Source organism: Klebsiella sp. CN_Kp104 (assembly GCF_040064515.1).
In the GTDB taxonomy this organism is placed as follows: domain Bacteria; phylum Pseudomonadota; class Gammaproteobacteria; order Enterobacterales; family Enterobacteriaceae; genus Klebsiella; species Klebsiella aerogenes.
Genome location: NZ_JBEAII010000028.1, coordinates 1 through 230,686 on the forward strand (window position 1 = coordinate 1; position 230,686 = coordinate 230,686).

Here is a 230,686-nt window from a genome sequence, read left to right on the forward strand (position 1 = left end):
GCTCATGCCGTCGCGACTGTGGTCGCGACAGGCCGTCAGCAGGCAGAGAAAAGCGGCGGCCAGCGCCGCCAGCCCGCCGGACAAAATACGGATATGCTTTATCATTGATGTGTCCTTACAGAACTGATAATTGCCTATTGATGATCAACAAGGAGGATGTTTCATTCCTCAAAGTGGCTTTCAAACCAGGAAGCTAAATCACCGCTAAAATTCTGCTGATGCGCCTGCCAACCGAGCTGCCAAAGAGTGTTAAATTTGTCCTCCTGGGTGGTAAAAAAGGTGCTGAATTTTTCAGAAACCGTAAATTGCTGGGCATCGATAGCGACATCCAGTTTCATCATTTGCTCATCACTGAAATTAATCTTGATCGCCTCCGGGATCGCTGCCTGAACAGGCGAACACTCGCCTTCCAGCCAGCAGATCTTGTCGTCTCTATCGCGGTAGCTCCAGAGATAAACCGGTTCTAAAAACCATGCTTTTTGCTCTTCAGTGAGCACATGCTGCATCAGCAACGGGAACATACGGGTGTCGTAATAACGCACCAGGCCAGAACGGTCTTCCCATGCGCCGTCGGCCAGGTTGCGCAGGTGGGCGGCGAGCGTTGAAAAACTCAGCGGTGAGAGGAAGATCAGCAGACCCGGCTTGCAGGAAAATGCGGCGATCAGATCGGCGATCCATTGACGATGCTGCCAGCAAGCTGGCTCAAGCCGCATCAATAAAGGCGCCATCTCCAGCAGCGGCTCTTCCGGTTGCCCCTGATAGAGTGAGAACCACTGCACCGGAGGAGAAAGTCTATTTAAGCCATCCAATAACGGGTTGTCTAAAACGCCTTGATCGGCAATGAGATAGACGTCGCGCAGCGCGAGTTTGCGCGCAAATTGTTCCAGCTTGCTAATCCATTCCTGATTCATTAACGACATGTTCATTCCTTCTTGTCTTGAGGTTGCGGTGCCGGGACTGCTGCGGTGACGATGCCCAGTGAGAGAGGGTGACGCGGATCGCGGGCGATCCAGCCGCAAGACTGTTGAAAACGGCGGGCAAAAATCGCCGCCAGCGCGATGGTGATGAGCGGCTCCATCTGCCCCGTCTCACCCCAGTTTTCATCCTGCAGCAGTTGGTTGCTGTTCCAGCCGCTTTGCGCCAGTTCCGGGATTTGCGGTTGAGTGAATGCGATACAGGGATCGGGCGGACGTTCAGCCCCGCTTTGCTGCATTGCCCGCTGACAGACCTGCTGGATATTTTCCACCGCGGCGCCTTCATAAACCTCGCCGCGGGTCAGCCGCGCCTCCCCCTCCCGGGCCAGTAACCAGAGCGCGGCGGATTCCCCCGCCGGTCTCGCCGAATCCGCCGTCGCCGCCACCGACTGGCACCCCGCCACCAGAATGAAACATTCGTCATCGGCCTCATTAATTCGCGCGGTAATCTCCGATAAGCTGGCCTCGCCCTGCCAGGGTTCCGCCATATGCGGCAACTGAGCGGTGGGACAGCGCTTGCGCAGCTCGGCGCAAAATTCTCGCCACGCCGGTTCGCTGCCCTGCCAGTAACAGCCGCTCAGGCCGGGAAGTTGATGTTCGCCTCGCTGCGCCAGCCATTGTTGCGCCAGCATTCGGGCTAACTGCTGTTCACGCAGGTCGATATCCACGATGTCCGAGTGGATCAGTCGCAGCGCCCGCGCACCGGCCTCCAGTTTCTCTTTTGGCGCCTTGTGTTCTCGCTTCAGCAGCGTCTGCCAGCGCTCGGGTTCACACCCCACCGGCCCCAGCAGCACCGTTTCCACCAGCCCAACGCTATATTGATGCCGGGCCCACCACGTTTGATGATCGAAATCGATCAACCGCTGGTAGTACTGGGTGTAGTGAACCGACAGGCGGTAATAAAGCAGACGCAGCATCCAGATGATGAGGACCAAAAGCATGGCGCTAACGATTGCGACGGTTATTAACGCCCCGCCACGCGCTTCGGCAGGCATTAACGCCGCGCCTCCTCCGCTGATAAGCGTCATCCCCGCGCCGACGGACAACCACCGTCCGTCGTGGGGCGGCGTAGCGGTTTTGTAAGGCAGATAGTCGGTTAGCTGTCTCATAGCGCGACTTCGCAATCAGGGCGTGAACTCACCAGCGTACAGCCGCAGGCGCAATGATGCCCGTCAAGAGCCACCGGAGAACCATCCACTTCATACAGCGAGCTTCCTTCGGCTATGACCGTCAGGCCATGTTCATTGCAGCTCACCTGGTCGCCTTTGCAGGCGATGCCTTTACCAAAACAGAGATAATGGCCGCCGATCACCGTACCGCCATGCTCACGCAAGGTATCACCCTGCCGAATAATGGGTTTCAAGGTCTGTTCCTCCGGGTAAGTTATATCGATGAGCGATTGTCAGGCGGCACGTGGCACAAAAGCCTGAGCCAGTTCTTGCGCACGAATCAGGCAGTCTTTACATATCGATGTGGGAAGATCGGGAAGCGGAAACGTCTCGCCGGCCGGCCCCTGCATCTTATGCGTGCCTTTAAAACTGAGCAGACTCGGGCTGTGAAGATGGACTTCTCCCTGCGGCGTCAGGCGAATGTAGCCGCCGCCACAGCCCAGGGTGATGCCATTTTTGGCGGTAAGCTGCAGATGTCCCTGCGTGGACTGCACGGTAATATCCTTCAGTGAAGTGAGCGCCAGTGTGTCGCCGTGCGACTCTATCTCCAGCGGTCCTTTCACCGATACCATACGCATCCCTTCGCGGTGGGAAAGCAGCGAGATTGCGTTTTTGCTATTCACCGACAGCCGGTTGCCGCTGGCCAGCGCAATATCGCTGGCGCTTTGCAGGTACAACCCTTTACCACTCTGTAGCAGCGTCGTTTCCGCCGTCACGATGCCGATGCCTTTCGGCGCGCTCATCAGCAGGACGGGGCTCGCCAGGTTGACGGCTTTGCCGACGAACTGCTTTAACGTGCTGACATCCGGCGGGGTGTTGTAGTGGGTGCGGGCTATCTCCTGCCAGTCGTTGAGCTGAACAACGGCACTGCCGAGCAATTGACTGGCGGGATCCATTTCCACGGTCGCGCCCATCGCTTTCAGCTGTTCATCGGCGGTAATAAATATTCCCTTCCCGCCGCGGATCGCGCCATAGCTATCGGTGCGTAACTCAAATCCCTCACCGCGCGGCGTGTTCTGATGATCCACCAGATGACCGAGGTTGAGCTGGCTCTTGCCGCCATATTCGGTGCTGACCTTAACGTGCTCTTTACCCCGAGTATCATCGAGGCGAATCTTGTTGTTCGCCGGCGTGCGCAGCACGTTACGCTTGTAGTTGTAGAGCGTCACGTGGTCCTGGTGCGTGGAGTCGTGCAGCGCGCCAGCAATATAGGGCCTATCGGGATCCCCCTGCTCAAAAGCGATCGCCACTTCGGTGCCCGCTAACAACGGCAGATGCAGGCCAAAGGTTTCACCGGCGTAAGGGCGCGCCTGGCGCACCCACAGGCTTTCCTCACCCGGCTGCCAGCGATCGCGATCGAACAATAAGTTCACCCGATAACGTCCGTCGCGATCGATATGGCCATAGAGATCGTTGATTTTGGTGCTGGTGACGCGCGCCGGCAGCGTCCCGGCCATTCTGGGTTTGCTGATGACCGCCGGGCGAAAGCAGTAAGTCTCTACGCAGGGAATAGCCTGAAACGTCATGACGAAGCTGCGGTCGCGACGGGCGCGACAGTGAATCGCAGCGATCGCCACCCCCTGTCGCCAGACGTCCGTCACCTCTTCGCCGCCGCTCACTTTTAGCTGCTGGCCGGGAGCCAGCGCCGCGCAGTTGGTTTCCCCATTCAGCCGCGTCTGCTGGTTGAGATAACGCTCATGACGAATACGGGCATAAAAGGCCCCGCTCTCCGGGTCCGGAGTATGCTGGAAGCGATTACCCGGCGTCAGATAGTTGTCCGCCCAGTGATAGGCTTCACCGTAGGTGGTACTATCGCCACGGCTGACATTGACGTTGAGATTCATATCCTCTGGCGCGTTACGGTAGTTATAGTCACGAGTAAACACCGAACGCTCAACCACGTGGTGTCGGCTCTGTAAATCCCACACCGATTCGTTCCCGCCGTCATGCTGCCCGGAGGGAGCGACCGAAGGCAACGACAGTCCCGTCTCGTAATGTTGCTGGTCATCGTAGAACTCCGCCACATCAATATTCAGCCGGGTATCGGCGGTAAAGCGAAACCAGATCCCCACCTCACCTAACAGGCGGGAGATAAAGGTCAGATCGTCCTCACCGTACTGCATCACCTGTTCACGGCGCGGATATTCATGCACCAGTTGAAAGACAAAATCTTCCCCGCGCATCTGGTGACGGGTTCTGAGAATGTGCTCCACAATCTGCGGTGCCGACATATCCTGATAAATACGGTTCTGATGACTCTTCGACAGTAGCGCCAGACGCGGCTGTAACGTCAAGGCGTAGCGCGTTTCCTCTTTTGCGGTGGAAAGCCGTTCAAAAGCGGTGATCACTCCCTGAAGAACGCGCACCGGCTGCTGGATCTTAATGCCAAATCCCTGGTCAACCGGCGCCTGCAAGGTCAGCGAGGCGTTTTGCAGCAACATCTGCTGCGGGGTGATAGCTTTATCGCTGCTGGTAAATTCAATGGTATAGCGGAAAGGCTCACTTAAGTTTTCCTCACCTTCAAAGCACAGAACATCCAGCAACGAGTTACAACCATGCACCTGTAACAGATGATGGCTGTGGTTGAACAACAGAGGCTTTATGTCACTCATGATTTATTTTCCTGTATCAAACGCCATTCTCTTTATCTCCCTTCCGTCGCCTTCGACCACGCTACCGCCCGTCGCTGTTTCCTGTTGATAAGGAGCCCAAAAGCGCACAAGGTTGGGCAGATTGTGTTGACCCCGGTACCCGGCAACAAAAACGACGGACAGGAAAACCTGTCCGTACGAAGAGTCATGAGATGGTCGGTTTAGAAAGCGCCATCCGCCGAAGTTGAAGCGGAGTTCGTCGAAACCTGACAGGCGTCGGGCTGCGGCACCAGGCTAATTTCGACCCGGCGGTTCAGCGCCCGGCCTTGCTGCGCATCGTTGCTGGCGACCGGACGGCTTTCGCCATAACCCTGCACCGCAAAACAGCTTTCCGGCACGTCGCCGGTATCGCGCATCCAGTTACGCACCGATTCGGCACGCTTCAGGGAGAGTGTCTGGTTGGATTTATCATCGCCTACGCTGTCGGTATGTCCGGCGATGACGATTAGCCAACCGGGCCTGGCTTTGATCCCCACCAGCGAGTTCACCAGCAGCTTGGTGGACCCCGGTTTAAGCGTCCACTTGCCGGTGTCGAATAGCGACATGCTGTCAAGACGGACAATTTTCGGTACGATTTTTTCTACCGCTTTCGGCGGTGGAGGCGGAGGGACGTAGGAACGAATCGCTGCCAGTACCGGCTGACGCAGACGCTCGCCGCGATAGAGCCCAAGGCCCAGCGCCAGCGGCGCGCCATCACGCGCGAAGGCATCCAGTTGCGCCGCATCCTGACGCAAAATCTGTACGGCGCGGGCTTTTGCGGCATGGTCGTCCATCACCGTCCGTTCATAGCGCTGAACATCAAAGCCAACCCGCTGGAGGAGTTGCTGGTTGTTCCATGCGCTGCAGCACAGCGCAATCAGGGCCGCGAGGGTGAACAGACAGAATGCCCGCCGCAGAGCACGGCTTTTCGGCGTGGTGCCGCCGCCCTGCGGCAGTATCGGCAAAATGAAATCCGGCAGTTTCCGCGTTTCTGCAGCAATTTCCGGTAACCAGCCCGGTAGTGAGTTGAGGGAAGTATGCTCAGACAGCCAACGCTGCCATAGATTATCCGCCATGGCAGGCGCCCCGGCTGGCGTGAAATGATACAGTACGACCGCCGGAGCGATCGGGGGAACATCGTCGCTTGCCGCCGCCAGTACGTTTAACGCCATCTGCTGCGTAAAGCGGGCAAGCGCATTTATCCTAAGCTGTGCCGCCAGGCGATGAGCGCCATCAGCCTGCATCAACCAGCTTGCGCTGCTGCACGGCACGCCGTCAGGCAGCCACACCTGCAACGTCTCTCCGGCACGCGCTGTCTGCCATAACGGTTCCAGCGATGCGCCGGATAGAGAGCTGTTCAGCAGTAACGGTATCGCCCGACGGGTATCGCCCCGCACCTGGGCAAGCTGCCAGCGCAACTCGCGTAGCCGCGCCGCCAGCGCCGCGTCATCATCATGTTGTTGCGGCTGCATGCAGAACATCACCGCCAGTTGCGCGATGAGCGCCGGGCGCTCATCGCGCACATAACGCACCGTCTGCTGCAACGCGGCGGTGGCGACTCTCAGCCAGCAACCCTGAGCCGTACGGTAAACCGCTCCTTCTCCCGGCCAGTCCGCCGTGTCGCCGCAGACCAGCACAATCGGCAGTCGATACGGCGCCGACGGTAGCTCAACCAGCCAGTCGGCATCCGCAGGTCGCTCACGTTGTTGGCGCCCGACGTAGACCAGCCCGACCGCTACGCCCGCCGCCGTCAACCCAACAGCCAGCACCCGGCCGCCGGTGGATAACGGCAGAAACAGCAGGATCATCAACACCGCCAGCAGACCGCCCCACAGCCAGAGCAGGCGCTGATAGCGCGCGCTCATTGTCCGCCTCCCAGTCGCAACGCCGCCACCAGGGCATCCAGCCAGTAGTTCACCCCCAACCACAACGCGGCCACCAGCACCAGCGACACGCCAATACTGACCGGCCAACGACGCAACCAGTCTGCCAGACCGCGGCGGCCGGATAGATTCGCCAGAATCGGCTGCTGAGGATCGCCCGCAAACGGCGGTACACGCTCGCCAAGCGCGCTGACGAGCGCTGCGCGCGCCGGATCATTGAGGCCATACCGCCCCTTAAACCCCAGCGCCAGCACCCGATGGAAACAAGTCAGAACGAGGTTATCCGGCGCCGGCTCGCGCAGCACCTGGCGGATGCGCTCATAGAGCGCATCTCCGGCTTCCATGCCGCCAAAATATTTAACCTCAAGCGGCCGATCGTACCAGGCGATACAGGCGTCATCTTCCTCATTGCGCCCTTTCGCGGTTTCATCCAGCAGCGCACACCACGCATAGAGGATATGCTGACGGTTCGCCTCGCTGATATCAGCGGTCACCAGCTGCGCCATCACCTGTTCAATGTTGTCTACACAACGCTGCCAGAGATGTTTCCCCTCCCCATCGGCCAGTTTGGCGCCAAGGCGCAGTTCCGTCACCGTCAGCCAGCTATCCGCCAGCAGAGCATCAATATTGATATCCTGGGTCATGAGCGCAGCACCGCATAGAGTTCGAGTTCCGGGTCGCCCAGCAGGCCGGGCACGTAAAAGACGCAACTCCCTTCCGCCAGCATCGCCTGCGCCGCCGGATGAGTCATATCAAGGGTGAAATACTGATTCTCCAGGCGCAGCGGGATGGCGGCGGGAACATGACTCATGGCTTTCAGCGGAATGCCGGGCTGCGAACCGTTGACCACCCGGTCAACCTCATCGGGGCTACCGGCTTTACACTGTTGCGGTAACTGCTCCAGCAGTTGCGCCGCAGGTAGCGCGGAACGCACCGAGAGATAAAAATCGGCCTCTTCGCGCAACCTTGGATCGTGCAGACGGGCATGCCAGCGCTTACGCCGGTCATCGTGCGTCATTTCAATCGCCACAACCCGGGATGGCAGGCTAGCTTCGAGCAGTACGCCGAGTAATTTGAACAGCGGTGGAAAGACTTCTGTCAACGCCTGATGGCGATAGGGCGGAATATCCGCCGTGGTATGGTCAAGGGAGAAGGTCAACAGGCTGCCCGCCAGGCTGGCCAGCGCTTCATACAGCCGTTCCGGATGTACCTGCGGATGGCGCAGGAAATGGTTCAACACCGGCTCCGCGCTGTTAAGCGCGTTCAGCAGCCAAAACAGCGATACATCCGCTACCGCAAAATCCGCCATCCTGGCGTTGCTTTCCCGACGCATGGCCATCAGGCGTTGCAGGCGCACGCCCAGTTGATTCGTCAGCTGTTCCGTTTGTTCGTGCAGCCAGCGGCTGGCCAACACTTTCAGCAGCGGCGGGATAAAGTCCTCATCCAACGACCAGCAATCCTGACTGTCGCGACGTAATCTGGCGACGGCGACGGTTTGATAATCGCCGTTATTGTCATCCGCTGTGCGCAGCGTCAGTTGCGCAAGCATCACCGCAATTTGTCGACTGTCTTCGCCATATCTGTTGCGTACTTCTCGCCAGGCCAAACGCCAACGAACCGGCCGCTCTGCGCGTTGTTCCATCTGCAGGCAGTTGCCGCCGTTTTCATGCTCATGAGGCAGCGCCAGCACCACCGTTAATTCGCGGCTTTCCGCTTGCGGCAACACCATGACCTCAGGCAGCGCATCAGCGTTATCGCTGTCGATAAGCGTTCCATCAGGAAAGCGTACATAGAGGTGGCTGGCCTTCAGCTTCCCCTGTTTTAGCAATGCGGCGTCAAATTCGACGCGGATGATCCCCCAGGGATTCATCACCCCCAGACGGGCGATACATTCGCTTTGCCAGGCCGCCTGATTCACCTGCTGTTGAAAATGTTGTGGGGAGATCATCTGACCCCTGCCCCACAGTGGTCGTAATGTCTTCATCGCACCTCCTGTGCGTTACTCGTGCTTCTTCAATAAGGTGTTCATCAATCCGATATTTAATTTCACCACGCTAACTGATTGGCGAACGGTATTTCGAAAGAGAAAAGTTGAATTATTATTATTGATATTTATTTTTTCTTGAATGATTAGTGGATGGGTTTTAATATTACTGAAACGACTAACGTTCAGGGATTTAAGCAACAGCCCGACAACCCTCTGTTCAATTTCGATATACAGTGCCAGTTGTGAATGAATACGGGCACTGAGTCGCTCCCCCGGGAAGGCGTCGTTCATTACATTCCTTATATATCCGAACCGCTTCAGAATGAATCGCTGGTTATAGTTAACCACCCAGATTAATGAACCATATTTAGATTGACATCAAGAATATTCACCACGAGAATAAAAAATAAAGCAACTAACAATTGCAACATGACAATATATTGCGTTGCAATAGATGCTTTTAGCAGTAAATTAAACCAGAAACTTACTAACGGACAGGGCATGCGCCAATGATGCCTATTCCATTGATATAAATCATCACTTGTCGCCAGGCCGCAGCAATATTGGCCTGAAAGGCTTTTTGCCACAATTATATTTTCTGCGAATTATTTATAAAAACCCTACTTCGCCTGAAAGTGCACTATCCAGAGAAATCTCCCTTCTAAGGTGGAGAATAACTTTATTACCGGCAAGTAATATTCATTTAAATAATAGAACCCATTATTTACGCGCAATAATGGGTCAATCTCTTTTTTTCCCTTGACTCGGCTTATCCTGTTGCCCGCATCAGCAAACCGACAATAAACGCGCCGCCAAGCCCGGCAGTGATAATACCAATCGGTAATTCTTGATTCGCTATCAGGCTTCGGCTGAGTATATCGCCGCCAGTGAGCAATATCGCGCCAAGCAAACCGCACATCGGCACGGCCATTCGATGCCTGACGCCAACGGCCCGGCGCGCCAGATAAGGCACCATCAGGCCGACGAAACCAATAACCCCGGTTATAGAAACCAGCAAAGCGGTAGCCAACGCGCAGCAGAGGAAGGTTTCGCTTCTCAACCGCTCAACCTCGACGCCCAGCGAGCAGGCCGTCTGCTCCCCCGCCAACAGCGCATCCAGCGCCCGCCAGCGGCGCAGGGTAAATCCGCTCAACAACGCCAGGCTCAATAAGGGAATGAACAGGTTGTCCCATCGCGCCAGTCCCAGACCGCCCAATGACCAGAATAGCAACGAACCAGCCGCCCGCTGGTCGCCGGAAAAGACCAGATAGCTGGTCAGCGCGCTGAAAAGAAACGACACCGCCAGGCCACAGATGATTAACTGTTCCGCTCGCCTTAGCTGGTTGACGCGAAACAATATCATCACCGCCAGCGCGGATAATATCCCGCCGACGAAAGCCGAGCCCGGCAGCGTGAGTGGCCCCAGTACATCGCCGAAGCGGGTGATCACCAGCACCGCGCCAGCGGAAGCGCCTGAAGACAGGCCAAACAAAAACGGATCGGCCAGTTCGTTGCGTGTCGTGGTCTGTAAGAGCAAGCCGACGATCGCCAGCCCCGCGCCGGTCAACGCCGCCAGCAGGCTCCGTGGTAGGCGTAAGTCAATGACGATAGTTTTCACTATTTCGGCAACGGGAGCGGATGCCAGGCCCAACGCGGATAGCACCTGTCGCCACGAGAGTTCCACACTTCCCCACTGCAGACTCGCTATCATCATGCCGCATAAAACGACGGATGCCAGCGCCGTCCATAGAACAAAACGTTGCATTGACGGCCTCATTTCACGTCCGTGGCATATAAGAGGTGCGCCAGCTTCTCAACCGCCGCAATATTCGCCGGACCCGGAGTCAATTCAGCATACTGTAGCTTAAGATAACGCTGCTGCCGGACGGCGGGCGTCTGTTTCACCAGGGGATGAGATTCGAGTACACGCTGCAGCGCCGCGGTTCCCGTGCCGGTTTGGTAATCGAGCAGAATAATCACCTGTGGTTCGCTGGCCGCCACTGCCTCCCAGCTCGTCGTGGTCCAGTTCGCGTCCAGAGTATCCATCACGTTGCGTCCCCCTGCCGCCTCGATAATGGCCGTCGGCATCCCGTACTTGCCGCTAGTAAAGGGTTTATCCTCGCCGGAGTCATAGACAAAGACCCGCTGCGGCGGCGTATTCGCTGGCCTGACAGGCAGGTTCGCCAGCCGACGTTTCCACCCTTCCACCAACGCCTCGGCCTGTTGTTGCTTGCCAAAAATCTTACCCAACTTGAGTTCATCGTTGTAAAGCAAACTCATGTCGGCTTTCTTTGCCTGCCCGCCGGCCTGTACGCAACTTTCACTCAATACCAGCGTGTTAATTCCATATGGCGCCAGCGTCTGCGGCGTCACATCGCCGCCAATTTTCATGCCGTAGTTCCAGCCGGCGAAGAAAAAGTCCGGCCGGACCGCCAGCAGCGTTTCCAGCGACGGGTATTTAGGCGCCAGCTCGGGGATGGCCCCCATCTCTGCTTTGAACTGTGGTGTTAGTTTATACCAGCCGGTGATGCCGGTTAGCCCCACAATCCGATCCTGGAGATCGAGCGCAAAGGCCATTTCCGCCATATTAAGATCGTTAATTACCGCACGCTGTGGGGGTTGATTAAAGGTAATGGGTTTACCGCAGCTGTCCACGGTAACGGGAAATGGATTCGCTAACGCGAACGGGCTACTTAACAGCAGCCATAAAATAGTTAAAAGTCTGTTCATATTTACTCGAGGTCATTAAGCGCGATGAGGAACTTCAAAAATGCGCAGCGCTTTACCGCTCACGGGATGCGCCACGCGAAAACTGGTCATGCCAAAAACCGGATAGCTTACGCTGGGTTGCAACGCAGCCTCGGGTACGTCGCAAATCACCTGCTTGCCGTGGTGGATAATCAGCATTCGGTCGGCAAAGGCTTCAGCCGCGGCAAGATCGTGTAACACCGCGATCACCGCCACCTCTGTGCGCTTTACCAGGGTAAGCAACTCGCTTCTCGCCAGCGGATCGAGGTGATTGGTCGGCTCATCCAGCAATAGTAATTCGGGGGATTGCGCCAGGGCGCGAGCAAGCGCGGCGCGCTGACGCTGACCACCGGAGAGGTTACCCAGCGGGCGATGGCGTAAAGGCTGCAGACCCGTATCACTAATAACGCTATCCACGATGCGCTGTCCCTGCGCCGAGGACGCTGATTCGCGATACGGTAAACGGCCCAATTGAACATACTCTTCCACCGTCAGGCGCAAATCGGGGATATCGTTTTGCGACAGGAAGGCAATATTCCGCGCGCGCGCTTGTGGCGACAGTTGCCGTAGTGGACCCCCCTGCCAGTACAGCGTCCCTTTATCCGGTCGAGCGTCGCCAATGATCGTCCGCAGCAGGCTTGATTTACCACTACCGTTGGGACCAATGACCGCCAGCTTTTCGCCAGCGCGGAGCGCGAACTGGATATCATTAAGTATCGTCGTACCACTCCGGGCGAGAAGACTGACCCCGTCAACATGCAGGAGTTCAGGTATAGGTTGGTTCATAATTATTAAATTGAATGTTATAACATAACATTTGTTGTACCATGTTCCCCGACCGACTGCAATTCTGCAGACGTAGATTTTTTACAATCTCTTCGGGTAATATACCCACATTAAAATAATGACAATTTAAATATTCAGCAAATTCATAAAAGGAACGTATGGATTACACTGCAGCTATTATTGCTTGTTTAATGCTGGTTACCGCCATCTGGATGTTACTGCACGGGATACGGGGCTATCAGAAAGGCGTGATTATCGAAACGCGGAAATCATCACCGATAAAAGATTATTATTACCGCGGTGATTTTGGTTTTTACGTCAATATATTTTTTTATATTGTTGTTGGTACGGTGATGGTCGGTTTTTCCGCCTGGTTATTTTTCCGCAGTATCGCCTATTGGTAGCTGTTATAATTTTCCTGCGGATAAACTCAGCACCCTCGCACGCAGTTCTTCTACATTAATCGCCGCAATATATCGGGCAATGTCAGGATAAAACTGCTGATGGTAACCATATTCCGGGCGGCGCAGCTCTGACAACACTTCTGACTTTGTTGCGTGGCTAAACAGCAGTTGGTAAAGCGCGACAATCATCCCGGTACGATCGCTGCCGTGCCAGCAGTGCACCAGCGCCGGTTTTGCCGCACGATGTAAAAAGCTCAGCGCAATCACCACATCATCGTCGTTAATCGCGGCCGCGTTCATCGGCACCCGATACAGAATAAGCCCCGTGCCCTTCGCTTCGTCTGCATCGCTGTGCCACTGGCGCAAATTCAACACCGAGCGTATCCCAATGCGATCCAGGCTCTGCATCTGCAGGTGATTGGGTTGCGCCGAACGATACAACTCAGGGGTGACGCGATAAAAATTATCCGGCATATTTTCGCTTGCCGCAGCGGATAACCCTGCAGTAAGGCTAATTAATAACATTAACCATTTAACACAAGAATAAATACCTTTCTTAATTAGCAATTCCATGAATAATCCTTTTCATTCGCCGCGAAATATTAACGCAGCAAGTTGAATATCTAATAACGTTCATTAGCACAATCCGAATTGTTAGCTGATTCACTCTCCTTTGACGGCCATCAAATTCATTCGCCTGTGGCCCGTAATTTCGCTATCATCCGCCCTCACCCTTAAGCAGCGCATGCTCATGTCCACCGTCATTGATACCTTTATCGCCCCACCTTGTTCCGCGCAGATTAAGATCCTCTACGAGGACGCGCATTTGTTGTTGATCGACAAACCCAGCGGCCTGCTCAGCCTGTCGGGTAAGAACCCGCAGAACCTGGATTCAGTCCATCACCGCCTGGTGCGGGATTTTCCGGGGTGCACGCTGGTGCATCGACTCGATTTCGGGACCTCCGGGCTGATGGTGGTCGCACGTAACAAAACGATCAACGCCGCGCTGTGTCAGCAGTTCAGCCAGCGGGCGGTAAGCAAGGTCTATCACGCCCTGTTATGCGGACATCCAGAGGCAGATGAAGGGATTATAGACGCGCCGATTGCCAAGGATCCGGCGCTGTTTCCGCGCATGGCGATTAGCGCGCGTAATGGTAAACCGGCGCGCTCGCGCTATCAGGTGCTATCACGGGAATGGTTGCCAATAGCCGGTGGTTCGCTGGCGGTAACGCGCGTACGGCTGCTGCCGGAAACCGGACGCACCCATCAGCTACGCATCCACTGCCAGCATCTCGGCTATCCGATTCTCGGCTGCGATCTCTACGGAGGGCTGGCGGAGCATCAGGCCTCACGCCTGATGCTCCACGCCAGTGAACTGCATTTTCATCATCCGGTCAGCGGTAAAGCGATAGCGGCGCGCCAGCCCAGTCCTTTCTGATTCGTCAGGCGCAAATCACTTTTATCGCCAGCCCGCCGCGCGAGGTTTCGCGATATTTATCGTTCATATCTTTGCCGGTTTCATACATCGTCTCAATAACCTTGTCGAGACAGACCCGCGGCTCGCTGGTTCGACGGAGCGCCATCCGCGCGGCGTTTACCGCCTTCACCGCATTGATGGCATTGCGTTCGATGCAGGGAATTTGCACCTGTCCGGCCACCGGATCGCAGGTCAGACCGAGGTTATGTTCCATCGCAATTTCCGCGGCGTTGCATACCTGCGCCGGGCTGCCGCCAAGCAGTTCTGTCAACCCTGCCGCCGCCATAGAGCAGGCCACGCCAATTTCGCCCTGACAGCCAACTTCTGCGCCAGATATAGAGGCATTCATCTTATACAGTGAACCGATAGCCGCCGCAGCCAGCAGATAGCGGGCAATCGAGTTGGCATTGACCGGGCGGCGAAACTTGTCGTAATAGGCCAGAACCGCCGGAATAATCCCGCAAGCGCCATTGGTCGGCGCAGTGACGACCCGGCCGCCGGCGGCGTTCTCTTCGCTCACCGCCAGCGCGAACATATTGATCCAGTCGATAACGTTCATCGGGTCGCGGGAAAGGCTGTCGCTGGCCACCAGCTGTCGGCGCAGCGCAGCCGCTCTGCGCGGTACGTTGAGCGGCCCCGGCAGTACGCCCTCGGTATTCATTCCCCGCTCAATACCGTTATGCATCACCGCGTAAATAGCGGCGAAACCGGCCTCGATTTGTCCCTTATCGCGCAGCGCCAGCTCGTTTTGCATCATCAGACCGGAAATCGAAAGGCCATTGTGCTCGCAAAGCTGAAGCAGTTGATGGGCGGAGCGGAAATCAAAGGGGACCGACGTTGCAACATCGTGAGTCTGGCCAAAACATGCCTCCTCAACGATAAACCCGCCGCCAATTGAGTAATAGGTTTTGCTGAGTAGCGGCTGCTGATGATCCCAGGCACTGATGCGCATACCGTTCTCATGGCGTGCCAGCGCGCTATCATGAAATACGATGCTCTCCGGCAGCGGGAAATCGACCTGTCGGCTCCCCTTCGCCACCGGCAGACGGCCGCTCTCTGTCACCCGCTGAATAAAGGCCGGGATGGCGTCAATATCAACATCCTGCGGACTATTTCCGGCCAGCCCCATGATGATGGCGGCATCGGTCGCGTGTCCTTTGCCGGTGAGCGATAGCGAACCGTACAGATCGACGACAATGCGCGTAGTCTGCGTCAGGTTGCCGCGGGTCGCCAGCTCGGTGATAAAACTTTTTCCTGCATTCATCGGCCCCACCGTATGGGAGCTCGAAGGGCCAATACCAATTTTGAAAATATCGAAAGCGCTAATCATATTCACACCTCGGTTTACCGTGTAGTGAAGACCAGGTTTCATAGCCACGAAAAAAATGGGGCGACCATGATCGTCGCCCCGTTGCGTTACAGCGCCTGGGTGAAGGTTCGCGAAATGACATCCTGCTGCTGTTCATGGGTCAGCGCATTAAAGCGCACCGCATAGCCAGAGACGTGGATGGTCAGGTTCGGATAATTTTCCGGATGAGCTATGGCGTCCAGTAGCATCTCGCGGTTCATCACGTTGACGTTCAGATGCTGGCCGCCCTCGATTCGTTCTTCGTGGTGGAAGTAGCCATCAAGCAGACCGACGAGGTTGGTTTGCCGGACGCTCGCCTCTTTGCCTAACGCCGCCGGGACAATCGAGAAGGTATAAGAGATCCCGTCCTTCGCGTAGGCGAACGGCAACTTAGCCACGGAAGTCAACGAAGCGACCGCCCCTTTACGATCGCGGCCATGCATTGGATTTGCCCCCGGCGCAAACGGCGTACCGGCGCGGCGGCCATCCGGGGTATTACCGGTTTTCTGGCCGTACACCACGTTTGAGGTAATCGTCAGAATCGACTGCGTCGGCACCGCGTTACGGTAGGTCGGCAACACCTTAATTTTCTTCATAAAACGTTCAACCAGATCGCAGGCGATACTATCGACGCGCCGATCGTTATTGCCGTACTGCGGATAATCGCCTTCAATCTCAAAATCGATCGCCAGGCCGCTGTCGTCGCGGATGGGTTTCACCTTCGCGTGCTTAATAGCCGAAAGCGAATCCGCCGCCACCGACAGCCCGGCAATCCCGCAGGCCATAGTGCGGTATACATCGCGGTCGTGCAGCGCCATCAGTGAGGCTTCATAACTGTATTTATCATGCATGTAATGAATGATGTTCAGCGCGCTGATGTACTGCACCGCCAGCCAATCCATAAAATGATCGAGGCTGGCCATCACTTTGTCGTAATCCAGCACGTCGTCCATCAGCGGCGCCGTTTTCGGCCCAACCTGGATTTTGAGTTTCTCATCCACCCCGCCATTGATTGCGTACAGCAGCGTTTTGGCGAGGTTGGCGCGCGCGCCGAAGAACTGCATCTGTTTGCCGATAACCATCGGGCTGACGCAGCAGGCAATGGCGTAATCATCACTGTTGAAATCGGCGCGCATCAGGTCATCGTTTTCATACTGTAGCGAGGAAGTGACGATCGAGACCTGGGCGGCGTATTTCTTAAAGGCAATCGGCAGCGCTTCAGACCACAATACGGTAAGGTTAGGTTCCGGCGCCGGGCCCATGGTGTGCAGCGTATGCAGATAGCGGAAAGAGTTTTTAGTCACCAGCGTGCGGCCATCCAGCCCCATCCCGCCAATCACTTCGGTTGCCCAGATGGGATCGCCGGAGAACAGCGTGTCGAATTCCGGCGTACGCAGGAAACGCACCATGCGGATCTTCATAATGAAGTGGTCGATCAGCTCCTGGGCCTGTTGTTCATTGAGGATCCCGGCGTGGAAGTCGCGCTCGATATAGATATCGAGGAAAGAGGCGGTGCGCCCAAGCGACATCGCGCCGCCGTTTTGCGATTTCACCGCCGCCAGATAGGCAAAGTACAACCACTGTACCGCTTCCTGGGCGTTGCGCGCCGGGCGGGAGATATCGCAGCCATATTTCGCCGCCATTTCCTGCATTTGCAGCAGCGCGCGGCGGTGCTCCGCCAGCTCTTCACGCAGACGAATAGTGGCTTCCAGATCCTGCCCGCGCTCAAGCGTTGCCTGCAGATCGGCAAACTGCAGCTCACGTTCCCGCACCAGATAGCGGATGCCGTATAGCGCCACCCGGCGGTAATCGCCAATAATACGCCCGCGGCCATAGCCGTCCGGCAGACCGGTCAGCACGCCGGATTTACGGCAGCGCAGCATATCGGGCGAATAGGCGTCAAATACCCCCTGATTGTGGGTTTTACGCAGCTCGCTAAACAGATATTCAAACTGGCTATCCATTTCCCGGCCATAGGCATCAAACGAGCTTTTAATCATGTTAATGCCGCCAAACGGATGTAGCGCGCGCTTGAGCGGTTTTTCCGTTTGCAGACCGACAATCTTCTCCAGCGCCTGGTCGATATAGCCGGCATCGTGAGCGGTAATGGTGGTGGCGATATTGGTATCAAAATCAACCGGCGCGTGGGTGGCGTTCTCTACGCGAATGCCGGCCATCACTTTTTCCCACAGCGCGGTCGTCGCCGGCGTCGCCTGTGCGAGGAACGATTCATCCCCGGTATATGGCGTATAGTTGTGCTGAATAAAGTCACGGACATTAATTTCTTCTTTCCAGTCCGTACCGTTAAATCCGTGCCATGCTTCGGCGTACAGCATATCGCTGGTATCGATATTTACCTTCATGAAAAATAATCTCTCTACAGGACAACAACGTAATTAAGCAAATTCCAGGGATGCATTAATTTTGCCTAAATGAATGGCATCGATCGCAATCATCTTCTCTTCATTGGTGGGTATGACTGCAGATATCACTCGAGCCTCGCGGGAAGAAATAATACGTTCACCGACGGAGTTGGGTTGTTTATTTAACGCATCGTTCAGGCTGACGCCAAATACCGCTAAATGCTCAATCACCAGTTGGCGAATTAATACCGAATTTTCGCCGATGCCGCCGGTAAAAATAATCGCGTCAAGGCGGCGTAGCGAGGCGGCATGTCCGGCAATGTGGCGGGCGATACGATGCACAAAGGTTTTAATCGCCAACCGCGCGCGTTCATGCCCCTCATGCCAGGCTTTTTCCAGCACCCGCAGGTCGGATGACAATCCGGATATCCCCAGCAGGCCGGACTCCTTGTTCACCACGCGTTCCAGATCGCTGAGCGTCTGTTTAGTTTCGCTGGCAATCCACGCCATCGCGCCAAAATCGACATCCCCGCTGCGGGTACCCATCATCAGGCCTTCCAACGGCGTCATGCCCATCGAGGTGTCCACGCTGTGGCCGTTGCGTACCGCACAAATCGACGCGCCGTTGCCAAGATGAGCAATGACCAGCCCGCTATCCTGCTCGGGTAAATCAAGCAGCGCCAGCGCGCGCTGAGCCACATAACGGTGCGAGGTGCCGTGAAAACCATAGCGACGCACGCCCAAGCGCTGGTAATAGTCCCACGGCAGGCCGTAAAGAAATGCCTCTGGCGCCAGCGTCTGATGAAAGCTGGTATCAAACACCGCCACCTGCAATACGCCGGGGAATAACTGCTGCGCTGATTCAATACCGCTGAGATTGGCGTAATTATGTAGCGGCGCCAGCGGCGACACCTGGCGAATATTGTCGATAACGTCATCGGTAATGATCGCCGATTCGGTAAATATGCTGCCGCCGTGCGCGATACGGTGGCCAATTAACGCCACGCTATCAACTAAATCGCGTTTTTCTAATTCAAATGCGATCGCCTTCAATGCGCCCTCATAGCTGCGGTGAGCCAGCTTAGCCGGCTCTCCACCATTTATTGACAGGAACGCATTTTCAGAATTAATGCCATCTGTAATACCAGCCATTAATACTTCACAGCTGGCGGCATCAAGTACTGAAAATTTAATTGAAGACGAGCCGCAGTTAATGACCAGTACTACCGGATATTCATTCATGTCATCACTCCGCTCGTCCTGAGCTTAATTAAAACAGTTTGTAAACGATGTTCAGAATGGTCAGCAGACCGATTACCGTGACGAAGACGTTGTCCAGGCGGCCGCGATATTTCGCCAACGATGGCGCTTTACGAATGGCGTACATCGGCAGCAGGCACAGCAGTGAGGCAATAATCGGCGCGCCCATCGCTTCAATCAGGTCGAGAATGTTCGGGTTGGCGTAGGCGACAATCCACGTTGAGCCCATGATAAAAATCATGCTGATGGTGTTGAGCTTGCCGCTGGAAACACGGGTTTTATCGCCTTTGTAGCCAAACTTCAGCACCAGACCGTTCAGGCCTTCCAGCGTGCCGAGGTAGTGACCGAAGAAGGATTTGAAAATCGCCACCAGCGCGATGATTGACGCGCCATATTCAAGCACCGTGGCAAAGGTGGATTTGGTGCCGGACAGCGAGGCGAAGTGGTTCGCCAGGTATGAGAGCACCGGGATATTCTGCGCCTTGGCATCGGCCATATTCTGCGGCGACAGCGTAAACAGGCAGCTGAAGGCAAAGAACATTACCACGGCCACCATCAGCATGCTGGCGCGAGAGATAATCTGTGAACATTTGCGCTCGGTGAACTCGCGACCAAACTCTTTTTCATACTCTTCGCGCTTGGAAACCACGAATGAAGAGACAATAGGCGAGAAGTTAAACGAGAACACCATAATCGAAATACCCAACCAGACGGTAACCAGAATGCCATCGTGACCGGTTAGCGAAATCTCGCTTAAATTGACCTGATCGATAACCGCGGAGTTCCAGTAAGGGATCAGCGACAGCGAAATCAGCACCAGGCTGGCGATAAATGGCCATACCAGATAGCTCATCACTTTCACCATCAGGTCTTTACCGAACCAGATGACGAACGCCATTAGCAGCAGCAGGAACAGCGCGACAAAACCGCGGTTCAGCGCCGGCAACTGCAGCTGGTTTTCCCAGAAGGTCATAAAGGTATTAGTGATTGTCACGCCGTAAATCCACAGCAGCGGGCAAATCGCAAAGAAATAAAGGAAGGTAATCACCACCCCGCCGGTTTTACCAAAGTGCTCCTCTACCGTTTCGGTGATGTTGCCGGAAGGATTTGAGCCGGAAAGGCACAGCCGCGCCAGCGCCCGGTGGCAATAGAAGGCGATCGGGTAGGCCAGCACTAACATCAGTAAGATGGGGATCAGGCCGCCGAAGCCGGCGCGGATCGGGAAGAATAATACCCCGGCGCCAATGGCGGTGCCGAATAAGCCCAGGGTCCAGGTGGTGTCCGATTTGCGCCAGGACGACTCTTTTGTCTGGCTGGATACAATGCTATCTGTAGTACTCATATCCTATCCTCATCAAAAAGATTAAGCGTCAACTAAACCAGTAATTTGCGATACGCGAGACAGGTCGATATTACCGCCGGAAATAATGCTGACGGTTTTTCGGTTCTGAATATAGCTATCCAGCTTACCGCTTAATAATGCGGCACAGGCTAACGCCCCGGCCCCTTCGGTAATCACTTTATTGCGTTGAATAAGTGCGACCATACTGTTGCGAATTTCGTCTTCGCTGACCAGCACAATATCGTCGACTAATTCACGCACGATCTGATAGGTAATATTTCCCGGACGAGAAACGTCGCAACCGTCAGCAAGGGTGGCATTAGTGCGATGATTGGTAATTTCTCCGGCGTAATACGAGGCGGCCATGCCGTGAACGTTTTCCGACTGTACGCCAATAATACGAATGGTCGGGTTGATCGATTTAATTGCCACCGCGATGCCGGCAATTAAACCGCCGCCGCCAATCGGCACAATAACGTTATCGACATCATATAAATCCTCCATGATCTCGAGACCAATAGTCCCCTGGCCGGCTATCACTTTCGGGTCATCGTAGGGAGGAATAAATATCCGCCCTTCCATTTCGACAATTTCGCTGACTTTGGCGATGGTGTCGTTAAAGTTATCGCCATGTAGCACCACTTCCGCCGAATAGTCGCAGGTGGCGGCAACTTTCGATTTTGGCGCGCCTTTCGGCATCACCACTTTGCCGTCAATACCGAGCATAGCGCAGGAGAGCGAAACGCCCTGCGCATGGTTACCGGCGGAACACGCCACCACGCCTTTGCGCTTTTCCGCATCGGTCAGCGAGCTAAGTTTATTAAACGCGCCGCGAATTTTAAAAGAACCGGTGCGCTGCATATTTTCAAACTTAAGGAAGATTTCGCCTTTGCATCGTTCACTGAAATAATTTGAGCGCGGCATCCCCGTTTTATATATTTTACCTGCCAATCTTTTTTTCGCTTCGAGGATATCTTCAATAGCAACCGGAAGATCGTATGTAATATGCATGAGAACCTCTTAACCTGGAATTAAAAAATAGCATTAATGGGCAGCGATTGATAAACAGATCGCAGCTTAAGTTTCAATCAATATAAAAAGACAATTAGTCCACGGTAATTAATTGTCGTCGTCGGCAGCCGCTATGGGCTGAATATTCTTTCGCTAATTCAACTAACGCCGAGGCCGCGCTTTTAATGCGATAATTTTTCGACCACACTGCAGCATAATGCGCCACCGGTAACGCATCCTCGACAGGAATGGTAATAAATTGATTAGAGCCAAAAGGTGCGGTCATATCACAAGGAATAACCGTCAGGAAATCAGCATTGAGAACAAGATTATAAATAGTAACGACAGAGTCTGTTTTAACGATGTTTTCATTGTTGATGCCGCTGCGTTGAAGCGTGGCGAGGAGTTCACTGTAGTAACCCATATTAGTTTGCGGCAATACCCACTGTTCGTGCTGTAACGATGCCAGCGTGGCACTGCCGCTGCGCGTTCGCGATTTGCTGGCCACCAGCACGAACTCTGATTCAAATAGCGGTTCGACATGCAGATCGTGCAGCTTCATCTCATCGCTCAACGTGCCGATGGCGAAATCGAGACGGCCATCGCGAATCGCCGGCAGGAACGATGAAAGCTGCGCTTCGTACATCGAGACCTGTGCTTTGGGAAATAACTTTTTGAATTTATGGATCATATCCGACATAAAAGTGAAGCCGATCAGCGACGGAAAACCGAAAGAGACGTCAACGACGGTGCTGCAGGTCATGCTGTTCATTTCGTTAACCATATTTTTCATTTCGCGGGTAATCGACTCCGACCAGCTCAACAGCACCTGTCCGGCCTCCGTCAACGTAACACCGGTATTTTTACGGACAATAAGCTCAGTGCCGAAATAGTCTTCAATATCATTAATCGTTTTACTGACTGCAGGTTGAGTTAATCCTAACTCTTTCGCTGCCGAACCAATCGAACCACTTCTGATCACCTCCTGGAATACAACCAGGTGCTGAGTTTTAGGGAGCGGAATAGTATTCATATTGGTTATCCACGTTAATGACTTTGTTGACGGCGGAAAGTGTATCAAATGATGATCCGCTGGTTGTGTGAGACCACTCACAAAGCACTTTCACCTATAATCAACCTCATCCATGAAACAAAATAAAACAATTAAAATCAATTACATAAAAACAAAAACATGAAATTAAGCATGATTTTAGTCAAAGAAATATGAGGGGATAAAAAATATTTATGGGGATAAAAAAGGTTAATTTTTAAGCTAAACGCGAGCAGGGAAAGGGTAATTTTCAAGCAATAAAAGGAGATATTTCACATTAATTCCTGATTAAAACACAGGTGTAAACAATCAAATAAAATGAGAAAACTGTATTTATTTCGATTTATTACGGGATGAGGTCACAATTTTTCGCCTTATTTGTATGTAAAGATATATTTCATTAATTTAGACGAAAACAAAAATAAACAATAAATTATCATTTACAACATCATTTTAACCTCGTTTTTTGGCTATTTTGTAGCAGGTAATTCCTTGATTAAAATCAATATCGATTTTTCATCCACTCACAAACCTGCTAAATAGTGATTTGTGCTAATCATCACAAATCCAGAAACTAATCATCAATGTATCGCAGATAACACCAACCGGTTAACGCGCAAATCACCGCACAGATTGCCAACGCGACGCCGAGCGATTGCCCCCACCCCACGAATGCCAGCCCCAAGCCGATAACCAAATAATAGGTCAGGCCGAACATCGCTCCGGCGCTACCACGACAATCAGCGTAGTCGCTAAGCGCCGTTCCCAGCACTACGGGGATCGCCATGGCATAGGCTGTCGCCACTGCGATCATCGGCAGCAAAAAGAACCATGAATCCGCTAACAGGCATACGCCTGCGCTGGCGAGCAATAACAGCAGACCGGCACAGATAAAAATAGGCCGCTGCCCTGCTCCACGTCGCAGCAACAAACGATTGCCCTGCGCGCCAACCAACGCCCCTGCCGCCAGCGCCATGCCGCTATAGCCAAAGGTCCGCGCATCCAGTCCCAGGCGGGCAAAAAGGAAAGGTCCCTGGCTGTAATAGCTGAACAAACCGATATTCAATGCCGCCACCAGCGCCACCGCAAAACGGATTTTCGCATCCGCCAGCATGCGCAGCATTAACGGCCAGAGCGCCTGATCCCCCGTTCGCGGCGGCCGGGTTTCCGGCATGATCACCGCGCACAGCAGCAACAGCGCCGCCGCCAGCAACGCCAGTGCGCCGAAGACGCCGTTCATTCCGCGCCAGGCCGTCAGCACGCCGCCAAGATAAACGCCAATTGCCGGGCTGATAGCCAGCGCCATGCCGACAAAAGAAAAGATCGCCGCCAACCTCCGGCCATCAAACGCATCCCGCAGCACCGTTTGCCCAACCACCGACCCGATTGCCGCGCCGAAAGCCGCCACGATACGAGCCGCCAGCAGTACGCTAAAATCTGGCGCCGCCAGCGCCAGCATACAACCTGCGGTATACACCGCCAGACCGAGCAATAACGCCGGCCGCCGCCCGCGCCGGTCGCTGAACCAGCCCCAGAACAGCACGCCAACGGCAAAGCCGATAAAATAGACCGCCAGCGTCTGCGCCGCATCGGCGGCGCTAACGGAAAAATGTGCGCTGATATCAGTCAGCGCCGGGCTATAGATCGTCTCCGCGATTTGCGGAAACATGAGTAATGCGGTAACCAGCGCCATCGCCGAACGACTTAACATATCCACCTCCCTCGTCAAAGGCGCCATTGTAGGGAGCGGCAAAAACGGCGATTATAAATATAATGACATTTAACATCGAGAATCAGACATTATGGCATGGCTCAGCGCGGATGCATCCTTTGACCCTGATACGCTCAGTGCGCCGCTGATTGGCGTACAATCCACGCTTAACGGCGATCATGACGACGGTCTGCATCGTCATCAAATGGGGCAGATGTTATTTACCCGTCAGGGTTGTATCCGGCTGACGCTAAATGATGGCGCGCTATTGTGTATGTTACCGCCGACCCGCGCGGCGTGGATCCCCGCAGGCGTGACGCACCGCGCCCAAATGCAGCACATCGTTGATTACCGTTCGGTGTGGTTCGCCAATACGCATTATCCCGAGTTACCCGCCGCCCCGGCCATCCTCAACGTTACCCCGCTGCTGCGCGAGTTGCTCGAACGCATTAGCGCCAGCCCATGGGATACTGACTGGCAACAGGGCCCGGCCCGGCACCTGGCGGCGCTCTGCGTGGCGGAAATCGGCGCGGCAAAACATGAGCCGATGATGCTAACGCTACCGCAGGATAAACGTCTGCGCCATCTCAACGGCCATGGGCAACCGCCGCAGCTTCAGCAACTGGCGGCGCAATGCGGCGCCGGAGAAAAGACCATCAGCCGCCTGTTTCAACGTGAAACCGGCATGTCATATCAGCAGTGGCGCCAACAGTGGCGGCTGATGAAAGCCGTTGAGCTATTGGCCAGCGGTCAACGCATTACGGATGTCGCCCAGGCGCTGGAGTTTGCCAGCGATAGCGCCTTTATCTACTTTTTCCGCAGCCAGACCGGCAAGACCCCCGGACAATACATCGCCAGGTAAATAGTCTGTTTTCGGTCAAAATGTTAACTCCAACACGCGAAGCGGCCGATATTCGGCTAAGGTTTTCTGATGGCCGTTCGCAGTGGCGCGAAGTCAGCAAAACGCAAAAATGGAGAATTATCGATGACGAGATCGGTTCTACGTCGCCCGGAAACCCTGACCTACCTTATTCAACTGGCACTGGGAGGCGCAATATTAAGCCTGGCGACATTCGCCGCGCAGGCAGATGACAACACCTCCCCGGTACCGCAATCGCCTGATGAACTATTAGGCCCGCTGTTTAACGACGTGCAGAGCGCGAAACTATTCCCTGACCAAAAAACCTTCGCTGATGCGGTACCGAACAGCGATCCGCTGATGATCCTTGCCGACTATCGAATGCAAAAAAGCCAGGCCAGCTTCGATCTGCGCCATTTCGTCGAGATCAACTTCACCCTGCCGCGTGATAACGATCAGTACGTGCCGCCGAAAGGGCAAACTCTGCGTCAACACATCGATGGGCTATGGCCGGTATTAACCCGCAGCACCGTCGAGGTCGAGAAATGGGATTCGCTGCTGCCGCTGCCGAAACCTTATGTGGTACCCGGTGGACGCTTCCGCGAGGTTTATTACTGGGATAGTTATTTCACCATGCTGGGCCTCGCCGAAAGCGGGCACTGGGATAAAGTGGAAGACATGGTGGCCAACTTCGCCGCCGAAATAGACCGCTGGGGCCATATTCCAAACGGCAACCGCAGCTACTATCTGAGCCGTTCGCAGCCGCCGTTCTTCTCCTTTATGGTTGAGCTGCTGGCCAGCCACGATGGCGATCGGGCGCTGAAGACCTGGCTGCCACAGATGGAAAAAGAGTATCGCTATTGGATGGAAGGCGCCGATGCGCTAACGCCCGGCAAAGCCAATAAACGCGTGGTGCGTATGGAAGATGGCGCGCTGCTTAACCGCTACTGGGATGATAACGATACGCCGCGCCCGGAGTCCTGGCTGGACGATGTCACCACCGCCAAAAACAATCCTAACCGCCCGGCCACCGAAATCTATCGCGACCTACGTTCCGCCGCGGCTTCCGGATGGGACTTCAGCTCTCGCTGGATGGATAATCCGCAGCAACTGGGGACTATCCGCACCACCAGCATCCTTCCTGTCGATCTCAATGCGCTGATGTTCCACATGGAAAAAACCATCGCCCGCGCCAGTAAGGCCGCTGGCGACAGCGCCAAAGCCGGACAGTACGATGCGCTGGCGAACGCCCGTCAGAAAGCGCTGGAAAAATATCTGTGGAACGATAAAGAAGGCTGGTATGCCGATTACGATCTGAAGAGCCATAAAGTCCGTAATCAGCTGACCGCCGCGGCGCTGTTCCCGCTGTACGTCAAAGCGGCCTCCAGCGAACGCGCCGCGAAAGTCGCCGCCGCCGCCGAAAGCCGCCTGCTGAAGCCCGGCGGCCTCACCACGACCACGGTCAATAGCGGCCAGCAATGGGACGCGCCAAACGGCTGGGCGCCGCTGCAGTGGGTGGCGGTGGAAGGCCTGCAGAACTACGGTCAGAAAAAGGTGGCCATGGAGGTCACCTGGCGCTTCCTCAGCAACGTCCAGCACACCTATGACAGCAAGCAGAAGCTGGTAGAGAAATATGACGTGAGTTCAACGGGTACCGGCGGCGGCGGCGGTGAATACCCGCTGCAGGACGGCTTTGGCTGGACCAATGGCGTGACATTAAAGATGCTCGACCTGGTTTGCCCGCAGGAAAAACCGTGCGATGCCCTGCCGGCGACCCGGCCGACGCAGACAGAAAGCGCCACCGGCCAACAGCCAGCCGCGAACGATGCCGTGGCGTCTGCGGAGAAAAAAGCCCAGTAATCCCCCTGCGCGCGGCTATATCTTCGCCGCGCTTTTCCATCGACGTCACCTCACCATCCGCTCGACAGCCAGCAAAATGTCTTCTTGCTCTGAGGAGGACTATTTTGCTTGATCATGCAAAAGCAAACGATAATAATTCGCATTATTTTTAACGAAAAAGCATTTCGTTTATTTCCGCGGCGGCGCACAGGAGTGCCAGACCGCGCTATTCAGGATTATGGCATGATCTCCTCTGTTTACTTCAAACGCTCCGCGCTGGTGTGCGCCCTCGCGGCCGCCTTCCCTCTCGCCGCGCAGGCGGAAGATACTCTAATCGTTACCGCAAAGCCTGACGACTCCGCCAGCGCGCAGACACAAGGCTATAGCGCCAAAACGTCAACCGGCGCCACGAAAACCGATCAGCCGTTGATAACTACCGCTCAGTCGGTATCGGTGATCACCCGCCAGCAGATCGCCGATCAGGGCGCCAATACCGTAAGCCAGGCGCTCCAGTATACGCCGGGGGTTTATTCCAGTTTTGGCGGCGGCGCGACGCGCTTTGATACCATCTCGCTGCGCGGCTACCACGGCGGCGACGTCGATAACCTGTTCCTTGACGGCATGCGCCTGATGAGCGACGGCGGCAGCCATAACGTGCTGCAGATCGACCCATGGTTTATTGAGCGTGTCGACGTCATCCGCGGCCCCTCTTCCGCCCTTTATGGCCAGAGCGTACCGGGCGGGGTGGTCAATTTGACCTCCAAACGGCCGCAGTTCAGCCAGCAGGGTCACTTTCGCCTGACCGGCGGCACGCAAAATACCAAGGGCGCGGCCTTTGACTATACCGACGCCATCAATGACCAGTGGGCCTGGCGGCTCATCGGCATGACCCGCAGCAGCGATACGCAGTATGACCATACCCGCGAAGAGCGCTACGCGATTTCGCCTTCCTTGCTGTGGCAGCCGGATAGCGATACTTCACTGCTGTTGCGCGCCTACCTGCAAAAAGATCCCTCAGGCGGCTACCACGGCTCTCTGCCGCTGGATGGCACCCGTTACGCGCACAACGGCCGTAAACTTTCACCCAGCACCAATGAAGGCGATCCGGGCGATGGCTACCAGCGCCGCGAACAGATCTACAGTTACGAGTTCAACCACCAGTTTAACGATGTCTGGTCGGCCTACTCCGCGGGCAGCTATACCCATACAAATGTCTCGCTGGATCAGGTTTATCAGGTTGGCTGGGTAGGTGACAGCGACATGCTTTCCCGCGGCTACAGCGGTTCCCGCGGTTCGTTGGACGCCTGGTCAACCGATAACCGCCTGCGCGCCGATTTTACGACCGGTGAACTGGCGCATACGCTGATCCTCGGCGCTGAGTATCATCGCTTCCGCAACGATTTGTGGACCGGCGCCGGCAACGCGGCGCCGCTCAACCCGTTCACCGGCTATACGCCGCAAACCGGGCATACCATCACCTACAGCGATAATAATAATCGCCGTTATTACCAGACCGGGCTTTATCTGCAGGATGAGATGGTATGGAACCGCTGGCATCTTGATGTTTCCGGGCGCTACGACCGCATCGTTTCACAGCAGGTTAGCGACACCTCAGGCACGTCGAACCGCCGCTCCGACGATCACATCAGCGGCCGTGCCTCGCTGCTGTACGCGCTCGATAACGGCCTTTCGCCCTACTTAAGCTACAGCCAGGCGATTACCCCGGCGATGCTGCCGGGCGCCGATGGTACGTTATTAAAACCCACCACCGCCGAACAGGTAGAGGCTGGCTTGAAATTCCAGCCGCCGGGCAGCAGCGATTTGTATAGCATCGCGATATACGACTTGACGCAAAAGGATGTCGCCACCCGCGACCCGAACATCGCCACCGCCACCTATATTCCCGCCGGGAAAGTGCATTCGCAGGGCGTAGAGCTGGAAGCACATAACCAGATTACGCCGCAATTGAGCACTATTGCCTCTTATACCTGGAATCGCCTGCGCTTCCAGGACACGAAAGACGGCACCGATAGTAATACGCCGCAGCTGTCGCCAGATCAGATGGCCTCGTTCTGGGCGCGCTATCAATTGCCGGCGGGCATTACTGTTGGCGCGGGCGTGCGCTATATCGGTAAACAGTGGGCTGATGACGCCAATACCGAACGTTTACCGTCAGTCACCCTGATAGATGCGATGGCGCGCGCCGACCTCGGAGCGTGGTCGACAGCGATGAAAGGCGCCTATATTCAGGTTAACGCGAATAATATCGGCGATCGTGAATATCTTTCCGGCTGCTACGGCACCGGCAACTGTTACTGGGGGGCTGAACGTAGCGTCACGGCAACCGTGGGCTACGATTTCTGACAACGTTGCCTCCGGGCACCTCCCGGAGGCAACGCAAGGATAGGAATTACATCGCGTCCAGCGCTTTCTGCAGTTTCCAGATATAGCGCGGCGCCTGTGGGGCAGGATGCTTTTTCGCCACGTGTTCAAAGAACTCATCGGCATCGAGATCGTTAATCTCGTCAATAGCGTCCTGGCGATTCGACGAGAAAGTACGCAGCAGCGCGCCCGCGCCGTTGGCATAAGAGACCACCACCGCATAGCGCATCACCTGCGGGTCTTTAATCCCCGCCAGCGGGCCGTTTTCCAGGATACTCAGGTAAGCGGCCCCCATCGAGATATTGCGTTCCGGATTCTTCAGCTCGCTTACCGAAGGCTGACCACGCCACCCCATCCGTTGATAGACATCGCGCCCGGAGGTCGACGGCTTCAACTGCATCAGCCCGACCGCGCCGGATTTACTGACCACCGAGGGATTACCGCCGGACTCAATCGCGATGATCGCCGTTATCAGCTGCGGGTCAACCCCCCACGCGGCGCCGGCTTTTTCGCTGATCGGCATCCACTGCATCGACCGCTTCACCGGGACTTCCGGGTTCCACGGCGGATTGGTGTAATCGTGCTTCGAGCTACAACCGGCCAACAATACAAATAAAAAAACAAACCATCTCAATTTCACACATCTATCCTTATTGGCTGAAGTTTGCCGCACGGAGATGACAATACACGTTCCAGGCGGCATGATAACCCTTTCATTCTTTGCAAGGAATTGCCATGTCTCAGTTTTATCTGGTCGCCCCTTCCGGTTACTGTATCAATCAACAGGCTGCGGCCCTTGGCGTGGCCCGTCTGCAGGAGGCCGGTCATCAGGTACTGAACCAACAGGCGATCTCCCGTCGACAGCAGCGTTTCGCCGGCAGCGACAGCGAACGCCTGGCCGATATTAACCAACTTGCGGCCCTCGAGGGAAAAAACCGCATCGTGCTGGCGGTACGCGGCGGCTATGGCGCCACCCGGTTACTACCGCAAATCGACTGGCCGGCATTGTCCGCGCGCCAGCGGCAGGATCCGCTGCTTATCTGCGGCCACAGTGATTTCACCGCCATCCAGATGGGACTGCTGGCTAAAGCCAACGCTATCAGCTTCAGTGGGCCGATGTTAGCGGGCAATTTCGGCGCTGAAACCCTGAATGCGTTTACTGAACATCACTTCTGGCAGGCGCTGCGCGAACCGGAGTTTACCCTCGAATGGCAAAGCGATGGCCCAACCTGCCGCGCCGAAGGCACCCTGTGGGGCGGCAATCTGGCGATGGTCACGTCGCTCATCGGCACGCCGTGGCTACCGCAGATTGACGGCGGTATTCTGGTGCTTGAGGATATCAACGAACACCCGTTCCGCGTAGAGCGTATGCTGCTGCAGTTGCTCAACAGCGGGATCCTTGCCCGCCAACGGGCCATTGTGCTCGGCAGCTTTACCGGGGCGCAACCCAACGACTACGACGACGGTTACGATCTACCCACCGTCTACGCCTGGCTACGTCAGCAACTCGCCATCCCGCTGCTCACCGGACTCGAATTCGGTCATGAACAGCGCACCGTGACTTTGCCTCTCGGCGCACGGGCACGGCTGGTCAACAACGCCTCTGTCGCAACGTTAACGATAAGCGGCCATCCGGTGCTGGCGGAATAAAAATTCCTCTGCGCGAGTATCCTGAAAACGCGCGGATTGTTAAAATGGTGTAATTTTCACCCCTTCACGCTGACAAGGAGTACGTGAACATTGGACGCCGCTGCGGTCATTAGTCTGTTTATCCTGGGTTCTGTTTTAGTAACCTGCAGTATTTTATTGAGTTCTTTCTCCTCGCGCCTCGGCATCCCGATTCTGGTTATCTTCCTCGCCATCGGTATGCTGGCAGGCGTTGACGGTATCGGCGGCATCCCTTTCGATAACTATCCCTTCGCCTATATGGTGAGTAACCTCGCGCTGGCGGTGATCCTGCTGGACGGCGGTATGCGCACCCAGGCCAGTTCGTTTCGCGTGGCGCTCTGGCCAGCGCTATCGCTGGCGACGGTCGGCGTGCTGATAACCTCCGCCCTTACAGGGATGATGGCGGCATGGCTGTTCAAGCTCGATTTAATCGAAGGGCTGCTGATCGGCGCCATTGTCGGCTCCACCGACGCGGCAGCGGTCTTCTCGCTGCTCGGCGGTAAAGGGCTTAACGAGCGCGTCGGCTCGACCCTTGAAATTGAATCCGGTAGTAACGACCCGATGGCGGTATTCCTCACCATTACCCTGATTGAAATGATCCAGCAGCATGAAGCCGGTCTGAGCTGGGTGTTTGTGGTGCATATCATTCAACAGTTTGGTCTGGGCATCGCTATTGGTCTTGGCGGCGGCTATTTGCTGCTGCAGATGATTAACCGTATTGTCCTGCCCACCGGGCTCTACCCGCTGCTGGCGCTAAGCGGCGGGATTATGATTTTTGCCGTCACCACGTCTCTTAACGGTAGCGGTATCCTCGCGGTCTATCTCTGCGGTTTCCTGCTCGGTAATAAACCCATTCGCAACCGCCACGGCATTCTGCAAAACTTTGACGGCCTGGCGTGGCTGGCGCAAATCGCCATGTTCCTCGTCCTGGGTCTGCTGGTGACGCCGTCCGACCTGTGGCCGATCGCGATTCCGGCGCTACTGCTGTCAATGTGGATGATCTTCATCGCGCGTCCGCTGTCGGTATTCGCCGGCCTGCTGCCGTTCCGCGGTTTTAATCTGCGCGAGCGAGTGTTTATCAGCTGGGTCGGATTGCGCGGCGCGGTGCCGATTATCCTCGCTGTTTTCCCGATGATGGCCGGGCTTGAGAACGCACGGCTGTTCTTTAACGTCGCCTTTTTCGTAGTGTTGATTTCACTGCTACTTCAGGGCACCTCGCTCTCCTGGGCGGCGAAAAAAGCGAAAGTCGTGGTACCACCGGTCGGTTGGCCTATCTCACGCGTCGGGCTGGATATCCATCCGGAAAATCCGTGGGAACAGTTTGTCTACCAGTTGGGTGATGATAAATGGTGCGTTGGCGCAGCGTTGCGCGACCTCCACATGCCGCCGGAGACGCGCATCGCGGCACTCTTCCGCGACAACGTACTGCTGCATCCTACCGGCAGCACGCGGCTGATGGATGGCGATATTCTTTGTGTTATCGGCCGCGAGCGCGACCTGCCGGCGTTAGGTAAAATGTTTAGCCAGTCGCCGCCGGTTTCTCTCGATCAGCGATTCTTTGGCGACTTCATCCTCGATGCGGAAGCTAAATTCGCCGACGTGGCGCAGATCTACGGCCTCGACGGCGGCGAGGAGTTTCGCGAGCATCAGCAGTCGCTGGGCGATGTAATACAGCAACTGTTAGGCGCCGCGCCGGTCGTTGGCGATCAGGTGGAGTTTGCCGGTATGGTGTGGACGGTCGCGGAAAAAGAAGACGATCACGTACTGAAGGTGGGTGTGCGGGTTGCGGAAGATGAGGCGGAATGATCCGCCTCACACAAAGTTACACTGTCACTACCGGCACGCGTGGCGCCAGGGCGCACATTAATTCATAACCGACGGTGCCGCTGGCCGCAGCGACATCGTCAATCTTAATCTCCTGTCCCCATAACTCGACCGGCGCGCCAATACCCGCATGCGGGCAAGGCGTCAGATCTACCGCCAACATATCCATCGAAACACGCCCGACGGTGGTGGTACGTACCCCGTCGACCAGCACCGGCGTGCCGCTCGGGGCGACGCGCGGATAGCCGTCGGCATAACCGCAGGCGACAATGCCGATGCGCTGTTCACCTGCGGCCTGATACAACCCACCATAGCCCACCCGTTCGCCGCTTTTCAGCGTCTGTACGGCAATCACCTCACTACTAAGGGTCATCGCCGGTTTCAGGCCGCTATTGGCAATATCCCGCCACTGGCCCGACGGCGATGCGCCATACAGCACAATTCCCGGACGCACCCAATCAAAGTGCGCTTCCGGATGCCACAACGTGGCCGCTGAGTTCGACAACGAACGCGGGCAGTCCAGCCCCTCCGCCGCCTGTTCGATACGGCGCATGGGCTCCGCGATGCCCTCCGGGTTTTCCGCATCAGCGAAATGCGACATCAGCGTCATTTCACCGACGTTGGCGAGCGATCGCAGCTGTTGCCAGACGGTATGCACTCGCTCGGGCATAAAGCCCAGCCTATTCATACCGCTATTCACTTTAAGATAGATATCCAGCGGCGCATGCAGTTTAGCCTGCTGCAGGGCTTTAATTTGCCAGTTGCTGTGTACGCTGGTGGTCAGACGATACTTATCAAGCAGCGCCAGTTCATCGGCGTGAAAGAACCCTTCCAGCAGTAGAATCGGCCCTTTCCAGCCCTTTTCCCGCAGCAGGATTGCCTCTTCGAGATTGAGCAATGCGTATCCATCTGCGGCGTTCAGCGCCTGCCACATCCGCGCCAGGCCGTGGCCATAGGCATTCGCCTTCACCACCGCCCAAACTCGCGCCCCAGGGGCGGCGCGGCGAACAATCTGTAAATTCTGACGTAAAGCCGACAGATCAATGCTGGCTTTTACCGGACGAGACATGGAGGCTCCTTAGTTATGCACGCCGTGCAGATGCTGAGCGCGAGCCGGCGTAAAGCCCGGGCTGTAACGCGCCACGGCCAGATCATCATAAGGGATCGCCGGCGTACGCCCGGAGATCAGGTCGCTCAGAAGCTGCCCGGACCCGCAGGCCATGGTCCAGCCCAGCGTACCGTGCCCGGTGTTCAGCCACAGGTTTTTGTACGGCGTACGGCCAACCACCGGCGTACCATCCGGCGTCATCGGCCGCAGGCCGGTCCAGAAGGTGGCCTGCTCAACGTAGCCGCCGCGCGGGAACAGATCGCGAACCACCATCTCCAGCGTCTCGCGGCGCGGCTTCAGCAACTCTTTATTGAAGCCGACAATTTCCGCCATCCCGCCAACGCGAATACGCTTATCGAAGCGGGTAATGGCGATTTTGTAAGTCTCATCAAGGATAGTCGATACCGGCGCGCCGCTCTCTTCGGCAATCGGAATAGTCAACGAGTAGCCTTTCAGCGGATAGACCGGGATATCCACCAGCCCTTTGAGCATCGCGGTGGAGTAAGAACCAAACGCCATCACGTAGGCGTCGCCCTTAATAATTTCTTCGCCACATTTCACACCGGCGATTTGATCGCCTTCGTAAAGCAGCGCATCGACGGCGGTATTAAAGCGGAAAGTCACCCCTGCCGCCTCGGCCATCGCCGCCAGACGGGTGGTGAAGAGCTGGCAATCGCCGGTTTCATCGTTTGGCAGGCGCAGGCCGCCGGTCAGTTTATGGCTGACTTCCGCCAGCGCCGGTTCGACTTCGCGCAGGCGGTTGGCTTCCAGCAGTTGATACGGCACACCGGCCTCTTCCAGCACGGCGATATCGCGAGTGGCGTTTTCATACTGTTTTTCGGTGCGGAAAAGCTGCAGGGTGCCCCCCTGACGGCCTTCATACTGGATACCGGTGGTTTCACGCAGCGCTTTCAGGCAATCACGGCTATATTCCGCCAGGCGCACCATACGCCCTTTGTTTTCCATATAGTGGCGGGTATCGCAGTTACGCAACATCTGCCACATCCACTTGAGCTGGAACTGCGTGCCGTCAAGGCCAATCGCCAATGGCGCATGGCGCTGGAACATCCATTTAATCGCCTTCAGCGGCACGCCCGGCGCCGCCCACGGCGCCGCGTAGCCGGGAGAGATCTGCCCGGCGTTGGCGGCGCTGGTTTCTTCAGCGGGCCCTGGCTGACGGTCGATAACCGTCACCTCATGTCCCGCCTGGCTTAAATACCAGGCGCTCGCTACCCCAACCACCCCACTTCCCAGTATGACGACTCGCATAGCCACTCCGTAATAGTTAAAGAACAATCATCTAATTACAAATTGATAACCCAGATGAAAATATTATTCAACATACGCTTTATTTATGGTGACTTATCTCACACCAAACCGCACCAGCACTGACACCAGAGATTTACGATCTCCTGCTGCGCTTTATTTTTCCTCAGTATAAAATGCTGCACAAATGTTAAATTAAGGCCTTTAGGATTGTGAAATCGCGAAGAAAAGAAATTACCCGCAGACGCAGTTTGTTATGGCGTGTTCTATGCTTGATAAGAGGTTCTCCACAAAGAGAGAACCACCAACAACGAGGGCGCGCTAATGGCTACGATTGATTCCATGAACAGGGACACCACCCGGTTAAGCGATGGACCCGACTGGACTTTTGAACTGCTGGAAACCTATCTCGCCGAGGTCGATCGGGTGGCGAAGCTGTATCGTCTTGACACCTATCCGCATCAAATCGAGGTGATCACCTCCGAACAGATGATGGACGCCTACTCCAGCGTCGGGATGCCGATCAACTATCCCCACTGGTCGTTCGGCAAAAAATTTATCGAAACCGAGCAGGCATATAAACACGGTCAGCAAGGTCTGGCCTATGAGATAGTCATCAACTCCAACCCTTGTATCGCTTATTTGATGGAGGAGAACACCATTACCATGCAGGCGCTGGTGATGGCGCACGCCTGCTATGGGCACAACTCCTTCTTTAAAAACAACTATTTGTTCCGCAGCTGGACCGATGCCAGCTCAATCATCGACTACCTTATATTCGCGCGTAAATACATTACCGAATGTGAAGAGCGCTACGGCGTCGATGAAGTCGAAAAATTGCTCGACTCCTGCCATGCGCTAATGAACTACGGTGTCGACCGCTACAAACGCCCGCAGAAAATATCGCTGCAGGAGGAGAAGGCGCGACAGAAAAGCCGCGAAGAGTATCTGCAAAGCCAGGTGAACATGCTGTGGCGTACTCTGCCAAAACGGGAAGAGGAAAAAGCCATCGAGGCGAGCCGCCGTTATCCTTCCGAACCGCAAGAGAACCTGCTGTACTTCATGGAGAAGAACGCGCCGCTGCTTGAGTCCTGGCAGCGCGAGATCCTGCGTATCGTGCGTAAGGTCAGCCAGTATTTTTATCCGCAGAAACAGACTCAGGTGATGAACGAGGGTTGGGCGACATTCTGGCACTACACCATCCTCAATCATCTGTATGACGAAGGAAAAGTGACAGAGCGCTTTATGCTGGAGTTTCTGCACAGCCACACCAACGTAGTGTTCCAGCCGCCCTACAACAGCCCGTGGTACAGCGGGATCAACCCCTACGCGCTGGGTTTCGCCATGTTCCAGGATATTAAACGTATCTGCCAGTCGCCAACGGAAGAAGATCGCTACTGGTTCCCGGATATCGCCGGTTCCGATTGGCTGGAGACGCTGCATTTCGCCATGCGCGATTTTAAAGATGAGAGCTTTATCAGCCAGTTCCTGTCGCCGAAGGTGATGCGCGATTTCCGCTTGTTCACCGTACTCGACGACGACCACAATAATTACCTGGAGATTTCCGCCATTCATAATGAGGAAGGCTATCGGGAAATTCGTTCTAAGCTGTCGGCGCAGTATAACCTCAGCAACCTCGAACCGAATATTCAGGTCTGGAACGTTGACCTGCGCGGCGACCGTTCGCTGACGCTGCGCTATGTGCCGCACAACCGCGTGCCGCTGGATAAGAGCCGCCGCGAGGTACTCAAACACGTTCACCGCCTGTGGGGCTTTGACGTGATCCTTGAGCAGCAGAATGCCGACGGCAGCGTTGAGCTGTTGGATCGCACGCCGCCGCGGCAGAACGCGCTGTAAGGCTGAAAAAAATGCCCGGATTTTCCGGGCCTTTTTATAGAGTGAGCCGTACTTAGCGCATATTAATGGCTAAATCGCCGGGCAGCGTTTTTTGCATCCGATGCCAGATCTCGCCGCTGTTGTGGCCATAGGCGCGGACGATTTCGTACACTTTATCGTGCTGACTTTCTTCGCACACTTTCGCCAACTGGTGATAGAAACCCAGCGCCAGGCTACGCGCTTCCGGATTAGCAAAATAGTGACGGCCGATGCGGGTATACAGCCCCTTCATGCCGTTGAGGATCAGACCGTAGATCGGGTTGCCGGAGGCAAACGCCAGACCGCGGAAGATGTTGTAATCCAGCTCGGCGAAAGCGTCGGCATGATCTTCAACTTCACGGGCGGTAGACAGTACCTCCAGCGCTTTGTCCGGGTGCTGGCGGAAGGCGGTACGAATAAAAATCGTCGAGATATTGGTTCGCACCGACAGTAAGTTATCAATCAGTTGCGGCACGCTATCGTGGTCGAGGCGCGCCAGCGTCTCAAGAATATTCAGTCCGGAGGTTTCCCAGAAGTTGTTCACCTTCGTCGGTTTACCGTGCTGGATAGTCAGCCAGCCATCACGGGCCAGACGTTGCAACACTTCGCGCAGAGTTGTTCGGGTCACACCAATCAGTTCAGAAAGTTCACGTTCAGCAGGGAGAATAGATCCAGGCGGGAAACGGTTATTCCAGATACTTTCAATGATGTACTCTTCCGCGAAACCCGCAGGGCTTTGCGCCTTAATGACCATAGTAAGATTTCCATTACACAGCGTTGCAAATTGCACTCATCATACCAGAGCAGTCATACGCCAGATAGCATCTGAAAGTAATTAAAAGGGGATCGCCGTTTCATTTTCAGCTTTTGCTTAACGCCTTCCATTACCTGTCATGCGCCGCGAAGAAAGTTGCTTCCCTTTTTACTCAACTGGTAATCTTGCAATAGTTACGCATAAAATCATGTTGTTTGACGGAAGGACCTCTGTCGTGGAAATGTCTTATGGCCGCGCCCTGTGGCGCAATTTTCTTGGCCAGTCGCCAGACTGGTACAAGCTTCTGCTGATTATCTTCCTGGTGGTTAACCCGCTGGCGTTTTATCTGCAACCGTTTGTTGCCGGTTGGCTGTTAGTGGTGGAGTTTATCTTCACCCTGGCGATGGCGCTCAAATGCTACCCGCTGCTGCCAGGCGGACTGCTGGCGATAGAAGCGGTGCTGATCGGTATGACCAGCCCCGAACATATCCGCGAAGAGATAGCCAATAATCTCGAAGTCCTGCTGTTGCTGATGTTTATGGTGGCCGGGATCTATTTCATGAAGCAGCTATTGCTGTTTATTTTTACCCGTCTGTTGCTGGGGATCCGCAGCAAGATGCTGCTGTCGCTGGCCTTCTGCCTTGCGGCCGCTTTTCTCTCCGCCTTCCTCGACGCGCTCACCGTTGTGGCGGTGGTCATTAGCGTGGCAGTAGGCTTTTACGGCATTTATCATCGCGTCGCCTCCGCGCGGCCTGATGATAACGACATGCTTGATGACAGCCACATCGATCAGCATTACCGCGACGTGCTCGAACAGTTCCGCAGCTTTTTACGCAGCCTGATGATGCACGCCGGCGTCGGTACCGCCCTCGGCGGCGTGATGACCATGGTCGGCGAACCGCAGAACCTGATTATCGCCAAAGCCGCCGGCTGGCACTTCGGTGAGTTCTTCATTCGTATGTCGCCGGTAACCCTGCCGGTTATCGTCTGCGGCCTGATAACCTGCTTGCTGCTGGAAAAATTCCGTCTGTTCGGCTATGGTGAGCCGCTGCCGGTCCCAGTGCGCAAAGTATTGCAGGATTTCGACGACCGTAGCCGCCAGAGCCGCAGCCGCCAGGATCGGATGCGCCTTATCGCTCAAGGGATCATCGGCGTGTGGCTGATTGCCGCCCTCGCCCTGCATCTGGCGGAAGTTGGCCTGATTGGCCTCTCTGTCATCGTGCTGGCGACCACCTTTTCCGGCGTGACCGACGAGCACGCCATCGGTAAAGCCTTTACCGAAGCGCTGCCGTTTACCGCCCTGCTGACGGTGTTTTTCGCCATCGTAGCGGTGATTATCGATCAGCATCTGTTTGCCCCAGTGATTGAGTTCGTCCTGCAGGCTTCGCCTCACGCTCAGCTATCGCTGTTCTATCTGTTTAACGGCCTGCTGTCGTCCATCTCCGATAACGTCTTTGTCGGTACGGTCTATATCAACGAAGCAAAAGCGGCGCTGGAGCATGGCGTTATCAGCCTGCAGCAGTTTGAAATGCTGGCGGTCGCCATTAATACCGGTACTAACCTGCCTTCCGTCGCCACCCCCAATGGCCAGGCCGCGTTTCTGTTCCTGTTGACCTCGGCGCTGGCGCCGCTGATCCGCCTCTCTTATGGCAGAATGGTGTGGATGGCGCTGCCTTATACCATCGTGCTCACGCTGGTCGGCCTGCTGTGCGTCGAAACGCTGCTAATGCCGGCCACCCAGTGGATGCTCAGCCACGGCTGGTTGACCACGCCGACACTACCGTAATTGCGCAGCCGTTACCCGGGTCCGCCCGGGTAACGAATATTCATTTACGTAATATTTTCCGACTAGCGGATGGCGTCGCGGTAGTTTTCGTTTACACTGCCATGATTTAGCATGTTCCAGGGAAATGATTATGTTGCAATACTTAAACCAGTGCTCACGGGGACGCGGCGCCTGGCTCTTGATGGCGTTAACCGCTTTTATACTTGAATTAGTGGCGCTGTGGTTCCAGCACGTGATGCTGCTGCAGCCCTGCGTGTTGTGTATTTATGAACGCTGCGCTCTGTTTGGCATTATGGGCGCTGGTCTGGTGGGCGCTATCGCGCCGAAAACCCCGTTGCGCTACGTCGCGCTGCTGATCTGGCTGTACAGCGCCCTGCGCGGTTTGCAGTTAGCCTGGGAACACACCATGATTCAGCTGCACCCTTCTCCGTTCCAGACCTGCGATTTCGCCGCGCGTTTCCCGACGTGGCTGCCGCTGGATAAATGGCTGCCGCAGGTATTCGTCGCCACCGGCGATTGTTCCGTGCGCCAGTGGGAATTCCTGACGCTGGAGATGCCGCAGTGGCTGGTAGGCATCTTTGCCGCTTATCTGGTCATCGGTCTGCTGGTGCTGATCGCTCAGCCATTTAAGGCTAAAAAACGCGATCTGTTCGGCCGTTAAGTTATCCTGCCAGATAGTAAACGCTCCTTCGGGGGCGTTTTTTATGCCTGTAAGTTGACGACGCCCCTTTAAAGATGCATATTAAATACACCTTATATACATCCACTGAGGAGCTCACCATGTCTCACCTGCGTATCCCGGCTAACTGGAAAGTTAAACGCTCCACTCCGTTCTTCACTAAGGAAAATGTTCCGGCGGCGCTGCTCACCCATCACAATACTGCCGCTAACGTTTTCGGTCAGCTGTGCGTCATGGAAGGAACGGTAACTTACTACGGTTTTCATGACGAGCAGGCTACCGAGCCGGAGGTGAAGGTCGTCATTAACGCCGGGCAGTTCGCCACCAGCCCACCGCAGTATTGGCACCGTATCGAGCTCAGCGATGATGCCCAGTTCAATATTAACTTCTGGGTTGAGGATGAAAGCCACGGCGAAGACGGCCTGTTCCACGCAAAGAAAAGCTAATCCCCTGATGCGCAAGCGGTTGATCATCGACGTCCGGATGTTTAAAGTCGTTACCCGAAAGGCTCGTCTTGTTTGAGTCTGAAATGGGATAAGTCACCATGAGCATAGTCTGGTATATGACGCTAATCTGCATTGTCGTCGCGTATTTAATGATGAGTTTCCTGCCCATCTGATCGCCGCAAGCAGTCACCGCGCCGGGGTGACCTGGCAGCTCGTCAACGCCCTCTCAGCCCGGCCACCGCGCCGGGTCTATTTTTTTCTACATCTGCTTTACAAATATTCCTAAAGTTCCCCGCCCCCGCGCCGATGATGAAATGCCAAACACACCTGGTGATGATGACTTAAATGTGGGGTTTCCGATGAGTAGAAACGGCTGGCGTTCGCTTAGTGTTGTTATTTTTCCATGCGCTTTATTGTGGGCGGGGATTATCTGGCTGGCATTGAGAATGATGGGATATTAATGCGAACAAAGAACCGGGCCGCGCAGGCAGGGAATGCCCGGTTCTAATATTTTGATGAGTTTACTGAGCCCAATCCGGTTTATTTAAAATATGGTCCTGCCAGTCGACGACGGTGGACTCTTTTACCGCAATATGGCGCACGGAAATACGTTCGCCGTGCATCGCCACTTTTGAGCCGGTCAGCAGCGGGTGCCAGTGCGGCAGCGCTTTACCTTCCGCCAGCAGGCGATAGGCGCAGGTGTGCGGCAGCCATTCGAAGGTCGGCAGATTATCACGCGTGAGTTTGATGCAGTCCGGTTCGTACTCGAAGCGACGCTCGTAGTTACGGCACTGGCAGGTTTTGATGTTGAGCTGACGGCAGGCGACGTTGGTAAAGTAAATCTCGTCGGTATCTTCATCCATTAGCTTATGCAGGCAGCACTGTCCGCAGCCGTCGCACAGTGATTCCCACTCCGCGTCGGTCATTTCATCCAGTGTTTTTTGTTGCCAGAAAGGTTGTTCGCTCATTGGGATGTCCGTCATTACAATTCAGGATGCACCTTATAACCAGTCTGGCACGCCGATGCAAGTTTTGCCGCCCCAAAAGGCGGCAAGCGGACGTTACAGCACGCGGGTGGACAACGTCAAACCATTGAAGCCGACTTCCAGCTCATCGCCGCTGGCGAGCGGCCCGACCCCCTCCGGGGTCCCGGTCAGAATGATATCGCCCGCTTTCAGTGTAAAGAAGCGCGACATATAGGCAATGAGCGGTACGATCTTATGAATCATATCCGCAGTCGTCCCCTGCTGGCGAACTTCACCATTAATCTTCAGGCTTAGCGGCATATTTTGCGGATCGCCGTTGAACTCGGCGGCAGGAATAAAACCGGAGATTGGACAGGCGTTATCGAACCCCTTAGCTTTCTCCCACGGTTGCCCGGCCTTTTTCATCTTGCCCTGAATATCACGCAGGGTGAGATCCAGCGCCACGCCATAACCAGCAATCGCCTTACGCACGTGGTCTTCGCTGGCCTGGCGCAAGGTGCTGCCGATCAGCACCGCCAGTTCAACCTCATGATGCACCGAGCCCAATCCTTCAGGCAGTACCAACGGCTGGCGGATATCGCATAGCGCCGTTTCAGGTTTAATAAACAGCACCGGTTCTTCCGGCATCGCGCTGCCCATCTCCTTAATATGTTTTGCGTAATTACTGCCAACGCAAACCACTTTGCTCACCGGATAATCCAGTAACTCACCCTGCCAGTTATGATGTTGGTACATTATTTTCCCTCAATGGGTTAATCGGATTTATTCCCCTGTTCCGCGAGGTGTTTCTTAAGTAGATTCTCAGGAGGGGGAGGAAGTTGGAGGTAATAGCCCTGATCGACGAGCGCTTGTTTTACTTTTTCGAGGTCAGCGTTAGCCAGCGTCTTGCGCCCGTCGAGCGGCAGCAGCATGGTCATCTGCGGGGTGCCGAAGCTTGCCATCAGTTCCGGCGGGACGCGCGAGAAATCGTCCTTTTTTTCGACATATAAATAGGTTTGTTCACGTTTAGTACTTCGATAGATCACACAAAACATAGTTTTACTCGGAATTAGACCCGTGGTCACTTGCCTCAATATATGAGTGACTATAACATGCCTTTTAGTCTTCGGAATATCACCGCACTTCGGCGGATGATAAACAGCAAATTGAGTAAGGCCAGGATGTCAAATACGCCAATCGAACTTAAGGGCAGTAGCTTCACCTTATCTGTCGTTCATTTGCACGATGCAAATCCCGAGGTTATTCGTCAGGCGTTAGAAGACAAAATCGCCCAGGCTCCCGCTTTTTTACGTCATGCACCGGTCGTGGTCAACATCAGCAGTATTGAAGAGAGCGTCGACTGGCGCCCGATGCATGAAGCTATCGTCGCCACCGGTTTACGCATCATGGGGGTGAGCGGTTGTAAAATTTCCCGCCTGAAAACGGAAATCGACCGCGCCGGGATCCCGCTACTGACGGAAGGAAAAGAGAAAATCGTTCGTCAGGCGCCGCCGCCGGAACCCGTTGAACCGCCACCAGTTGCTACGCCGATCACAAAAACGCGTTTGATTGATCTGCCGGTACGTTCCGGTCAGCGCATTTATGCGCCACACTGTGATCTAATTGTTACAAACCATGTGAGTGCCGGAGCGGAACTTATCGCTGATGGTAACATCCATGTGTATGGCATGATGCGGGGACGTGCGCTGGCTGGCGCAAGCGGCGACAGAGATGCCCAAATATTTTGTACTAACCTCTCGGCGGAACTGGTGTCCATCGCAGGGGAATATTGGCTGAGCGATAACATCCCAGCTGAATTTTATGGCAAAGCGGCGCGCCTGCGTTTAGGCGACGGCGCTTTGACAATTCAACCGTTCAATTAATCCCTTTTTAACAAGGAATTTCTATGGCACGCATTATTGTTGTGACTTCGGGTAAAGGGGGCGTTGGTAAGACCACCTCCAGCGCGGCCATCGCTACTGGTTTGGCCCAGAAGGGAAAGAAAACTGTCGTTATCGACTTCGATATCGGCCTGCGTAACCTCGACCTGATTATGGGATGCGAGCGTCGGGTGGTTTATGACTTCGTCAACGTTATCCAGGGCGATGCCACTCTCAATCAGGCGCTAATCAAAGATAAGCGTACTGAAAATCTCTATATCCTTCCGGCTTCTCAGACCCGTGATAAAGACGCGCTGACCCGCGAAGGCGTAGATAAAGTTCTGGAAGAACTGAAAAAGATGGACTTCGATTTTATTGTCTGCGACTCCCCGGCAGGCATCGAAACCGGCGCGCTAATGGCGCTGTACTTCGCTGACGAAGCCATCATCACCACTAACCCGGAAGTCTCCTCCGTACGCGACTCCGACCGTATCCTTGGCATTCTGGCCTCCAAATCCCGTCGCGCGGAAAATGGCGACGAGCCGATTAAAGAGCACCTGCTGCTGACGCGCTACAATCCAGGCCGCGTGAACAAAGGCGACATGCTGAGCATGGAAGACGTGCTGGAAATTCTGCGCATCAACCTGGTGGGCGTGATTCCGGAAGATCAGTCTGTTCTGCGCGCATCGAACCAGGGCGAGCCGGTGATTCTGGATACCGTTTCAGATGCGGGTAAAGCCTATGCGGATACAGTGGATCGTCTGCTCGGAGAAGAACGTCCTTTCCGCTTCATCGAAGAAGAGAAGAAAGGTTTCCTCAAACGCCTGTTCGGAGGATAAATTATGGCATTACTCGACTTTTTTCTCTCGCGAAAAAAGAACACGGCTAACATTGCGAAAGAACGCCTGCAAATCATCGTCGCGGAGCGCCGCCGCGGCGACGCGGAACCGCATTACCTGCCGCAGCTGCGCAAAGATATCCTGGAGGTCATCTGTAAATACGTGCAGATAGACCCTGAGATGGTCAGCGTTCAGCTGGAACAGCGTGATGGTGATATTTCGATTCTCGAGCTGAACGTGACCCTGCCAGAAGCTGAAGAGTCGAAACCCTGACCTTGTTGTCGCATTAACGGCATCTCGCCGTAGTATTAAAAAAACCGGTCACGCAACGTGCGGCCGGTTTTTTTATGGCCTGAAGGGCGCTCAGGATTAGCGCGGGTAGTTGTTAAGCAGCGCGTTCAGACGCTCGGCCATCAATTCACCGCGCCAGCCGGAAACCAGCTCCGGCTCGCCGTTTTTGGTTTTCTGCTGCCAGTGCCAGTTCAGCAGTTGGTTGATCTGGCGGCGAGACGCCAGTAGTTCGGCGCTCACGCCCTTCTCGGCGCTCACTTCCTGTACCAGCGCTTTAATATCTTTAAAGGCTTTGCGGTATCCCGGCATATCGATCAGGTTTTGCAATGGCTCAGGCAGCGCAGATTCCGGCAAGGCCTGCGCTTTCTCAACCAGGCTAATCAACGTTTTGCCGTGGAAGCGAATTTCGCTACCGGATAAACCCAGACTATCAAGCTCACCGAGGCTGGTCGGCATATAGCGCGCCACGCTCCACAGATGCTCTTCGCGTACCACAAAGTTCACCGCCAGGTTACGCTCGCGCGCTTTGCGCAGACGCCACTCCGCCAGCAACTGCAGGCAGCCCAGCTGACGTGTACGCAGTTGCCAGGCATTGCCGATTTCCCGCCACGCCTCCGCCGGGTCAAGGACTTCCTGACGGCGCTGCTGCATCAGGTGGCACTCGTTCAACGCTGCCGGCAGCCAGCCCGCATGGTCGGTTTCCGCCATTAATTTGCTGGCGATCGGCAACAGATACCAGACATCGGCGGCCGCGTATTCGCACTGACGCTCGGTCAACGGTCGGGCCAGCCAATCGGTACGCGATTCGCTTTTGTCCAGCGCGACGCCGGAATACTCTTCAACCATTGAAGCAAAGCCCCACGACATCGGGCGCCCGCAGAAAGCGGCCAGAATCTGGGTGTCGATCAGCGGCTGCGGCATCAGGTTGAATGCGTTGAGGAAGACTTCTAAATCTTCGCTGCCCGCATGCAGATATTTGGTGACATTTTGGTTAAGCAGCAGCTCGCGCATCGGCGCCCAGTCGTTGATGGTCAACGGATCGATCAGAGAAACCTGTTTGCCGTCGAACAGCTGCAGCAAACCAAGCTGCGGATAGTAGGTGCGGGTGCGAACAAACTCGGTATCCAGCGCAACCGCGGGCGCCGAACTTGCCGCTTCACAGATAGCGCGCAGGCCATCGTCGGTGGTGATCATCTGATAGTTCAAATCATACTCTCTTAACTTGCGCCCATAAAAAACGCCGGCTTAGCCGGCGCAGGGCGACTCACTCGTTGCTTAGCCTTTATTGTCTACTTTAGCACGGGCTTCGTCACGCAGTTCTCGTCGTAAAATTTTGCCGACGTTGGATTTCGGCAGTTCATCACGAAACTCCACCAGCTTCGGCACTTTGTAGCCGGTCAAATGGCGACGACAGAAAGTAATCAGCGCTTCTTCGGTTAACGCGGCATCTTTCTTCACCACAAAGATCTTCACCGCTTCACCGCTGCTGCCGGAGGGTACGCCGACGGCTGCCACTTCCTGTACGCCGGAGTGCTGCATCACAACATCTTCGATTTCATTCGGATAGACGTTAAAACCGGAAACCAGAATCATATCTTTTTTACGATCGACGATCCGCAGGAAGCCTTCATCATCCATCACCGCGATATCGCCGGTATGCAGCCAGCCATCTTTAATGATTTCATCGGTGGCATCCGGACGCTGCCAGTAGCCCAGCATCACCTGCGGCCCTTTGATGCAAAGCTCGCCCGGCTCACCCGGCGCGACTTCATTATCATCATCATCGACCAGCTTGGCTTCGGTCGATGGCACCGGCAGGCCGATGCTGCCGCTGTGGTAGTCGATATCATGCGGGTTGACGCTCACCAGCGGCGAGCACTCCGTCAGGCCGTAGCCCTCCAGCAGATACTGACCCGTCAGTTTCACCCAGCGCTCCGCTACCACCTGCTGCACCGGCATGCCGCCGCCGGCGGAAAGATGCAGCGAAGAGAAATCAAGCTGCTGGAATTCTTTATTGTTCAATAGCGCGTTAAACAAGGTATTCACCCCGGTCATCGCGGTGAAGGGATATTTTGCCAGCTCTTTTACCAGACCCGGAATATCGCGCGGATTGGTAATCAGCAGGTTCTGCCCGCCAAGTTCGATAAACAGCAGGCAGTTCATGGTCAAAGCGAAGATGTGATAGAGCGGCAGCGCGGTCACCACCAGCTCTTTACCACGGTGCAGTAGCGGACCGTAGGTCGCATTCACCTGTTCGAGGTTAGCCAGCATATTGCGGTGGGTCAGCATCGCCCCTTTCGCCACGCCGGTGGTACCGCCGGTGTACTGCAGGAAAGCCAGATCGTCCGCGACGATTTCCGGCTTCACGTACTGCATACGGTAGCCATGCTGCAGGGCGCTACGAAATGAGATGGCGTCCGGTAGATGATATTTCGGCACCAGCCGCTTAATGTACTTCACCACAAAGTTGACTAACGTCCCTTTGGCGGTGGAGAGCTGGTCGCCCATCCGCGTCAGGATGACGTGTTTTACCTGGGTTTTATCAACGACTTTCTCCAGGGTATGTGCGAAGTTGGAAACGATCACAATCGCCGCCGCGCCGCTGTCATTGAGCTGGTGCTCCAGTTCGCGCGGGGTATACAGCGGGTTAACGTTGACGGCAATCATTCCGGCACGCAGGATCCCAAACAGCGCCACCGGGTATTGCAGCAGGTTAGGCATCATCAGCGCGACGCGATCGCCCTTCTGTAGCCCTAAACCTTGCTGGAGATAAGCGGCGAAAGCGCGGCTGCGCTCTTCCAGCTTGCGGTAGGTCATCACCTCGCCCATGTTGATAAATGCCGGCTGATCGGCATAACGGGTGGTGGCGTGTTCAAACAATTCAACCAGGGATTGATAGCGGTCAGGATTTATCTCCGCCGGAACATCGGCGGGATAACGGTTTAGCCAAACCTTTTTCACTGCTTCACCTCTGAAATAGTTATTCGTCGTCATCACAGCCCCTGATCAACAAACATTTTGTTAACATTATATTAACTCAGCGTACCAGTTTATTAATTAGGCGTTTTTCAGGTTGCGAAGCGCGTCACTATTTATTTTTCTTATGAGACTAAAAAACACGAAACAGCGGGCTAGCCGCTGTTTCTATTCCATTATAAAAACAACAAAATCATTCCGTTACGACATTTCTGACCTCGGCAGGGCCCGGGTTATACCAACCCCAACCGCCGTATCCGTAGCCCCAGGGGCGAGGGCCGAGCATCCACGGATCGATGGGCTGTGGCGGCATCACCACCTGCTGCACTACGTTCCAGCGCTTATAGCCGGTGGCGTTCATCAACATGAATTTATACGGCGTTGCGCCAACTTTACCGTCGACAACGCCGCTAATCGGCCCAACCACGGTGACCAACTGGCCACGGAAATCGACCGGGTCGAGGAAACCGCTCACGTCGGCGAGGATACGGCCGCGAGATGGTTCGCCCAGTTCCGGTCGCGCGCCGCTATCCAGCGGTACGGTGGCAATCTCTAAGCGGGTTTTCCCCTGCTGATTCTGCACGTTGACGACCTTACCGCCAAAACGCGCTTCCTGGCCGATATACAGCTGCGGCGCGTTCATCACCCGCACTAAATCCTGCTGCGGCGTAGGGCTGGTGCCTTTAATAGCATCCGGTACCGATACGCAGCCGCTTAGCGCAACGACAACCGCCGCGGCTAACAGCCAACGAACGCCCTGTTTTTGACCCGCCATAATGCGACTCCTTCTCTCAGTCTTCTCTCTACTGAGATTCACTCGCGGCCAGGAAGTTTCTTCCATGCCACTTCGTTTCGCAAATAAACAGGTTCCGCATGCTCAACGGCCACGGTTTTTCCCGCCGCCAGCAGCTGAATGGCCAGCGGCAGCATATCTTCTGCCGCCGGCAGTTCGATCTCGCCGCTGCTTAAAATCAGCCCGCTCTCTTTCGCCAAATCCGGCCACGCCTGCCAGCCGGTGCCGACGGTAGCCCATTCGCCGGAAAGCCGCGCCAGGCGGTCGGCAACCGCAGCCGGTTTGAGGACCGCTTCTGTTTCTTCACCGTGCCAGACGCCATCTTCGTCGCGCTGATACTCGGCCCAGTAGACCTCGCCCATACGCGCGTCAATGGCCGCCAGCACCCGAGTAGCGCCGGTTTTGCGCCACGCGCCCTGGGCCATCGTCGCCAGCGTAGAGACGCCGATCATTGGCAACTCAGCGCCCAGCGCCAGTCCTTGCGCAATACCGATACCAATACGTACGCCGGTAAAGCTGCCCGGTCCGCGGCCAAAGGCCAGCGCGTCAAGTTCATTCAGCGTAGTGCCGCTTTCAGTGAGGACCTCCTGCACCAGAGGCAGGATACGTTTGGTGTGTTCGCGAGGACAAATTTCAAAATGGGCGCTCTGGGCGCCATCATTCCACAGCGCCGCGGAGCACGCCTCCGTGGCGGTATCGATAGCCAAAATTCGCATGGGTGGTCACGCTCTCGTTACATATTCCAGGCTTTAGGGCGGTAAATTCATCGACTGACGGACTCACCGCCGCCGCACCGCCCGAAATCCATTGGGGATAGCTGATTTACAAAATGGCGCGCAGCTTACCACATTTTGCGACGGATTACCTTGCCGGCGGTACAGCGAGAAAGCGCACTGCCCGGCGGATATCGCGGGTACGCGGCGCGGGTGGCAGGCTGGCCAGGAACACGGCGCCGTAAGGGCGCATCACCAGCCGGTTATCACAGATAACCAGAACGCCGCGATCGTCAATATCACGGATCAGGCGCCCGACGCCCTGTTTGAGGGTAATGACGGCATCCGGCAACTGCACTTCATCGAACGGGTCGCCGCCGCGCAGTCGACAGTCTTCCATTCGCGCTTTGAGCAGCGGATCGTCCGGTGAGGTAAAGGGCAGCTTATCGATAATCACCAGCGACAGCGCGTCGCCGCGCACGTCGACCCCTTCCCAGAAGCTACTGGTCGCCACTAATAGGGCATTGCCGGCACTAACAAACTGCTGCAGCAGTTGACCTTTACTGGTCTCCCCTTGCAGCAGTACCGGCAGCGTCATGGTAGCGCGGAACTGCTCCGCCAGGTCGCGCATCATGGCGTGCGAGGTACACAGCATAAAACAACGACCGTCATTGGCCTCGATCAACGGTTTCAGCATGGCCGCCAGATGGCGCGCCGCGCCGGGCTGGTTCGGCAGCGGTAAATTGCGCGGTACGCAGAGCAGCGCCTGATGTTGATAATCAAACGGGCTTGGCAGCAACAGCGTCTGTGCGTCATCGATGCCGAGGCGGGCGGTAAAGTGGTGGAGATCGTCATTAACCGACAGCGTCGCCGAGGTAAAGATCCAGCTTCCTGACTTTTGCGCCATCACCTCTTTAAACTTCTCCGCGACGGTCAACGGCGTCAGGGCGAGGGTAAAATGCCGCGAGGTGCATTCATACCAGTAGCTATATCCCGGCTGATTAATCTCTTTAAGCCGCTTCAGGCGGCCACGGTAGAGCGTCGCGCGCTCAAAGGCGGCGTCGAGCAGCGCCGAGCGGCCAAGCGAGAGTTTGGCGACGTCATAACACAGTTCAAGCGCGTCATCGAGCAGCAGCAGCGCGCGCTGAATGTGGCTATCCGCCAGCAGTTCGCGCAGATTGCCGCGATAGCCCGGATCGCCCAACTGCAGACGGAAATCCTGCGCGCTTTGCGCCAGACGATCGGCGCATTTTTGCAGCTGTTGGGTATCTTTTAGTTCAGTACGATAGGCAATGGTGATGTCTTTGGCCAAATCCAGTAGCTGGCGGCTGGAGAGCGACTGGCCAAAATACTGGCTGGCGATATCCGGCAGCTGATGGGCTTCATCGAAGATCATCACTTCCGCTTCGGGGATCAGTTCGGCAAAGCCGCTCTCTTTCACCACCATATCGGCAAGGAACAGGTGATGGTTGACCACCACCACATCAGCATCCATCGCCTTCTTACGCGCTTTCACCACAAAGCAATCTTTATATAACGGGCAGTCGCTGCCGAGACAGTTATCGTTAGTGCTGGTCACCAGCGGCCAGGCCTGAGAATCTTCGGCGACGCTGGCGCAGGTGCTGATATCGCCATCCTGCGTCTGATTAGACCAGGAGCGCAGAAGAATTACGTCACTTAACGTTTGTACCGGCAGATCGCCGCCCGCCAGCGCCTGCTGTTCAAGGCGTTCAAGGCACAGGTAGTTTGAGCGCCCCTTTAATAGCGCCAGTTTACCGGTGAATTTAAGTGCCTTGGCGACGGTCGGCAGGTCGCGGCTGTAGAGCTGATCCTGCAGCGCTTTCGAACCCGTGGAGATGATCACCTTTTTCTTCGCGCGCAGCGCGGGCGCCAGATAGGCGTAGGTTTTACCGGTGCCAGTCCCTGCTTCCACCACCAGCGGCCGGGAGGCGTCAATGGCTTCACTCACCGCTATCGCCATCTGGCGCTGCGGTTCGCGCGGCTTAAAGCCCGGTATCGCCATGGCCAGCTGGCCGTCTGCTGCAAAATCGTCGATCACGTTGCCCCCTGGTTATTTGGACAGTGATTATGTCAGGGAGGACGGCGTTTCGCCAGCCCGGGTAGTGACGCGGGCGGAACATTGTGGCAGTCTTGCCGCAGCCAAATGGATAGAACAAAGAGGAAAGATAAATGACAATTACGCGTATTGATGCCGAAACCCGCTGGTCTGATGTGGTGATTCACAACCAGACCATCTACTACACCGGGGTGCCGGAAAACCTCGACGCCGACGCGTTTGAGCAGACTGCCAACACCCTGGCGCAAATTGACGCGGTGCTGGAAAAACAGGGCAGCAATAAGTCACGTATTCTTGATGCCACCATTTTCCTCGCCAATAAAGATGATTTTGCGGCGATGAATAAAGCCTGGGACGCCTGGGTAGTCGCCGGTCACGCGCCGGTGCGCTGCACCGTACAGGCGACCCTGATGAAGCCGCAATATAAAGTTGAGATTAAAATCATCGCCGCGGCGTAATTACTCGTCTTCGTCGTCATCTTCGAAGCGCGCTACGATCCGGTCGCCGGTGTGCGTGGCGCGCAGTTCATCGGCCACCAGGGCGATTGCCTGGCCGCTGCTCATTCCCTGCGCCATCAATTCCTGAATACGTTCGACCGCTTTTTGCTGTTGCTCATGGCTCAGCGAAGGTAAACCTGCAAACATCACTCACTCCTGCTACATTGTGGGGCGTAATTATTTCACGCCGTCCGCCATTTCGCCAGTGGGCGGCAGATTAGGATCGAGGTTAATGTTGTCCCCCGCTATTATCACCCTGCCCTGGCGCCCGGATGCCGCCGAACGCTATTTCGCGCCGTTAAGCGCCACGCCGTGGGCGATGCTGCTGCACTCCGGCTTCGCCGACCATCCGTATAGCCGTTTCGATATTATCGTCGCCGAACCGCGCGCGACGTTGGTTACCCGCGGCGAGCGAACCTGGGTCAACGACGGTGAAGGCAAATTTGTCTCACAGGACGATCCGCTGCAGCTGCTGCAACAGCAGTTGGATCGCTGTCAGTTAACCCCGCAGGCCGATGATAACCTGCCGTTTCTCGGCGGCGCGCTGGGGCTATTCGGCTACGATCTTGGCCGCCGCTTTGAACGTCTTCCGACGCAAGCGCAGGCTGATATTGCCCTGCCGGAGATGGCGGTAGGCATTTATGACTGGGCGCTGATCGTCGATCATCAACGCCAGCAGGTGTCGCTGCTGAGCTATGACGATCCGCAACGGCGCCTGCAGTGGCTGGAATCGCAAACATGCCAGCCGGCTGAACCTTTCTCCCTGACCTCCTGCTGGCAGTCGAATATGAGCCGCCAGCAGTACGGCGAAAAATTCCGCCAGGTACAGGCGTACCTGCGCAGCGGCGACTGTTATCAGGTCAACCTGGCGCAGCGTTTTCAGGCCCGCTACCGCGGCGATGAATGGCAGGCATTTCGTAAGCTTAATGCCGCCAACCGCGCGCCGTTCAGCGCCTTCATTCGCCTGCCGGAAGGGGCGATTTTAAGCCTGTCTCCGGAGCGTTTTATTCAACTGCATCAGGGTGACATCCAGACGCGCCCCATTAAAGGCACGCTGCCGCGACTCGATTCCCCGCAGGAAGACGCACGCCAGGCGGCAACGCTTGCCCACTCGCCGAAAGACCGCGCCGAAAATTTAATGATTGTCGATCTGATGCGCAATGATATCGGCCGCGTCGCCGTGCCGGGCAGCGTTCGCGTACCGGAACTGTTTGTGGTCGAACCGTTCCCGGCGGTGCATCACCTGGTGAGCACTATCACCGCACGATTGCCTGCTACGCTTGATGCCAGCGATCTGCTACGCGCGGCCTTCCCTGGCGGCTCCATTACCGGAGCGCCGAAAGTTCGCGCCATGGAGATTATCGATGAACTGGAACCGCAGCGACGCAACGCATGGTGCGGCAGCATTGGTTATCTCAGCCTGTGCGGCAATATGGATACCAGCATTACTATTCGTACGATCACCGCCTGGCAGGGCCAACTGTACTGCTCAGCGGGCGGCGGTATCGTGGCGGACAGCGAAGAAGCCGCGGAATATCAGGAAACTTTTGATAAAGTTAACCGTATCCTGCATCAACTGGAGAGCTAGAACATGGCGGCTAACGCCCTCGATCTGGACGACTTTCTATCCCGTTTTCAACTGCTGCGCCCACAGCCCTCGCCGCAGTCGCTGAACCAGCGCCAGGCGGCGGTACTGGTGCCGATTGTCCGTCGGCCGCAGCCGGGACTGTTGCTGACCCAGCGTTCGCCGCTGCTGCGCAAGCACGCGGGCCAGGTCGCCTTCCCCGGTGGCGCAGTAGATAACACCGACGCTACATTGATTGCCGCCGCGCTGCGCGAGGCGCAGGAAGAAGTGGCGATCCCGCCGGAAGCCGTTGAAGTGATCGGCGTGCTGCCGCCTGTCGACAGCGTCACCGGCTTTCAGGTGACGCCGGTTGTTGGCATAATCCCCCCGGACCTGCACTATCATGCCAGTCAGGACGAGGTGTCTGCGGTGTTTGAAATGCCGCTGGAAGAGGCGTTGCGCCTGGGTCGTTACCACCCGCTGGACATCCATCGGCGCGGTAATTCACATCGCGTCTGGCTATCGTGGTACCAACATTATTTTGTCTGGGGAATGACCGCCGGCATTATTCGCGAGCTGGCGCTGCAAATCGGCACTCGCCCTTAGCTATAATAAGTAATGAGAAGGCGCTCTCACTATTAGTAAAACCAAGGTTATCCATTAGTTTAATTCATGTGAATAGTTAAGCTGACAACCCGGTTCCCTCTTACACTATGCGCAGTTATTACATCGTTACCGCAACCGCGGTAACCCTGTCAGGAGTGTTATCGTGATTAGTATATTCGACATGTTCAAGGTGGGGATTGGTCCCTCATCTTCCCATACTGTAGGGCCGATGAAGGCCGGTAAACAGTTCGTCGATGACCTGGTCGAAAAGGGATTGCTTAATGAAGTGACGCGCGTCGCCGTTGACGTCTATGGGTCGCTTTCATTAACCGGCAAAGGCCACCACACGGACATCGCCATTATCATGGGACTGGCGGGCAATCTGCCTGCGACGGTCGATATTGACGCGATCCCGGCATTTATCCGCGACGTAGAAACCCGCGGCCGTCTGCTGCTGGCAAACGGGCAACACGAAGTCGACTTCCCGGCGGATGACGGCATGCGTTTTCGTAGCGACAACCTGCCGCTGCACGAAAACGGCATGACTATCCATGCGTGGGCCGGCGAGAAAGAAATCTACAGCAAGACTTACTATTCAATCGGCGGCGGTTTTATCGTCGACGAAGAGCATTTCGGCAAAGAAGACGCGAGCGAACTGCAGGTTCCGTATCCGTTTAAATCGGCACAGGAAATGCTGGGCTACTGCAAAGAAACCGGTCTGTCGCTCTCCGGCATGGTGATGCAAAACGAACTGGCGCTGCACAGCAAGCAAGAGATCGAGGCCTATTTTGAAAACGTCTGGCAAACCATGCGCGCCTGTATCGATCGCGGCATGAACACCGAAGGTGTGCTGCCGGGGCCGCTACGCGTGCCGCGTCGCGCTTCGGCGCTGCGTCGTCTGCTGGTCGCCAGCGATAAGCTGTCTAACGACCCGATGAATGTTGTCGACTGGGTGAACATGTTCGCGCTGGCGGTCAACGAAGAGAACGCCGCCGGCGGCCGCGTTGTTACCGCTCCGACCAACGGCGCCTGTGGTATCGTTCCGGCAGTGCTCGCCTACTACGATCACTTTATCGAGTCCGTCAGCCCGGATATCTATATTCGCTACTTTATGGCGTCCGGCGCGATTGGCGCGCTGTACAAGATGAACGCGTCCATTTCCGGCGCGGAAGTCGGCTGTCAGGGCGAAGTCGGCGTCGCCTGTTCAATGGCAGCGGCGGGCCTGGCTGAACTGCTTGGCGCCAGCCCGGAGCAGGTTTGCGTGGCGGCGGAAATCGGCATGGAACATAACCTCGGCCTGACCTGCGACCCGGTCGCCGGCCAGGTTCAGGTGCCGTGCATCGAGCGAAACGCTATCGCCTCCGTGAAGGCGATTAATGCCGCGCGTATGGCAATGCGCCGCACCAGCGAACCGCGCGTCTCTCTCGATAAAGTTATCGAGACCATGTACGAAACGGGTAAAGACATGAACGCCAAATATCGCGAAACCTCTCGCGGCGGCCTGGCGATCAAAGTCCAGTGTGACTAAAACACGTCTGTGAAATGCGCCCTTTCCGGGCGCATTTTTCTTTTTCTCCCACCAACTTATCTTACCCACTACACTTGCTTTAAGCCGGCTGTTACTCTTATTCCTCTATTTAGCCGACAGGGCGCCTCGCATGCAAAATGCACAGAAGGTCATTTCGACATACCGCCGCAAGCGCATTCTGGTGTGCCTGGCCGTTGCATTTCTGACGCTTGCCGTCACCCTGACAATCCGATTTATTTCACAGCGTAGCCAAAATCAACAGCGCATCCAGACGGTGACCCGCAATATGGTGATCGCGATGGACAATATCCTGCAGCCGCTGGCGGCAAAACACGCTACCCTGCTGAGTATGGTGGGCAAACCCTGTCAGGATGTGCATCTTGAGCTGCGTAAAACCGCGGCCACACTGCAGACCGTACGCTCAATCATCCTTGTTCAATCCGGGATGGCCTACTGCTCCAGCATTTTTGGCCCGCGCCATGTGGCCATTCATCAGCTGCAGCCAACGTTGCCGGCAGTCAACCCGCTGTTGGCCTTTTCAACCGATAACTCGCTGCTCAAAGGCACACCGGTACTGATTCAGTGGTATCCCTCCTCCGTAAGCGGCGCCGACGGCGCGTTGTTAATTATCAATATTGAGCTGCTTGGCGAATTGATTCTCAAAGAAAAATCATCGTTGATAAGCGACATCAGCCTCACGGTAGGCAACAAGAGTTTTCTCAGCGATGTTGGCGTCGTTGCAAGCGATCGGTTGCCGGGTCTGCCGATAATTTACCGGCAAAGCTCCAGCCAGTTTCCCTTTACCATCAACATCAGCGGCCCGGGAGCCTCCGCGGTAGCCTTAGAAGAGCTGCCCGCCGAATTACCGCTGGCGCTGATGTTCAGCCTGTTGATGACCGGTATCGCCTGGTTGACAACCGCAGGACGAATGACTTTCTCGCGCGAAATAACCCTGGGTATCGCCGCCCACGAGTTCGAGGTATGGTGCCAGCCGCTGCAGGATTTACGTACTCAGGAGTGTTGTGGCGTGGAAATTTTGCTGCGCTGGAACAATCCGCGCCGCGGAAATATCTCGCCGGATGTTTTTATCCCGATTGCTGAAGGCTACAACCTGATAGTCCCCCTGACCCGCTACGTCATCGCTGAAACCGCCCGCCGGCTGCATTATTTCCCGCAGGATGCCAATTTTCATATTGGTATTAACGTGGCGGCGCGTCATTTCAGCAACGGCGAGCTGCTGCGCGATCTGCACACCTATTGGTTCAGCGCTAATCCGGTACAGCAGCTGGTGGTCGAGCTGACCGAACGTGATGTCCTGCGTGAAGGCGATCATCACATGGCGGAGCACCTGCATTTTAAAGGCGTCCAGCTGGCCATTGATGACTTTGGCACCGGTAATAGTTCGCTATCCTGGCTGGAAAAACTTCGCCCGGATGTACTGAAAATTGATAAATCTTATACCGGTGCTATTGGCATTGATGGGGTCAACGCGACGGTGACCGATATGATTATCGCCCTGGCGCACCGGCTCAAAATCGTCACCATTGCCGAAGGCGTCGAAACTCAGGAACAGAAGATTTACATGCGTAGCCACGGCGTGGATTTACTACAGGGATATTATTATGCCCGCCCGTTGCCGGTGGAGGATTTTCCGCGCTGGCTGGCGGAAGAGAAGCACCGTCTGGCGGCGACTGGGGGTAAAAAACAACCCGCCGGGCAAGTTTAGCCCGGCGGGTTCGGCATTACTCTTCTTCGTCGTTATCGTGGACAGTTTTAATGACCCGTACCAGATCGACGCGATAATCATTGGCTTCAACGATGGTGAACTGCAGCGGCGGCAGTTCGACAACATCGCCTATCCGCGGGATATGACCGTTCGCGGAGATAACCAGCCCGGCAACGGTCGCGATATCATCGTCTTCGTTGACCAGGTCGTCCAGCCCCAGCGCCTGCTGCAGCGCATGAAGGTCGGTTGACCCTTTGATTAGCCACCCATCGCCATCCAGCACAATTTCCGGCGTTTCGTCGGCGTCCGGGAACTCACCAGCGATGGCTTCCAGGACGTCCAGCGGCGTCACCAGACCCTGCACCACGCCAAATTCGTTGGTGACGATGACAAAACTGCCGCGCGCCCGGCGCAGCACGCCCAGCAGATTGATCGGATCCAGCGTTTCCGGCACCACAATCGCCGGGGAAGCGGATGCCATCGCGGCAACGTTCTCGCCCGCCTCCAGCGCCACCAGCATCTCTTTGGCGCGTACAATACCGATGATTTCATCAAGTTCGCCGCGGCAAACCGGGAACATGCTGTGCGGGGAAGAAAGCAGCTGGCGACGAATTTCGTCTTCGCTCTGCTCAGCATCCACCCAGCTAATTTCGCCTCGCGGAGTCATGATACTGCGCAATGAGCGCTGCGCCAGGGTCAGCACGCCGTTAATCATATAGCGTTCTTCTTCAGCAAACGCCCCTTCCGGCACCGGCACTGCCGCCGGGCTATCGCTATCGTGCGCCACGGTCGCCTGTTTGCGACCGCCCATCAAGCGCAGAATCGCATCAGCGGTACGCGCGCGCAGCGGCAACGTCGACTGGTGGCGGATAAAGTTACGCCGCGCCACCTGGTTAAAGAATTCAATGGTAATCGAGAAGCCAATCGCCGCGTACAGGTAACCCTTCGGAATATGGAAGCCAAAGCCTTCTGCCACCAGACTCAGACCAATCATCAGCAGGAAGCTCAGACACAGCACGACAACCGTCGGATGTTGGTTCACGAAGCGGGTTAACGGCTTCGAGGCCAGCAGCATCAGGATCATCGCAATAACGACCGCAGCCATCATCACCGGTAAATGGTTTACCATGCCGACGGCGGTAATCACCGCATCAAGCGAGAAGACGGCATCCAGCACCACAATTTGTAGCACGACGACCCAGAAGCTGGCATAGCCTTTGCCGTGACCGGCATCATGCTGGCGGTTTTCCAGTCGTTCATGAAGCTCTGTCGTCGCCTTGAATAGCAGGAAGATACCGCCGACCAGCATGATCAGATCGCGCCCGGAGAACGAAAAATCGCCTATGCTTATCAAAGGCTTGGTCAACGTGACCATCCACGAGATAACCGAGAGCAGCCCCAGGCGCATAATCAGCGCCAGCGACAGGCCGATGATACGTGCCTTATCACGCTGTTTTGGCGGCAGTTTATCGGCAAGGATGGCAATAAAGACCAGGTTATCGATACCCAGAACAATTTCGAGGACTACCAGCGTCAGCAGGCCAGCCCAGATGGTGGGATCCATTAAGAATTCCATGAGCGGCTCCCGTTAACGACAGCGGTAGTCATCGCGATGTCATGCACCGGCGAAACAATGGTTGCTGGTAAAAAAGCGTGTGTGGTTGAGGCGGCAGACGAGTGCCTGAGGGTGAAAAGACGTCGATGACGGTCCATACGGCGGGCTATGCCCTATACTCCTGAGTAATTAAACGGAAGCTAAACATAGCAAAATATAGCGCAGAATTGGCAAAAATTTACCTGTCTTTGCAATAGCTAAGGCTATTTTTTGCGCTGCGAAATTATTGATTACTGAAGCGTAATTTACGGAGCTCCATCACATTAATTATTTTTTCACTATCTAAAATAATTCCCGGTAGTAATTAATTTAGATCTTACACCCTTACTGAATCGATTTTTCCACAAGAGTGATTCAGGATGTATCAGACCAGATGATGCATTCACCATAATAACGGAGGTAGCAAGTGACGATTGCTATTGTAATAGGCACACATGGTTGGGCTGCAGAACAACTGCTGAAAACCGCAGAAATGCTGTTGGGCGAGCAGGAAAACGTTGGCTGGATCGATTTCGTTCCTGGCGAAAATGCCGAAACGCTGATCGAAAAGTACAATGCACAGCTGGCAAAACTGGATACCACAAAAGGCGTGCTGTTCCTCGTTGATACGTGGGGCGGTAGTCCATTTAACGCGGCAAGCCGCATTGTTGTTGATAAAGAAAACTATGAAGTGATCGCTGGCGTCAACGTCCCGATGCTGGTTGAAACCTTCATGGCCCGCGATGACGATCCGTCGTTTGATGAGCTGGTGGCGCTGGCGGTGGAAACCGGTAGCGAAGGCGTGAAAGCGCTGAAAGCCAAACCGGTTGAAAAAGCGGCGCCGGTTCAGGCTGCCGCGCCGAAAGCGGCAACGCCCGCTAAACCGATGGGTCCAAATGATTACATGGTGATTGGCCTGGCGCGTATCGATGACCGTCTTATCCACGGCCAGGTTGCGACCCGCTGGACCAAAGAGACTAACGTCACCCGCATTATCGTGGTCAGCGATGAAGTTGCCGCCGACACGGTGCGCAAAACGCTGCTGACCCAGGTGGCTCCTCCGGGCGTGACCGCTCACGTTGTTGATGTCGCGAAGATGATTCGCGTCTATAACAACCCGAAATACGCCGGCGAGCGCGTCATGCTGCTGTTCACTAACCCAACGGACGTTGAACGTATTGTTGAAGGCGGCGTGAAAATTACCAGCGTCAACATCGGCGGTATGGCTTTCCGCCAGGGTAAAACGCAGGTCAATAACGCGATTTCGGTCGATGCGACAGATATCGAAGCATTCAAGAAGTTGAATGCCCGCGGTATTGAACTGGAAGCGCGTAAAGTTTCCACCGACCAGAAACTGAAAATGATGGATTTGATCGCCAAGGTGGGTAATTAACCCGGCGCTCGCGAGCCAACCTTCACTTTAAGACTTAATCAACAGGAGAAGTACAATGGAGATTACCCTTCTTCAGATTGTGCTGGTGTTCATCGTCGCGTGTATTGCGGGTATGGAGTCGGTACTTGATGAATTTCAGTTCCACCGTCCTCTGGTCGCCTGTACGTTAATCGGCGCCGTTCTCGGTGACATGAAAACCGGTATCATCATCGGCGGTACGCTGGAAATGATCGCTCTGGGCTGGATGAACATCGGTGCGGCGGTTGCGCCTGATGCCGCGCTGGCATCCATTATTTCTACCGTACTGGTTATCGCCGGTCACCAAAGCATTGGCGCCGGTATCGCTCTGGCTATCCCGCTGGCGGCGGCAGGCCAGGTTCTGACCATTATCGTTCGTACCATCACCGTTGCCTTCCAGCACGCGGCAGATAAAGCCGCTGAAAACGGTAACCTGACGGCCATCTCCTGGCTGCACGTTTCCTCGCTGTTCCTGCAGGCAATGCGTATCGCCATCCCGGCGGTTATCGTAGCCATCTCTGTCGGTACCAGCGAAGTTCAGGGTCTGCTGAATGCCATTCCGGAAGTCGTGACTGGCGGTCTGAATATCGCGGGCGGCATGATCGTCGTCGTCGGTTACGCGATGGTCATCAACATGATGCGCGCGGGCTACCTGATGCCGTTCTTCTATCTCGGTTTCGTCACCGCGGCCTTCACCAATTTCAACCTGGTTGCGCTGGGTGTGATTGGTGCCGTCATGGCCATTCTCTACATTCAGCTGAGCCCGAAATATAACCGCGTAGCGGGTGCCCCGGCTCAGGCGGCTGGTAACAACGATCTCGATAACGAACTGGACTAACAGGTGAGCGAAATGGTTGATATGACTAAAAATACCACCGAGAAAAAACTCACTCAGAGTGATATTCGTGGCGTGTTCATTCGTTCTAACCTGTTCCAGGGTTCATGGAACTTCGAACGTATGCAGGCGCTGGGCTTCTGCTTCTCTATGGTTCCGGCAATCCGTCGCCTGTACCCGGAGAACAACGATGCGCGTAAGCAGGCTATTAAGCGTCACCTTGAGTTCTTCAACACCCATCCGTACGTCGCGGCGCCGGTACTCGGCGTAACGCTGGCGATGGAAGAGCAGCGTGCTAACGGCGCGGAAATCGACGATGGCGCAATCAACGGTATCAAAGTCGGTTTGATGGGGCCGCTGGCAGGCGTCGGCGACCCGATCTTCTGGGGTACCGTGCGTCCGGTATTCGCCGCGCTCGGCGCCGGTATCGCGATGAGCGGTAGCCTGCTTGGTCCGCTACTGTTCTTCATCCTGTTCAATGCCGTGCGTCTGCTGACCCGCTACTACGGCGTAGCATACGGCTATCGTAAAGGCGTGGACATCGTTAAGGATATGGGCGGCGGCTTCCTGCAGAAACTGACCGAGGGGGCGTCAATCCTCGGCCTGTTTGTCATGGGGGCCCTGGTTAACAAATGGACGCACGTTAATATCCCGCTGGTGGTTTCCACGATCACCGGTCAGGATGGTCAGACTCGCGTGACCACCGTGCAGACCATCCTTGACCAGCTGATGCCGGGACTGGTGCCGCTGCTGCTGACCTTCGCCTGTATGTGGCTGCTGCGTAAGAAAGTCAACCCGCTGTGGATCATCGTTGGCTTCTTCGTCATCGGTATCGCCGGCTACGCGGTCGGCCTGCTGGGTCAATAATCATCACGTTGTAGGCCGGGGACAGCTTTGTCCCCGGCTTTTTTTTAGCGTTAAAACGTGTACCTGTATGCAGGTCCACGCTGGCTGGAGGATCAATGGCAATCACGGAGCTGGTGCTCATTCTGTTTATCGTCGCCCTGGTGGCTTTCGCTATCTACGACCAATTTATCATGCCGCGCCGCAATGGCCCCACCCTGCTGTCAATCCCCCTGCTGCGTCGTGGACGCGTCGACGGGATGATTTTCGTCGGCCTGACGGCGATTCTCATTTACAACAATATTGCCAGCCATGGCGAAATAATCACCACATGGTTATTATCTGCGCTGGCATTAATGGGGTTATATCTGTTCTGGATCCGTACGCCGCGAATTCTGTTTAAAAAGAGCGGTTTTTTCTTTGCCAACGTGTGGATTGAATATCCGCGGATTAAAGCGATGAATTTGTCGGAAGATGGCGTACTGGTGATGCAATTAGAGCAGCGGCGCCTGCTTATTCGCGTACGAAATATCGACGATCTGGAAAAAATATACAAACTACTCGTTACCAGTCAATAAGTTACAGATATAACCTGCGCTATATTCCCGCCTTTCATTACTGTGGGAATATATAGCCATGGCTATATTTACCCGCCTCACCTCGTTATATTATTTAACCAATCCTTCACTTAAGATTTTAAATGAAAATCGTTATCATTTATTGTGGCTAATATTATTTTTCTGTGATTGTTTTACCTTCTCAAAATATGTTAAGGTTGCGCCCGTCGTTGGGGAGTAGCCGATTTTCCGCAGGTGGAAAATGTACGTGTCAACATACTCGTTGCAAAACGTGGCACGTACGGGTTGAGCGGTCGTTCAATCAGGCGAGACCATAGATACATCACTGCTGTACGTTATGCTCAGGCTCCGCGTATGTTTACTGGGGGCAGCGATGTGTCATATGGATATTCCCCGGTCAGGACACGCTCATGAATATTTCTGCCACTATCCTTCTTGCCTTTGGTATGTCGATGGACGCGTTTGCCGCTTCTATCGGTAAAGGCGCCACCCTGCATAAACCTAAATTTTCTGAAGCGCTGCGCACCGGTCTTATATTCGGCGCGATCGAAACCCTGACGCCGCTGGTCGGCTGGGGGCTGGGCATGTTGGCCAGCCAGTTTGTACTGGAATGGAACCACTGGATCGCTTTCGTGCTGCTGGTGTTTCTCGGTGGGCGTATGGTGATTGAAGGTTTTCGCGGCGGCGATGACGATGAATGTGAAGCGCCGCGTCGCCACGGCTTCTGGTTGCTGGTGACTACCGCATTCGCTACCAGTCTTGACGCGATGGCCGTTGGCGTGGGGCTTGCTTTCCTGCAGGTCAATATTATCGCCACCGCGCTGGCTATCGGCTGCGCCACCTTTACCATGTCAACGCTAGGAATTATGGTTGGCCGCTTTATCGGCCCGCTGCTCGGCAAACGGGCCGAAATTCTCGGCGGTATCGTGCTAATCGGTATCGGCGCGCAGATTCTGTGGGGCCATTTCGCGCCGTAGCCCTTACGCCTCGCGCTGCCAGCAGTGAATCATGAAATCGGTCTGGCAGCCAAAGGTCTCCTGCTGGCGCAGTAATTCTCGTACCTCCGGTTTCGCTCGCCAGGCAAACGGCGTCATCTGCAGTAACGCTTCCGCCTGCGTGCCGCTCAACTGCATCGGATAGGCTAACTGCTGCTCATGACGCAGCGTAAAGCCCGGCATCGCTTCCCGGTTCAGTTCATGCAAACGAACTTCATCGTAGATCAGCCCTTTCAGCTCCATCAGATGGCGCGGTCCCGGCGTGGCGGTAATCACCCAACCGCCTGCTTTTACTACACGCGCTAATTCGTCCGCGTTACAGGGCGCATAAATACGCACCACCGCGTCCAGAGACCGATCGGCAAAAGGCAACCGTTGGCTGGAAGCAACGCAGAATTCGACCTGCGGGTAACGTTTAGCGGCGGCGCGGATCGCCGATTTTGAGACATCGAGGCCGAAACTGCGTGCGGCAATGGCGGCGAAAGCATGCGTGTAGTATCCCTCTCCGCAGCCGATATCCAGCAGCTCGCCCGGCGCGAAAGCCCGCAGATAGCTGCAAATCGCCTCACGCAACGGCTGATAATATCCGCCATCGAGGAAGGCGCGGCGCGCCTGCATCATCTCAGCGCTATCGCCCGGGTCGCGCGAACGTTTGAACTGCACCGGCAGTAAATTGACATACCCTTCCTTTGCCAGATCGAACTGGTGCCGCTGCGGGCAAATATAGCTATTTTCGCTGCGGCTAAGCGGCGCGTGGCATAGTGGACAGGTATAAGACATGATAACTCCGGTGGCGCTGAAAGGGCGAAAGTGTAGCGCTATTCGCCCTCGCAGACCACTGTTACAGCGCGGGAACCGAATCCTCGCGGTTATGCATGACGATAAGATTCTCAGAGCCCTGCGGCATACCGTCGGGCATTACGTTTTCCAGACGCAACACATCGCCCATGATCTGGCTGAACACCGGCGCGGATACCGCCCCGCCATAGTATTTACCGTTGCTGGGGTCGTTTATCACCACCACCAGCGCAAACTTCGGCTGACTGGCCGGCGCCACGCCGGCGGTGTAGGCGACGTATTTATCGATGTATTTCCCGTCGGGGCCAATTTTCTTCGCCGTGCCGGTTTTCACCGCGATACGATAATCGCGTACCGCCGCTTTCGTCCCGCCCCCACCCGGCAGCGCCACGCTCTCCATCATATGTTCCACTTCATGCACGATCTCCTGTGGCATAACTCGCGTACCGATAACCGGCGGATCGATACGGGTTATCGACAGTGGGCGTTCAATGCCGTAGCCGCCGATCGTCGCATAGACATGCGCCAGCTGCAGCGGGGTTACCATCAGTCCATAGCCAAAGGCGAAGGTGGCGCGATCCAGCTCACCCCAATAACGGCGATGCGGCATTAACCCGGAGCTTTCGCCGGTCAAGCCAAGCCCGGTCGGGTCGCCAAAGCCAAAGGCCTTATAAGTGTCGATCAAGTGTTGCACCGGCATTGCCAGTGAGAGGTGCGAAACCCCGGTATCGCTCGATTTTTGCAAAATACCGGTGAGCGTCAACTCAGGATAATAACCCACATCGCGAATGCGATGACCATCAAGGGTAAAGGGATGGGTATCAACCACGCTATCCGGCTGCACAATCCCCTGCTGCAGCGCGGTCATAATCACCAGCGGTTTGACCGTTGAACCCGGCTCAAAGGTATCGCTGATAGCGCGATTTCGAAAATCATCGAGCTGGGCGCTGTCGCGGTTATTAGGGTTGAAGTCCGGGTAACTGGCCATCGACAGGATTTCGCCGGTATCAATCTTGATTAATACCGCCGCGCCGGATTCCGCCTTATTCCACCGTACGGCATTATCCAACGCATCTTCCGTCACCGTCTGCAGGCGCTCGTCAATACTGAGCTGCAGGTTATGCGCCGGCACAGCGGCCTGCTCGGTAATATTCTCAATCACGTGGCCATGGCGGTCCTTACGCACCAGCCGACGCCCCGGCGTTCCCATGAGCTGTTTGTTAAAGCTTTTTTCAACCCCCTCGATCCCCTGATTATCCACGTTGGTAAAACCCAGCAGGTTCGCCGCGACGTGCCCGGCGGGATAGAAGCGGCGTGATTCATCGCGCAGATAAACGCCCGGCAGGTGTAATTTATCGATCCACTCCGCCTGTTCCGGATTAACCTGACGCGCGAGATAGAGGAATCGGGCATGCGGATGTGACTGCACCCGATGAGAGAGGTCAATAAGATCAATATGCAACGCTTCCGCCATTGCCTGCCAGCGCGGGCCATAGCCGACGCCGCCCTTCTCCAGCATGGTCTGTGGATCTATCCAGATTGCGCTTACGGGCACGCTCACCGCCAGCGGGCGTCCTTCACGATCGCTGATAGTTCCGCGCATTACGGCAATGGGTTCTTCGCGCAGCGAACGCATATCCTCTTGTTTAACCAGATTATCCGGAGAGACGATTTGCAGCCAACCTACCCTCGCCAGCAGAAATCCAAGACATCCCAAAATCGCCACACACAGCAACCCAAAACGGATAGGGAGAAAATTTGTGGCGGACTTACTTTTATTCTTTTGCACCGTAGCTCCAGCATTATTTTGCAACCACCTGATTTAACAGAAAATTGGCAAAACAGACTGCTAAACAGTGCTAATAAGGGTGATGTTTTGCAACAAAGCGCGTCGGAGGGGAAATATTGGAAATACTTTGCAACAGATGCTAAAAAGCCCCGCTATAGCGAGGCTTTCTTACAAGATGAGTGGTCTTGAATCAGATAGCAGTTACGTTAACTGCAGCCGGACCTTTCTGGCCGTCCTGAATTTCGAACTCAACGTTCTGGCCTTCAGCCAGAGTTTTGAAGCCGTTACCCTGGATTGCAGAGAAGTGTACGAACACGTCTTTGCTGCCATCAGCCGGAGTAATGAAGCCAAAACCTTTAGACTCGTTGAACCACTTAACTTGACCTTTAATCTTTGCCATTTGCAAAATTCCTTAAACTGTTTTCTTCACCCGCAGGTGCTTACATAGATAAAACTGACACATAACTGCATGAGGCACTAATATAAGGTTCGGCAGAGAAGCGGTATTCAACGACAACGTGTTTACTCAGGACTTCTTTACTGAAAATGCCACACATAAACAGAACTGTACCTCGTTTAACCCGAAACGTGTTATCACACACAACGTAAATAATGGCAAGCCATTTTTAAACGTGTCACGATCGTTCGCACAAATTATCAGGAAATCATTTGATCGCCTGCACATTTATGCGTCTTTGCCGCGCCTGGCTTATCTTTGCATCGTTACCAAACACACAATAACGTATGCCTGATAAATGCAACTTTTTTACCATAGCTCAACAACTTCTGTTCGTCCAGGTACGTACGTATACGAACTGCCATATTTGAGGGGGTGTTGCGGCATCATCTGCATAATGATGCGCAAATAACTTTAAAGAACAAGAGGAAATCGCCTTAACTCGCCGCGTAGTAGTGTTAATTAAACCCCTAACTCGTTACAGCCCAAATATCCGCTAAAATAGCCCTTAATAATGAAATATTAATGACAAAGTATTGCCGTCAGGCAATAGAAACGTTTCGTTATTACTTTTTTTGATTAGCTCAAAAGATTATTCAATATGTGAAACAGAGCGTGGATGTTTAATTCATTAAACGGTAACGACCGGCCGCGAAATGGGGAATTACATAAGAATAAGTTATAGCAAAATTTTGTAGCACTCACAGGCGCGCACGCGATGTGCACACCTGTTCTTCAAACTTAACGTTCGGCAACGAGACGAATGAAATCGTCGTCGTTTTTCTCCTTCTCATCCGCTGAAGGTTCAGCAACCTCTTCTTTGTGCGGCGCATTGGCTTCACAGAGACGGCGCAGCAGCGCATTTTGCCGCTTTTGTTGATCCAGCAGCGACTGCAGCAGTTCGATTTGCTCATTGCTACGTGAACTGGCGCGATTCACAAAGAACCATAACAGCAGCCCCACCAACAGCAGTACAACGGAAAGCGCCAGAGACGCCAGACTTACAATCCCAGGATTCAGTAACTCACTCATTTCACCACCTCAAAGAGAAGGCGTTCATTCTACCACCCGCGCGGCAGAAGAAAATCCGTCGGCACAAAAATGTCTTACCAGGGGATGAACTTGTTAATAGCGCAAATACCGCTGAAAAATTGCACATCCTGATCGCACATTACGTTAAGCATCTGAGTCCACAGCAGCAAACAACCCGCTATGACAACGATCAGCAAAACCCAGCGTAATTTTTTCACTCCACACTCCGTACCATAATCAGATGTTGCCAGGATAACACGACCTTCTTAAACCGCGGCTAACTGTAATACGAAAGGCAAGTTTAGGAATCATAGACTTGTATCAAATAGTGTTCGTGCCAGAATACACGGCAGGATCATACAAATAACGAGGCAAAAATGCGATTGATCATTCGCTCTATTGTCATACTGGCGATTGTCTGGATTGGCGTATTATTAAGCGGTTATGGCGTGTTAATTGGCAGCAATCAGAATGCTGGCGGGCTGGGACTGCAATGCAAATACCTGACAGCGCAGGGTATCACCACCGCACAATATGTTCATTCTGATAGCGGTATTATCGGTATTACCAACTGCCCTATTCTGCGCAAAAGCGTGAAGGTTATCGACCAGGGTTAAAATGACAGGAGCTACAGGGTAAGGTATTACGCTGTAGCTCATCATTCACTATCAGAACGGGTAACGGTTATAACCCATCTGCTCGGAAATCTTACGCGCCGCAGCGTGCAACATCGCCACATATTCGTGCAAACGTTCTTCAGAGAAACGCAGCGTCGGGAAGGAGATACTCAGGCCGGCAATCACCACGCCGAAGCGATCGAAGACCGGCACCGCAATACAGCGTAATCCTTCTTCCTGCTCCTCATTGTCTTCGCCATAGCCCTGCTCGCGCACCTGGTCCAGCACTTTCAATAGCGCGCTGGTATCAGTAATGGTTCGCTCGGTGCTACGTTTGTACTCGACACCGTCCATGATTTGCTCGACTTCCGCCCGGTCGCGCCACGCCAGCAGCACTTTGCCAATGGCGGTGCTGTACAGCGGATTACGTCGGCCGATACGCGAATACATCCGCAGGTTGTACATGGAATCAATTTTGTGGATGTAAACGATGCTGTCTTCATCCAGCGCGCCGAGGTGAATCGTCTCTTTGGTCAGGCGAGAAATTTCACGCATCTGGATATCCGCGCTGCGGATCAGGTCAACGTTCTGCAACGCCCGCGCGCCAAGCTCGAACAACTTCAACGTTAAAGAATATTTCTCAGACTCGCCTTCCTGTGCGACATAGCCCAGTGACTTCATAGTCTGTAAAAAACGATACACCGTGCTTTTAGACATCATCACACGCTGTGACAATTCGGTGATACCAATCTCACGCTCTTCGCCCAAAGCCTGCAGGATGCCAAAAACTTTTAATACTGAAGAGACAGAATCTGGCTGTTTATCCATATCAGCAGCTGCCATTGTTCACCTCATCGTAACTGTTTTATAAAATTCAGAACTGTTTTTTATTATAAATTCACATTATGACCGTCGCAATCGTTGTTCTGCGAGTTGGTTACAAATCTGCGACTTATGGTTGAATAATCAATGCTAAAATCATTAATCAGAAAATAGTTTCCTCTAAGACTTAAACTTCACATGGAAAAAAAACTTTTGGATGGCCTGCCGGTTCCGCAGCGTTACGGCGCCATTCTGACGATTGTATTAGGCCTGACGATGGCCGTCCTCGACGGCGCTATCGCCAACGTCGCCCTGCCGACTATCGCCACCGACCTGAATGCCTCGCCGGCATCTTCAATCTGGATAGTCAACGCCTATCAAATCGCTATCGTCATCGCCCTGCTGCCACTCTCGTTTCTTGGCGATATGGTTGGCTATCGACGAATCTATAAAATTGGTCTGGTAGTGTTTACCATCACCTCGCTGATTTGCGCTCTCTCCCGAAGTCTCGAGATGTTAACGCTGGCGCGTGTGGCCCAGGGCCTGGGCGGCGCGGCGCTGATGAGCGTCAACACGGCGCTGATTCGCCTTATCTATCCTAAGAGGCAGCTAGGTCGCGGAATGGGCATCAACTCTTTCGTCGTTGCCGTCTCCTCCGCCGCGGGGCCTACCATTGCCGCCGCTATCCTCTCGCTTGCTTCCTGGCAATGGCTGTTTTTAATCAACGTACCGCTGGGGATTATTTCCATCTTCCTCGCCATCCGCTTTTTACCGCCCAACAGCAGCGCCAGCAAGATTACCCGTTTCGATCTGCCGAGCGCGATGATGAACGCCCTCACCTTCGGGCTGCTCATCACGGCGCTCGGCGGCTTTGCCCAGGGGCAATCCGGTTACCTGGTATTGGCCGAGGTCATTGCTATGCTGATTATCGGCTTCTTCTTTGTTCGCCGGCAGCTGCGCATGCCGGTCCCACTGCTGCCGGTTGATTTACTGCGCATTCCAATCTTTTCGCTCTCTATCTGCACCTCGATCTGCTCTTTTTGCGCGCAGATGCTGGCGATGGTTTCCCTGCCCTTTTTCCTGCAAACCGTTATCGGACGCAGCGAAGTAGAGACCGGGTTACTGTTAACGCCGTGGCCGTTGGCGACCATGGTGATGGCCCCTCTGGCGGGTTATTTGATCGAAAAGGTTCATGCCGGGCTGTTGGGGGCAATGGGACTGCTGATCATGGCCTGCGGCCTGTTTGGCCTTGCGCTATTACCCTCTTCACCTTCCGATCTCGATATTATCTGGCGGATGGCGTTGTGCGGCGCAGGTTTCGGACTGTTTCAGTCGCCAAACAACCATACCATTGTCTCCTCTGCGCCAGGCCATCGCAGCGGCGGCGCCAGCGGTATGCTGGGTACCGCACGCTTACTGGGGCAAAGTAGCGGCGCCGCGCTGGTCGCCCTGCTGTTTAACCTGGCAGGCAATAGCGGCACCCACACCGCGCTTCTGCTGGCCGGTTCCCTGGCGGTCATTGCCGCCGCCATCAGCGGTCTACGTGTAACTCAACCGCGCGCCGCCTGATAACGAGCGGCCAAAAAAAATCCGCAGCCGGAAAGCTGCGGATTTTTATTTTCAGCGTCTGCACGGCAGATTATTTCAGGTATTCTCCGCTACGCAGCGCTTCAATACGTTTGTCCAACGGCGGGTGGGTCATGAACAGTTCGCTCATCGATTTCGCTTTACCGTTGATACAGAACGCCATCATGCTGCTGGCTTCCTGCGGTTCATAGCTGGTTTTCAAACGCTGCAATGCAGCAATCATTTTCTCACGACCGACCAGTTTGGCGGAACCTGCATCGGCATGGAATTCACGATAGCGCGAGAACCACATGGTGATGATGCTGGCGAGAATACCGAATACCAGTTCCAGTACGGTAGCGACCGCAAAGTAGATAAGCGGGTTACCGTTGCTGCTTTCACCTTCATCTTCACGGTTACCGCCGAGGAAACCGGCCGCAATCTGCGCGATAACGCGGGAAATAAAGATAACAAAGGTGTTCACTACACCCTGAATCAGCGTCATGGTGACCATGTCGCCATTAGCAATATGGCTGATTTCGTGAGCGATAACGGCTTCCGCTTCGTCACGGCTCATATTCTGCAGCAGACCGGTACTCACGGCGACCAGAGAAGCGTCGCGGCGCGCGCCGGTGGCGAAGGCGTTGATGTCAGGGGCGTGATAAATCGCCACCTGCGGCATGGCGATGCCTGCCTGCTGCGCCTGCTGTGCGACGGTGTTCATCAACCAACGCTCAGTTTCGTTACGCGGCTGTTCGATAACTTCCCCACCAACCGACTTCAGCGCCATCCATTTCGACATCAACAGCGAAACGATCGAGCCGCCAAAACCAAACAGCAGCGCCATGATCAGCAGGCCGGTCATGCTGCTCGACTGGATCCCCGTCAGGCTAAGCACCAGGCCAAACACCACCATGACTGCCAGGTTAGTCAGCAGGAAAAGCGCGATTCGCATCATAATATTCTTTTTACCTCGATTTAACAAAACGCACTATGCGATACCCCATATCGTATGGGTCAGATGCTAATTTTCAACGATCAGACCCCGCTAAGTCACGAGAAAGACACAACTTTACATTTTGTAGCATATCGCTGACACCCCAGGCGAGTGTTGACAATTTTGTTGAATAAAGTCGACAGCCGGATGAGGACAGAAAAAGAAACGGGCACAATCACTTGTGCCCGTTGAGGAGTTATTTGCTAACCGGTGGTTCTACCGGAGGCTGCGCTTTTTCCTGTTGCGCCAGGTCAATCGCGATATGCACGGTTTCATCAAGATACGGATCCGGTTCCTGATAATCCTTCGGCAGATCGTCTATCTTTTTGAGAAGCGGCTTGCCTTCGCGCTTAAGGCGATCGTTTACCCGCGCCAGACGAATCGCATCATCTTCTTCATTCTCTTTCTCACGCTGCGCGTAGTTCAGAGAAACGATATTGCGCTTATCTTTCATGGCGTTAAAGCGCGCAATATCCTTCATGATGTACTGGAATTCCGGATCTTTTGCGATACGGTCTTCATGGCGCTTAAGCAGTTCAGGTTCGAACGGTTTCATATCCCCGGACTTCACGTAGGTCGCCGGATCGATGCTATCCCACGGCAGCGCGTTATCTTCATACTGCTCGCCGGTATCGCGATCTTCTTTACCGGTTGGCATCATGATGTCCGGAGTAACCCCTTTACGCTGAGTGCTGCCGCCGTTAATGCGGTAGAACTTCTGGATGGTGTACTGCACGGAACCTAATGCCGGCCATTCCGGGCGCAGCATCTGATCGTAGATACGGTTCAGCGAACGATACTGCTGAACGGTGCCTTTACCGAAGGTCTGCTCGCCGACGATTAGCGCACGGCCATAGTCCTGCATCGCGGCAGCAAAAATTTCCGATGCTGAAGCGCTGAAGCGATCGACTAAGACCACCAGCGGGCCTTTATAGTAAACCACACCGTCGGTATCGCTATCTTCGCGGACCTTACCGTTGTTATCACGCACCTGTACTACCGGGCCGGATGGGATAAACAGACCAGAAAGCGAAACCGCCTCCGTCAGCGCCCCACCGCCGTTACTGCGCAAATCGATGACGATACTGCTGACGTTCTGTTTTTCCAGCTTCTGCAGTTGTACTTTGACATCATCAGTCAGGCCAACGTAGAAACCCGGGATATCCAGCACGCCGACTTTTTCTTTACCGACGGTTTTGACCGACATCTTAACCGCACGATCTTCAAGACGAATACGTTCGCGGGTCAGAGTAACAATACGGGTTTTCGCCCCTTTGCCCGCTGGCAGAACCTCCAGGCGAACTTTACTGCCCTTCGGTCCTTTGATCAGCGCGACAACATCGTCCAGCCGCCAGCCGATAACATCAACCATGCTCTTACCCGGCTGACCAACGCCGACGATACGGTCGCCAACGCTAATCGCTTTGCTCTTCGCCGCCGGGCCGCCGGCAACCAGTGAATTGATCACCGTGTAGTCGTCGTCCATCTGCAGCACCGCGCCAATACCTTCCAGAGACAAGCTCATTTCAGTATTAAACTGTTCGGTGTTACGCGGGGAGAGATAGTTGGTATGCGGGTCGATTTCGCGGGCGAAAGCGGTCATCGCCAGCGAGAAGACGTCTTCGCTGTTGGTTTGGGCCAGGCGACGAATCGCAAACTTATAACGCCGGGTCAGGGTTTCACGAATTTCTTTATCGTCTTTACCCGCCAGCTTCAGGCTCAGTTCATCGAACTTCACCTTGGCGTCCCACAACGCGTTAAGCTCGGCTTCATCCTTCGGCCACGGCGCCTTGCTGCGATCGAGGTTGAAGTTGTCGTTGCCGGTAAAATTCATCGGACGATCCAGTACCTTCAGGGCGTACTGGTAACGCTCAAAGCGACGCTTCTGCGCGAGGTTGTACAGGTCGTAGAAAACGTCCAGTTTGCCGCTGCGCAGTTCATCGCCGATTTTATTTTTTTGCGCCGCAAACTGAGAAACATCGCTGGCCAACAGCACGTTATGGCTGTAATCCAGCAGATTCAGATAGCGGTCGAAAATCTTTGCCGAAAAGGCGTTGTCGAGATCAAACTGCCGATAATGGGAGCGGGTAAAGCGCGAGGTAACGCGCTCGCTCACCGTCGCGTGCTGCGGCTCTTCTTTCAGCACGGGAATTTGATCGACTCGGGTGATATCGTCCACGGCGAAGGCATGGCCTGCTATTGCTAGCAGGCCCGCAAGCGCGGTGAGCTTAAAAAGTTTGTTCATGCCTGGCCCGGCCTCCGTTTCAGAACACCAGGTGTTCTGCGCGTACAATCATTGACATACCAGAAGTCAGCTGTACACGAACGCCATCTTTGGTGATTTCCACAACGGTGGCGTCCATTGCGTTGTTGCCTGCTTTCACCTTCAGAGCCTGACCGACGCTCAATACAGAGACGTCAGACACCGGGGTAAGACGTTGCTCTTCACGCGGTGCTTTGGCAGCTGCAGGACGCGGCTTACGCTGTTCACTACCTTCTTTACGGCGAGCCTGCGGCTGAGGACGCGGTTTACGCTCGCGGCGTGCACCTTCTTCCTGTTGGCCTGCCGCGGCAGCGGCTTCGCGCTTTTTAGCCTGCTGGCTGGCGCGCTGCGCCTGAACGCGAGCTTTGGCTTCTTCGAGCTGCTGACGGGCGTGAGCAACGTGTTGCTCTTCCAGTTCACCGCACGGGTTGCCGTCGAGATCGACGCGAATCGCTCCCGCTTTCACGCCGTACAGATAACGCCAGCTCGAAGTATAAAGACGTAAGGCAGCGCGCAGTTGGGTTTTGCTGAGATTCATCTCGCCGCCAACTCGCTCTACAAGATCCTGAAAAATACCGATTTTCAGGGGGCGCGCTTCGCCTTCAGCGCTGAAACACTGAGGAAAACGTTCGGCCAGAAACGCGATTACTTCTTTACTGCTATTCAACTTAGGTTGATTTTCCATGAAATTTCCTGATTACAACGGACGTAGCCAACAAGCCGCAGGCATGAACAGGCGTCATTATAATGACGTCATCGCTAAATGCTACGTTATCCGTTGATTATCCTGCGACGTGGGCAAAGATTTTTTGATAATCGGTCGCCGCAATCAGCGTTTCGAGGCGCGAGACCAGCTCTGCAAGCCCCTGTTCGTCTTCTGCGGTGAAGCGGGAATACGCCGTGCTATCGATATCCAGTACGCCGATAATCTGATTATTCACCTGCAACGGAAAGACGATTTCCGAATTGCTGGCGGCGTCACAGGCGATATGGCCATCAAACGCATGGACATCTTCCACGCGCTGGACGCGGTTCTGCGCCACGGCGGAACCGCACACGCCGCGGCCGACCGGAATACGTACACAGGCCAGCTTACCCTGGAACGGCCCCAGCACCAGCGTATCGCCTTCCAGGAGATAAAAACCGGCCCAGTTGACCTCTTCCAGGCGTTCAAACAGTAACGCGCTGGTATTTGAGATCATTGCCAAAAAACTGGTTTCGCCTGCCATAAGCGCCTGAAAATCGCGGTTCAGATCCGCGTAGAATTCTGTTTTGTTCATTTTTTAATCACTTAGTTGTCTTACTATCTCATCTGCAGATGCCTACTAAAATAAGCATTAAATGCCTTCGGGCTCAAGATGAATTCATTCCTGGGTTAATATAGTGGGATACATTCATTCCCGAACGTAATAAATGCTGATAAAAACACCCTCAATCACGCCGACGAAGAAGATTACCGTTCATTCGGTCAGTTCGCCAACGCCGCATGCGCACTATCAGCGCTGTACGCAGTGCGACATGCTGTTCCGCATACCGGTTGTGAAACGAAATCAATGCGCCTGGTGTCCGCGGTGCAACGCGAAGGTACGCGACGGCCGCGATTGGTCCCTTTCCCGGCTCGCCAGTATGGCGTTTACAATGATGTTGCTGATGCCGTTCGCCTGGAGCGAGCCGCTACTGCGTTTGCATCTGCTCGGCGTGCGTATTGACGCCAACGTCCTGCAGGGGATCTGGCAGATGACCAACCAGGGCGATCCCATTACCGCCGCGATGGTGCTCTTCTGCGCGGTGGTTGCGCCCGTCCTGCTGGTGGTCTCCATCGCCTACCTTTGGCTTGGCAACGTGCTGGGGATGAACCTACGTCCGGTGCTGCTGATGCTCGGCAAACTGAAAGAGTGGGTGATGCTGGATATTTATCTGGTCGGTATCGGCGTCGCCTCCATTAAGGTCCAGGACTATGCTTTCCTGCAGCCCGGCATCGGCCTGATCGCCTTTATCGCGCTGACCCTACTCAGCATCCTGACGCTCATCCACATGAACGTTGAAGAGTTGTGGGAGCGTTTTTATCCCGAACGACCGGCCATGCGCTACGACACCAATCTTCAGGTTTGCACCGGCTGTCACTATACCGGTTATCGCGACTCCCGCGGCCGCTGCCGCCGGTGCCATACCTCGCTGCATCATCGCCGGCCGCAAAGCCTGCAGCGCAGTTGGGCGGCTTTGATTGCGTCGCTGGTTTTCCTGCTGCCGGCCAACCTGCTGCCGATTTCGATAATCTACGTCAATGGCGCGCGCCAGGAAGATACGATTCTTTCGGGGATCATTTCACTTGCCAACAGCAACATCGCAATCGCCGGCGTAGTGTTCATCGCCAGTATTTTGGTACCATTCACCAAAGTTATAGTGTTATTTACCCTGCTGGTCAGCATACAATTCAAGTGCGAACAGGGGCTACGTACGCGTATCCTGCTGCTGCGGCTGATTACCTGGATCGGCCGCTGGTCGATGTTGGATCTGTTTGTTATCTCATTAACCATGTCGTTGATAAACCGCGATCAGCTCCTGGCCTTTACCATGGGGCCGGCGGCGGTCTATTTCGGCGGCGCGGTGATTTTAACTATCCTTGCAGTTGAATGGCTGGACAGCCGCTTACTTTGGGACGCTCATGAGTCAGGAAACGCCCGCTTCGCCGACTGAAGCCAAAATAAAAACCAAACGCCGTATCTCGCCATTCTGGCTGTTGCCGGTCATCGCGCTGATGATTGCCGGATGGCTCATCTGGACCAGCTTTGAAGGTCGGGGAACGACGATTACCATCGATTTCCAGTCCGCAAACGGGATTGTTCCGGGACGTACCCCTATCCGCTATCAAGGGGTAGAGGTTGGTACGGTACAGGATATCTCTTTGAGTAAGGACCTCAGCAAGATTGAAGTTTCCGCCAGCGTGAAGAGCGATATGAAAGACGCGCTGCGCAAAGATACCCAGTTCTGGCTGGTGACGCCAAAAGCCTCTCTGGCCGGCGTTTCCGGGCTGGATGCGCTGGTCGGCGGTAACTATATCGGTATGATGCCGGGCAAAGGCGAACCGGAAGATCATTTCGTCGCCCTGGATACTCAGCCGAAATACCGCATCAACAACGGCGAACTGATGATTCATCTGCAGGCGCCGGATCTTGGTTCGCTGAACAGCGGATCGCTGGTCTATTTCCGTAAAATCCCGGTTGGCCGGGTGTATGACTACACGCTCAACGCCAACAATCAGGGGGTGACGATTGATGTATTAATCGAACGTCGCTTCACCAATCTGGTTAAAAAAGGCAGTCGATTCTGGAACGTCTCCGGGATTAAAGCCGACGTCAGCCTGAGCGGCGCCAAAGTCCAGTTGGAAAACCTCTCCGCGTTAGTTAACGGCGCCATCGCCTTTGACTCGCCTGACGACTCCAAAGCGGCGGCGCAAAACGACGAGTACAATCTGTACGAAGATCTGGCGCACAGCCAGCGCGGGGTGCTGGTGACGTTGGAGCTACCCGACGGCGATGGGTTGAAAGCAGGTTCTACGCCGCTGATGTACCAGGGGCTGGAAGTGGGTCAGTTAACCAAACTCAATCTCAATCCCGGCGGTAAAGTTACCGGTGAGATGACCGTCGACCCGAGCGTGGTCACCCTGCTTCGGGATAAAACGCTGATTCAAATGAAGAAGCCGAAAATCTCACTGGATAACCCAAGCGTTAGCGCCCTACTCACCGGCAATACTTTTGAACTGGTCCCTGGTGACGGCGAGCCGCGCAATCACTTTATGGTGATGCCAGCCGATAAAGCGCTACTGGAAGAGCCGAACGTCGCCACCGTTACTTTATCGGCGCCGGAAAGCTATGGCGTTTCCGCCGGCCAGCCGCTGATGCTGCACGGCGTTAAAGTCGGCCAGGTACTGGAACGCAAGCTAACCGCAGAGGGTGTCACTTTCCAGGTCGCCATTGCGCCGGAGTATCGCAATCTGGTACGCGGCGATAGCAAATTTGTCGTCAACAGCCGCCTTGATGTGAAAGTTGGGCTGGATGGCGTGCAGGTGCTTGGCGCCAGCGCCAGCGAATGGGTCGATGGCGGGATCCGCATCATCCCCGGCGAAAAAGGGGAAATGCAGAGTCGCTATCCGCTGTATGCCAACCTGGAAAAAGCGCAGGAAAATAGCCTCAGTGAAATCCCGACCACCACGCTGAGCCTTTCCGCGGAAACGCTGCCCGATGTGCAGGCAGGCTCCGTGGTGTTGTATCGCAAATTCGCCGTCGGTGAGATCATCTCGGTGAAACCTCGTAGTAATGCTTTCGACATCGATCTGCATATCAAACCGGAATATCGCCACCTGCTGACCAATAACAGCGTCTTCTGGGCCGAAGGCGGCGCGAAGGTAAAACTCGACGGTAATGGTCTAACCGTGCAGGCGTCGCCGCTGGCGCGCGCGCTGAAAGGCGCGATCAGCTTTGATAACCTCAACGGCAGCAGCGCCAACGCGCGCTTGAACAATAAGCGTGTCCTGTACGCCTCCGAAACCGCCGCCCGCGCGGTGGGCGGCCAGATCACGCTGCACGCTTTCGATGCCGGTAAAATGGCGGCGGGCATGCCGATTCGCTACCTCGGTATCGACATCGGCCAGATCCAGTCGCTGGAGTTGATTACGGCAAAAAATGAAGTTCAGGCGAAAGCGGTGCTTTATCCGGAATATGTCGGCACCTTTGCCCGTGCCGGTACCCGCTTCTCGGTGATTACGCCGCAGATCTCTGCCGCCGGCGTTGAACATCTGGACACGATCTTCCAGTCATATATCAACGTTGAACCTGGACGTGGTTCGCCGCGCCGCGACTTCGAGATTCAGGACACCACCATCACCGATTCGCGCTACATCGACGGCCTGAGTATTATCGTCGAAGTGCCGGAAGCCGGTTCGCTTGATATTGGTACGCCGGTGCTGTTCCGCGGCCTGGAAGTGGGTACCGTGACCGGGCTGACGCTGGGCTCGATGTCCGACCGCGTAATGGTTAAGCTGCGTATCAGTAAGCGCTACCAGTACTTAGTGCGCAATAACTCGGTGTTCTGGCTGGCTTCCGGCTATAGCCTCGACTTCGGCCTGATTGGCGGAGTGGTGAAGACGGGTACCTTTAACCAGTTTATCCGCGGCGGTATCGCCTTTGCCACCCCGCCGGGAACGCCACTGGCGCCAAAAGCGCAGGATGGCAAACACTTCCTGCTGCTGGAAAGCGAGCCGAAAGAGTGGCGCGATTGGGGAACGGCACTGCCTAATTAATTCCCAATGCCTCATAAACGCCCCGGTGTCCCGCGCCGGGGCGTTTATGATAAACTGCGCACCCTTTTTTCTTGTGGTGCGCTGCTCGTGGCTCAAAACGCTGTCTATCTTCCGGAACCCTTCCTCGCTCAAATGCGTGCGGCTATGCCAACGCATCTCTCTTTCGATGACTTTATCGCCGCCTGCCAGCGTCCGCTGCGCCGCAGCATTCGCGTCAATACGTTGAAGATAACGGTCGCGGATTTTCTGCAACTGGTCGCCCCTTACGGCTGGCAGTTAACGCCGGTTCCGTGGTGTGCCGAGGGTTTCTGGATCGAGCGTGATGATGACGATGTACTACCGCTGGGCAGCACCGCCGAGCATCTGAGCGGACTATTTTATATTCAGGAAGCGAGCTCGATGCTGCCGGTGGCGGCGCTGTTCGCCGATGGTGAAATGCCCGAGCGAGTGATGGACGTCGCCGCTGCGCCGGGTTCCAAGACCACACAGATAGCCGCCCGGATGGGCAACCACGGAGCGATCCTGGCCAACGAATTTTCTGCCAGCCGGGTGAAAGTGCTGCACGCCAATATCAGCCGCTGCGGCATTAATAACGTTGCCCTCACCCACTTCGACGGGCGCGTCTTCGGCGCCGCGCTGCCCGAATGCTTTGATGCCATTTTGCTCGACGCCCCCTGCTCGGGCGAAGGAGTAGTGCGTAAAGATCCCGACGCGCTGAAAAACTGGTCGCCGGAAAGTAATCAGGAGATTGCCGCCACCCAACGTGAGCTCATTGACAGCGCCTTTCATGCTCTGCGTCCTGGCGGCACCCTCGTCTACTCCACCTGTACGCTGAACCGTGAAGAAAACGAGGAAGTGGTTAACTGGCTGCTGCAAACCTACCCGCAGGCGGTTGAAGTCCTGACGCTGGATTCACTCTTCCCGCAGGCTCGCGAAGCGCTCACCGACGAAGGTTTCCTGCACGTATTCCCGCAGATTTTTGATTGTGAGGGTTTTTTCGTTGCCCGCCTGCGTAAAACCGCCTCTATCGATCCGCTGCCTGCGCCTGGCTATAAAGTAGGCAAGTTCCCCTTCGCACCGATGAAGGGCCGGGAAGCCGCCGCTGTCGCCGCCGCCGCTAATGCTGTTGGCCTGCAATGGCCAGAGCATCTTCGTTTATGGCAACGCGATAAAGAAATCTGGCTGTTCCCGCAAGAACTGGAAGCGTTAATCGGCAGGGTTCGTTTTTCTCGCATTGGGATTCGTCTCGCTGAAACACATAACAAAGGCTACCGCTGGCAACATGAAGCGGTGATCTCACTGGCCACGCCAGAGGCTCCTTTTGAGCTCACCTTAACGGAAGCGGAGGAGTGGTACCGTGGACGCGATGTCTATCCCGAAGCGCCGCCGCAGCAGGACGATGTCATCGTCACTTTCCAGGGAATGCCATTAGGGCTCGCTAAACGCGTAGGGTCACGTCTGAAAAATAGTTATCCCCGCGAACTGGTGCGCGACGGCAAACTCTTCGCCGGAAAGTCGTGATCGCGCGCTAAAAAGCGCACTTTTTGACTGGCGATTTACTCCCCGTTGTCTACGCTGAAAAATGACGGCCTAACTGGTCGTACCACAACTCAGCAGACAAACGGGGTGAATGATGAGTAAAACTAACGTACGAATCGGCGCGTTTGAAATCGACGACGCCGAGCTGCACGGCGAATCACAGGGTGAGCGAACGTTAAGCATTCCTTGTAAATCCGATCCTGACTTATGCATGCAACTGGACGCCTGGGATGCCGAGACCAGCGTTCCCGCCATTCTCAATGGCGAACATTCTGTACTCTACCGTAAACATTACGATCGCCAATCCGATGCCTGGGTCATGCGCCTTGCCTGACTCAAATGAACCCGTCGCCTGAGACGGGTTATTTATATCCCTCCCCCGCTGCGCTAACTTCCCCTACACTTACCTTATGTTTATTCGCTTATGAGGGCTGGATGTTCGCCTTAGTATTATTCATTTGCTATCTGGACGGCGGGTGCGAAGACATCGTGGTTGATGTTTACAATAGCGAGCGACAATGCCTCGTCGCGATGGACGATCAGCGAATTCGCCAGGGCGGCTGTTTCCCGGTAGAAGATTTTATCGACGGCTTCTGGCGTCCAGCGACGGAATATAGCGACTTTTAAACAGCCGACTGCAGTTGCACCAGCGTTAACTCGCCGCCAAATACCGCGCCGGTATCAATGTAGTGTTGGTTATCGCTATCGTAACGATGTTTAAGCGGCGTATGGCCAAACCAAAAGTGATCGGCCCCGGCGATCTCACCGTGCCGCCCCGCCAGATGATCGGTCAAACGCTGGCGGCTCCAGAGTACCTGATGCTCCGCCACGGGCAACTGCCAACGGTAGACGCTGGCTGGATAGTCGGCATGGGCAATCACGTGGGTGGTATCATCCTGGCAGCGCAGTTCAATGATTAGCGGCAATTCCAGACAGCGGATAAACAACAAATCAGCCAACCGTTTCTGTTCTTGTGAGGCAGTTTGATACCAGTCGCCACCGTTCATCGTCCACAGCGCCATCTCACCGCTCGCCCGCGCATCAAGCGCCATCTGCTCATGGTTACCACGCACCGCTCTGAACCACCGGTAACCGAGCAGACCCAGGCATTCCACGCTTTGCGGCCCACGGTCAATCAAATCGCCAACAGAAATAAGAAGATCCTGCCAGGGGTCAAATTTTAGCTGGCGCAGGTGAGACATTAATAAAGCAAAACAACCATGTAGATCGCCCACCAGCCAAATATTACGCCAGGTGCTACCTGCCAATCGCTGATACATATTTCACCCCCTGAGCTAATTATACAAAATATTACTGAAGGCGAGGTCGTAAATTCATACGTCAATCAACGTTAAACAAGGCGTAAATATAGTCTGGCGAGCCATTAAGCTTGTCCCGCGACATCCGTAGAATAAAGATAAAATAATGACGAGGTATGACATCGTGACGGACAATAGCCTGCATTCATCATGCACACTTCAGCAACGCTCAAATTTGATTGCCGATCTGGTAATGGGGCGTATCACGCCCGCGCCTATCTGGCAAAAGCGCAACTATCGGCTTAAATTTTTGCTGCGTACGGCGCTGTTCTATCAGCCGACCCGCGAGATGCTGGACACCCTTTCTGCGCGTGGTGATTTCCGCCAACTGCTGGCGGCGCAGGCTACGCTGCCAGGTAAAGTACATCGCCAGTATTTAGTGCGCGACCTTAACGCCCGTCAGCGTTCCCAGGCTATCATTAGCCACTATCAGTACGTCGACTCGCTGGGCGAGAACCGATTGGCAACGGCCATGATATCGCCGTCAGAACGACCGTTACTGACCCTGTCCGCGAAAGATGATGCGGCCTTCACGCTCTTTGCCTCGTCAGCCGGCAAAGCCGAACGAGAAGGTGAGACGACTCTTTGGCTTCGCGATAGCCAGCAGCAACTGTTAGCCAGCGCTACGTTTAGTGTGATTCACCATCAAGGAGAGTGGCAACTGGTCATCGGCGGCCTGCAGGGACCGCGCCGCAATGTCTCTCATGACGCAATTAAACACGCGACCCGCGCCTGCTACGGCCTGTTCCCCAAACGTCTGCTGCTGGAATTCATCTGGCTGTTGGCCGGCCAAAGCAATATCCAGGCTATTTACGCCGTCAGCGATAATGGCCACGTATTCCGCGCTCTGCGCTATCGTTTGAGCAAAGGTCGGCACTTCCATGCCAGCTACGATGAGTTCTGGCAATCAATTGAAGGTGTGCGTAACGATAGTTACCGCTGGCGCTTGCCGCTGAAGCTGGAAAGGAAATCGCTGGAAAGTATCGCCAGCAAAAAACGCGCCGAATATCGCCGCCGTTTCCAGTTAATGGATGATATGGCCGTACAGGTGGCTAATCTGCTACGCGTAAAATAAATATTCATCTCTTATTACGAAAAAATTTCGCCGTTTTAAATAACGGCGTTTTCATTTGCAGATACTTTGGTTAATATCGTGGCCTGTTGATAATCGGTTTAAGTTGGCCATTGACACCATGAGTAAAACTGAAATTTTCCTGCTACTGATTATCCTGCTTATTTTAGGCAGTGCCCTGTGGTTTATTTTCAGTGACGAGATATGGGTATTGGTCAGCTATCTGGAAACTTCACTCTATCCAACGTTAATCACCCCAGAATAACTCCATCGCTCAACACGTAAACCGCATTAATGGTATAGCATTCCATCATTGCCTTATTTTATTTATCATACAAATATGTATACTAGCGGCTTCCGATGTAGACCCACCTTTCACCTGCACTATGGGTCTGGTTGCGTGCAGGTGTCTTCTTTCTGTTGTTTTTTTACTCTCCCCCCCTACTAACTTCTTCCCTGGCATTTCGCCAAAAATATGCGCTAACACGACAATTGCAAAAATTATACTAAGCCCTCCTTTCCGCTATTCATAAAATTCAGAACAAACCACAGAAAAACAATCATAAACAAGAAGTTAAAACCATACAAAAACAAGAAACCAGCTCAAAACACCAATAATAACAATAAAACAGACAAATATAAAAAAATAAGCATTTTTCCAGACAGCGATTATATGTTGATTAATGGGATTAATCTCATCTTCACAAAAACAGGGTTTTACTTAGCGGCTTTCAATCCAGAGGTTCATCATGAACGTCCACACTTTTTCGCGCACTTTGCCTGGTATCTTTATCACAACAGCGCTTCTCGTTCAGGCGCCATGGGTCGCTGCAGCTGGGCTAACCACCGGTACATTAACGGGTCAGGTCGGGGTGCAGTTGACTATCGGCTCGGGCTGTACCGTCACCAATGGTTCCAGCGCAAGCGGGGTAAACAGCTGGGGTACCATTGATTTCGGCACCTATAGCGATTTGGTTAACGCCATAGATAGCAATCTGATCGGCAGCGGCGGCGCCAGCGCGGTCTCAATCATCTGTAGCAATAACCTTCCCGCAACGCTGACATTGAATAACGGTCAGCATGTAGGGACAACCGGACTGCGCCAAATGCAAAGCGCCGACGGCGATCAAATTGCCTACCGGCTTTACTCAAATAGCACCCGTCAGGCTGAATTTACCAGTGCCGGTATCGGTATCACGGGGACGGGTAGCGCTCAGGAAATCCCGATTTATGCCCGGGTGTTGCCGGCAGATCAAGGCGGCGTAACCGCCCCTGCTGAGGGTTTCTACCAGGACGTGGTCACTGCAACATTAACCTGGTAATGCTGTGGAGAAACGGATGTCATGTTGCGCGCAATTTGGCTACTCATATTCTTTTTTTCGACCACAGCCGTCTGGGCTGACAGTGCGCAGAAAACCTTCAAAGTGACCGCGCAGATCACGACCGGCTGCCTGCTTGGCAACGGAACAGGGACCCCTGGCGCTGATTTTGGCACCTTAAATTTTGGCTCCATGTCATCGCTTTATAGCAATGTTGATGTCGCCAGCTCCGCTGGCGCGGGCTCTATCGTTGTCGCGTGTACGCCGGGGATGGCGATCTCGCTGGCGCTTGACTATGGCGTCAACGGCGGCTCTGCGGCACAACGCTATATGTCCAACGCCACCGGCAGTACGCTGGCTTACCAGCTTTTTCAGGATGCTAACCGCTCTACCGTTTGGGGGACTGGCGCTCAAGCCTACAGCGTCGCCTCATTCCCCAACACGACACAAACTTATACGGTTTATGGCCGCCTTTTTGCCACGAATGGCTTCCCGGCGCAAGGTTCATACACTGATACCGTTACGGTCACGCTGACCTATTAAAATAAGACAGGTTGAATATGATTCATCGTTGTATTGTTGTTTTGCTGGGTTCATCAATAAGTCTTAACGCCTGGGCCGCCAGCTCGGTGCTGGTGTGGCCTATTTTTCAAACCATCAGCGCCAGCGATAAAGGCTCTGAACTGTGGCTGGAAAACCGCGGCGCGACGGCGGTAAATTTACAACTACGCATTTTCGGTTGGGATCAAAAAGAATCTAAAGATCTTTATGCCGATCAAAACGATGTGGTCTCCAGCCCCCCGTTCGCCAATGTTCAGCCAGGACAACGTCAACTTATTCGCCTGATGCGTGTGTCTCCGGTCGCCAGCGGCCAGGAAAAATCATATCGAATCGTGATTGATGAAATTCCCGCGGCGCAGCCGACAAAACAGACTGACAAGAGTTCCGCCGGCCTGAATATGCGCATGCGCTATGTACTGCCTTTGTTTATCTACGGGCAAGGCGCGCAACCGCTGAAGCTGGAAAGCAGCGTCGAACCAATACGAACCGCGCTAAGCTGGTCGCTTAGCGGTCAGAATCTGTGTATTAACAATGCCGGGAATCAACACGCCAGGTTGAGTAATGTCTACTGGTCAACATCAGCAGGAAAGCCGCAGGTCGAACAAACTAAGGGTTTACTGGGGTATGTGCTGGCTAAACGTCGCGTCTGTTTCCCGACATCAGGCCGCGCGGCGAACGCATCCGGGATGCGCCTGTTTGCGAAATTGACTGATAATAGTCAGGCGGTGGAAATTCCGGCAGCGCGTTAACCATGAGGCTTCTCATCGGAACCGGTGGTCTGCTGGCTATTGCTTCGGCAACGGCCTGGGCGGCTACCTATGATTCGTTACCCGCACCTGAGGCCACGCCAGGCACACAGCAGGAGTACGTGCTGTATCTCGGCATTTCCGTCAACGGCAACACGCCTGTGGGTACCGTGCCGGTGAAAGTGATTAATGATCGTTATTGGATCTCCGCTGCGGTACTCAAGCAGATGTGGATCCCTGTTCCCGACGGCAAAACGCTGGTTGACGTAGGAGAGATAGCGGAGGTCAAGGTCGTTTACGACCAGCCCGGGCAAATGCTGAAATTAACCGTTCCGGATAATTGGCTGCCGGAGCAGCATATTGGTAATAGTCGCGAGCAGGAGTATCTGCAGGCGATCAGTACCCCTGGGCTGTTGTTTAACTACGATTCCTATAGCCTGGCTTCTTCTGGCGGCGAGCGAACCACCAGCACCTCGACGGAATTTCGCCTTTTCGGCCCAGCCGGGGTGTTTTCAAACAATGCGGTGATCAGACAGAACTGGTCATCTCGTCACGACGATAGCCAACAAGGCTATATTCGCTACGATTCGCTGTGGAAATATAGCGACCCGGAAAGTCTGCTCAGCTACCAGGCGGGGGATGTGGTAAGTAATGCTTTAACATGGAGTAGTTCAGTACGTGTTGGTGGTATTCGTCTCAGCCGTAACTTTGCGGTACGCCCTGACCTGATCACCTACCCTTTGCTCAATCTTTCCGGTAGCGCGGCGGTCCCCTCCAGTGTCGATCTCTTTATCAACGGCTACAAAGCCAGCTCAACGCAAATTAACGGCGGCCCTTATACTCTCACCAACGTACCCTACATCAGCGGCGCCGGCGAAGCGACTATCGTCACAACCGATGCGCTTGGCCGCCAGGTCTCCACTAGCGTGCCTTTTTATGTCTCCAACACTCTGCTACGCCAGGGACTCAGCGATTTCGATTTTACCCTCGGCGCGTTGCGTAATAATTACGGCACTAAAAACGCCGACTACGGTGCCGGCGCCGTCAGCGCGATCTATCGCTATGGCTTGACCAATTGGCTGACGGTGTCAACGCATACTGAAGACCGGCAAGGATTAACCAACGGCGGTATCGGCAGCGACATCACTATTGGCACGATTGGCACCTTGAGCCTGTCTGCCAGTGCGAGCCAGGGTGATAAGCAGGGCAACCAGTATTCCGCGGGCTATTCGTACTACGGCAATATCTGGGGGATTAACTATCAGCATATTCAACGCAGCGAGAATTTCGCCAATCTCTCCAGCTATCGCTCAACGACAACCCTCAGCCGTCAGTCAGACCAGGCGACATTAAGTCTCAGCCCATGGGGAAAAGTGCTTGGCGCATTTAGCCTCGGATATTTCGATATCCAGGCCCAGGACAACAGCCGCACCCGGCTGATGAACTTTTCCTGGAGCCGCAGCCTGTGGCGGAACAGCAGCTTTAACCTGAGCATCAACCGCGATTTGCAGGCAGACACCTACTCCAGCATGATGCAGATAACCATTCCCTTCGACAGTTTCGGTTCACTGCAGTTAAGCAGCCAGCGCGCCAGCTCCGGCGAGTGGGGGCAAAACGTCGCCTACAATCGTTCCGCCCCTGCGGAAGGCGGTTTCGGCTGGAATTTAGCCCACTCCATCAGTGGAGATCGCTACAGCCAGGCGGATCTGACCTGGGTGAATGATGTTTCAACCTTGAGCGGCGGTTATTACGGTTCGCAGCATGATAATCAGGGCTGGTTTGAAGCAGCAGGCTCGGTGGTAATGATGGATAGCAGCCTGTTCTTCGCGCGACGAATCAGCGATTCATTTATCGTCGTCTCGACCGCCGGCTATCCCGACGTCGCGGTCAATTATGAAAATCGAAAAGTCGGCACTACCGACGATAGCGGGCACCTGCTGATCCCGTGGGCCGCCGCCTGGTATCCGGGCAAAGTGACCCTCGACACTCTGCCGCTGCCAACCGACGTTGAGGCTAAAGTCGTCGAGAAACGCATTGCGGTGCGGGAAGCCAGCGGTGCGCTGGTTGATTTCCCGGTTACACGCGTGCGTTCGGCCTCGATAACTTTGGTTGATAAAACGGGTCATCCTTTGCCGCTGGGAACGGCCGTTGAGGAACTTACCAGCCAGCAGTCTGGCGTGGTCGGTTATGACGGTCTGGTGTGGTTTACCCATCTAAACCAGCAAAACCAATTAGTTATTCACACGGCTAACGGCGAATGCCGGGCTTTATTCACGCTGCCGGAATCTACGCCGGTGCCACAACGTATCGGCCCACTAAGCTGTGGCTAAGAATGAACGGAGATGACTTTGAAAGCGATTCTTTGGTTATGTTCATTACTCGTTATTTCAGGCTACAGCGGCTTGATACACGCAGATTGCAAGATTAAGCCTAGCTCGCCTAATTTTGGCTCAGTGAGATCGTTTGATGTGGCGGCAACTCCGCAAGGGGTAAGCGCCGGTGCAGGCTTTAGCTGTACCAACATACTATCGCTTTTTTCAACCAGCACCATTACCGCAACGCTCAAAGATTCGGTAAATAAAAGTGGCAAAATCCCTCGACTTTATAACAGCGCTAACAACGCCTGGATCCCCTATCGAGTTTGTAAAGATGCCGGCTGTAACCCGTCGTATCAAATTGATGGTGCAATCCCCTGGACCATTAACGCGTTGGTTGATCTATTAGGCTTATTTAATACCAGTGACGGAACCATTCCGCTTTATTTCCAGACAATAGCAGGAAGTAATATCCCTGCGGGAACCTATAACGACACCTTGACCATTGAATGGAAATATCACTATTGCCTGATAGGCGCGCTGGGGATCTGCGTACCGGACGATGGCACGTTAACTTCACAAGTTCTTATAACTATGAACGTGACTAACTATTGCTATATTGATGACGCGCCCGATGTCGCCTTCTCCACAGCGGCTCTGGTAGCCGCTTTTAGCGAGGTCAGCGGGCAGTTAACTATCCGCTGCACGCAGAATGCGGCATACAGCATTAACCTTTCCAGCATCAACGCCCTTAACGGCAGTTGGCGGCAAATGAGCCAAACGATTAATTCGACAAATTATTACCTGCAATATCAGCTTTATAAAACCGACGGTAGCGCCTGGACGCCAACAGCAGATGTCAGCCTGGTGGGAAATGGCAACGCACAGCAAACAAACTTCAAAGCTCGGGTGAACGCCTCACAGAGCAATCAACCTGCTGGCGTGTACAGTGATACGGTATTGGTTACGGTTACATATTAATGGTGATAATTATTTTTTAACCATAATACTTATAATTCACAAAAATTGAGTAGAGTTATAATATGTTATGCGATTAGCCGCTATAATATATAAAGCAAAACAATCTATTCCACCCCAAAATGTATTGTTTGATAAGGATCATGAGATGTTCCCCCACAACGAAATCTCAGTATTCCACATTAACACCTCTACGCCGATTTAAGCTTAGTCATTCTAAACTACTTGACCTACAAATTGAAAGTAAGCATGCTACTGACTTTGCTCCTGGTGGTAGCCGAAAAGTTACTTAACCTCTTAATGATCTATATAATTATAGATATTTACGCCCTCTCAACCCCCAATCATTTATGGATAGAATGAATAGTAGAGCTTTGTAAAAAATGGAGAATAGTTATGACATCAAAAATTAAATTAATAGTGTTTACCTCTATTGCTTTGTTGACTGGTTGTAAGGAAGCTGAGATCGAGGGGGTATGGTACGGTTCAGATAAAAATTTCAATAGTGGCATTATCATGTCGTTATTCGACGAGGTAAAAGAAGAGCTTGCCGGGGAACAAATTATTATATCAAATTTAAAAACCGAGGGGGGGTCTAACACTTTTTTGGTAACCTTAGGCGAAAAAAAACATTCTAAAGAATGGGTTGAGGAAATTCTTAAAAAGATTGAGCAGCGACGAAAAGATAATAAGACCACTATAACCTTATCGTTTACTGATGTAGGCGATGGGAAAGATGAGAACGAAAAAATGTTGCTCTCAGTTCTAAAAGAATTAAAAATGGAACAAACAGGAAGTATTACTTCAGAGATTAAATGGGAAGATGCTAAGGTAATTGTCTACACACAACAATTAAGTATTATGGGGCACACAGATCCTTATAGCAACTTTAACCCTAAGGTATATTGCGAATTAAAGGTTCCTTTAACAAATGAACTGTCTGGGTTAACTATAGATGCGCCACTACCAGATATCACACCCGCGGATATTCCAGAAGGAATACGTCACTCGATGACAGACAAGCAAACAATAGATTATATTAAAGAAAAAAACGAATTAAGACGTTATGTAAATATTGGCATGCAAGTTAATGGTAATAATTATCCGAACAAAGCAACATTTAGTGACGCTTTTATGAATGAGCTATCCCAGGATAACGGAATTTATAATTCTAATAGATTATCTTACTCTCTGGATTACGGAAATATACATATCGCTTATGGCAGTATCCCTGATACCAACTTCGATCCTGTTTACGGGGCTATGTTAGGCGATGTAAGCGGAAAACTTCATCGAAAATGTGACGATATGATAAAAAAAATCACGCCAGCACTTGATAAGAAACGAGCGGATGCCCTGAAATTTGCAAATGTTGGTAAGATGGAGATCAACCCTGAGTGGAAACCAGAGAGTTAATTTCATATTTAAATACAAAAGGATAAAATGGCTCCCCTCTTAGAAATGGATGAATTATCTCCTGATAAGAGAGACCAACCTTCGTAGATGATGATCTGATTTTTATGTAAATTAAATGTTAAGCAGGTTTTGGTTGTGATATAAGGGAAAAAGCTCAGCGTTCAGCCGTATGAGCATTAGCAATGGATGTGTATAACTCGCTGAAGAATAGATAAAAAGAGACCGAACACGATTCCTGTATTCGGTCCAGGGAAATGGCTCTTGGGAGAGAGCCGTGCGCTAAAAGTTGGCATTAATGCAGGCTAAGTCGCCTTGCCTTATAAGAATAGTTGACTGTGACAGGTTTTCCAGTCCGCGACAAAAGCGGTTGAAAAATTGCTGACAAAATCCGTTGCGCCAACAAAAAACCGCCGCGTTTTCTTACCAGACGCCGGCGGTTTTTTTATCTTTAAAACAACGTGATATAGGTAATTATTAGCAAAGCTTTTGCGCACGTTCGATAAATGGCGCCAAGCTCATTTTTTGTCCCGGATGCTGCGGGTCGTCGGCCTGGATGACAGAAATCGGCTGAGCGCTGGTCTTGCCGGCCTTCACTTCCTGCTCGGCGACATCATTCAGCGGATACTGCACCAGGGTGCTCGGGTTGATGGCGTACAGCGCATTACCCGGGCGGCATGTTAACATGACTTCTTCACGGGTGAACGCCCAGTTGTCCTTACCCACTTCAAAACGGCTCACGGTAATCACCTGCGGCGCCGCCAGCGCGGCGCCTGAGCTTGCCAGTAATAACATTGTCAGAACGATTTTTTTCATCATTTAGCCAGTTAATTCAATTAGGTTGCCAGGTCGCGAACAGGCTGACGGCAAGTATCGCCAGCGCGGCAAGCGCCATTTCCAGCTGTGTAGTGCGTAAAATAGTTCGTTCCGCCCACGAGCCGTTACCTGACATTCGCGGTACCAGAACATACCTGTTCACCAGCGCAATTGCTACCATCCCGGCGACCAGCGCACATTTGAACAACAACACCGTTCCCCACGGTGAGTCGCCAATCAGCTGTCCCTGTATCAACAGCGTATTGCCAATCCCGCTGGCAATCGCGCCAGCCACGGCCAGATGCCCATAGCGTGAAAAACGCATCATGGCGGTTATCGCTACCTGACGCCAGCGCCCGCGCGCCAGTCGCAGGCAGTAGACAAATGGCAACAGCCCGCCGGCCCACGCCGAGACGCAAAACAGATGTAACGCGTGATTGGTGCGCTGTAATGCGCCAACCCAACCATCATGCATCGCCGCATGCCCCACGCCAGCCATCAACAACAACTGCGCGCAAAATAGCAGTAACAATAGACGCGCCGGGCGACGGGGTTTGATCCACACGACCGCCAGCGCAATCCACGCCAGCACCACCTGCCACAGCCAAACGCCGCCAAACTGCGTCCCGATAACAGCGCGCCAGATTGTGGGTTGCCAGACATCATTCCAGCCATCGCCCATCAACCCGCCCTGCGCCATCAGCATCAAGGTAGCTGAAATAGCGCTAATCATTAGCAGGTAGCGCAGCAGTGGATAAAAGCGCTGCATCAACAGGCGACGCAGCGAGACTGGCGCCCACCATGCGCCGTACAGCGCGCAACCGAAGGCCGTCATCAATGAGATGAAGTGGACAAACCGCAGGCCGACATACACTCCCGACAGCATGGATTACTTCACGCTGAAGTGGTATTGCCCTTTGGTCTTATGGCCGTCAACGGAGACCACATGCCACTCTACGGTGTACTCGCCCGCCGCCAGCGGTTCATTCAGCGGCAGCGTTAATTGCGCTTTATTACCGTCGCTGCGGGCCAGTTTGCCGGTAGCGACAGGTTTATTCTGCGGGCCGCTGAGGGTCACGCCGCTGAAGGAGAGCTCGACGCCTTCACTAAACGTTAACGTGAGCGCCTGCGGCGAAACGGAGACCGTCGAATCGGCCGCCGGGATTTGTTGTTGCAGATGAGCATGAGCAAAAGCGCTGGCGGTGGTTAACATAGCGCTGAGAAATACGGCGGCACTTAGCGCGCGTCCGGCGATGGTTCGCATAAACATCATTCCTTTTTGTTATGTATGTTGGACAGAGAATAACCCTGTATAATAGCAGAGTCGAGCTAAGCATCCGGGACTTGCCTTTCAGCGTCACGCTTAGTAACTTTTGCGTCGTAATGAAGGAGGTACTGATGGCAAATAATCTGGCAAAAATTTCGCAAGATGAAATGGACAAGGTCAACGTTGACCTCGCAGCGGCCGGCGTCGCCTTTAAAGAACGCTACAATATGCCCGTCGTTGCCGATCTCGTCGAGCGAGAGCAACCGGCTCACCTGCGCGACTGGTTTCGTGAACGATTGATCGCGCACCGTCTGGCATCCGTGTCACTTTCCCGCCTGCCGTATGAACCGAAAGCGAAATGATTGCTCATTCCTTGAGGCTCCCCCCATTGGCAACCGCCGCACATTCTATTACGCTGGGGTTTTTGGCGAGGAGTAAGCCATGCTGCGCGTAATCGATACCGAAACCTGCGGTTTGCAGGGCGGCATTGTTGAAATTGCCTCCGTCGATATCATCGACGGCCGGATAACCAATCCCATGAGTCATCTGGTGCGCCCTGACCGCCCAATCAGCCCGCAGGCAATGGCAATCCATCGCATCACTGAAGAGATGGTGGCCGATAAGCCCTGGATTGAAGAAATCGTGCCGCACTACCAGGGCAGCCCATGGTATGTCGCCCATAACGCCAGCTTTGATCGCCGGGTATTACCGGAAATGAACGGCGAGTGGATTTGTACTATGAAGCTGGCGCGCCGCCTGTGGCCGGGGATTAAGTACAGCAATATGGGGTTGTATAAGTCGCGCAAGCTGAGCGTAGCCACCCCGCCGGGTTTGCATCACCACCGCGCGCTGTACGACTGCTATATCACCGCCGCCCTACTGTTGGATATCATGCAGGTTTCCGGCTGGTCGCCGGATGAAATGGCCGACATAACCGGCCGCCCGGCGCTGCTGACTACCTTTACCTTCGGCAAATATCGCGGCAAAGCGGTGTCGGAAGTAGCGGAAAACGATCCAGGCTATTTACGTTGGCTGTTCAATAACCTGGACCGGATGAGCCCGGAACTGCGTCTGACCCTCAAACACTATCTCGGCGAATAACGCTACACTTCCACCTTGCCGGGCAAAGTCCCTTGCGCGAGGGCGATTAAAAAGGCGTACTCCAATGCCACGCCCTCGTAGCTTTTAAACCGTCCCGACTTACCGCCATGTCCGGAATCCATATCGGTACATAACAGCAGCAGATTGTCGTCGGTTTTCAGCTCGCGTAGCTTCGCCACCCACTTCGCGGGCTCCCAATATTGCACCTGCGAATCATGCAGCCCGGTGGTCACTAACATATGCGGATAAGCCTGGGCTGAGACGCCATCATAGGGGCTATAGCTCTTCATATAGTGATAATAGGTTTCGTCCTGCGGATTCCCCCACTCCTCAAACTCACCGGTCGTGAGCGGAATAGATTCGTCGAGCATGGTGGTCAGTACGTCAACAAACGGCACCTGCGCCACCACGCCGTGGAACAAATCCGGTCGTTGGTTAATCGCCACGCCCATCAACATGCCGCCGGCGCTGCCGCCCATGCCATAACATAATTTAGGGTCGCCATATCCCTGCGCCAGCAGCGCATCGCAGACGTCCAGATAATCGTTAAAGGTATTCTTCTTGTTGAGGAATTTGCCGTCTTCATACCACTGCTGTCCAAGTTCGCCGCCGCCGCGAATATGGGCTATTGCAAAGACAAAACCTCGATCCAGCAGGCTCAAACGGCTGGCGCTAAAATCAGCGTCCATGCTGGCGCCGTAAGAGCCATAGCCGTACACCAGTAACGGGTTGGCCCCTTTGCGAAAGTGTTCGCGGTGATAAACCAGCGATACCGGCACCTCCACGCCGTCACGCGCTTTCACCCACAGGTGTTCGCTGCGATAACAGGCGGCGTCAAAGCCCTGCACTTCCTGTTGCTTGATAACCCGCCGCTCGCCGGTATCCATATCCAGCTCAAATAGCGTATCCGGGGTGGTCATCGATGAATAACCGTAGCGCAGCCTTGACGTTTCCGGTTCGGGATTATAGGCAAGCCAGGTGACGTAAGCGGGATCGTCAAAGGCAATGCCAACCACTTCCCGCGTTTTACGGTTGATCTGCCGCAGGCTGGTCAAGCCCCGCTGACGCTCCTCGACCACCAGCCAGTCGGTGAATAGAGTAAAACCTTCGAGCATCACATCAGGACGCGCCGGGATCAGCGTCTGCCACTGGTCTTCGTCGCGGAGCACGGTGCGGTAAAGCCCGAAGTTTTTGCCATCGCGATTAGAACGCAGATAAAACGCGTGCTGATAATGATCGAGGCTATATTCATGATCCTTGCGTCGTGGCAAAAAACACACCGGCTCCGCATCGGGAAGCTCCGGGTTAAGTAATAACACTTCGCTGGTAGTGGCGCTGGCAAGGTAAATCACCACAAACTGCTGGGAGGTGGTCTTATGCACGCTGACGTAAAACGTGTCGTCTTTCTCTTCGTAGACCAGTACATCGTTATCTGCGGTGGTACCAACGGCATGTCGCCAGACCTGATACGGCAGCAGCGTCGTCGGGTGTTTGCGCACGTACCACAAGAAGCGCGAGTCATTGCTCCAGGCGAATCCTGGCGTGACGTTTTCCAGGATCTCCGCCGACCATTCGCCGCTGCTCAGATCCTTAAAACGTAAGCCATACTGACGTCGTGAAAGGTAATCTTCCGCCACCGCCATCAGTTGGTTGTTCGGCGCGACGCCTAATCCGCCGAGGGTGTAAAATTCGCTTTTCGCCGCCCGTTGGTTGGCATCAAGCAAAATCTCCCATTCATCCCACTCTTCTTTGAGCACTGACTGACGTTGGTAGATCGCATATTCACAGCCCGGTTCATAAACCTGGCGATAGCGGTAGCCATTTTTGCTATAGGGAGCGGAGACCTCCCGCTGCGGAATGCGATCGATGATTTCCTTCAGCACCCGCTCCTGCAGGCTGCTTTGCGAGTCCATCACCTTTTTACCGTAGTCATTTTCCTGATGGAGATAGTCCAGCACTTCCGGGCGCGCGCGTTCGTCATCGCGCAGCCAGTAGTAATTATCGATGCGAGTGTCGCCATGTAGCGTCATGGCGTGGGGGATCCGTTTAGCTTTCGGTAGCATGCGTTATTCTTCTGCGTCTTATTATGGAATCACAAAATCACTCAGGGCATCGTGCGCCCTGAACGATGTCGTGTCTATAAGGGTGGCAAAAGTGGCCAGCGATGCAAGCGGAACGCTCTCTTTTAAGAATCAAGCGCCTGCTTTTGCGCCTGAACATCGCGTTCTATCTCTTCTCGGACATCTTCAGGCAGTTTAAGCGCGTCACCGAGCGCATCCAGGTAGCTGCGCTCCATAAAATGGTCGATATCAATTACCGCGCAGCTGAGGTAGTAAATTTCCAGCGCTTCTTGCCCATCGCGCACGCTTTGCGCCAGCCGTTGCGGGTCGAGCGGCTGGGTTAAAACCCTGTCGATCAACACCCGGCCCTGCACGTCGATGTTCGCCGCTCGCAACTGCTCTTCTATATGCTGACGTTCACGCTCGTCAATATGACCGTCGCTTTTGGCGGCGAAGACTAACGCGGTAATCAGCCGCTCGCTGCGCGCATCGAGCACAACCGGTTCCTGGGTAGACGCTGTTGATGTCTGTGTCGCGATATCTGCCTGCTGGCCGCGCATTTTTTGCTGATACTTATTCCACAGCACGCTGCCGGCCACCGCGCCACCGCCAACCAGCAGCGCGCCGGTGCCATATTTCGCCAGCAGCTTACGCGATGATTTGCTGGCGACCAACAAGCCAGCAAGGCCGCCCAAGGCGCCGGGCAGCAGGTTTTTAGCGGATGAAGATTTTTCAGCGGAGACGGGATTGCCCTGCTGGCCCAGCAGGGACTGGAGTTGATTAAGCCAGTTAGCCATAACATTCCTCATAGCGCGAGATGCAATGCCATCAGCCTAAACGACGAGACGTCAGGAAATGTTATGACTGGCTAAAGATGCGAAAATTTCCGCTTCGCCGGTTATCAGGCGGCCTTTGCTTTGCGCGGCTTTTTCGCGGCGCCTTCTTCGGCGGCACCAGGCTGAGCTTCATCCTCTGTAGGCGCAGACTCCGGCATTTCTGCCGCCGCCTCAGCATGCTCTTCTGCTTCCGGCAATTTCCCTGACTTCAGAATGTGGTGTAAGGCGTCTTTGCGCTCGGCCAGCCACATCGACATATTGTCACGCTGAGCTTCATCCAATTCCAGCGGGCACGTGACCAGCCAGTCATTGAGCACCTCTGCCAAATCGAGCATTTTGTCGTAAGCATCGGCCTCTTTTTTGCTGGCAAAAGACATTTTTTCCTCACCTTCACGGATCACGACGTATTTGATTTCAACCGCCATTGTGCAGCCTCTTTATACTGTATTTATATACAGCATATCAAATTTCGCCGCTGTTCTCAACTTACGCGTGTAAAGACAGACGCAAACGTTTTCGTTTATAATGCGCGCCATGTTCTGTTTACGCTGAGAGTAGGTTATGACTTTATTAGGCACCGCGCTGCGCCCCGCGGCCACGAAGGTAATGTTGTTAGGTTCCGGCGAGCTCGGAAAAGAAGTCGCCATTGAGTGCCAGCGGTTGGGTATTGAAACCATCGCCGTCGACCGCTATCCCGATGCGCCGGCGATGCAGGTGGCCCATCGTTCGCACGTCATCAATATGCTGCACGGCGACGCGCTGCGTGAACTGATCGCCTTAGAAAAGCCGGATTATATCGTGCCGGAGATCGAAGCCATTGCTACCGACACGCTTGTTGAGCTGGAGCTGGCCGGGCAAAAAGTAGTGCCGACGGCGAGAGCCGCAAAACTCACCATGAATCGCGAAGGCATTCGCCGCCTCGCGGCCGAAGAGCTGCAAATTCCCACCTCTGCCTATCGTTTTGCCGACAGTGAAGAGGGGTTCCGCGCTGCCGTCGACGAAATTGGTTTGCCTTGTATCATTAAGCCGGTGATGAGCTCCTCCGGTAAAGGCCAGAGCTTTATCCGCTCGGCTGACCAGCTCAGCGCCGCCTGGCAATACGCCCAACAAGGCGGGCGAGCAGGCGCCGGACGCGTCATCGTCGAAGGGATGGTAAATTTTGATTTTGAAATTACGCTGCTCACCGTCAGCGCCGTCGACGGCGTCCACTTTTGCGCCCCGGTAGGCCATCGTCAGGAAGATGGCGACTACCGTGAATCCTGGCAGCCGCAGCAGATGAGCGATCTCGCGCTGCAACGCGCGCAGGAGATCGCCCGCAAAGTGGTGCTGGCGCTGGGGGGATATGGACTGTTCGGCGTTGAATTGTTCGTTTGCGGCGATGAAGTGATCTTCAGCGAAGTCTCCCCTCGCCCGCACGATACCGGTATGGTCACTCTGATCTCGCAGGATCTTTCGGAATTCGCCCTGCACGTTCGCGCCTTCCTCGGCCTGCCGATCGGCGCCATCCGCCAGTATGGACCGGCGGCATCGGCGGTGATTTTACCGCAGCTAACCAGTGAGAACGTGACCTTTAGCAATCTACAGGCCGCCGTCGGCGCGAGTCTGCAGTTGCGTCTGTTCGGTAAACCGGAGATCGCCGGCGCGCGTCGCCTGGGGGTTACCCTGGCGGTTGCTGACAACGTCGATGAAGCCATCAGCCGCGCCAAAACCGCTGCCGCCGCGGTCGTCGTGAAGGGATAAAAAAAAGCCCGGTCGCTCACGCGGACCGGGCTTCTGTCATTACAGGCGCAGAAATTATTTCGCGCCTTCTACCGCTTCGCGGGCCAGTTTGGTGATGCGATCGTAGTCGCCGTTTTCCAGCGCGTCGGCCGGAACCAGCCAGGAGCCGCCGATGCACAGCACGCTGTTCAGCGCCAGATAGTCGCGGTAATTCGCCGGAGAGATGCCGCCGGTCGGGCAAAAACGAATGTGGCCGAATGGACCGGCAATCGCCTGCAACGCTTTCACGCCGCCGTTCGCTTCCGCCGGGAAGAATTTGAACTCTTTCAGGCCATACTGCATGCCCAGCATCAGCTCGGATACGGTGCTAATACCCGGGATCAGCGGGATGGTGCCTTCGCCGGTCGCCGCTTTCAGCAGGGATTCGGTCAGGCCCGGGCTGATAGCGAACTGCGCGCCTGCTTCAGTAACGGCTTTCAGCTGCTCAACGTTGGTCACGGTCCCGGCGCCGACAATCGCCTCCGGCACTTCTTTGGCGATAGCGCGGATAGCTTCCAGCGCGCATTCGGTGCGCAGCGTAACTTCCAGAACGCGTACACCACCGGCAACCAGCGCTTTCGCCATTGGCACCGCGTGTTCCAGCTTTTTCACCACGATAACCGGTACGACCGGGCCGTTAGTGAGGATTGCTTCTGCAGTTGTTTTCCAGTTTTTCATCAGAGTTTTCTCTCGCCAGATCTACAAATCGAATCGTCTTAAAAAGTAATGCAGGTTGCGCCCTGCTCGGCTCCGGAGAGCTTCTCACGCAGCGCGCCGAACATCTCGCGGCCGGTTCCGACCCGCGAGCTGCTCAGGTCAGGAATATGCGGCTGGCGTGCGGCCAGTTCAGCTTCATCTACCAGCAGGGTCAACTCGCCGGTCTGCCCGTTAACGCGAATCATGTCGCCATCGCGCACTTTCGCCAGCAGCCCGCCATCGTAGGCTTCAGGAGTAACATGGATGGCTGACGGTACCTTGCCTGATGCGCCGGAAAGTCGGCCATCGGTGACCAGCGCAATTTTGAAACGGCGGTCCAATAATACACCAAGTGGCGGCATAAGTTTATGTAATTCTGGCATGCCGTTCGCTTTCGGCCCCTGATGGCGTACAACGACTACACAATCTTTATCCAGCAGTCCCGCTTCAAACGCCGGCAGTACGTCGTGCTGGCTCTCAAAGACGACCGCTGGCGCTTCGATAATCTGGTTCTCAACCGGCACCGCGGAGGTCTTCATGACCGCACGACCGAGGTTACCGCTCAGCACTTTGGTACCGCCATGGCGGGAGAATGGTTTCTCGAAGGTAGCGATGACCTGATCGTCAAGCGGCGCGGTCGCCCCTTCACGCCAGTCCAGCTCACCGTTATTCAGCCAGGGTTCCATGGTGTAACGCGACAAGCCGAAGCCGGCGACGGTATTGACATCTTCATGCAGCAATCCGCCTTTCAGCAGCTCGCGCACCAGTACCGGCACGCCGCCTGCCGCCTGGAAGTGGTTAATGTCCGCCGGACCGTTTGGATACAGACGCGCCAGCAGCGGCACCACATCAGAAAGATCGGAGAAATCATCCCAGTTAATGATAATGCCCGCCGCGCGCGCCATCGCCACCAGGTGCATCGTATGGTTGGTGGAGCCGCCGGTCGCCAGCAGCGCAACGATACCGTTGACCACCACTTTTTCGTCAATCATTTTACCCAGCGGCATCCACTCATTGCCGTTGCCGGTCATGCGCGTCACCTGACGAGCTGCGGCGCTGGTCAGCGCTTCGCGCAACGGGGCATCCGGATGAACAAACGAGGAACCTGGCAGCTGCATGCCCATAAACTCAACCACCATCTGGTTGGTGTTGGCGGTACCGTAGAAGGTGCAGGTGCCCGGGGCATGATAAGAGGCGGCTTCGGATTCAAGCAGCGCCATACGGTCAACTTTACCTTCGGCGTACAGCTGACGAATGCGCACTTTTTCTTTGTTCGGCAGGCCGCTGGCCATCGGACCAGACGGAATAAACACCGACGGCAGATGGCCGAAGGAGAGCGCCGCCATGGTCAGTCCGGGAACAATTTTATCGCATACGCCAAGATACAACGCGCCGTCGAACATATTGTGCGACAGGCCGATGGCGGCAGACATGGCAATCACTTCGCGGCTCAGCAGCGACAGCTCCATGCCATCCTGGCCCTGCGTCACGCCGTCACACATTGCCGGCACGCCACCAGCCACTTGCCCTACCGCATTGGCGGAGTGCAAGGCTTTACGGATGATATCCGGATAATGTTCATAAGGCTGGTGAGCGGACAACATATCGTTATAGGAGGTGATAATAGCGATGTTGTTGCGCAACATGCTCTTCAGCGACGCTTTATCATCTGCCTGACAGGCGGCAAAACCGTGCGCCAGGTTACCGCAGGCCAACTGCGAACGATGGACGGTATCGCTTTTGGCTTGATTAATTCGTGCGAGGTAGGCTGAGCGGGTTTCGCGTGACCGTTCGATAATGCGATTTGTTACCCGTAACATTGTCGAATTCATAGAGGCTCCTCAAAATTTATCTGTCCGGCCACCGCGCGATGACGACGAATAATGGTGTAAATGGCACCACCACTGGGGCTCAGGGGCAAAATGTCTACAGGCAGTGTAATAAAAAAAGCCCCGGGGGTGAATCCTCCCGGGGCTTAAAAGATTAAAAATTATGCGCCAGACTGCGCCAGATCATGTTACCGGTAAAATAACTCTCCCGGATTAACGCTAGTCTTACTCGAATTCGTTCCAGGAACGGCCATCGCGGGTGATCATCGCCACCGACGCCACCGGTCCCCAGGTACCAGCCTGGTAAGGCTTCGGCGCATCGCCGTCGGCCGCCCATGCTCCGGTAATGGAGTCAACCCACTTCCACGCTTCTTCCACTTCATCGCGACGCACGAACAGCGCCTGAATACCGCGCATGGTTTCCAGCAGCAGGCGTTCATAGGCATCCGCTAAGTGCGTCTGATTGAAGGTTTCGGAGTAGCTCAGATCCAGCTTGGTGATCTGCAGATTATGCTTGTGATCGAGGCCTGGAACTTTGTTAAGCACCTGAATATCAACACCTTCATCCGGCTGCAGACGAATGGTCAATTTATTCTGCGGCAGCTCCTGCCAGGTCTCTTTAAACAGGTTCAGTTCCGGAGTTTTGAAATACACCACCACTTCGGAGCATTTCGTCGGCAGGCGTTTACCGGTACGCAGGTAGAACGGCACCCCAGCCCAACGCCAGTTATCGATATCCACGCGAATGGCTACGAAGGTCTCCGTGTTGCTGGATTTGTTAGCGCCCTCTTCTTCCAGATAGCCCGGTACTTTTTTACCTTGCGCAAACCCGGCGGTGTACTGACCGCGGACGGTTTTCTCACGCACGTTCGAGCGATCGATACGGCGCAGCGATTTCAGCACTTTCACTTTTTCATCGCGGATGCTGTCGGCAGTCAGATCCGACGGCGGCGACATGGCGATCATGCACAGGATCTGCAGCAAATGGTTCTGGATCATGTCGCGCATCTGCCCGGCTTGATCGAAATAACCCCAGCGGCCTTCAATACCCACTTCTTCCGCTACGGTGATTTCAACGTGGTCAATGGTGCGGCAGTCCCAGTTATTAACAAACAAGGAGTTAGCAAAGCGCAGCGCCAGCAGGTTCAGTACCGTCTCTTTACCCAAATAATGGTCGATACGGTAAACCTGGCACTCTTCGAAATACTCGCCCACCTGGTCATTAATTTCCCGGGAGGTTTCCAGCGAGGTACCGAGCGGTTTTTCCATCACTACCCGCGCGGGCTTGGCATTCAGCTTCGCTTCGCCCAGGCCTTTGCAGATAGCGCCGAACGTGCTTGGCGGCATCGCGAAGTAGTTAATGGTGACGCGGTTTTCCTGATCCAGCATATCGCCCAGACGCGTAAAACCGCTGGTATCGTTGACATCAAGATTACAGAAGTCCAGACGACCGCTCAGGGTATCCCATAAACCTTCGTCGATTTTCTCTTTCATGAAGGTTTCTAACGCTTCACGCACAACTTTGGTGTAAGCGTCTTTATCCCAATCAGCGCGACCGACGCCGATGATGCGGGTTTCAGGGTTAATCTGGCCAGCTTTTTCAAGCTGATACAGGGAAGGCAACAGTTTACGGCGCGCGAGGTCACCTTTCGCGCCGAAAATGACCAGATCGCATGCCTGGGCCGTTTGCGTTACCGCCATGTCATTCTCCTCAGTTGATAGTCTGGTGCTTATGCCAGGCTAAATTTGTAATTTTCTTACGCTGCACTGTACTGTGTTTACGAATTTCCTGAAACCCTTGGCGGTGCTTTCCCGACGTTACCGCACATAGAGGAAAAGCGTTCGCCGACAAATTGGGCATCAGGCTAAGAATGTTCGTTGTTTCGTCTGGTTTTCAGTTAGTAAAATACGACTCTGATCATGTAATGAAAAAAAACGACATTTTTTCTCGTCATTCCTCACCGCTTCTGATTGCGGAGGGGTATATTCTTGCTAAAACGCCTGATGATTTCACCCATTAATGAAATCGTTTCCATTGATGAGCGCCTGTAAACAATGAACATGCTGGAAAAAATCCAGTCCCGACTGGAAAACCTTAGCAAATCTGAACGCAAAGTGGCGGAAGTCATTCTTGCCACACCGGCGCAGGCCATTCACTCAAGCATAGCGGCCCTCGCGCTGGAAGCCGGCGTCAGCGAGCCGACCGTAAACCGATTTTGTCGCAGCCTGGAAACCCGGGGGTTCCCCGATTTTAAACTGCACCTGGCGCAAAGTCTGGCACACGGTACCCTCTATGTTAACCGTAATGTCGATGAAGACGACAGCGTCGAATCCTATACGGCGAAAATTTTCGAATCGGCGATGGCCAGCCTCGATCAGGTACATCATGCGCTGGATATGTCCGCGGTCAACCGGGCAGTCGATCTGCTTACCCAGGCGAAGAAAATTTCCTTCTTCGGCCTGGGGTCTTCAGCAGCCGTCGCGCATGACGCGATGAATAAATTTTTCCGTTTTAACGTCCCGGTCATCTACTCCGACGATATTGTCCTGCAGCGCATGAGCTGTATGAATTGTAACGATGATGACGTGGTGGTCATCATTTCACATACCGGACGCACCAAAAGCCTGGTTGAACTGGCGCAGTTAGCGCGTGAAAACGATGCCATGGTCATTGCCATCACTTCAGCCGGGACCCCGCTGGCGCGGGAGTCGACGCTGGCTATTACCCTGGATGTTCCGGAAGACACCGATATTTATATGCCGATGGTGTCGCGCCTGGCCCAGCTCACGGTGATTGATGTGCTGGCGACCGGCTTTACCCTGCGCCGTGGAGCAAAATTCAGAGATAACTTGAAGAGGGTCAAGGAAGCGCTGAAGGAATCGCGCTTTGATAAAGAACTACTCATTAGTAGTGATAAACAATAATAGTCATTATAAGTCAGAGACCAATTATGTCCCGGCAGCGTAGCAGTTCCGCCCGTTAGCGGATTTGGCGCTACCGAATCCATGTTCACGCAACACCAAAGTTGTTTCAGTCAACGGAGTATTACATGTCCAGAAGGCTTCGCAGAACCAAAATCGTAACGACCTTAGGCCCGGCAACTGACCGCGATAACAACCTCGAAAAAGTTATCGCCGCGGGCGCTAACGTCGTACGCATGAACTTCTCTCACGGTACCCCGGAAGATCACCAGCTCCGCGCAGACAAAGTCCGTGAAATTGCAGCAAAACTGGGCCGTCACGTTGCGATTCTCGGCGACCTGCAGGGGCCGAAAATCCGCGTCTCTACCTTCAAAGAAGGCAAAATTTTCCTCAACATTGGTGACAAATTCCTGCTCGACGCCAACCTGGGCAAAGGCGAAGGCGATAAAGAAAAAGTCGGCATCGACTATAAAGGCCTGCCGGCGGACGTCGTTCCAGGCGATATCCTGCTGCTCGACGATGGACGCGTGCAGCTGAAGGTCCTGGAAGTACAGGGGATGAAAGTTTTCACCGAAGTTACCGTTGGTGGCCCGCTATCTAACAATAAAGGTATCAACAAACTCGGCGGCGGGCTGTCTGCAGAAGCGTTAACCGATAAAGACAAAGCCGATATCGTTACCGCCGCAAAAATTGGCGTTGATTACCTGGCGGTCTCCTTCCCGCGCTGCGGCGAAGACCTGAACTACGCTCGCCGTCTGGCCCGTGACGCTGGCTGCGATGCGAAAATCGTCGCTAAAGTCGAGCGTGCGGAAGCGGTCTGCGACCAGGATGCCATGGACGACGTTATTCTCGCCTCCGATGTGGTGATGGTAGCTCGCGGCGATCTCGGTGTGGAAATCGGCGATCCGGAACTGGTGGGTATCCAGAAGGCGCTGATCCGCCGCGCTCGCCAGCTTAACCGCTCGGTCATCACCGCCACGCAGATGATGGAATCAATGATTACCAATCCGATGCCGACCCGCGCGGAAGTCATGGACGTGGCGAACGCCGTACTGGACGGTACCGATGCCGTGATGCTCTCCGCGGAAACCGCTGCCGGCCAGTATCCGTCTGAAACCGTCGCCGCGATGGCGCGGGTGTGCCTGGGCGCGGAGAAGATCCCAAGTCTCAACGTTTCCAAACACCGTCTTGACGTCCAGTTCGACAATGTCGAAGAAGCGATTGCCATGTCGGCGATGTATGCGGCCAACCACCTGAAAGGTATTACCGCGATTATCACCATGACCGAGTCCGGCCGCACCGCGTTGATGACTTCACGTATCAGCTCCGGCCTGCCAATTTTCGCCCTCTCCCGTCACGAGCGTACTCTGAACCTGACGGCGCTCTATCGTGGCGTGACGCCGGTGCATTTCGACAGCCATAACGACGGCGTTGCCGCCGCGCACGACGCGGTTAACCTGCTGCGTGATAAAGGCTATCTGGTCTCCGGCGACCTGGTGGTCGTCACCCAGGGCGACGTGATGAGCACCATCGGCAGCACCAACACCACCCGTATCCTGACCGTTGAGTAATCGCCTTCAGTGATGAAAAAGCCTCCTTACGGAGGCTTTTTTATGCTTGTTATCCTGGTAAATGCAGGCATCACAACATGCCGGCGATGGTAGCATACGGAAATGTTTTGTAGGCCCGCGCAAGCGCAGCGCCGCCGGGCAATATCCGCAGATAAGGAGCCGCTTTTGCGCCGGATGGCGGCTGCGCCTTATCCGGCCTACGGTCAGGTAAATGCAGGCGCCGTAGCCCTGCTCAGCGCAGCATACAGCTTACTTCTTCGGAAACAGTTCGTTGCGCTTGTAAGGCTCGGTTTCGCCCGGCTTACGCGTCTTCAGCAGTTTCAGGATCCAGGTATACTGCTCAGGATGCGGCCTGACGAAAATCTCAACCTCTTCGTTCATACGGCGCGCAATCGTCGTATCATCAGCTTCCAGCAGATCGTCCATCGGCGGGCGCACCAACACCGTCAGGCGATGCGTTTTACCGTCATACACCGGGAACAGCGGTACTACACGCGCGCGGCAGACTTTCATCAAACGACCAATCGCTGGAAGAGTCGCTTTATAAGTCGCGAAGAAATCGACAAATTCGCTATGCTCGGCGCCGTGATCCTGGTCGGGCAGATAATAGCCCCAGTATCCCTGGCGAACCGATTGAATGAACGGCTTGATACCATCGTTACGCGCGTGCATCCGCCCGCCGAAACGACGGCGCACGGTGTTCCAGACATAGTCAAATACCGGATTCCCCTGGTTATGGAACATCGCCGCCATTTTTTGCCCACCCGAAGCCATCAGCATTGCCGGAATATCCACGCCCCAGGCGTGCGGCACTAAAAAGATGACCTTTTCATTATTACGCTGCAGCTCGTCGATGATCTCTTTCCCTTGCCAGTCAACGCGGGACATCACGCGCTGCGGATCGCGCATGCCCAGTTCGGCCATCATCACCATTGCCTGCGGAGCCGACATATACATCGCATCTATGATAGCTTCACGCTCTTGCTCGCTTTTTTCCGGGAAGCAGTACAACAGGTTAATCTGCGCCCGACGTCGCGAGCTCTTTGCCAGACGTCCAACGAAACGCCCCAATTTGCCGAGAATAGGATCGCGGAAAGAGGGAGGGGTCAGCGCAATACCGGCGAAGGCGAAAACGCCCAACCACGCGCCCCAATAGCGCGGCAGTAAAAAAGATTTCTCAAATTTAGGGATAAACTCAATGTTATTTTTTTTCGTTTCCATGCCCGGTCCGCAGAAGGTCTGCTCAATCAATAAAGATAATGGCTTAGTTTAGCGATACGTCACTCATCGCACAAAAGAAAAAGCCGGCGCATTACGGGCGCCGGCTTTCTGTAATGATTATTCAGGCTAATCAAAGCGCAGTTGCGGGATAACCTCTTTGGCCTGCGCCAGATAATCGGTACGATCGGAACCGGTTAAGCCTTCGGTACGCGGCAGTTTCGCCGTCAGCGGGTTAACCGCCTGCTGGTTAATCCAGACTTCATAGTGCAGGTGCGGGCCAGTAGAACGCCCGGTATTGCCCGACAGCGCGATACGATCGCCGCGTTTCACTTTCTGCCCCGGTTTCACCAGCAGCTTGCGCAGGTGCATATAGCGGGTGGTATAGGTTCGGCCATGACGCACGGCAACATAGTAGCCTGCCGCGCCGCTGCGTTTCGCCACCACCACTTCACCATCGCCGACGGAAAGCACCGGCGTGCCCTGCGGCATAGCGAAGTCAACGCCGCGATGCGGCGCGACGCGCCCGGTCACCGGATTCAGGCGGCGCGGGTTGAAGTTAGACGACACGCGGAACTGACGCGAAGTCGGGAAGCGCAGGAAGCCCTTCGCCAGGCCCGTACCGTTGCGATCGTAGAATTTGCCATCTTCGGCGCGGATCGCGTAATAGTCTTTACCATCGGAACGTAAACGCACGCCTAACAGCTGGCTCTGCTCGCGCTTGCCATCAAGCATTTCACGCGACATCAGGACCGAGAATTCATCGCCTTTTTTCAGCTTACGGAAGTCCATCTGCCACTGCATCGCTTTGATGACCGCGCTGATTTCCGAGCTGGTAAGGCCAGCATCACGGGCGCTGGAGACGAAGCTGGCGCCAACGGTGCCTTTCAGGACGTTGTTGACCCAATCCCCTTTCTGCAGCTCGCTGCTCATTTTAAAACCATTGGCGACGCGGTTATAAGTACGCGTCTCACGGCGTGACATCTCCCACGTCAGGCTTTGTAGATCGCCATCAGCGGTTAGCGTCCAGGAGAGCTGTTGACCAATTTTAAGATTACGCAGCTCTTTATCAGCAGAGGAGAGTTGAGCGATATCGCCCATATCAATACCGTACTGATTGAGAATACTGCTCAGCGTATCGCCGGTAGAAACCACATATTCATGGCCGCCGGAGTCGCTATCGGATTTGTCATCGAGCTCATCCTGCGGGATAGCTTCTTCTTCCTGCGGCGCCTGATCGATGGGTTCGGAAGCTTCCGGCAGCAGAGAGCGGATTTCGCTTTTTTCCAGCTCAATCGTTCTGACTATCGGGGCTGATTCCGGGTGGTAGATGTAGGGCCGCCAGACGGCGACCGCTAACGTTAGAACGCTCAACGACCCCAGCATAACGCGATGGGGTCGCGGCAGATTGTTGAATGCCTGAGTGACAGCGCGGGCTATCTGTTGCACGTATTCACTTCCTCGTTAATCTCCTTTCAGGCAGCTTGAATACTGATGCCCCAACTGGCTCAGGAACTGCGGGTAACTGTCTTTACCCAACTTAATTCCGATTCCAAGTGGATCCAGGGTTCCCATGCGCACGGAGGTCCCCCTGGCAACAGCTTCGATGACCGCTGGCCTGAATTGTGGCTCAGCAAAAACGCAAGTCGCTTTTTGCTCAACCAACTGTGTTCTTATTTCGTGTAAACGCTGCGCACCAGGCTGGATTTCAGGGTTGACGGTAAAATGCCCCAATGAGGTCAAACCGTAATGTTTTTCGTAGTAGCCATAGGCATCATGAAAAACGAAATACCCCTTACCTTTCACCGGCGCCAGCTCGTTACTGACCTGATTGTCGGTTGCGGCTAATTTTGCCTCAAATTCCTTCAGGTTGGCGTCAAGTTTGGCTCGACTCTGCGGCATAAGTTCCAATAATTTATCGTGGATTGCAACCGCTGAGAGCCGCGCTATCTCTGGGGAGAGCCACAGATGCATATTGTAAATGCCGTGATGGTGATCGCCGTCACTTTTTTCGCCATTAGCATGTTCGTGACCATGTTCGTCATCGTCATCATCCGTCCCTTTGATGAGCAACGGTTTCACCCCATCCAACTGGGCGATGGTGACCTTTTTCTGCTCCGCAATGCTTTGCGTTGACTTGTCCATAAAGGCTTCCATTTCTGGACCAATCCATACCACTAAGTCTGCGTTCTGTAAGCGTTTTACATCAGACGGGCGTAGTGAATAATCATGCTCGGAAGCCCCGTCAGGCAATAACACCTGAGTCTCCGTCACGCCATCGGCGATAGCGGAAGCGATAAAGCCAAGGGGTTTCATGGAAGCGACGACGGCGGCATTAGCTACCGGGGCATGAGCGAACAAAAAAGCGGCGCTAAGTCCAGCGCAAAGAAGCGTATTTTTATGTAACATAATGCGACTAATCATCGTAATGAGCGAAAGTGATGTGATATTATAACATTCAATCGCTAGTGCAACCCCTAATTTGACATGACGAATCTTGTAACGCTGGAAAAAGTCGCGGTCGTCTACGGCCAGCGGCGCGTGTTGTCTGACATTTCGCTAACGCTAAAACCAGGCAAAATTTTAACACTTCTTGGCCCGAACGGCGCCGGGAAATCGACGCTGGTGCGCGTGGTGCTCGGCCTGGTGACGCCGACCGAAGGTGCTATCCAGCGCGAGAAAAATCTGCGTATCGGCTACGTACCACAAAAACTGCATCTTGATGCTACTATGCCGCTGACGGTCAGCCGCTTTATGCGCCTGCGTCCAGGTACGCGCAAGCAGGATATTATGCCGGCGCTGCAACGCGTGCAGGCCGGGCATCTTATCGATGCGCCAATGCAAAAACTCTCCGGCGGCGAAACCCAGCGCGTGTTGCTGGCGCGGGCCCTGCTGAATCAGCCACAACTGCTGGTGCTGGATGAACCTACCCAGGGCGTCGACGTCAATGGGCAGGTAGCGCTGTATGATTTAATTAATCAACTGCGTCAGGAGCTGAACTGCGCGGTCTTAATGGTTTCCCACGATCTCCACCTGGTGATGGCCAAAACCGATGAAGTGCTGTGCCTGAACCAGCATATTTGCTGCTCCGGAACTCCGGAAGTGGTCTCGATGCACCCGGAATTTATCTCCATGTTCGGCCCGCGCGGCGCGGAACAGCTGGGGATTTATCGTCACCAACATAATCACCGCCACGACCTGCAGGGGCGGATTGTACTGCGTCGGGGAAATGGCCGCTAATGATTGAATTACTGTTACCCGGCTGGTTAGCCGGCATGATGCTCGCCTGCGCGGCGGGCCCCCTGGGTTCGTTCGTTGTCTGGCGAAGAATGTCCTACTTTGGCGATACGCTGGCGCATGCTTCCTTGCTTGGGGTGGCGTTTGGTCTGCTGCTCAACGTGAATCCGTTTTATGCGGTTATCGTGGTCACGCTGCTGCTGGCGGGCGGCCTGGTGTGGCTGGAAAAACGCCCTCACCTGGCGGTCGATACCCTGCTGGGTATTATGGCCCACAGCGCGCTGTCGCTCGGTCTGGTGGTGGTGAGCCTGATGTCGAACGTGCGCGTCGACCTGATGGCCTATCTGTTTGGCGATCTGTTAGCCGTTACCCCACAGGATTTAATCTCCATTGCATTAGGCGTGGTGGTGGTGGTCGCGATATTGCTCTGGCAATGGCGTAACCTGCTGGCGATGACCATCAGCCCTGATTTAGCGTTTGTTGACGGCGTGAAGTTACAGCGGGTTAAGCTGCTGCTGATGCTGGTGACGGCATTGACTATCGGCGTGGCAATGAAATTCGTCGGCGCGCTGATCATCACTTCGCTGTTGATAATCCCGGCCGCTACCGCCCGCCGCTTTGCCCGCACGCCGGAACAGATGGCCGCGGTAGCCGTTGGCGTGGGTATGCTGGCGGTAACCGGGGGATTAACTTTCTCGGCGTTCTACGATACCCCAGCAGGACCTTCGGTTGTGCTGTGCGCTGCGGCGCTGTTTGTTCTGAGTATGATGAAGAAAACGGCGAGTTGATTGAGAGACTACCCGGTAGCGGAAAGCTACCGGGTTTCATCAGGGCATTTCCGGCGGGGTAATACCGAAGTGATTCCAGGCGCGCACCGTCGCCATTCGGCCACGCGGCGTGCGCTGCAGGAACCCCTGCTGAATTAAGTACGGCTCCAGCACGTCTTCAATGGTTTCCCGCTCCTCGCCAATAGCCGCCGCGAGGTTATCGAGGCCGACCGGACCACCAAAGAATTTATCGATCACCGCCAATAGCAGCTTGCGATCCATATAATCAAACCCTTCGGCATCCACGTTGAGCATATCCAGCGCCTGAGCGGCGATTTCCGCCGAGATAGAGCCATCGTGGCGCACTTCGGCAAAATCGCGCACCCGGCGCAGCAGGCGGTTGGCGATACGCGGCGTACCGCGTGCGCGGCGGGCGACTTCCAGCGCCCCTTCCTCGCTCATCTCCAGCCCCATATGACGGGCGCTGCGACCAACGATATGCTGCAGGTCAGGCACCTGATAAAACTCGAGGCGCTGTACGATACCGAAGCGGTCGCGCAGCGGCGAAGTCAATGAGCCGGCGCGGGTGGTGGCGCCAATCAGGGTAAACGGCGGCAGATCGATTTTAATCGAGCGCGCGGCCGGGCCTTCGCCAATCATGATATCCAGTTGGTAATCTTCCATCGCCGGATACAGCACCTCTTCCACTACCGGTGAAAGGCGGTGGATCTCATCAATAAACAGGACATCATGCGGCTCAAGGTTGGTCAGCATTGCCGCCAGGTCGCCAGCCTTTTCCAGCACCGGGCCGGAGGTGGTACGCAGATTCACGCCCATTTCGTTGGCGACGATATTGGCAAGCGTGGTTTTCCCCAACCCTGGCGGGCCAAAAATTAACAAGTGATCGAGCGCATCGCCGCGCAGTTTCGCCGCCTGGATAAAGATCTCCATCTGCGAACGCACCTGCGGCTGGCCGACGTACTCTGCGAGCAATTTGGGGCGGATAGCGCGGTCAGCGGCCTCTTCGAAACCAATGCTGTCGCCTGATACCAGCCGATCTGCTTCAATCATCCCTTACCTCACAACGCCGCGCGCAGCGCTTCGCGGATTAGCGTTTCACTGTTAGCATCCGGACGGGCGATTTTGCTCACCATCCGGCTGGCCTCTTGTGGTTTATAGCCCAGCGCCACCAGCGCGGCAACCGCTTCTTGCTCCGCGTCGTCGGCAGTTGGGCCGGCAGGCGTGGTCAGCACCAGATCGGCGGCCGGAGTAAACAGGTCGCCATGCAGGCCTTTGAAGCGATCTTTCATCTCGACGATTAAACGCTCGGCAGTTTTCTTGCCGATACCCGGCAGTTTCACCAGCGAGGCGACTTCTTCACGCTCAACGGCGTTCACAAACTGCTGCGCCGACATGCCGGAAAGGATAGCCAGCGCCAGCTTCGGCCCGACGCCGTTGGTTTTGATAAGCTCTTTAAACAGGGTGCGTTCCTGCTTGTTGTTAAAGCCGTACAGCAGCTGCGCGTCTTCGCGTACCACAAAATGGGTGAAGACGATGGCTTCCTGCCCGGCTTCCGGTAGCTCGTAGAAGCAGGTCATCGGCATATGGACTTCATAACCTACGCCCCCGGTTTCCAGTAATACCAGCGGGGGTTGCTTTTCGAGAATGATGCCTCTGAGTCTGCCTATCACGTAGCGCTCCTGAATAAAGGGCCGAAAGTTTAATGCGTTATCATAAAAAAAGGCTGGATGAATATCCAGCCTGATTTGTGATTATCGTAACCGCCCTCGCGCCAGATTGAGCCGGGTCTCGCTAATCTGAGCCAGGTTCTGACTGAGGTGGCAATGGGTGATGGCGATGGCCAGCGCATCCGCCGCATCCGCCTGCGGATTTGCCGGAAGTTTCAGCAAGGTACGCACCATATGCTGTACCTGGCTCTTTTCCGCGCTACCAATGCCGACGACGGTTTGCTTAACCTGGCGGGCGGCGTACTCAAAGACCGGCAGGTCCTGGTTCGTCGCCGCGACAATCGCCACTCCGCGCGCCTGCCCAAGCTTCAACGCCGAATCGGCATTTTTCGCCATAAAGACCTGCTCGATAGCGAAATAGTCGGGCTGGAACTGGGTAATAATTTCGGTGACGCCGGCGTAAATCAGCTTAAGCCGCGACGGCAGATCGTCTACTTTGGTGCGGATACATCCGCTGCCAAGGTAGCTCAACTGCCGTCCGACCTGGCGAATCACGCCATAACCGGTCACGCGTGACCCCGGGTCAATGCCGAGAATAATGGCCATCACGCGCCTCCAGTAATAACTCACCCGCAATACCGGCTACCGGCATCACAGCGTTGCGGCAACCTCATCAGAGATTTCGCCGTTATGATACACTTCCTGCACGTCGTCGCAGTCTTCCAGCATATCAATAAGGCGCAGCAGCTTCGGCGCGGTTTCCGCATCCATATCCGCTTTAGTCGACGGGATCATTGAGACTTCAGCAGCATCGGCTTTCAGGCCTGCGGCTTCCAGCGCATCACGTACCGCGCCCATCTCTTCCCAGGCGGTGTAAACGTCAATGGCGCCGTCATCATAGGTGACAACGTCTTCAGCACCCGCTTCCAGCGCAGCTTCCATGATGGTGTCTTCATCGCCTTTCTCGAAGGAGATCACGCCTTTTTTGCTGAACAGATAGGCCACAGAACCGTCGGTTCCGAGGTTACCACCGGTTTTGGTAAAGGCGTGGCGCACTTCGGCTACGGTACGGTTACGGTTGTCGCTCAGACATTCAACCATTACCGCGGTGCCGCCCGGGCCGTAACCTTCATAAATGATGGTTTCCATGTTCGCGTCTTCATCACCGCCGACGCCGCGCGCGATAGCGCGGTTCAGGGTGTCGCGAGTCATGTTGTTGGACAGCGCTTTATCTACCGCCGCGCGCAGACGCGGGTTGGATGCCGGATCGCCGCCGCCCAGACGCGCAGCGGTGACCAGCTCGCGAATGATTTTAGTAAAGATCTTACCGCGCTTGGCATCTTGCGCCGCTTTGCGGTGTTTGGTGTTGGCCCATTTACTATGACCTGCCATAAAAAACTCTCCAAAAAAGCCGTCTTTCCGCGGCAAACGCCGCGGGAAGTTACCCGGCGTTAATTACAAATTCTTCAATCGCCTGCCGGTTGCTCCACGATTTAGTTAGCGCGGCGGCATCCGACGCGCTAACCCAGCGGTAATCCAGATGTTCAGTGAAAACAATCTGGCGCTCATGGGGCAGCGCAAGACGGAACCAGAATTCCGTATTGCGCTCGACGCCCGGCGCATAGCGATGACGTAAGTGAGAAAATATCTCGAACTCCACCGTACGCTGACAGTCAATTAAGGCCAGTTGCTCGCGAGCAACGTCAATGGCGACCTCTTCCTTTACTTCGCGCGCGGCGGCCTGCAACGCGGTTTCCCCCTCTTCCAGGCTGCCGGTAACCGACTGCCAGAAAGCGGGATCGTCGCGTCGCTGCAACATCAGCACCCGCTTCGTATCTTCGGCGTAAATCACCACCAGAACGGAGACGGGCAGCTTGAATGACATCTTAGTTGTTCTCCGGAGACTCTTTTGCCTCTTTCGCCACAACCTGAATCCCCAGTTCGCCTAACGCGGCAGGATTCGCGAAGCTCGGCGCTTCGGTCATCAGGCACGCGGCAGCCGTGGTTTTCGGGAAGGCGATAACGTCACGGATGTTATCGGTACCGGTCAGCAGCATGGTCAGGCGATCGAGGCCAAACGCCAGGCCGGCGTGCGGCGGGGTACCGTATTTCAGCGCATCCAGCAGGAAGCCGAATTTTTCACGCTGTTCTTGTTCGTTAATGCCCAGAATAGCAAACACGGTTTGCTGCATTTCACCGCTGTGGATACGCACCGAACCACCACCGACTTCGTAGCCATTGATGACCATGTCGTAGGCGTTAGCCACAGCGTCTTCCGGCGCGGCTTTCAGCTCAGCGGCGGTCATATCTTTCGGCGAGGTGAACGGGTGGTGCATCGCGGTCAGGCCGCCTTCGCCGTCGTCTTCGAACATCGGGAAGTCGATAACCCACAGCGGCGCCCATTTGGTCTCGTCGGTGAGATTCAGGTCTTTGCCCAGCTTCAGACGCAGCGCGCCGAGGGCATCAGCAACCACTTTCTTGTTGTCAGCGCCGAAGAAGATCATGTCGCCGTCCTGCGCGCCGGTGCGCTCAAGGATAGCTTCCACGATTTCGGCGTTGAGGAATTTCGCCACCGGGCTATTGATACCTTCAAGGCCCTTCGCACGCTCGGTTACTTTAATATAGGCCAACCCTTTCGCACCGTAGATCTGCACGAATTTGCCGTATTCATCAATCTGTTTACGGGTCAGCGCCGCACCGCCCGGTACGCGTAAGGCAGCAACGCGGCCTTTGGCGTCGTTAGCCGGGCCAGAGAAGACGGCGAATTCTACTGCTTTCACCAGATCGGCTACGTCTACCAGCTCCATCGGGTTACGCAGGTCCGGTTTATCGGAACCGTAACGACGCTCCGCTTCGGCAAAGGTCATCACCGGGAATTGACCGAGGTCTACGCCCTTCACGTCCTGCCACAGCTTACGTACCAGCTCTTCCATCACTTCACGCACCTGCGGTGCGGTCATGAACGAGGTTTCAACATCAATCTGGGTAAATTCAGGCTGACGGTCGGCACGCAGGTCTTCGTCGCGGAAGCATTTGACTATCTGATAGTAACGATCGAAACCGGACATCATCAGTAGCTGTTTGAACAGCTGTGGAGACTGCGGCAGTGCGTAGAATTTACCTTTATGGACGCGCGACGGCACCAGATAGTCACGCGCGCCTTCCGGCGTAGCTTTGGTCAGCATCGGGGTTTCGATATCGAGGAACCCGTGATCGTCCATGAAGCGGCGCACGAAGCTGGTGATTTTTGCGCGGGTTTTCAGGCGCTGAGCCATTTCCGGACGACGCAGGTCCAGATAGCGGTATTTCAGGCGCGCTTCTTCGGTGTTGACGTGGTTGGAGTCCAGCGGCAGCGCTTCCGCGCGGTTGATGATGGTCAGGTCAGACGCCAGCACTTCGATTTCGCCGGTGGCCATCTCGCGGTTGACGTTGCGCTCTTCACGCGCACGCACGGTACCGGTGATTTGAATGCAGAACTCATTACGCAGTTCGGAAGCCAGTTTTAATGCATCCGCACGATCCGGATCGAAAAACACCTGCACGATGCCTTCACGGTCGCGCATATCAATGAAGATAAGGCTTCCGAGATCACGACGACGGTTGACCCAACCACACAGGGTCACTTGCTGCCCCACGTGGGACTGACGTAGCTGTCCGCAATATTCTGTACGCATGAGATATCCCTTAACTTAGCCGCAGGCGGATGTTGCCTGCCTTGCAGGCGACGAGGTCGCAGCTTTGCTGAATGTCACTACTGAATGAAAAAAGGCGGCTATTATACTGGAAATTCTGTCTGACGATAAGCCCGACGCAGTTTGTACGCTGCTTTGCTGCGCGCTTATTGCTTGTGCTCACATAAATTAACAAAATTTGTTACCCTTGAGCTGAATTAGCAACGGTATTGTAGCGGCCTGACAACAGAACAAGATACGGGGATACCATGTTAGAACTCAATGCGAAAAACACTGCGCTGGTCGTTATTGACCTGCAAGAAGGCATTTTACCCTTTGCCGGCGGTCCGCATCGCGCCGACGAGGTGGTGACGCGCGCGGCAAAGCTGGCTGAAAAATGTCGTCAACAGGGTTCGCCCGTCATCATGGTTCGAGTGGGCTGGTCCGCCGATTTCGCCGAAGCGTTAAAACAGCCGGTAGATGCCCAGGCTGGCGCCGTAAAATTACCTGAAAACTGGTGGGTCTATCCGCCGGCGCTCGGCAAACAGGATAGCGATATCGAAGTCACGAAACGCCAGTGGGGCGCGTTCTACGGTACCGATCTTGAACTGCAGCTTCGCCGCCGTGGTATCGACACCATTATTCTTTGCGGTATCTCCACCAATATCGGCGTGGAATCCACCGCCCGCAATGCCTGGGAACTGGGTTTCAGTCTGGTCATCGCCGAGGATGCATGCAGCGCCGCCTCCGCCGAACAGCATCAGGGCAGTATGACCCATATCTTCCCGCGCATCGCCCGCGTGCGCAGCACTGAGGACATTCTCACCGCCTTATGATTTATATCGGGCTCCCGCAATGGTCGCACCCTAAATGGGTGCGCCTTGGCATCACCGGCCTTGAAGAGTATGCCCGCCATTTTAACTGCGTGGAGGGTAATACCACCCTGTATGCCTTACCAAAGGCCGAGATTGTCGATCGCTGGTATCAACAAACTCACGATGATTTTCGCTTCTGTTTTAAATTCCCGGCCACGATTTCGCATCAGGCGGCACTGCGCGACTGCGACGATTTAAGCCACGAATTTTTTACTCGTCTGGCGCCGCTGGAATCGCGCATCGGCCAGTACTGGCTGCAGTTGCCCGCCACCTTCGGCCCGCGCGACCTCCCTGCCCTGTGGCAGTTTCTCGATACGCTACCGAAAAACTTCACCTACGGCGTTGAAGTTCGCCATCCTGAGTTTTTCGCCAAAGGCGATGCTGAACAACAGCTTAATCGTGGCTTGCACCGGCGCAACGCCAACCGCGTGATCCTCGATAGCCGCCCGGTACATAGCGCCGTCGCGCGCAACCCGGCGATGATTGACGCGCAAAAAAAGAAACCCAAAGTTCCGGTTCACGCGGTCATGACCGCGGAGCAGCCGATGGTGCGTTTTATCGGCAGCGACGATATGGCGCAGAATCGCGAATTATTTCGCGTCTGGTTACAGACGCTGCCAAAGTGGCATCAGTCAGCCACGCCATGGCTGTTTCTACATACCCCGGATATCGCCCAGGCGCCTGAACTGGTGGATACGCTATGGGAAGATTTACGCGCGGTGCTGCCGGGCGTCGGCGCCGCGCCGTCAATTCCGCAGCAATCCTCGCTTTTCTGATATCCTGCTATGATAGTCGGAGCCACCTGACATAATTAAAGGGAGTTTTGGGTATGGTCAGCGCGCTGTATGCGGTTTTGGGTGCGTTATTGTTAATCAAGTTTTCCTTCGACGTGGTACGTCTGCGCATGCAGTATCGCGTCGGCTATGGCGACGGTGGTTTTAGCGAACTACAGGTCGCTATTCGCGTTCATGGCAATGCGGTGGAATACGTCCCCATTGGGCTCATTCTGCTGTTGTTCATGGAAATGAACGGCGCACTAACCTGGATGGTGCACGTTTGCGGTATTTTGCTGATTGCCGGACGCCTGATGCACTCGTACGGTTTCCATCATCGCCTGTTCCGCTGGCGGCGTTCCGGAATGAGCGCCACCTGGTGCTCGCTGTTGCTGATGGTGCTGGCTAACCTGTGGTATATGCCCTGGGAGTTGGTTTTCTCCCTGCGTTAGCGCACAATACGCCGTTTTCGTTTTTTCGGGTTTAACGTTATGTCTCACCGCGACACGCTTTTTTCCGCGCCGATCGCCAGTCTCGGCGACTGGACCTTTGATGAACGGGTAGCCGAAGTCTTCCCGGATATGATCCAGCGCTCTGTTCCTGGTTACTCAAATATTATTTCGATGATCGGCATGTTGGCTGAGCGTTTTGTTCAGCCAAACACTCAGGTTTACGATCTCGGCTGCTCGCTCGGCGCCGCGACGCTTTCCGTGCGTCGCAATATCGCGCATCCGGGATGCAAAATTATCGCCATTGATAACTCCCCGGCGATGGTAGAACGTTGCCGTCGTCATATTGATGCCTATAACGCGCCAACGCCGGTTGAGGTTATTGAGGGCGATATTCGCCATATCGCCATTGAAAATGCCTCGATGGTCGTGCTGAACTTCACTATTCAGTTCCTCGAACCGAGCGAACGTCAGGCGATCCTTGATAAAGTCTATCAAGGGCTCAATCCGGGCGGCGCGCTGGTGCTTTCCGAAAAATTCAGCTTTGAAGATGCCAACGTCGGCGAACTGCTGTTCAACATGCACCATGACTTCAAGCGCGCCAATGGCTATAGCGAACTGGAAATCAGCCAGAAACGCAGCATGCTGGAAAACGTCATGCTGACGGATTCAGTGGAAACCCACAAAGCGCGACTGCGCCAGGCGGGGTTTGAACATGCCGAACTGTGGTTCCAGTGCTTTAACTTTGGTTCATTGGTGGCGGTTAAATCCGAGGAACGGGCATGATCGACTTCAGTAATTTTTATCAGTTGATCGCCAAAGGACCGCTCTCCCACTGGCTGGAAACCCTGCCCGCTCAGGTCGCGGCCTGGCAACGCGAAGCGCTGCACGGCAAGTTTCGCGAATGGGAACGCGCCGTTGAGTTTCTGCCCGAGCTGGCGCCCTGGCGTCTCGATCTATTGCATAGCGTCACGGCGGAAAGCGAAACGCCACTCAGCGAAGGCCACCAGCTGCGAATTGAGAATCTGCTGCGAAACCTGATGCCGTGGCGTAAAGGCCCTTATTCGCTGTATGGCATTAATATCGATACCGAATGGCGTTCCGATCTGAAATGGGAACGCGTGCTGCCGCATCTTTCCGATCTCACCGGTCGTACTATCCTCGATGCCGGCTGCGGCAGTGGTTATCACATGTGGCGGATGATTGGCGCCGGCGCGCATCTGGCGGTCGGTATCGACCCAACGCAGCTGTTCTTATGCCAGTTTGAAGCGGTACGCAAACTCATCGGCAACGATCAGCGCGCGCACCTGTTGCCGCTCGGCATCGAACAACTGCCGGCGCTGGAAGCCTTTGATACCGTCTTTTCGATGGGCGTGCTCTATCACCGCCGTTCCCCGCTGGATCATCTGTGGCAGCTCAAAGATCAGTTAGCCCCCGGCGGCGAGCTGGTACTGGAGACGCTGGTCATTGAAGGTGATGAGAACACCGTGCTGGTGCCCGGCGACCGCTACGCGCAAATGCGTAACGTTTATTTCATTCCTTCCGCCGCCGCGCTAAAACAGTGGCTGGAGAAGTGCGGATTCATCGATGTGCGCATTGTTGATACCTGCGTCACCACCAGCGAAGAGCAGCGCCGCACCGAATGGATGACAACGGAATCACTCGCCGACTTCCTCGATCCACATGACAGCAGCAAAACGCTGGAAGGTTATCCCGCGCCGCTGCGCGCGGTGATCGTCGCCACTAAACCAGAGACGCAGCAGTCACTGGCGAAAAAAGCGGCCGCGGCCAGAGCGTAATTGACCTCGAGCGACTACTGACGCTCGCGGGATAAAAAAAGGCCCCTGTTGAAATTGCAGGGGCCTGGTACGGGCAATCATCATATTGGGCGACATGATGTGCAGCAAAAAACGGTTAGCTTCGCGGGCTAATCCCGCGCGGCAGAAATAATTTGTTTCATTTCCGCCACCGCCTCGCCGTTAACGGCATAGCGGCAATATTCATCGGCATCTGCGTCGGTGGACATCGATAACCCCGGATTACGAAAGCGCATCGGCGATGGCAACCACTGCCCCGCTGAGCTATGCACCTCTTTGAGGCCTGCCTGCAGAAACTTTTGCAGATTGGCAGCCCGCACTCCCGCTCCGGCCATAATGATTGGAGTATCGCCCAGCGCAATTAGTTCCATAATTTTTGCAAGACCTTGCTCCGCCGTTGGCCGTTGTCCAGAAGTGAGGATACGCGCAACCCCCAGTTCAGCAAGTGAATGCCAGGCCTGACGCGGGTCGGCGCACATATCAAAGGCCCGGTGGAAGGTCACCGCCAGCGGCCCCGCCGCCGCCATAATTTTTTGCATGCGGGGGATATCCACCTGGCCGTCAGCATCGAGTACGCCGATCACCAGGCCAGCAAAACCCAGATCTCTGACCGTCGCTACATCATCCAGCATGGCGGCAAACTCGCCGTCGGTGTAACAAAAATCGCCGCCGCGCGGACGGATAATCGGATGAACCGGAATCGAGATATTGTTTCGCACCGAACGCAGCACGCCCAACGACGGCGTTAACCCGCCCTCCTGCGGCGCGGCGCAAAGTTCAATGCGATCGGCGCCGCAACGCTGCGCCTCCAGCGCGCATTCCATGCTATAGCAGCAAACTTCCAGTAACATCCATTCCTTCTCCATTTTCATCACGGGCAACACAGCATGTCACGATTTTTCCCCGCAGACGCCGCGCGGCTTCACACTGTTAAGTATCGGATCGCTCGCTGGCGACGATTTGCTCGATCGACCAGGGGTGGAATTTAATGGTCACTTTGCCGTCCGTGACCGCCAGCGTCGGGTTCGGCAAACGTTCACGCTCCCCTTTCGGCGAACTGGTTTTCACGAAAATCCCCGGCTGGCTGAGTCCATCATCGGAAAGCAAGGCCAGCGCGCGAGCATTGAGGGTTTCCGGGTCACCCGGCAGAACGATTTCGATATGTTCCCAGCCTTCGTGCGGGTAACGTTTTTCACCCGGCCAGGGCAACTCTACAACCGTAAAGCTCCAGTGGGCGACACAGATAGGTTCGGCAAGCTTAAATAAGCAAATGGGGCGGCCATTAATGATATTTTCCGATAGTAACGTGCCGCAACGCTCCAGCCCCTGCCGCCAGCGCTCCGCCGTCGTATTTTGATGACAACGCAGCGAAATATGGTCGGCGTCCAGCGGCGCAAGCTCCAATCCCAACCGTTCGGCCAGCGCTTGCAGCGCATCGCTAAAACGCGGTAAATCCGCCGAAATATCATTCAGTTCATCAATTTGCTGCCAGTTCGCCATCTTGCGCCTCGGTGATCGCTAAAAAGGCTAATTTATCCTGTTTCGCCGCCCCGACCAACCGCCAATCCGCGCGCCGAAACAACGAATGGTTATTGATTAAGCGTGCTGCCCGGCAACTTACGTGTGGTGCTGACGACGGGGCGCAAATGCAGTATACTCCCGCCTTAATTTGTCCATGTTCCGGCGCCGCCCCACAGGGGTTCTCGCGCCTTAAAAGTAAGGTATTCCGGTGAATATTCAGGCTCTTCTCTCAGAAAAAGTCAGCCAGGCCCTGATCGCGGCAGGCGCGCCTGCCGATTGCGAACCTCAGGTCCGCCAGTCAGCAAAAGTTCAGTTCGGCGACTATCAGGCCAATGGCGTGATGGCGGTGGCCAAAAAACTGGGCATGGCGCCGCGACAACTTGCAGAGCAGGTACTGTCTCATCTCGATCTGAACGGCATTGCCAATAAAGTCGAAATCGCCGGACCGGGCTTTATCAATATTTTCCTCGATCCAGCCTTCCTGGCGGACAACGTCAATCTCGCGCTGCAGTCCGAGCGCCTGGGCGTTGCGAAACCACAGCCGCAGACCATCGTTGTTGACTACTCCGCGCCGAACGTGGCGAAAGAGATGCACGTCGGCCATCTACGTTCAACCATCATCGGCGATGCCTCGGTACGTACTCTGGAATTCCTCGGCCATCGCGTTATCCGCGCCAACCACGTCGGTGACTGGGGTACCCAGTTCGGGATGCTGATCGCTTATCTGGAAAAGCAGCAGCAGGAAAACGCCGGCGAAATGGCGCTGGCCGACCTCGAAGGTTTCTACCGCGAAGCGAAAAAGCACTATGACGAAGACGAAGCGTTCGCCGAGCGCGCGCGTAGCTACGTGGTTAAGCTGCAGGGCGGCGACGAGTACTTCCTGCAGATGTGGCGCAAACTGGTCGACATCACCATGTCGCAAAACCAGATCACTTACGATCGCCTGAATGTCACTCTGACCCGCGATGATGTGATGGGTGAAAGCCTGTACAACCCGATGCTACCGGGCATCGTTGCCGATCTGAAAGCAAAAGGCATGGCCGTCGAGAGCGAAGGTGCGACCGTGGTCTTCCTTGATGAATACAAAAACAAAGAAGGCGAACCGATGGGCGTCATCATCCAGAAAAAGGATGGCGGCTACCTCTACACGACTACCGATATCGCCTGCGCAAAATACCGTTATGAAACGCTGCATGCCGACCGCGTGCTCTACTACATCGACTCTCGTCAGCATCAGCATCTGATGCAGGCGTGGACTATTGTCCGTAAAGCCGGCTATGTACCGGAATCCGTACCGCTGGAACATCACATGTTCGGCATGATGCTCGGTAAAGATGGTAAACCGTTTAAAACACGCGCCGGCGGTACCGTCAAACTGGCCGATCTGCTGGACGAAGCGCTGGAGCGCGCACGCCGCCTGGTGGCCGAGAAGAACCCGGATATGCCGGCCGATGAGCTGGAAAAACTGGCCAATGCGGTGGGTATCGGCGCGGTGAAATATGCCGATCTGTCGAAAAACCGCACTACCGATTACATTTTCGACTGGGACAACATGTTGGCGTTCGAAGGTAATACCGCGCCTTACATGCAGTATGCCTATACCCGTGTGCTGTCGGTGTTCCGTAAAGCCGGTATCGACGAAAGCGCGCTGGCTGCCGCGCCGGTAGTTATTAGTGAAGATCGCGAAGCGCAGTTGGCTGCCCGCCTGCTGCAGTTCGAAGAAACGCTGGCCGTCGTCGCCCGTGAAGGTACTCCGCACGTAATGTGCGCCTACCTGTACGATCTGGCCGGTCTGTTCTCTGGTTTCTACGAACACTGCCCGATCCTCAGCGCCGAAAGCGAAGAGGCCCGTAATAGCCGCCTGAAACTGGCGCTGCTGACGGCGAAGACGCTGAAGTTAGGCCTCGATACTCTGGGCATTGAGACCGTAGAGCGGATGTAAAAAACAAACCCGGTGAAAGCCGGGTTTGTTTTATTAGTCGCCCCGGTACGCGCAACGCGGCCGGGGAATCTATGCCGCTATCAGAAATATTTGCGCAGATACTCCGTCAGACAAAGAATCGCCATCGCCTGGCCGTACGGCATAGAGGTGAGCGGAATTTGCCGGTAAAAATCGAGATCGGAGCCCATCCCGGTACCAAACGAGGTTTGCAGCAGTTCCCCCTCTGGTGAAATATTTCGCACAATCCCGCGTATCGCCTTTTCGGCAACCTCAGTGTACTCCGCCCCAACATAACGCTTACGTATCGCTTTCAGGATGCCGTAAGCGAAGCCCGCCGTCGCCGACGCTTCAAGATAGGAATGCGGATCGTCGAGCAGAGTATGCCAAAGCCCGCTCTCATCCTGACAGTTAGCTAACGCGGCAATTTGCGCATTCAGTACCTGTAGCAGATAGCGGCGTACCGCACTCTCCTCAGGCAAATCCACCAGCTCAAGGAAGTCCGGGATCACGATAGTGAGCCAGCTGTTACCCCGTGCCCAGCGCGCACGCGCAAAGTTGTGTCGGCCGTCATAACTCCAGCCGTGGAACCACAGGCCTGTCTCTTTGTCCATCAGGTTCTGTACATGCAGCAAGAACTGATAGGTTGCTTCTTCAATGTATTGCGGACGATTTAGTAATTTACCGATTTTGGCTAGCGGCAGCACCGTCATCATTAGCGTGTCATCCCACATCTGCTGATGGTTCTCTTCCGCCAGGGTAATGTGCTGCATGCCTCCCTGCTCGGTGCGCGGCATCTCATGCATCGCCCACTCGGCCCAGCTATCGAGCCATGGTAGATACTCCTGACGCCCGGTCTCTTCATAGCGGTAAGCCAGCGTCAGAAACGGCGCCATGGTATTGACGTTTTTGGTGGTTGCACCTTCGGCGAAACGATCGGCGAACCAGCCGTCAATGATATCGCGCATCGCGGTATCGCCGGTTTGTTGATAATACTGGTAGATGCCGTACAGCCCAACGCCGTGGGTCCACTCCCAACCGGCCCAACCTTTGGTATCGATGACTCGCCCATCGTCCAGCCGAAGTAAAAACTGCCCGTTGTCATCCTTAATATTCACCAGGTTTTGCGTCACATTACGGATCAATGCCTGCAGCTCGCTGCGAGCGATAAAGCGCTCAGGCTGACGCAGTAATGGGCTATGTTTGACCGGCCAAACTTTCATGTTCTTAACCTCTGGTATATGTCGAATTCAAAGTGCCGCCCTGATTCAGCGCCGGGGCGGCAGGTTTATTGCGATTCAGGTAGCCAATGTTGTTATTACCCCACAGGCAGTCGTAAGGCATTCCCGCCAGCATCTCAACTACCGCGCGGTTTTCCGCCGTCGCCTGCTCGGGCTGTGCGTAACCGATATCACGCATCACCAGCGTCTCGGCGCGGAGCACGCTGTGCGTATGTAAATTGAGTTTAAAGCGCAGGGAGACCAGGAAGCCGCAGGCCAGCACCACTAAAGTACCGACGCTAAGGATCAACAGAATGGTGTGGCTAACGCCTTCCGGCTGAATTTTTTGCCCGGAAACAAAGCCCGATAATTGCATGATGATACCAACCAGCATCACCGCCCCCGCCTGCGACGCTTTGCGGGTCAGCGTCATAATACCGGCGAAAATGCCCTCCCGACGCTGGCCGGTAATGACTTCGTCGACATCGGCAATATAGGTGTAAGTATTCCACGGCACGTAGTTAATGCCGCCGCGTCCCAGACCCGCGATAGCGGAAATGAGCAGTAATAATGAATAGACGTCGCTTAGCCCCGCGTAATAGAGCACCGCATAAGAGAGAGAGCTCAAACCGAACAGCACCACTACCATGCGATATGAAGGCGCCGGGCCAAAGCGAATGCATAGCGGGATCATGGCGATAACCGCGATGAACTGGAAGATAGCCATCGTGCCGAGTAAGTTAGAGGCGACAGAAGCGTCCTGCATCAACACAAAGACCACGTAATAGGTAAACACGGCGTTGAACACGTCCTGCGCGATATAACCGCCCAGATACATACCAAGATGCTGACGGAAGATTTTAATTCGCAGCGTAGAGCTGAGCTCAATAAACAGGCGATTAAGACTCTGCGCGAGAGTTAAGTTGCGCTTTTCTTCTTCCGCGCGTAACGCTGCTTCAGACCACGCTTCCCGCGGACGTTCCCAGGTGAAAAACCAGACGAAGGTCAGCATTAGCGCGCACAGGACCGAAAAGACCAGGCTCGCGTAAAAAAATGAGCTGGCGTTATCTTTACCCAGTTGGGTGAGCAGGATCCCCGGTAAAAACGAGGCTAATATCGCCGACATTTGCGCCATGGAAATACGCGCGCCGGAAAATTTGGTCTTCTGTTTGAAATCATCGGTCATCTCCGGTACCAGCGTCTCGTAGGGCACCAGAATCATGGTATAGACAATATCAAACAGCAGATAAGTTGCGAGGTAGTACCAGAACCCCATATCGCCTACCCACATCATTGAATAGCTAAAAACGCAGGGAATACCGAGCAAAATAAAAAATTTGCGTCTGCCGAACCGCTTACCCAGCCAGGTAGAGCCAAAGTTATCGGTTAAGAAGCCCATCAGCGGGCTGACGACCGCGTCGAGCACGCGCGCGGTGGCGAAAATGAGCGTCGCCTCAATGGGCGATAGCCCGCAGAAGGTGGTGTAAAAATAGAGTAGCCATGCTGCGGTCAGCGCGGTGGTTCCCGCGCCGAGAAAATCGCCGGAACCATAGGCGAGATAATTAGCCAAACCGATTTTTCGTGTTTTCATCGCCGTAAATCCTGTCTCTTTTTATTAGATAACTTCGGCCTTACCACGGGCTATACCGAAGTTTTGCGGATACATGGCTACAGTAAGATCATGAAAACCGGCTTACCTTTGCGTTTTTGCCAGTACCAATCATTCAGTGGCAAAAAAACAAAGGGGCGGGCAACATGCGTCACCGATTTATAAAACAGCGTTTCTTTTAAAGCAAAAGAGAGAATCATTTTTGCGAGTCGGCTGCCAGAATCTGATACCACACGATCAGAGAAAGGCGTTTTTAACCGCGCGAATAACCCTTGTGGAAAAATGGAATTAGGAGTAAAGAAGGAAGAAAGGTCCCGTTGCGTATCTCAAGGAGGCTAGATGCCCTACTCTCATCTGTTAGTCGCCGTCGCCCCAACGCCGGAAAGCCGCATGTTGGTTAATAAAGCGGTGTCTATCGCACGTCCGTCCAATGCGCAGGTCAGCCTGATCACGCTGGCGACAGATCCGGAAATGTATAATCAGTTCGCCGCGCCGATGATGGAAAATTTGCGAGAGATAATGCAGGAGGAGACCCGTAGTTTTCTTAATGAACTCGCCGCCCTGGCGGACTACCCTATCAGCAAAATGACCATCGCCAGCGGCGAACTTTGCCACCACGTGAAGGATTTTTGCCTACAGCATCACGTCGACCTGGTCATCTGCGGCAACCATAACCAGAGCCTGTTTTCCCGCGCTACCTGTTCAGCGAAGAATATCGTCGGCAGCAGCGGAGTCGATGTGCTGTTGGTTTCCCTGGAATAAGCTGATGCCGAAGCATCAGCCGTTTTGACTACGCGGAGGGAGTAACTACGGTTGGCTGCTGGCAGCTATCTTCAGGCGACTTTACCCGCTTTAGATCGGCAACGAACTGCGCCTGCCAGTTATCAATATCATTACTCTCGATCGCCTTGAGCATTTTGCCATGGCGAATAATTCGCTCGGCAAGCGGCATCGTTAGCGCGCGATCCAGCGCCGCCGCCACTTCATCGCGATCGTAGGGGTTGACGATGAGCGCGGAAGTCAGTTCATTCGCCGCGCCAGCGAACTGCGATAACACCAGCACCCCAGGGTTTTCAGGGTCCTGTGCGGCGACAAACTCCTTGGCCACAAGGTTCATGCCGTCGCGCAGCGGTGTGACCAGGCCCACGTCGGAATAACGAAATACCTTCATGAGCAGTTTGCGATCGAAGTGCTGATTCAGATAATACAGCGGCGTCCATCCCAATTGACCATAGTGGCCGTTGATGCGTCCCGCGGCGGTTTCCAGTTGGTGGCGGATATCCTGATAAGCCTGTACATCCCCCCGCGAAGTGGGCGCTATCTGGGTATAGCGAATTTTCCCACGATGCTGGGGGTAGTTTTCCAGCAGCGCTTCGTAAGCCTGAAAACGCTCCGGCAGCCCCTTGGAGTAATCCAAACGCTCAACGGAAAAAATATTCTTCACCCCTTTCAGTTCAGCTTTCAACTGAGCCAGCTTCGGCGGCAGCGGCCCGCTGGCGCTGCGCGCGACTTCCTGAGGTTCGATGCTAATCGGGTAGACGGCGGTACGGAACGTCTTGCCCCAGGCGCGATATTGTTGGTGGCCCACTTCACTTAATGTGGTTTGCTGGGCAACGCAGTCAACAAACGCCTGCCGGTCGTTTTCGGTTTGAAAGCCCAAAAGGTCATAATCACACAGCTGCTCAAGTAGTTCGGCATGCGGGGGCAACGCATTGAATATTTCAGGCGTTGGAAACGGAATATGTAAGAAGAAACCAATGCGGTTCTTCACACCGTTTTTGCGTAATTCGCTGGCAAATGGCAACAGATGATAATCATGAACCCATACCATATCGTCATCGGCTAGCAGCGGCAGCAGCTTTTGCGCCACGGCGGCGTTAACCCGCAGATACCCCTCCCACGCCGGACGCTGAAAATTGACTAAGTCGAGACGATAGTGAAATGCGGGCCATAGCACCGCATTGGAAAACTGATTGTAGTAGAGCTCGTGATCTTCTTCGCTAAGGTTGAATGAGGCCCACGAAATATCCCCTTTACTCACCTTCTTCAACGGCTGGCTATCATCACCGATTTCCCCACTCCAACCAAACCACGTGCCGCCGCTCGCTTTCAGCGCACCTAAAATACCCACCGCCAGGCCGCCTGCACTGGCCTTTTTATCATTTGGCGTTGCAATACGGTTAGATACTACGACTAAACGACTCATGGTCATCCCTCCCGTTAGTGAATACATCCAGGCTTTGCATATTGCCGACAACATGGCGTAACCACTGATGTACGGCGGCAACATTCGCCAGCCGCCAGCGCGCCTGTGTGTCGCCTTGTCCAACTTTAATCGATACTCCGCCTAATTGATTAACCATAGTAAAACCCGCCTCATCAGTCAGGTCATCGCCGATAAATACCGGCTTTCGTCCCGCAAAAGGCGCTTCCCGCATAAACGCGGCGATTGCTTCACCTTTGTTAATGCCACGTGGTTTGATCTCAACGACACACTTCCCTTGCTGAATGGCCAGAATCGGATAACGCTGCACGATATCCTGCGCCAGCGCCAGGATGGCGCTCTGGTGTTGTGGGGCCTGACGGTAATGCAGCGCAAAAGCGATGCCTTTATCCTCCAGTTCACTGCCAGGCAGCGCCTGTAGCGCCGAAGTTAATGCTTCGCCGACCTCACGGCTCAATGCCGGCGGCAGTGATACATCGTGCCTTTTTCCATTGATATCGCGGCGTTCAGCCCCGTGGACGCCGGCAAGCGGCAGTCTCCAGTGACGGGTTAGTTCATCAAGCTCTGTTAGTGAGCGCCCTGAAATCAATGCCACAGCATCATGTTGTCGCTGTGCCAGTAATCGCAACATCTGAAGGACGTCTTCGGGGATAACAACCTGATCGGGATGAGGTTTGATATCGGCAAGCGTGCCGTCAAGATCCAGAAAAAATGCGTGGTTTCCGGTTAGCTCAGGCGGTACAGATATCTGGTCAGCCACCCTGTGTTCCTCCTTATCATGGCCAGCATTACGCTGGTTGTTAACTAATTGTTAGCCATGTAAGTATAGACAGTGTGACCAGCCTCGCCATTTTTGATAGTCACCGCCAGCGCAGCGGGCGCCGGCGGCACATTATGATGTAGACTTAAAAGTTGCGCGCAATTAAACCGCACGTTTCGCTTTTTGCTTGTATCGGTCGAAGATAACCGCTGCCAGCAATATCACCCCGCGGACTACATATTGTGAGAATGGCGAAATATTCAGCAGGTTCATCGCATTCTCCACGGTACCCAGGATTAGGATCCCGGCCACCACATAAGAGATCTTACCGATCCCGCCTTTTAGCGATACGCCGCCCAGGACACATGCCGAGATCACAATCAGTTCATAACCAATTGAGGTCATAGGCTGGCCACTGGTCATGCGCGAAGCCAGGATAATCCCCGCCGCCGCCGATACCAGACCTGAAAGAACAAAGATGATGATCTTGGTACGAACAACCGGCACCCCTGCAAGTCGCGCCGCCTCCTCATTGCCCCCTATGGCCAGCGTGTTGCGGCCAAAGGTGGTTTTATTCAGCAGCAGTCCAAAGACGATCAGGCAGGCAACCGTCAGCCAGATTGGCGCCGGCAGCCCCAACCAGTTGGCATAACCCAGAGTAAAGAAACGTTCATCCTCAATGCCAACCGCTTTACCATCGGAAATAATATAGGCCAGCCCACGGACGATTTGCATGGTAGCCAGAGTTGTGATCAGCGCGTTGATCTTCAAACGCGCAATAACAAAACCATTTACCAACCCGCTGACAGCACCCAGCAAAAGCCCGGCGGCAATGCCAATCCATAAGCTTTCGGTCAGGTTAATCACTACCGCCGTCGTCACACCGGCGCAGGCAATGACCGAAGCGACTGACAAATCAAAATCCCCGGAGGCCAGGCAGAACAACATGCCGCAGGCCACCATTCCCGACATGGAAATCGCCAGCCCCAGCCCTTTCATATTGACGAAAGAGGCAAAGTTGGGAACGAAGATCACGCAGCCGATGAACAACACTGCGAAGACCACCAGCATACCAAACTGATCCCAGATTCGACCGAAGCTGAAGGAGGATCGTGCGGCGCTCGGCGTAGTTACAGATGACATCATTCACTCCTTACTCAGGCTACGGCCTGGCTGACTTTAGGCATCGCAAGGCTCAGCGCCTGCTGTTCATTCGCATCTTCATGCAGCAATTCACCGGCCACTTCACCTTCGCGCATCACCACGATGCGGTCGGCGACGCCGAGCACCTCTGGCAGGTCGCTGGAGGCAAAAACAACCGCCACGCCAGAAGCTGCCAGCGCATAGATAACGTTGTAGATTTCATGCTTTGCGCCGACATCAATGCCGCGGGTCGGTTCATCAAGCAGAATCACCTTCATCTCTTCCGACAACCAGCGGCCCAGAATGGCTTTTTGCTGATTACCACCGGAGAGATTCATAATTAACTGCTCAGCTCCAGGGGTTTTGATATTGAGCGATTTGATATGTTGTTCGGCATTACTCGCTTCCCAGGCATTGTTAATCAGGCAGCCGGCATGAATATGCTTACGCCGCGCGCTGATATTGATGTTGTCACGCACCGAATGTACCGGAATGATGCCCTCGGCTTTACGATCCTCCGGACACAGCATCATGCCCGCCTGAATCGCCTGCGCCGGTTTGCGAATATTTATCGCCTGGCCATCAATATAGACCTGACCGCTGGTAATTCTGCTGCCGCCAAACAGCCCCTTCATTAGTTCGCTGCGCCCGGCGCCGACCAGACCAAACAGGCCGACAATTTCACCGCTGCGTACCGATAAACTGATTGGCATTCTGACACCTGGCGCTTTAACCTGATCCAGTCGCAGCCGCTCGCTGCCATATTCACGCGCTTTCCAGCCATAGATATCGCCAAGATTACGCCCCACCATCGCCTGCACGAGAGCATCGTGATCCACCAGCCGCATGTCGTCAAAGGTCCGCACATAGCGGCCATCTTTAAACACGGTAATAGCATCGCTGAGGGCGAAAATTTCCTCCATACGGTGCGAGACGTAAATAATCACTCGCCCTTCTTCACGCAGCTCGCGAATCACGCGAAAAAGGTTGTCGATTTCGCGCGCAGAGAGTGAGCTGGTTGGTTCATCAAACGCAATAATCTTCGCGTTACGCGCCAGCGCCTTGGCGATCTCCACCATCTGCCACTGGCCGATCGACAAATACTTCAGCGGCGTTTCCGGGTCGATATCCAGCCCCAGATGTTCCAGCTGCAGCCGCGCTTCATAATTCAATAAAGACCGATTCACAATGCCGCCTTTATGCGGCAACTGACCAAGATAGATATTCTCGGCAACGGTCATTTCCGGGATCAGATGAAGTTCCTGATAAATAATCGCTACGCCAGCATTTAGCGCAGCGGTAGTATTCGTAAATGCCATTTGCTGACCATCAATTTGCAGATGCCCGGCAGTTGGAATGTAGTTACCGCTGAGAATTTTTAAGAGGGTGGACTTCCCGGCGCCGTTTTCACCCATCAACGCGTGGATCTGCCCGCGATAGCAGTCAAAGCTGATGTCAGACAGTGCTTTAACGCCCGGGAACGTCATGGTGATACCGCGAAATGAGAGATAAGGGATAGATTGTTGCATAACGACTCCGCTCTTCTACGCATAACCTCCCGCCAGAGCGGGAGGCAGAATGAACCCGGCCTTACAGCCCTTTCTTCGCCAACTCTTGTTTAAAGTTGTCGCGGGTAATCAGCACCACGTCAGTCACGGCGGTAAATTTCGGCGGCTCGGTGCCTTTGGTCACCCAGTTGTAGAGCATCTCACTGGTTTTATAGCCATGGATATCCGGGCTTGGCAGCAGAGAGCCATAGAACCCCGTCGGCTGGGCTTTCGAAAGCTCGTTCACCGCATCAACACCGTTAATACCGATGCCGATAACATCCGGCGCTTTAAAGCCCTGGCCTTCAGTTGCCCGTACGCCGCCCAGCACGGTGTTATCGTTCATACCCACGATTAACCAATGCTTAACCTGTGGATGCTGCACCAACATGGAGTTACCGGCATCGAACGCTCCAGGAATGTCGTTAGATTTGGTCGGTACACGATAGATCTGTTTTTCCGGGAACCCCGCTGCTTTCAATGCGTCAATCGAGCCGGTGGTACGGCGGCGGGCAGTATCCAGTTCATCGGCGGTAATCGCCATCACGCCGGTATCTTTCACGTCCCAGCCGCGTTTTTGCATCTCTTTATACAATTCCTGCCCCTGACGAGCGCCGATTTCGCTGGCGGCCATCATGACCAGCGGCACGCTCTCCATCGGCTTACCTTTGGCATTGACAAACTGATCGTCGACGGTGATAACTTTCATGTCATAGCCGCGAGCCTTGGCAACAATCGCCGACCCCAGTTTTGGGTCCGGCGTGCAGATGACAAATCCCTTCGCGCCGCTGGCGGCGAGACTGTCGATCGCATTAAGCGTCTTTTCACCATCTGGCACCGCGATTTTAATCACCTCAAAGCCCAAATCCTTACCGGCTTTATCAGCAAATTTCCACTCGGTCTGGAACCAGGGCTCCTCCGGTTGCTTCACCAGGAAACCGAGCTTGAGGTTTTCAGCCATAGCTGATTGTGACATAACCGCCGCGAGGCCAATGGCCGCCAGCGCTTTAGTAAATTTGTGCATGGTAAACTCCAGCTTTAATTCGCTTTTCTGTAGGGGAAAATCGGACTTAAATTTTTTATCAGTCTTAAAACAAGGCATTAGAAAAATCGCAATCAACATTGCCGTTGTTAAAATAGTTTTAACTGGAAATTATTTATCCATACGAGAGCGTCATCACACCGCAGAATTACAGTAGTTGCGTACATAAATTCAGCAAAAAATGACATAAAAAAAACGCTAATTGTCAGACAATTAGCGTTATGCGTGGCACAATAATCCATATCACCAGCAGACTTATCCTTGTAGGTTCGCTAACGCCATCCCGGGCTACTCTGTCCTGCGATTTGCCGCCAGCTTATATGTTATTCTTCCACTTCTAACAAAAGATGATCTATCACAAGTTCATTATCCTCTCGCTATTTTCGAATAATGAATAAGCTATGATCGATATATGAATTTACCGTTAAATCAACTTCATTAATACAAATTTACTAGCCCTACGAACCCTTAAATATAACCATTTAAATTCAATGCGTTAAGATTTAAAACCACAAAATAGACAATTAAAAAAAGTAGTAAAACTGATGTTGTAACAAATCGTAAATAACGCATATTGAGAGTTTTCTTATTCGGCACATAAGGGTATTCTTGATGTATCGGCAGATATAAATAAATAGTCACGTGCAAATGGATTGCACCGTGTTTATTTCCTGCCTATTGCGTTGCGCTTGCAAAACTCGCCTGTGCGAGGCGATGGTAGCGCGTCATACTTCCCTTGCGGATAAATAAGGATATTGTTATGGCAGTTCCAGGAATGGTTCAGAAATTAAATACCCAGATTAATCTTGAGTTTCACGCATCAAATGTTTATCTACATTTAGGTGAATGGTGCGCGCAGCAGCGTCTCAACGGCACAGCAACCTTCTTGCGCACCCGTGCGCAATCCAGCGTGACGTTAATGATGCAGGTTTTTGACTATATGAAAAAGGCCGGCGCCTGGCCAATTGTCAAAGCCGACGAAAGCTATCCCCCGCAATGCACAACGCTTGAAGAAGTGTTTGCCAAAACTCTCGAAGAGTATCAGCAACGTAGCAGCATGCTGTCCGGCCTGGCGCAGGAAGCAAAAGCGCAGCGCGATGACACGACGTGGCGTTTTTTGACTCTGCTGGAAAAAGAGCAGCAGCAAGATGGGCTGTTACTGCAAACCGTCCTTGAAGAAATACGTACTGCTGATAAAGCCGGGCTCGGTATGGAGCAGACAGACCGTCGACTACTCAATCTCATCTCGCCACAAAAGCACTAATTGAATCTGGCCGTTCCAGACTGGAACGGCCAGGCAATCAACTTCTCAGAGATAAAACTAGTGCGCTTCACCCTGCGGGGTAAATTTCAGTTCAATCAGTGCAATTGCTTTTTGTACTGCGCGCAGCGTCACCGGATCCGCCGAAGCAGGGTTACTCGCAAAATCAATCGCTTTTAACTGCGTCGCCATTTTTTCGCGCACTTCGACCGGGGCGATAACGTCAATCACATCAAGGATCTGTTTGATGACCAGCTGGCATGCGACGACATCGGAAACCAACTCATCTTGTTCAGTGAAAGGTTGAGACATTTTTTACTCCTATTTTCAGGAGCGTAATAGTAACCTAAATCGCACCAGATAAAAAAACATGTGCGGGAGCGGCGAAAAGAAAACGTACCGCAAAGATACTTATTCATTTTGCTATGGCAACGACACAATGGGTACAACAACAATTACGCCAAAAACAGGCGCTTTTTCCGCCCCGGCATTATTGGTGGCTGGCGCTTTCTTTATGGAATTTCTCGATGGCACGGTCATCGCTACCGCCCTGCCTGATATGGCAAAGGATTTTGGCGTAGCGGCGGTCGCGCTCAATATTGGCATCAGCGCCTACCTGATCACCCTCGCGGTACTGATCCCCGCCAGCGGCTGGATCGCCGACCGCTTCGGCGCGCGGAAAGTGTTTACGCTGGCCCTCGCCATTTTTACCCTCGCCTCCGTTTTCTGCGGTTTATCGCGCAACATCGAAAGCTTTGTGACAATGCGCATTCTACAGGGCGTCGGCGGCGCGCTGATGGTCCCCGTCGGGCGCCTGGCGGTATTGCGCACCACTCCCAAAGATCAGCTCATCAAGGCAATAGCCACGCTGACCTGGCCGGCGTTGGTCGCACCGATAATCGGCCCGCCGCTCGGGGGCTTTATTACCAGTTACGCCAGCTGGCACTGGATCTTTTTTATTAACGTGCCGCTCGGGCTACTGGCGATGGCGCTCTCGCTACGCATCATTCCCAATATCCGTGAAGAAGAACGCCGCCCCTTCGATCTACCCGGTTTTCTGGCGACGTCACTGGCCATGATTAGCCTGGTGGCAGCGATGGAACGACTCGGCGACCAGCAGCCGCAAAGCTGGCAAACGCCGGCGCTCCTGGCGACGGGTATCGGCTGTATGTTTTTCGCTCTACGCCATTTCCGCCGCGCCGCCTGGCCAATGGTACGGTTGGACGCTTTGCAGGTTCCTACATTCCGGGTAACCATGTACGGCGGTTCACTGTTTCGCGCGTCGATAAGCGCCGTCCCGTTCCTGCTTCCATTGCTATTCCAGGTGGGGTTCGGTATGGATGCTTTTCATTCTGGACTGCTGGTGCTGGCCGTTTTTGTCGGCAATCTCACAATCAAGCCCGCAACCACGCCGCTCATCCGCTGGTTGGGGTTTCGCCGCTTATTGCTGATTAACGGTGCGCTGAATGTCGCCTCGCTACTTGCCTGCGCGCTGTTAACGCCGCAAACGCCGGTATGGCTGATAATGTTGATCCTCTATCTTGGCGGGGTGTTCCGTTCCATCCAATTTACCGGCGTCAGTACGCTCGCTTTTGCCGACGTTCCTTCCGCGCAGATGAGTTATGCCAATACGCTGTTCAGCACCGCTTCACAGCTGGCGGTTGGGCTCGGAATCACTCTCGGCGCCATCGGCATCCGCATCGGTGAACAGTTGAGCGAGTGGTTGAATCTGACGACTCTACCGGGAATTAGCTTCCGCTTGGCGTTTGTCTTTATTGCGCTGATTTGTTTGGTAGGAATGATTGATACGCTACATCTTACGCGAGATGCCGGCAGCACGGTATCCAGTAAAGCACGACCATAACAAACAGGCCCGCGTATTGATGCAGGCCTGTTTGAAAAGCCCTATTAGTCTATAATCTGGCGGACAAAAGCTTCGATTTCTTTATCCTGGCAGTTTTCGAAGAAGCATTGCTGGAACCGCGGCCCGGAAACGGCGGTTTTTACCAGTTCCGGATCGATAGCTCGTAAGGTATCAAGATAATTTTCTTTCACCACCGCCGCTTTCACTTTATTCAGGATCCCGGCATTGCGGACCTGCGGCTCTTTACGTTCCGGCGGATACCCCTCGCCATTACGGCCGGTGAACGCCTTCTCAAAAATAAAGCGCACGTTCAATTCCGCCCCCCAGCCAAAGCCTTTAGCAAAAGGCAGCGACAACGCGTTACCGTTGTTGATTTGGGCAAACAGGAAGGCGTCCGCAGGGTCAATACAATAACCACAGACCACTCCCGGATGGATATTCAACGACATCAGCGCCCCCTGGCCAGTGCCGCAACCGGTCACCACGAAATCGACCGCTTTAGAATTCAGCAGGATGCTGGCCATGATGCCCAGATGGATATAGGTAAGATGATGATCGTGCTCATCGCTCATTCCTACGTTGTAAACCGGGAAGCCTTTTTCATCGGCAACGGCGTTTAACTCGTTGAGGATGATGGCATTTTTGCTAGCCTGGCTGTTTTCCATCATCAGTGCGATTTTCATGCTTCACTCTCCTGAATGCTCTGCGGGCACGGCCCGATAGTTCGTTAGCGTTAACAGGACTCTACTACTTCATAAATGCGTTTTCAAACTTTATGAAAAGCTGTTTTACAAAAATCTTAGCGCGTCACATTTTGAGCCTCCCTCAGCCCAGTTTTCCCCTTTCAGGTTCAGAACATTAAATATTCGTTGTTTCACTTCGCGCGATAACTTACGAAATAAATATCAAATTAAAACCATTCTCATTTATTATTATATTGCCAATGCGTTTTATTCCCATTTGCATTTTTAATAATTAATTTTTTTAATTTACTTTTTGCAAATAAATTACTAACAAATTATAGTGACGGCACACTATGATTTAATCTTTATTTCCGGAGTGGACGCCATGCTGAAAGCAGAAATGATCGAAAAACTTAATGAGCAAATGAATCTTGAGCTTTATTCTTCTTTGCTTTATCAGCAGATGAGCGCATGGTGCAGCTACCATAGCTTTGAAGGTGCAGCCGCCTTTCTCCGCCGCCACGCGCAGGAAGAAATGACGCACATGCAGCGCCTGTTCGACTATTTGACCGATACCGGCAGCCTGCCGCGTATTAACGCTATTAGCTCGCCGTTTGCCGAATATGCTTCACTTGATGAACTGTTCCGCCAGACCTATGAACATGAACAGTTAATTACGCAAAAAATTAATGAACTGGCGCATGCCGCGATGACTAATCAGGATTACCCGACCTTTAATTTCCTGCAATGGTACGTAGCAGAACAGCATGAAGAAGAGAAATTATTCAAATCTGTTATTGATAAACTGACCCTTGCCGGTAAAAGCGGTGAAGGCCTGTACTTTATCGATAAAGAACTGGCAACCCTCGACACGCAAAACTAATTCCCACAGCGGCGGCCGCCCTGGCCGCCGCGCGCTCAATGACGGCAAATTTTACTCTCGCTGGTATTGAAACCCTCTTCCACCGCAATGAATTTACCTTTCTGCTGCAAAAACGTCACCAGCTGCGCCGCGTCCAGATCCTGCGCCGAACAGGTGTGAAAGCGAGCATCTTCGCCAAATTGCCTCTTAATGGCCGCTTCGAGACTGGCAACGCTGTACGACTCGCCCGATGCGATCATCATCTGTAATACTTCATGACCGTGAATAGATGACATAACTCCTCCTGAAAAAGCAGGCAGCATATATCAGCATGCGCCTGGCGGCTTTGCGCCAACGCAGTCTTTTCTGCCCTCCAGAGACGTAAAGATATAATTACACCAATTGTAACCATCATTTGACGAAATCACTCATTTCACATACTCTGCGCGACATAATTATTCGTTCATTCCTTCATAGATAGAGAAAAGCGTGAAGAACCGCACTCTGGGTAGTATTTTAATCGTTGCCGGCACCACCATTGGCGCCGGTATGTTGGCGATGCCGCTCGCTTCGGCGGGAGTCGGTTTTGGCGTCACCCTGGTATTACTGATCTCGCTGTGGGCGCTGATGTGCTATACCGCCCTGCTGCTGCTGGAAGTCTATCAGCATGTCCCTGCGGATATGGGGTTAGGCTCACTGGCGGCGCGCTATCTCGGCCGCTACGGCCAATGGGTCACCGGTTTCTGTATGCTTTTTCTGATGTATGCGCTTACGGCGGCCTATATCAGCGGCGCTGGGGAGCTGCTGGCCTCCAGTCTGAATCAGTGGCTGAACTGGAACCTACCGCCTTCTGCCGGCGTATTGCTCTTTACCGGCATTGGCGGCGCAGTGGTGTGCATAGGGACTTCCCTGGTCGATCTGTTTAACCGCTTTTTATTCAGCGCCAAAATTATCTTCCTCGCGGTGATGCTGGTGCTGCTGCTGCCGCATATTCACCAGATAAATCTCCTGACTCTGCCGTTACAGCAAGGCCTGGCGCTGTCCGCTATTCCGGTGATTTTCACCTCGTTTGGTTTTCACGGTAGTATTCCCAGCATCGTTAGCTATCTGAATGGCGATATTCGTAAGCTGCGCCGCGTCTTTATCATCGGTAGCTTTATTCCGCTGGTCGCCTATATTTTCTGGCAACTCGCCACGCTTGGCAGCATCGACTCTCCGGCCTTTACCGCCGTGCTGGCGCAGAATTCCGGCCTGAACGGCCTGCTGGCAGCAATCCGCGACGTTGTCGCCTCGCCGCATGTAGAGGTGGCGGTACATCTGTTCGCCGACTTCGCTCTGGCGACGTCTTTCCTCGGCGTCGCATTGGGTTTGTTTGATTACCTGGCAGATTTGTTCCAGCGTAAAAATACCCCTGCCGGACGTATACAGAGCGGCGTCATCACTTTCCTGCCGCCGCTGGCTTTCGCCCTGTTCTATCCGCGAGGTTTCGTGATGGCGCTGGGCTACGCCGGCGTGGCGCTCGCCGTACTGGCGCTGATGTTGCCATCATTATTAGTAATGAAAAGCCGAAAACTGCACCCACAGGCAACCTGGCGTGTTCCGGGCGGCTCGATTGCGCTCTGGCTGGTATTAGGCTGTGGAGTGGCGATAGTGGCCATTCAATTCTGCATTGTGGCAGGATTATTACCCGCTGTGGGGTAAACAAAAGGGGCCTGGTTGGCCCCTTTTGTTATTTAGCTAAACAACACTGCTTATACTTTTTACCGCTACCGCAGGGGCAAGGATCATTACGCCCCACCTTGCTCTCATTTCTTACCGGTTGCTGCACGGCCGTCGGCTGAGCATTCTCCATCCAGTAATTATATAAAGCCAGCGCGGCGGGCTTTATGCTATCAACGCTTTCGACAAATTCATCCGCGGTCAGCGTATCGAGCGCTTCGAAGCGTTCTTCCGTTCCGTGTAACGCAATGGCATCAAGCTGTGGCTGCAGTTCCGCAGGTAACGTCGACCAGTCGCAGAGGGCAACGCCACGCATATAGCCGAAGCACCACTCTTCAACAATGGTGAGTTCCTGGCCTTCAAACTCGCGGGTGCCAAACAGCGGATCAAACTGCTCCGGATAGTCAGCCAGGCGTTCGGCGATGTCGCTCATATGCTGCAGCGTCAGGTTAACGAAACGGTCGCGCTCGCGATCGTTAGCCCAGCGCGGTACATTATCCGCCCCGCCCCAGATAGCAAGCAGCCACTGTGCTGGTTCGATTTCGCTCGGCCCGGATAAGATAGCCGTTAATAGACCATCAAGTTCGGAAACATCAAGGATGGCGCCCTCGGTGGCATATTTCGACAGGATCTCATCCAGCCACTCAAGTTCACTTTCGTTCAGGGGTCCGGTTTTCATTACAGGCTCATGATGGTAGAAAAATGGCGCTTACAGTAGCGAAAATGGGAGGAGAAAACCACCCGCTCTCGCTCACACAGGTGAATTTATTAACGCCGGGCCTGCCCGGCGGCGGATCGGTTACATATCTTTAATGATATTAGCGCGCATCACTTCGTATTCACTTGCGCTAATAACGCCGTCATCAAGCATTTTCTTAGCCTGTGCCAGGCGCTCTCTGACATCATCTGCAGCAGAACTCTTGCCCATCGTATTACCGCCGCTGTTGTCATCGTTCTGTTCATCACCAAAGCGGTTGCTGCCAACGGTACCACGGGTAAAAATCATCCAAATCGACATTACCAACGCGGCCAGGCCGCCCAGCGCGATCACCCATACCCATACTGCGGCTCTACCCTCTTCGACGGTAGCGGCAATACCAATCAGACCGATCAGCATAATGCCGTAGGGCGCCAGCAACCACCAGCCGGATTTGTTGAGATCGTGCAAACGACGCACCGCAACCGCGATCCCCGGAATGATAATAATTAACCCGAAGATACCGCCAACGACGGGGATCAATCCCAGGATCGCGGACAATATAAAGTTAGCAATGGTAAAAACCACATATTCCTGGCGCGCGGATCGGCCGCGGAAAGTGGCATATTTTCGAAAACAGTTCCCGTAGCTTTCAAGCAACGTGGCCATAAGATCCCTCATATATAGTTATCATTGCCATAAAGGCATCACATACCCAAAGAATATCAATACAGCGTTAACATTAACGCCAGTGATATATTACCTTAAATGGCTTGCGGATTTCCTGATAAACATAGGTAAGGGAAAGGCGGTAAACTTCAGCGTAGATCCAGCTTATCCATGACCGATTTGACATCGTTAATGGCCTCCGCGGAGAGCGGGGCCAACGGTCGCGGTAAACACTCTACTTCGGCTAGTTCAAGAATAGAGGCGGCAGCGGCAATCACTTTGAGACTACCGTGCTGTCTGAACAATGCCCATAATGGCTCCAGCCGTTCGCTTAGTGCCGATGCCTGCTGCCGCTCGCCACTTAACGCTGCTGCGGTAATATTTTGGGCAATTTGCGGGAACAGACCGGCGCAAACGGAATACCACAGATTACAGCCGCCGTTTAACCCTGCTGCGGCAAAAGCGTCGCCGCTGACGCCAATACTCACTCGCTGCGGCAATCGCTGACGAAGCGTCGCCACTCTGACGCCAGCCTGGTCGGCCGGCAAACCGGGGATCTTGATTGATGCGATATTGGATAACGAAGCAATACGCTCAACAAGCGCATCAGAAAAGGCTCTGTGGGTGGTGCGCGGGTTATCATAGATACAAATAGGTACCGACACATGGCGGTTAACCGTCTGGAACAGTGTAAACACCTCATCATCCGTCAGAGGCTGATAGTTCAGCACTGGTAGCAGCACAGCATTCGCCCCCGCCTGCTGAGCATCCTCAGCAAGACGTAGAATCATATCCGTCGCCATCGCGCCTATCCCAACCATCATCGGGACCCCTTGCGCATGCTGTTTTGCCGCCAGGACCACCATTTTGCGCTGCTCGCGGCTCAAATAGGCGTAGCTGCCGGTTGAGCCCAGAATGCCCAGCGAATCAACTCGCGCCGAGACCAGACGTTCGATGATTTTTATTAGCGCGCGACTATCTACTTCATTGTTGCGCATCGGCGTCAGCGGAAAAGCACACAATCCGGTAAACATATTTCCCCTACTCCTGTTGCCTGGTTCGAAAATCCCGTTAAGCGTAGCAAGCACCGCAGGTTTTGTCATAGGACAAATAACGTTTATAGCACTCAGAGTCTATCTCTGCAGGTGGAGTATATTAGGAATGATGTCAGGAAATGACGCTTCGGAAATGAAAAAACCACCCGGAGGTGGTTTCACGACACTGCTTATTGCTTTGATTATTCTACTTTATCCCAATGGTACCCGGAGTGGGACTTGAACCCACACAGCGCGAACGCCGAGGGATTTTAAATCCCTTGTGTCTACCGATTCCACCATCCGGGCTCGGGATATAAAGTGGAGGCGCGTTCCGGAGTCGAACCGGACTAGACGGATTTGCAATCCGCTACATAACCGCTTTGCTAACGCGCCTTTAATACCTGAACACCCGCTACTGCCGATGCTTTTAATTTGGAGCGGGAAACGAGACTCGAACTCGCGACCCCGACCTTGGCAAGGTCGTGCTCTACCAACTGAGCTATTCCCGCATCATCAAGTAGATTAGCTAATCACTTGATTTTGTTATCGTCTGGAAGACTGTGCCGCCGTTCGATGCGTTGCATTCTACTTATCTCACGCGGTGAGTCAACGGTATTTTTCGCAACTTCGTGTCGTTTGCTGAAATTTGCGTCGAAACGATCACTGTTCAAGCAAATCGCCGCGCGCAGCGTTCAAATACTGTAACATTGACCACAGCGTCAACACCGCAGCAACCATGAACAGAACGATACCAGCCCACTCCACCCACACATTAGGCCGCCACAGCATCCAGACCAGCGCCGCCATCTGGGCCGTCGTTTTCACTTTACCAATCCATGATACGGCTACGCTGCTGCGTTTACCCAGCTCAGCCATCCACTCACGCAGAGCAGAAATAATAATTTCACGCGCGATCATTGTCGCTGCCGGCAAAGTCACCCACCAGGTATGATAGTGTTCTGCGACCAGCACCATGGCAATAGCCACCATCACCTTATCGGCAACCGGATCAAGGAAGGCGCCAAAGCGAGTGCTCTGGTTCCAGCGACGCGCCAGATAGCCATCAAACCAATCGGTAACAGCGGCAACAAAGAAAATCAATGCGCAGACGAAAGGCCCCCAGCTAAAAGGCAGATAGAACGCCAGCACGAAAAACGGTATCAGAATAACGCGAAACAGAGTGAGCAACGTCGGAATATTAAATTGCATGGTAACGGGTAACTGTATGTTGTAAGTGTAAATTAGCTCTATGGTGCTACAGAGCCCCTAATGTTTCAACGAGTAGTAGATCTTTTCTGCCAGTCCGTGAGATATACCCGGTACTTGCGCAATTTCCTCTACGCTGGCTTTCTGCAACCCCTGCAGACCCCCCATATATTTCAACAACATTTGTCGGCGTTTCGGGCCAACACCTTCAATCGTCTCAAGCGTACTGGTACTTTTCACCTTCGCCCGTTTTTTACGATGCCCAGAGATAGCGTGATCGTGGGATTCGTCGCGAATGTGCTGGATAACATGCAGAGCAGGAGAATCCGGCGGCAGACTAAAGCCCTCACCTTCTGGCTCAAAGAATAACGTCTCCAACCCGGCTTTACGATCGCTCCCCTTCGCCACCCCCAGCAGTAGCGGATGATTTTTATCCCATGGCACATCCAGTTCGGCAAACACGGCTTTGGCCTGACCAAGCTGGCCCTTACCGCCGTCTATCAGGATAACGTCCGGGATTTTATTCTCTTCAATTGCTTTACCGTACCGGCGTCGTAATACCTGATTCATGGCCGCGTAATCATCACCAGGGGTAATACCGGTAATATTGTAGCGACGGTATTCCGCCCGTAGCGGACCATTGCTATCGAACACCACGCAGGATGCGACGGTTTGCTCCCCCATGGTATGGCTGATATCAAAGCACTCCATCCGCGTCACCGCCGGCAGCTTAAGTAGTGTCGCCAGAGCCTGCAGACGTTGGCTGACCGTTGATTGTTGCGACAGTTTGGTAGTAAGCGCAACGGCGGCGTTGGTGCGCGCCAGCTTCAGATAACGAGCGCGGTCTCCGCGGGGTTTAGTCTGCACATTCACCCGACGACCGGCCAGCTCGGACAACGAATCCGCAAGCAGGGTTTTATCGCTCAAGTTGAAATCGAGTAAAATTTCCCCCGGTAAGGTTCGCATCTGGCTGCCCTGTAGATAGAACTGCCCCACAAAGGTTTCTACTACCTCACCCAACTCAGTGCCACCCGGAACTTTCGGGAAATAACTGCGGCTACCGAGAACCTTACCCTGGCGAATAAACAGCACATGCACGCAGGCCATTCCGGCATCAAAAGCCACGCCGATAACATCCAGATCGTCACCATTATTGGAAACGAACTGTTTCTCCGTCACCCGACGTACCGCCTGGATCTGATCGCGGATGCGGGCGGCTTCTTCAAATTCAAGCGCCTGGCTGGCCTTTTCCATCCGGGCAATCAGTTGCGTCAATACCTGATCGTCTTTCCCGGCGAGAAACAGCCGCACGTATTCTACCTGCTGCTGGTACTCTTCTTCACTTACCAGTCCGGCGACGCACGGTCCTAAACAACGGCCAATTTGATATTGCAGACAGGGACGAGAGCGATTGCGGTAGACGCTGTTTTCACATTGGCGAATGGGGAAAATTTTTTGCAGCAGCGCGAGCGTTTCGCGAACGGCATAGCCGTTAGGGAATGGACCAAAATATTCGCCTTTGGCGTGTTTAGCGCCACGGTGCATCGCCAGTCGTGGATGGGTATCGCCGCTGAGGAAAATAAAGGGATAGGATTTATCGTCACGCAGCAGCACGTTATAACGCGGTTGATACAGCTTGATATAGTTATGCTCAAGCAGCAGCGCTTCCGTTTCGGTATGGGTAACGGTCACGTCAATTTGCGCGATCAACGCCACCAGAGCCTCGGTTTTACGCGAAGCCAGGTTGCTGCGAAAATAGCTGCTAAGGCGCTTTTTCAGATCTTTTGCTTTGCCAACATAAATGACGGTACCACCAGCATCATACATACGATAGACGCCCGGTTGGCTGGTCACCGTCTTGAGGAAAGCTTTTGCGTCAAAAACATCACTCACTGACTTGCTAACGACTCCGCATTGCACAGGCCATGGCGAATTGCCAGGTGAGTTAGCTCCACATCGCCATGAATGTTTAATTTGCTGAACATTCGATAACGATAGCTATTCACCGTCTTGGGACTCAGATTTAACTGTTCTGAGATCTCATTGACCTTTTGGCCCTTGGTGATCATCAGCATAATCTGCAACTCGCGTTCAGACAAACTGGCAAACGGTGATTCCGTTTTTTCCGGTTCAATCTGACTGAGCGCCATCTGTTGGGCGATATCGGAAGCGATATAACGTTGACCCGAAGCAACACAACGAATCGCATTTACCACTTCCTGCGGGGCAGCGCCTTTACTTAAGTAACCGGCGGCGCCAGCCTGCATGACCTTCGCAGGCAGCGGATTTTCAGTATGCACGGTCAACATGATCACTTTGGTATCGACAATGGAGCGCGCGATTTTTCGCGTCGCTTCAAGCCCCCCAATACCAGGCATGTTCATATCCATCAGGACGACGTCCACAGGATTTGCACGGCACCACTTAACGGCATCCTCGCCGCAGCAGGCCTCACCGACAACTTTAATCCCTTTTATATCTTCCAGAATGCGTCGTATCCCTGCGCGCACTAGTTCGTGGTCATCAACAAGAAGTACGTTGATCAAAGGAATAATCTCCAGAATTAGGGATAACGCTACTGATAGTTTATCTCCCATATATTACCGGGTTTTATCGTAACTTTAAAAGCCCAAAAAGTGTCCTGAAGAAGATTTCCCTCCCATTTATGGCAATTTGTCTCCACACCAGGTGGAAACCTATACAGAACATATAGTTGGATTATGTTTCTTTTTTAACATTCACCCTACAGAAGGCGCAAAAAAAGCAACAGAACAGGTTGCGGATTAATAGGATTCGAAAGATGTAACAATAATTAACTTCCGCCAAAAGCGGTGGAAAATATTAACGATGAGCACTTAGATGAACAGATATTATTCAGTAAATTTAACCGCTCAGCGCGCAACATCAGCAACACATATCACGCGCTCCTTTTTTTTCTACCGCTTGTGGTATACTGCGCCGCCTTAACATTTAGTATTGCGCAACAGCGCTGATAGCAAACGAGGATATCGATGAGCACACCAGATTTTTCCACTGCAGAAAATAATCAACAGCTGGCGCAGGAAGTCTCCTGCCTGAAAGCCCTGCTGACGCTAATGCTTCAGGCTATGGGTCAGGCAGATGCTGGCCGCGTGATTATTAAAATGGAAAAGCAAATCGCGCAGATGGAAGATGAGGCTCAGGCTGCCGTATTCTCCAGCACCGTTAAGCAAATTAAACAAGCTTACCGTCAGTAAGAAATGACCGGCTGAAAGCGATTGCTGACAGCCGGTTTCACGTCTGACACGCAGAACGAGCGATTCGCTCAAATTAATCCTGTTGCGACGGCATAACAGGCAATTTGCGTTTTGTTGGGGGCGTTAAATTTCCGCTGCATATTCTTCTGATGAAAATTGACCGTATTTTCTGAAATAGACAATATCATCGCTACCTCTGCCGAGGTCTTTCCTTCTGCGGTCCATTTTAGGATCTCCAGCTCGCGCCGGCTAAACTTCATCTCCGGCGGCATAACCATTTCATCCTCCAGCCGCAGCAACGCCAGCAGACTAAGCTCGGTCAGCGTTCTTAGACGTAACTCTAATTCGTCCTCGTGATACGGACCCGGCTGCGCATTTTTAGCAGAAACCGATAAGAAGCCCAACGCATGATTTGGCAAGGTCAGACACTGCGTCACGCCTTTATTTAAACCATGATCGCGCGCGCCATTCCACAATTCTGGGGTCTCGCAAAAAAGCTGGTCATTCCATGGTAGATGTCCACGAAGAAAATTTTCTCTGCGTAATACCGGATCAATAGCAAAATAATTCTCCGCCTGATAATGTGACATCCAGGCCTGAGGATAAGTTGATTGCAGCGTCAGTTTCGGGCGTGTAAAAGGCACCGGATGGCGCACACAGAGTGCGTAGTAGTCGTATTCCAGTTCTTCTGTTTGCTGTTGGAGAAGGTTATAAACCGAATCCCCATCATGAGTTGACTGGAATTGTTGCAGCATTTCCCGCCGCCAGCTGAAAAAATCAATGTCCCTCATAACCTACCAAATAACCCCTGATTGATAATCATTATTATAAATACATAAAACTAACACATAAATCTTATTTATATGTATAAAATAACGTAGCCATCGCATTATTCGATTTTCGCTGGCGATTATTTATCGAACTCAGGAGGAAAATATGCTCTCGCCGTCCTCGTCTATGCAGCTCTTTTCCCGGATGTGGCAAGACTTTAGCGCAAGCTCTGTCCCGCCAATCGATTTCCGCCACCCAGGGGCTTTATCTTCTTGCTTTGCAGTCAGTGATTTTGCTGCCGCCTCAATGGGGATCGCCGCCGCTTACCTTGCCCGCTTATGCTCAACAGCCGCCATGCCGATAGTGGATCGCCGGCTGGCGTCATATTGGTTTTCAGCCAGCGCCAGGCCGCATAATCGTCCAGCACAGCAGCTTTGGGATCCATTAGCGGGAGATTATCAAACGGAAGATGGATGGATCCGACTGCATACGAATGCCCCCCATCACAGACTCGCCGTGGCGCAGATTCTGGGACAACATGCGACTCGACAAACGCTGGCTCAACAAGTTCGTCAATGGCACTCGCATGCGCTGGAACAAGCGGTGGTGGAAAATGGCGGTTGCGCGGCGGCGATGCGCAGCGCGGAAGAGTGGCGAGCACATCCGCAGGGCATCGCCGTCAGCCGGCAACCGCTGCTGATAGAAGCCGATTCACCGCCGGGGCCGTCGGTTGCCTGGCCCCTCTCCCCCTCCCGCCCTTTGCTCGGTATCAGGGTACTGGATTTAACCCGGGTTATTGCTGGCCCCGTCGCGACTCGTTTTCTCGCAGGGTTAGGCGCTGATGTATTACGTATTGATCCTGTCGACTGGCAAGAACCAACACTCGAAGAAGAGATTACGCTGGGTAAGCGCTGCGCCCGATTGAATATAAAAACACAAACCGATAAGCAACGTTTAATCACGTTAATCTCGCAAGCCGACGTCATTGTTCACGGGTACCGCGCTGACGCGTTGGATGCGCTAGGTCTTGATTGTCATACCAGAGCCGCGTTATCGCCGGGAATTGTTGATGTTTCACTAAATGCCTGGGGATGGGAGGGGCCATGGAGAAACCGACGCGGTTTCGACAGTCTGGTGCAAATGGCCTGTGGTATCGCTCATGCCGGTCAACGCTGGCGCGACGCGGATAAACCAATCCCGCTTCCGGTACAGGCGTTAGACCACGCGACGGGCTATCTGATGGCTGCCGCAGTACTAAAAGGGATAGCGCAACGCATAGAGAGCGGCAAAGGTTATCATGCGCGGCTGTCATTGGCTCGCGTCGCAGCCAGCCTGATGGAGTGGCCTGGCGCACGACATGAGATGCCTTTCGCGCCGCTGCAACGTCGTGATTTTCAATCTGCGATGGAATGGTCGACATTTGGTCTGGCTGAACGGCTAACATTTCCCATCCGCCTGGCGGGTACGCCGATTATCTGGTCACGACCGCCCTGCCGGTTAGGGTCAGCCGCGCCAGAATGGTAACATTTACTGCATTAAAAATTTCTCAAGGAACTGACGAGTACGCGGCTGCTGCGGGTTAGCAAATAGCTCTCTGGCCTTACCTTGTTCGACGATACGCCCCTGATCCATGAAAATGGCGCGGTCGGCGACATCGCGAGCGAAACTCATCTCATGGGTGACAATAACCATGGTGCGCTTTTCCTGCGCCAGTTGACGGATGGTGTTGAGTACCTCGCCCACTAACTCTGGATCCAATGCAGAAGTTGGCTCATCAAAAAGAATAACATCCGGGCGCATTGCTAACGCGCGGGCAATCGCCACACGCTGCTGCTGCCCGCCGGATAAACGACGCGGATAGCTATTCTCTTTTCCCGACAACCCTACCTTTGCCAGCAGTTCACGCGCCAGAGAAATAGCCTCGTTCTTATCTTCGCCTTTGACGATAACCGGCCCTTCAATAATATTTTCCAGCACCGTTCGGTGCGGAAACAGATTGAAGTTCTGGAACACAAAGCCAACGTGCTGTCTCAGACGGCGGATCAACCCTTTTTGCTGGCCAATGCTACGCGAAGTATCGATAGTCACATCGCCCACGCGAATGGTACCGCTTTCGGGGCTTTCAAGCAGGTTAATGCTGCGCAACAGCGTGGTTTTACCAGAGCCGCTTGGGCCGATAATCGCCACGACCTCCCCTTCCTGAACCTCGAGATCGATACCGTGCAGCACGGTCTGCCCGTGGAATTTTTTCACCAGTTTTTTGACTTCAATCGCACTCATTTTGGATCACGCTCCTGGCGATTCAGCTGATTTTCAAAATAATTCTGCAACGTCGATAGCACAGTCGCCATCACCCAATAGATCAGCGAGGCGGCAAGATACATCGTAAATACTTCCAGCGTACGTGAGGTAATTAACTGTGCCTGGCGGAACAGTTCCGGTACCTGAATCGTCGCCGCCAGCGAAGTATCTTTGACGAGGCTGATAAAGCTGTTAGAGAGCGGCGGCAGCGCCACGCGGGCAGCCTGCGGTAAAATAGCCCGACGCAAAGTCTGCCACGGCGTCATGCCGATACTGGCGGCAGCTTCCCACTGCCCTTTATCTATAGAGGCAATCGCCGCGCGCAGCGTTTCCGCCGCATAGGCCGCAGTATTCAATGACAGGCCAATCATCGCCGCCGGAATCGGATCCAGCTCAATACCGAACTGCGGCAAACCGTAATAGATCATGAACAGTTGGGCAATCAGCGGGGTTCCGCGGAAAATAGAGATATACATCCGCGCCAGCCATCTGATCGGCCAGATTGGCGACATGCGCATCAGTGCGAGGATAAAGCCCAGCAGCAGGCCGAAGAACATACCGCCGATGCTCAGCTGTAACGTAAAAACCGCGCCCTTTAACAGGTAAGGCGCGGAGTCAATGACCAGTTGGATACTTTCTTGCATTCGATTTTTTCTGCATTAGACGTGCGGATGATAAGCAAACAGCGCGGGCGCGCCACCGGTATGGATAAACAGAATCGGCCCCTCATCCTTAAAGCGATTCTGATTAATGCCGTCAATCAGCCCGGCCATAGCCTTTCCGGTATAAACCGGATCCAGCAGGATACCTTCCAGTTGCGCCAGCAGTTTCACCGCTTCCATGCCTTCTTCATTGGGCGTACCGTATCCGGGAGCAAAATAATCACCCCATAAGGTAATCTCCGCTTTGGCCTGCAGCTCAAGACTGTTGGCAACGGCCTGCTGCAGCGTCACCACCTTAGGCAACTGGTCGGCAACGCTACGTGACACGGTCACCCCGATTAACTCTGCGTTCGGCATCAGCTGTTCCAGGCCTACCGCCAGCCCGGCATGAGTACCCGCGCTACCGGAGGCGACTACTACCGAAGAGATCTCCACCGCGCCTTCACATTGCTGGGCGATTTCCAGTGCGCTTTCGACATAACCTAACGCGCCAAGGGCATTAGATCCGCCGACCGGAATGACATAAGGACGGTATCCCTGAGCTTCAATACGTGTCGCCAGCTCTTCAAGCTGCGCGTTGGGATCGGTTAATGCATCACACATCTCAACCTGAGTATTGAACAGATCCAGCAGCAGGCGGTTACCGTTAGTCAGATAATTTTCAGCACGCGTGCCTATCGGATTTTCCAACAACGCGACGCAGTGCAGCCCCAGTTTCGCAGCCACGGCTGCCGTCTGGCGCACATGGTTCGATTGAATCGCCCCTGCGGTGATCAGCGTATCAGCCCCCTCACGCAGCGCATCGGCGGCGAGGAACTCCAGCTTACGCAGTTTATTTCCTCCCATCGCCATGGGGGTGACATCATCGCGTTTTATAAAAATATCCCGTCCGAGATGATCGGACAGGCGTGGTAGATATTCCAGCGGCGTCGGCGCGCCAATAAATTCCAGGCGCGGAAAACGCGTTAAATTTTGTAGTGACATGGCACCTCCAGACTCAGTTATCCTTATTATGCACGCAGTTGCTGGCGAAATAAAAAAAGGCGCCGTTATCAGCGCCTTTTTTCATCTTCAGACGTTACTTAGTGACGTCAGCACCAAACCATTTTTCTGAAAGCGCCTTCAGGCTGCCATCTTTCTGCATATCTGCAATAGCGGTGTCCACCGCTTTCAGCAGATCTTCATTTCCTTTACGTAACGCCACCCCGGACTCCTGTCGGGAGAATGCTTCACCGGTTACAGCCAGAGTGTTGTTCGTTTTCTTGACCAAATCCAACGCTGCCAGACGGTCAACCAAAATGGCGTCAATACGGCCTACGCGCAGGTCCTGATATTTTGTCGGGTCATCGTCATAGGTGCGGATATCAACGCCCTGTACGTTCTGGCGCAACCACTCTTCATAATTGGTACCCAGACCAACGCCGACTTTTTTACCTTTCAGGTCCGCCGCGGTTTTAATCACGCCTTCGTTACCCTTTTTCACCAGCGCCTGAACACCAGAAATAGTATAAGGGGTGGAGAAGTCGTATTTTTTCTTGCGCTGGTCGGAAATAGTGACCTGGTTAATCACCACATCAATACGTTTAGAATCGAGAGAAGCCAGCATGCCGTCCCATTTGGTGGGTTTGAGATCGGCTTTCACCCCGATGTGTTTCGCCAGTTCATTGGCAAACTCAACTTCAAAACCGGTCAATTTGCCATCATCGCCTTGATAACTAAACGGCGGGTATGTACCTTCCAGGCCAACGCGTAGCGTGCCGCGCTCTTTGACCTGATTAAGCAGATTTTCAGCGGCGAAGGTTTTCACGCTTACACCAGCCATCAATGCTACGGCCATTGCGCCCATCAGCGCCTGACGACCCAGAAGTGCTAATTTCATAGATACCCCGAATATAATGAGATTTTCGTGTAGTGTAAGGCGTTTAGCAGCAGCCTACCAACATCTATCCGCTACATCTTATGCCAATTTATTATATATGCGGCTATTTAGGGTATAGCGAAAAAGCAACGAAATTATTCATATTTGCCAGTTATCTCCCATACTGCAAAGGTCAGCTTGATGACGCCAGGAGCATGGAAGATGAAAAATCCCACGTTGTTGCAATGTTTTCACTGGTATTACCCGGAAGGTGGCGAGTTATGGCGGGAAGTAGAAGCCCTTGCGCCAAATCTCAATGAAATTGGCATTAATATGATTTGGTTGCCGCCCGCCTATAAGGGCGCTTCCGGCGGTTATTCAGTTGGCTACGATAGTTACGATCTTTTCGACCTCGGTGAATTCGATCAGAAAGGATCGGTTGCCACCAAATACGGCGATAAAGCTCAGCTGTTAGCGGCGATTAATGCGCTAAAAGAGCATCAAATTGCCGTACTTCTTGATGTCGTCGTAAACCACAAGATGGGCGCCGATGAGAAAGAACGCATCCGCGTACAACGCGTTGATGAACAGGACCGCACGCAAATCGCGGAAGAAATCATCGAATGTGAAGCCTGGACCCGCTATACCTTTCCGGCCCGCGCTGGCAAATATTCACAATTTATCTGGGACTATAAATGTTTTAGCGGTATCGACCATATCGAAAATCCCGATGAAGATGGCGTATTCAAAGTGGTTAATGACTACACCGGCGATGGCTGGAACGATCAGGTCGACGATGAAATGGGCAACTTCGATTATCTCATGGGCGAAAATATCGATTTCCGTAACCATGCCGTGACCGAAGAGATAAAATATTGGGCCCGCTGGGTCATTGAACAGACCGGCTGCGATGGTTTCCGCCTTGATGCCGTCAAACATATTCCGGCATGGTTTTATAAAGAGTGGATTGAGCATGTGCAGGGGTCCACCGATAAACCGCTATTCATTGTTGCCGAATACTGGTCACACGAGGTGGATAAGCTACAGCAGTACATCGACCTTGTTGACGGTAATACCATGCTGTTTGATGCGCCGCTGCAGATGAAATTCCATGAAGCCTCGCGTCAGGGCCGCGATTACGACATGAGTCAAATCTTCACCGGGACGCTGGTGGAAGCCGACCCATTCCATGCGGTCACGTTGGTCACAAATCATGACACCCAACCGCTTCAGGCGCTGGAAGCGCCGGTCGAGGCCTGGTTTAAGCCGTTAGCCTATGCGCTGATTTTACTGCGTGAAAACGGTGTTCCCTCGGTATTTTACGCCGACCTGTTCGGCGCAAGTTATGAAGATACCGGCGGAGATGGCCAGACATACTCCATCGAGATGCCGGTTATCGAGCAGCTTCACGAACTCATCGATGCGCGTCAGCGTTTCGCCCACGGCGTACAAACGCTGTGGTTCGATCATCCTAACTGTATCGCCTTCAGCCGCAGCGGCACCGATGAACATCCTGGCTGCGTAGTGGTGCTCTCCAACGGAGACGATGGCGAGAAAACGTTACCGCTTGGCGAGAATTATGCCAATAAACGCTGGAAGGATTTTCTCAATAATCGACAAGAGGTTATTGAGACTGATGACGAGGGCAATGCCGTATTCACCTGTAATGCAGGCAGCGTAAGCGTGTGGGTGATTGAAGAGGTGCTTTGAGGTCAGCGGGCTGGCTTTATAGCCGGCCCGCCAACATCGATTACTGCGCGGTCGTACTCGCCGTCTGGTTCTTTTTCCAGGCCTGCTCGCATTCCGGCGTTAAGCGTTCAACACGGGTTAACGTCATTCGATCGTATTCCAGCGTGTTTCCAGTACGTTCAATAGGATAAATATCGAGGCTGCTGGTCACATTATAAACCTGATTGTCGCGGTTCATTAATTTTCCCGGCTCAGCAATTACCCGCTGCCACTGACGGCAATCGAGAGTATCTCCGTCTTTGGTAACGATAAACGTCGCTATCGCCTCAGGACTTACCATTGCGCTCTGCGGTCCCTTCGATTGCCAGAACCCTTCCAGCCCTGCAGGCGCCGGCGCTTTGACCACCGCCTCATAGGTATCAACCTGAACGCATCCGGCCAGGGTAAGCAGCGCGCCAGCCATAACAATCTTTTTCATCATCCATCCCACAAACCGATAAAAAAGTATTGTGGCATTAAAGCGTTAAGGCCGCCACCCCTGCGCGATGCTCCCGTTGCTTAGCTTCGCCGTCAATCTCAGCATTTATTCTTACCGATTATTATTAGTTGTATGAAACCTGAATGACAAATGCATTTTTTGAATAGAATACAGCCAACGCCAATTTAATAGGCTGCCCCTCCATAAGGATAATCCGAAAATAAATTACAATTCTGGCGACGACATGCCGCGACACCGGGCATTATTACTGTCAGAGTCTGTTTATTCTTTTTCTATGGCTTTACTTTGAGAATATTCCTGGCAAATTATGAGTATTATTAGCGAATAGTTTAGCCTGGCTAATGCTTTCCGCATAAAGTCAGGTGTTACAAAAATGGACTTCATCACACGGCCTGGGCCAGATGAATTATCGTTACGTGTTGATTGAGGATGGGTCATGTCAACGATTATCATGGATTTGTGCAGCTATACCCGGCTAGGTTTAACCGGATATCTGGCAAGCCGGGGAATAAAGAAGCGCGATATCATTGAGGTGCGTAGCGCACAGAGTTTGAAAGAGCGCTGCGAATCGCTGCGTCCGGCGGTTGTGTTTCTCAACGAGGACTGTTTTATACATCACGAAGAGAGCAATCAACTTATCCGCGACATCATTACCACCTACCCCGATACTCTATTTGTTATTTTTATGTCGCTGGCCAACATCCATTTTGATCACTATTTACTTGTACGCAAGAATTTACTTATCAGCTCAAAATCCCTTACACCGAAAGACCTTGATAACATACTGGGTAATTATCTGCAGACCGATAGCGCCAATAATCTAAACCAATTACGCACCCGCATTCCCACTCTATCGCTCAGTCAGGCCGAATCGAATATGCTGCAAATGTGGATGGCCGGCCACGCTACTTCACATATTTCCAGGCAGATGAATATCAAAGCAAAAACCGTTTCGTCACATAAAGGTAATATTAAGAAAAAAATCCAGACGCACAATAAACAGGTGATTTACCACATTGTTCGGTTGGCTGAAAACATTACTTCCGGCATTTACGTCAATATGCGCTGATGGCAAACTGGCGGCGATTACCGCCAGTTTCTGAATGGGGGCCTACTCTGCTTTCTCAACAAAGATGCCGTCCGGGTGCCCCACTTCATTGAAAAACCAGATCCCCAGCGGGTAATCTTCCAGCGCCACAAGATACATGGTTCCTTCACTAAACGACTCAATTGCCAGTACTACCCCCGATCGACGTGGGCCACCGTCGGTCTTTACCGTGACACGATCGTTTACCTGCATAACTCGCCTCCTCTCGTTTTGAGCCAGTGTAGAACAAAAGCTGACTTCACGCAGCGTTCAGCCAGCGCAACTGGCGTTTTTATAGACCGTCTATACTTAAAGAGGCCCTTTCAGAGCCGAGCGAGGTAGTGATGATGAAATCCGCTAAAGACCACGGTGTGATGAATACCGACGGGATTGACGTTAATGTCGATGCCCTGCTGGCGGCGATCAATGAGATTAGCGAAAGCGAAGTACATCGTAGTGAAGATGATCCGCATCATGTCAGTATCAATGGCCGTGATGAACACACATGGCGCGAGCTGGCCGAAGCCTTTGAGCTTGATATTCATGACTTTAGCGTTACTGAAGCCAATCGCTAAGCTCAGGTGAAAAAAATCCCGACTCGCAGGAGTCGGGATCAAACTTGCTAATGCAAGAAGCACTTGAAAATTCGTTACACCGGGAAATCCGATGCATGGAAGACATTATCCTCAATTATTTTGCATGACAAGAAGTATTCATGATGAGAATTATTGAGAAATGCGGCTTATATGTACAACCTATTTAATAACCCAGGCGCGACAAGGCTTGCCTGTTATCGTTCTTTTACGAACGGTATGCTTGCACCATGCATTTTTTAAGAATTTTCCCATACCGAAGAGCAACAACGCGGCAATAAAGGTGAGCATCCTCACATTACCAGGCCCTACCCAGCCGAACAAACCCGATTACGTCCATTCTGCTTAGCCAGATACAGGCGATGATCGGCAATCGACTGCAGCTCCTCAAAGTTAAACTCATCTGATGTCTCGCTACTACTTATCCCCAGCGAGGCGCTGATCCGCAAACTAACGCTATTGTGCAACAATATCTCCCGGCTATGGATACGCAGACGAATACGCTCAGCAATCGCACGCGCTTGCGGCAGTTGGGTATTGGGTAGAACGATACAGAACTCTTCACCACCAACGCGTCCGGCAATATCCTGCTCGCGAATCTGTCCCATAATAGTACTGCCAACCAACGTCAAAACACGGTCCCCTGCCTGGTGACCATGTTTATCATTGATGCCTTTAAAATAATCCAGATCCAGCTGTATGACGGATATCGGTTGATTATTCCGCCGGCAGCTTCGGGCCGCCGCGATCGCCCGTTCAAACAGAGCGCCGCGATTTAGCAGCCGCGTTAATGCGTCATGCCAGGCCTGCCACTCAAGGGACGCCTGCAACACGCTCATGTTGATGACCATACGGCGAATAACCCCCCACGACACAATCAACATGAGGGTAAACATTAACCACATCAGGGTCAGGGCGATGGAAATGGTCCCGAAATCACCACGCACCCCCTCTTTCAAAGTATGAATATGCAACAGTACGCCGTCAAAGTTGCGGATCTTTTCCCAACTGATATAGCGAGTTAACTGACGTATGCCGCCATGGTTATCATTGGTCAACGCATAACGAAGTTGTTCTTGTTCCTTTGGCGAGAGCGGCGTCAGGACATCATCCGGCGCCGAAGAGGCGAGCAAATTGAGCTGCTTGTCATACAGTTGATACTCGCCCATTTGCCCTCCTTTTACCGCACTGACCAGAAAATTCTGCAGGTCGCGGATGGAAAAATCCATCGCCAGCACCCCCAGCCAGTAGTGCTCATAATCAAGAGGAATCGAGGCCGTAACCACCTGCGGTTGCGTATACCCGTCTTCTTGTTGAGTCGTTTGCCAGAGGATCCCTCGCCCTGGATTATCACGCTGGGTTTGCCGCATAAACCATGCTGACCCCGTATCTCGCGAGAACTGCGCCAGCACCTGGCTGGAACTGCGCGGGGCATCGGTAGTGGTATAAAACCCGCTGCGAGAAACGTAGGACATGCGCTCGCTGAAAATTCTGTTGTTATTGGTCAAACGCAGAAGATAGCCCAGCTCAAGGGTAGCCATCAGTTCATTGCTGGCCTGAGGATTATTACGCGATAACAGATCATCAGCGTCGACAAAAGAATCTGAAACCCCGTATACCGTAAGAGTACGCCGGTTGTTTAGCTCGACTGACCAGATGGGATCATGACGTTTACTGATGTACTCCTGTTCGGCCCGGCGCAGAATCGCGAAATCCAGCGGATTCTCCAGTGCTGATTGCATGCTGTTGCGGAAAAAGAGCAGACGATTGAGATTAAATTGCAACAGCCCATCCATTTCATGGGCCACGTTCTCAAGATTATTACGTTGGTTGGCGACGTAGGCTTCTTCCAGTACGCGGATTTCTCGCCAGATGAGCAACGTTGAAAAGAACAGCACCACGATGAAACAGATATTGACCACTCGCCCCGGATTGAAGAGGCGATGAAACTTTTTTGGCCAGAGCGGCTTATCCATTATTTACTCGCAGTACGGTCAAAGAAACCAACAACATCAACGCTCCTTGTCCGAACGTAATCAATATTAAAAGCGCCCGCACCAGCGGGCGCTGCACATCTAATTATGCTGCGAATGTTGCCCTTCGCCGCGGACCAACTCATCTTCACGGAAGGCTTCACGCTGTACGACCTGTCCGTCATACCACCGGCACTCGACCATATCGTCGGCAATGCCGGTGACGACCATCCGCGGTCCGCCGTTTTTTCGTCTGACTTCATCACTGACCAACAAGACCATTTTTGCCTCCGGTATCAGGAAGAAACTGTTTCACCTTAGACGACCCCGGCCCATTTTGCGTAGCCGGCGCAGGGATTTATTTCGCTTTGCCGCGTAACGCGGTGATAGCTTTAACGACGCCAAAGACGATAGCGCCAATGATAAATCCTAGCACCAGATTAGCGGCCACAGGCAATGTGGATGCCAGCATTCCGCTTAGCCCATGGGCAAAATTCTCGATGAAATGATGCAGCGGCGCTACGCCGTGAACCACGATACCGCCGCCAACCAGAAACATCGCCAGGGTACCGACGAAAGTCAGAATTTTCATCAATCGCGGCGCGATGGCCAGGAGCGCTTTTCCAACCCACTGCGCCAGTGCGCTTTTCTTCTCCGCCAGCCAATATCCCATGTCATCGAGCTTCACAATGACGCCCACCAGGCCGTAAACCCCAACGGTCACGAGAATGGCGATGCCGGATAAAATCAGGATCTGATTAAGCAATGGCGCATCAGCCACAATACCCAGGGTAATCGCGACGATTTCGGCTGACAGGATAAAATCGGTACGGATCGCCCCTTTTACTTTATCGCGTTCAAAGGCCTGCGGATCCTGAGCTGCAAGCGTTTCCAGCCGCTGCTGGCGCAATTTCGGATCTTCCTTATTCTTGCGCGCATGCAGGTTATGCAGCACTTTTTCAAAGCCTTCAAAGCAGAGAAATGCGCCGCCCAGCATCAATAGCGGTGTAATGGCCCAGGGAATAAAGGCGCTGATGAGTAACGCCAGCGGCACCAGAATCACTTTATTCAGGAACGAGCCTTTTGCCACTCCCCATACTACCGGGAGCTCGCGGTTGGCTCTTACGCCTGTGACCTGCTGCGCATTGAGAGAAAGATCATCGCCCAGTACGCCAGCCGTTTTCTTGGCCGCCAGTTTTCCCATGACGGAGATATCGTCCAGCAGCGTGGCAATATCGTCCAATAAGGTTAAAAGACTACTTCCCGCCAAAATGTGCTTCCTTCAATTTCTGTTTATGAAACATAGAGTATGAGGCAAAAGTGCCCTCTCGCCCAGAGATGTCATTAGTCAACAAAAATATAACAAAAAAAGCACATTGAAAGCGCTCGCCAGCACGTTAGTTTTCACGTTAACTATATGTTCCCTTTCTATCTCTTTTCGTCGCGAGGAAGTATGTCTACCCGTCAGCTGTTACCCCTTATCGGCGCGCTGTTTGCGCTGTATATCATTTGGGGTTCAACCTATTTTGCTATCGCTATTGGCGTTGCCAGCTGGCCGCCGTTGATGATGGCCGGGATCCGCTTTCTCTCTGCCGGCGGCGTGTTGCTCATCTATTTGCTGGCCACCGGCCATAAACTCCCGGCCCGCCGGCCGCTACTTAATGCGGCACTGATAGGCATTCTGTTGCTTGCCGTCGGTAATGGCTTCGTCACTCTTGCAGAACATCAGCATGTACCATCAGGCATCGCAGCGGTGATGGTCGCCACCGTACCGCTGTTTACGCTCTGCTTCAGCCGTTTTTTTGGCATTGCTACGCGCAAGCTGGAATGGTTCGGTATTGCGATCGGTCTGGCGGGAATAGTGATGCTCAATAGCGGCGGCAACCTCAGCGGCAATCCCTGGGGCGCATTGCTGATTCTAATCGGTTCCCTGAGCTGGGCGTTTGGCTCGGTTTACGGTTCCCGTATTGAATTACCAACCGGGATGATGGCGGGCGCGATTGAAATGCTGGCGGCAGGGATGGTGCTTTCCGCGGCATCCTGGTTCTCAGGCGAAAAACTCGCCCAAATGCCCTCCTGGTCTGGAATATTTGCCGTTGCGTATCTGGCCATTTTTGGCTCGCTTATCGCCATCAACGCCTATATGTATCTGATACGTAACGTAACGCCGGCGGTGGCCACCAGCTATGCCTATGTCAATCCGGTTGTCGCCGTGCTGCTGGGGACCGGATTTGGCGGCGAAAGTCTCTCATTTATCGAATGGCTGGCGCTGGCGGTGATTATTTTCGCGGTCGTGTTGGTGACGCTGGGTAAATATCTCTTCCCTGCCCGCTCCACCGTTACGCCTTGTCAATCGGATCGATAAAACCAATGCCCTGAGTGTCGATCTGCGCGCAATTTCCACCGCCGCAGATCCACTCCTCCAGACGATCGCATAAAGCATCATCGCTTAATTTCTGCCGCCCGCGGAGCGCGCACTCCCAGACAATAAGCACCCGCCAACCTTGTGCTAACAACATCGCCAGGTCGCGGCGATCGCGTTGTACGTTAGCGCCAATCTTTTTCAGCCAGAAATCGGTACGGGTCGCCGGTACTTTAAACAGATAACAGTGATGATGATGCCAAAAGCAGCCATGGGTGAAAATAACGCAGCGGTAGTCAGACAGCAGAAAATCAGGCCGCCCCGGTAGCGATGCCTCCTGAACGCGAAAAGTGAATCCGGCCTGCGTTAGCAGCGCCGCTAGCCGCTTCTCAATTGCCGTATCGCGGGTCGCGATAGCGCGCATATTTTTACTACGTGTGGCCTTATCATGAACGTCCGCCATCGCTATCTCCTGCAACGCGCCGCTTTACCGCCTCGGAAATTCGCGGCGCCAGCAGCTTCGCTACCGCGGCAAACACCGGAACAATCACCGAGTTGCCGAACTGGCGATAGGCCTGGGTATCGGAAACCGGAATACGAAAACGGTATTCTCCCGGGGCTTCGAACCCCATCAACCGTGCGCATTCACGCGGCGTTAAACGCCGCGGGCGGCGCTGTTGATTTTGTGGATCGTCAAAGTGCTTTTCGCCCAATGGCTTATCCCAACCTCGATCGACCAGGATCTCAGCGCCATCTTTGTAGTAGCGCGCCGAAAGCGTTCGCGCAACGCTGCCTGGATTGGTCGGGTCGACCAGACCGTAGCCAAAACCGTTGCCACGCGCCTGGTGTTTACGCGCGTAACGGTAGAGGTACTTCCATAAAACCGGCGTCAGGATGAATTTAGCATCGACGGTGGGATCCAATAACTCGCCAAAGGTCGGCCGCTGCGGCGGGTACAGGCTGGCGATATCGCGCAGCGTAAATCCTTCATGCAATTGTAAATCGCGACGGAAACCCACCAGCACGATACGCTCACGGTGTTGGGGTAAGAAATGACGCCCATCGATCACTTTTGGATCATCGACGCCCGCGTGATCGGCATCCGCCACCTCATAACCTAGCTCATCCAGCGTCTGCATGATAATACGGAAGGTTCTTCCTTGATCGTGGCTCTTCAGATTCTTGACGTTTTCCAGCACAAAGATCGGCGGACGGCGGGCGGCAATAATTCTGACGACATCAAAAAACAGCGTTCCCTGAGTTTCACAGGCAAAACCATGAGCGCGCCCCATGGCATTTTTCTTGGAGACTCCGGCGAGGGAAAAAGGCTGGCAGGGGAAGCCCGCGAGCAGTACATCATGTTGCGGGATCGCCTCACGGATAGACTTTGCCGCCTCTTCATCACTGATATCGGCGCGCTGGCTGAGAGTGATTTCGCGGATATCGGCGTTAAAGCTGTGCTCCTGCGGATCGCAATACCAGTTAGCTTTATAGGTACGTACGGCGTGTTTATTCCACTCGCTGGTAAATACGCACTGCCCACCAATAGCTTCAAAGCCGTGACGAATGCCGCCGATGCCGGCGAAGAGATCGATAAAACGAAAGGCATAGTCTGGATGATGGCGCGGCGGAGCCGGTAACAGGCTCGCCAGATGAGCGCACTCCGCGTTAGTCAATCTACTTGCCGCACGGCTCACCGTCGCCACCCGTTTGAGTATCGCCGGGCTCCAGTGCTGGTCGCCAACCGCGACCAGCTGTGCGACCAGGGTTTTGACATCATATATCGTCATCAGCTGGCGCAATAACGCCTGCGCGTGTTCCCCTGACGGTAAAGACAGGAGGTTTTCTTGGGATAAATTTTGCGGCATAACCTCAACCAGCACGGACAATTTTTGCAGAGAGTACCACAAATAGTCGCAACGGATTTAAACCGCAGGCGCAAAGCGGCGCAAAACCGCTTCATCCAACGACAACGGGTCGCCACGCAGTTCGGCGCTCAGCTTCGCCATAAATTGCACCAGAAATTGAGCGTTATGCGACGCCAAAGCTCTTCCCTGCTCCGTTTGCATGGTCTCAGGCAGACGGAGCAATTTGCTCTGGAAATGGTCGAGAGCATATTTCTTGTCATCAAGATCGCGCTGGTCAGCAAAGGGGTCGTTAGCATCAAACAAAATCGTGTTTAGCGCGCCGGAAACAGCAAAGACACGCGCCAGGCCAATTGCGCCTAAAGCTTCCAGACGATCTGCATCCTGGACAATTTTTGCCTCTACGCTTTGTGGCAGTATAGCCGCACTAAAGCTATGCGCTTCAATGGCATGCATAACAGCAGGATAACGGTCGGCTGGAAAGTCGGGGAAAGCGCTTTGCAGGATAGACCGCGTTTTCTGCGCCGCCATCCGTGAAGAGTGATGACGTTGAGGATGGTTTTTAGCCAGGCTGACAATATCGTGAAAGTAGCAGGCCGTCAGGATAACCAACTCGTCAGCGCCACTCTCGCCGACCAGTTGCTGCGCGGTACTCCAGACGCGGCGAAAGTGCGAAATGTCATGCGCCGCATCTTCCTGTGCATGATGCGTATTTAACCAGTTTTCAAATCGTTGTTGCCATTCAGCTAATAACATGAGCGTTTCCTGATGCCTGGGACTAGCCACGAGCATAGCAACTTTAATCGCGCTGTTCATGTACCTGAATAGGGGGACGCGTGTACCAGGCTATCGCCCCAAGGATTAACCCCACTGCCCCCAGCACCAAAAAACCCAGCAGCGCGCCAATCCATTTGCCCGCCGTTGATCCCCATTCACCATCAATGCTGGCGCCGGGAACGCTTTGAATCCGCCCCACTATCCACCAGTACCGTACCATCGCCCACACAAAGTAAGCGCAAAAAGCGTAAAAAGCCCATAACGCCAGCTTTCCAACGGGCCCCCGTTTCGCTTTCGTGTCCATTAAATCCTTCTCCATACATCAACCACAACGCATCATCTTCGACCACACAATTGTGATGCTCGTCACATTATACAATTATCATGCTTATCTGGAAGCATGAGTGTAGTACTGAGCGCTTTTGGTCATCCGTGAACGCAGGAGCGGTACTCCCCTATATATTACGGCTGTGTTCATGCTTTTAAATAAGACGATTTGCTGAAATTCAGCGATGTTCGTTATCAAACAAAATTATTTCAAATAATAATTTATTACTTTATAACTGATGATGTTGCTATGTCATTTACAATGCGCATATCATTATTGCAGGAAATTAAAAACAGTTTAATATCAACAATAAAAATAAAACACCAATAAACCTCAGAAATACTAATTACCCAAAGAATAGAAAATACATATATTGAATATAAAATAAATATTTTGAAATATTTTAATATACTTTTATTACATTTTTTATTTAATTAAAAATGAACTTAAGCGGCTAGTATCGATTTGTCATTCCACAGGGAATTAGACAATTCATATTAATTATGATTAAAGGGAATACATAATGAAAAGAAAAGTATTGGCTATTATGCTGCCAGCGTTATTAGCAGCAGGCGCGGCGCACTCTGCGGAAATTTATAATAAAAACGGCAACAAACTGGACCTCTACGGAAAAGTTGACGGTCTGCACTATTTCTCTGACGATGCTTCTGAAGATGGCGACCAAACCTACGCGCGTTTAGGCGTGAAAGGCGAAACGCAGATCAACGATCAGCTGACCGGCTACGGCCAGTGGGAATACAACATTCAGGCTAACACCACTGAAGGTGAAGGCGCTAACTCCTGGACCCGTCTGGGCTTCGCGGGTCTGAAATTTGCTGACTACGGTTCTCTGGACTACGGCCGTAACTACGGCGTTATCTATGATGTTGAAGCCTGGACCGATGTGCTGCCGGAATTCGGCGGCGATACCTACACCCAAACTGACGTCTTCATGCTCGGCCGTACCAACGGCGTGGCGACCTACCGCAACAGCGATTTCTTCGGCCTGGTAGATGGTCTGAACTTTGCCCTGCAGTATCAGGGTAATAACGAAAACGCGGGTTCTGGCGAAGGCACCAATAACGGTGGCGATCGTAAACTGGCGCGTGAAAATGGCGACGGTTTCGGTATCTCTACTTCCTACGATTTTGGCATGGGCATCAGCTTCGGCGCAGCATATGCTTCTTCCGATCGTACCAATAATCAGGTGGCCGCATCCGCAGACAGCGCATACGCCGGCGGCGATAAAGCCGATGCCTGGACCGTGGGCGCAAAATACGATGCTAACAACATCTACCTGGCAGCGATGTACGCGGAAACCCGCAACATGACCTCCTTCGGTAAATCCACCAGCTATCTCGGCGGCGGTATTGCCAATAAGACGCAGAACTTCGAAGTCGTTGCCCAGTATCAGTTCGATGATTACGGTTTACCGCTGCGCCCATCCGTTGCATATCTGCAGTCTAAAGGTAAAGACCTGTACAACAGCGGCGACAAAGACCTGGTTAAATACGTTGATGTGGGTATGACTTACTACTTCAACAAAAACATGTCCACCTATGTTGATTACAAAATCAACCTGCTGGACGAAGATGACTACTTCTACCGCGCAAACGGCATCGCCACCGATGACGTTGTCGCGCTGGGTCTGGTCTACCAGTTCTAAGATCCCCTCATGACCAAAGCCTGCCACGCGCAGGCTTTTTTTATTTTAACGGTCAGGCAATACTGTCTCGCGCGGCGTCGGCATCAATTCACTGAATTCATTTAAATTTCGCCAGGGAAGTGGCTCAATAGCACTTCAGCAGTGGAAGGGATACTCGTGAGTGCACGAGAGCGGAAACGCTGAAATTTAGTCCTGGTCTGAGTCAGAAAATGAGAAGATTCTTTGGCGCCCTTGTCTGCTTCAGCGCTATGCTTTTTTGTAAAGGGATTGTCTCAGCGGGATATGCATCACTGAAAAGGATAAGCGTAAGTGATTGAATAGTGGCGGAGAGAGGGGGATTTGAACCCCCGGTAGAGTTGCCCCTACTCCGGTTTTCGAGACCGGTCCGTTCAGCCGCTCCGGCATCTCTCCGCTGTTGAGGTTGCTATAATGCCAGGTTCTTTGGCATTTTAATAGCTCCAGTCCCTTAAATTGAGTTCAAGTGACGACTTTGCGAGCGATATGATGTTTAAATGGCCGTGGAAAGCAGAAGAACAGACAGGCAATGGCGAAATCCCGTGGGAACAAGCGGTTGCCATTCCGGTTTTAGCAAACCTCACTCATCAGGAACAGCAACAGCTGTGCCAAATGGCAGCACGTTTTTTACAGCAAAAACGTCTGGTGCCGTTACAGGGATTTGAGTTAACCCCATTACATAGCGCGCGTATCGCCCTACTCTTTTGTCTGCCGGTGCTGGAGCTTGGCCTTGAGTGGTTAGATGGCTTCCATGAAGTCCTGATCTACCCAGCGCCCTTCGTCGTCGATGACGAATGGGAAGATGACATCGGCCTGGTGCATAATCAACGCGTTGTACAATCCGGGCAAAGCTGGCAGCAGGGTCCCATAATCCTTAACTGGTTAGATATTCAGGACTCTTTCGATGCCTCAGGTTTTAACCTGGTGGTGCACGAGGTCGCGCACAAACTGGATTCACGTAACGGCGATCGCGCCAGCGGCGTCCCTTTTATTCCCTTGCGTGAAGTCGCTGGTTGGGAACACGACCTACATGCAGCGATGAACAACATTCAGGATGAAATCGATCTGGTCGGCGAAAGCGCCGCCAGCATTGATGCCTATGCGGCAACCGATCCGGCTGAGTGCTTTGCGGTGCTCTCAGAATATTTCTTTAGCGCACCGGAGCTATTCGCTCCTCGCTTCCCGGCGCTATGGCAGCGGTTCTGCCAGTTCTATCGTCAGGATCCGCTACAGCGTTTACGGGAAAACGATCTACTGGATGAAGACGACGCGCGCGTTGTTCATTAAAAGCCCGCTTTGAACTAAATATCACCAATTGAATCAGCTGGTTAAATTTAGTGTTGACACTAAAATGCGAGGCCATTACTATGCGCCTCGTTCACACGATTCCTCTGTAGTTCAGTCGGTAGAACGGCGGACTGTTAATCCGTATGTCACTGGTTCGAGTCCAGTCAGAGGAGCCAAATTTAAAAAGCCTGCTTTCGAGCAGGCTTTTTGCTTTTTAACATCCACGCCAGTTAAAAACTGCTTTCCACCGCTGAACGACTAATATTCACCGGCATCCCGGAGCGCCTCTGTAACGCTGAATCCGCGCGCCCGACATTCACGCCCGCGCCCTGTACAAACTCACGGATTGCCGGGGTATACGGCAGCGGTACTTTACGGTCTGACTGAAATTCAGCGCGATTACGCGATAACGGTTCATGCACTTCCAGCCAGCGGCTACCGTCCGGTTCAGTCGTGTATTTTACCGGCTGATCGATAATCTGTACTCGCGTGCCAACGGGCACATTATCGAACAGGTATTTGATGTCATCGTTGCGCAGGCGAATACAGCCCTGGCTCACCCGCAGGCCAATGCCAAAATTGGCATTCGTTCCATGAATGGCATACAACCTGCCAATATAGATAGCATACAGCCCCATCGGATTATCTGGCCCGGCGGGCACCATCGCCGGCAGGGTTTTACCTTCTTTGGCATACTCGCGACGGGTATTCGCCGTCGGCACCCAGGTAGGCCCTTCCTGCTTACGTTCCACCGCCGTCACCCAATTACGCGGCGTCTCGCGCCCCGCCTGACCGATACCGATCGGTAACACCTCGACGGTAGTGCCCTCAGGCGGATAATAATAAAGCCGCATCTCGGCGACGTTTATCACGATACCGCTACGTACGGTAGCAGGCAGGATCAATTGCTGTGGGATAATCAACGAGCTTCCCGATTTGGGCAGATAGACATCGACGCCGGGGTTAGCCTCCAGCATATTGCTTAGCCCCTGCCCGTACTGCGCGGCAAAGGTTTCCAGCGGCTGGGTATTACGCTCGGGCACGTTAATTTTCATCGGGCTGCCAACCAGACGACTCCCTTCCGGCGGCAACGGATAACTTACCGCCAATGCGCTGTGGCTGGCCAACATCATCACCAGAGAGCAAAGCAATTTCATACGCCGCACCATCATTTTCCCTTCCTCAGTCGCGACTCACGTGAATGAATTATAGCTGCTTTGTCGCCTCCCGCTTGCCCGCTGGCCGCACTCAGATTTGATAATCGATCGCCACTTCCTCCGGCTCCATCGCCTGGCGCTTAATCTCATCCAGCGATAGTCCAGCATTGCACAGTTCAATGAAACGCCAGACGTAGTTACGTTGTAACTGACCGCGTTTTAGCCCCAACCAAACGGTATTGGCATCAAAGAGATGGCGTGTTTCCAGCCGGGTAAAGGTATCCGCTTCGCGAGCATCGCCGGATTGTTCCGCCACCAACCCCACGCCCAAGCCCAGCTCCACGTAGGTTTTGATCACATCGGAATCCTGAGCGCTGAGGACGATATCCGGCATCAACCCTTTACGGGTGAAAGCTTCATCAATACGCGAGCGCCCGGTGATCCCCTGACGGTAGGTAATTAACGGCCAGCGCGCAATAGCCTCGAGCGTGAGCGGCGTAACCTCAATCAGTGGATGATCTTTTGGCACTAACAGACTGTGGTGCCAGCGAAACCAAGGGAATGCCACCAGCGTCGGGTCGTTACTTAAGCGCTCGCTGGCGATACCAATATCCGCCCCGCCGTTGTGCAACAACGCCTCGATTTCCTGCGGCGTCCCTTGCACCAGTTCCAAACGCACCTCGGGGAAAAGTTCGCGAAAAGCTTTAATTACCGGCGGTAGGCTATAACGCGCCTGAGTATGCGTGGTGGCAATAGTTAATACGCCTGAAGCGTCATTGGTAAAAAGATCGGCCAGCCGGCGAACATTGCTGGCCTCGTTGAGGATCCTTTCGGCAATGGAAAGCAGCGCTTTACCGGGTTCGGTCATCCCCAGAAGACGCTTACCGCGGCGGATAAAGATTTCTATCCCCAGCTCTTCTTCCAGCTCACGAATATGGCGGCTGACGCCAGATTGCGAGGTGTACAGCATATTAGCGACTTCCGTCAGGTTGTAATCCCGACGGGCCGCCTCGCGAATAATTTTTAGTTGCTGGAAATTCACCTTTTCCCCCAGGTCTTCAGACATAACATGATGTCTATTGTTAAAGTCTGTTTACCCGGCAAACAAATAATAAAAACCAGCAACTTATTCCTTAAAAGAATATAACCTAACTGACCAGCTGTAATTCACGATTCTCCAACGAAGGACGGCTGACCAGCGACAGCAGGATATCTTTGACCGCCTGAGCCTGAGGAGATAAACCGCCGCGCGCCGAGGTATTCAGTGAGAGCGACAGGCTCATCGACGGCGTGCTGATGCGCGCCATCCAGCCATTTGCCGTAGCACACAGCGAGCGCGCCGCCGATTCCGGCAGTACGGTAACGCCCATTCCACTGGCGATAGCGGCAGTTAATGTAGTGATGGATTCGATCTCGCCGATCACTTTTGCCGACAGGCGGCGTAATGTAAAGGCTTCCGTCACCCTGGCACAGACAGCGCTATAGTCACGCGGTAAAAACAGACTCATCTCCGCCACCGCCGAGAGATCAACGCTTTGTCCCGGACAGTTTTGCGTGCCGACCAAATACAAATCCTCTTTTAGCAACGGCTGGCTGACCACTCCAGCTACCGGTGAACGTTCGTACAACACCGCCATATCCAGTTGGCCGCCAAGCAGCTTGTCATTTAAAACGCTGCCGCTACATTCCTGCAGATAGACGTTGACCTCGGGAAGCTCATTACGCACGGTCTGCAGCAACGGCATGGTGATCGCCGAAGCCGCCGTTCCCGGTGCTAGGCCAATCGCCACCTGCCCGCTCAGCGTCTGGCCCACGTTATGTACCGCCAGATGCGCCTGTTCACACTGACGCAAAATGGTTCGCGCGTGGGTATAGAGAATTTTCCCCGCTTCGGTTGGCGTAACGCCTCGTTTGGTGCGGATCAGCAGTTTCTGCTCCAGTTCACCTTCCAGGGTCGCTACCTGCTGACTCAGCGCCGGTTGTGCGATATGCAAGACTTCAGCGGCCTGGGTCAGACTGCCGATATCGACGATTTTCACAAAATACTTCAGTCGTCTTAAGTTCATTTTGCCTCCTGTAAGGGAATGCCACTACTGGCCATTAAGTTACAGGGATTTTGCAAGATGCTTGCCAGGTTTTACGTAGCCGCTCACCGCCCTGCTGGCGCGGTAAAATAAGGGTTAGTGATAATACTGCTGGCTTCCATGAGCGCATGATATGCCCCATTAGGGGTATAAATGCACCATTTTGGTGCATTTCCGCCGGGGTTTACTCTAAAAGGGTTTTGATTGTTGAAATTGTCAGCAGTCGAACGCTTTATGGCGATTCAGCCTTTGACAACACCCTAAGTCATCGATAATATGCGCCCCGTTCACACGATTCCTCTGTAGTTCAGTCGGTAGAACGGCGGACTGTTAATCCGTATGTCACTGGTTCGAGTCCAGTCAGAGGAGCCAAATTTAGAAAAGCCTGCTTTCGAGCAGGCTTTTTGCTTTTATTTGCTTTATACACCTTCTGCTTTGATTATCACTTACGTTAAGGTAGCGTCATCGTTCGTTTCACCAGATGATCCTGCATGTTTATCGTTACCGACACCTTCCGCGATTTACCTTTTATTCAGCATGCCGAGTGCGGCTATCTTCGCGCTGACCCGACGTTAAAATTTTGTCGGGTACGTTTCGCCAGGACACAATTACAGGACGCACTTTTCAACCAATACGCCGTCCCGTTCCCTTCTGCTCTTGCGGGCGCCGTCGTAAAACGTAAAGCCGAATATCTGGCCGGGCGCTACTGTGCGCACTATTTACTGCGACAAGCCGGCTGCTTAGAGCCGGTGTTAAGCGCCGCCGATCGCGCGCCAGTTTGGCCGGCAGGCTGGCGAGGAAGCGTCTCGCATAGCGAAGATATCGCCATCGCGGTGGTTGCCGCAGAGGCCGACGGCCGGTATCCCGGGGTCGATATCGAGCATCTGCAACCGGGGGTCATGCTGGAAAGCGCCGATATGTTTGTCTCGAGAACGGAACAGACGCTGCTTTCCTGTTGTGGGCTGGATATGGAGTGGGCACTGCTGCTGGCTTTCTCAGCCAAAGAGAGCCTGTTCAAAGCGCTATATCCGCGCGTACAGCAGATGTTTGATTTTGATGCCGCCGCCATAGTCGCAGTCGACCCGGCAAAACAGCGTTTCACGTTACGCCTCAATAAAACGCTCAGCGTCGCCTTTGCCGCAGGTAGCCCGTTCAGCGGCGAATATCACTTCAGTGAAGGCACCGTTCTTACCTGCCTGTGCTAGCTGTTCATTTCGCCCCTTCGGGATTATGATGGCGCTAACTATTTGACCTGCATACAGTGATAGATAAATGGATGTCATCGGCATCATTATGTCAGCGGGGAAATCCTCCGTCGACGTAGCGCTTTATACCTTATTACCCATTATGGTCGTCATGCTGATCATAATGAAATATCTCGAAGTCCGCGGAATTCTCGACATCATCGTGCGCTGGCTGGCGCCGCTGCTAAAACCCTTTGGGTTGACCGGCATGAGCGCCTTCGCGCTGATTCAGATAAATTTTGTGAGTTTTGCCGCCCCGCTCGCCACGCTGGCGATTATGGATAAACGTGGTGTTTCCGACCGACAAATGGCCGCCACCCTGGCGATGGTGTTCGCCATGGGCCAGGGCAACGTTTTCTACCCCTTAACGCCGTTCGGCCTACACTGGCTGGCCGCAATCACCATTTCTATTGTCGGTGGACTCTGCGCCGCAGCGCTCTGCTGGTACGCCACCGGGCGTAAGTTATCCATTGTCGAGAGCAGCCGGGCAGAAGTGCTCCCGGAAAGCGAACAAAATAATCACGGGCTGATTGCGGTGATCAATAGCGCCGGCGCCGACGCTATCCGCCTGGCGCTTGGCGCCGTGCCGATGCTGATTTTATCTTTGACCATCGTCGGCCTGATGCAGGCGGCTGGCGTCATCGAAATGCTGCAGCGCGTGCTGATGCCGCTGCTGCAATGGCTACATATCCCGGAAAACTTCGTTCTGCCCGCGCTGGTGAAATGTGTGGCGGGCGGTACCGCCTATTTTGGGGTTATCTCCGAGCTGGCGCAGCAGGGAAAAGTGACGCTCAGCCAGATTAACGCCTCCGCGGGGCTGCTCATCCAGACCTTCGACCTACCCGGCATCGGCATTTTCCTTGGCGTCAGCTCAAGATTTGTGCGTCTTTTCCGCTTCGTCGCCCCTGCCGCCCTCATCGGTATTGCGCTGCGGACGGTATTGTACATCCTGGTGTTCTGAGCCCAACGGTAGACGCTGATTAATCCGCTGCAGCAGGTAGGGGAAAAACGGGTTAGAGGTGGCGCGCATTAACGTATCAAGACCGACGCTCAGCGTTGCGGTCTCGCCGCGTAGCGAAATGGTGCCAAGACTAATACCGCTAAGGTTTTTCTCCATCGGCTCGCGGCCATACAGCGAATCGGTGATGGGGAACGGCACCGCGATATGCGAAAGCGAGTACATATCCTGCGGCCAGGACAAATGCAGCGCCTGGGTTCTCTCGGCGGTTTGCCCCGCCAGCGTCAGGCGCGCGACGGTATCGAGGGTGTGCTGAGTCGCATTCGTCACGATCGTCGTGGAGTACGGACGCGGCGCCGGAGGTAACAAGGTATTCACCGCCGAATAAGTCGCCGGGCGAAACAGCGCCCGCAGGTTTGCCGCCTGATTAATATCGAAAATCACCAGTTCGCTGCCGTTGTCCGGCAAATAGCGGTATAACGAATCAACCACTGCCCGAGTACTGACCGTAGAATCAATCACCGACTGAAAGGTTAACACCGGCGCGATAGAAGTTAGCCGCTGGCTCTGCGCCGCCTGGATAATCTGTTTTTGTAAGGCCTGGGTCAGCAGCCACGACTGGCGCGCTGCCTTTACCGGAAATGAATTGTACTTATAGGGGTTAAACTCCGGAATGACGTTTAGCCACGCCGCGCGCGCAAAGGCGGGAAACACCGAAGGCAGGCCAGCCAGCCCGGCGAAACGGGCGAAAGCGGTGACGCCAATCATCGGCGAAAGTAGAATAATCTGCTGCGGCCTGACCAGCGATTTATCGGTCAGTTCATCAAGCGCATACTTCAACGCCAGCGCGCCGCCGTTAGAATATCCCACCAGATGCAGCGGCACATCCCCACCGGCAAGTCGCGTCGCTTCTCGTACCGCCAGGCGAGTTGTCGCCAGCCACTGTTGCCAATCAACGTGGGTTAATGCGCCAGGCGCGGTACCGTGCCCGGGTAAGCGCGGAGCCACCGCGACAAAACCTTGCCGTTGATACTCCTCCGCCAGATAGCGCACGCTGTAGGGAGAGTCGGTTAATCCATGCAGCAACACCGCCGCCCCACGCGGTTTGCCGGATGGCAGTAGGATAAAGGAGCGATTCCAGTCTGGCGTAAAGCGTTGTGGATAGACCAGGCTGTCGCGATAAAAGCGATTTAGCGGCGTTTTGTCAGCGGCTGATAGTTGGTCACTGACCTCACGCCGCAAATCAGCAAATATTTCATCTTCCCGCTTGAGATAGCTGGCAAAGCTGGCGCGGTCGATTTCACCGGCGGTCATCTCATCCCCAGACCAGGTATGCCAGCGCTGCAACGCGGGGCCGCGCTCCGATTCATAGATTCGTCCGATGAAAAACACCACCACAACAATAGCGGCGGCGACCAGCGCTTTTTTCGCCAGCGAGACTATCCTTAATCCAGATTGATTCAGAAGCTTGTTAAATCGCATCAAAGCCATAGGTGTTATTTGCCTGTCCCGCTGCATCGCCGAGTTAAGATTTAACAACGTCAGCTAAACGTAAATTAAACCAATGGGTAGTTTCAGTTGTCTTTAAAACGATAACACGGCAATTATCATTCTGAGTGTAACAAGCCTGGGTGAAAACATGGAGTGGTGGGTAAAGAAAGTACGGAAAAATTCCTCTACAGCAACGACTTGCGTGGTTCTACAAAGCGGTAAGATCGTGGTGATTGCTGAAATCGAAAGCCGATGCAGACTGCAGGAAGGCGATAAGTTAACGCCTGGCCCTAATGCGCTTTATTACATCAACAATAACGGCGCGGCGACATTAAGAGTGATAAGCGCAAGTAATTTTAGCGCCGAACGTTGGGCACAGACAGCCTGATCCTGGGTGGCTAAGCTTTTATTATCAACGAGTTTGAATATTTATCCGGGACAGTAATTTTCCTTCGCCATTTTCACGCTGTAGCATACTATCGTCAGTATCAGCAGACCTGAAACAAGGAGCGAATGATGAACCAGAAGGCCGTCAGTCTGACCCCGGAGCAGGCGCTTTCCCAGTTGGAAGCGCAGTATGAAAGAGCGGTTAACGCGTTGCGTAAGGCCATTGGCGATTACATTCACCACAATATTCTTCCTGATGAAATAGCCCGTGCTGAAGGCTTATTCGTCTATCCTCAATTGTCTGTCTCGTGGGATGGCGCCGAGCACAAAGCCTTAAAAACCCGAGCCTGGGGGCGATTCACCCATGCAGGCTGCTACACCACCACCATTACCAATCCAAAACTCTTTCGCGCTTATCTGCTGGAACAATTAACTCTGCTGTACCAGGATTACGGCGCTCATATTAGCGTCGGCAATTCGCAGCACGAAATTCCCTTCCCTTACGTGATTGATGGCTCTGCGCTGACGCTGGATCGCTCGATGAGCGCCGGATTAACGCGTTATTTTCCGACCACCGAACTGTCGCAGATTGGCGATGAAACCGCCGATGGTCTGTTCCACGCCACCGAGTATTATCCGCTGTCGCATTTTGACGCCCGCCGCGTCGATTTTTCACTGGCACGCCTGAAGCACTACACCGGCACGCCGGTTGAGCACTTCCAGCCATATGTCTTGTTTACCAACTACACGCGTTACGTCGATGAATTCGTCAGTTGGGGCTGTAGCCAGATCCTCGATCCGGATAGCCCGTACATTGCCCTCTCCTGTGCGGGCGGAATTTGGATCACCGCCGACACGGAGGCACCGGAAGAGGCGATTTCCGATCTGGCATGGAAAAAACACCAGATGCCGGCCTGGCACCTGATCACTAACGACGGTCAGGGCATTACATTGATCAACATCGGCGTCGGCCCGGCCAATGCCAAAAATATTTGCGATCATCTCGCGGTGCTGCGCCCTGACGTCTGGCTGATGATTGGTCACTGTGGCGGTCTGCGTGAGAGCCAGTCGATAGGCGACTATGTACTGGCGCATGCCTATTTACGTGACGACCACGTACTGGATGCGGTGCTGCCGCCGGATATTCCCATCCCGAGTATCGCCGAAGTGCAGCGCGCGCTGTATGACGCCACTAAACAGGTTAGCGGCATGCCGGGGGAAGAGGTCAAACAACGTCTGCGTACCGGTACGGTGGTGACCACCGATGATCGCAACTGGGAATTGCGTTATTCCGCCTCGGCGCTGCGCTTTAACCTCAGCCGGGCGGTAGCCATCGATATGGAAAGCGCCACCATCGCCGCGCAGGGCTACCGTTTCCGCGTACCTTACGGCACGCTGCTGTGCGTCTCCGATAAGCCGCTGCATGGCGAGATTAAGCTACCGGGACAAGCGAACCGCTTCTACGAAGGGGCGATTTCCGAGCATCTGCAGATAGGGATCCGCGCCATCGATCTGCTGCGCGCCGAGGGCGACCACATGCACTCCCGCAAGCTGCGTACCTTCAACGAACCGCCGTTCCGTTAATCCGCCCACCTGCTTTGTATGGCATCATGCAAAGCGGGTATACCGCAAATCTAGCGAGAATAAGCCAGCGTTCGGGATAAATAATATCGATACAATGAGAAGCCCCCCAGGGCTGCGGCAATTACCGAATTCACCAGCCAGACAGCTGCAAAGTTAAAGTAATCGAGTATGACGCTGTTGATGGCGTTGGCCGCAAATAACCCGCCAGCCGCCACCAGTGAAATAGCGCCAAAAATCGTTCCGGAGTTAAGGTGTCCGCCAACATGAGTGGCAATATAATCCACCTGTATAGACAGAATCACCTCCCCGGTAGAAAAGGCGATAACGCCCAGCACTATCAATAACCCATAGAGCAACGGATTAGCGCCTGGGAAAATTGACAGTATCGCCAGCGAGATAAAAAATAGCACCATCGCGCCCCATGCAATACCGGCACGTAATTCATTAAAAATACGGCTAAATACCGTCTGTGCGAAAATAACGAACAAGGTATTAACGAAGAAAACCACGCTAACAAAATACTCGCTATACTGGTGGGTGATAAATATTGGCAACAGGTACTCAATATGAGAGTAAAAATACATAAAGAAAAATTGCAGGGCAAAAACGGGGAATAACGCTGGATTAAACAGGCTAGCCGAGAGCTCGACTATCAGCGACCGGCGCCCCGCCTCAGTCGGCCGTAATTGATACGCCTGCTTTGCGCCAGACAGCATCAGCCCTACGACGATATGAATCAGCGTAATCGCAACGCAGGCGCCTTTAAAATCCAGATTAATCAAGTATACGCCAATAAGTGGCCCTATCGCCGCCCCCAGATTAAATGCGGCATTACGCCAGGCGATAACCTGCTTTAACTTTACATCATCTTCTTTATAACGTGTAAACAATAACTTACGAATGGCTGGGTTAAACAACGCCCCGCCAATACCATTCATCACCGCAGAAACGAGCAGGATCTCATGATTCGCATTCAGAGCCAGAAGCGCAAACGACAGCGCGCGCACCCCCACCCCGGCAAGGGCAGCATAAACGGCAGGAAAAATATCAGCCATGCTGCCGCCAAATAAAGCGAAAACGCGCTGTGAAATGACTTTAATTGAGACCAACACACCGGCAAATGCCACGCCATAACCTAAATTATCTGACACATAAATGGCATAGTAAGGATTGATAATAAAGCTGCCGAGGCTGAATATGAACAACGACAGCAAATAGTTCAGACTACGTTTATCGTGCCAGATAAAAGAGGATTTCATTTGTGCTCCACGCGCTTAGCTAATTTCAGCAGCAGACTCAATAGCCGTCGCCAGCGTCTCTAATGAATTGAGTAACTGCTCATGGCTACTATCGCGCAAAATGATATGGCCAATAAAATCGGCATTCGTCTTAATTTCGCCATTAAGGATGTCACCGATTTTGGCTGAAAAGCTGGCTTCATGAAGCGTAATACCCGCCTGCAATGCCAATTGCTCAACATCTGGTAATGCCTGCAAGGTTCCTGATACGCGGGCCCGAAGCATGCGGATACCAGAGTAATAGTTCTGTTTGAGCGCCTCAGGCGTATATTTACCCTCCGCAGCCCAACGTAGCCACAGCAGCCATGGATTGAAATTTTCAAAGCTCAACATCGCCAGATCCCAAATATGCATACCGGCAGGGCGCATATTGGTTTCAACAGCGGCCGTCGCGCCGGGAAGTAAAAATATTTCGTTATGCCAGGCGCCATTTGACGGCGACACCAGTTCACGCATATGTTCGCCTGCAGAACGCAGCAGTATTTCATCCGCCGGGGTCAAACGGGCAGGCACCACCTGTTGATACTCCGCACGGTAGTGGCCTTCAGTAGTATGCTTTTCCGTGATCCACTGCTTACCCGCCACACTATCCCAACTAAATTCTTTCGCATTTTCGATAAGAGATTCCACCAGGATCCCTGCTTCGCGATAAGGTGCCAGTGAAGCCCAGATAGACTCGCATTGCTCAATACACTCAATCACCTGGCACCCGCGGCTATTGCCCTCCTTCGCTGGCTTGATAAACGCCTTACCGCCTAACGAATCGACCAGATCTTTAAGTTCATTCAATGATGTTACCGGCTGACTGGTTACCGTCCGATAACCGGCGGGATGGAATGAAGCCCTGGCATCCAGTTGACGGAATATTTGCTTATCCAGCCCTGCTTTTGCTTGTTCTGGCAGCGCGCCGGGTAGTCTGTTCTTTTGCGCCAGCAGCGCCCCCAAAGGAACACCTCGATCGGAAAATGGTAAAATACCGATGGGAGAGAGTGATTCGGTTGCCAGATATTGATGAACGACATCCACTGAGGCCGGGAGTTGTGTAACTTCAAGCGTTGTTTCAATCACCAGATCAGCAAATTGCTCATCGCTTGCTGTTTTTTTCTCAGTAATTAATACAACTTTGGCGTCAAAATATTTTTGTGCCTCAACGCGAATTTTAGCAACATCATAAATTCTGACGTTATTATATCCAACGACAATAAAGCATGGCGTATTCATGATAAGGCTTCCACTGTGCAGGTATTAAAAATTGACTCAATGACTCTTGCGATTTTCGTTTGCTCGCCAAAGACCACACCACTCAATGGTGAGGTTGTCGGTGAGTAAGAAATTGTGCCGCGCGAGGAGACATCCTGATTGGATTGATAATGCAGTAGATTTTCCTGCCACTCCTCAGCCGAAAAGTTGAGCGTATAAGCAGAGTTAAGCTGGTGAGCTGGATAGACGAACCAGCCATAGTAGACAGCATTAATAAGATCGATACACACTGGCGGATTACCAAACAACTGGTAACGTAAATCAGCGTGATAAAGATTAAGGCCTGTACGTAACTGGAATGTTTCAGCCACTGCGGCCCCGCCAACCCGTGCGGCAACTTCCAGAAACCAGAAATTACCTTCCGCATCTCGAATAGCCTCAAAATGGAAACTGCCGTTCTGGTGTCCTAATACACTTAGGGCGTTAACGACTAAATCGATATGCGCGGCTTCAGTAGCGGTTTGTACCGATCCCAGCGGCACGCCATCGGCAAAGCTCAAACAGTCACGAATATAGTGACTACTCACGAAAGCCAGCGGTATTCCTTTATGCATCCAACCATCAAAATGGTAAATAACGCCATCAATAAATTCTTCAACCAGCATCGTTTCATCATCCTTAAGAGCTAACGATGCCTGTTTGATAGTCGCGAAATCCCCCACCACAATCCCATTGCTGGAAGCCTCAGTTCGTGGTTTAAGCACGAATTTACCCGCACGAGGCGCTAGTTGAATAAATTCCAGCGGATGCCAGAACTCAGGCTGAGGAATCCCCTGCTGTTTACAGCGACTGCGCATAATCCATTTATTGCGCAAAGGAAGAATCTCAGCCAGTTTATCGCCGCTAATCGAAAAATGCTCCCGCAGGGTCGCCGCGGCAAGCAGATCGTATTCGGAGCGAGAAATAATACGATCGGCATACTCAAACACCGGCGCATAAAAATTAATTAACTCAGCTGGCTCGAAATGCTGACTCTCCAGCATGATCACCTTCGCCTCGGAGGGGAAATCATCAGAGTTCCCCTGCAGGCAAATATAATAAACCTCATGCAGCTGGTGGTCGATAATCTGATCGTAGCGGATCTTGTCAAATGGAATACGATGCAGGATGACTATTTTCATTACTGGTACTCCGTAATCAGATAATCGTTGGTTTGCTTAAAAAATATAGGGTGTTCAGATATCGCCATATCGGTAATATCCCACAACGCCATACCTAAAAATATTTCGCGTTCCACCGAAGGTAATTTATCCAGGGCTTTATAAAGCACTTTTTCTTGCACTGCGGGTAATTCGAGAGTACTGCGTTGAATACGCAGCAGCGTTTTCCCTGACTGGCCGAAGAACACGCGGAAAAATGTCGTTCGAGCCGGCGCAGCACTACGCACAGGGCTCCTCCCCAGGATTAACATCAGCCAGGTTTCCAGTAAGCACGCTCCGGAATGAATTTTAGTGCTATCAACAATATAGGCCCCACCAATCCGGGGATTAATCTCTACGACTTCCCATTGCAGTTGTGGATCGAATTTCATCTCGACATGATAAACGCCGGTATCGGCACCGAGCGCTTTCATTATTTCATCCAGACGTACTTTTCCCGCTTCCACCTGCGCCGTCGTTAACGATCGCGGCGGGCAGATACAGGCTCCCTCCAGTACAGAATAGGTTTCCTGGGTCACGTCAAGTTTCTCATGAACAGCCAGAACATCCATTACGCCGTTATCAATAGCGATCTCAAAGCTGCACTCTACGCCGGAAATAAAGCCTTCAAGAATAAAGCCATCATCGCGAGAAAAAATGCCTTCATAATTTTTGTCTTCCGCTGCACGCATCCACAGGTGTTCGAGTTGAGCATACTCCGTCAATGATTTTGCAGGAAACGTTCCCATTGACGCTAAACCAATACGTGGTTTAATAAAATACTGTTCAGGGTGACTTATGGATTCAAATAATGCTTCATTTAAAACCTGGCTTGTGACGGCCGTTAGCCCTGCGGCCTGTAATACCTGGCGCATAACTAGCTTATCGCGCAGCCTGGCTACCACCTCTTCGCTAATATCCCTGGCACCAAAAATGTGGTTGGCATAAGACATCAAGTGGCGATAACCATCCCATACGCTAAGACATGCGGCAAAATCGACATTCTTACCCGTCGTTTGCAAAAAAAGATCGATATCTGCTTTTTCTAAATATAATGAAGAAGTAATGCTAAATTGTTTTTCATCAATTTCCCACTGCGGTGCTGTCGCCTTACTTGAAGTAGATGAGAGGACGTAGCAAGCATAGCCATTATCCTCAACTATCTTTTTTATAGGCGCCACCATCGATAATAATTGATGTGATAAAATAAGAATTGCTTTGTTCATCACTGCCCCACCAACTCTGTCGTTTAATAATCAGGTTGCAGTAATCCCTGCAACCTTAATTGCATTGTGACTATTTTTATTAGTTTTTATGCGTTGATTGTTTTATTATGTAATTCAACAAAGAATAACTTCAACAACTCCTGAATTTCAGAGAAATAGCGTTTAAGATCCTGAATATCGTCATCAGACTCCACCAGCAGACTCAAAATATTCCACATATCCTGGGTATGATCCTCAACAAGGTCAGTATTCAAATGTGCGGCCTGGCCGATAATCTTATCTTTACCCAAGGATTCACCGAGTGCCTTAATCTGTTTGGGCGTCAGTTTTTGAGTAGTGTATTCGACAAGGTAGCTATAGCAAACCACGCCCAGTGGTTTTTCGTGCTCGGCGACAAAGTACAGGAATCCACTGAGAAGACGTGTATAGAAGCTAGGTTCAGTGCTATAGATAGTCTCTTTACTAATACCCTGGCTTTCAGCATCCTGAATGAACAAGGTGTCATGAAGCATCTCTTCATCCTGATAAGCGGCGTAGAGCTGTGCGGCTTCAGCATTAAACTGGGTGATTTTATGTAACGCATTAGCCTGGGCGCTACGCATCAGGCGAATACGCCATGCATGTTCAATCAACGTCTGCTGATAGTACGCTTTGTTAATTTCTTTGCCTTCAAGATGTTTTGCCGAAGGAACCGTATTTTCCCACTCGATGATCTTGGTATCAAGAAAGTCGTCGATTTCACGTTTTACCTGCGCGCTTTTTTCTGCATTCAGAAAAGGTTCATTACGTACAATAGACGTGTCTTTAATACGATTTTTCATACATTACTCCAGATAATTTTCAATTAAAGTGACATCACCGCTAATTTTGCACTGGCACGCCAGCCGCACCGTTTGATCTTCTATACCAAGCAATTTGAATAAACGTTTCTCTTTTAAAGTCTTGCCCGTGATATTCTCCATCCCTGATAATACCTTGACTCGACACAACCCACAGTTTCCAGTTTTACAACCAAACCTCATGTTCTCCCTGCATTCTAAAAGGCTCACCACATCCCTGAAAGTGAATTCAGTTTCACTTTTCACAAACATCACTGACGGCATCTATATTTTCCTTATAGAATTTATTTGATGAGTACTTATATTTCCACAGCCAAAGTAATAACGCGACAATAGAAATTAAAGAAAGCACTTCTGTGTTAATCGCCACCGGAAAATAACGCATAACCAGAACCGTTAATCCTGCGCCAAGACTGACGGACAACTCTTTTATTAACAGAGAATTTTCTTGCGCTGCACAATAATCAATATAACTCAATGCACATTCAGCAATTGATAGTATTGTTAGCCATACCGCTGCTCCCCAAAAAGTATAAACATGGAAAATGCCAGGTACTGCCAAAACGATCAAGCCAAGAAGTATAATCACTATCGACATCAGCATTGCTTTATCGCCACTGCGATTAATAAGCGCCATTAATGGTATCTGTATTAATGCAACAATTGCGCTGTTAAAGATGATCATCATGCCATACCAGGCTGGTAGAGTCTGTCGATGAACCAGTATTTCCTGCGGCAGGATAGAGAATACCGCAAATAATTTAACCCCAGTAACAATCCCTGCTAATACCCATTTCAATTTTCCTGATTTGGCAAAGTTCTTCGTCAGTAGCGTCTGCGCCGTCAGGTCACTTGATAAACTAAAATGGCGTGCGGTTGGTAAACAAACGAGCAATAAAGCAGCAATTACAATATAAAATAATAATGGACTCCAGTGCGGATAGAGTAATAATAACCCGGCACACAGACTGCCGAGATTAAGCATAATTTTATTATTAGCCGCTCCTGCCGGGGTTCTGGCCGCATCATTCTTCACGATATAACCCAGCACGGCTACACCATAGCTAAAGAGGACCACCGCCAGCCAATTGACGCCCGTTGCAACATTTAGTGCTAATAATACTATTCCCAGCAGCGACACCGACAGAGTAACTATTAATGCACGTTGACCAAACAGACCTAGCGTCAATGGGGTCAATATCAACAGAAACCGATAACCAAAAGCCAGTAAGGCATTACTGGTCGTGTCTAACCAAACATTGGCCTGCCCGAGCAGGGAAAACAGGGCAATTGCAGAGACCATCCGTAGTAACAATAGCTGGGCGGAAGACGCTCCCAACCTTTTGATAAATAATAAATAAAAGTTATTTTTTGCCGCTGTCATACACTCATCTTCAGAACCACAATTGATGGGCTAAAGATATATCGCGTTAGTGTAGTACTGTTCATAGAATGTTTAGCGAAATATTCGCTTTCCTTACAGGTAAAATCTCCGGTACAGTTCGAAGAGTCAAGGCAAGTATCAGAGGTAGCCCCATTTTTAGCTTATCCCAACTACAACTGGTGAATGGCACTGCCAAAGTCACCCAGATTGTTGATTTTATCAGCGCGGCAATCATCGGCGGCCAATTATTACCGGGCAGTCGTTTACCTTCCCTGAGGGAATTCTGCGACCAGGTTGAAACCAGTAAATTTACCGTTGTGGAAGCTCTGGAACGTTTGCGTGCCAGAGGACTGATCACCTCTATTCAGGGAAGAGGATATTTTGTCAGCCATGCACGGCAAACGACTGAGATTGACGCCGACAAGCCTCTTTCGTTAGTCAGCCCCGATCTGCATTCAAGACTGAAACACGCTTTTGCAAAAAGTAGCGATATTCTTCGTCCTGGATGCGGTTTTTTGCCTGAAGAGTGGTTGGATACTGAGTTTTTCCGTAAAGCGCTACGCCAAATTATCCGCAAACCGCAGCTAAAATTCTCTGAGTACGGTAATCCACGAGGATACCTGCCATTGAGAAAAACACTGCAGATGAAAATGAATGAGGCGGGAATTAGCGTACCGGTTGAGCAGATTATTATGGCGAATAGCACCATGAATGCCATCGACATGCTGTTCCGTATTCTGATCAAACCTGGCGATACCGTGCTGATTGACGACCCTTGCTATTTCAATTTTCGCGCCAGTCTGAGTCAGCATCAGGCCAATGTTGTCTTTATCCCTCGCGGTCATACAGGGGTTGATATTGATGAGCTTGAAACCTTATTAAAAGAGTCCCGGCCCAGGGCTTATCTCACCTCCGGACTAATGCACAACCCCACCGGGCAAAGTTATAGTCTGGAAGAGATGTTTGCTTTAATCACCGTATTAAACCGCTACGATTGTCATCTCATTGAAGATGACCTGTATCATGACCTGATGGAACCGGCCACCAAGCCAATGTCGGCGCTTGCCGGGCTCACTAATGCCAGTTATATATCCGGCTTCTCAAAATTGCTGAGCGCCAATATGCGGGTTGCCTATATTGCAACGAACCCATTGCTGGCTGAAAAATTAGTACAGCTAAAACAGCAGACTGGCGGCGTCACCTGTGAATTTACCGAGCAGACATTACATCAATTCTTCCGTGACGGTAGCTATAATCGCCATCAGCGCCGGCTTATTGGTAATTTGAGTGACGTCTCCTCGCGGGTAAAAAGCTGGCTTCAGGAAGCAGGTTGTCGTTTCCCGGTCGTCCATTCTTACGGGTTGTTTTTATGGGCTGAATTGCCTGAACATATCGATAGTGAAACGCTGGCTGAAAGAGCATTAGCGCAGGGTCTGGCTCTGGCGCCAGGTACGCTGTTTTGTCAAAAAGCAGAAGGGCTACGCTATATGCGCTTTAATATCGCCCATAGCCACAATGATAAAGTTGCCGCGCTGGTTACCCGGTTACTAAAACCCTAATCCCTTGCTGAGACAAACCTGACTATGTGGTTTGTCTCAATACCTTAGGCTGACCCCATCTGACCAGTAAAACAAAAAAGCCTGATGATACATTAGCATCATCAGGCTTTTTGATAACTTCACGAAGCGTGACTTCATGAAGTACTGAATTTGGCTCCTCTGACTGGACTCGAACCAGTGACATACGGATTAACAGTCCGCCGTTCTACCGACTGAACTACAGAGGAATCGTGTGAACGGGGCGAATATTAGCGACCACGCTCAGCCATGTCAAAGATGTTTTTTATAATGGTGTTCGTTTGCCGATTTATTCTTCACTTCGTCTAAAAAGTAACACTTATCCAGTATATTCATGACTTTTCTTCCAGCCGAGCCTTTAATCGCGGGTACTTCCACAACCAACGCCCGGTGATCATCCGGCGATAGAACAACAGGCCACGCACCGCCCAGTCGAGCACCATACCCAGCCAGATGCCGATGACGCCCATGCCCAGCATGATCCCCAGCGTATAGCCAGCTACCACCCGGCAGCCCCACATACCCAGCATCGACACCCACATGGTGTAACGCACGTCGCGCGCGCCTTTAAAGGCGCAGGGCAAGGTCCAGGAGAGCGACCAAATTGGCATAAACAGGGCATTGAGCCACAATAACTCTTTAACCACCACTTTTACGTCTTCTTCGCTGGTGTAGAACGAAGCGATTAGGCCAGCGAACGGCGCGGTGCCCCAGGCAATAAGCGTCAGAATAATAGTCGACAGCCAGAACACGAACCAGGCCTGACGTTCCGCCTGACCAACCTGCCCTTTCCCCAGCCGTTTACCGGTAATAATGGTAGAAGCCGATCCCAGTGCGTTACCCGGCAGGTTAATTAACGAAGCCACCGAGAAGGCAATAAAGTTCCCGGCGATGACGTTGGTCCCCATACCGGCAACAAACATCTGCGTCAGCAGCTTGCCGCCGTTAAACAGTACCGATTCGATGCTCGCCGGGATACCAATACCCATCACCTCCCAGATAATGGCAAAGTTAAACGGCTTAAAATAACTCTTCAGCGAAATACGCAGCGCCGGGTTAAAACCTGTCATCAGTACCCAGATGGTTGCCAACGCGCCAATATAGCGGGCAATAGTCAGCCCCAACCCGGCGCCGACAAAGCCGAGCCCCGGCCAGGAGAAAATGCCGTAAATCAGGATACTGCTGATAATAATATTGAGAATATTCATCCCGCCGTTAATTAACAGCGGTATTTTGGTGGTCCCCGCGCCGCGAAGCGCGCCGCTACCAATTAAGGCAATGGCCGCCGCTGGATAGCTCAGCACGGTCAGTTCGAGATAGGTTAGGGCCAGCGCTTTAACCTGAACCGTGGCGTCGCCGGCAACGATATCGATAATCTGCTGGCCAAAGGCGTGAATAACCGCCGCCAGCACGATCGAGAACAAGGTCATGATCGCCAGCGATTGCCGCGCAGCCGCCCTCGCCCGTTTTCTGTCGCGCTTGCCGAGGCTGAAGGCCACTACCACGGTGGTGCCAAGATCAATCGCGGCAAAGAACGACATGATGACCATATTAAAGCTGTCGGCTAACCCCACCCCGGCCATTGCTTCTTTGCCGAGCCAGCTTACAAGGAAAGTACTCAGCACGCCCATCAATAATACGCAGGCGTTTTCCAGCAGGATCGGTACGGCAAGGGGACTGATTTCATGCCAGTAGAGCACACGATAGCTCTTGCGCTTTTTAAACCAGGACGTGCGCGCTACGGCCTGGCGTACTGCTGAAGTGACGTTCAAGGGAGACCTTAGTGAGAAGAGTTGAAACAACATTTCAAATGATGATTGAGAAATGCTAATCCTGCAAAGTATTTTTCCTGGTAAATTGTCGGCAAATACGACAAATTGTTGATAGATGCAGCAAGCGTTGCATCACAACTGAATTGATGTTTGACAAAAATTTTTTCGCCGCTAAGATACCACTCCACACGATTCCTCTGTAGTTCAGTCGGTAGAACGGCGGACTGTTAATCCGTATGTCACTGGTTCGAGTCCAGTCAGAGGAGCCAGATTCAAAAAAGCCTGCTTACAAGCAGGCTTTTTTATTTCCACAAATTTAGCTTTTCATCCCTCTGAATTCGCTCAAATTTTCGCTTAAATAGTAATAAAATCACCGCTACTGCTGAATTTACCAGCGAACGATCGCAAAAGACGTATTCTCCTTTGACATCCCGTAACACACTCGCTAACATGCGCCCCGTTCACACGATTCCTCTGTAGTTCAGTCGGTAGAACGGCGGACTGTTAATCCGTATGTCACTGGTTCGAGTCCAGTCAGAGGAGCCAGATTCAGAAAAGCCTGCTTACGAGCAGGCTTTTTGCTTTTCTGGTATCACAGGCTGGGTATCGGCGTGGCTCTAAACGCATTGACCGCTTTATCAAGCACAACCTGATCGTCACTTCCGGAATCAAGTACAGTATTACGTTGAGATGTGGCGTCGACCTGTACGGTCGTCACGTCGAGAACTTCCAACCCCTCTAATGCTAGCAGCGCTCTGACTTGAGTAGAGAAACAAGACTTTGTATGATCTTTAACCAATGATGTTTCAGTGGTAGCAACAATATGATTGTCAGAAATATAGTTACTTTCTCCTGATGCCACCCGTATTATCACAGGCGTAGCGCCGGCAGGAACAATATACTGTTTATCAATCGATTCAGAAATATGGTTAGCAATAATAGAATTATTCTCACCTTCTATATATAGCAATCCATACAAATCATCTAAACCATTACTATATGGCTGCATAGGTTCCCAGGGTTCATGTTCACGGAAAAAGTGGTTTGCCGTCACCAGGTTTTCTGAACAGCTATTCTCAAAAACCAGCATCCCAGGATAGAATGAATGAAATCTGTTGCTGCTAACTGCAGACCGGGCGACACCAGAAAAATGAACACTACTTTTACCGCGGGGAAAAATGTTGTTTGCTGTAACCAGAAGGCCACCAAAGTTCTCTGCGTAAATGGAATATCCTCTATAACCGGCACCTATCAAATTATCGGTTACTTTTGATGCCTGTCCCGACTCACGGAGTTCGATACAATTACCGCACTCGGCAATAAAGTTATTATGTATCGCCAATGCATCGGCATTATATATAGTGATACCGTGCTCAAGATACACGAATCCCATTCCACTAATGCGGAATGAGTCCTGCGCACTGGCAATATAAATACCCGTTTTACCATTGAGGTAGGTGTTTTCAGGATCGTTACTTCCCGAACCATCATCCACAAAATGTAACCCATCAATGCAAAAATCAGCGAATTCAACTGAGCTTATTCTTGGGTCGCCGCTACGCTCAATATAAAAAGCAGCGCCTTCAGCTTCCTGATTCGTAGTTGATGGTGTTATATCAACAAGTATACGGCTACCGCCTGGCCACAATTCATGCCAGTTTTCCCACTCGTTTTCTGGGGTATTAAAACGGATACTTGAAGAGGTAAACCCATGTCCATCTCCTTTAATTTTCAAGTAACTGATGTCTATTACTACCTGTGTGAGCAAATGATAATCTCCAGGTGGGATATAGATAACAGCCCCCGGTTTTCCACCATCATTTACATCTGTGTCTGTTTGCCGACTTTTAATATCGGCAATAATACTATTAATCACTAAACCGATATCTTCAAAAGGGTTGCCTTCACTCCACTCCGTGACATCATAATAATTATCACTCGACATACGTTATTTCCCTCTGCGTTATTAAGATAGGTTGAAAATGCAAATACATTGGCAAATAAATACGATAAGAAGTAATGGACCGCTAACCTCTGATTCCTTTCGGAGAATTTTAGCTAATGACTAACTCACAGTGGCCGCATCTCGCCCGATGCCATGATGCGGTAAAGAACTTTTTTCGAGTTCACGTTTAGCGAGTTCCACTTTAATTTGCTCCAGAAATTGGTTATTCAATTTAAAGTATCTGACGACAAACGCACTGATAAAATAAGTAATCATTGGCAGTAAAGAGAACATAATAATGATCCCCTGGATAGTCTCCGCGTTTTGTTGAGGCTTATTGGCGATGTAACCCGTCAATGATAATATCCAGGCAACAATCGCTCCAGCAACTGCCAGGCCCATTTTTAACATAAACAAATTACCGGCAAAGGAAATACCGGTAAGACGTTTACCATATTTCCAGTCACCGTAGTCATCGACGTCGGACATCATGGCCCATAGTATTGGCCCTGATTGAATCAAATGCAGAATGTTGATGATGATAAAAAGTGTGAGTAGTGGCAGTAAGGAGCTGGGATCGACAAACCATAGAGCTAAAGAAAGAAAGCCAAGAACGATATTAATCGTACGGAACAGCTTAATTTTATCAAAACGATCGGTGAGTGGTTTCGCTATAACGCTGCCTAGCATGTTACAGGCAACTCCGAGAGCCATAAAGAATGTAGTAAATCCGACAGAGGCTTGCATAACGTAAGTAGCATAATAAATAGTCACAGCGCCACGAATAAATGCCGGGAAAACGTTAAGAAAGGTTATAAAAATCATCAATAACCATTGATCGTTTTTGGCGATATCTTTTAGATCCTTTATTAAAGAATCATTAGCCTTAATTGCGGAAACACGTTCTTTGATACTGGCAAAACAGAAGAAGAACATTAGTGTAGCAGCTCCCCCCATGATTATCATGGTCAACTGAAAACCAACCGCTCTATTACCGTTACCTAACCAGTCCGTTAAGGGTAAAATTGAAGACGAGACAATCAGCGTCGCCAATCCATTTAGGAAAAAACGCCATGACAAACAGCCTAAACGCTCTTTCTGATTTAGCGTGATCACACCGGCTACTGAGCAATATGGAATATTGATAGCAGTATAGATTAATGACATAACCAGATACGTCACCCAGGCATAAACAATTTTTCCGTTCATGCTCAAATCTGGCGTTGTGAACATCAGAACTGCTCCCAAACCAAATGGCAACGCCATCCATAATAACCATGGTCGGAATTTACCCCATCGACTATGAGTACGATCGCAAATCGCCCCCATCACCGGGTCGCTAAAGGCATCAAAAATACGAATGACCAGAAACAAGGTGCCGACAATCCCAGGCGCTAAACCATAAACATCCGTGTAGAACCATGTGAGATATAACGCCAGAACACTCCAAATCATACAAGAGCCAGCATCACCCATCCCATAACCAATTTTTTCTCTTAAACACAGTTTGCCATAAGCACTTTGCCTTTCGATTAGGTTTGCAGACATAAAATACCTCTATAGTATATAGTCACAAGTGTTCAACAGAGGTTAGTAAACCAATGTTAATTTATATTTATTGGCGAATAAGGGAGTATGTGTATTAAAGTATAGTGATATTAACATTAACACTGCTTTCCCGTATAATTAACCGGGAGACAATCTCATACATTTCAATTCCGCCTTGTTTTGTTTCGTGATTAATCATTTGAAATGCCAGATGGGCGATTTCGCATATCGGTTGCGCAACACTGGTTATTTTTTTAGTTTGCGCCAATAAAGTATTATCAAAACTAGCAATGGCAATATTTTGAGGAACTGAGATTCCTTTTTCTTTTAATCCATCAATAATATAACTAGCGGCCACATCATTATAGACCCAAAGTGATGAGCAATGATTTATTCTCTGGGCTAGCCTGGAAATAATATCATCAAGTATACTAATATGGCCTGACGTTTTCTCACCCTCACCTTTCGCTATCCAAAACTCATTCTCTTTATCAACAATCAATCCCTGGCCGGTGATCCTTTTTGCCCATGAAAAAACCTTTCGATTATCCACGCCTTCCTGCGCTACAAACCCAAACGTTGTATGACCGGTTTGGATAAAATGCTCAGCTATAAATTCCGCCCCTTTACTTTGATCAATAGAAACAGAATTGAAAAATCGCGATACCTGGGTGACTACTGCAACGGGTATATTAGTCGCGATAAGCCATTCGGAAAGTTCGCTTTCAGCTTCTGTAGGGACCCATAGTAAACTGTCAATGCCCATCCTGATAAGCGTATAAATTATTTGCTTATCCAGCTGTGGTTGATTCTGGTGAGTTTTGACGATAACCGTTTTACCGATGTATCTTGCCTCTTCTTCAATTGTCGCCAGCAGTTCACAAAAATGTGGATTGACAAGATTTGGCAGGACAACAGCAATCAGCCCAGAACATTTTCCACTCAATTGAAACGCACTCTTGCTGGGCACATAGCATAAGTAATCCATTGCCGCACGAACTGCTTTGCGAGTTTCTGGCACCACGCTGGGATGATTATTCAGCACGCGTGAGACCGTGGCGGTAGATACTCCCGCTCTTTTTGCTACGTCTTTAATGGATGCCATAGTAAATAAATGCGTCGTCCAGGAATGACGTAACTATAAATTGTGAGGGAAGTCAAAAATGTAAGCCAACTCACATGTTGTCGCGTTACATAAAACCGCGCTTTTTCTCTCAATTCTGATGTCACCAAAATAACGAAAGCGTTCACGACTGATATTTAATGGATTCACTGACAAACAGAGGATAACAGGCAACGCATCAGAACCAATCACGCCGATTTACGACATTTCCTGTAGCCTGATTTTCAACAGCACCGCCCCCAGCAACGCCAGATCCGCCAACACCGCCAGAGCGTAGACAAAGCCTCCCTTTCCTGAATCGGCATAGTGATTGGTTAGCAGAATCGCCAGGGTAATAAAAACGATACTCGCTATCGTCGGGATGTTCGGCGTCATCCCCAACAAACCTCTTTCTGCCGCATGGGTTTGCCAGACAATGCCCAGCCCTAATCCACCAAAGACGATTCCCGGAATGAGCTCCAGCCAACCGTGTTCGCTATTCCATATCACCAGAACCAGTAACCAACCTATAGCGGACAGCACAAAGGCATAACACGATATTGTCACGCAATAATGCGCTGGCCACGGCTGCCAACGCGCGATTGCATAGCCAACAGCAAAAGCCCCCGTCAGCGCCAGCAGCAACGCTAAACTAGCGATAGCGCCAATAATGGCGGAAACGCTCAATAACAGCGCGCCTGCCGCGAATAGGCTGCTTAGCGCGATAGCTTGCGCACGCGGTTCAGCACGGGATGTCGCTACCACAGCACGCGGGGGCGGGAAAATACTCATTTTTCACTCCTGACATTCTCAAGCGATGGTGAATTAAATTCACCGCTTTTTTCACATCTCAGTAGACTAGCGCCTGTATAATTACCCAGACAAACGCATAGATTTCAGCCATAGATGAGAAAAACTCAGCCATGAGAAAAAACCGCCTCCCCCCGCTGGGCGCGCTACGCGCCTTTCATGCCGTTGCCCGCTGCCGCAGTTTTAAACGCGCCGCCGATATGCTCGGGGTGAGCGCTACCGCAGTAAGTCATCAAATCAAGCTGCTGGAATCCGTGCTGGAGTGTCGGGTCTGTGAACGCAATGCCCTTGGCGTCAGCCTTACCGAAAGCGGCGAAATTCTCTATGTCGGAACCCAGCGCGCCTTTAGCGCGCTGGAAGAGGCTACCGCGCAAATTGTTCGCTCACACCAGCCGCCGTCGCTCACCGTCACCACGACTTCCAACTTTCTGACTCACTGGCTGGTACCGCGACTGGCAGCATTTAAAGCGGAATTCCCCGCCATTGACCTGCGGCTACATACCAGCGTCGAACGGGTGGATCTCAACCAGCGCAGCGTGGATGTCGCGATTCGCTATCGTGAGACGCCGGAGCGCGGACTGCACTGTACCTTGCTACATGAAGACCGATTTATCGTCGTCGCCAGCCCCGCGCTAGGTATTACACGGCTGGAGGATTTGCGTCACGCGACCCTGTTCCACGTTGAACATCGTCACGTTCCGGCAGATTCGCCGGGCTGGGAGAACTGGCAACGCCGCTACGGACCACCGCAGCTGAATATCGACGCAGGGTTAACCTTCAGCGACGAGACGCATGCGCTACAGGCGGCGGTGGCGGGACAAGGCGTGGTGATTGCCAGCGAACTGCTGGCGCGCGATCTGTTGCAACGCGGGGTATTAACGGCACCATTTGAAATGTTCTTACCGGGAGCAAACTATTATCTGGTGGCGACACAAGAGCTAGCCCAGCGCGCCGATATCAGCGCCTTGCGGGACTGGCTACTGCAGCAGATAGCGATGAGTTGAAACCAGAGAAAGAGGCAGATATCGGACGATATCTGCCTGACTGAATTTTTACCAACCGCAGACGTTAGTCTCTTCGTCAGATTCATAACCGCGCACAATATTGATGAGCTCTTTCACCGCATCAGCGGCATGCAGTGGATCCTGAAGCGCCTCGATTGCAGCAAAATCTTTATCTACCGATACACCGTTATTATTGTTCGTCACCATCAGGCTGAACCCTTTTCCCTGCGCGTTATCGGTTGAAAGATCCTGAAGCAATTCCGCTACTGCCTGAACCGCGATATCAGGGACATAAAGCGCCATCGGCTTGAGATAAATTTTCTCTCGTTTTTCATTATTGTTGTTATTGACTATCGCTAATGAGTAACCTTTATTTTCACTGTTCATAGACTCAACTTATCCCTCAATCAGAATTTTAGGGTCGACGTAAAAATCGACATTAAATACGGTATCGTCAGTTAATGCCTCAATGCAGTGCCATTTTTCCGGAGGAAAGACACCAAACTGCCCCGCTTCAATAGTCATCGTTTCAACAGGGTCTGGGCTCGTTTCATCGGCATAACCATAATAGCGTATTGCGCCCTGCATCACCGACAAACGCGGGTAGACGCCCTGTCGCGTACCGGCATCAAGATGGCGCTTCCAGATGGACGCGGGCGCGGTCTCTTTGGTCCACATGGGGGTGGAACGGGTCTGAACATAATGGGTAGGTATAATGATTCGCTGCATGATTTGCCTCTCTTTCCGCGCCGTGAAATAGCGCGCGAATGGAACGATATATTGCATATCATATACCCCTTTCAATTGCTAAGGATATTATTTTTTCGAATCTATTTTACCTACCACTATTTATACCCATTAAGGATTATCGTTATTTAAAATATAAAAAAGCGCCAGTGATAGTTCACCGGCGCCAGTTTAAAGACTGAGGATTATCTTGTTTCAGTTGTTATTTAACTGCCCTGGCTTGCCAATTAAATAGCCCTGAACAAGATCGCAACCTAATTGTTGCAGCGAGGTTAATTGTTCCTCGGTTTCAACACCTTCGGCGACAATACGCATATGTAAGCTTTTACCCATACTGATGATCAGGCGCACAATATCGAGGTCATCTTTTTGCATAGGTATATTGACCACAAACGAGCGATCAATTTTGATCTTATCAAAGGGGAAATAACTCAACCGTGACAATGACGAATACCCGGTGCCAAAATCGTCAATCGAAATCTGAATCCCCTGCTCGCGTAACTGGCTGAGGATCTCCAGCGAGCGCGTATTTTCGTTAAATACATCAGATTCCGTAATCTCAAGATCAAGGCGCCGCGGGTCGAGGCCCGTCTTCTTTAGCACCGCAACCACCGTATCTGTGAGTGAGGTATTGATAAGTTGAATCGGTGAGACGTTAACCGAAACCTTCAGCGGTTGCTCCCAGCGGGCCGCTTCCTCGCAGGCGGTTTTCAGTACCCACTCGCCGAGTTGATTAATCAGGCCGGTTTTCTCCGCCACCGGGATAAATTCCGTGGGCGGTACCATGCCCCGCAGCGGATGAAACCAGCGAACCAGCGCTTCGTAACCATAAATTTCACGCGACACCGTGTCGGCGATCGGCTGGTAGTAAACCTTGAACTGGTCGTTTTCCAGTGCATGCAGCAGATCGTCCTCAAAGGATTTGTTGTCCTGTAAACGTTGCAACATGCCGGGACGGAAAATCTCCACATTTCCCGCACCGGATTTTTTCGCTTCATACAACGCCAGATCGGCACATTTGTATAAGTAATCGGTGCGACTTTCAGCATCGGAGATTACGATGCCAATGCAAGCCCCGATGTTAATTAATGAATCGTAGATCTGGTACGGCTGGCTGATTTTCTCGCGGATCACATTCGCCCGCTCCAGTGCCATTTCTTCGCTCAGATCTTGCGATACCAGGGCAAATTCGTCGCCGCCAAGCCGGTACAGCGTCTCTGATGTTTTACGGAAGAACGACAGGCGGCTGGCGAGCTCCTGCAGCAGTTTGTCACCAGCATCATGCCCCAGGGTATCGTTAACATCTTTAAAATTATCCAGGTCGAACAACATAACCACTGCGCAACCATTATAAGGTTTCACATGATTGACTACTTCCTGTAGCCTCTGCCAGAAAGAGAGGCGATTAGGCATGCCTGTTAACGAATCGTGATAAGCATCATATTGCAACCGGCGGTTCTGTACCTGCAGTTTCTCTTTCGACAGCTGCAAATCATTCGCGAGCAATTTCATACGCACATGAGCGCGGCGCAAGTTGTTATTTTGCCGAAGCATCAATAGCCCAAGAGTGATACACATCGTAATCAGCAAGATTGAAATCACCGAATAGATGTAATAGAGATGCTGAATCTTATCGTGCGTAAGATTGACGACATCAAAGTCCTGCGCCAGGGTCATGGAGGCCAGTGAGGTCATCGGACCATCTAACTTACTCATGGTATGCAGCAGAATCACCATCTGCTCAGGCGTCATGGTGTCCAGTTGCCGATCGAGTTGATCGAGGATCTGAATCAGACTGGTCACCGTTGCCTGCCGCTGCTCGCTTTTTCTGATGAACTGGCCAAGATCGCCCTGTTGCAGCAGCTCGATCTGGCTCATCATTATTTCCAGACGCAGGCGTACCTCATCGCGGTCGGTCCCCTTCACGTTCAGCGCCAGGGCGCTTAAACGAGCCTCGAGACGCATGTATTCGGAGACCATCTGAGACACAGACCACGAGTCGGTATAACGGGTTAATTTTTGCAGCTCACTCTGCCGCTCATGCACCAGATAGGTAATGTATCCGGTGACGATAAAAAGCGACAAAATAATGGCAGTGAGTATTCGATTCAAGATCAGAGCCTTACTCAATTATAATCTTTGAAACCTGCCATGCCGAGCGGGAATAATAGATTTGGTTCTGTAACTCCGCGCTACTATCGTAGGGATAAACAATAAAAAGAGGCCCTTTATCACGAATGCGCATATATTCACCATTCATCTTCAGCGCCAGGATCACCGGGAATTTATGAAAATCCTCCACTGGTACCTCAGTGGTATAATCGTTAAGGGCCATCACCTTCGCCGTCTTACCTTGCGCGCCCACTAAGTCCATAAGTTTGCTAAGTGAAATACCATCAAAGCGCACTTTCCCTGAATACCACGGAGTGGTTGTGATCACTGTCTCATTGCCCAATTTTTCTAGCGCGGCAATGTCAAATACGGCGGTATCACCTTCGTTTGTATTGGTAATCTTTCCTGAAATGGTTAAAACGGGTTTACCTGTTGGCGCAGGCAGTTTTTCTGCGAAAGCATTGGGTAAAACTAAAACATAAAATAAAACTGCAAAAATTAGACGCATATCACCCACCATATCCAGCGTTGGAGATAGTAATTGTAAACCATTTACGTGAATTCTTAAAAGCTGTCCTAGTAGGGCCACAAAAATAAAATAGCAGTTATGGTCAACAGTTAACCCACGCCAGTGATGGAAATTAAATGTTCGATTTAGACATTTTTTACTTTATTGTCTTTCATGCTGGTAAAAAACTTTTCAGCTGCGCTTATGCGCGGTAATCTCCTTAACGGCGCGAAGATAAGAAAGCGTCTCATTCAAATAATAACAAGTTAACAACAAACAGGACAGGCATGGACTCAACGCTTATTTCTCCCGACTCCGGCAAGGGGGTTGCTTCTCTTCATCGCGCTCGTCGTGCGGCATGGGGAAGCTTTGCCGGCGCCGTCGTCGACTGGTACGATTTTCTGTTGTACGGCATTACCGCCGCACTGGTGTTCAACCGCGAATTTTTCCCACAAATTGGCCCGGCGATGGGCACGCTCGCAGCCTTCGCGACCTTCGGCGTCGGCTTCCTCTTCCGCCCGCTCGGCGGCATTATCTTCGGCCATTTCGGCGACCGTTTAGGCCGTAAGCGCATGCTGATGATGACCGTGTGGATGATGGGGATCGCCACCGCCTGCATCGGCCTACTGCCTTCCTTTAACCAGATTGGCTGGTGGGCGCCGGTTTTATTGGTTATTTTACGCGCAGTGCAGGGCTTTGCCGTCGGCGGCGAATGGGGCGGCGCGGCGTTGCTGTCGGTTGAAAGCGCGCCAAAAAACAAAAAGGCGTTCTATAGCAGCGGCGTGCAGGTGGGTTATGGCGTCGGTCTGTTACTCTCTACTGGGCTGGTATCGCTTATCAGCAGTTTCACCACCGATGAGCAGTTCCTTAGCTGGGGCTGGCGCCTGCCATTCCTGTTTAGCGTAGTGCTGGTACTGGGGGCATTGTGGATCCGCAAAGGCATGAGCGAGTCGGCAGAATTTGAACAGCAGCTGCAGAAAACGCCTGCCGCGGTGAAAAAACGCCTGCCGGTACTGGAAGCGTTGGCGCGCCATCCCGGCGCCTTCTTATTGATCATCGCCCTGCGCCTGTGTGAACTGTTAACGATGTACATCGTGACCGCCTTCGCCCTCAACTACTCGACACAAAACCTCGGCCTGCCGCGTGAACTGTTCCTCAATATTGGGTTGCTGGTGGGCGGTATTAGCTGTATTACCATTCCCTGCTTTGCGTGGCTGGCGGATAGGTTTGGCCGCCGTCGTATCTATATTACCGGGGCGCTGATCGGAACATTAAGCGGCTTCCCCTTCTTTATGGCGCTGGAGCAGCACTCGCTGTTCTGGATCCTGTTTTTTGCCCTGATGCTGGCCAACATCGCCCATGATATGGTGGTCTGCGTACAGCAGCCGATGTTTACCGAAATGTTTGGCGCCAGCTATCGCTACAGCGGCGCAGGCGTCGGCTACCAGGTGGCCAGCGTGGTCGGCGGCGGTTTTACGCCATTTATCGCCGCCGCGCTGGTCACCTTCTCTGGCGGGTCATGGCATAGCGTGGCGATTTATCTGACGGTCGGCTGCCTGCTCTCCGCCGTTACGGCGATGTTGATGAAAACCCGCCATCCGGCATAAAAAGGGAGGCTTTATGCGCGAACCACATAACGCAGGCTGTTTGCCCATCCGCTTCAATACCGGCGGATTACCGATTGTCCGTTGCGATGATCCCACGCTCGCCGAACAGCCTCTGTTCGAGCGCGCGCGCCGCGGCGAAGCCGTCGCTCAACTCTGGCAGGCGCCGCAAGGGTTCGTGGTTCCTGGCAGTTACCGGAAATTCGCCAATCTGGCCGCCGTCAGCGACGCCTTTGCCGCCCGTGGCTGGCCGGTGTGGATGCGTCGATCCGGAGGCGGGCTGGTGCCGCAGGGGCCCGGGATCCTCAACCTGAGTCTTGCCTGGCCGGTAATCCAGCCATTAGGCGAAGCCGCCGAACCCATCTATCTGTTGTTATGTGGAATATTGCAACGCACGCTTTCGACTCTTGGCGTCGAAAGCCATTTTCAGGCCGTCAGCGGTTCTTTTTGTGACGGCCGCTATAATCTGGCCTGCGGTGAGGGAGAAAACGCGCGCAAGATTGCCGGTACCGCTCAATACTGGCGGCCCATAGCCGAAAGCCAGGGTCACATTGTCCTGGCTCACGCCGTGATATTACTGGATGCCGATCTGCAGGCCGCACATCAGGCGGCCAATGATATCGAGGCGCTGCTCGGCAGCGGTAAGGTCTACCGCGCGGACAAAACGATTACGCTCGCCGAATTATTGCCCGGTGAACCCGACCTCATCGAGCGATTCAGGCTGGCGCTAGCTAAGGCATTGCAACAGGTGTCTTAATAGCATCACTGGCGCGCTTTTTGACCGGCGGCAAGACGCAGACGGGCCTGCTGTTCGATATTCTCCAGCAGTTCCTGCACATCGTCCTCGCCGATATCAAGGAACTGCCCTTCCATCAGCGCGGCGTGAATATCTTCGCGAGTGACTGCAATCCCCATCGGCACTACATTCGGCTTCACCTCTTCCGCCGCCAGCGGATGCGGATAGCGACGCCCGACCAGATTGTTGAAGACGATCGCCAGCAGCGCCAACATCATGGAGTTCAATAATACCGGCGTCAGCACAAACTGGTAGCCTTCACTGTGTACGCCGGCGCCGCCAAGGATGGCCGTGAGCGCCACCGCGCCGCCAGGTGGATGCAGACAACGCAAAAAGTACATCCCGGCGATCGCCAGCGCCGCCGCCAGGCCGCAGGCGATTGCCGTATCCGGCACTAGTAGTCCGACGGTGACGCCGATCAGCGCCGAAAGCACGTTGCCGCCAACGATAGACCAGGGCTGAGCAAGCGGGCTGCTGGGCACGCCAAATAGCAATACCGCCGAGGCCCCCATCGGCGCAATAAACCACAGATTCACCTCACCCAACAGCCAGTGGCTGAACATACTGGTCACCGCCAGTCCGGTTCCCGCACCGATCGATCCCAGCACAATATGCTTTTTAGCAACGGGTAAGGCATGAGGTTTTAAACGGCCGAGAAAAATACGCGCACGAGAAAATAGCGGGCGCTGTAAAACGCGTAACATCGAACAAATCGCTCACATCATAGGAATAAATGATGTTTCATTGTCTTTATTTAACCATTCATTAACAACCATGTATTTATGATGCCTATTATTTGCAACTTTACCGGGCAGTGTGGGTTATGTGATTTTTACACCCTGCGTTAGAATCATCTTCCCCACCGGGGTTAAACCCACTCTACGGATTAAAGGTCACAATACGGTGAATAATAAGACAAATTTAACGAAAGAAGTGGCATGGGCCAGCCAGAATATGCCGCGTACCCTGCGTCAGGTGGCGGCCCTTCCTGACCTCAGCGAAGTGCGCCTGGCCTGCTGTATGCATCTGGATATGAAAATGATCCCGCTGGTGCAGGGACTCCTTGAGAAAGGGGCGAAAGTCTTTTTGACCACCTGTAATCCAACCACCGTGCAGGATGAGGTTGTCTCCTGGCTGGTGGAACGTGGCGCGGAAGCCTGCGCCTGGCGCAATATGAGTGACGCCGACTGGCAACAATCATGGGAAAAAGCCATCGCCTGGGAGCCAACTCACCTTTGTGAAATGGGCGCGGATATTACCACTCTGCTCCACCAGCGCGGCGAGTACGGCAATGTCGTCGCCGGCCTTGAAGCCACCGGTTCCGGCGTCAATCGCCTCGGTGATATTCGCCCCGGCTACCCTATTTTTAACTGGGATGATCTGCCGGTCAAAGAAGGGCTACATAACCGCCATATGGTTGGCCTGACGGCCTGGCACACATTCTTCCAGACTACTCACCTGACCCTACATGAGAAAAAAGTGCTGGTGATCGGCTACGGCCTGGTCGGGCAAGGCGTCGCCGCCGCGGCAAAAGCCTTCGGCGGCCAGGTTATGGTGGCGGAAATCGATCCCGCGCGCCGTTTACAGGCCGCTTATGACGGCTGGCATGTCGTGGATTTACAGGATGCCATCGCATCAGCCGACGTCGTCGCTACCGCCACCGGCGGGAAAAAAGTGGTCAACAGCCTGGCGCTGGACAGCGCTAAAGATGGCGTATTTATTCTCAACGTCGGCCACGTGGCGGAAGAGATTGACTGCGAACACCTGCGCCAGTTCCCGCATGAAGAGGTTATGCCCTATATCAACGCTTATCGGATGCCGGGGAAAACAATCTATCTAATGGCCGATGGCTCAATGCTCAACCTTACCGCCGGTTTTGGCGATAGCCTGAATGCGTTTGATGTCACCCTTGCGGTGATGGCCAGCGGCATTCGTCATATTGTTACCGACGGCATGCAGGCTAAAGCGGATGTTTATCTGCTGCCGCAAAGCGTGTGGCAGCAGGCGCTGTAAGCACTATTTCGGGGGGCCGGTCGGCGCCCCGAAGCCACTTAACGGGTTTCCGGCAACACGATATTGCTCTCAGCCAGCGTCCCCATATTGTTGAACATAGCCCCTGCCGCCTCGACCAGATGCATGGCTAACGCCGCGCCGCTGCCCTCGCCTAAGCGCATGCCCATCTCCAGATAAGGTTGCAACTGCAGGTGCTCCAGCGCAATACTTGCCCCCTTCTCCGCCGACAGATGCGACGGAATCAGGTACGGATGCAACTGTGGCGCGATCCGGCAGGCCGCCAGTGCCGAAGCGTACGATAAAAAGCCATCGAGTATCACCGGCAATCCGCAGGAAGCGGCGCCCAGCATGACCCCAGCCATCCCGAGCAAGTCAAAACCGCCCACTTTTGCCAGCACGTCGAGGCCATCTTCGGATGTAGGCTGGTTGACCGCTATCGCCCGGCGTACCACTTCCGCCTTGTGCGCCAGCTGCGATACTGGAAGGTTCGCGCCGATGCCGACAACATCGCCGGCATCATGATCGGTCAGCACGCTGACTACTGCCGCAGCGGGGGTCGTGTTAGCCATTCCTAATTCGCCCACGCCAAACAGACGCACGCCCTGCTCCGCAAGCTGACGGGTGTAGCGCATGCTCGCCAGCAGCAGCGTTTCAGCCTGCTCGCGACTCATCGCCGCGGTACAGGCAATATTGCCGCTACCGCGCGCCACTTTCATATTTACCAGCCCAGGGATCGGTTCGGCGTCAATACCGATGTCAACTACCTGAACATCAGCCCCGGCCTGAGCTGCCAGCACGCAAACGCCGGTATTCTTACGGGTCATATTGGCCGCCTGGATAGCGGTCACCGCTTGTGGCGAGACGGTAACGCCTTCATGCCAGACGCCGTGGTCGGCGCACATGACCACGATAGTTTTGCGCGCAAAACGTAGCCCGCCCTGTAGCCCCGGCATACCGGCCAGCTGAACCGCCAGCGATTCCAGACGCCCCAGGCTGCCGGGTGGTTTCAACAAGCCGTCAATATGCTCACGAGCCCGCGACATCGCGCTTTCGTCCGGTCGCGGGATGGCCGCTAACCATTCAGTTATTGTATTCATAGGATTCCTGTCAGCGCGGTGTGTGCTCTATAGCAACGCCAGTAAAAAGATAACTTCGCCCAGTTCAATGGCCGCCCCAAGCGTATCGCCGGTCTGCCCGCCCAGCGTGCGCTTCAGCGCCTGGCCAAGCGCCGATACCACCAGCAGCGTTATAACCGCAGCCAGCAGGCCATGCACGCCCAGCAGCAGCGTTGCCAGCGCCAAGGATAGCGCCAGGGTAATGACGGTCTGACGGAAAGTCACCTTGCCAATAAATACGTTACCAAGCCCCTGCTCCCGGGCATAACGCTGGCGGTACATTAGCAGCACCGACATCCCACGCGCCACAGCGCAGGCGGCAGCCAACGCCGCCAGCATCGAGGTACCGCGCAGCGCCAGCTCGCTAATGACAAATACCTTCGCCACCAGCACAAAGATCAGCGCCAGCCCGCCGTGCGTCCCGAGCCGACTATCGCGCATGATCTCCAGCATCCGCTCGCGGCGGCGGGCGGAAAAGATCCCATCGCAGGTATCCGCCAGGCCATCAAGATGAAAACCGCCGGTCAGCAGCGCCAGCGCCAGTACGGCAAACAGCGCGGCCAACGGCAGGCCACACCAGGCATGAAGCGCCAGCATCACCAGCCCGGCAATCGCGCCGAGTAGTAACCCCACCAGCGGAAAAGTAACAATCCCGCGCTCATATTGATCGATTTCCAGCCCCTGCGACCAGCGGGCCGGAACCGGCAAGCGGCTCATAAAGGAAAGCGTGGCAAAGAACGATTTAATCATTTTATTTTGACTCCTATCCCTGAAACAACCAGCCACACCTCATCGGCAGCCGCGGCCAGCATCTGATTCACGCGCCCGGCAATATCACGAAAATGCCGCGCCAGCCGGTTATCCGGCACGATTCCCAGCCCCACCTCATTGGTAACCAACAGCACCGGCGATGGGCAGGCGCGGCAGGCAGCAATCAGCTGAGTGATTTCTTGCGTGACTGCCTTTTCCATCGCAGCGTAATCCCATTCTTCAGGATCCGTTTCCCCACCTTCAGCGAACAGAATATTGGTGACCAGTGTAGTGACGCACTCAAGCAAAATGGCTTCATCGGGTGCATTATCGGGGGTAATGAGTGGCGTTAGATCACGGCTGCGCTCTGCAGTACGCCAGTGCGGCGGGCGGCTATTGCGGTGATGTTGAATGCGTGCGGCCATTTCATCGTCAATAGCGGCTGAAGTGGCGATATAGAGCACCGACGCGAAGGATTGGAGTAAAGATTCGGCGTGACGGCTTTTGCCGCTACGCGCGCCGCCGGTAATCAGTATCATCGCGGCGGTACCTGTAGCTGGGACAGCATGTGATAAACCCTTCCGGTATCAATAAGTTCACGGCGGCAGTATAACAAACTGTCGGCTTAAAGGGCGATGCTTATACGGAGGTTTAACGGCAGGAAGATGGAGGAGCCCGGCGGCAAGCACTGCCGCCGGAACTAATGAGAGGTTTATTCGCCGACTTTGGCTTCACCCATCACTTTGAGTTTTTTGGAGATGTCGCGACGTTCTTTCGACAGCTCGGCGTTTTTGATGATGTAATCGTCAACGCGGTCTTCATAATCGGTTTTCATGCTGGCGATGATACCCTGAATGGCTTCAACGCTCATACCCGGCTTGATGTAGTCGCTGAGGTTGTCCAACAGCAGGACACGCTTCTGGTTATCACGGATCTTTTTCTCAACGTCCTGAATTTCACGCTGCAGCTTGTTCTTACGACGGAACAGACGAACAAACTCCAGAACGTCCTGGAAAGAAGGCTTAGTTGTTTCCATTTTTACACCCCTAATATTTGAGATTCGGATTCGCTAAAGCGACTGCCCTATAGGGCTAACATAACTGCTAGCAGTCGCTGATGACAATGTTTTTTCCTTTGCATTTATCATAACCCTAAATGCTGCTGAATCGAAGCAACCTGTTCACTTCGCGCACGTATCTGTCTTTTATTTGCGCAGCGCGCGGCAAATAAGGTGCGACAGCAGCTCAAGCTGGCGCGCCAGCTCAATGGTCAGCCAAACATAGCCGTGAATCGGCGTTTCCGACAGATTATCGTCCTGATGCTCTTTGATAAGCTGTCGCAACTCGACCACGATCTCGTTGAGCTTCTCGGTGTTGGCGCGTACCGGCTGCGGGTTTCCCTCATACAGGGCATGGGCGATAGTCAGCAACGTTTGCTGGGTCATCTGTTGTGTTTCACGTAAAGTCTGGGCGTTGAGCATCACAAAATGGCCCTGACGAGAGGCCCAATAAGCGTTGATCTGCAGTTCCAGCATGCATACCAGATTACGGCTGACGGTCTGAATGGCTTCGAAGATTGCTTTCTGAATATGCGTTTCTTTGCTGGCCGGGGTTATCAACCCACGCATTTTCACCACGTCATTGAGCGCTTTCTGAAGATGTTTTTCCAGCCGCGGGCGCTCAACCAGATTTGGCGAAAAACCGGCCTGATACAGCCGATTAAACGTTGTAACGTAATTCGCCATCTGGATGCGCCAGTGCAAAAACGCCCGCTGCGGCCAGATACCGGTAAACAGCATCGCCAATAGAGAACCAAAGATGACATCGCCGCTTCGCCACAGCGCGGTGTTCATATCGCCCGGCGGCGCGCCCACCACCACCGCCAGCGTAATGCCAATCAGCAGCGCCTGATAGGGCCGCTTGCCGAGCGCCAGCCAGCCGCAAAGGAACATCGCCACCGCGCACCACAGCACCATGATGGGCAGTGAGATAAGCTCGAGTTTGAGCGCCACCAGCCCCAGTACCGAACCGAGGATAGTGCCGCCAATACGTTCGAAGGCCCGCGGCACCACATTGCCCCAGAAAGAGATAGGCCCCATCACCACCACCAGGGTGATCAGAGGCCAGGTGCCCTCCGGCACGTTCAGCAGACGCACCAGCAGGAAGGTCAGGACAAAAGCCAGCGCGATGCGGATACCGTGCACAATTCGGTAATGACGATACAGACGGATCTCAAATGGCTTAAGTGATTTATCAGCGCGCACGGCCTGCTCCGGCAAACAGAAAAGGCCAATTGTAGCCGCTTTTTTCACGAGCGCACTGTGCTAATGTAAAAAACCTTGTCAAGATAAGGGATAACGACTTACGAGCCGATACGGTTCACCGCCACATACATCTCAATATCCCAGTGACCATCCTGGTTGCCATCGTTAAGATAAATTTCAAAACAGGGCTTATCCGCGATTTCGAACTCTCTGCTCTGCAGCAGGCTGTCAAAGAACTGCAGCCACGGCGTGGAGAAATCATGGTTAATGACCCGCGCGCTGGCGCAGGCGTAATCGCCACCGGCAATTGCGGTGAGGATGACCCCTTCACTATTCGGCGGGATGACGTAATCATCCGCCACGGTAACAACGGTGTCACAACGCAGTTTTTCCGCCGGTACCTGCTGCGGATTATCATAATAAACCGCGACCCACTCCTGCGCAGGCACCTGGTGGTGACTGACCCACGCCGCCAGTTGTTCAAACCCCTGCTTTACGGTCTGCTCCCAGGGGCCAACCATATGAAACCCGGCAATCTTGCGGGCATCGAGAGATTTAATACTGTAGTTCATAGCGCCTCCAGTGTTGATAAAATACTGTATAAATATACACTAAATTTAGCAGCCGGATGAACAACAGTATGTGCGCGGATTCACAGAGTCGCCACAAGCGCGAATGAATAAAGCCCGCCGCAGAGTGCGGCGGGCCAGAGGGTAACAAGATTAAATGCCGTGATGCAGATAATCGCTCAGGCGGGAAAACATCCCACCCTTGCCGACGCTTTCCAGGGTCACCAGCGGCCAATGCCCGACCACTTTGTCGCCATCGTAAAGCGAGATTTCGCCCACGCGTTGGTTAGCGGCGATCGGCGCTTCCAGATCCTTGGTATCCAGCACATATTTTGCTTTGATACGTGGAACTTCTGATTTCGGGATCGCGAGCCAGAAGTCCTGATCGGTGCCGAGCTTGATCTGCTCTTTGTCGCCATACCAGATATGTTCGACGCCGACCTGCTTACCTTTTTGCAGCACCTGCACGGTGTCAAAGTTCTGTTGACCCCAGTGCAGCAGCTTAGCCGCCTGCTCTTCTCGCCCTTTTGGACTATCGGCCCCCATCACCACGGCAATCAAACGACGCTGGCCATCGACCGCCGAGGCAATAAGATTGAAGCCCGCTCCTGAGGTATGGCCGGTTTTCAGGCCATCGACATTCATGGTTTTGTCCCACAGCAAACCGTTACGGTTCTGCTGGGTGATACCGTTCCACGTCAGGCTTTTTTCGCTATACATGTGATAGACATCCGGCTCGCCGTGAATAATCGCCCGCGACAACACCGCTAAATCATAGGCGGAGCTATGCTGGCCAGGCGCGTCGAGTCCGTGGACGGTTTCAAAATGGGTATCTTTCAAATGCAATTTTTCAACGTAGCTATTCATCAACGCGACAAATTGCGGTTGGCCGCCGGCGACATAGTCAGCAAGCGCGACGCAGGCGTCATTACCGGAATCGACGATCAGCCCGCGGCTAAGATCGCGAACGCTAACCCGATCGCCCGCTTTAAGGAACATCAGCGAAGAACCGTTAAACACCGGATTGCCCTTGGCCCAGGCATCCTTACCGACGGTGACCATATCATCAAAGGTAATGCGATGGCTGTCGATGGCGCGGTCGACAACGTAACCGGTCATCAGTTTGGTCAGGCTGGCGGGGTTACGCTGTTGATGTTCATTACCGGCGGTCAGGATTTGACCGGTGGTGTAGTCCATCAGCACCCAGGAACCGGCCTGGATCGATGGCGGCGTCACGGTGACGGGCAAATCAGCGGCAGCAAATGCGCAGGAAACGCTCGAAGCGAGCAAAGTTACAGCAAATAAAAAACGGCCTTTCAACGGCATATCCTCAAGATTTACAGATTCGCCGTCCTTTTTACGGAAGTTCGCCTGAGAGATCAGGGCTAAATTGCAAGAAAATATGACATGACAGTAGATGCATCTGACCGTTACCCTTCTGATGGCTCTACAAATCGTTTACCATACGGAATGCCTTACACCATGGATAACGAATCGATTATGCAAGACAGCGCCAATCAGCCTGGATTTTTATTCCACGACTACGAAACCTTCGGTACCAGCCCTTCGCTCGACCGGCCGGCGCAGTTCGCCGCCATCCGTACCGATAGCGATCTGAATGTCATTGGCGAACCGGAAGTCTTCTACTGCAAGCCTGCGGACGACTATCTGCCGCAACCGCAGGCAGTGATGATTACCGGTATTACACCGCAGGAAGCGCTGGCCAAAGGCGACAACGAGGCCGCTTTCGCCCGCCGCATCAACGATCTGTTCACGGTGCCGAAAACCTGTATCGTCGGCTACAACAATGTCCGCTTTGATGATGAAGTCAGCCGTAATATTTTTTACCGCAACTTTTACGATCCTTACGCCTGGAGCTGGCAGCATGATAATTCGCGCTGGGACCTGCTGGATGTGATGCGCGCCTGCTATGCCCTGCGCCCGGAAGGTATCAACTGGCCGGAAAACGAAGACGGTCTGCCAAGCTTCCGCCTTGAGCATCTGACCGTCGCGAATGGCATTGAGCATAGCAATGCCCACGATGCGATGGCCGATGTGTACGCCACTATCGCGATGGCGAAACTGGTGAAGACCCATCAGCCGCGCCTGTTTGACTATCTGTACAGTCATCGAAATAAACGCAAGCTGGCGACGTTAATCGACGTGCCGCAGTTGAAACCACTGGTCCACGTTTCCGGTATGTTCGGCGCCGCCCGCGGCAACACTAGCCTGGTCGCGCCGCTGGCCTGGCATCCGGATAACCGCAATGCGGTGATTATGGTTGACCTGGCGGGGGATATGTCGCCGTTGCTGGAGCTCGACGCCGATACATTGCGCGAGCGCCTGTATACTCCGCGCGACGAACTCGGCGATTTACCGGCAGCGCCAATTAAGCTGGTGCATTTAAATAAATGCCCGGTGCTGGCGCAGGCCAATACGTTGCGTCCGCAGGATGCCGACCGTTTAGGTATCAATATTCAGCGCTGCCTGGAGAACGCCCAACTGCTGCGCGCAAATCCGCAGGTACGTGAGAAAGTGGTAGCCCTGTATGCCGAAGCCGAACCGTTCGTGCCATCGGATAATGTTGACGCCCAACTGTACAACGGATTCTTTAGCGATGCCGATCGCGCGGCGATGAAAATAGTGCTGGAAACCGAACCGCGTAACCTGCCAGCGCTGGATATTACGTTTGCGGATAAACGCATTGAACGCCTGCTGTTTAACTACCGCGCGCGTAACTTCCCCGGTACGCTTGATGAAAACGAACAGCAGCGCTGGTTAGAGCACCGCCGTAACGTCTTTACGCCGGAGTTTTTGCAGGCCTATGCCGATGAACTGCAGGTGATGTATCAACAGTATGCTGACGATAGTGCAAAACAAGCCCTGTTGAAAGCGCTGTGGCAATATGCGCAGGAAATCGTTTAACCCGGGCCAGGCCGTCACCCTAGCCCGGGAGTACTGACTTAACTTTTCGCGCGGCTGGCGATGATATCGTCGGCCACGTTACGCGGCGCTTCTGCGTAATGATGGAACTCCATGCTATAGGTCGCGCGACCCTGCGACATCGAGCGCAGCGTGGTGGAATAACCGAACATTTCGGCCAGCGGCACATCGGCACGAATAATCTGGCTACCGAAACGCTCCTCCATCCCCTGCACCATTCCGCGACGGGAAGAGAGATCGCCCATAATATTGCCGGCGTACTCTTCCGGCGTCTCCACCTCGACGTGCATCACCGGCTCCAGGATCACCGGGTCCGCTTTTCGCGCCCCTTCCTTAAAGCCGAAAATCGCCGCCATACGGAAAGCCATTTCGGAGGAGTCGACGTCATGATACGAACCAAACGTCAGGGTCGCTTTAACGTCGACAACCGGATAGCCCGCCAGCACGCCGGTGCCCATCGCTTCACGCAGCCCTTTCTCCACAGAAGGGATGTATTCACGCGGTACGACCCCGCCTTTGGTGGCATCTTCAAACACAAAGCCGCTCCCCGCCGCCAAGGGCTCCAGGGTCAGCACGACGTGCCCATACTGCCCCTTACCGCCGGACTGACGCACAAATTTGCCTTCCACATCCTTCACCGTTTTACGGATGGTTTCCCGATAGGTAACCTGCGGACGGCCAATATTCGCCTCAACGCCGAACTCGCGTTTCATACGGTCGACGATAATCTCCAGATGCAACTCCCCCATCCCGGAGATAATCGTCTGCCCGGACTCTTCATCGGTATGCAGGCGGAACGACGGATCCTCGGAAGCCAACCGCTGTAACGCAATGCCCATTTTCTCCTGGTCGGCCTTGGTCTTCGGTTCAATCGCCAGCGAAATGACCGGTTCCGGGAACTCCATACGCTCAAGAGTGATGACCGCATCCGGATCGCACAGCGTATCGCCCGTCGTGACATCTTTTAGACCAACACAGGCGGCAATATCACCGGCATGCAGCTCGTCGACTTCGTGGCGATCGTTGGCATGCATCAGCACGATGCGCCCGATACGTTCTTTCTTGCCCTTCACCGGGTTAAAGACCGCATCGCCTTTTTTCAACGTCCCGGAATAGACGCGAATAAAGGTCAACTGGCCGACGTAGGGATCGGTCATGAGTTTAAACGCCAGCGCAGACAGCGGCTCATCGTCGCTCGGGTGACGCTCCGCCGGTTGCCCCTTATCATCAATGCCCTGAATCGCCGGAATATCCAGCGGCGACGGCATTAACTCAACGACCGCATCGAGCATCCGCTGCACGCCTTTATTTTTAAAGGCGCTGCCGCAGAGCACCGGCTGGATTTCGCCGCCGACCGTGCGTTTACGTAGCCCGGCCACAATTTCCGCTTCGCTCAGTTCACCGCTTTCGAGATATTTATCCATCAGCTCATCACTGGCTTCCGCCGCAGCCGAAACCATTTTTTCCCGCCACTTCTGAGCCGTCGGCAGCAGGTCATCAGGCACAGGCGCATAGCTGAACGTCATCCCCTGCGTTGCATCATCCCACAGAATGGCCCGCATCTTTATCAGGTCGACGACGCCGGTGAAATGCTCTTCGGCGCCAATGGGGATAACAATCGGCACCGGATTGGCCTTCAGGCGGTAGATCATCATTTGCACCACACGGAAGAAATCGGCGCCCGGGCGGTCCATTTTGTTAACGAACGCCAGTCGCGGGACGCGATACTTGTTGGCCTGCCGCCAGACGGTCTCCGACTGCGGCTGCACGCCGCCGACCGAGTCATAGACCATCACCGCGCCGTCCAGCACGCGCATCGAACGTTCTACTTCGATGGTAAAGTCCACGTGCCCCGGGGTATCAATGATATTGATACGATGGGGCTCAAAGCTGCGGTCCATCCCGGGCCAGAAGCAGCTTACCGCTGCGGAAGTAATGGTAATCCCACGCTCCTGCTCCTGCGCCATCCAGTCGGTAGTTGCCGCGCCATCGTGTACTTCACCCAGCTTATGGCTCATCCCGGTGTAAAACAGAATGCGCTCAGTGGTGGTGGTTTTACCGGCATCGATATGCGCGGAGATACCGATGTTGCGATAACGTTCGAGGGGGATGGGTCGGGGCATGATGCGTCCTTAGTCATTTTGACTGTCAATGAGCGGCTAAATCTGCCGCGGTTAGGTTTACGGCATCTATAATAGTACAATTGTACGAGTATATTCGAACTATTTTTACTATCACTGCTATCGATCAGGTTGCGACGGCGCGCGTGGCGCAAGAAAAGGAGTTTGGGTATAGTAGCCGCCAGCCGCCGACACGGGCTGCTGTTCGCGTGAACAGCACAACCGCCGACACAGGAATATTATGATCGCCAATCACCCCGAACGTGAACAAATTCGCCTCGAAAATGTTCTTTTTGCCCTGGGCAACCCCTTGCGGCTGGAAATCATTCGCACGCTCTCCGACGGCAGCGAGCAGAGTTGTAACGCATTGCGCAAAGAAGATATCGCGAAATCCACCATGACTCACCACTGGCGGGTGCTGCGCGACAGCGGCGTGATCTGGCAACGTCCTCAGGGGCGGGAAAATCTCATTTCGCTTCGCCGCGACGATTTGGATGCCCGTTTTCCAGGGCTGCTGGATACGCTGCTTAATGTGATGCGACAGGAGAAGTAAGCCATCCCTGTGCCCCCGGTAAAGCGACTGCCGCCAGCGGGGAAAAGCAGCGGACGCCAGAAACAAAAAAGCCGGAGGTCTCCCTCCGGCTTTTCTATCATAAAGCGTAATTACGCAACGTCTTCGTACTGCGGTACCGGGTTGCGGAAGCTTTTGGTTACGCACGCCAGGTAAATCAGACCGATACCGGCCCAGATCAGACCCAGGATCATCGAGCTCTCTTCCAGGTTAACCCACAGCGCGCCAACGGTCAGGGCGCCGCACATCGGCAGGAACAGATACTGGAAGTGGTCTTTCAGCGTCTTGTTGCGTTTCTCGCGGATCCAGAACTGCGAGATAACCGACAGGTTAACGAAGGTGAACGCCACCAGCGCACCGAAGTTAATCAGCGCAGTCGCCATCACCAGGTCAAAGTTAATCGCCAGCAGCGCGATCGCGCCAACCAGGATGATGTTCATCGCCGGGGTGCGCCAGGTCGGATGCACGTAGCCGAAGAAGCTTTTCGGGAATACGCCATCACGGCCCATTACGTACATCAGGCGCGCAACGCCAGCATGCGCCGCCATACCGGAAGCCAGCACGGTGATGGTGGAGAAGATCAGCGCGCCTACCTGGAAGGCTTTACCTGCCACATACAGCATAATTTCAGGCTGTGAGGCATCCGGATCCTTAAAGCGCGAGATATCCGGGAAGTACAGCTGCAGGAAGTAGGTGGCAAAAATGAAGATCAGGCCGCCAATCAGCGCAGTCAGGAAGATAGCGCGCGGAATAACGCGTTCTGCATCTTTGGTCTCTTCAGACAGATTGCTGATGCCATCAAAGCCGGTAAATGAGAAGCAGAGTATCGTCGCCCCGGTAATCATCGGGATAACGTGCGCATCGCCGGACCAGAACGGACGGCTGCTGGCCAGCGTACCGGCGCCCTCGCCTTCAAATACGCCATACACCACCATGCCGAGGATCACGGCAATCAGTACCACCTGCAGCACCACGATAACGGTGTTGAAGTTGGCGACGGACTTGATGCTGCGCAGGTTAAAGGCGGTCATGAACGCGACCAGCGCGATAACAAACACCCACGATGGAATCGAAGGCACCAGCGCTTCAAAGTAGATTTTCGCCAACAGGATGTTGATCATCGGCGCGAACAGGTAGTCGAGCAGAGAGGACCAACCCACCATGAAGCCAACGGTCGGGCTAATGGATTTCTGGGCGTAGGTATACGCGGAACCCGCGGAAGGATAACGGCGTACCAGCTTCCCGTAGCTCAGCGCAGTAAAAAGAATAGCGATTAACGCAAAGGCGTAGGCCGTCGGCACGTGACCGTCGGTCATACCAGAGACGATACCAAACGTATCGAACAGCGTCATCGGCTGCATATAGGCCAGGCCCATCATTACAACCGGAACTAACGTAAGGGTTTTACGTAATTCCACGCGAGAGGTATTTGGAGTAGCGTTATGCGACATAGTTATCCCCTTTTACGGCGAAGGCCAGCGCGTAAGCAAAAAATTGCCCCATTTCTTTCTATTCCTCAGCGACAACGACTGTCGGTTTTTAGTAAATATCTATCCGGTACGAAGCCCGGCCTCTTGGTATTGAATGATGTGTCTTTCGACCAAAAAAATAACCGACACTTTAAAAAAAGCGTCGGCTAGTCTCTGGTTTTCAGGCTGCGTATTTTGCAACAACTTCTGGCTTAATGACAAGATGTTGAAAGGTTTATTAATAGGCTAAGAATTCTAACCGCCTAATATTCATACTATTTTAGTATTGTAGATCTGACGAATAGCACTATTTGCTAATATCGCTTGTAACCACCATTGCGCGGCAAGGCCAAAAACGTCTTCATTCCAGCCAATCCATGCCCGATGCAGCCGCGCGGGTGTGCTAATACGTTTCTCGACCACTTTTCCCTTCTCCAGCCAGGCCTCTGCCAGATAGCGCGGCAGGTAAGCCCAGCCCAGCCCGGCGCATACCAGCTCCAGCAGGCTATTCATATCATAAACCGTCACACTCTCCTGCTTTTCGCTTTGCAGCAACCCGGCATTGCAAATAATCGCCCGATATCGCTGTAACACCCGCAAATTCAACGGTTCCTTAGCCTGCGCCAGTGGATGATTAATCGCAACCACAAAACACAGATCCACATCGCCAAGCAGACTAAAACCATAACCCACCAGCGTTGGCGGCTCGTTAAGCGCGCCCAGCACCATGTCGACCTCACCTGCCGCCAGAGCATCCCAACCACCAGCGCTAGTGAACTGCAAACGGGTCACGTTGCGTTGTTGATAAAACTGTTCCATCAGTGAAGTTAAAAGAGAGAAAGGAAAAGTCATATCGACACTGATGGTCAGGGTATTTTCCCAGCCCTGATGTAGCCTGATGGCCTGCAGCTCAAGTTCGCGAGCGGTATGGAGTAGCTCACGTCCTTTCTCCAGCAGCATCTGCCCGGTGCAAGTAAAGCGCGCCCGATGACCGCTGCGATCCAGCAGTTGGATATTCAGATCGCTTTCTAATTTATGGATGGTATAGCTCAGCGCCGAGGGAGTTTTATAGAGCTTTGCCGAAGCCGCGGCAAAGCTCCCCTCTTTTTCTAAGGCATCAAGAATAACGAGAACATCCAGCAGTGGTTTCATCGCCCCCCCTTACGGTACGCGAATGCCTGCTGGTGGTTACTCCATCGGCATCACCAGCGGATCGGGGTACTGGTATTCAAAGCCAAGCTCATAGCAGATCCGGTTGCCATCAATGATTTTGCCTTTACCGCCTTCCGGGTTATCGGTAAATACCGGTAACGGCAGCCCAAGTTCACGGGCCATCTGCGGATAAAAGACGCCGCGCGCCGGATGCTGCGGCGCACATATATTATAGATGTGTCCGCCTTTCGGAGCCTGAAGCAATAACTCAATCGCGGCAATAACGTCCTGCAGATGCACCAGATTGACACCGTGCTGGCCATCCGGGGCCGATTTACCGGCAAAGAAACGGCCCGGATGGCGCGATGGCCCAACCAACCCGGCGAGACGCAGAATATCCACCGAGGTGCCCGGCAACGCATGCAGCCAGTCTTCCAGCTCTTTCAGTACCCTGCCGCTGGCGGTTTGTGGATTGCGCGGCGAATTTTCCTTCATCGTCCCTTCAGTATTGCCATAAACCGAGGTCGAACTGGTAAAAATAATGCGTGGAATATGCCGCGAGAGCGCGGTATCAACAATCTCCTGCACCGCCTGTAGATAAAAATCTTCCCCGGGGCCCGTGCGCCGCGCAGGTAACGTGATAACCAGCGCATCGACGTTCATCATCGCGTCCAGATCCTCAGCCTCACAGATCAGCTGGGGTTCAAGACGTAGCGGATATCCTTCAATACCGCACATCCGCGCCGCCTCCACGCCGTCCTGCGTCGTTTTACTGCCGGTGACATGCCAACCGCGCGCGCGCAATGACAACGCAAGCGGCATGCCCAGCCACCCTAACCCGACAATCGCGACCTTTTTCATACCCTGGCTCCTGACTCATTCGCTGTGCTGATACTAGGCTACGCTAGCCCGCGAGACCTGACAATTTGTTCGACGAATATGAAATGAATTAATGATGGAAAAAAGGGCTTGCTTTATGCGCCGCAACTGGTTTAGGTTAAAAGACATCAAATGCATAGTCATTCAAAGAGAATTTTATGAACAGCGTTCAATTTAAAAACCACCATCATCACCATCATCCTGACTAGTCTTTCAGGCGATGTGTGCTGGAAGACGTTTGGATCTTCCAGTGGTGCATGAACGCAAAGAGAGCCCCCGGAAGATTCACTTCCGGGGGCTTTTTTTTGGACCGAATTCGGACAGATTCAGACAGGTATTCAGAGGAAAACAACAATGTTAGACAACACCCGTTTACGCATAGCTATTCAGAAATCCGGCCGTTTGAGTGAAGATTCACGCGAACTGCTCGGCCGCTGCGGCATTAAAGTCAACCTGCACACCCAGCGTCTGATCGCCCTTGCGGAAAACATGCCGATCGATATTCTGCGCGTTCGCGATGACGATATTCCGGGGCTGGTGATGGACGGCGTTGTCGACCTTGGCATTATCGGCGAGAACGTGCTGGAAGAAGAGCTGCTGAGCCGCCGTGCGCAGGGCGAAGACCCGCGCTACTTTACCCTGCGTCGTCTGGACTTCGGCGGATGCCGCCTGTCGTTGGCGACACCGGTGGATGAAAACTGGAATGGCCCGGCGGCGCTGGACGGCAAACGCATCGCCACCTCTTACCCGCACCTGTTAAAACGCTATCTCGATCAGAAAGGCATCTCCTTTAAATCTTGTCTGCTGAACGGTTCTGTCGAAGTCGCCCCGCGCGCAGGCCTTGCCGACGCCATCTGCGATCTCGTTTCTACCGGCGCAACTCTTGAAGCTAACGGCCTGCGCGAAGTTGAAGTGATTTATCGTTCCAAAGCCTGCCTGATCCAGCGCGACGGCGAGATGGACGATGCGAAACAGCAGCTGATCGACCGTCTGCTGACCCGTATTCAGGGGGTTATCCAGGCCCGCGAATCGAAATACATCATGATGCACGCGCCGACCGAACGGCTGGAAGAAGTGGTGGCGCTGCTGCCGGGCGCCGAGCGGCCAACTATTCTGCCCCTGGCGGGCGACAAACAGCGGGTAGCGATGCACATGGTCAGCAGCGAAACCCTGTTCTGGGAAACCATGGAAAAACTGAAAGCGCTGGGCGCCAGCTCCATCCTGGTGCTGCCGATCGAGAAGATGATGGAGTAATCCAGCTATCCGCATACGGGACAAACAGGGGAAATGACCATGAGCTTCAATACCATTATCGACTGGAATAGCTGCAGCGCCGCACAACAGCAACAACTCTTAATGCGCCCGGCGATTTCAGCTTCCGAGAGCATCAGCAAAACGGTAGCCGGGATCCTCGCTAACGTTAAAGAGAATGGCGATGCCGCTTTACGCGAATATAGCGCCAAATTCGATAAAACCACCGTCACGGCGCTGAAAGTATCTGACGAAGAAATTGCCGCTGCCGGCGCGCGCCTCAGCGACGAACTCAAACAAGCGATGGCGGTAGCGGTCAACAATATCGAGACCTTTCACAACGCGCAGCAGTTGCAGGTTGTCGATGTTGAAACCCAGCCCGGCGTACGCTGCCAGCAGCTTACCCGCCCTATCGCCTCCGTCGGCTTATATATTCCGGGCGGCTCGGCGCCGCTGTTTTCAACGGTGCTGATGCTGGCAACGCCGGCGCGCATTGCCGGCTGTCAGGAAGTGGTGCTGTGTTCGCCGCCGCCGATTGCCGATGAAATTCTTTATGCGGCGCAGCTGTGCGGCGTGCGTAATATCTTTAACGTCGGCGGCGCGCAGGCTATCGCGGCAATGGCCTTCGGCACCGAATCGGTGGCGAAAGTCGCTAAAATCTTTGGCCCTGGCAACGCCTTCGTCACCGAGGCCAAGCGCCAGGTCAGCCAGCGCCTCGACGGCGCGGCTATCGATATGCCTGCCGGCCCGTCGGAGGTTCTGGTGATTGCCGACGGCGGCGCGACGCCGGATTTCGTCGCCTCCGATTTACTCTCCCAGGCGGAACATGGCCCGGATTCCCAGGTTATCCTGCTGACCCCCGACGCCGACATGGGCTCCCGGGTCGCCGCAGCGGTTGAACGTCAGCTAGCGGCCCTGCCGCGTGCCGAAACCGCACGTGAAGCGCTTTCCGCCAGCCGTATTATTGTCGCTCGCGATCTCGAGCAATGTGTAGAGATCTCAAATCAGTACGGTCCGGAGCACCTGATTATCCAGACCCGCAACGCCCGTGAACTGGTTGACGGCATTACCAGCGCTGGTTCGGTATTCCTCGGCGACTGGTCGCCAGAATCAGCAGGTGATTACGCCTCCGGCACCAACCACGTGCTGCCGACCTACGGCTACACTGCCACCTGTTCCAGCCTCGGTCTGGCGGATTTCCAAAAGCGCATGACCGTACAGGAGCTGACACGTGAAGGCTTCGCCGCCCTCGCCCCGATTATCGAGATCCTGGCCGCAGCCGAACTGCTGACCGCCCACAAAAACGCCGTAACGCTACGCGTAGCCGCCCTTAAGGAGCAAGCATGAGCATTGAAGACTTAGCCCGCGCCAATATTCGCGCGCTGACGCCGTATCAATCCGCCCGCCGTCTTGGGGGAAAAGGCGACGTGTGGCTGAACGCCAACGAATTCCCCACCGCCGTGGAATTCCAGTTAACCGAACAGACGCTGAACCGCTATCCGGAGCCGCAGCCGAAAGCGGTTATCGAAAACTACGCGCACTATGCTGGCGTAACACCAGAGCAGGTACTGGTGAGCCGCGGGGCTGACGAAGGTATCGAGTTATTGATCCGCGCTTTTTGCGAACCCGGCGAGGACGCGGTCCTTTATTGCCCACCTACCTACGGTATGTATAGCGTCAGCGCCGAAACTATCGGCGTTGAGTGCCGCACGGTTCCGACGCTCGCCGACTGGCAGCTCGATTTACCGGGTATCGAAGCGAATCTCACCGGCGTGAAAGTGGTGTTTGTCTGCAGCCCAAATAATCCAACCGGGCAGATAATCAATCCACAAGATTTCCGCGCCCTGTTGGAAATGACGCGCGGTAAAGCGATCGTGGTAGCGGATGAAGCCTATATTGAGTTCTGTCCGCAGGCGTCGCTCGCCGGTTGGCTAAATGATTACCCGCACCTGGTTATCCTGCGCACCTTATCGAAAGCCTTTGCGCTGGCCGGGCTGCGCTGCGGTTTTACGCTGGCTAACGCAGAGGTAATTAATGTACTGCTAAAAGTCATCGCACCTTATCCGCTGTCGACGCCGGTTGCCGATATCGCCGCTCAGGCGCTGAGCCCGGCAGGAATTGCCGCCATGCGCGCGCGAGTAGCGCAGATCCTTGATGAACGCGCATACCTGGTCGATGCGCTGCGCGGCATCGCCTGCGTCGAACAGGTGTTCGATTCCGAGACCAACTACCTGCTGGCGCGGATAACCGCCTCCAGCGCGGTGTTTAAATCTTTGTGGGATCAGGGCATTATCTTACGTGACCAAAATAAACAACCCTCATTAAGCGGCTGTTTGCGTATCACTATCGGTACCCGTGCAGAGAGCCAGCGCGTGATTGACGCTTTGACTGCGGAGAATGTATGACCCAGAAGTTTCTCTTTATTGACCGTGACGGAACGCTTATCTCCGAACCGCCGGTTGATTTTCAGGTAGACCGATTTGAAAAACTGGCCTTCGAGCCGCAGGTGATCCCGGCGCTGCTTAAGCTGCAACAGGAAGGCTATAAGCTGGTGATGATCACCAACCAGGACGGCCTTGGTACCGAAAGCCTGCCGCAGGAGGAATTCGACGGCCCGCACAACCTGATGATGCAGGTCTTCTCCTCGCAGGGCGTTAACTTTGAATCCGTCCTGATCTGCCCGCACATGCCTGGCGATAACTGCGACTGCCGTAAGCCGAAGACCCAGTTGGTATTACCGTGGCTGGAAGACGGCGTGATGGATAAAACCCACAGTTATGTCATCGGCGACCGCGCCACCGATATCGAGTTGGCGGATAACATGGGTATCACCGGCCTGCGCTATAACAGTGAAACGCTGAACTGGCCGACCATCTGCGATCAGCTGACCCGTCGCGACCGCTATGCTCACGTTGAGCGCATCACCAAAGAGACCCTGGTTGACGTTAAAGTCTGGCTGGACCGTGAAGGCGGCAGTAAGATCCACACCGGCGTTGGTTTCTTCGATCACATGCTCGATCAGATCGCCACCCACGGCGGCTTTCGCCTGGAAATTAACGTCGGCGGCGATCTTTACATCGACGATCACCACACCGTAGAAGATACCGGCCTGGCGTTAGGCGAAGCGTTGAAGCTGGCGCTGGGTGATAAGCGCGGCATTAACCGCTTTGGCTTTGTGCTGCCGATGGATGAGTGCCTGGCGCGCTGCGCACTGGATATCTCTGGCCGTCCGCACCTCGAATATAAAGCTGACTTCACCTATCAGCGCGTTGGCGACCTGAGCACCGAGATGGTCGAACACTTCTTCCGCTCGCTCTCCTATACCATGGCGGTGACGCTGCACCTGAAAACCAAAGGTAAAAACGATCATCACCGCGTCGAGAGCCTGTTCAAAGCCTTCGGTCGTACGCTGCGCCAGGCCATTCGGGTCCAGGGCGACACGTTGCCATCGTCAAAAGGGGTATTGTGATGAACGTGGTAATCCTCGATACCGGGTGCGCCAACCTCAACTCGGTGAAATCTGCGGTGAGCCGCCACGGCTATGAGCCAGTGGTCAGCCGCGAGCCGGATGTTGTTCTACGCGCCGATAAACTTTTTCTGCCCGGCGTCGGCACCGCGCAGGCTGCGATGGATCAGCTGCGCGAACGTGAGCTCATTGAGCTTATTAAAGCTTGTACCCAGCCGGTGCTGGGGATCTGTCTCGGCATGCAGTTACTCGGTGCGCGCAGCGAAGAGACAAACGGCGTCGAGCTACTGGGCATTATTGATGAAGAGGTGCCGAAAATGACCGATCATGGACTGCCGCTGCCGCATATGGGGTGGAACCGGGTATACGCCAAAGCCGGCGATCGCCTGTTCCGCGGCATTGAAGAAGGCGCGTATTTCTATTTCGTCCATAGCTACGCCATGCCGGTAAACCCGTACACTATCGCGCAATGCAACTACGGCGAGGCCTTCACCGCGGCGGTACAGAAAGATAACTTCTTTGGCGTACAGTTCCACCCTGAGCGCTCAGGTAGCGCCGGTGCGCAGCTGCTGAAAAATTTCCTGGAGATGTAATGATCATTCCAGCTTTAGATTTAATTGACGGTACCGTGGTGCGCCTGCATCAGGGCGACTACGGCCAGCAACGCGACTATGGCAACGATCCGTTACCACGCCTGCAATCCTATGCAGACCAGGGCGCGGAAGTATTGCACCTGGTCGATCTTACCGGAGCAAAAGATCCGGCAAAACGCCAGATACCGCTGCTTAAGACCTTAGTCGCCGGCGTTACGGTACCGGTACAGGTCGGCGGCGGCGTACGTACAGAAGAAGACGTTGCCGCACTGCTGGACGCCGGCGTGGCGCGCGTGGTGGTCGGTTCAACGGCGGTAAAATCGCCGGAGGTGGTCAAAGCCTGGTTTAAACGCTTTGGCCCCGAGCATCTGGTACTGGCGCTGGACGTACGCATTGATGCCGATGGCAATAAACAGGTGGCGGTGAGCGGCTGGCAGGAAAACTCTGGCGTCACTCTGGAAGAGCTGGTGGAAAACTATCTGCCGGTCGGCTTGCAACATGTGCTGTGTACCGATATCTCCCGCGATGGCACTCTCGCGGGTTCCAACGTCTCACTGTATGAAGAAGTCTGCGCGCGTTATCCGCAGGTGGCGTTCCAGTCTTCCGGTGGGATCGGCGGTCTCAACGATATTGCCGCGCTGCGCGGAACCGGCGTTCGCGGCGTAATCGTCGGCCGCGCGCTGCTGGAAGGTAAATTCAACGTAACGGAGGCTATCCAATGCTGGCAAAACGGATAATCCCCTGCCTTGACGTCCGCGACGGCCAGGTAGTGAAAGGCGTACAGTTCCGCAATCACGAAATTATCGGCGATATTGTGCCGCTGGCAAAACGCTATGCCGATGAAGGCGCGGATGAACTGGTGTTCTACGATATCACCGCCTCCAGCGATGGCCGGGTAGTCGATAAAAGTTGGGTTTCGCGCGTGGCCGAAGTGATTGATATTCCATTCTGCGTCGCGGGCGGGATTAAATCTCTGGAAGACGCAGCGCAGATCCTCTCCTTCGGCGCAGATAAAATTTCAATTAACTCGCCTGCGCTTGCGGACCCGACGTTAATCACCCGCCTCGCCGATCGCTTTGGCGTGCAGTGCATCGTGGTAGGTATCGATACCTGGTTTGATGAACAAACCGGTAAATATCACGTTAATCAGTACACCGGCGATGAAAGCCGGACTCGCGTCACCCAATGGGAGACGCTGGATTGGGTGCAGGAAGTACAAAAGCGCGGAGCGGGAGAAATCGTCCTCAACATGATGAACCAGGACGGCGTGCGCAACGGTTACGATCTGGATCAGCTCAGAAAGGTCCGTGAAGTGTGTAACGTTCCGTTGATTGCCTCCGGCGGCGCCGGAACCATGGAGCACTTCCTTGAGGCCTTCCGCGACGCCAACGTCGATGGCGCCCTCGCCGCTTCCGTGTTCCATAAACAAATTATTAATATTGGCGAATTAAAAACGTTCCTGGCAGCCCAGGGCGTGGAGATCAGGGTATGTTGAGTGAACAGCTGGATTGGCAAAAAACCGACGGCATGATACCGGCCATCATACAGCACGCTGAATCTGGCGAAGTGTTAATGCTGGGATATATGAATGAGGACGCGCTGGCGAAAACGCAAGAAAGCGGCAAAGTGACCTTCTACTCGCGCACCAAACAGCGCCTGTGGACAAAGGGTGAAACCTCCGGCAACTTTCTTAATGTGGTCAGCATCACCCCGGATTGCGATAACGATACCTTGTTAGTGTTGGTCAACCCGATAGGCCCGACCTGCCACAAAGGGACGTCAAGCTGCTTTGGGGAGACCGGACACCAGTGGTTGTTCCTCTATCAACTGGAACAACTGCTGGCCGAGCGCAAACATGCCGACCCGGAGAGCTCATACACTGCGAAACTGTATGCCAGCGGCACCAAACGTATTGCGCAGAAAGTGGGAGAAGAAGGCGTGGAGACCGCGCTGGCCGCGACGGTAAATGACAAGTTTGAACTGAAGAATGAGGCGTCAGACCTGATGTATCACCTGCTGGTGTTGTTGCAGGACCAGGGGCTGAATTTAGGGGGTGTTATCGATAATCTGAAGTCCAGACATAAGTAAATCGAAACATGCATTGAAGGAACTCTGGTTTAATATGATCACCATTTAAACCAGAGTCTATCTACGCACCGACAATTAAGGATGTTGCGGTAAGGGTACATCCCTTAATTCAGAGAAACGAATAGCGTCTTCTTTTTCATTCAGCACGAAATCAGAATTTTTTACCGCGTCTTGCATGTGTTCATCTGAAACAGAATAGCCCATCATTTCTAACACCAGAAATTTGGTTAAATCAGATGAGAAGTAGTGATTACTATTACGCAATTGTTCAGCCTTTTCACACCAGGAAGCATCATTCATCAGCAATGGAATTTTATACATTTCATTATCGCTGGATGGGAAACCATGTCCCTGGCCAACAACCTCCCCATGGTCTGATACATAAACCAGCTTGTAATCTTTAAGATAGGTATCCGCAAGGGTAAAAATGCTTTGCAAGGTATCATCTACGTTATAGATAGACGCATCATAATCATCAACCATCGGGTTATCCTCATCTCCACGGCGAGCAGAATAAGGTAAATGGTTGCCCATCAAATGAATAACGTAAAAGTTTCTCTCTTGTGATTCTTTAAAATAATGCTTGATTGCAGGGAGTAGCTTGTCGTCCTGCCCTTCGTTAATAGGAAAGCGAGTATTATTATCTTCAGGAGTTTGCAATACTTCGGCGTATTTTGCAAGATAACCAAAAGGTTTGTTCCACATATTGTTTTGCATTTGAGAGTCGAACCAATAAGTATGGTAGCCTTGCAATTCTGCCATTTCGATAAGATTTTTAAACTTAAATAAATTACCACGCTGCAGAGGCGTTTCGAACGAAATCAGCATTGGCACAGCAAGTCGCGTTTGCGCAGCAGGTGAATGTACGTTATTAACGACGCAGATTTTTCCATCTCTATCCATCTGAGATAAGTTTGGTGTGGTATCTTTACCATAGCCATAGATGCCATAACGGCCGGGATTGGATGATTCACCGATGACATAAATAATATTTTTGCTCCCTGCAGCTTTATTCTTAATATAGGCAGGATATTCTTTATGCTCAATTTTTTTGTATTTAACATCATCAACTATATTTTCAGCAATAATAGATACAGAGGAAACAAGCGGTCCAAAAAAAATCTTGTACTGATCGATATAAGGCTGAGATATAAAGGTTGGTGAATATTCGAGGTTGTTAATGAAGAACTTCGCTCCCCAAAAACTGATACCATCTATCACTGGTTTTGAAAGAATAAGAATAAGGCAGACAGTCAAAATTACACGATCTTTAACAGAGTAGCCTGCTTTCGGTATTTTAATCGATAACAGCGAAAGTGCAAAAAGTAGGAAAAGGAATCCCGCAAGGAATTTAAGACCAAATGTTTGCACCGTACCTAATGAAACGGAAAGGCCTACCCCGAAGGTTGACATAACCATGCTGGTAGAGAGCCCGCCATATTTTTGATAGATGAAATAAGTCAGGAATGTGATCAATGAAACAAAAACGACCATACTATTTCTGACTATTTTATTGCGAATACAAAAAATCAAACGCAAGAAAATAAAGACAGAAAAAAAAGTAGTGAAAAATATGTTTGTAGGTTCAAACCAACACAAAACAAGAGACAGAAAAAATAGTGTGAAATACAGAAACCTTCTGGTTTTTAAATACTGTAAACATCTACAAAAAATGCTCATGCAAACTCCGAAATAAAGCAATTTATTATTGTGTATTGTAATGTTGCTATTTTAACACACTGAGCTTACCTGACAAATATCTCTCCATTGATCCTGGATAATGAAAGCGTTTAAAAAAATTAATTCAGCAAGATGGGAGCCGCACTCCAGGCTTAATTTCACATACTTAAGCAAATTTAATGTTAAATCCACTATCGTGAAACCGATCACAACAACAAAAAAATAACCACCAGTTAACATTCGTGTGGTAATATAAACAAATACCGTCAGGTTCTCCTTCTTGACGCGTTGGTTATGGAACACAACAAAAATAAAGCTAAACAGGCTACGGGGTCTCACTTGCAACATTATAAACATCTTGACGGACTCCGCGGAGTCGCGTCGCTTGTCGTCGTGCTTTACCATATGGATGTATTTATGGGAGTGCTGCTATCGCCAAATGGATTATATTCACAATACTCAGTATGGTGGCAGATATATCGAAGAATTTTGGATGGGAACTTCTCAGTTTGTCTATTTTTCGTAATGAGTGGTTATGTGTTGCTCATTGGCTTTTATAAGCGGCAAAACGACCTTTCTTATCTTAAAGAAAGTTTTATAAAAAGATATTTTAGACTTACCCCACTGGTACTCGCTTCAGTCATTCTGGCTGTTTTTTTACAAAATACGATTGGCTTCCATAATGTCGAAATGGCGGCGATCGTAGGTGGACACGAGTGGTTAAAATCTAACTATCAATCAGAACTCACACTAACTGGTGCCATATACAATGGTCTGTATTCTGCTTACATAGGCGATACATCCTATAATGGACCACTCTGGACAATTAAAATAGAGTTAATGGGATCACTCTTTCTGTATCTCTATGCCGCATTATTTTTTGTCAAAAAAAATGGTGCCCACATCATTATATCAGCAATACTTATCTATCTAATTGAACCGACACTTGGCTGCTATTTGATACTATTTATCATTGGCGGTACTATTTTAGTGTATAACATTAAACTTGCAAATAACTATATTCTTCCGGCTAGTATATTAACAGTTGTTCTTGCAACAGAAAATCCGTGGACAATAGAGATTAATTTCTTAAATGAGCTCACAGGTTTTAGTAAAGAAGGTTTAGCCACATTCTGTCATTCAATAGCAGCAATACTTTTATTATTAATAGTGAATACATCATCAAAACTTTCAAGTTATCTGTCCAGGCCTGTATTTACTTTTCTGGGTAAGATCTCATTTTCCTTATATGTATTTCATATCCCTATCATCATGAGTATTGGAACGGCATTATTTGTCAATTTACATGATGCAGGTATTAATAACCAATTTGCTAGTATAATAAGCACACTAGTCAGTTTATTATGTTGTGTGTTTATCTCATGGTGTGGCTATACATTTGTTGATAAACCTTCAACCAAAATTGCATCTTTAGTTGGCGATAAGCTGAATATGAGAGCCAGCGTATTATAAAAAAAAGCCGCGAAAGAAATCTTTCGCGGCTTTTAACAAAATAGAAGAGTTAGAATGTTTTAGCTTTTAGTAGCTTTAAATAAAACATAAATCTTTCTCTTCCTTTATTTTTGGCTATTACCAGCATATCAAATTTAGACAAAATCTTCTTAGATACAAAAATTTGCGCCAGGACCTGTTTAAAATATTCATCCTTGAATTTCTCATCAATGACACTCCAGGCCCAGAAGTGGACATCGAGTTCTAACTCAAATAATTTACGTTCTTCATCATAGTTGAACGTATCTGAGTTACGACTGTAGATCCAATCAAAAATAGGGAAATGAACATAAAGTCGGTCATCTCGCACAGAAATATCCTGACCTAAGCGCCCTTGACGATAATAGTAATAATCAAAAGGTATATTAGCAATAATCCTGGCGTTTAAAAAAGTCTCGAACTGGAAAGGTAGGTCATCAAACCGGCGAATATGCTCAGGGAAAGAAATTCCTTTATTTTTTAGCATTTCGGCAGAGTAAATACGACGCCACATTGTTGGGCGTTCGCGTAGTAAATCCAGACGGCTGAGATTGATGTCCAGTGGGAATTTGACTATTTCACCAGTCTCATAAGCTTCTTTATAGCCACACTGCGAAATGTCAGCATTTTTCATCACCGCGGCACGGAACAAATCTTCATACATCTGAAGATCGCACCAATCATCGCCGTCAACAAAACCAATATATTGCCCTTTGGCCTGGCTAACGCCGGCATTTCGTGCCGTCGCGCACCCACCATTGGCTTTATGGATAACTTTCACTCTACCAGGGTATCTCGCAGCCCAGGCGTCAGCCTTCTCACCAGAATCATCCGGTGTACCATCATCGACGACTAAAATCTCTAAACTTTCAATAGACTGATTTGCCAATGACTCAATGCACTGGTCGATATAAGCGCTGATATTGTATGCAGGAACGACGACAGAGACTTCATATTCATACTTCTGTCGACTGCCTGTAAGGGGTTGGTGCTGATCCTGGATACGCCAGAAAAAAGTATTTGCAGCACGCGCACATTGACGATACACAATCAATGGATCAATATCATACTGATTAAATTCGCCACAAATATGGTCAAGTTTCCACTGTGCTGTCACGTATTCTAGCGCAGTGCGGCTAAATGCCGGCAGAGAAATACGAACACTAACGTGACGCTCACCAATCAATTCATTAATTTCTGAATTAGAAAAATTATCAAAAAGATAGACACGTTCTTTCAGTTCAGGATTTTTATTTAATAAATCCTGAATACGCTTAAACTTGCTAGCGTTAGTTTCAATGACAATTATTGCACGCGGCTTGCAGTTATAAAATGCGACAAGAATTTCAAGTCCAGTATAAGTCCCCACAAAGGCCAAAACGTCGCTTTCACAGGAAAACAAATCTACACCAAAAAAACTGCGCTCAATGATATGCTTATGTTGTGCTAACTCATCATGGCTAATTGCTGAAGGTAGTTTATTTAAATATGCATTCAATTGTGTTCTATTGATCATTTTGTTAACCCACTACCCGTTTTCCGAACTTGTTTTTTGCAAAACGCAAAGCTTTTTTGAAGATCAATTTATTGACATCAATGTTTGCAGTAGAAATAGCCTTCAACAATTTAATTTTTGTTGATAGAGTCTGCTTACCGGTGCTGTACTCAGTGAGAAAATCCGTTGCTCCGTTGAAAAATGCCAGCATAAGAATAAACTCTCTGTTACGCGCAGCAAAAGATAAAGACGTTTTTAAGCGGGAACGAATTTGTGAATTCGCAGCAGAAAACAACTCTACCCCCTGCAGGAAGTAGCGTCGCCTGTCACTCAGGGTCGTATAACGTCCGCACCAGAAAATCATTTTAAAAACTAGTGACATCACACAATATTGTTGATAACCATTAAGTGCTGCCACTTCAGGCTTTTGCAATAATTCTTTAGCTGTCTTAATAATATCGAAGCGCTTTTCACTTTTTTGATCAGTGATTTTACCTTCGCGATTAACCCTGTAAAAATAACCGACGGTATCTATCATACCAATCTTTGTAGCATTAACCAGACTAACAATATGCGGAGTAAGATCTTCGAAATGGATTCCCACCGGGAAGATAGTTATATATTTATCAAAAAAATCTTTCTTAAGAATTCGGTTATTAGTATTCGGCTCAAGACTAAGAATTTGCGGATGTGATGCAATATTTACCGTCTTCTTAAGCTCCCCTCCTAAAATATGATCCCAAGTCGCTGCATCATAGAATGGATAAGAATCTTTAGTTTGGTTATCATAAACATATGAGCGATATAATACAATATCAAGATCGGCTGATTCAGCAAAAGCCAAAGAATCAAGAACTGCCTTTTCGTTTAACCAGTCATCACTATCACAGAAAGAGATGTATTGCCCTCGCGCATAGCGCAAGGCTGTATTTCTGGCCTCCGACAATCCACGATTTTCCTGGGATATGAAGAGTGCGTTACCTTTATAGCCATCAAGCCATTTCTGCACAACTTCAACACTATTGTCAGTACTTCCATCATTGACAATTATAATTTCTATGTGGTTGTTACCATTTTTATCAAACGAGGATAAAGTCTTTTCCACAAATCCAGAGGTATTATAGACCGGTACAACGATGGACAATTTTGGAATAACCTTCAATTGTCGAGTATCACAAACTATCATGTCGCTCATTACTGTCTCTTGTAGAAGATATTTAACTTCAGGCCAGACTGCATAAGCTGGCCAATTCAACATGTCTTATTTTTCTTAAAAGGCTGGAATCTTAAACACTAACGGATAGAGTAATAGCTTACTGTATCTATATCAACAGTAAGAGCAAGTCTTAATTCATCAATATTTAAATAAAGTATTTCTTCCAAAATTTTTCAGATGTAAAATATGAGATCTTTTTACCATACTCTCTTGCTACAGCATTGTAGACAAAAAAACCTTTACTAATGGCCCACAACGTTTTAAATATCAATTTAGTACAGCGCAACTTATCTTGTTTCAGTACGATAAAATGACCTTCGGTGGTTTCATAGTAAACTTCAGTATTCAAGAAAACCTGTTTTGTCGGATGAATTTCAGTATTCGGAATTCGTACAATATTCCCTTTGATTATAAATCCAGGAATCAAATGACCGTTAAGAAGAACTAATCTAATTATCTTCATCCATTTCGACTCAGGCCCATAGCGATTAGTTGTTCTCACTATTTTACCAAATGGGACGTCTTTCGGACGTTCGTCTTTCGACAGTTCATTAATCCGGTTACGCGCTATTACAGCGTCAGGATCGTTTTGCCAAAAATCAGCTCCTTGTAATACGTCGAGATACGCCTCGATAACTGCCTGTGCTGAAGAATATCGGTACGAGAAACATAGCAAAAGAACCTTTGCTAATACCCAGAAGGCAATCTGTCTTCTTTTCTTTGCCGATGGATAAACAAATGAAGGTACCAACAGTCCCCTGACGCTTAAATACTCGACCAGTGCACTATATTTTTGGTTAAAATTCATCTGCCATGATGCGACACCGTTAAGAGTGATGATTGGGTAACCATGCATTACACCAAACAGGATATCATCCCCCCGAACAAAGAATGGAAAAGCATAATATTTTGCAGCGGAAACCTTAAAAGCGCAGAACCACCAGGCGGCATAAGTGGCTCGATTATCCTCTTGATTGAACAAATCAAGACCGCCTGGTGTCGATACATCAATGCCATTTTTTAACGGCAGCATCCGAATTTGCTTATAAGGATAAAGAGCGCCTGCTTCATAAACAACCTTAGGCTTATCCTCATATAGCATACTACCTGCAATCATCTGTTTTTCACTCTTCGAAAAACACATGAACCAATAAGCTCTTTTAATACTTTCAATTTCACAGGATGCATCATCATCCATAAAAATACAATAAGTCTCATTATTTGTATTCTTTACTTCAAATAATCCACGCGTAAAACCACCAGCCCCTCCCATATTTTTATTTTTTATATAGGTAACATTTGGTCTGGGCTCAAGGTCCAGATTACAACCATTGTCAACAACATACACATTAAATTTTGACTGGTAAACACTATCGCTAAAGAATGCTCGCTCAAATCTTGATAACGTCGATAATAATGCTGCTTGACGATTATAAGTAGTGATGACAATCGCTAGTTTACCAAAATCAGCTACTTCGCCAGATGTAGTAAAAGCAAAATTTCTTATTTCACTATCATCAATTGCCGACCATTGAAAATAAAGACGACCAACACTCCATTCACTTATTTGTAAATTTTCTATTGTGAATGGACCATCGATTTCGTTTTGAAATATCGTCGTTAGAACACCATCTACTTTTAAATAAATAGAGGCAATACCTCGACCAGCGACGTCAATTTTAAAACCTAACTGTTTAACTGTAGTGTATTTAGACCATTTATAAAGATCAAATGAGTTATAAAAAGTATCGAAACAAATTTCTTTATTTTTCAAAACCTTGATGGAATCAGTATCAGGATAACATCCTGATACGTTATCAGACAAAAAATACAGAGCGCTAATATCACGGTGGTGTTTTTCAGGAAATACTGATGACTGCAATGCAATGTTATTATTCATATACCTAACCGCATAATAATTTCTCAGCGCTGGAAAAGTTCTTCATATACTTGCAATGTTTTGTCAATAACGATTTCTGATGTGTAATGATTAACAATGATCTCACGTGCATTGATACCCATTTCTTTCCTGGCAGTATCAGAACTTATCAACATTTTAATTCTGGCGGCGAGTTCTTTGACGTTTTTACGCTCAACGATATAGCCATTATAGCCATCTTTAATCAGAGAATTACATCCACCATTATCATATACAACACAAGCCCTCCCCACAGCACCAGCCTCAAGGAGAATTCGTGGCACACCTTCGGGATATATAGAAGGAAGAACAACAATATTGGAACCGGCAATTAATTCTTTAATATCATCGCGAGTACCTAACCAGACAATATCTCCGCTGTCATGCCATTTCTCTATCTGTCCTAAAGTAATTCTATCCTCGTCATTTTCGACAATTATCCCCGCAACCTGAATAGTGCAATCTATCCCTTCTAACTTTAAAATCCTTTTCGCTTTAATGAGGTCAAGTAAGCCTTTACTATGTAACATTCGGCTGGCAAATAGTACTACCCCATGAGTTTCTTCAGGTTCCTCTTTGTAAGCAAAATAACTGGTGTTAACGCCAGCACCGTCAATGACCTTTGCTTTATCTTCTTTGATGTCCAGAAGAGACAGAATTTTCCTTTTATCTTCCCGATGCTCAAATATGATTTTACAGTCAACATTGGAGAAAAGATATCGATACAGTTTTAGCACCAGCCAGCGTAATATTTTAAAAACTAGCTGTTCACTTTCAAACACCCTGCCTAACCCCACAAAACTGTATACTAGCTTAGTTTTGTGGTATTTTGCCCATAGACAACTTATAATGCCGGGCTTGATCGTAATACAATGGAGGATGTCAGGGTTAATCGCTTTCAATATTTTAAAAGCCTTAGCAACTCCTTTAATAAATGAAAATGGATTTATACTTTTCTCATTAATTTCACTATTGATACAACGAAAACCTAAAGCAGATAGCCTATCTGAAATTGCATCATCTAAAAAATTTGCAACAACATACACATCATAGCCACTATCTATTGCTGCGATTCCTCTTTCAAGCCAATGAAGCTCAAAATACCAGGCAGAGTTTACGAAATAGCATAACTTCTTTTTCATAGCGGATTATGCACCTCTACCTTTTGGCTTCCAGAAACCGTCCTTGATTCCATTATAGACATTAATCATACATTCATTCCGCTTTTCATGCCTCAACGCGGTGAATATATACTTCAATAACCGCAAACAAATATCAAACATGGTAAAAGGCGTGTTGGTTTTGAATATCTTTCGTGACCAGATAAGGTTTCTACTTAAATAATATAGTTTCCATGGTGAAATCGGTTTATGAGCAGTATCAATATCATGGATAACACACAATTTTGGTATATATATTATAGGAGTTTGTTGAAGGATAAGATGATGACCAAAATAAACATCATCAAAATAAATAAAAAGCTCATCATATATATATGAGATTACTTCTTTAAGCTTTTTTTGACTAATCAACATTCCAACAAATGAAACACTTACCACGCGCTCTTGTTGACTATTATTGGGAAGAAAGCGTCCTGGATTACCCCTGTAAGCTATATTCTCCAACAAACCATTGGGAATTTTCTTCCAGGGAATATTCATTTTACAAAATTGACCTGATGTATCGACAACTGAGCAAACATAGACGTTGTCAACCGATATATCAAGCGTCTGAAACGCTACATTGAAATCAGGTTTAGGATAAGCATCATCATCATAAAAAAGAACCCAATCAGTATGGATATTTTCTGTTATCCAGCGTGCACCATATTTAAACCCGCCAGCACCGCCACTGTTCACTTCCCGATGTAAAATTTTTAACCGTTCATCGGATAAGCTATGAAGATAAGATTGAGTATCATCGGTTGATGCGTTGTTAACAACAACTATATATTGAAAAGGCAACGCCAGGGTTGCCTCAATAGTTGTTTTTAATTTGTCTAACCGATTATAAGTGACGATTAGAGCAGCAATATTCATCTGACTTTAACCGTAAATACAGGCATCACTGTGTTCTGCTCTAGCGACTTAAGGTAGATGCGGCCAGTTTCAAGAGCTTCGGCAATTGTTACGTCCATATCAAGATAGCGGTATGTTCCCAACCGGCCGACAAAGGTAATGTTAGTCTCTTTTTCAGCACGATCGAGATAATTTTGTAGCATCGCCATTTCCCCTACCTGACGGATGGGGTAGTATGGAATATCTTCTGGTTCACATGAGCGACTGAACTCGCGGTAGCAGATAGATTTCTCATGGCTTTCCCATGGAGCAAAGTATTTATGCTCGGTGATACGGGTATAAGGCACTTTTTGCTCGCCATAATTCATTACTGCACACCCCTGATAATCACCTTCCGTGCGGAATGCTTCGAAATCCAACGTACGGTAACCCAAACGCCCCAAATCATAGTTATAAAAGCCATCTAAAGCGCCACTGTAAAAGA

The 230,686-nt window shown here is 52.8% G+C and carries 219 protein-coding genes, 9 tRNA genes, 2 pseudogenes, 1 riboswitch and 1 other annotated feature (1 of these 232 cut by a window edge); of the genes and pseudogenes, 90 read left to right on the top strand and 140 right to left on the bottom strand.

The annotated features are described in order from the left end of the window. Window positions 1-161: 161 nt before the first annotated feature. The 12 genes from ABLU80_RS13545 to ABLU80_RS13600 form a co-directional block, all read right to left on the bottom strand. Window positions 162-911, bottom strand: coding sequence for a DUF4123 domain-containing protein (locus ABLU80_RS13545; protein WP_227513470.1), 750 nt, complete (start codon window positions 909-911; stop codon window positions 162-164). An 11-nt stretch (window positions 912-922) separates the two neighbouring features. After that, window positions 923-2,083: a hypothetical protein gene (locus ABLU80_RS13550; RefSeq protein ID WP_285177698.1), complete on the bottom strand. Its 1,161-nt coding sequence runs from the start codon at window positions 2,081-2,083 to the stop codon at window positions 923-925. Beyond that, window positions 2,080-2,337: a PAAR domain-containing protein gene (locus ABLU80_RS13555; RefSeq protein ID WP_015366096.1), complete on the bottom strand. Its 258-nt coding sequence runs from the start codon at window positions 2,335-2,337 to the stop codon at window positions 2,080-2,082. Before ABLU80_RS13555 ends, ABLU80_RS13550 begins: the two co-directional genes overlap by 4 nt. 39 nt (window positions 2,338-2,376) lie before the next feature. Next, window positions 2,377-4,755, bottom strand: a complete 2,379-nt coding sequence (vgrG, locus tag ABLU80_RS13560) for a type VI secretion system tip protein VgrG (RefSeq protein WP_348850083.1) — start codon at window positions 4,753-4,755, stop codon at window positions 2,377-2,379. A 200-nt stretch (window positions 4,756-4,955) separates the two neighbouring features. Continuing rightward, a complete protein-coding gene (locus ABLU80_RS13565) occupies window positions 4,956-6,638 on the bottom strand; it encodes an OmpA family protein (protein ID WP_260841355.1) in 1,683 nt (560 codons plus the stop codon). After that, window positions 6,635-7,300: a type VI secretion system protein TssL, short form gene (gene tssL, locus ABLU80_RS13570; RefSeq protein ID WP_260841354.1), complete on the bottom strand. Its 666-nt coding sequence runs from the start codon at window positions 7,298-7,300 to the stop codon at window positions 6,635-6,637. The genes ABLU80_RS13565 and tssL overlap by 4 nt, the downstream gene beginning before the upstream one ends. Beyond that, complete coding sequence (gene tssK / locus ABLU80_RS13575; protein ID WP_047465950.1) at window positions 7,297-8,640, bottom strand: type VI secretion system baseplate subunit TssK; 1,344 nt, start codon at window positions 8,638-8,640, stop codon at window positions 7,297-7,299. The genes tssL and tssK overlap by 4 nt, the downstream gene beginning before the upstream one ends. 15 nt (window positions 8,641-8,655) lie before the next feature. Further along, entirely contained in the window at window positions 8,656-8,934 is a 279-nt protein-coding gene (locus tag ABLU80_RS13580; protein WP_047465953.1) for a hypothetical protein, read from the bottom strand. Window positions 8,935-8,996: 62 nt separating this feature from the next. Continuing rightward, on the bottom strand, window positions 8,997-9,230 hold the full coding sequence (locus ABLU80_RS13585; protein WP_348850084.1) for a hypothetical protein: 234 nt from the start codon (window positions 9,228-9,230) through the stop codon (window positions 8,997-8,999). A 182-nt stretch (window positions 9,231-9,412) separates the two neighbouring features. Beyond that, the gene (locus tag ABLU80_RS13590) at window positions 9,413-10,408 is read right to left on the bottom strand and encodes an iron ABC transporter permease (RefSeq protein ID WP_072207287.1); all 996 of its coding nucleotides are present in this window, start codon (window positions 10,406-10,408) and stop codon (window positions 9,413-9,415) included. Between the two features lie 8 nt (window positions 10,409-10,416). Beyond that, window positions 10,417-11,373, bottom strand: a complete 957-nt coding sequence (locus ABLU80_RS13595; protein WP_348850085.1) for an ABC transporter substrate-binding protein — start codon at window positions 11,371-11,373, stop codon at window positions 10,417-10,419. Between the two features lie 15 nt (window positions 11,374-11,388). After that, window positions 11,389-12,177: an ABC transporter ATP-binding protein gene (locus ABLU80_RS13600; RefSeq protein ID WP_308953681.1), complete on the bottom strand. Its 789-nt coding sequence runs from the start codon at window positions 12,175-12,177 to the stop codon at window positions 11,389-11,391. Between the two features lie 158 nt (window positions 12,178-12,335). Between ABLU80_RS13600 and ABLU80_RS13605 the strand changes: the two genes are divergently transcribed. Then, complete coding sequence (locus ABLU80_RS13605; RefSeq protein ID WP_015366086.1) at window positions 12,336-12,581, top strand: hypothetical protein; 246 nt, start codon at window positions 12,336-12,338, stop codon at window positions 12,579-12,581. A gap of 3 nt (window positions 12,582-12,584) precedes the next feature. On the opposite strand, the gene ABLU80_RS13610 is transcribed toward ABLU80_RS13605, so the two are convergent. Continuing rightward, window positions 12,585-13,154, bottom strand: a complete 570-nt coding sequence (locus ABLU80_RS13610; RefSeq protein ID WP_101704846.1) for a tyrosine-protein phosphatase — start codon at window positions 13,152-13,154, stop codon at window positions 12,585-12,587. 178 nt (window positions 13,155-13,332) lie between these two features. Between ABLU80_RS13610 and ABLU80_RS13615 the strand changes: the two genes are divergently transcribed. After that, window positions 13,333-14,019 carry an RluA family pseudouridine synthase gene (locus tag ABLU80_RS13615; protein WP_213796027.1) on the top strand — a complete coding sequence of 229 codons (687 nt, stop codon included), beginning with the start codon at window positions 13,333-13,335 and terminating at the stop codon, window positions 14,017-14,019. Window positions 14,020-14,023: 4 nt separating this feature from the next. Here the strand turns inward: ABLU80_RS13615 and tdcG are convergent, their stop codons facing one another. The 7 genes from tdcG to ABLU80_RS13650 form a co-directional block, all read right to left on the bottom strand. Beyond that, the gene (gene tdcG, locus ABLU80_RS13620) at window positions 14,024-15,388 is read right to left on the bottom strand and encodes an L-serine ammonia-lyase (protein WP_348850087.1); all 1,365 of its coding nucleotides are present in this window, start codon (window positions 15,386-15,388) and stop codon (window positions 14,024-14,026) included. A gap of 86 nt (window positions 15,389-15,474) precedes the next feature. Continuing rightward, complete coding sequence (pflB, locus tag ABLU80_RS13625; protein WP_348850088.1) at window positions 15,475-17,769, bottom strand: formate C-acetyltransferase; 2,295 nt, start codon at window positions 17,767-17,769, stop codon at window positions 15,475-15,477. Between the two features lie 33 nt (window positions 17,770-17,802). Continuing rightward, on the bottom strand, window positions 17,803-19,011 hold the full coding sequence (tdcD, locus tag ABLU80_RS13630) for a propionate kinase (protein ID WP_348850089.1): 1,209 nt from the start codon (window positions 19,009-19,011) through the stop codon (window positions 17,803-17,805). A gap of 28 nt (window positions 19,012-19,039) precedes the next feature. Further along, window positions 19,040-20,371 (bottom strand): threonine/serine transporter TdcC, encoded by a 1,332-nt coding sequence (gene tdcC / locus ABLU80_RS13635; protein ID WP_020078491.1) that lies wholly within the window; start codon window positions 20,369-20,371, stop codon window positions 19,040-19,042. A gap of 21 nt (window positions 20,372-20,392) precedes the next feature. Then, a complete protein-coding gene (gene tdcB / locus ABLU80_RS13640; RefSeq protein WP_015366079.1) occupies window positions 20,393-21,382 on the bottom strand; it encodes a bifunctional threonine ammonia-lyase/L-serine ammonia-lyase TdcB in 990 nt (329 codons plus the stop codon). 94 nt (window positions 21,383-21,476) lie between these two features. Next, window positions 21,477-22,415, bottom strand: a complete 939-nt coding sequence (gene tdcA / locus ABLU80_RS13645; RefSeq protein WP_015366078.1) for a transcriptional regulator TdcA — start codon at window positions 22,413-22,415, stop codon at window positions 21,477-21,479. Between the two features lie 592 nt (window positions 22,416-23,007). Further along, complete coding sequence (locus ABLU80_RS13650; RefSeq protein ID WP_063445953.1) at window positions 23,008-24,144, bottom strand: MFS transporter; 1,137 nt, start codon at window positions 24,142-24,144, stop codon at window positions 23,008-23,010. Between the two features lie 91 nt (window positions 24,145-24,235). Between ABLU80_RS13650 and ABLU80_RS13655 the strand changes: the two genes are divergently transcribed. From ABLU80_RS13655 to ABLU80_RS13665, 3 genes are all read left to right on the top strand, one after another. Continuing rightward, window positions 24,236-25,006, top strand: coding sequence for a helix-turn-helix transcriptional regulator (locus tag ABLU80_RS13655; RefSeq protein WP_045360624.1), 771 nt, complete (start codon window positions 24,236-24,238; stop codon window positions 25,004-25,006). Between the two features lie 123 nt (window positions 25,007-25,129). Continuing rightward, entirely contained in the window at window positions 25,130-26,863 is a 1,734-nt protein-coding gene (locus ABLU80_RS13660) for an alpha,alpha-trehalase (protein ID WP_047063551.1), read from the top strand. Between the two features lie 222 nt (window positions 26,864-27,085). After that, window positions 27,086-29,206: a TonB-dependent siderophore receptor gene (locus ABLU80_RS13665; protein WP_213796034.1), complete on the top strand. Its 2,121-nt coding sequence runs from the start codon at window positions 27,086-27,088 to the stop codon at window positions 29,204-29,206. A gap of 46 nt (window positions 29,207-29,252) precedes the next feature. Here ABLU80_RS13665 and emtA read toward each other — a convergent pair whose 3' ends face one another. Next, window positions 29,253-29,864: a membrane-bound lytic murein transglycosylase EmtA gene (gene emtA / locus ABLU80_RS13670; RefSeq protein ID WP_015366071.1), complete on the bottom strand. Its 612-nt coding sequence runs from the start codon at window positions 29,862-29,864 to the stop codon at window positions 29,253-29,255. Window positions 29,865-29,959: 95 nt separating this feature from the next. Between emtA and ldcA the strand changes: the two genes are divergently transcribed. Beyond that, window positions 29,960-30,874 (top strand): muramoyltetrapeptide carboxypeptidase, encoded by a 915-nt coding sequence (gene ldcA, locus ABLU80_RS13675; RefSeq protein WP_045365685.1) that lies wholly within the window; start codon window positions 29,960-29,962, stop codon window positions 30,872-30,874. 90 nt (window positions 30,875-30,964) lie between these two features. After that, the gene (locus tag ABLU80_RS13680; RefSeq protein ID WP_260841348.1) at window positions 30,965-32,698 is read left to right on the top strand and encodes a potassium/proton antiporter; all 1,734 of its coding nucleotides are present in this window, start codon (window positions 30,965-30,967) and stop codon (window positions 32,696-32,698) included. A 16-nt stretch (window positions 32,699-32,714) separates the two neighbouring features. Here the strand turns inward: ABLU80_RS13680 and dadX are convergent, their stop codons facing one another. Then, the gene (gene dadX, locus ABLU80_RS13685) at window positions 32,715-33,785 is read right to left on the bottom strand and encodes a catabolic alanine racemase DadX (RefSeq protein WP_032705940.1); all 1,071 of its coding nucleotides are present in this window, start codon (window positions 33,783-33,785) and stop codon (window positions 32,715-32,717) included. Window positions 33,786-33,794: 9 nt separating this feature from the next. After that, complete coding sequence (locus ABLU80_RS13690; protein WP_015705841.1) at window positions 33,795-35,093, bottom strand: D-amino acid dehydrogenase; 1,299 nt, start codon at window positions 35,091-35,093, stop codon at window positions 33,795-33,797. Window positions 35,094-35,414: 321 nt separating this feature from the next. Between ABLU80_RS13690 and ABLU80_RS13695 the strand changes: the two genes are divergently transcribed. Next, the gene (locus tag ABLU80_RS13695) at window positions 35,415-36,947 is read left to right on the top strand and encodes a SpoVR family protein (RefSeq protein WP_015705842.1); all 1,533 of its coding nucleotides are present in this window, start codon (window positions 35,415-35,417) and stop codon (window positions 36,945-36,947) included. Window positions 36,948-36,999: 52 nt separating this feature from the next. On the opposite strand, the gene fadR is transcribed toward ABLU80_RS13695, so the two are convergent. Continuing rightward, a complete protein-coding gene (gene fadR, locus ABLU80_RS13700) occupies window positions 37,000-37,719 on the bottom strand; it encodes a fatty acid metabolism transcriptional regulator FadR (RefSeq protein WP_015366064.1) in 720 nt (239 codons plus the stop codon). 235 nt (window positions 37,720-37,954) lie between these two features. Between fadR and nhaB the strand changes: the two genes are divergently transcribed. The 3 genes from nhaB (at window position 37,955) to ABLU80_RS13715 (ending at window position 40,630) form a co-directional block, all read left to right on the top strand. Further along, a complete protein-coding gene (gene nhaB, locus ABLU80_RS13705) occupies window positions 37,955-39,505 on the top strand; it encodes a sodium/proton antiporter NhaB (protein WP_045411499.1) in 1,551 nt (516 codons plus the stop codon). A gap of 130 nt (window positions 39,506-39,635) precedes the next feature. Beyond that, window positions 39,636-40,166, top strand: a complete 531-nt coding sequence (dsbB, locus tag ABLU80_RS13710; RefSeq protein WP_015705844.1) for a disulfide bond formation protein DsbB — start codon at window positions 39,636-39,638, stop codon at window positions 40,164-40,166. 119 nt (window positions 40,167-40,285) lie between these two features. After that, complete coding sequence (locus ABLU80_RS13715) at window positions 40,286-40,630, top strand: DUF1971 domain-containing protein (RefSeq protein ID WP_015366061.1); 345 nt, start codon at window positions 40,286-40,288, stop codon at window positions 40,628-40,630. Window positions 40,631-41,151: 521 nt separating this feature from the next. On the opposite strand, the gene ABLU80_RS13720 is transcribed toward ABLU80_RS13715, so the two are convergent. The 3 genes from ABLU80_RS13720 to ABLU80_RS13730 form a co-directional block, all read right to left on the bottom strand. Next, a complete protein-coding gene (locus ABLU80_RS13720) occupies window positions 41,152-41,598 on the bottom strand; it encodes a YcgN family cysteine cluster protein (RefSeq protein WP_015366058.1) in 447 nt (148 codons plus the stop codon). 93 nt (window positions 41,599-41,691) lie between these two features. Further along, window positions 41,692-42,351, bottom strand: coding sequence for a fumarylacetoacetate hydrolase family protein (locus ABLU80_RS13725; RefSeq protein ID WP_032705943.1), 660 nt, complete (start codon window positions 42,349-42,351; stop codon window positions 41,692-41,694). 17 nt (window positions 42,352-42,368) lie between these two features. Beyond that, a complete protein-coding gene (locus tag ABLU80_RS13730; RefSeq protein ID WP_026612271.1) occupies window positions 42,369-42,650 on the bottom strand; it encodes a YcgL domain-containing protein in 282 nt (93 codons plus the stop codon). A gap of 126 nt (window positions 42,651-42,776) precedes the next feature. Between ABLU80_RS13730 and minC the strand changes: the two genes are divergently transcribed. From minC to minE, 3 genes are read left to right on the top strand one after another with little or no spacing between them, the layout of a single operon-like run. Then, window positions 42,777-43,478, top strand: a complete 702-nt coding sequence (minC, locus tag ABLU80_RS13735; RefSeq protein WP_015366055.1) for a septum site-determining protein MinC — start codon at window positions 42,777-42,779, stop codon at window positions 43,476-43,478. A 23-nt stretch (window positions 43,479-43,501) separates the two neighbouring features. Further along, the gene (gene minD, locus ABLU80_RS13740) at window positions 43,502-44,314 is read left to right on the top strand and encodes a septum site-determining protein MinD (RefSeq protein ID WP_015366054.1); all 813 of its coding nucleotides are present in this window, start codon (window positions 43,502-43,504) and stop codon (window positions 44,312-44,314) included. Window positions 44,315-44,317: 3 nt separating this feature from the next. Beyond that, window positions 44,318-44,587, top strand: coding sequence for a cell division topological specificity factor MinE (minE, locus tag ABLU80_RS13745; RefSeq protein WP_015366053.1), 270 nt, complete (start codon window positions 44,318-44,320; stop codon window positions 44,585-44,587). A 96-nt stretch (window positions 44,588-44,683) separates the two neighbouring features. Here minE and rnd read toward each other — a convergent pair whose 3' ends face one another. From rnd to ABLU80_RS13770, 5 genes are all read right to left on the bottom strand, one after another. Beyond that, a complete protein-coding gene (gene rnd, locus ABLU80_RS13750) occupies window positions 44,684-45,799 on the bottom strand; it encodes a ribonuclease D (protein ID WP_348850131.1) in 1,116 nt (371 codons plus the stop codon). A gap of 81 nt (window positions 45,800-45,880) precedes the next feature. After that, window positions 45,881-47,566 (bottom strand): long-chain-fatty-acid--CoA ligase FadD, encoded by a 1,686-nt coding sequence (gene fadD / locus ABLU80_RS13755; RefSeq protein ID WP_015705923.1) that lies wholly within the window; start codon window positions 47,564-47,566, stop codon window positions 45,881-45,883. Window positions 47,567-47,774: 208 nt separating this feature from the next. Next, window positions 47,775-48,356, bottom strand: a complete 582-nt coding sequence (locus ABLU80_RS13760) for a Slp family lipoprotein (protein ID WP_032714806.1) — start codon at window positions 48,354-48,356, stop codon at window positions 47,775-47,777. Window positions 48,357-48,394: 38 nt separating this feature from the next. After that, on the bottom strand, window positions 48,395-49,090 hold the full coding sequence (tsaB, locus tag ABLU80_RS13765) for a tRNA (adenosine(37)-N6)-threonylcarbamoyltransferase complex dimerization subunit type 1 TsaB (RefSeq protein WP_348850090.1): 696 nt from the start codon (window positions 49,088-49,090) through the stop codon (window positions 48,395-48,397). Window positions 49,091-49,235: 145 nt separating this feature from the next. Beyond that, window positions 49,236-51,146 carry an ATP-dependent DNA helicase gene (locus tag ABLU80_RS13770; protein ID WP_015705926.1) on the bottom strand — a complete coding sequence of 637 codons (1,911 nt, stop codon included), beginning with the start codon at window positions 51,144-51,146 and terminating at the stop codon, window positions 49,236-49,238. 131 nt (window positions 51,147-51,277) lie between these two features. On the opposite strand from ABLU80_RS13770, the gene ABLU80_RS13775 reads away from it, so the two are divergent. Then, the gene (locus ABLU80_RS13775) at window positions 51,278-51,622 is read left to right on the top strand and encodes a RidA family protein (protein ID WP_348850091.1); all 345 of its coding nucleotides are present in this window, start codon (window positions 51,278-51,280) and stop codon (window positions 51,620-51,622) included. On the opposite strand, the gene ABLU80_RS13780 is transcribed toward ABLU80_RS13775, so the two are convergent. After that, the gene (locus tag ABLU80_RS13780) at window positions 51,623-51,808 is read right to left on the bottom strand and encodes a YoaH family protein (protein WP_015366046.1); all 186 of its coding nucleotides are present in this window, start codon (window positions 51,806-51,808) and stop codon (window positions 51,623-51,625) included. Between the two features lie 85 nt (window positions 51,809-51,893). On the opposite strand from ABLU80_RS13780, the gene pabB reads away from it, so the two are divergent. From pabB to ABLU80_RS13800, 4 genes are all read left to right on the top strand, one after another. After that, window positions 51,894-53,249, top strand: a complete 1,356-nt coding sequence (gene pabB / locus ABLU80_RS13785; protein WP_086630352.1) for an aminodeoxychorismate synthase component 1 — start codon at window positions 51,894-51,896, stop codon at window positions 53,247-53,249. A gap of 3 nt (window positions 53,250-53,252) precedes the next feature. After that, entirely contained in the window at window positions 53,253-53,831 is a 579-nt protein-coding gene (locus tag ABLU80_RS13790; RefSeq protein WP_015705928.1) for a CoA pyrophosphatase, read from the top strand. A 163-nt stretch (window positions 53,832-53,994) separates the two neighbouring features. Further along, a complete protein-coding gene (sdaA, locus tag ABLU80_RS13795; RefSeq protein ID WP_015705929.1) occupies window positions 53,995-55,359 on the top strand; it encodes an L-serine ammonia-lyase in 1,365 nt (454 codons plus the stop codon). A gap of 130 nt (window positions 55,360-55,489) precedes the next feature. Then, window positions 55,490-57,085 carry an EAL domain-containing protein gene (locus tag ABLU80_RS13800; protein WP_015366042.1) on the top strand — a complete coding sequence of 532 codons (1,596 nt, stop codon included), beginning with the start codon at window positions 55,490-55,492 and terminating at the stop codon, window positions 57,083-57,085. Window positions 57,086-57,101: 16 nt separating this feature from the next. On the opposite strand, the gene yoaE is transcribed toward ABLU80_RS13800, so the two are convergent. Then, window positions 57,102-58,661 carry a CNNM family cation transport protein YoaE gene (gene yoaE, locus ABLU80_RS13805; protein ID WP_047079643.1) on the bottom strand — a complete coding sequence of 520 codons (1,560 nt, stop codon included), beginning with the start codon at window positions 58,659-58,661 and terminating at the stop codon, window positions 57,102-57,104. 445 nt (window positions 58,662-59,106) lie between these two features. On the opposite strand from yoaE, the gene manX reads away from it, so the two are divergent. From manX to mntP, 5 genes are all read left to right on the top strand, one after another. After that, window positions 59,107-60,072: a PTS mannose transporter subunit IIAB gene (gene manX / locus ABLU80_RS13810; RefSeq protein ID WP_015366040.1), complete on the top strand. Its 966-nt coding sequence runs from the start codon at window positions 59,107-59,109 to the stop codon at window positions 60,070-60,072. Window positions 60,073-60,127: 55 nt separating this feature from the next. Beyond that, window positions 60,128-60,928, top strand: a complete 801-nt coding sequence (locus tag ABLU80_RS13815) for a PTS mannose/fructose/sorbose transporter subunit IIC (protein WP_015366039.1) — start codon at window positions 60,128-60,130, stop codon at window positions 60,926-60,928. Window positions 60,929-60,940: 12 nt separating this feature from the next. Then, window positions 60,941-61,792, top strand: a complete 852-nt coding sequence (locus ABLU80_RS13820; RefSeq protein WP_015366038.1) for a PTS mannose transporter subunit IID — start codon at window positions 60,941-60,943, stop codon at window positions 61,790-61,792. Window positions 61,793-61,887: 95 nt separating this feature from the next. Continuing rightward, window positions 61,888-62,346, top strand: a complete 459-nt coding sequence (locus ABLU80_RS13825) for a DUF986 family protein (protein ID WP_015366037.1) — start codon at window positions 61,888-61,890, stop codon at window positions 62,344-62,346. Between the two features lie 199 nt (window positions 62,347-62,545). Further along, window positions 62,546-62,649: riboswitch (yybP-ykoY riboswitch) on the top strand. Between the two features lie 107 nt (window positions 62,650-62,756). Further along, on the top strand, window positions 62,757-63,323 hold the full coding sequence (gene mntP / locus ABLU80_RS13830; RefSeq protein ID WP_015366036.1) for a manganese efflux pump MntP: 567 nt from the start codon (window positions 62,757-62,759) through the stop codon (window positions 63,321-63,323). A 3-nt stretch (window positions 63,324-63,326) separates the two neighbouring features. Here mntP and rlmA read toward each other — a convergent pair whose 3' ends face one another. The 6 genes from rlmA to mgrB form a co-directional block, all read right to left on the bottom strand. Next, a complete protein-coding gene (gene rlmA / locus ABLU80_RS13835; RefSeq protein WP_020078475.1) occupies window positions 63,327-64,121 on the bottom strand; it encodes a 23S rRNA (guanine(745)-N(1))-methyltransferase in 795 nt (264 codons plus the stop codon). 61 nt (window positions 64,122-64,182) lie between these two features. Further along, a complete protein-coding gene (ftsI, locus tag ABLU80_RS13840) occupies window positions 64,183-65,928 on the bottom strand; it encodes a peptidoglycan glycosyltransferase FtsI (protein ID WP_020078474.1) in 1,746 nt (581 codons plus the stop codon). A 190-nt stretch (window positions 65,929-66,118) separates the two neighbouring features. After that, on the bottom strand, window positions 66,119-66,328 hold the full coding sequence (gene cspE / locus ABLU80_RS13845) for a transcription antiterminator/RNA stability regulator CspE (RefSeq protein ID WP_001062678.1): 210 nt from the start codon (window positions 66,326-66,328) through the stop codon (window positions 66,119-66,121). Window positions 66,329-66,368: 40 nt separating this feature from the next. Next, the gene (locus ABLU80_RS13850) at window positions 66,369-66,485 is read right to left on the bottom strand and encodes a DUF2627 domain-containing protein (RefSeq protein ID WP_071530300.1); all 117 of its coding nucleotides are present in this window, start codon (window positions 66,483-66,485) and stop codon (window positions 66,369-66,371) included. Window positions 66,486-67,126: 641 nt separating this feature from the next. Beyond that, entirely contained in the window at window positions 67,127-67,417 is a 291-nt protein-coding gene (locus ABLU80_RS13855; protein ID WP_015366033.1) for a YebO family protein, read from the bottom strand. A 74-nt stretch (window positions 67,418-67,491) separates the two neighbouring features. After that, window positions 67,492-67,635 (bottom strand): PhoP/PhoQ regulator MgrB, encoded by a 144-nt coding sequence (gene mgrB, locus ABLU80_RS13860; RefSeq protein WP_015366032.1) that lies wholly within the window; start codon window positions 67,633-67,635, stop codon window positions 67,492-67,494. A 159-nt stretch (window positions 67,636-67,794) separates the two neighbouring features. Between mgrB and ABLU80_RS13865 the strand changes: the two genes are divergently transcribed. After that, complete coding sequence (locus ABLU80_RS13865; protein ID WP_015705933.1) at window positions 67,795-68,034, top strand: YobH family protein; 240 nt, start codon at window positions 67,795-67,797, stop codon at window positions 68,032-68,034. Window positions 68,035-68,085: 51 nt separating this feature from the next. Here the strand turns inward: ABLU80_RS13865 and kdgR are convergent, their stop codons facing one another. Further along, window positions 68,086-68,877 (bottom strand): DNA-binding transcriptional regulator KdgR, encoded by a 792-nt coding sequence (gene kdgR / locus ABLU80_RS13870; protein WP_015366030.1) that lies wholly within the window; start codon window positions 68,875-68,877, stop codon window positions 68,086-68,088. A 177-nt stretch (window positions 68,878-69,054) separates the two neighbouring features. Between kdgR and ABLU80_RS13875 the strand changes: the two genes are divergently transcribed. Beyond that, window positions 69,055-70,425 (top strand): MFS transporter, encoded by a 1,371-nt coding sequence (locus tag ABLU80_RS13875; protein ID WP_032714816.1) that lies wholly within the window; start codon window positions 69,055-69,057, stop codon window positions 70,423-70,425. Between the two features lie 70 nt (window positions 70,426-70,495). On the opposite strand, the gene htpX is transcribed toward ABLU80_RS13875, so the two are convergent. The 4 genes and pseudogenes from htpX to ABLU80_RS13895 all read right to left on the bottom strand — a co-directional run bounded on the left by htpX (window position 70,496) and on the right by ABLU80_RS13895 (window position 74,962). Then, complete coding sequence (gene htpX, locus ABLU80_RS13880) at window positions 70,496-71,380, bottom strand: protease HtpX (RefSeq protein WP_015366028.1); 885 nt, start codon at window positions 71,378-71,380, stop codon at window positions 70,496-70,498. A gap of 235 nt (window positions 71,381-71,615) precedes the next feature. Further along, window positions 71,616-73,664, bottom strand: a complete 2,049-nt coding sequence (gene prc / locus ABLU80_RS13885; protein ID WP_015705936.1) for a carboxy terminal-processing peptidase — start codon at window positions 73,662-73,664, stop codon at window positions 71,616-71,618. Window positions 73,665-73,683: 19 nt separating this feature from the next. After that, on the bottom strand, window positions 73,684-74,367 hold the full coding sequence (gene proQ / locus ABLU80_RS13890; protein ID WP_015366026.1) for an RNA chaperone ProQ: 684 nt from the start codon (window positions 74,365-74,367) through the stop codon (window positions 73,684-73,686). A gap of 81 nt (window positions 74,368-74,448) precedes the next feature. Beyond that, window positions 74,449-74,962 (bottom strand): annotated as a pseudogene (locus tag ABLU80_RS13895) (GAF domain-containing protein). A 133-nt stretch (window positions 74,963-75,095) separates the two neighbouring features. Between ABLU80_RS13895 and yebS the strand changes: the two are divergent. The 5 genes from yebS to ABLU80_RS13920 all read left to right on the top strand — a co-directional run bounded on the left by yebS (window position 75,096) and on the right by ABLU80_RS13920 (window position 81,147). Beyond that, a complete protein-coding gene (gene yebS / locus ABLU80_RS13900; RefSeq protein ID WP_015705937.1) occupies window positions 75,096-76,379 on the top strand; it encodes a membrane integrity lipid transport subunit YebS in 1,284 nt (427 codons plus the stop codon). Next, the gene (locus ABLU80_RS13905) at window positions 76,348-78,981 is read left to right on the top strand and encodes a PqiB family protein (RefSeq protein WP_015366023.1); all 2,634 of its coding nucleotides are present in this window, start codon (window positions 76,348-76,350) and stop codon (window positions 78,979-78,981) included. Before yebS ends, ABLU80_RS13905 begins: the two co-directional genes overlap by 32 nt. A gap of 87 nt (window positions 78,982-79,068) precedes the next feature. Next, a complete protein-coding gene (gene rsmF, locus ABLU80_RS13910) occupies window positions 79,069-80,502 on the top strand; it encodes a 16S rRNA (cytosine(1407)-C(5))-methyltransferase RsmF (RefSeq protein ID WP_348850098.1) in 1,434 nt (477 codons plus the stop codon). Between the two features lie 112 nt (window positions 80,503-80,614). Continuing rightward, a complete protein-coding gene (locus ABLU80_RS13915; RefSeq protein WP_015705939.1) occupies window positions 80,615-80,854 on the top strand; it encodes a YebV family protein in 240 nt (79 codons plus the stop codon). 101 nt (window positions 80,855-80,955) lie between these two features. Beyond that, window positions 80,956-81,147, top strand: a complete 192-nt coding sequence (locus ABLU80_RS13920) for a YebW family protein (protein WP_015366020.1) — start codon at window positions 80,956-80,958, stop codon at window positions 81,145-81,147. Here the strand turns inward: ABLU80_RS13920 and pphA are convergent. Further along, window positions 81,144-81,800, bottom strand: a complete 657-nt coding sequence (pphA, locus tag ABLU80_RS13925; RefSeq protein ID WP_032711927.1) for a protein-serine/threonine phosphatase — start codon at window positions 81,798-81,800, stop codon at window positions 81,144-81,146. The genes ABLU80_RS13920 and pphA overlap by 4 nt on opposite strands. Before the next feature lie 145 nt (window positions 81,801-81,945). Between pphA and ABLU80_RS13930 the strand changes: the two genes are divergently transcribed. The 8 genes from ABLU80_RS13930 to ABLU80_RS13965 all read left to right on the top strand — a co-directional run bounded on the left by ABLU80_RS13930 (window position 81,946) and on the right by ABLU80_RS13965 (window position 90,246). After that, window positions 81,946-82,914 carry a VirK/YbjX family protein gene (locus ABLU80_RS13930; protein ID WP_162198566.1) on the top strand — a complete coding sequence of 323 codons (969 nt, stop codon included), beginning with the start codon at window positions 81,946-81,948 and terminating at the stop codon, window positions 82,912-82,914. A 118-nt stretch (window positions 82,915-83,032) separates the two neighbouring features. Beyond that, complete coding sequence (locus ABLU80_RS13935) at window positions 83,033-83,176, top strand: Ecr family regulatory small membrane protein (RefSeq protein ID WP_015366016.1); 144 nt, start codon at window positions 83,033-83,035, stop codon at window positions 83,174-83,176. Window positions 83,177-83,660: 484 nt separating this feature from the next. Then, complete coding sequence (locus ABLU80_RS13940; RefSeq protein WP_015705943.1) at window positions 83,661-84,233, top strand: spore coat protein U domain-containing protein; 573 nt, start codon at window positions 83,661-83,663, stop codon at window positions 84,231-84,233. 21 nt (window positions 84,234-84,254) lie between these two features. Continuing rightward, complete coding sequence (locus tag ABLU80_RS13945) at window positions 84,255-84,773, top strand: spore coat U domain-containing protein (protein ID WP_015366014.1); 519 nt, start codon at window positions 84,255-84,257, stop codon at window positions 84,771-84,773. 17 nt (window positions 84,774-84,790) lie between these two features. Beyond that, window positions 84,791-85,540: a molecular chaperone gene (locus tag ABLU80_RS13950; RefSeq protein WP_047079641.1), complete on the top strand. Its 750-nt coding sequence runs from the start codon at window positions 84,791-84,793 to the stop codon at window positions 85,538-85,540. A 2-nt stretch (window positions 85,541-85,542) separates the two neighbouring features. Continuing rightward, window positions 85,543-87,867, top strand: a complete 2,325-nt coding sequence (locus ABLU80_RS13955) for a fimbria/pilus outer membrane usher protein (RefSeq protein ID WP_348850099.1) — start codon at window positions 85,543-85,545, stop codon at window positions 87,865-87,867. A gap of 12 nt (window positions 87,868-87,879) precedes the next feature. After that, on the top strand, window positions 87,880-88,833 hold the full coding sequence (locus ABLU80_RS13960) for a spore coat U domain-containing protein (protein WP_285177683.1): 954 nt from the start codon (window positions 87,880-87,882) through the stop codon (window positions 88,831-88,833). Window positions 88,834-89,226: 393 nt separating this feature from the next. Next, window positions 89,227-90,246 (top strand): hypothetical protein, encoded by a 1,020-nt coding sequence (locus tag ABLU80_RS13965; protein ID WP_348850100.1) that lies wholly within the window; start codon window positions 89,227-89,229, stop codon window positions 90,244-90,246. A gap of 474 nt (window positions 90,247-90,720) precedes the next feature. Here the strand turns inward: ABLU80_RS13965 and ABLU80_RS13970 are convergent, their stop codons facing one another. Genes ABLU80_RS13970 through yobA form a run of 3 tightly spaced genes read right to left on the bottom strand, consistent with a single transcriptional unit; the run spans window position 90,721 to window position 92,323 of the window. Further along, window positions 90,721-91,062 (bottom strand): YebY family protein, encoded by a 342-nt coding sequence (locus ABLU80_RS13970; protein WP_015705946.1) that lies wholly within the window; start codon window positions 91,060-91,062, stop codon window positions 90,721-90,723. Window positions 91,063-91,075: 13 nt separating this feature from the next. Next, entirely contained in the window at window positions 91,076-91,945 is an 870-nt protein-coding gene (gene copD, locus ABLU80_RS13975) for a copper homeostasis membrane protein CopD (RefSeq protein WP_047055873.1), read from the bottom strand. A 3-nt stretch (window positions 91,946-91,948) separates the two neighbouring features. After that, window positions 91,949-92,323: a CopC domain-containing protein YobA gene (yobA, locus tag ABLU80_RS13980; protein ID WP_042893410.1), complete on the bottom strand. Its 375-nt coding sequence runs from the start codon at window positions 92,321-92,323 to the stop codon at window positions 91,949-91,951. 134 nt (window positions 92,324-92,457) lie between these two features. Between yobA and ABLU80_RS13985 the strand changes: the two genes are divergently transcribed. Both ABLU80_RS13985 and exoX read left to right on the top strand, forming a co-directional pair. Further along, the gene (locus tag ABLU80_RS13985) at window positions 92,458-92,688 is read left to right on the top strand and encodes a DNA polymerase III subunit theta (protein ID WP_015366007.1); all 231 of its coding nucleotides are present in this window, start codon (window positions 92,458-92,460) and stop codon (window positions 92,686-92,688) included. Window positions 92,689-92,767: 79 nt separating this feature from the next. Beyond that, window positions 92,768-93,427, top strand: coding sequence for an exodeoxyribonuclease X (exoX, locus tag ABLU80_RS13990; protein WP_015366006.1), 660 nt, complete (start codon window positions 92,768-92,770; stop codon window positions 93,425-93,427). Between the two features lie 2 nt (window positions 93,428-93,429). Here the strand turns inward: exoX and ptrB are convergent, their stop codons facing one another. The 3 genes from ptrB to ABLU80_RS14005 all read right to left on the bottom strand — a co-directional run bounded on the left by ptrB (window position 93,430) and on the right by ABLU80_RS14005 (window position 96,748). Then, window positions 93,430-95,490, bottom strand: coding sequence for an oligopeptidase B (ptrB, locus tag ABLU80_RS13995; RefSeq protein WP_032708611.1), 2,061 nt, complete (start codon window positions 95,488-95,490; stop codon window positions 93,430-93,432). Window positions 95,491-95,612: 122 nt separating this feature from the next. Beyond that, window positions 95,613-96,284, bottom strand: a complete 672-nt coding sequence (locus ABLU80_RS14000; protein ID WP_015705950.1) for a DUF533 domain-containing protein — start codon at window positions 96,282-96,284, stop codon at window positions 95,613-95,615. Window positions 96,285-96,388: 104 nt separating this feature from the next. Continuing rightward, the gene (locus ABLU80_RS14005; RefSeq protein ID WP_015705951.1) at window positions 96,389-96,748 is read right to left on the bottom strand and encodes a YebG family protein; all 360 of its coding nucleotides are present in this window, start codon (window positions 96,746-96,748) and stop codon (window positions 96,389-96,391) included. Between the two features lie 136 nt (window positions 96,749-96,884). Here ABLU80_RS14005 and purT point away from each other — a divergent pair, with 136 nt between their 5' ends. After that, window positions 96,885-98,063 (top strand): formate-dependent phosphoribosylglycinamide formyltransferase, encoded by a 1,179-nt coding sequence (purT, locus tag ABLU80_RS14010; RefSeq protein ID WP_157195255.1) that lies wholly within the window; start codon window positions 96,885-96,887, stop codon window positions 98,061-98,063. 54 nt (window positions 98,064-98,117) lie between these two features. On the opposite strand, the gene ABLU80_RS14015 is transcribed toward purT, so the two are convergent. The 3 genes from ABLU80_RS14015 to zwf all read right to left on the bottom strand — a co-directional run bounded on the left by ABLU80_RS14015 (window position 98,118) and on the right by zwf (window position 102,307). Beyond that, a complete protein-coding gene (locus tag ABLU80_RS14015) occupies window positions 98,118-98,759 on the bottom strand; it encodes a bifunctional 4-hydroxy-2-oxoglutarate aldolase/2-dehydro-3-deoxy-phosphogluconate aldolase (RefSeq protein WP_015366001.1) in 642 nt (213 codons plus the stop codon). 38 nt (window positions 98,760-98,797) lie between these two features. Then, window positions 98,798-100,609, bottom strand: a complete 1,812-nt coding sequence (edd, locus tag ABLU80_RS14020; RefSeq protein WP_015366000.1) for a phosphogluconate dehydratase — start codon at window positions 100,607-100,609, stop codon at window positions 98,798-98,800. A 222-nt stretch (window positions 100,610-100,831) separates the two neighbouring features. Then, window positions 100,832-102,307 (bottom strand): glucose-6-phosphate dehydrogenase, encoded by a 1,476-nt coding sequence (gene zwf, locus ABLU80_RS14025; RefSeq protein ID WP_015365999.1) that lies wholly within the window; start codon window positions 102,305-102,307, stop codon window positions 100,832-100,834. 319 nt (window positions 102,308-102,626) lie between these two features. Between zwf and ABLU80_RS14030 the strand changes: the two are divergent. After that, window positions 102,627-103,531: pseudogene (locus tag ABLU80_RS14030) on the top strand (MurR/RpiR family transcriptional regulator). A gap of 125 nt (window positions 103,532-103,656) precedes the next feature. Beyond that, window positions 103,657-105,099 carry a pyruvate kinase gene (pyk, locus tag ABLU80_RS14035; RefSeq protein WP_015365996.1) on the top strand — a complete coding sequence of 481 codons (1,443 nt, stop codon included), beginning with the start codon at window positions 103,657-103,659 and terminating at the stop codon, window positions 105,097-105,099. 249 nt (window positions 105,100-105,348) lie between these two features. Here pyk and lpxM read toward each other — a convergent pair whose 3' ends face one another. The 3 genes from lpxM to znuA form a co-directional block, all read right to left on the bottom strand. Further along, the gene (gene lpxM / locus ABLU80_RS14040; RefSeq protein WP_032705956.1) at window positions 105,349-106,320 is read right to left on the bottom strand and encodes a lauroyl-Kdo(2)-lipid IV(A) myristoyltransferase; all 972 of its coding nucleotides are present in this window, start codon (window positions 106,318-106,320) and stop codon (window positions 105,349-105,351) included. A 126-nt stretch (window positions 106,321-106,446) separates the two neighbouring features. Further along, the gene (mepM, locus tag ABLU80_RS14045) at window positions 106,447-107,766 is read right to left on the bottom strand and encodes a murein DD-endopeptidase MepM (protein WP_015365994.1); all 1,320 of its coding nucleotides are present in this window, start codon (window positions 107,764-107,766) and stop codon (window positions 106,447-106,449) included. Window positions 107,767-107,781: 15 nt separating this feature from the next. Next, window positions 107,782-108,726: a zinc ABC transporter substrate-binding protein ZnuA gene (gene znuA, locus ABLU80_RS14050; protein WP_047058145.1), complete on the bottom strand. Its 945-nt coding sequence runs from the start codon at window positions 108,724-108,726 to the stop codon at window positions 107,782-107,784. Between the two features lie 78 nt (window positions 108,727-108,804). Here znuA and znuC point away from each other — a divergent pair, with 78 nt between their 5' ends. Next, on the top strand, window positions 108,805-109,557 hold the full coding sequence (znuC, locus tag ABLU80_RS14055) for a zinc ABC transporter ATP-binding protein ZnuC (protein WP_015705955.1): 753 nt from the start codon (window positions 108,805-108,807) through the stop codon (window positions 109,555-109,557). After that, window positions 109,557-110,342: a zinc ABC transporter permease subunit ZnuB gene (gene znuB, locus ABLU80_RS14060; protein ID WP_015705956.1), complete on the top strand. Its 786-nt coding sequence runs from the start codon at window positions 109,557-109,559 to the stop codon at window positions 110,340-110,342. Before znuC ends, znuB begins: the two co-directional genes overlap by 1 nt. Window positions 110,343-110,381: 39 nt before the next feature. On the opposite strand, the gene ruvB is transcribed toward znuB, so the two are convergent. The 6 genes from ruvB to aspS form a co-directional block, all read right to left on the bottom strand. After that, window positions 110,382-111,392 (bottom strand): Holliday junction branch migration DNA helicase RuvB, encoded by a 1,011-nt coding sequence (ruvB, locus tag ABLU80_RS14065; protein ID WP_015705957.1) that lies wholly within the window; start codon window positions 111,390-111,392, stop codon window positions 110,382-110,384. An 8-nt stretch (window positions 111,393-111,400) separates the two neighbouring features. Beyond that, entirely contained in the window at window positions 111,401-112,012 is a 612-nt protein-coding gene (gene ruvA / locus ABLU80_RS14070; RefSeq protein ID WP_015365989.1) for a Holliday junction branch migration protein RuvA, read from the bottom strand. An 81-nt stretch (window positions 112,013-112,093) separates the two neighbouring features. After that, complete coding sequence (gene ruvC / locus ABLU80_RS14075) at window positions 112,094-112,615, bottom strand: crossover junction endodeoxyribonuclease RuvC (protein ID WP_015365988.1); 522 nt, start codon at window positions 112,613-112,615, stop codon at window positions 112,094-112,096. A gap of 45 nt (window positions 112,616-112,660) precedes the next feature. Further along, window positions 112,661-113,401 carry a YebC/PmpR family DNA-binding transcriptional regulator gene (locus tag ABLU80_RS14080; protein ID WP_015365987.1) on the bottom strand — a complete coding sequence of 247 codons (741 nt, stop codon included), beginning with the start codon at window positions 113,399-113,401 and terminating at the stop codon, window positions 112,661-112,663. A 49-nt stretch (window positions 113,402-113,450) separates the two neighbouring features. Continuing rightward, window positions 113,451-113,894, bottom strand: a complete 444-nt coding sequence (nudB, locus tag ABLU80_RS14085) for a dihydroneopterin triphosphate diphosphatase (RefSeq protein WP_015365986.1) — start codon at window positions 113,892-113,894, stop codon at window positions 113,451-113,453. A 1-nt stretch (window position 113,895) separates the two neighbouring features. Further along, window positions 113,896-115,683 carry an aspartate--tRNA ligase gene (gene aspS, locus ABLU80_RS14090; protein WP_348850101.1) on the bottom strand — a complete coding sequence of 596 codons (1,788 nt, stop codon included), beginning with the start codon at window positions 115,681-115,683 and terminating at the stop codon, window positions 113,896-113,898. A 266-nt stretch (window positions 115,684-115,949) separates the two neighbouring features. On the opposite strand from aspS, the gene ABLU80_RS14095 reads away from it, so the two are divergent. From ABLU80_RS14095 to cmoB, 5 genes are read left to right on the top strand one after another with little or no spacing between them, the layout of a single operon-like run. After that, entirely contained in the window at window positions 115,950-116,516 is a 567-nt protein-coding gene (locus ABLU80_RS14095; RefSeq protein WP_063446394.1) for a hydrolase, read from the top strand. Continuing rightward, window positions 116,513-117,331, top strand: a complete 819-nt coding sequence (locus tag ABLU80_RS14100; RefSeq protein ID WP_045365646.1) for a DUF72 domain-containing protein — start codon at window positions 116,513-116,515, stop codon at window positions 117,329-117,331. Before ABLU80_RS14095 ends, ABLU80_RS14100 begins: the two co-directional genes overlap by 4 nt. Window positions 117,332-117,384: 53 nt before the next feature. Then, on the top strand, window positions 117,385-117,780 hold the full coding sequence (locus tag ABLU80_RS14105) for an MAPEG family protein (protein ID WP_015365982.1): 396 nt from the start codon (window positions 117,385-117,387) through the stop codon (window positions 117,778-117,780). A 39-nt stretch (window positions 117,781-117,819) separates the two neighbouring features. Beyond that, window positions 117,820-118,563: a carboxy-S-adenosyl-L-methionine synthase CmoA gene (gene cmoA / locus ABLU80_RS14110; RefSeq protein ID WP_348850102.1), complete on the top strand. Its 744-nt coding sequence runs from the start codon at window positions 117,820-117,822 to the stop codon at window positions 118,561-118,563. Further along, on the top strand, window positions 118,560-119,576 hold the full coding sequence (gene cmoB, locus ABLU80_RS14115) for a tRNA 5-methoxyuridine(34)/uridine 5-oxyacetic acid(34) synthase CmoB (RefSeq protein ID WP_348850103.1): 1,017 nt from the start codon (window positions 118,560-118,562) through the stop codon (window positions 119,574-119,576). The genes cmoA and cmoB overlap by 4 nt, the downstream gene beginning before the upstream one ends. 128 nt (window positions 119,577-119,704) lie before the next feature. Here cmoB and cutC read toward each other — a convergent pair whose 3' ends face one another. Continuing rightward, window positions 119,705-120,445 carry a copper homeostasis protein CutC gene (cutC, locus tag ABLU80_RS14120; RefSeq protein WP_015365979.1) on the bottom strand — a complete coding sequence of 247 codons (741 nt, stop codon included), beginning with the start codon at window positions 120,443-120,445 and terminating at the stop codon, window positions 119,705-119,707. Window positions 120,446-120,524: 79 nt separating this feature from the next. Then, window positions 120,525-121,094: a VOC family protein gene (locus ABLU80_RS14125; protein WP_047048897.1), complete on the bottom strand. Its 570-nt coding sequence runs from the start codon at window positions 121,092-121,094 to the stop codon at window positions 120,525-120,527. A gap of 229 nt (window positions 121,095-121,323) precedes the next feature. On the opposite strand from ABLU80_RS14125, the gene argS reads away from it, so the two are divergent. Next, window positions 121,324-123,057 carry an arginine--tRNA ligase gene (argS, locus tag ABLU80_RS14130; protein ID WP_015365977.1) on the top strand — a complete coding sequence of 578 codons (1,734 nt, stop codon included), beginning with the start codon at window positions 121,324-121,326 and terminating at the stop codon, window positions 123,055-123,057. 80 nt (window positions 123,058-123,137) lie between these two features. Here argS and ABLU80_RS14135 read toward each other — a convergent pair whose 3' ends face one another. Then, window positions 123,138-124,277, bottom strand: a complete 1,140-nt coding sequence (locus ABLU80_RS14135) for a glycoside hydrolase family 105 protein (RefSeq protein WP_063446393.1) — start codon at window positions 124,275-124,277, stop codon at window positions 123,138-123,140. 4 nt (window positions 124,278-124,281) lie between these two features. Further along, a complete protein-coding gene (locus ABLU80_RS14140) occupies window positions 124,282-125,865 on the bottom strand; it encodes an MFS transporter (protein WP_032714837.1) in 1,584 nt (527 codons plus the stop codon). Window positions 125,866-126,222: 357 nt separating this feature from the next. Between ABLU80_RS14140 and uspC the strand changes: the two genes are divergently transcribed. Then, complete coding sequence (uspC, locus tag ABLU80_RS14145) at window positions 126,223-126,645, top strand: universal stress protein UspC (RefSeq protein WP_348850104.1); 423 nt, start codon at window positions 126,223-126,225, stop codon at window positions 126,643-126,645. A 28-nt stretch (window positions 126,646-126,673) separates the two neighbouring features. On the opposite strand, the gene otsA is transcribed toward uspC, so the two are convergent. From otsA to ABLU80_RS14170, 5 genes are all read right to left on the bottom strand, one after another. Continuing rightward, a complete protein-coding gene (gene otsA / locus ABLU80_RS14150; RefSeq protein WP_015705965.1) occupies window positions 126,674-128,089 on the bottom strand; it encodes an alpha,alpha-trehalose-phosphate synthase in 1,416 nt (471 codons plus the stop codon). Next, a complete protein-coding gene (otsB, locus tag ABLU80_RS14155; RefSeq protein ID WP_015365971.1) occupies window positions 128,064-128,867 on the bottom strand; it encodes a trehalose-phosphatase in 804 nt (267 codons plus the stop codon). Before otsB ends, otsA begins: the two co-directional genes overlap by 26 nt. 162 nt (window positions 128,868-129,029) lie before the next feature. Continuing rightward, window positions 129,030-130,010 (bottom strand): L-arabinose ABC transporter permease AraH, encoded by a 981-nt coding sequence (gene araH, locus ABLU80_RS14160; protein WP_015365969.1) that lies wholly within the window; start codon window positions 130,008-130,010, stop codon window positions 129,030-129,032. A gap of 14 nt (window positions 130,011-130,024) precedes the next feature. Continuing rightward, window positions 130,025-131,539 carry an L-arabinose ABC transporter ATP-binding protein AraG gene (araG, locus tag ABLU80_RS14165; protein WP_049033708.1) on the bottom strand — a complete coding sequence of 505 codons (1,515 nt, stop codon included), beginning with the start codon at window positions 131,537-131,539 and terminating at the stop codon, window positions 130,025-130,027. Window positions 131,540-131,600: 61 nt separating this feature from the next. Next, a complete protein-coding gene (locus ABLU80_RS14170) occupies window positions 131,601-132,581 on the bottom strand; it encodes an arabinose ABC transporter substrate-binding protein (RefSeq protein ID WP_015705967.1) in 981 nt (326 codons plus the stop codon). A 778-nt stretch (window positions 132,582-133,359) separates the two neighbouring features. Here ABLU80_RS14170 and ABLU80_RS14175 point away from each other — a divergent pair. After that, window positions 133,360-133,863 carry a non-heme ferritin-like protein gene (locus ABLU80_RS14175; protein WP_032714841.1) on the top strand — a complete coding sequence of 168 codons (504 nt, stop codon included), beginning with the start codon at window positions 133,360-133,362 and terminating at the stop codon, window positions 133,861-133,863. A 57-nt stretch (window positions 133,864-133,920) separates the two neighbouring features. Here the strand turns inward: ABLU80_RS14175 and ABLU80_RS14180 are convergent, their stop codons facing one another. Then, window positions 133,921-134,172: a DUF2766 family protein gene (locus ABLU80_RS14180; protein WP_015365964.1), complete on the bottom strand. Its 252-nt coding sequence runs from the start codon at window positions 134,170-134,172 to the stop codon at window positions 133,921-133,923. A gap of 127 nt (window positions 134,173-134,299) precedes the next feature. Between ABLU80_RS14180 and ABLU80_RS14185 the strand changes: the two genes are divergently transcribed. Then, entirely contained in the window at window positions 134,300-135,724 is a 1,425-nt protein-coding gene (locus ABLU80_RS14185; protein ID WP_047077072.1) for an MFS transporter, read from the top strand. 44 nt (window positions 135,725-135,768) lie between these two features. Here the strand turns inward: ABLU80_RS14185 and ABLU80_RS14190 are convergent, their stop codons facing one another. Continuing rightward, window positions 135,769-136,407 (bottom strand): RpiB/LacA/LacB family sugar-phosphate isomerase, encoded by a 639-nt coding sequence (locus ABLU80_RS14190; RefSeq protein WP_047077053.1) that lies wholly within the window; start codon window positions 136,405-136,407, stop codon window positions 135,769-135,771. Window positions 136,408-136,792: 385 nt separating this feature from the next. Here ABLU80_RS14190 and ftnA point away from each other — a divergent pair, with 385 nt between their 5' ends. Further along, window positions 136,793-137,290, top strand: coding sequence for a non-heme ferritin (gene ftnA, locus ABLU80_RS14195; RefSeq protein WP_015365960.1), 498 nt, complete (start codon window positions 136,793-136,795; stop codon window positions 137,288-137,290). Between the two features lie 35 nt (window positions 137,291-137,325). On the opposite strand, the gene ABLU80_RS14200 is transcribed toward ftnA, so the two are convergent. Continuing rightward, window positions 137,326-137,565 (bottom strand): YecH family metal-binding protein, encoded by a 240-nt coding sequence (locus ABLU80_RS14200; RefSeq protein WP_015365959.1) that lies wholly within the window; start codon window positions 137,563-137,565, stop codon window positions 137,326-137,328. A 193-nt stretch (window positions 137,566-137,758) separates the two neighbouring features. On the opposite strand from ABLU80_RS14200, the gene tyrP reads away from it, so the two are divergent. Beyond that, window positions 137,759-138,970 (top strand): tyrosine transporter TyrP, encoded by a 1,212-nt coding sequence (tyrP, locus tag ABLU80_RS14205; protein ID WP_032714843.1) that lies wholly within the window; start codon window positions 137,759-137,761, stop codon window positions 138,968-138,970. A gap of 28 nt (window positions 138,971-138,998) precedes the next feature. On the opposite strand, the gene ABLU80_RS14210 is transcribed toward tyrP, so the two are convergent. From ABLU80_RS14210 to uvrY, 9 genes are all read right to left on the bottom strand, one after another. Continuing rightward, window positions 138,999-139,667 (bottom strand): YecA family protein, encoded by a 669-nt coding sequence (locus ABLU80_RS14210; RefSeq protein ID WP_015365957.1) that lies wholly within the window; start codon window positions 139,665-139,667, stop codon window positions 138,999-139,001. A gap of 120 nt (window positions 139,668-139,787) precedes the next feature. After that, window positions 139,788-140,366, bottom strand: a complete 579-nt coding sequence (locus ABLU80_RS14215; RefSeq protein ID WP_306301961.1) for a DUF805 domain-containing protein — start codon at window positions 140,364-140,366, stop codon at window positions 139,788-139,790. Window positions 140,367-140,503: 137 nt separating this feature from the next. Further along, window positions 140,504-141,388: a dihydrodipicolinate synthase family protein gene (locus tag ABLU80_RS14220; RefSeq protein WP_045365628.1), complete on the bottom strand. Its 885-nt coding sequence runs from the start codon at window positions 141,386-141,388 to the stop codon at window positions 140,504-140,506. A gap of 222 nt (window positions 141,389-141,610) precedes the next feature. Beyond that, window positions 141,611-141,697, bottom strand: a tRNA-Leu gene (locus ABLU80_RS14225). Between the two features lie 13 nt (window positions 141,698-141,710). Next, a tRNA-Cys gene (locus tag ABLU80_RS14230) sits at window positions 141,711-141,784 on the bottom strand. A gap of 40 nt (window positions 141,785-141,824) precedes the next feature. Beyond that, window positions 141,825-141,900: transfer RNA gene (locus ABLU80_RS14235), tRNA-Gly, on the bottom strand. 151 nt (window positions 141,901-142,051) lie between these two features. Beyond that, window positions 142,052-142,600, bottom strand: a complete 549-nt coding sequence (gene pgsA / locus ABLU80_RS14240) for a CDP-diacylglycerol--glycerol-3-phosphate 3-phosphatidyltransferase (RefSeq protein ID WP_047063526.1) — start codon at window positions 142,598-142,600, stop codon at window positions 142,052-142,054. Window positions 142,601-142,657: 57 nt separating this feature from the next. After that, a complete protein-coding gene (uvrC, locus tag ABLU80_RS14245; RefSeq protein WP_015705977.1) occupies window positions 142,658-144,490 on the bottom strand; it encodes an excinuclease ABC subunit UvrC in 1,833 nt (610 codons plus the stop codon). Beyond that, window positions 144,487-145,143 (bottom strand): UvrY/SirA/GacA family response regulator transcription factor, encoded by a 657-nt coding sequence (gene uvrY / locus ABLU80_RS14250; protein WP_015705978.1) that lies wholly within the window; start codon window positions 145,141-145,143, stop codon window positions 144,487-144,489. The genes uvrC and uvrY overlap by 4 nt, the downstream gene beginning before the upstream one ends. 465 nt (window positions 145,144-145,608) lie before the next feature. Here uvrY and ABLU80_RS14255 point away from each other — a divergent pair, with 465 nt between their 5' ends. Further along, complete coding sequence (locus ABLU80_RS14255; protein ID WP_015365908.1) at window positions 145,609-145,833, top strand: DUF2594 family protein; 225 nt, start codon at window positions 145,609-145,611, stop codon at window positions 145,831-145,833. Between the two features lie 68 nt (window positions 145,834-145,901). On the opposite strand, the gene sdiA is transcribed toward ABLU80_RS14255, so the two are convergent. Then, window positions 145,902-146,624, bottom strand: a complete 723-nt coding sequence (gene sdiA, locus ABLU80_RS14260; RefSeq protein ID WP_020078446.1) for a transcriptional regulator SdiA — start codon at window positions 146,622-146,624, stop codon at window positions 145,902-145,904. Window positions 146,625-146,769: 145 nt separating this feature from the next. On the opposite strand from sdiA, the gene ABLU80_RS14265 reads away from it, so the two are divergent. Further along, window positions 146,770-148,128 (top strand): CoA transferase, encoded by a 1,359-nt coding sequence (locus ABLU80_RS14265; protein WP_213796049.1) that lies wholly within the window; start codon window positions 146,770-146,772, stop codon window positions 148,126-148,128. 3 nt (window positions 148,129-148,131) lie between these two features. On the opposite strand, the gene tcyN is transcribed toward ABLU80_RS14265, so the two are convergent. The 4 genes from tcyN to tcyJ all read right to left on the bottom strand — a co-directional run bounded on the left by tcyN (window position 148,132) and on the right by tcyJ (window position 151,446). Further along, a complete protein-coding gene (gene tcyN, locus ABLU80_RS14270) occupies window positions 148,132-148,884 on the bottom strand; it encodes an L-cystine ABC transporter ATP-binding protein TcyN (protein ID WP_015365905.1) in 753 nt (250 codons plus the stop codon). Further along, entirely contained in the window at window positions 148,881-149,549 is a 669-nt protein-coding gene (gene tcyL / locus ABLU80_RS14275) for a cystine ABC transporter permease (protein ID WP_015365904.1), read from the bottom strand. Before tcyL ends, tcyN begins: the two co-directional genes overlap by 4 nt. Window positions 149,550-149,564: 15 nt before the next feature. Next, window positions 149,565-150,551, bottom strand: a complete 987-nt coding sequence (dcyD, locus tag ABLU80_RS14280) for a D-cysteine desulfhydrase (RefSeq protein ID WP_213796050.1) — start codon at window positions 150,549-150,551, stop codon at window positions 149,565-149,567. 94 nt (window positions 150,552-150,645) lie between these two features. Beyond that, window positions 150,646-151,446, bottom strand: coding sequence for a cystine ABC transporter substrate-binding protein (tcyJ, locus tag ABLU80_RS14285; protein ID WP_015365902.1), 801 nt, complete (start codon window positions 151,444-151,446; stop codon window positions 150,646-150,648). Between the two features lie 201 nt (window positions 151,447-151,647). On the opposite strand from tcyJ, the gene amyA reads away from it, so the two are divergent. Beyond that, window positions 151,648-153,135 (top strand): alpha-amylase, encoded by a 1,488-nt coding sequence (gene amyA / locus ABLU80_RS14290; RefSeq protein WP_032711948.1) that lies wholly within the window; start codon window positions 151,648-151,650, stop codon window positions 153,133-153,135. A 40-nt stretch (window positions 153,136-153,175) separates the two neighbouring features. Here amyA and yedD read toward each other — a convergent pair whose 3' ends face one another. Beyond that, window positions 153,176-153,595 carry a lipoprotein YedD gene (gene yedD, locus ABLU80_RS14295; RefSeq protein WP_026612265.1) on the bottom strand — a complete coding sequence of 140 codons (420 nt, stop codon included), beginning with the start codon at window positions 153,593-153,595 and terminating at the stop codon, window positions 153,176-153,178. 454 nt (window positions 153,596-154,049) lie between these two features. Here yedD and rcsA point away from each other — a divergent pair, with 454 nt between their 5' ends. Then, window positions 154,050-154,682, top strand: coding sequence for a transcriptional regulator RcsA (rcsA, locus tag ABLU80_RS14300; protein WP_015365899.1), 633 nt, complete (start codon window positions 154,050-154,052; stop codon window positions 154,680-154,682). Between the two features lie 42 nt (window positions 154,683-154,724). On the opposite strand, the gene dsrB is transcribed toward rcsA, so the two are convergent. Further along, window positions 154,725-154,913: a protein DsrB gene (gene dsrB / locus ABLU80_RS14305; protein WP_015365898.1), complete on the bottom strand. Its 189-nt coding sequence runs from the start codon at window positions 154,911-154,913 to the stop codon at window positions 154,725-154,727. A 134-nt stretch (window positions 154,914-155,047) separates the two neighbouring features. Here dsrB and yodD point away from each other — a divergent pair, with 134 nt between their 5' ends. Continuing rightward, window positions 155,048-155,275, top strand: a complete 228-nt coding sequence (gene yodD / locus ABLU80_RS14310) for a YodD family peroxide/acid resistance protein (protein WP_015705984.1) — start codon at window positions 155,048-155,050, stop codon at window positions 155,273-155,275. Window positions 155,276-155,601: 326 nt separating this feature from the next. Here the strand turns inward: yodD and dgcQ are convergent, their stop codons facing one another. The 3 genes from dgcQ to ABLU80_RS14325 all read right to left on the bottom strand — a co-directional run bounded on the left by dgcQ (window position 155,602) and on the right by ABLU80_RS14325 (window position 158,536). Further along, entirely contained in the window at window positions 155,602-157,269 is a 1,668-nt protein-coding gene (gene dgcQ, locus ABLU80_RS14315) for a cellulose biosynthesis regulator diguanylate cyclase DgcQ (RefSeq protein ID WP_015365896.1), read from the bottom strand. 99 nt (window positions 157,270-157,368) lie between these two features. Next, window positions 157,369-157,548, bottom strand: coding sequence for a DUF2158 domain-containing protein (locus ABLU80_RS14320; protein WP_015365895.1), 180 nt, complete (start codon window positions 157,546-157,548; stop codon window positions 157,369-157,371). A gap of 76 nt (window positions 157,549-157,624) precedes the next feature. Continuing rightward, complete coding sequence (locus ABLU80_RS14325) at window positions 157,625-158,536, bottom strand: DUF808 family protein (RefSeq protein WP_015705985.1); 912 nt, start codon at window positions 158,534-158,536, stop codon at window positions 157,625-157,627. A 183-nt stretch (window positions 158,537-158,719) separates the two neighbouring features. On the opposite strand from ABLU80_RS14325, the gene yedA reads away from it, so the two are divergent. After that, the gene (yedA, locus tag ABLU80_RS14330) at window positions 158,720-159,631 is read left to right on the top strand and encodes a drug/metabolite exporter YedA (RefSeq protein ID WP_015365893.1); all 912 of its coding nucleotides are present in this window, start codon (window positions 158,720-158,722) and stop codon (window positions 159,629-159,631) included. Here the strand turns inward: yedA and ABLU80_RS14335 are convergent. The 4 genes from ABLU80_RS14335 to drpB are packed head-to-tail and all read right to left on the bottom strand — an operon-like array spanning window position 159,606 to window position 162,574. Continuing rightward, window positions 159,606-160,091 (bottom strand): very short patch repair endonuclease, encoded by a 486-nt coding sequence (locus ABLU80_RS14335; protein ID WP_015365892.1) that lies wholly within the window; start codon window positions 160,089-160,091, stop codon window positions 159,606-159,608. The genes yedA and ABLU80_RS14335 overlap by 26 nt on opposite strands. Continuing rightward, window positions 160,075-161,496: a DNA cytosine methyltransferase gene (locus tag ABLU80_RS14340; RefSeq protein WP_015705987.1), complete on the bottom strand. Its 1,422-nt coding sequence runs from the start codon at window positions 161,494-161,496 to the stop codon at window positions 160,075-160,077. Before ABLU80_RS14340 ends, ABLU80_RS14335 begins: the two co-directional genes overlap by 17 nt. Window positions 161,497-161,553: 57 nt before the next feature. Next, window positions 161,554-162,249, bottom strand: coding sequence for a phosphohydrolase (locus ABLU80_RS14345; protein ID WP_015365890.1), 696 nt, complete (start codon window positions 162,247-162,249; stop codon window positions 161,554-161,556). 43 nt (window positions 162,250-162,292) lie between these two features. Beyond that, window positions 162,293-162,574 (bottom strand): cell division protein DrpB, encoded by a 282-nt coding sequence (drpB, locus tag ABLU80_RS14350; protein ID WP_015705988.1) that lies wholly within the window; start codon window positions 162,572-162,574, stop codon window positions 162,293-162,295. 547 nt (window positions 162,575-163,121) lie between these two features. On the opposite strand from drpB, the gene ompC reads away from it, so the two are divergent. Then, window positions 163,122-164,264, top strand: coding sequence for a porin OmpC (gene ompC / locus ABLU80_RS14355; RefSeq protein ID WP_032711953.1), 1,143 nt, complete (start codon window positions 163,122-163,124; stop codon window positions 164,262-164,264). 321 nt (window positions 164,265-164,585) lie between these two features. Here ompC and ABLU80_RS14360 read toward each other — a convergent pair. Next, window positions 164,586-164,675 (bottom strand) — tRNA-Ser (locus ABLU80_RS14360). A 90-nt stretch (window positions 164,676-164,765) separates the two neighbouring features. On the opposite strand from ABLU80_RS14360, the gene mtfA reads away from it, so the two are divergent. Together mtfA and ABLU80_RS14370 are read left to right on the top strand one after the other, a co-directional pair. Further along, entirely contained in the window at window positions 164,766-165,566 is an 801-nt protein-coding gene (gene mtfA / locus ABLU80_RS14365) for a DgsA anti-repressor MtfA (RefSeq protein WP_020078434.1), read from the top strand. A 100-nt stretch (window positions 165,567-165,666) separates the two neighbouring features. Next, window positions 165,667-165,742, top strand: a tRNA-Asn gene (locus tag ABLU80_RS14370). A gap of 54 nt (window positions 165,743-165,796) precedes the next feature. Here ABLU80_RS14370 and ldtA read toward each other — a convergent pair. The 3 genes from ldtA to nac all read right to left on the bottom strand — a co-directional run bounded on the left by ldtA (window position 165,797) and on the right by nac (window position 168,789). Then, window positions 165,797-166,738 (bottom strand): L,D-transpeptidase, encoded by a 942-nt coding sequence (gene ldtA / locus ABLU80_RS14375; protein WP_015365885.1) that lies wholly within the window; start codon window positions 166,736-166,738, stop codon window positions 165,797-165,799. A 76-nt stretch (window positions 166,739-166,814) separates the two neighbouring features. Beyond that, window positions 166,815-167,765 (bottom strand): HTH-type transcriptional regulator Cbl, encoded by a 951-nt coding sequence (gene cbl / locus ABLU80_RS14380; protein WP_015705998.1) that lies wholly within the window; start codon window positions 167,763-167,765, stop codon window positions 166,815-166,817. A 106-nt stretch (window positions 167,766-167,871) separates the two neighbouring features. Continuing rightward, window positions 167,872-168,789, bottom strand: a complete 918-nt coding sequence (nac, locus tag ABLU80_RS14385; RefSeq protein WP_015365883.1) for a nitrogen assimilation transcriptional regulator NAC — start codon at window positions 168,787-168,789, stop codon at window positions 167,872-167,874. A 314-nt stretch (window positions 168,790-169,103) separates the two neighbouring features. Here nac and ABLU80_RS14390 point away from each other — a divergent pair. From ABLU80_RS14390 to ABLU80_RS14400, 3 genes are all read left to right on the top strand, one after another. Continuing rightward, window positions 169,104-169,179: transfer RNA gene (locus tag ABLU80_RS14390), tRNA-Asn, on the top strand. Window positions 169,180-169,298: 119 nt separating this feature from the next. Next, window positions 169,299-170,012 (top strand): 4'-phosphopantetheinyl transferase superfamily protein, encoded by a 714-nt coding sequence (locus ABLU80_RS14395; RefSeq protein WP_348850105.1) that lies wholly within the window; start codon window positions 169,299-169,301, stop codon window positions 170,010-170,012. Window positions 170,013-170,079: 67 nt separating this feature from the next. After that, window positions 170,080-171,012: a nucleoside recognition domain-containing protein gene (locus tag ABLU80_RS14400; protein WP_348850106.1), complete on the top strand. Its 933-nt coding sequence runs from the start codon at window positions 170,080-170,082 to the stop codon at window positions 171,010-171,012. On the opposite strand, the gene ABLU80_RS14405 is transcribed toward ABLU80_RS14400, so the two are convergent. Further along, on the bottom strand, window positions 170,923-172,491 hold the full coding sequence (locus ABLU80_RS14405; RefSeq protein ID WP_186277841.1) for an alpha/beta hydrolase: 1,569 nt from the start codon (window positions 172,489-172,491) through the stop codon (window positions 170,923-170,925). The two genes, ABLU80_RS14400 and ABLU80_RS14405, sit on opposite strands and share 90 nt — an antisense overlap. Window positions 172,492-172,648: 157 nt before the next feature. On the opposite strand from ABLU80_RS14405, the gene ABLU80_RS14410 reads away from it, so the two are divergent. Continuing rightward, complete coding sequence (locus tag ABLU80_RS14410) at window positions 172,649-172,888, top strand: histidine kinase (RefSeq protein WP_072032858.1); 240 nt, start codon at window positions 172,649-172,651, stop codon at window positions 172,886-172,888. A gap of 128 nt (window positions 172,889-173,016) precedes the next feature. Beyond that, entirely contained in the window at window positions 173,017-174,471 is a 1,455-nt protein-coding gene (locus ABLU80_RS14415; RefSeq protein ID WP_045367852.1) for an AMP nucleosidase, read from the top strand. A gap of 50 nt (window positions 174,472-174,521) precedes the next feature. Here ABLU80_RS14415 and ABLU80_RS14420 read toward each other — a convergent pair whose 3' ends face one another. The 7 genes from ABLU80_RS14420 to ABLU80_RS14450 form a co-directional block, all read right to left on the bottom strand. Beyond that, entirely contained in the window at window positions 174,522-175,730 is a 1,209-nt protein-coding gene (locus ABLU80_RS14420) for an MFS transporter (protein ID WP_047075813.1), read from the bottom strand. A gap of 15 nt (window positions 175,731-175,745) precedes the next feature. Next, window positions 175,746-176,990, bottom strand: coding sequence for a hypothetical protein (locus tag ABLU80_RS14425; protein WP_063445937.1), 1,245 nt, complete (start codon window positions 176,988-176,990; stop codon window positions 175,746-175,748). Then, entirely contained in the window at window positions 176,987-178,150 is a 1,164-nt protein-coding gene (locus tag ABLU80_RS14430; protein WP_042896347.1) for a hypothetical protein, read from the bottom strand. The genes ABLU80_RS14425 and ABLU80_RS14430 overlap by 4 nt, the downstream gene beginning before the upstream one ends. After that, entirely contained in the window at window positions 178,150-179,394 is a 1,245-nt protein-coding gene (locus ABLU80_RS14435; protein ID WP_348850107.1) for an ATP-grasp domain-containing protein, read from the bottom strand. Before ABLU80_RS14435 ends, ABLU80_RS14430 begins: the two co-directional genes overlap by 1 nt. A gap of 86 nt (window positions 179,395-179,480) precedes the next feature. Then, window positions 179,481-180,215 (bottom strand): iron-containing redox enzyme family protein, encoded by a 735-nt coding sequence (locus ABLU80_RS14440; protein WP_020078383.1) that lies wholly within the window; start codon window positions 180,213-180,215, stop codon window positions 179,481-179,483. A 3-nt stretch (window positions 180,216-180,218) separates the two neighbouring features. Then, a complete protein-coding gene (locus tag ABLU80_RS14445) occupies window positions 180,219-180,497 on the bottom strand; it encodes a 2Fe-2S iron-sulfur cluster-binding protein (protein WP_026612260.1) in 279 nt (92 codons plus the stop codon). Next, the gene (locus ABLU80_RS14450) at window positions 180,469-181,617 is read right to left on the bottom strand and encodes a hypothetical protein (RefSeq protein WP_047040754.1); all 1,149 of its coding nucleotides are present in this window, start codon (window positions 181,615-181,617) and stop codon (window positions 180,469-180,471) included. Before ABLU80_RS14450 ends, ABLU80_RS14445 begins: the two co-directional genes overlap by 29 nt. 68 nt (window positions 181,618-181,685) lie before the next feature. Between ABLU80_RS14450 and ABLU80_RS14455 the strand changes: the two genes are divergently transcribed. Continuing rightward, window positions 181,686-183,176 (top strand): PLP-dependent aminotransferase family protein, encoded by a 1,491-nt coding sequence (locus tag ABLU80_RS14455; protein WP_223575817.1) that lies wholly within the window; start codon window positions 181,686-181,688, stop codon window positions 183,174-183,176. A gap of 151 nt (window positions 183,177-183,327) precedes the next feature. On the opposite strand, the gene ABLU80_RS14460 is transcribed toward ABLU80_RS14455, so the two are convergent. Continuing rightward, window positions 183,328-183,403 (bottom strand) — tRNA-Asn (locus ABLU80_RS14460). 123 nt (window positions 183,404-183,526) lie between these two features. Next, complete coding sequence (locus tag ABLU80_RS14465) at window positions 183,527-184,966, bottom strand: EmmdR/YeeO family multidrug/toxin efflux MATE transporter (protein ID WP_348850109.1); 1,440 nt, start codon at window positions 184,964-184,966, stop codon at window positions 183,527-183,529. Between the two features lie 193 nt (window positions 184,967-185,159). Between ABLU80_RS14465 and ABLU80_RS14470 the strand changes: the two genes are divergently transcribed. Continuing rightward, window positions 185,160-185,235 (top strand) — tRNA-Asn (locus ABLU80_RS14470). Window positions 185,236-185,436: 201 nt separating this feature from the next. Further along, window positions 185,437-185,512: transfer RNA gene (locus tag ABLU80_RS14475), tRNA-Asn, on the top strand. 46 nt (window positions 185,513-185,558) lie between these two features. Here the strand turns inward: ABLU80_RS14475 and ABLU80_RS14480 are convergent. From ABLU80_RS14480 to ABLU80_RS14495, 4 genes are all read right to left on the bottom strand, one after another. Further along, complete coding sequence (locus ABLU80_RS14480) at window positions 185,559-186,911, bottom strand: right-handed parallel beta-helix repeat-containing protein (RefSeq protein ID WP_260841246.1); 1,353 nt, start codon at window positions 186,909-186,911, stop codon at window positions 185,559-185,561. 120 nt (window positions 186,912-187,031) lie between these two features. After that, on the bottom strand, window positions 187,032-188,459 hold the full coding sequence (locus ABLU80_RS14485) for an MFS transporter (protein WP_047041884.1): 1,428 nt from the start codon (window positions 188,457-188,459) through the stop codon (window positions 187,032-187,034). 94 nt (window positions 188,460-188,553) lie between these two features. After that, on the bottom strand, window positions 188,554-189,564 hold the full coding sequence (locus tag ABLU80_RS14490; protein WP_047041881.1) for a LacI family DNA-binding transcriptional regulator: 1,011 nt from the start codon (window positions 189,562-189,564) through the stop codon (window positions 188,554-188,556). A 216-nt stretch (window positions 189,565-189,780) separates the two neighbouring features. Further along, a complete protein-coding gene (locus ABLU80_RS14495; protein WP_047740628.1) occupies window positions 189,781-190,353 on the bottom strand; it encodes a hypothetical protein in 573 nt (190 codons plus the stop codon). A 131-nt stretch (window positions 190,354-190,484) separates the two neighbouring features. Here ABLU80_RS14495 and ABLU80_RS14500 point away from each other — a divergent pair, with 131 nt between their 5' ends. Beyond that, window positions 190,485-191,375: a LysR substrate-binding domain-containing protein gene (locus ABLU80_RS14500; protein WP_047064426.1), complete on the top strand. Its 891-nt coding sequence runs from the start codon at window positions 190,485-190,487 to the stop codon at window positions 191,373-191,375. A gap of 48 nt (window positions 191,376-191,423) precedes the next feature. Here the strand turns inward: ABLU80_RS14500 and ABLU80_RS14505 are convergent, their stop codons facing one another. The 4 genes from ABLU80_RS14505 to ABLU80_RS14520 all read right to left on the bottom strand — a co-directional run bounded on the left by ABLU80_RS14505 (window position 191,424) and on the right by ABLU80_RS14520 (window position 194,742). Then, window positions 191,424-191,762: a DUF1869 domain-containing protein gene (locus ABLU80_RS14505; RefSeq protein WP_015365845.1), complete on the bottom strand. Its 339-nt coding sequence runs from the start codon at window positions 191,760-191,762 to the stop codon at window positions 191,424-191,426. A gap of 9 nt (window positions 191,763-191,771) precedes the next feature. Next, window positions 191,772-192,104 (bottom strand): DUF1971 domain-containing protein, encoded by a 333-nt coding sequence (locus ABLU80_RS14510; RefSeq protein WP_015706013.1) that lies wholly within the window; start codon window positions 192,102-192,104, stop codon window positions 191,772-191,774. A gap of 213 nt (window positions 192,105-192,317) precedes the next feature. Further along, on the bottom strand, window positions 192,318-194,234 hold the full coding sequence (locus ABLU80_RS14515) for an EAL domain-containing protein (RefSeq protein ID WP_045412988.1): 1,917 nt from the start codon (window positions 194,232-194,234) through the stop codon (window positions 192,318-192,320). Between the two features lie 10 nt (window positions 194,235-194,244). Continuing rightward, window positions 194,245-194,742: a molybdopterin-dependent oxidoreductase gene (locus ABLU80_RS14520; protein WP_015365842.1), complete on the bottom strand. Its 498-nt coding sequence runs from the start codon at window positions 194,740-194,742 to the stop codon at window positions 194,245-194,247. Window positions 194,743-195,029: 287 nt separating this feature from the next. Here ABLU80_RS14520 and shiA point away from each other — a divergent pair, with 287 nt between their 5' ends. Together shiA and ABLU80_RS14530 are read left to right on the top strand one after the other, a co-directional pair. Next, window positions 195,030-196,349 (top strand): shikimate transporter, encoded by a 1,320-nt coding sequence (shiA, locus tag ABLU80_RS14525; protein ID WP_047045748.1) that lies wholly within the window; start codon window positions 195,030-195,032, stop codon window positions 196,347-196,349. A 13-nt stretch (window positions 196,350-196,362) separates the two neighbouring features. Continuing rightward, window positions 196,363-197,103 (top strand): lipoate--protein ligase family protein, encoded by a 741-nt coding sequence (locus ABLU80_RS14530; RefSeq protein WP_213796058.1) that lies wholly within the window; start codon window positions 196,363-196,365, stop codon window positions 197,101-197,103. 5 nt (window positions 197,104-197,108) lie between these two features. Here the strand turns inward: ABLU80_RS14530 and ABLU80_RS14535 are convergent, their stop codons facing one another. After that, window positions 197,109-197,846, bottom strand: coding sequence for an HPP family protein (locus tag ABLU80_RS14535; RefSeq protein ID WP_015365839.1), 738 nt, complete (start codon window positions 197,844-197,846; stop codon window positions 197,109-197,111). Between the two features lie 199 nt (window positions 197,847-198,045). Here ABLU80_RS14535 and ABLU80_RS14540 point away from each other — a divergent pair, with 199 nt between their 5' ends. After that, window positions 198,046-199,155, top strand: coding sequence for an adenosylhomocysteinase (locus ABLU80_RS14540; RefSeq protein ID WP_045412980.1), 1,110 nt, complete (start codon window positions 198,046-198,048; stop codon window positions 199,153-199,155). Between the two features lie 38 nt (window positions 199,156-199,193). On the opposite strand, the gene cobT is transcribed toward ABLU80_RS14540, so the two are convergent. From cobT to dacD, 7 genes are all read right to left on the bottom strand, one after another. Further along, on the bottom strand, window positions 199,194-200,252 hold the full coding sequence (cobT, locus tag ABLU80_RS14545) for a nicotinate-nucleotide--dimethylbenzimidazole phosphoribosyltransferase (RefSeq protein WP_047740622.1): 1,059 nt from the start codon (window positions 200,250-200,252) through the stop codon (window positions 199,194-199,196). Between the two features lie 27 nt (window positions 200,253-200,279). Continuing rightward, complete coding sequence (cobS, locus tag ABLU80_RS14550; RefSeq protein WP_015365836.1) at window positions 200,280-201,020, bottom strand: adenosylcobinamide-GDP ribazoletransferase; 741 nt, start codon at window positions 201,018-201,020, stop codon at window positions 200,280-200,282. Then, on the bottom strand, window positions 201,017-201,559 hold the full coding sequence (gene cobU / locus ABLU80_RS14555) for a bifunctional adenosylcobinamide kinase/adenosylcobinamide-phosphate guanylyltransferase (RefSeq protein WP_045412976.1): 543 nt from the start codon (window positions 201,557-201,559) through the stop codon (window positions 201,017-201,019). Before cobU ends, cobS begins: the two co-directional genes overlap by 4 nt. A 173-nt stretch (window positions 201,560-201,732) precedes the next feature. After that, a complete protein-coding gene (locus ABLU80_RS14560) occupies window positions 201,733-202,056 on the bottom strand; it encodes a DUF496 family protein (protein ID WP_015365834.1) in 324 nt (107 codons plus the stop codon). Window positions 202,057-202,224: 168 nt separating this feature from the next. Beyond that, on the bottom strand, window positions 202,225-203,283 hold the full coding sequence (locus tag ABLU80_RS14565) for an FUSC family protein (RefSeq protein ID WP_015706020.1): 1,059 nt from the start codon (window positions 203,281-203,283) through the stop codon (window positions 202,225-202,227). 98 nt (window positions 203,284-203,381) lie between these two features. Then, window positions 203,382-203,855: a DNA gyrase inhibitor SbmC gene (gene sbmC / locus ABLU80_RS14570; protein ID WP_047466028.1), complete on the bottom strand. Its 474-nt coding sequence runs from the start codon at window positions 203,853-203,855 to the stop codon at window positions 203,382-203,384. Window positions 203,856-204,005: 150 nt separating this feature from the next. Then, window positions 204,006-205,172 (bottom strand): serine-type D-Ala-D-Ala carboxypeptidase DacD, encoded by a 1,167-nt coding sequence (gene dacD / locus ABLU80_RS14575; RefSeq protein ID WP_015365831.1) that lies wholly within the window; start codon window positions 205,170-205,172, stop codon window positions 204,006-204,008. Between the two features lie 180 nt (window positions 205,173-205,352). Here dacD and sbcB point away from each other — a divergent pair, with 180 nt between their 5' ends. Continuing rightward, a complete protein-coding gene (gene sbcB / locus ABLU80_RS14580; protein WP_348850132.1) occupies window positions 205,353-206,777 on the top strand; it encodes an exodeoxyribonuclease I in 1,425 nt (474 codons plus the stop codon). Between the two features lie 38 nt (window positions 206,778-206,815). Here the strand turns inward: sbcB and fusA are convergent, their stop codons facing one another. Further along, entirely contained in the window at window positions 206,816-208,918 is a 2,103-nt protein-coding gene (gene fusA / locus ABLU80_RS14585) for an elongation factor G (RefSeq protein WP_348850111.1), read from the bottom strand. 238 nt (window positions 208,919-209,156) lie between these two features. Here fusA and ABLU80_RS14590 point away from each other — a divergent pair, with 238 nt between their 5' ends. Continuing rightward, complete coding sequence (locus tag ABLU80_RS14590; RefSeq protein WP_015365828.1) at window positions 209,157-209,468, top strand: helix-turn-helix domain-containing protein; 312 nt, start codon at window positions 209,157-209,159, stop codon at window positions 209,466-209,468. Window positions 209,469-209,578: 110 nt separating this feature from the next. On the opposite strand, the gene plaP is transcribed toward ABLU80_RS14590, so the two are convergent. The 3 genes from plaP to ABLU80_RS14605 form a co-directional block, all read right to left on the bottom strand. Then, window positions 209,579-210,937, bottom strand: a complete 1,359-nt coding sequence (gene plaP, locus ABLU80_RS14595; protein WP_015365827.1) for a putrescine/proton symporter PlaP — start codon at window positions 210,935-210,937, stop codon at window positions 209,579-209,581. Window positions 210,938-211,225: 288 nt separating this feature from the next. Then, a complete protein-coding gene (locus tag ABLU80_RS14600; RefSeq protein ID WP_032706023.1) occupies window positions 211,226-212,107 on the bottom strand; it encodes a LysR substrate-binding domain-containing protein in 882 nt (293 codons plus the stop codon). 36 nt (window positions 212,108-212,143) lie between these two features. Continuing rightward, on the bottom strand, window positions 212,144-212,968 hold the full coding sequence (locus ABLU80_RS14605; protein WP_015365825.1) for an SDR family oxidoreductase: 825 nt from the start codon (window positions 212,966-212,968) through the stop codon (window positions 212,144-212,146). A gap of 176 nt (window positions 212,969-213,144) precedes the next feature. On the opposite strand from ABLU80_RS14605, the gene hisL reads away from it, so the two are divergent. The 9 genes from hisL to hisIE all read left to right on the top strand — a co-directional run bounded on the left by hisL (window position 213,145) and on the right by hisIE (window position 220,384). Beyond that, complete coding sequence (hisL, locus tag ABLU80_RS14610) at window positions 213,145-213,195, top strand: his operon leader peptide (protein WP_009654477.1); 51 nt, start codon at window positions 213,145-213,147, stop codon at window positions 213,193-213,195. Further along, window positions 213,171-213,293, top strand: a sequence feature (His leader region). (Overlaps the previous gene by 25 nt.) A 47-nt stretch (window positions 213,294-213,340) precedes the next feature. After that, window positions 213,341-214,240 (top strand): ATP phosphoribosyltransferase, encoded by a 900-nt coding sequence (hisG, locus tag ABLU80_RS14615; protein ID WP_045379285.1) that lies wholly within the window; start codon window positions 213,341-213,343, stop codon window positions 214,238-214,240. Between the two features lie 39 nt (window positions 214,241-214,279). After that, a complete protein-coding gene (gene hisD, locus ABLU80_RS14620) occupies window positions 214,280-215,584 on the top strand; it encodes a histidinol dehydrogenase (protein ID WP_348850112.1) in 1,305 nt (434 codons plus the stop codon). Continuing rightward, window positions 215,581-216,642, top strand: a complete 1,062-nt coding sequence (hisC, locus tag ABLU80_RS14625; RefSeq protein WP_072383453.1) for a histidinol-phosphate transaminase — start codon at window positions 215,581-215,583, stop codon at window positions 216,640-216,642. Before hisD ends, hisC begins: the two co-directional genes overlap by 4 nt. Continuing rightward, a complete protein-coding gene (gene hisB, locus ABLU80_RS14630; RefSeq protein WP_348850114.1) occupies window positions 216,639-217,706 on the top strand; it encodes a bifunctional histidinol-phosphatase/imidazoleglycerol-phosphate dehydratase HisB in 1,068 nt (355 codons plus the stop codon). The genes hisC and hisB overlap by 4 nt, the downstream gene beginning before the upstream one ends. Beyond that, window positions 217,706-218,296 carry an imidazole glycerol phosphate synthase subunit HisH gene (gene hisH, locus ABLU80_RS14635; protein ID WP_045412962.1) on the top strand — a complete coding sequence of 197 codons (591 nt, stop codon included), beginning with the start codon at window positions 217,706-217,708 and terminating at the stop codon, window positions 218,294-218,296. The genes hisB and hisH overlap by 1 nt, the downstream gene beginning before the upstream one ends. Beyond that, complete coding sequence (gene hisA, locus ABLU80_RS14640; RefSeq protein WP_047063894.1) at window positions 218,296-219,033, top strand: 1-(5-phosphoribosyl)-5-[(5-phosphoribosylamino)methylideneamino]imidazole-4-carboxamide isomerase; 738 nt, start codon at window positions 218,296-218,298, stop codon at window positions 219,031-219,033. Before hisH ends, hisA begins: the two co-directional genes overlap by 1 nt. Next, window positions 219,015-219,791: an imidazole glycerol phosphate synthase subunit HisF gene (hisF, locus tag ABLU80_RS14645; RefSeq protein ID WP_015365818.1), complete on the top strand. Its 777-nt coding sequence runs from the start codon at window positions 219,015-219,017 to the stop codon at window positions 219,789-219,791. Before hisA ends, hisF begins: the two co-directional genes overlap by 19 nt. Beyond that, complete coding sequence (hisIE, locus tag ABLU80_RS14650) at window positions 219,785-220,384, top strand: bifunctional phosphoribosyl-AMP cyclohydrolase/phosphoribosyl-ATP diphosphatase HisIE (protein WP_348850115.1); 600 nt, start codon at window positions 219,785-219,787, stop codon at window positions 220,382-220,384. Before hisF ends, hisIE begins: the two co-directional genes overlap by 7 nt. Before the next feature lie 75 nt (window positions 220,385-220,459). On the opposite strand, the gene ABLU80_RS14655 is transcribed toward hisIE, so the two are convergent. After that, window positions 220,460-221,878 carry a phosphoethanolamine transferase gene (locus tag ABLU80_RS14655; protein WP_166479651.1) on the bottom strand — a complete coding sequence of 473 codons (1,419 nt, stop codon included), beginning with the start codon at window positions 221,876-221,878 and terminating at the stop codon, window positions 220,460-220,462. A 480-nt stretch (window positions 221,879-222,358) separates the two neighbouring features. Here ABLU80_RS14655 and ABLU80_RS14660 point away from each other — a divergent pair, with 480 nt between their 5' ends. Continuing rightward, a complete protein-coding gene (locus ABLU80_RS14660; protein ID WP_074167424.1) occupies window positions 222,359-223,537 on the top strand; it encodes an acyltransferase in 1,179 nt (392 codons plus the stop codon). A gap of 49 nt (window positions 223,538-223,586) precedes the next feature. On the opposite strand, the gene ABLU80_RS14665 is transcribed toward ABLU80_RS14660, so the two are convergent. The 6 genes from ABLU80_RS14665 to glf all read right to left on the bottom strand — a co-directional run. Further along, window positions 223,587-225,071 (bottom strand): glycosyltransferase, encoded by a 1,485-nt coding sequence (locus ABLU80_RS14665; RefSeq protein WP_052765841.1) that lies wholly within the window; start codon window positions 225,069-225,071, stop codon window positions 223,587-223,589. A 4-nt stretch (window positions 225,072-225,075) separates the two neighbouring features. Further along, a complete protein-coding gene (locus ABLU80_RS14670; protein ID WP_157844059.1) occupies window positions 225,076-226,245 on the bottom strand; it encodes a glycosyltransferase family 2 protein in 1,170 nt (389 codons plus the stop codon). A gap of 166 nt (window positions 226,246-226,411) precedes the next feature. After that, window positions 226,412-228,166: a glycosyltransferase gene (locus tag ABLU80_RS14675; RefSeq protein ID WP_081423509.1), complete on the bottom strand. Its 1,755-nt coding sequence runs from the start codon at window positions 228,164-228,166 to the stop codon at window positions 226,412-226,414. A gap of 23 nt (window positions 228,167-228,189) precedes the next feature. Then, entirely contained in the window at window positions 228,190-229,326 is a 1,137-nt protein-coding gene (locus ABLU80_RS14680; protein WP_045412939.1) for a glycosyltransferase family 4 protein, read from the bottom strand. Window positions 229,327-229,332: 6 nt separating this feature from the next. Beyond that, the gene (locus ABLU80_RS14685) at window positions 229,333-230,223 is read right to left on the bottom strand and encodes a glycosyltransferase (RefSeq protein ID WP_045412936.1); all 891 of its coding nucleotides are present in this window, start codon (window positions 230,221-230,223) and stop codon (window positions 229,333-229,335) included. Continuing rightward, window positions 230,220-230,686, bottom strand: partial view of a UDP-galactopyranose mutase gene (gene glf / locus ABLU80_RS14690; RefSeq protein WP_045412992.1) — the 3' end only. It continues 688 nt past the right edge of the window; only the last 467 of its 1,155 coding nucleotides appear in the window; its start codon lies beyond the right edge, outside the window — the gene reads right to left on this strand; its stop codon occupies window positions 230,220-230,222. The genes ABLU80_RS14685 and glf overlap by 4 nt, the downstream gene beginning before the upstream one ends.

Excerpts from the sequence above, each read along its gene's own strand:
- ABLU80_RS13545 (WP_227513470.1), bottom strand. The coding sequence starts at position 911 with ATGAATCAGGAATGGATTAGCAAGCTGGAACAATTTGCGCGCAAACTC.
- ABLU80_RS13550 (WP_285177698.1), bottom strand. The coding sequence starts at position 2,083 with ATGAGACAGCTAACCGACTATCTGCCTTACAAAACCGCTACGCCGCCC.
- vgrG (WP_348850083.1), bottom strand. The coding sequence starts at position 4,755 with ATGAGTGACATAAAGCCTCTGTTGTTCAACCACAGCCATCATCTGTTA.
- ABLU80_RS13565 (WP_260841355.1), bottom strand. The coding sequence starts at position 6,638 with ATGAGCGCGCGCTATCAGCGCCTGCTCTGGCTGTGGGGCGGTCTGCTG.
- tssL (WP_260841354.1), bottom strand. The coding sequence starts at position 7,300 with ATGACCCAGGATATCAATATTGATGCTCTGCTGGCGGATAGCTGGCTG.
- tssK (WP_047465950.1), bottom strand. The coding sequence starts at position 8,640 with ATGAAGACATTACGACCACTGTGGGGCAGGGGTCAGATGATCTCCCCA.
- ABLU80_RS13580 (WP_047465953.1), bottom strand. The coding sequence starts at position 8,934 with ATGAACGACGCCTTCCCGGGGGAGCGACTCAGTGCCCGTATTCATTCA.
- ABLU80_RS13590 (WP_072207287.1), bottom strand. The coding sequence starts at position 10,408 with ATGCAACGTTTTGTTCTATGGACGGCGCTGGCATCCGTCGTTTTATGC.
- ABLU80_RS13595 (WP_348850085.1), bottom strand. The coding sequence starts at position 11,373 with ATGAACAGACTTTTAACTATTTTATGGCTGCTGTTAAGTAGCCCGTTC.
- ABLU80_RS13600 (WP_308953681.1), bottom strand. The coding sequence starts at position 12,177 with ATGAACCAACCTATACCTGAACTCCTGCATGTTGACGGGGTCAGTCTT.
- ABLU80_RS13605 (WP_015366086.1), top strand. The coding sequence starts at position 12,336 with ATGGATTACACTGCAGCTATTATTGCTTGTTTAATGCTGGTTACCGCC.
- ABLU80_RS13610 (WP_101704846.1), bottom strand. The coding sequence starts at position 13,154 with ATGGAATTGCTAATTAAGAAAGGTATTTATTCTTGTGTTAAATGGTTA.
- ABLU80_RS13615 (WP_213796027.1), top strand. The coding sequence starts at position 13,333 with ATGTCCACCGTCATTGATACCTTTATCGCCCCACCTTGTTCCGCGCAG.
- tdcG (WP_348850087.1), bottom strand. The coding sequence starts at position 15,388 with ATGATTAGCGCTTTCGATATTTTCAAAATTGGTATTGGCCCTTCGAGC.
- pflB (WP_348850088.1), bottom strand. The coding sequence starts at position 17,769 with ATGAAGGTAAATATCGATACCAGCGATATGCTGTACGCCGAAGCATGG.
- tdcD (WP_348850089.1), bottom strand. The coding sequence starts at position 19,011 with ATGAATGAATATCCGGTAGTACTGGTCATTAACTGCGGCTCGTCTTCA.
- tdcC (WP_020078491.1), bottom strand. The coding sequence starts at position 20,371 with ATGAGTACTACAGATAGCATTGTATCCAGCCAGACAAAAGAGTCGTCC.
- tdcB (WP_015366079.1), bottom strand. The coding sequence starts at position 21,382 with ATGCATATTACATACGATCTTCCGGTTGCTATTGAAGATATCCTCGAA.
- tdcA (WP_015366078.1), bottom strand. The coding sequence starts at position 22,415 with ATGAATACTATTCCGCTCCCTAAAACTCAGCACCTGGTTGTATTCCAG.
- ABLU80_RS13650 (WP_063445953.1), bottom strand. The coding sequence starts at position 24,144 with ATGTTAAGTCGTTCGGCGATGGCGCTGGTTACCGCATTACTCATGTTT.
- ABLU80_RS13655 (WP_045360624.1), top strand. The coding sequence starts at position 24,236 with ATGGCATGGCTCAGCGCGGATGCATCCTTTGACCCTGATACGCTCAGT.
- ABLU80_RS13660 (WP_047063551.1), top strand. The coding sequence starts at position 25,130 with ATGACGAGATCGGTTCTACGTCGCCCGGAAACCCTGACCTACCTTATT.
- ABLU80_RS13665 (WP_213796034.1), top strand. The coding sequence starts at position 27,086 with ATGATCTCCTCTGTTTACTTCAAACGCTCCGCGCTGGTGTGCGCCCTC.
- ldcA (WP_045365685.1), top strand. The coding sequence starts at position 29,960 with ATGTCTCAGTTTTATCTGGTCGCCCCTTCCGGTTACTGTATCAATCAA.
- dadX (WP_032705940.1), bottom strand. The coding sequence starts at position 33,785 with ATGTCTCGTCCGGTAAAAGCCAGCATTGATCTGTCGGCTTTACGTCAG.
- ABLU80_RS13690 (WP_015705841.1), bottom strand. The coding sequence starts at position 35,093 with ATGCGAGTCGTCATACTGGGAAGTGGGGTGGTTGGGGTAGCGAGCGCC.
- ABLU80_RS13695 (WP_015705842.1), top strand. The coding sequence starts at position 35,415 with ATGGCTACGATTGATTCCATGAACAGGGACACCACCCGGTTAAGCGAT.
- fadR (WP_015366064.1), bottom strand. The coding sequence starts at position 37,719 with ATGGTCATTAAGGCGCAAAGCCCTGCGGGTTTCGCGGAAGAGTACATC.
- dsbB (WP_015705844.1), top strand. The coding sequence starts at position 39,636 with ATGTTGCAATACTTAAACCAGTGCTCACGGGGACGCGGCGCCTGGCTC.
- ABLU80_RS13715 (WP_015366061.1), top strand. The coding sequence starts at position 40,286 with ATGTCTCACCTGCGTATCCCGGCTAACTGGAAAGTTAAACGCTCCACT.
- ABLU80_RS13720 (WP_015366058.1), bottom strand. The coding sequence starts at position 41,598 with ATGAGCGAACAACCTTTCTGGCAACAAAAAACACTGGATGAAATGACC.
- ABLU80_RS13725 (WP_032705943.1), bottom strand. The coding sequence starts at position 42,351 with ATGTACCAACATCATAACTGGCAGGGTGAGTTACTGGATTATCCGGTG.
- ABLU80_RS13730 (WP_026612271.1), bottom strand. The coding sequence starts at position 42,650 with ATGTTTTGTGTGATCTATCGAAGTACTAAACGTGAACAAACCTATTTA.
- minC (WP_015366055.1), top strand. The coding sequence starts at position 42,777 with ATGTCAAATACGCCAATCGAACTTAAGGGCAGTAGCTTCACCTTATCT.
- minD (WP_015366054.1), top strand. The coding sequence starts at position 43,502 with ATGGCACGCATTATTGTTGTGACTTCGGGTAAAGGGGGCGTTGGTAAG.
- minE (WP_015366053.1), top strand. The coding sequence starts at position 44,318 with ATGGCATTACTCGACTTTTTTCTCTCGCGAAAAAAGAACACGGCTAAC.
- rnd (WP_348850131.1), bottom strand. The coding sequence starts at position 45,799 with ATGATCACCACCGACGATGGCCTGCGCGCTATCTGTGAAGCGGCAAGT.
- ABLU80_RS13760 (WP_032714806.1), bottom strand. The coding sequence starts at position 48,356 with ATGGCGGGTCAAAAACAGGGCGTTCGTTGGCTGTTAGCCGCGGCGGTT.
- tsaB (WP_348850090.1), bottom strand. The coding sequence starts at position 49,090 with ATGCGAATTTTGGCTATCGATACCGCCACGGAGGCGTGCTCCGCGGCG.
- ABLU80_RS13775 (WP_348850091.1), top strand. The coding sequence starts at position 51,278 with ATGACAATTACGCGTATTGATGCCGAAACCCGCTGGTCTGATGTGGTG.
- ABLU80_RS13780 (WP_015366046.1), bottom strand. The coding sequence starts at position 51,808 with ATGTTTGCAGGTTTACCTTCGCTGAGCCATGAGCAACAGCAAAAAGCG.
- pabB (WP_086630352.1), top strand. The coding sequence starts at position 51,894 with ATGTTGTCCCCCGCTATTATCACCCTGCCCTGGCGCCCGGATGCCGCC.
- ABLU80_RS13790 (WP_015705928.1), top strand. The coding sequence starts at position 53,253 with ATGGCGGCTAACGCCCTCGATCTGGACGACTTTCTATCCCGTTTTCAA.
- ABLU80_RS13800 (WP_015366042.1), top strand. The coding sequence starts at position 55,490 with ATGCAAAATGCACAGAAGGTCATTTCGACATACCGCCGCAAGCGCATT.
- yoaE (WP_047079643.1), bottom strand. The coding sequence starts at position 58,661 with ATGGAATTCTTAATGGATCCCACCATCTGGGCTGGCCTGCTGACGCTG.
- ABLU80_RS13815 (WP_015366039.1), top strand. The coding sequence starts at position 60,128 with ATGGAGATTACCCTTCTTCAGATTGTGCTGGTGTTCATCGTCGCGTGT.
- ABLU80_RS13820 (WP_015366038.1), top strand. The coding sequence starts at position 60,941 with ATGGTTGATATGACTAAAAATACCACCGAGAAAAAACTCACTCAGAGT.
- ABLU80_RS13825 (WP_015366037.1), top strand. The coding sequence starts at position 61,888 with ATGGCAATCACGGAGCTGGTGCTCATTCTGTTTATCGTCGCCCTGGTG.
- mntP (WP_015366036.1), top strand. The coding sequence starts at position 62,757 with ATGAATATTTCTGCCACTATCCTTCTTGCCTTTGGTATGTCGATGGAC.
- rlmA (WP_020078475.1), bottom strand. The coding sequence starts at position 64,121 with ATGTCTTATACCTGTCCACTATGCCACGCGCCGCTTAGCCGCAGCGAA.
- cspE (WP_001062678.1), bottom strand. The coding sequence starts at position 66,328 with ATGGCAAAGATTAAAGGTCAAGTTAAGTGGTTCAACGAGTCTAAAGGT.
- ABLU80_RS13850 (WP_071530300.1), bottom strand. The coding sequence starts at position 66,485 with ATGTGTGGCATTTTCAGTAAAGAAGTCCTGAGTAAACACGTTGTCGTT.
- ABLU80_RS13855 (WP_015366033.1), bottom strand. The coding sequence starts at position 67,417 with ATGAGTGAGTTACTGAATCCTGGGATTGTAAGTCTGGCGTCTCTGGCG.
- ABLU80_RS13865 (WP_015705933.1), top strand. The coding sequence starts at position 67,795 with ATGCGATTGATCATTCGCTCTATTGTCATACTGGCGATTGTCTGGATT.
- kdgR (WP_015366030.1), bottom strand. The coding sequence starts at position 68,877 with ATGGCAGCTGCTGATATGGATAAACAGCCAGATTCTGTCTCTTCAGTA.
- ABLU80_RS13875 (WP_032714816.1), top strand. The coding sequence starts at position 69,055 with ATGGAAAAAAAACTTTTGGATGGCCTGCCGGTTCCGCAGCGTTACGGC.
- htpX (WP_015366028.1), bottom strand. The coding sequence starts at position 71,380 with ATGATGCGAATCGCGCTTTTCCTGCTGACTAACCTGGCAGTCATGGTG.
- prc (WP_015705936.1), bottom strand. The coding sequence starts at position 73,664 with ATGAACAAACTTTTTAAGCTCACCGCGCTTGCGGGCCTGCTAGCAATA.
- proQ (WP_015366026.1), bottom strand. The coding sequence starts at position 74,367 with ATGGAAAATCAACCTAAGTTGAATAGCAGTAAAGAAGTAATCGCGTTT.
- yebS (WP_015705937.1), top strand. The coding sequence starts at position 75,096 with ATGCTGATAAAAACACCCTCAATCACGCCGACGAAGAAGATTACCGTT.
- ABLU80_RS13905 (WP_015366023.1), top strand. The coding sequence starts at position 76,348 with ATGAGTCAGGAAACGCCCGCTTCGCCGACTGAAGCCAAAATAAAAACC.
- ABLU80_RS13915 (WP_015705939.1), top strand. The coding sequence starts at position 80,615 with ATGAGTAAAACTAACGTACGAATCGGCGCGTTTGAAATCGACGACGCC.
- ABLU80_RS13920 (WP_015366020.1), top strand. The coding sequence starts at position 80,956 with ATGTTCGCCTTAGTATTATTCATTTGCTATCTGGACGGCGGGTGCGAA.
- pphA (WP_032711927.1), bottom strand. The coding sequence starts at position 81,800 with ATGTATCAGCGATTGGCAGGTAGCACCTGGCGTAATATTTGGCTGGTG.
- ABLU80_RS13930 (WP_162198566.1), top strand. The coding sequence starts at position 81,946 with ATGACGAGGTATGACATCGTGACGGACAATAGCCTGCATTCATCATGC.
- ABLU80_RS13935 (WP_015366016.1), top strand. The coding sequence starts at position 83,033 with ATGAGTAAAACTGAAATTTTCCTGCTACTGATTATCCTGCTTATTTTA.
- ABLU80_RS13940 (WP_015705943.1), top strand. The coding sequence starts at position 83,661 with ATGAACGTCCACACTTTTTCGCGCACTTTGCCTGGTATCTTTATCACA.
- ABLU80_RS13945 (WP_015366014.1), top strand. The coding sequence starts at position 84,255 with ATGTTGCGCGCAATTTGGCTACTCATATTCTTTTTTTCGACCACAGCC.
- ABLU80_RS13950 (WP_047079641.1), top strand. The coding sequence starts at position 84,791 with ATGATTCATCGTTGTATTGTTGTTTTGCTGGGTTCATCAATAAGTCTT.
- ABLU80_RS13955 (WP_348850099.1), top strand. The coding sequence starts at position 85,543 with ATGAGGCTTCTCATCGGAACCGGTGGTCTGCTGGCTATTGCTTCGGCA.
- ABLU80_RS13960 (WP_285177683.1), top strand. The coding sequence starts at position 87,880 with ATGACTTTGAAAGCGATTCTTTGGTTATGTTCATTACTCGTTATTTCA.
- ABLU80_RS13965 (WP_348850100.1), top strand. The coding sequence starts at position 89,227 with ATGACATCAAAAATTAAATTAATAGTGTTTACCTCTATTGCTTTGTTG.
- ABLU80_RS13970 (WP_015705946.1), bottom strand. The coding sequence starts at position 91,062 with ATGATGAAAAAAATCGTTCTGACAATGTTATTACTGGCAAGCTCAGGC.
- copD (WP_047055873.1), bottom strand. The coding sequence starts at position 91,945 with ATGCTGTCGGGAGTGTATGTCGGCCTGCGGTTTGTCCACTTCATCTCA.
- yobA (WP_042893410.1), bottom strand. The coding sequence starts at position 92,323 with ATGCGAACCATCGCCGGACGCGCGCTAAGTGCCGCCGTATTTCTCAGC.
- ABLU80_RS13985 (WP_015366007.1), top strand. The coding sequence starts at position 92,458 with ATGGCAAATAATCTGGCAAAAATTTCGCAAGATGAAATGGACAAGGTC.
- exoX (WP_015366006.1), top strand. The coding sequence starts at position 92,768 with ATGCTGCGCGTAATCGATACCGAAACCTGCGGTTTGCAGGGCGGCATT.
- ptrB (WP_032708611.1), bottom strand. The coding sequence starts at position 95,490 with ATGCTACCGAAAGCTAAACGGATCCCCCACGCCATGACGCTACATGGC.
- ABLU80_RS14000 (WP_015705950.1), bottom strand. The coding sequence starts at position 96,284 with ATGGCTAACTGGCTTAATCAACTCCAGTCCCTGCTGGGCCAGCAGGGC.
- ABLU80_RS14005 (WP_015705951.1), bottom strand. The coding sequence starts at position 96,748 with ATGGCGGTTGAAATCAAATACGTCGTGATCCGTGAAGGTGAGGAAAAA.
- purT (WP_157195255.1), top strand. The coding sequence starts at position 96,885 with ATGACTTTATTAGGCACCGCGCTGCGCCCCGCGGCCACGAAGGTAATG.
- ABLU80_RS14015 (WP_015366001.1), bottom strand. The coding sequence starts at position 98,759 with ATGAAAAACTGGAAAACAACTGCAGAAGCAATCCTCACTAACGGCCCG.
- edd (WP_015366000.1), bottom strand. The coding sequence starts at position 100,609 with ATGAATTCGACAATGTTACGGGTAACAAATCGCATTATCGAACGGTCA.
- zwf (WP_015365999.1), bottom strand. The coding sequence starts at position 102,307 with ATGGCGGTAACGCAAACGGCCCAGGCATGCGATCTGGTCATTTTCGGC.
- pyk (WP_015365996.1), top strand. The coding sequence starts at position 103,657 with ATGTCCAGAAGGCTTCGCAGAACCAAAATCGTAACGACCTTAGGCCCG.
- lpxM (WP_032705956.1), bottom strand. The coding sequence starts at position 106,320 with ATGGAAACGAAAAAAAATAACATTGAGTTTATCCCTAAATTTGAGAAA.
- znuA (WP_047058145.1), bottom strand. The coding sequence starts at position 108,726 with ATGTTACATAAAAATACGCTTCTTTGCGCTGGACTTAGCGCCGCTTTT.
- znuC (WP_015705955.1), top strand. The coding sequence starts at position 108,805 with ATGACGAATCTTGTAACGCTGGAAAAAGTCGCGGTCGTCTACGGCCAG.
- znuB (WP_015705956.1), top strand. The coding sequence starts at position 109,557 with ATGATTGAATTACTGTTACCCGGCTGGTTAGCCGGCATGATGCTCGCC.
- ruvB (WP_015705957.1), bottom strand. The coding sequence starts at position 111,392 with ATGATTGAAGCAGATCGGCTGGTATCAGGCGACAGCATTGGTTTCGAA.
- ruvC (WP_015365988.1), bottom strand. The coding sequence starts at position 112,615 with ATGGCCATTATTCTCGGCATTGACCCGGGGTCACGCGTGACCGGTTAT.
- ABLU80_RS14080 (WP_015365987.1), bottom strand. The coding sequence starts at position 113,401 with ATGGCAGGTCATAGTAAATGGGCCAACACCAAACACCGCAAAGCGGCG.
- nudB (WP_015365986.1), bottom strand. The coding sequence starts at position 113,894 with ATGTCATTCAAGCTGCCCGTCTCCGTTCTGGTGGTGATTTACGCCGAA.
- aspS (WP_348850101.1), bottom strand. The coding sequence starts at position 115,683 with ATGCGTACAGAATATTGCGGACAGCTACGTCAGTCCCACGTGGGGCAG.
- ABLU80_RS14095 (WP_063446394.1), top strand. The coding sequence starts at position 115,950 with ATGTTAGAACTCAATGCGAAAAACACTGCGCTGGTCGTTATTGACCTG.
- ABLU80_RS14100 (WP_045365646.1), top strand. The coding sequence starts at position 116,513 with ATGATTTATATCGGGCTCCCGCAATGGTCGCACCCTAAATGGGTGCGC.
- ABLU80_RS14105 (WP_015365982.1), top strand. The coding sequence starts at position 117,385 with ATGGTCAGCGCGCTGTATGCGGTTTTGGGTGCGTTATTGTTAATCAAG.
- cmoA (WP_348850102.1), top strand. The coding sequence starts at position 117,820 with ATGTCTCACCGCGACACGCTTTTTTCCGCGCCGATCGCCAGTCTCGGC.
- cmoB (WP_348850103.1), top strand. The coding sequence starts at position 118,560 with ATGATCGACTTCAGTAATTTTTATCAGTTGATCGCCAAAGGACCGCTC.
- cutC (WP_015365979.1), bottom strand. The coding sequence starts at position 120,445 with ATGTTACTGGAAGTTTGCTGCTATAGCATGGAATGCGCGCTGGAGGCG.
- ABLU80_RS14125 (WP_047048897.1), bottom strand. The coding sequence starts at position 121,094 with ATGGCGAACTGGCAGCAAATTGATGAACTGAATGATATTTCGGCGGAT.
- ABLU80_RS14135 (WP_063446393.1), bottom strand. The coding sequence starts at position 124,277 with ATGAAAGTTTGGCCGGTCAAACATAGCCCATTACTGCGTCAGCCTGAG.
- ABLU80_RS14140 (WP_032714837.1), bottom strand. The coding sequence starts at position 125,865 with ATGAAAACACGAAAAATCGGTTTGGCTAATTATCTCGCCTATGGTTCC.
- uspC (WP_348850104.1), top strand. The coding sequence starts at position 126,223 with ATGCCCTACTCTCATCTGTTAGTCGCCGTCGCCCCAACGCCGGAAAGC.
- otsA (WP_015705965.1), bottom strand. The coding sequence starts at position 128,089 with ATGAGTCGTTTAGTCGTAGTATCTAACCGTATTGCAACGCCAAATGAT.
- araH (WP_015365969.1), bottom strand. The coding sequence starts at position 130,010 with ATGTCATCTGTAACTACGCCGAGCGCCGCACGATCCTCCTTCAGCTTC.
- araG (WP_049033708.1), bottom strand. The coding sequence starts at position 131,539 with ATGCAACAATCTATCCCTTATCTCTCATTTCGCGGTATCACCATGACG.
- ABLU80_RS14170 (WP_015705967.1), bottom strand. The coding sequence starts at position 132,581 with ATGCACAAATTTACTAAAGCGCTGGCGGCCATTGGCCTCGCGGCGGTT.
- ABLU80_RS14175 (WP_032714841.1), top strand. The coding sequence starts at position 133,360 with ATGGCAGTTCCAGGAATGGTTCAGAAATTAAATACCCAGATTAATCTT.
- ABLU80_RS14180 (WP_015365964.1), bottom strand. The coding sequence starts at position 134,172 with ATGTCTCAACCTTTCACTGAACAAGATGAGTTGGTTTCCGATGTCGTC.
- ABLU80_RS14185 (WP_047077072.1), top strand. The coding sequence starts at position 134,300 with ATGGGTACAACAACAATTACGCCAAAAACAGGCGCTTTTTCCGCCCCG.
- ABLU80_RS14190 (WP_047077053.1), bottom strand. The coding sequence starts at position 136,407 with ATGAAAATCGCACTGATGATGGAAAACAGCCAGGCTAGCAAAAATGCC.
- ftnA (WP_015365960.1), top strand. The coding sequence starts at position 136,793 with ATGCTGAAAGCAGAAATGATCGAAAAACTTAATGAGCAAATGAATCTT.
- ABLU80_RS14200 (WP_015365959.1), bottom strand. The coding sequence starts at position 137,565 with ATGTCATCTATTCACGGTCATGAAGTATTACAGATGATGATCGCATCG.
- ABLU80_RS14210 (WP_015365957.1), bottom strand. The coding sequence starts at position 139,667 with ATGAAAACCGGACCCCTGAACGAAAGTGAACTTGAGTGGCTGGATGAG.
- ABLU80_RS14215 (WP_306301961.1), bottom strand. The coding sequence starts at position 140,366 with ATGAGGGATCTTATGGCCACGTTGCTTGAAAGCTACGGGAACTGTTTT.
- ABLU80_RS14220 (WP_045365628.1), bottom strand. The coding sequence starts at position 141,388 with ATGTTTACCGGATTGTGTGCTTTTCCGCTGACGCCGATGCGCAACAAT.
- pgsA (WP_047063526.1), bottom strand. The coding sequence starts at position 142,600 with ATGCAATTTAATATTCCGACGTTGCTCACTCTGTTTCGCGTTATTCTG.
- ABLU80_RS14255 (WP_015365908.1), top strand. The coding sequence starts at position 145,609 with ATGAGCACACCAGATTTTTCCACTGCAGAAAATAATCAACAGCTGGCG.
- sdiA (WP_020078446.1), bottom strand. The coding sequence starts at position 146,624 with ATGAGGGACATTGATTTTTTCAGCTGGCGGCGGGAAATGCTGCAACAA.
- ABLU80_RS14265 (WP_213796049.1), top strand. The coding sequence starts at position 146,770 with ATGCTCTCGCCGTCCTCGTCTATGCAGCTCTTTTCCCGGATGTGGCAA.
- tcyN (WP_015365905.1), bottom strand. The coding sequence starts at position 148,884 with ATGAGTGCGATTGAAGTCAAAAAACTGGTGAAAAAATTCCACGGGCAG.
- tcyL (WP_015365904.1), bottom strand. The coding sequence starts at position 149,549 with ATGCAAGAAAGTATCCAACTGGTCATTGACTCCGCGCCTTACCTGTTA.
- dcyD (WP_213796050.1), bottom strand. The coding sequence starts at position 150,551 with ATGTCACTACAAAATTTAACGCGTTTTCCGCGCCTGGAATTTATTGGC.
- tcyJ (WP_015365902.1), bottom strand. The coding sequence starts at position 151,446 with ATGAAATTAGCACTTCTGGGTCGTCAGGCGCTGATGGGCGCAATGGCC.
- amyA (WP_032711948.1), top strand. The coding sequence starts at position 151,648 with ATGAAAAATCCCACGTTGTTGCAATGTTTTCACTGGTATTACCCGGAA.
- yedD (WP_026612265.1), bottom strand. The coding sequence starts at position 153,595 with ATGATGAAAAAGATTGTTATGGCTGGCGCGCTGCTTACCCTGGCCGGA.
- rcsA (WP_015365899.1), top strand. The coding sequence starts at position 154,050 with ATGTCAACGATTATCATGGATTTGTGCAGCTATACCCGGCTAGGTTTA.
- dsrB (WP_015365898.1), bottom strand. The coding sequence starts at position 154,913 with ATGCAGGTAAACGATCGTGTCACGGTAAAGACCGACGGTGGCCCACGT.
- yodD (WP_015705984.1), top strand. The coding sequence starts at position 155,048 with ATGAAATCCGCTAAAGACCACGGTGTGATGAATACCGACGGGATTGAC.
- dgcQ (WP_015365896.1), bottom strand. The coding sequence starts at position 157,269 with ATGGATAAGCCGCTCTGGCCAAAAAAGTTTCATCGCCTCTTCAATCCG.
- ABLU80_RS14320 (WP_015365895.1), bottom strand. The coding sequence starts at position 157,548 with ATGGTCTTGTTGGTCAGTGATGAAGTCAGACGAAAAAACGGCGGACCG.
- yedA (WP_015365893.1), top strand. The coding sequence starts at position 158,720 with ATGTCTACCCGTCAGCTGTTACCCCTTATCGGCGCGCTGTTTGCGCTG.
- ABLU80_RS14335 (WP_015365892.1), bottom strand. The coding sequence starts at position 160,091 with ATGGCGGACGTTCATGATAAGGCCACACGTAGTAAAAATATGCGCGCT.
- ABLU80_RS14340 (WP_015705987.1), bottom strand. The coding sequence starts at position 161,496 with ATGCCGCAAAATTTATCCCAAGAAAACCTCCTGTCTTTACCGTCAGGG.
- ABLU80_RS14345 (WP_015365890.1), bottom strand. The coding sequence starts at position 162,249 with ATGTTATTAGCTGAATGGCAACAACGATTTGAAAACTGGTTAAATACG.
- drpB (WP_015705988.1), bottom strand. The coding sequence starts at position 162,574 with ATGGACACGAAAGCGAAACGGGGGCCCGTTGGAAAGCTGGCGTTATGG.
- ompC (WP_032711953.1), top strand. The coding sequence starts at position 163,122 with ATGAAAAGAAAAGTATTGGCTATTATGCTGCCAGCGTTATTAGCAGCA.
- mtfA (WP_020078434.1), top strand. The coding sequence starts at position 164,766 with ATGATGTTTAAATGGCCGTGGAAAGCAGAAGAACAGACAGGCAATGGC.
- ldtA (WP_015365885.1), bottom strand. The coding sequence starts at position 166,738 with ATGATGGTGCGGCGTATGAAATTGCTTTGCTCTCTGGTGATGATGTTG.
- nac (WP_015365883.1), bottom strand. The coding sequence starts at position 168,789 with ATGAACTTAAGACGACTGAAGTATTTTGTGAAAATCGTCGATATCGGC.
- ABLU80_RS14395 (WP_348850105.1), top strand. The coding sequence starts at position 169,299 with ATGTTTATCGTTACCGACACCTTCCGCGATTTACCTTTTATTCAGCAT.
- ABLU80_RS14400 (WP_348850106.1), top strand. The coding sequence starts at position 170,080 with ATGGATGTCATCGGCATCATTATGTCAGCGGGGAAATCCTCCGTCGAC.
- ABLU80_RS14405 (WP_186277841.1), bottom strand. The coding sequence starts at position 172,491 with ATGCGATTTAACAAGCTTCTGAATCAATCTGGATTAAGGATAGTCTCG.
- ABLU80_RS14410 (WP_072032858.1), top strand. The coding sequence starts at position 172,649 with ATGGAGTGGTGGGTAAAGAAAGTACGGAAAAATTCCTCTACAGCAACG.
- ABLU80_RS14415 (WP_045367852.1), top strand. The coding sequence starts at position 173,017 with ATGAACCAGAAGGCCGTCAGTCTGACCCCGGAGCAGGCGCTTTCCCAG.
- ABLU80_RS14420 (WP_047075813.1), bottom strand. The coding sequence starts at position 175,730 with ATGAAATCCTCTTTTATCTGGCACGATAAACGTAGTCTGAACTATTTG.
- ABLU80_RS14425 (WP_063445937.1), bottom strand. The coding sequence starts at position 176,990 with ATGAATACGCCATGCTTTATTGTCGTTGGATATAATAACGTCAGAATT.
- ABLU80_RS14430 (WP_042896347.1), bottom strand. The coding sequence starts at position 178,150 with ATGAAAATAGTCATCCTGCATCGTATTCCATTTGACAAGATCCGCTAC.
- ABLU80_RS14435 (WP_348850107.1), bottom strand. The coding sequence starts at position 179,394 with ATGAACAAAGCAATTCTTATTTTATCACATCAATTATTATCGATGGTG.
- ABLU80_RS14440 (WP_020078383.1), bottom strand. The coding sequence starts at position 180,215 with ATGAAAAATCGTATTAAAGACACGTCTATTGTACGTAATGAACCTTTT.
- ABLU80_RS14445 (WP_026612260.1), bottom strand. The coding sequence starts at position 180,497 with ATGCCGTCAGTGATGTTTGTGAAAAGTGAAACTGAATTCACTTTCAGG.
- ABLU80_RS14450 (WP_047040754.1), bottom strand. The coding sequence starts at position 181,617 with ATGACAGCGGCAAAAAATAACTTTTATTTATTATTTATCAAAAGGTTG.
- ABLU80_RS14455 (WP_223575817.1), top strand. The coding sequence starts at position 181,686 with ATGTTTAGCGAAATATTCGCTTTCCTTACAGGTAAAATCTCCGGTACA.
- ABLU80_RS14480 (WP_260841246.1), bottom strand. The coding sequence starts at position 186,911 with ATGTCGAGTGATAATTATTATGATGTCACGGAGTGGAGTGAAGGCAAC.
- ABLU80_RS14485 (WP_047041884.1), bottom strand. The coding sequence starts at position 188,459 with ATGTCTGCAAACCTAATCGAAAGGCAAAGTGCTTATGGCAAACTGTGT.
- ABLU80_RS14490 (WP_047041881.1), bottom strand. The coding sequence starts at position 189,564 with ATGGCATCCATTAAAGACGTAGCAAAAAGAGCGGGAGTATCTACCGCC.
- ABLU80_RS14495 (WP_047740628.1), bottom strand. The coding sequence starts at position 190,353 with ATGAGTATTTTCCCGCCCCCGCGTGCTGTGGTAGCGACATCCCGTGCT.
- ABLU80_RS14500 (WP_047064426.1), top strand. The coding sequence starts at position 190,485 with ATGAGAAAAAACCGCCTCCCCCCGCTGGGCGCGCTACGCGCCTTTCAT.
- ABLU80_RS14505 (WP_015365845.1), bottom strand. The coding sequence starts at position 191,762 with ATGAACAGTGAAAATAAAGGTTACTCATTAGCGATAGTCAATAACAAC.
- ABLU80_RS14510 (WP_015706013.1), bottom strand. The coding sequence starts at position 192,104 with ATGCAGCGAATCATTATACCTACCCATTATGTTCAGACCCGTTCCACC.
- ABLU80_RS14520 (WP_015365842.1), bottom strand. The coding sequence starts at position 194,742 with ATGCGTCTAATTTTTGCAGTTTTATTTTATGTTTTAGTTTTACCCAAT.
- shiA (WP_047045748.1), top strand. The coding sequence starts at position 195,030 with ATGGACTCAACGCTTATTTCTCCCGACTCCGGCAAGGGGGTTGCTTCT.
- ABLU80_RS14530 (WP_213796058.1), top strand. The coding sequence starts at position 196,363 with ATGCGCGAACCACATAACGCAGGCTGTTTGCCCATCCGCTTCAATACC.
- ABLU80_RS14535 (WP_015365839.1), bottom strand. The coding sequence starts at position 197,846 with ATGTTACGCGTTTTACAGCGCCCGCTATTTTCTCGTGCGCGTATTTTT.
- cobT (WP_047740622.1), bottom strand. The coding sequence starts at position 200,252 with ATGAATACAATAACTGAATGGTTAGCGGCCATCCCGCGACCGGACGAA.
- cobS (WP_015365836.1), bottom strand. The coding sequence starts at position 201,020 with ATGATTAAATCGTTCTTTGCCACGCTTTCCTTTATGAGCCGCTTGCCG.
- cobU (WP_045412976.1), bottom strand. The coding sequence starts at position 201,559 with ATGATACTGATTACCGGCGGCGCGCGTAGCGGCAAAAGCCGTCACGCC.
- ABLU80_RS14560 (WP_015365834.1), bottom strand. The coding sequence starts at position 202,056 with ATGGAAACAACTAAGCCTTCTTTCCAGGACGTTCTGGAGTTTGTTCGT.
- sbmC (WP_047466028.1), bottom strand. The coding sequence starts at position 203,855 with ATGAACTACAGTATTAAATCTCTCGATGCCCGCAAGATTGCCGGGTTT.
- sbcB (WP_348850132.1), top strand. The coding sequence starts at position 205,353 with ATGCAAGACAGCGCCAATCAGCCTGGATTTTTATTCCACGACTACGAA.
- fusA (WP_348850111.1), bottom strand. The coding sequence starts at position 208,918 with ATGCCCCGACCCATCCCCCTCGAACGTTATCGCAACATCGGTATCTCC.
- ABLU80_RS14590 (WP_015365828.1), top strand. The coding sequence starts at position 209,157 with ATGATCGCCAATCACCCCGAACGTGAACAAATTCGCCTCGAAAATGTT.
- plaP (WP_015365827.1), bottom strand. The coding sequence starts at position 210,937 with ATGTCGCATAACGCTACTCCAAATACCTCTCGCGTGGAATTACGTAAA.
- ABLU80_RS14600 (WP_032706023.1), bottom strand. The coding sequence starts at position 212,107 with ATGAAACCACTGCTGGATGTTCTCGTTATTCTTGATGCCTTAGAAAAA.
- ABLU80_RS14605 (WP_015365825.1), bottom strand. The coding sequence starts at position 212,968 with ATGAAAAAGGTCGCGATTGTCGGGTTAGGGTGGCTGGGCATGCCGCTT.
- hisG (WP_045379285.1), top strand. The coding sequence starts at position 213,341 with ATGTTAGACAACACCCGTTTACGCATAGCTATTCAGAAATCCGGCCGT.
- hisD (WP_348850112.1), top strand. The coding sequence starts at position 214,280 with ATGAGCTTCAATACCATTATCGACTGGAATAGCTGCAGCGCCGCACAA.
- hisC (WP_072383453.1), top strand. The coding sequence starts at position 215,581 with ATGAGCATTGAAGACTTAGCCCGCGCCAATATTCGCGCGCTGACGCCG.
- hisB (WP_348850114.1), top strand. The coding sequence starts at position 216,639 with ATGACCCAGAAGTTTCTCTTTATTGACCGTGACGGAACGCTTATCTCC.
- hisH (WP_045412962.1), top strand. The coding sequence starts at position 217,706 with ATGAACGTGGTAATCCTCGATACCGGGTGCGCCAACCTCAACTCGGTG.
- hisA (WP_047063894.1), top strand. The coding sequence starts at position 218,296 with ATGATCATTCCAGCTTTAGATTTAATTGACGGTACCGTGGTGCGCCTG.
- hisF (WP_015365818.1), top strand. The coding sequence starts at position 219,015 with ATGCTGGCAAAACGGATAATCCCCTGCCTTGACGTCCGCGACGGCCAG.
- hisIE (WP_348850115.1), top strand. The coding sequence starts at position 219,785 with ATGTTGAGTGAACAGCTGGATTGGCAAAAAACCGACGGCATGATACCG.
- ABLU80_RS14655 (WP_166479651.1), bottom strand. The coding sequence starts at position 221,878 with ATGGTCGTTTTTGTTTCATTGATCACATTCCTGACTTATTTCATCTAT.
- ABLU80_RS14660 (WP_074167424.1), top strand. The coding sequence starts at position 222,359 with ATGGAACACAACAAAAATAAAGCTAAACAGGCTACGGGGTCTCACTTG.
- ABLU80_RS14665 (WP_052765841.1), bottom strand. The coding sequence starts at position 225,071 with ATGATCAATAGAACACAATTGAATGCATATTTAAATAAACTACCTTCA.
- ABLU80_RS14670 (WP_157844059.1), bottom strand. The coding sequence starts at position 226,245 with ATGAGCGACATGATAGTTTGTGATACTCGACAATTGAAGGTTATTCCA.
- ABLU80_RS14675 (WP_081423509.1), bottom strand. The coding sequence starts at position 228,166 with ATGAATAATAACATTGCATTGCAGTCATCAGTATTTCCTGAAAAACAC.
- ABLU80_RS14680 (WP_045412939.1), bottom strand. The coding sequence starts at position 229,326 with ATGAAAAAGAAGTTATGCTATTTCGTAAACTCTGCCTGGTATTTTGAG.
- ABLU80_RS14685 (WP_045412936.1), bottom strand. The coding sequence starts at position 230,223 with ATGAATATTGCTGCTCTAATCGTCACTTATAATCGGTTAGACAAATTA.